Source organism: Micromonospora sp. NPDC048835 (assembly GCF_040649995.1).
Classification (GTDB): domain Bacteria; phylum Actinomycetota; class Actinomycetes; order Mycobacteriales; family Micromonosporaceae; genus Micromonospora.
In genome coordinates this window covers 1-230686 of the sequence record NZ_JBEZGM010000005.1, presented here as the reverse complement: position 1 = coordinate 230686, position 230686 = coordinate 1, and the positions used below count along the sequence as shown (strand labels likewise).

The window sequence follows — 230686 nt, the reverse complement described above, 5'->3', positions numbered from 1 at the left end:
CCCCATCCCGAGGAAGAGCAGTAGCCCGCCGAGGAGGAACGCGAGCTGCACCACGCCGAACGCGCCGGACTGCGAGACCGGACGGTTGGCCGCCGGTGGCGCGGCGTCGGCCGGCTGCTCCGCCACCGACTCCTCCGTCGCCGTGCTCTCGTCGTCGGTCGGCGCGCTCGCCGACTCGGTGGGCTTCGGCGGGGTCGGCTTCGGCGCCCGGGTCGGGACGCCCACCCCCACCACCGAGCGGGTGGCGGTCTGCCGGGCCAGCAACCGCCGGTTGGCGTCGTACGCCTCGGCGGCGAGGGTGACCCGCCCCTGGGTGACGTCCTCGGCGAAGGCCACCCGGTAGCGGGCCGTGACCGTGCGGCCGGGGCAGAGCGTGCCCGGGTCGAGTTGCCGGTCGGTCAGCCGGGCAACGTCCCCCTGGGTACGGATCTCCAGCGGGAAGTCGCCGGTCTCCTCCACCCGGTCCATCTTCACCTGGTCGAGCCGGAGGCCGCCCTGCACGCTGAGCACCATCGACCAGCGCACCTTCGCGCACCTGGCGCGTCGATCGGTCTGGGAGACCACCGCGGAGATCGTCCGCACCTGCTCACCGGCGGTGAACTGTCCGGGTAGGCCACTCATCTCGGTGGTGAAGGCCGCCTGGGCCGGTGCGGCCACCGCCAGCTCCACCCCGCTCAGGCAGGCCAGCACCACCCCAGCCCTCAGCGCATTCCGCCACACCGTCACCACCGCCGCCCTCCGTTCGGTCGCCTCCACCCCGCAACGCTAGAAGCGGGGCACCGACCCGACCAGACGGGTGTGTTCGCACCGGGCGGCAAGGACGGGGTGGGTTTTCACCGACCGTGGTGAACCGGTGACCGCAGCCCCGCGACACGCCGGATGTCGGGCCGCTGGGACAATCACGCCGTGTCCGAGCTCTCCAGCACGTTCGTCCGGCTGCACGCCCGGCTGGCCCCGGTTCCGTTCGTGCCCGAGGTGCGGCTGCACCAGGCGGACGAGCCGATCGGGTTGTGGGAGCTGACCGAGGGCGAGTTCTCCAGCGACCGGCCGCCGCCGTTCTGGGCGTTCGCCTGGGCCGGCGGGCAGGCCCTGGCCCGCTACGTGACCGACCACCCGGAGCTGGTCGCCGGCCGCCGGGTGCTCGACCTCGCGTCCGGCTCCGGCCTGGTGGCCATCGCCGCCGCCCGTGCCGGCGCGGCGTCCGTGCGGGCCGTCGAGGTGGACGAGTTGGCGGTGGCGGCGGTGGCCCTCAACGCCGAAGCCAACGGGGTACGCGTCGACGCCGAGTTCGGCGACATCCTCGACGGCGACGCCGGCGACGCCGAGGTGGTGCTCGCCGGGGACGTCTTTTACAGCGAGGCGATGGCCCGCCGGGTCCTGCGGTTCCTGCTGCGCGCCACCCGGGCCGGCGCACCGGCGCTCGTCGGTGACCCCGGTCGGGCCTTCCTGCCCCGGGACCGCTTCGACGAGGTGGCCGGGTACGACGTGCCGGTGCCGGAGGCGTTGGAGAGCGTGCGGGTGAAGCGCACCACCGTGTGGCGGCTGCGAGCCGGGCTGCCGAGGGCTTCCGGCTAGCGTGTCCGGGTGCTGTTCCGCAGCTGGGCGCAGGTCACCGACCCCGCATGGCCGGACGTGGCCCGGGTGCCGGACCACGTCGGCGGCACGCACCTGGTCGTGACCCGGCACGCGTTGGTCCGCCAGGTCCTCGCCGACCCGGTCACCTACCGGCCGGACAACGCCCTGGACGCGGTGACGCCGATGCCGGTGACCGCGCTGCGGGTGCTCGCCGGGCACCGGTTCCGGCTGCCGCCGACCCTGGCGAACAACTCGGGCGTCGGTCATCCGCAGATCCGGGCGATCGTCGCGGCGGCGTTGCACCCCAGCCGGGTGGCCGCGCAGCAACCCTGGCTCACCGCGCTGGTCCGGGACCGGGTCGCCCGGATCGGCGCCACGCTCGACGCCGGTGCGCCTGTCGACCTGTACGCGGACCTCGCCGCCGACCTCCCGCTGCTGGTGCTGGCCCGGCTGGTCGAGTTGCCGGACGCGCCTGTGCACGCGGTCAAGGAGTTCGCCCGCGCCGCGCTCGAGTTGTTCTGGGCACCACTTGACGGCGACCGACAGGTGGCGCTCGCCGCCGAGGTGGGCCGGTTCCACCGCGTACTGCGGGACTTCGCGTCCGTCGGTGGCGGCTTGGCCGCCGAACTGCGCGCGGCCGGGCACCCACCGGACGTGGTGGTCGGCGCCCTGTTCTTCCTGTTGGTCGCCGGGCAGGAGACCACCTCGCAGTTCCTCACCCTGCTGTTGCACCGGCTGGCCGGTGAGCCCGCCGTCCGGGCCGGCCTGCGGGCCGGCGAGGTGGCGGTGGCCGACGTGGTGGAGGAGGGGCTGCGGCTGGAACCGCCGATCGTCACGTGGCGGCGGGTGGCGTCGACGGAGAGCACGCTCGGCGGCACGCCGGTGCCGGCGGGCAGCAGCCTGGTGCTGTGGCTGGGCCGCGCGGGTCGGGACCCGGCGGTCGTGGAGTCGCCCGACGAGTTCCGTCCGGGCCAGCGTGGGTCACGCCGACACCTGGCGTTCGGGGCGGGTGCGCACCGCTGCGTCGGGGACGTGCTGGCCCGGATGGAGGCGGCCGTGGTGGTGACCGAGGCCGCCCCGCTGCTGGACGGGGTGAGCGTGCTCCGGCCGCCCTGGTGCCCGGACAATCTCACCTTCCGGATGCCTGACGCGTTCGTGGTCCGCCGCTCCCCCGGGGGCACCGGGCTGACAGGTTCCTGACATCCGCTCGGTATGTTTCCGGGCGTGTCAGCCATCACCGCCCGTCGGATCCCCGCCGTAGCAACACTTCTGGCCCTGCTGGCGTTGACCGGTTGCGCAGGCGGGCCCGGCCACCCGGCCTACGCCCGGCAGGTCACCGTGGCCCCGCCGACCCCGTCCGCCCCGGCTCCGTCGGCCGCGCCGTCCGCGACCGCGAAACCCGCGTTCAAGAGCCTGGCCTGGTACGTGTCCCAGGTGCCGACGTTTCCCGAGGCTCCGCTTCCGCAACCGGTGCCGCTGCCGGCGACCGGTTCGGCCCCGTTCTGGCACCGCCTGCCGACCGACCAGAAGGTCGCCTTCATCACCATCGACGACGGCGGGCTGGCCCGCCCACCGGGGGTCGTCGACTTCATCTGGGCGGCGCGCATCCCGGTGACGATGTTCCTGAACTCTCCGGCGGCGGCGGAGCACACCGACTACTTCCGACAGATCGAGGCGGTGGGCGGGGTGGTGGAGAACCACACCATCCACCACAATTCGCTGGCCGGACGCTCGTACGAGTATCAGAAGCAGGAGATCTGCGGTGCCGCGGACCGGCTGGAGGAGTCGTTCGGCAAGCGGCCCACGCTGTTCCGGCCACCGTTCGGCGAGCACGACAGCACCACGCTGAAGGCGGCACACGACTGCGGCGCGAAGGCGGTCTTCCACTGGACCGAGACCGTCCACGAGGGGAAGGTGCGCTACCAGACCCCGGAGAAGGTGATCCAGCCCGGCGACGTGCTGCTGATGCACTTCCGACCGGCGCTGATGGACGACCTTCTCGCGGCGTTGAAGGCGATCCACCGGGCCGGGCTCACACCGGCACTGCTGGAGCAGTACGTACGGTGACCAGCCCGCCACCGACCTGACGAAAGTCAGGGACGGGTGGTGCCGTTCGGGCGCGGTGCGACAGCGGGCCGCTCGCCTAGCGTCAGCTCATGATCACATTACGTGGGTTGACCAAACGGTTCGGGTCGACCGTCGCGGTCGACGCGTTGACAGTCGACGTCGCGCCCGGCCGGGTCACCGGCTTCCTCGGCCCCAACGGTGCCGGCAAGTCCACCACCATGCGGATGATTCTCGGGCTGGACCGCCCCACCGCCGGGCAGGCCCTGGTGGGCGGGCGGGCGTACCGGGAGTTCCGCCGGCCACTGCACGAGGTGGGCGCGCTGCTCGACGCCCGGGCCATCCACCCGGCCCGCTCCGGCCGGGCGCACCTGCGGGCCATGGCGCAGAGCAACGGCATTCCGACCCGCCGGGTCGACGAGGTGCTGGACACCGTCGGGCTGGACGGGCGAGCCGCCGGCAAGCCGGGCCGGACGCTCTCCCTCGGCATGGGCCAGCGGCTCGGCATCGCCGGTGCGCTGCTCGGCGACCCGCCGGTGCTGATGTTCGACGAGCCGGTGAACGGGCTCGACCCGGACGGGGTGCGCTGGGTGCGGCAGCTCATGCGCTCGTTGGCCGACGAGGGGCGCACGGTCTTCGTCTCCAGCCACCTGATGAGCGAGATGCAGCTCACCGCCGACCAGCTCGTGGTGATCGGTCGGGGACGGCTGCTCGCCGACGCGCCGATCGGCGAGGTGATCGCCGGCAGCACCGTCGCGGTCCGGGTCCGCAGCCCGCAACCCGACGGGCTGGACGCACTGGCCGCGCGCCTGAGCGCCGCCGGGGCGAGCGTCGAGGCCGCCGGCCGCACCGAGCTGACCGTCACCGGCGTCACCGCCGACCAGGTCGGTGACCTGGCCCACGAGCTGGGGGTACGACTGCACGAGCTGAGCGCGCACGCCGCGTCGTTGGAGCAGGCGTTCATGGAGCTGACCGCCGACAGCGTCGAGTACGCGGGCGGCCCGATCGAAGGTGGGCACCGATGAGCACGCGGACCGACACGGGCACCCGCCCCGCCATCGCGCCGGCCACCGGCGCGCCGGCAGTCTTCCGGGGGGCGGTGGCCGCCGAGTGGACCAAGCTCGCCTCGGTCCGGAGCACCTGGTGGACGGCGCTGGCCGGCCTGGTGGTGACGGCCGCGAGCGCCGGTCAACTGGCCATCTACGCCGCCAACGGCAACACCAACGACGATCCGACCGACGACCGGGGGATCGTCACCGTCGGCAGCGTGCTGATCGACTCGGTCGAGCTGACCCAGTACGTGGTGCTGGCGTTGGGCCTGCTCGCGATCACCGCCGAGTTCACCAGTGGCACCATCCGGCCGACGTTGCAGTGCACCCCGTCGCGCGGTCGCGTACTGCTGGCCAAGGCCGCCGTCACCGGGGCGGTGACCTTCGCGCTCGGGCTGCTGCTCGGCGGTGTCGGCGTCCTGGTCGCCCGGCCGGTGCTCGGCGAGTGGGGCAGCGCCCCGGCCGCCGACACGATCGGCGACATCGTGGCGGTGGCGGCCTACCTGGCGCTCGTCGGCGTGCTCGCCCTGGGCCTCGGCGCCGCGCTACGCAGCGCGGTGCTCACCCTCACCGTGCTGCTGGCCACCCTGATGATCGTGCCGCTGTCCCTACAGGAGCCGGACATCGACGTGCTGACCCGGATCGCCGACGTGTTCCCCGGTGTGGCCGGCGGGCACTTCATGGCCGGCGACACCGAGCCCTACCCACCCCTGGTCGGGCTGCTCCTGCTCGCCGGGTGGGCCGGCGCGGCGCTGCTGCTGGGCCGGGCCGCCCTGCGCCGACGCGACGCCTGAGGCCGGCCGGCTGAGCGGGGGCCACCCGGCCCCCGCTCAGCCGTCGACCAACCCCGCCTCGTACGCGAGGATCGCCGCCTGCACCCGGTTACGCACGTCCAGCCGGGTGAAGATGCTTGTCAGGTAGCTCTTCACGGTGCCCTCCACGAGGTGCAGCCGACGGGCGATCTCGGCGTTGGAGAGGCCCGCCCCGACCAGGGCCAGCACCTCCCGTTCCCGCTCGGTCAGGCCGGCCGTACGGTCCCGGGCGGCGGGCCGGCGAGCCAACCGGTCGGCCCCCAGCTCGATCACCCGGCGGGCCACCCTCGGTGACAGGTACGCCCCACCGTCGGCGACCGCGTGCACCCCGGCGATCAGCTCACGCGGGTCACCGGCCTTGAGCAGGAACCCGCTGGCACCGTGCCCCAGCGCCCGGGCCACGTGGTCGTCCTCGCCGAACGTGGTCAGCATGATCGTCGCGGTGTCCGGCACGACCCGGCGGATCTCGGCGGCGGCGGCCAACCCGTCCAGCCGCGGCATCCGGATGTCCAGCAGCGCCACCCGGGGACGGTGGGCGCGGACCAACTCCACCGCCGCGTGCCCGTCCCCGGCCTCGGCGACCACCTCGATGCCCGGGTCGCTGGCCAGGATGGCCCGGACGCCGGCCCGGATCATCGCCTCGTCGTCGGCCAGCACCACCCGGATCGGCGGTATCCCCGTCGTGTCGGCGTCCACTAGGCGATCCACTCCTTGCTGACCAGCCGGCCATCGGTGAAACAGAGCCGCCAGGTCGGCGCGGCGAGGGGAAAGTTACCGTCGGTGTAGTACTCGCAGCCGGCCCGGTCGACAGCCGCAGAACGTTCCAACTGCCGCCGGGGCAGCCCGACCAACTCCGAGCGGGCCGCGCCGACGCGCAACTGGTCGAAGGTGGCCCGGTCCAGCACCGTCCCGGCGGTCGCCACCGGGTAGTAGACGAACGAGAGCACCAGGGCGAAACAAACCGGGGCGACGAGCGCCACCAGCAGGCTGCGCCGAACCCGCCGGCGGGCGTCGTGCAGCCGCCGCTCAGCGTCCACCGGCCGCTCGGCCGGTCCGGATCGCTCGTCGGACCAGGACGTCGGCACGACCTCGGCCACCGACCCGATCGCCTCGGGCGGCGCCGCGGTGGCGGGCAACACCGCCCGTACCGTGAACCCGCCCTCGGCCCGACGGCCGGCGTCGAGCGTTCCACCGGCGAGGCGGACCCGCTCGGCGAGGGCGAGCAGCCCACTGCCCTGCGACGGCGGGGCGGGCAGCGGCCCGGCCGGCGGAACGTCGTTGACGACTGTCACCTCGACCCGGTCACCATTGCGGCTGAGGCGCACGTCGACCGAGGCGCCCGGCGCGTACCGGGCCGCGTTGGTGAGCGCCTCCCGGACGATCCGGTGCGCCGCGTGACAGGTCATCGCCGGTAGGTCCGCGACCGCCGGGGCGGCCTCCAGCCGTACCACCATGCCGGCCTCGCGGGCACCGTCGACCAGGTCGGCCACCGTCTCCCCACTCGGGCGCAGCGATGCGCCAGCCTCCTCGCGGAGCACCCCGATGATCTCGTGCAGCCGCTCGGTGGCGGCGGAGACGCTGGCCCGCAACTCCCCGGCCGCGGCCCGGTGCCGGTCGTCCAGGTCGGCGGCGACCTCCAGGGCGGCGGCGCGCACCGCGATCAGGCTGAGGTCGTGACCGAGGGAGTCGTGCATCTCGCCGGCGATCCGGGCCCGCTCACGCAGCCGGATCCGCTCGGCGGAACCCCGCTGTTCGCGGGTCAGCGCGTCGACGTGCCGGCGGCCGGCGTCGGTCAACTCCTGCTGCTGGCGACGGTACCGGCCGACCAACCAGGGGAACACGGCGGCGAAGAGCAGCACCGAGGCGAGCAGGAACCAGGTGGCCGCGCCAGCGCCGAGGAACCCCAGGTTGAGCGCCGTGCCACCGGCCGTGATCAGCACGAAGACCAGGATCGCCGGACCCACCGTGGCGCTGCGCCGCCCGGCGAGGTAGCTGAAGACCGGAATGGCGAACACGAAGTTGCCGTCGACAAGCGACCCGAGCACCGCAAGCACCAGGGCGACCAACGGCTGACGTCGAGTCGCCAGCACCGCCACACCGAGCAGCAGCACCTTGCCGACCAGCAGCGGCACCGTGTACCGCGAATAGGGCGGGCTGGCCTCGGCGTAGCCGACCGGAGCGGCCACCACCACCCAGAGCAGCACGTCCAGCAGCAGGCGACGCCGCCGGTGCAGCCAACCCGGCGGCGGGTAGTCGAGGATCCGCACGGCGGCCAGGCTACCCACGCCCGACCTGCGCGGACACCGACGAAAGTCAGGTGTTCAGCCGCTCTCCTCGGCCCAGACCCGCCAGTCGTCCAGCACCCCGTGCAGGGCCGGGGTGAGCCAGCCCGGCGCGGACCGCCGGAACACGCCCGGGTCCATCGCGCCCGCGCCGTCGGGCAGCGCACCGAGCAGGTTCGGCACCAGGTCGGCCAGGTTCGTCCAGTGCACCAGCTCCGGCCGGGCCGGCCAGGCGCCGATCACCACACCCGCCGGCACCGCCCGACGATCCAACGCCTCGAGGGTCAACGCGGTGTGGTTGAGCGTGCCCAACCCGGCGCGGGCGACCACCACCGCGGGCGCGCCGAGCGACACCGCCAGGTCGGCCATCGTCCACGGCTCCCCCGAGGGCCGCAGCCCCATCGGCACCAGCAGCCCACCCGCGCCCTCGACCAACACGAGGTCGTGCTTGTCGGCCTCCGCCCGGACCGCGTCCACCGCCGCGTACAACTCCAACGGCGGCAGGTCGGCGACCCGCGCGGCGGCCAACGGGGCGAGCGGGTCCGGGTAGCTGGCCAACGTACGGCCGGTCAGCGGCGCAGCCAGCCGATCGACCACGTCCACGTCGCCGGGCTCACCGCCGGCCGTGCCGGTCTGGCCCGGCTTGACCACCGCCACCCGCAGCCCGGCGGCCTGCGCGGCAGCCGCGATCGCCGCGGTCACCACGGTCTTGCCGACCTCGGTGTCCGTGCCGGTGACCAGAACCGGCCCCGCCCACCCGCTCACTGGATCACCCTTGTTCGCGACTGCGGGGCTCGCAAACCCGGCGCACTCCTCGCGCTCACGGGATCACCTCTGTTCGCGACTGCGGGGCTCGCAAACCCGGCGCACTCCTCGCGCTCACGGGATCACCTCTGTTCGCGACTGCGGGGCGCTCACGGGTGCCGTGGCCACTATGACGTCCAGCGCCCGCTCGAACGCCGCCCGGGGAACCCCCGCGCTGACCGTGAGTCGCAGGCGGGAGCGGCTGTCCGGGGTGGACGGCGGCCGGAAACAACCCACCGCGACGCCCCGGTCCCGACAGTTCGCGGCCCAGGCGGTCGCCGCCTCCGGGCCCGGGGCGGTCACCGAGATCACCGCCGCGTCCGGAGCGGAGACGGTCAGCCCGGCCGCGCGCAGTCGGCCGACCGCCAACCCCACCCGATCAGACAGCTCGGCCCGCAGGTCGTCACCGTCCTGGGCGAGCCGCAGCGCGGCGTGCACACCTGCGGCGACCGCCGGCGGCAGTGCCGTGTCGAAGATGAACGTCCGCCCGGTCTCGATCAGGTGCCGGACGAACTCGGCCGGGCCGGCGACGACGCCACCGGCACCACCGAGCGCCTTGGACAGGGTGGCGGTGACCACCACGTCCGGCTCGCCGGCCAGCCCGGCGGCCGCCACCGCGCCCGCGCCCGCCGGGCCGGTCAGGCCGAGCGCGTGCGCGTCGTCGACGAGCAGCAGCGCGCCGTGACGGCGGGCCACGGCGTGCAGCCGGGCCAGCGGGGCGAGGTCACCGTCGACAGAGAAGACCGACTCGGTCACCACCACCGCCGGCCGGCCCGGAGCGGCCGCGAGCGCGGCGGCCACCGCGTCCACGTCGGCGTGCGCGGTGACCACCGTCTCGGCACCGGAGAGGCGGCAGCCGTCGATCAGCGACGCGTGGTTGTGCGCGTCGGAGACGAGCAGCGTCCGGGGTTGCACGAGCGCCCGCAGCGCGCCGAGGTTGGCCAGGTAGCCGGAGGAGAAGACCAGCGCGCCGTCGGTGCCCAGCCAACGGGCCAGGTCCTCCTCCAGCGCGCGGTGCGCGTCGGTGGAGCCCCGCACGAGACGCGACCCGGTCGCCCCCAGCCCGTACGCCGACAGTGCCGCCGTGGCCGCGGCGGTGACCTCCGGGTGGGTGGCCAGGCCGAGGTAGTCGTTGCCGGCCAGATCGGTCATCTGCTCGTCGGCCGGACGCGGGTGCAGTCGCCGGGTGAGCCCGGCCTTCGCCCGCAGTTGCGCACGGCGGTCGAGCGCCGCCAGCCAGTCCGCCACCGTCACCCTCCCCCGCCGTGCGTGCCGGTCGGCCCGGACACCCGCCGGGCGAAATTATCACCCGCCGCCACCGGCCCGACGAATCCACTCGGTGCGAGCTGTCCCACGCGCTGGCAGGTCATTCCGGGCGACCGGACGGTTCGGGGCCGGTGTCGGGGCACCTGGCCGGGCCGGGACTTTGGCACCGGCCTAGTAGGGTACGAGCCATGCCAGAGATCCTCGACCAGGCCCGGACCCAGGTCCTGGGTGACGGTGTCGGCCTCGATCAGGCCGGCATCCTCGCCGTGCTGAACCTGCCCGACGAGCACCTGCCCGCCGCCCTCCAGCTCGCTCACGACGTGCGGATGCGCTGGTGCGGCCCGGAGGTCGAGGTCGAGGGCATCGTCTCGCTGAAGACCGGCGGCTGCCCGGAGGACTGCCACTTCTGCTCGCAGTCGGGCCTGTTCACCTCGCCGGTGCGCTCGGTCTGGTTGGACATTCCGTCGCTCGTCGAGGCGGCGAAGCAGACCGCCGCGACCGGGGCGACCGAGTTCTGCATCGTGGCCGCGGTGCGCGGCCCGGACGCCCGGCTGATGCAGCAGATGCGCGAGGGTGTCGCCGCCATCAAGGCGGCGGTCGACATCCAGGTCGCCGCGTCGCTGGGCATGCTCACCAAGGAGCAGGTCGACGACCTGGTCGACATGGGTGTGCACCGCTACAACCACAATCTGGAGACCTGCAGGTCGTACTTCCCCAACGTGGTCACCACGCACTCGTGGGAGGAGCGCTGGGAGACGCTGCGGATGGTTCGCGACTCCGGCATGGAGGTGTGCTGCGGTGGCATCCTCGGCCTCGGCGAGACCGTCGAGCAGCGGGCCGAGTTCGCCGCGCAGCTCGCCGAGCTGAACCCGCACGAGGTGCCGCTCAACTTCCTCAACCCGCGCCCCGGCACGCCGCTGGGTGACCGCCCCGTGGTGGAGGGCAAGGACGCGCTGCGGGCCATCGCCGCGTTCCGGCTGGCCATGCCGCGCACCATCCTGCGGTACGCGGGCGGTCGCGAGATCACCCTCGGCGACCTCGGCACCCGCGATGGTCTGCTCGGCGGCATCAACGCGGTGATCGTCGGCAACTACCTGACCACACTGGGTCGACCGGCAACGGCCGACCTGGAGCTGCTGAACGAGCTGAAGATGCCGGTCAAGGCCCTCTCCGCCACGCTGTGACGACGATGACGACGACGGAGCTGTGGTGCGACAGGTGCGGTGAGTCGGCGACGGCCACCGCCCACCCGGCCTGCGCGTCGGCCCGTCAGTTGGAGCCGCCCCGGTTCTGCCCCGACTGCCGACGCCGGATGAAGGTGCAGGTGCTGCCGGTGGGCTGGTCGGCGGTCTGCGTCGAGCACGGCGAGATCCGGGGCTGAGCCGATGCTGCGAGGGCGGGCGGTGACACTGCGACCGGCAACGGTCGAGGATGTGCCGGCCCTCGCGGCGATCCGGGCCGACCCGGAGGTACGCCGGTGGTGGCGGGGCGGCGACGACCTGGCCGACGCCGTCCGCGCCGACCTCGCCGACGACGACCTGCACGTGTACGCGGTCGAGCACGACGGTCGGGTGATCGGCGCGATCCAGTGGCACGCCGAACCGGACCCGGACTACCGGCACGCCAGCCTGGACGTCTTCCTCGACTCGGCGGAGCGCGGCGCCGGCCTCGGTGGTGACGCCATCCGCACCCTGGCCCGACACCTGATCGACGAGTACGGCCACCACCGCTTCACCATCGACCCGGCGGCGGCGAACAGCGCCGCAATCCGGGCGTACGCGAAGGTTGGTTTTCGCCCGGTGGGGGTGCTGCGCCGTTACGAGCGTGGCGCGGACGGCCGCTGGCACGACGGTCTGTTGATGGATCTGCTCGCCGACGACCTCGTGGAGTGAGCGGGCGATCCACCTCGTTCGGCGCGTCCCTGTTTGCGGCATTTATCCCATAACACCCATATCGGGCTTATCGTGCCTTGGGTGAGAGTGGAGACGAGGGGACCCGCTACCAGCCCGATCCTCGCGGGACGGTTCCGTGGCGACATCGAAGGACTGCGCGGGCTCGCGTTGGTGCTGGTGCTGGTCGGGCACGCGGGCATTCCCGCGCTCCCCGCCGCGTTCGTCGCCGTCGACGTCTTCTTCGTGATCTCCGGCTTCCTGATCACCGGCCTGCTCGTCGACGAGATCCGCCGGACCGGCGGAATCCGCATCGTCGACTTCTACGCCCGACGGGCCAAGCGGTTGCTGCCCGCCGCCAGCGTCGTCCTGGTGGCGAGCCTCCTGCTCACCTACCTCTTCCTGCCCCCGATCCGGTGGTCCGAGACGGCCCGGGACGCCCTCGCCAGCGCCGTCTACGCGATGAACTGGCGGCTGGTGGAACAGTCCACCGACTATCTGCGCACGGAGGAGGCCCCGAGCATCCTCCAGCACTTCTGGTCGCTCGCCGTGGAGGAGCAGTTCTACCTGGTGTGGCCGCTGCTCCTGCTCGTCGTCGCGCTGCCTGTCGCGCGCCGCACGTCGGGGAGTACCGGCGCACGGCCTCCGATGCCGCGCGGTCGCGCGGGCCGACACCGCCGACCGTTCCTCGGCGACCGGATGTCCCCGTGGCTGCTCGGCGCCTTCGCCCTGGTCGGTGTCCCGTCGCTGGCCTGGTCGATGCACCTGAGCCAGACCGAACCCGCGCGTGCGTACCTGGTCACCACCACCCGGATGTGGGAACTGGCGTTGGGCGGCGGCCTGGCGATCCTGGGTGGGCACCTGTCCCGGCTGCCGCGTCCGGCCGCGATCGCGCTCGGCTGGGCCGGTATGACCACCGTCGCCCTCGCCGCGACGCTGATCCGACCGGAGACGGCGGCCTACCCGGGATTTCTGGCGTTGCTGCCGACGCTCGGCGCCGTCGCGATCATCGCGGCCGGTCCCGGCGCCGGACGGTACGGGCCGGCCCTCCTGCTCAACAGGCGGCCGACGCGCGCGGTCGGTGCCGTGTCGTACTCGTGGTACCTGTGGCACTGGCCGTTGCTCGTGGTGGCGGAGGCGCGGTGGGGGCCGCTGGGCACCACCGCCGGACTCGCGATGATCCTCTGTTCGGCGGTGCCGGCGGTGCTGACCTACCACCTGGTGGAGAACCCGTTCCGGTACGCACAGATCTCCGGGGCCCGCGTGCTGCGCATGGGCCTGGCCGCCACCAGCCTCACCGTCCTCACCGGAGTCGGGCTGCAACTGGCGGTCCGACCATCCACGCCGCCAGACCTGGCCGGGGCGCCACTCGCCGGGGCCGCCTCGGTGGGGGCGTCGCCTGTCGATTGGTTCGCCCGCATCACGCCCGATCCGCTCGACGCCCGTGACGACCTGCCCGACGTCTACCGGGACGACTGCGTCACACAGGCACAGGACGCGAGCCTGCGCAGCTGCACCTACGGTGACCGGGACTCGGCGGTCGAGGTGGCCCTGGCCGGCGACTCACACGCGGCGCACTGGGTGCCGGCCCTCCAGGTCATCGCGGCGGAACGCGGCTGGCGGCTGGTCACCTACATCAAGACGACGTGTTCCTTCCTCACCGCGCCGGTCAGCATCGCCGGGCGACCGGACCACAGCTGCACGGAGTGGAACCGCAACGTGCGGAGCGCACTCACCGGCGAGCGGCGGCCCCGGCTGCTCATCGTCTCCAGCGTGACCCAGATCCCGTTGGTGAACGGCAGCACGCCGCCACCGGGCCCGGCGACCGCGGACGCGCAGACGGCGGCGTTGTCGCAGACCTGGTCCGAGCTGACCAGCGCCGGCCTGCCGCTGGTAATTCTTCGGGACACCCCGTCGTTCACCGTGGACATGGCCGAGTGTGTCTCGGCCCATCGCGAGCGGCTCAGCGCCTGCGCGCAGCCCCGGAAGCGTGCGCTCGCCTGGGGCATACCGCAGGAGCGCGCGGCGTCCGCGCTCCCCGACGTGCGTCTGGCCGATCTCAACGACGCCATCTGCCCCACCGAGCCGTGCCCCGCGGTGATCGACGGGTTGCTCGTCTACCGGGACGCCCATCACCTGACCGCCACGTACGCCCGCAGCCTCGCCCCACGGCTGCACGACCGTTTGCGTCAACTCGTGTCGTCGCACCTGCCGTAGGCGGGCGTTGCCGCAGATCTTGGACAGTTACCGTCCGCGCGGAACGGTAACTGTCCAAGATCTCGTCGTGGCGCGGGTCAGGCGATGGCGCAGGGGGTGTTGTTGACGGTGAAGGCCGCCGGTTTCGGGTTGCTGCCGTTGTGCGAGCCGTTGAAGCCGAAGCTCACCGACGTGCCCGGCGCGACCGTGCCGTTGTAGGACAGGTTCGTGGCGGTGACCGCCGTGCCGCTCTGGCTGACCGCCGCCGACCAGCCCTGACTGACGCTCTGCCCAGCGGTGAAGCTGAACCGCAGCGCCCAGCCGTTGATCGCCGTGGTGCCGGTGTTGGTGATCGTGACGGTGGCGGTGAAGCCGTTGTTCCAGTCGGTGGTGGCGTACCCCACCGAGCAGGTGCCACCGACCGGCGGAGCCGCGGTGGTCACCGCGACCGGCGCGGACGCCGCGGAGGTGTTGCCGGCGGCGTCCACGGCCACCACGTAGAACTGGTACGCCGTCGACGCGGTCAGCCCGGTCACCGCGACCGTGCTGCCGGTCGGCGAGCCGACGAGCACGTCGGTCGTGCCGGCCTCGCGGTAGACCCGGTAGCCGGTGACGCCCACGTTGTCGGTCGACGGGGTCCAGGCCAGGGTGAGCCCGGTGGCGGTGACGGCCGAGGCGACAGGCGTGCCGGGGGTGCTCGGTGCGGTGGTGTCGGCGGTGCCGGCGGGCGGCGTGGTCACGGTGAGCTTCGGTGCGGCGGCCGAGGTGTTGCCGGCGCCGTCGCGTGCCACGACGGTGAACTCGTACGACGTCGCCGGCAGCAGCGTCGTGATGGTCAACGTCGTGCCGGTGATCGGTCGGACCAGAACCGTGTCGCTGTTGACCTGGACTTCGCGGACCTCGTAGCCGGCCAGGCCGCTGCCGCCGCTGTCGGTGGACGGCGCCCAGTTCAGGGTGACGGTGCGGGGCCCGAGGGCGGACGCCACCGGGGTGCCCGGGACGGTCGGCGCGGTGGTGTCCGGCACCACCGGCCCCGGCTCCTCACCCCAGACCCGGGTGGTGCCGGAGTACAACGGCACCTTCCGGTTGGGCCCGGCGGTGGCCTGGTACGACGGGTCGTTGGTCGGGTCCCAGGTGCCGCCCTCCGGCACACCGACCTTGAACTGCACCTCCATCCGGTGCTGCGACTGACCGGCCGGCGCGATGGTGTAGCCGGTGCAGTCCACCTCGACGTACCAGATGTCGCCGCTGTACTGCTTGGCCGTGGTCGGCGACGGGCAGCCCTGGGTGTAGCCGGAGGTCACCTGCACCGGGCCGGTGCCGTCGGGCCGGAAGTAGTACCGGAACTTCCCGTCGGTGAGCGCCCGGGCCGGGAACGCGGACTTGTTGTAGACCATCACCTTGAGCCCGGTGGCCCGCGGCTCGGCCTGCGCCACGGTGGTCTCCACGGTCAGCTCGGGGATGTCCGGCGTCTCCGCGACCGGGAAGTTCGCCAGCGGCGTACCGCCGTACTCGGAGGTCAGCCGGACCAGCGCGGACGTGAAGCCGGCGTTGTAGTCGGTGGCCACCTCGTTCATCACGTAGTCCGACCGGCTGTCGCTGTACGCGTCGTTCGCCGAGGACGGGCCGCCGACGAGCGCGCCGTAGAGGGTGTGCCGGGTCTCCACGGGGACGGTCTGGCTGTCCCACCACGACCCGTGCGCGGTGCGGTGGTGCGGGTTCTTCGGCGGGTTGGCGCCGAACCCGATCACGTAGCTGGAGTTACGCGGGTTGTCGCCGAGCGCGTAGTTGATCTGCCGGACGGCGAAGTCGTGGTAGCGGGCCTTGCGGGTGGTGTCGGTGGTCTTGTCGCTGTACACCAGCGCGGCGAAGGAGGTGTTCGCGGCGTAGCGCAGCGCGCCCCACGAGTCGAGCACCGCCATTCCGCCCGGCGAGTACGGCACCCGCTGCCCGTTCACGCCGACGGTCCAGTAGTCCAGCCACCTGTTGGCGTCGTCGACGTACTTCTGCTTGCCGGTCAGGTTGGCCAGCAGCACGTACGCCCCGAACTGCTTGTTGTCCCAGGCGATCGTCCACTTGTAGGAGCGGGTGGTGGTCTGGTTCTCGGTGCCGAGCTTGTCGTACTCGCTCTCGGCCTTGGTCAGGTAGCTGGCCTCGCCGGTGGCCCGGTGCAGCCAGATCGCGGCCCAGACCAGCTCGTCCTGCCAGCCGCTCCACGAGCGGTAGAAGCTCGTCGCGTCGGTGATGCACTCGTGGTAGGCCTTCCGCACCGTGTCGGCGAACGTGTAGAGCTGCCGGGCGTGCCCGAGCAGCTTGTCCGCGTAGGTCGCGTCGGTGGGCCGGAACACCATCGACGACGCGGCCATCGCCGCCGCCGTCTCCCCCGCCAGGTCCGCGCCGCCACAGCTCGCATCGATCTTGTACGCGGGTCGCGCCATCGGCATCACCTCGGCCGGGCCCCACCACTTGTGGTCGTCGTCGCCCTTGCCGACCTGCCCGTAGAGGACGTTCGCCGACGGGTGCGCCTTGATGAAGTAGTCGTTGACGAAGCGCAGGTTGTTGAGCAGGTGCGGCAGTTGCCCGGAGGAGGCGTAGCCGCTGCGGTACTCCACCGCGCCCCAGGCGAGCATGGTGGCGCTGAACGCCATCGGGAAGCCGAACTTGACGTGGTCGCCGGCGTCGTACCAGCCGCCGGTGAGGTCGACACCCGTGCCGGCGCCGTCGGTGAGCGCGCTGTCGCCACGCCAGGAGACGCGGTTCCAGTCGGGTAGCCGCCCGGACTGTTGCGCCTCGTAGAAGAGCAACGACTTCTGCAACGCCTCGGAGTAGTTGTAGGTCGCCGCCGGAGCGGCGGCTGCCGGCCCGGACGGCGGCGCGGTCACCGCGAGGGACGCGCCGGTGAGCAGCGCGACGCCGAGGGCCAGCAGCCGCCGCGGCCAGGGCTGGTCGGCGGCCGGTGACCGGCCGGGTTGGCCGCTGAACGGCCGGGTCAGGTGGCGCATGGCGGGCTCCTGTCGGAGGCGCCGCCGGCGGTCGCGTCGACGCGGGACGGCGTACGGGCGGCACGGCCGCCGGCGGCAGCGGGGGTGGCGGGGTGAACCACGGGTCATGGAAGCGCTCCCATGGATAACCGACAATGTAATGGGCGGTTCGCCGGTTGGGAAGTGGGCGGCCAGCCAAACAAGACCCGTGGATGTTCGGCGCACACGAGGGGCCCTCGTCGCCGCTTACGGTCGGGAGATGGCACTGATCGCACAGCTCTCCCTGGGCGTGTCCGACGCCGAACGGGCCGGAACGCTCTGGGCCGCGGCCCTCGGCTACCGTCGCCGCGAGCCCCGATTCACCGGCGACGAGTGGATCGTGCTGGAGCCGCCGCCCGGGTGTCGGGCGCAGCCCTCGCGATGGACCTCAGCGCCGCGAGCCGCCCGGGCCCTGAGCCGGGCCCTAGGCGAACGCGCCCGTCCGATGCGCCCCGGCGGGGACAGCGAGCGGGACGGTGAGGGTGAGCAGCCCGCCGTCTCGTTCCCCAACGGTGGGCCGGCCCAGCCGGTGCAGCGTCCGCAGCATCGGGTCGTTGCTGGCCTGCACGTGCAGCACCAACGCCGCGTACCCGGACCGGTCGGCGTGCAGGACCATCCGGCGCAGCAACGCCGAGCCGAGCCCACGCCGCTGCCAGTCGTCGCGCACCAGCAGCGCCACCTCGGCCTCGTCGCCCTCACCGAGCAGGTTCGCCATGGCGACCACCGACTCGGCCGTGCCGTCGGCGCCGGTGCTGGTGGCGATCAGGGTCAGACCTCGGCTCGGCTCCAGCAGCCGACGCAGCCGGGCCGGCTGCGGTAGCGCCGCCCCGCCCAGGTAACGCCGCTGCCGGCTGCGCGGCGAGCACCCCTCGTGCAGCTCCACCACGCCGGGCAGATCGTGCGCGTTCGCCGGTCGGACCGCCACCTCGGCGCCGTCGGGCAGCACCAGGGTGACCTGTTCGGCAGCCCGTCGGGCCACGGTGGCGGCCAACTCGATGAGGGCCTGCGCCCGCGCGTACTCCGCCGGGGTGAAGTCGGGCGCGGCCCGGCGCAGCGCGAACGAACCGCCCGCCGGGTCGGCGAGCAGCATGTTGGCCCCGTTGATCCCCCGTTCGACGCCGGCCGCCGCGGGACGCCAGCTGACCACGTCGGCGGCGAGCAGGGCCCGCAACGCCTCGCCCGTCGCGTCCGGGTCACGCACCAGCCGGTTCGCCAGCCCGAGCACCCGGGTGGGCTGGTCGGCCAGACCACGCGCCTCGCTGCGCTCCACCCAGCAGTCCCGACCCCGACCCCGCTCGACGGCGGCGACCAGCCCGGCCTCGTCGAGCGCGTCCGGCGCGTCGACGAGGAAGTCGTCCACCGCGCCCTGCTCGGTGGGCTGCACCTGCACGGTGAGGATGTTGACCCCGCGCAGCGCGAGGCTCGCCGTGAGCACCGACAGGTAACCCGGTCGGTCGTCCACCGTCGCCCGGATCCGCCACAACGTCATGGTTGGCTCCCTTCCCCGGTAAGAGCCTCACCCCCGCCTGTTGCCGCTCGGTTGCCCGGCCGTGTCGGCCCGGGAACTCCTCGGGCCGCTCAGGGGCCGGCGACCACCGGCGGCGCGCCGACGAGGTCGAGGCGGTCACCGAGGATCACGGTGCAGGCGCGGACGAGCTGGGTGAGCCGGTCCACCTCGGTGCTGTGGAAACCCGCCGCGGAGAGCGTCTCGCTGCGCTCGCGGGCCACCACCAGCACCAGGCCCGCCCGGCCGAACGGCGCGATCGCGTGGTGGGTGCCGTCGGGCGTGGTCATCGACCGACCCCGCAGCGGGGTCACCTCCGGCAACCGCGGGGGTACGGGGGCACGCCAGCTCGCGTGCCCCACGGTCGCCCCGCCACCCCCGGTGCGCGAGGCCCAGTCGACCGGCACCACGGCGGCCACCGCCCAGTCGGCGGCCAGCAACCCGGGCACCGCGTCGACGAGGGTGGCCAACCCGTCGGCCGGGTTGGCCGCGACCTGGGCCAGCAGCTCCGCGTCCTGGCCGGTGGTGGTGGGCGCGCCGATCGCCCGCCACACACCGTCCACCCGCACCCCAGGAATCGCCGCGAGGCCGGCCAGCAGGCGCTCCACCCGTGCCGCACCCGGCCAGACCACGGTGAAGTCGTCCACCGCGCGCCCGCCGAGCCGTTCGAGGACCACCACCTGGACGATGTCCGCCCCGGAGACGCCCAACGTGCGGGCGACCTGACCGAGGGTGCCCGGACGGTCCGGCAGGGTGACCCGAACTCGCAGCAACATGTCTGTCCCTCCGCTCGGCGGGCCGGCGAAAGGAGCCGCCGGCAGGCTGCTCCCAGCCTGGTCGTTGACCATTTCGTCCCTGTTGCAGCGGCATATCCCGGCGGGAAATTCTGACCTTGACAACGTGAGCGGGCTGCCATCAACTAGTCGGATGAGTGATCCGGCCGTCGATGCGTCGCGGCCGGAGGCCGTCCCCACCTCACCCGCGGGTCTGCCCCTGGACCGCCTCGCCGACCACCTGGCCCAGCACCGACCCGAACTGCTCGTCGGGCCGTTGCGCGCCCAACTGATCGCCGGCGGCAAGTCCAACCTCACCTACCTGCTGCACCTCGGCGACCGCGAGATGGTGCTGCGCCGCCCCCCGCTGGGGCACGTGCTGGCCACCGCGCACGACATGGGGCGCGAGTTCCGGGTCATCTCGGCGCTCGCGCCGACCGAGGTGCCGGTGCCGGGCGCGCTGCTGCTCTGCGCCGACCCCGAGGTGATCGGCGCACCGTTCTACCTGATGGAACGGATGCCCGGCGAGGTGTTCCGCACCCGCACGCAGACCGACCCGCTCGGCGACGAACGACGCCGCGACCTTGCCATGGCGATGATGGACACGCTCGCCGCACTGCACAGCGTCGACCCGTCCACCGTCGGGCTGGCTGACTTCGGCCGCCCCGAGGGCTACCTCGCCCGGCAGGTCCGCCGCTGGGCCGGGCAGCTCGACCGCTCCCGCAGTCGCCCACTGCCCGGCATCGACGAGCTGCGGGACCTGCTCGCGGCGACCGCCCCGGAGGGCGCGAACGCCGGCCGGATCGTGCACGGCGACTACCGGCTGGACAACCTCCTCGCCTCGGCCGACCCGATCGCCGTGCACGCGGTGCTCGACTGGGAGATGGCCACCCTCGGCGACCCCCTGGCCGACCTGGGGCTGCTGCTGACGTACTGGGACGTGCTCGGGGGCAGCGACACCGCCGCGGGCAACCCGGTCGCCGACGGGCTCGGCCCGCGCGCCGGCTTCCCCACCGGCGGCGAGCTGATCGACCGGTACGCCGGCCGCAGCGACGTCGACGTCGGGCCGCTGCACTGGCACGTGGCGCTCGGCTGTTTCAAACTCGCGGTCATCTGCGAGGGCATCCACTACCGCCACACGCTCGGGCAGACGCTCGGCGAGGGCTTCGACCGGATCGGCGAGATGGTGGCACCGCTGGTCACGCACGGGCTGAGCGCCGCCAGGGAGCGGTGATGGACTTCTCATACGACGCCCGGACCGAGGAACTGCGCGACGAGCTGACCCGGTTCCTGACCGAGCACGTCTACCCGGCCGAGCCCGTGCACGCCGAGCAGGTGGCCGCCGGGGACCCGTGGTCGCGTACCCCGGTGTTGGCCGAACTGAAGGCGGAGGCCCGCAAGCGCGGCCTGTGGAACCTCTTCCTGCCCGACCCGCGCTACGGCGCCGGCCTGACCAACCTCCAGTACGCTCCCCTGGCCGAACTGACCGGCCGCAGCCCGCACCTCGCGCCGGAGGCGGTCAACTGCGCGGCACCGGACACCGGCAACATGGAGTTGCTTGCCGAGTTCGGCTCGGACGCCCAGCGCGAACGCTGGTTGATGCCGCTGCTGGAGGGCGAGATCCGCTCGGCGTTCTGCATGACCGAGCCGGACGTGGCGTCCTCCGACGCCACGAACATCGCCACCCGGATCACCCGCGACGGCGACGAATACGTGATCAACGGGCGGAAGTGGTGGTCGTCCGGGGCGATGGACCCGCGCTGCGAGATCTTCATCGTGATGGGCAAGACCGACCCCACCGCCGACCGACACCGCCAGCAGAGCATGGTGCTGGTCCCCCGGGACACCCCCGGGGTGACCGTGCGCCGGGGCATGACCGTCTTCGGTTACACCGACGGTTCGCACGGCGGGCACGCCGAGATCGACTTCACCGACGTCCGGGTGCCCGCGGAGAACCTGATCGGCGCCGAGGGCACCGGTTTCGCCATCGCCCAGGCCCGGCTGGGGCCGGGCCGGATCCACCACTGCATGCGATTGATCGGAATGGCTGAACGGGCATTGGAGCTGCTCTGCAAGCGGGCGCTCGAGCGGATCGCGTTCGGCCGACCGCTTGCCGAGCAGGGCGTGGTCCGGGAGTGGATCGCCGAGTCCCGGGTCCGAATCGAGCAGGCCCGGCTGCTGGTGCTCAAGACTGCCTGGCTGATGGACACCGTCGGCAACAAGGGCGCGCACACCGAGATCCAGGCGATCAAGATCGGCACGCCGGCGATGGCGGAGTGGGTCATCGACAAGGCAATCCAGGGGTACGGCGGCGCCGGCGTCAGCCAGGACACCCCACTTGCCGCCCTCTGGGCACAGACCCGCACCCTGCGCCTCGCCGACGGTCCCGACGAGGTCCACCGCAACTCCCTGGCCAAACGCGAACTCCGCCGCTGGACCCCCTAACTGCGGGTGGGGTCAGGCGGAGGCTCGGTGGACCAGTTGGGTGTCCAGCAGGATGTGCGAGGCGGGTAGTTCCTCGCCGCGGATCCGGGCCACCAGCAGGCGCGCCATCTGCCGGCCCATCTCCTCCACCGGCTGAAAGACCGTGGTCAGCGGTGGCTCCGCCCGTAGCGCGATCGTCGCATCGTCGAAGCCGATCACCGCGACGTCCTGCGGTACGCGACGGCCGGCCTCGCGCAGGGTACGCAGCGCACCGAACGCCATCAGGTCGGAGGCGACGAAGACCGCGTCCAGGTCCGGGCAGGCGTCCAGCAGTCGACGCATGGCGGCGGCGCCGCTGCTCTCGCTGAAGTCGCCGTACGCGATCAGGTCGGGGTTGACACCCGCCCCGGTGGCCTTGACCGCCTCGGTGTAGCCGGTCAGCCGGGCCAGGCCGACGCCCATGTCCTGCGTGCCGGCGATGGTGGCGATGCGTCGCCGGCCCTGCCGTGCCAGGTACTCCACCGCCTGCCGGGCCCCGCCAACGTTGTCCACGTCGACGAACCAGGCCGGTTGGGCACCCGGTTGGAGCATCCGGGCGGGGCGACCGCCGAGCACGGCGGGCAGGCCGCGCTCCTCGAGCAGCGTCGGCAGCGGGTCGGAGTCGTGCAGCGACAGCAGCAGGACGCCGTCGACGTGCTGGTTGGTGAGGTGGTGCTCGACCCGCTCCCGCTCCACCGGCGACTGGGCCATGGCCAGCCAGAGCTGCATCGGCGTCTCCAGCAGCCCGGAGCTGATGCCCCGCACGATCGCGGCGAAGAACGGCTCGGTGAAGACCCGCTCGCCGGATTCGGACACCACAAGCGCGACGGAGTCGGTCCGCTGGGTCACGAGGGCACGAGCGGCCCGGTTCGGCACGTACCCCAGCTCGGCGATGGCCTGTTGGACCGCGGCCCGGGCCTCCGGGCTGACCTGGGGCGAGCCGTTGACCACGCGGGAAACCGTGCCCCGGCCGACGCCGGCACGCGCCGCGACCGCGTCGAGGGTCGGGCGCCCGAGCGACCGGGTGCGCTGCGTTGTCATCGTCTGCTCCTCCGACGGCGGGCGGACCCGGCGCCACCTGCGGGAGGTGGGCACCGGGGCCGTCCTGATGGCTGGCCCGAGCCTACTGTGCGGCCAGACCGTTGCGCCGGATCACCGAGGCGTACCACTTGGCGCTGGACTTGGGGGTGCGGACCTGGCTGTCGTAGTCGACGTGGATCATGCCGAACCGCTTGGTGTAGCCCCAGGCCCACTCGAAATTATCCATCAACGACCAGGCGAAGTATCCCCGCAGCGGCACCCCGGCGTCGATCGCCTCGTGCGCCGCCCGCAGGTGGGCGTCGAAGAAGGCGAGCCGTTCGACGTCGTCGACCTCCCCGTCGACGACCGAGTCGACGAACGCGGAGCCGTTCTCGGTGACGTACAGCGGCAGGTCGGTGTAGCCGTGCACCCGACGCAGCGTCTCGGTCAGGCCCGGAGCGTCGATCTCCCAGCCCATGTCGGTGACGGGGACACCGCGGCTGACGAACCGGACGTCCTCGCTGCCCGGCCAGCACGACGGGGTCAGGTCGGCCACGACGCCCTCGACCGGCGCGGCGACCACGTGCCGGCTGTAGTAGTTGACCCCGACCAGGTCCAGCGGCGTGGAGATGGTCGCCAGGTCGCCGTCGCGCACGTGGTCGAAGTCGGTCACCGTGCTCAGGTCGGCCACCAGATCCTCCGGGTACGACCCGCGTAGCAGAGGGTCCAGGAAGAACCGGTTGGCCAGCCCGTCGATCCGCCGGGCGGCGTCGACGTCGGCCGGGGTGTCGCTGGCCGGGTCGACCGGGTAGAGGTTGACGGTCACACCCACCTCGGCGGTCGGCCGGGCGGCCCGCAGTGCCTGCACGGCCAGGCCGTGACCGAGCATCAGGTGGTGACCGGCGCGCACCGAATCCGCCCCGTTGGTGCGGCCGGGGGCGTGCACGCCGGAGCCGTAGCCGAGGAACGCCGAGCACCACGGCTCGTTGAGCGTGGTCCAGTAGCGCACCCGGTCACCGAGCGCGTCGGCCACCAGGCTCGTGTAGTCGGCGAAGCGGGCCGCGGTGTCCCGGGCCGGCCAGCCGCCGGCGTCCTCGAGTGGCTGCGGCAGGTCCCAGTGGTAGAGGGTGAGCCACGGCTCGATGCCGTTGGCCAGCAGTTCGTCGACGAGCCGCCGGTAGAAGTCCAGGCCCTGCGGGTTGGCCGCGCCGGTGCCGCCGGGCTGCACCCGGGACCAGGAGACCGAGAAACGGTACGACTTCAGGCCCAGCTCGGCCATCAGCGCGACGTCCTCGCCGAGACGGTGGTAGTGGTCGCACGCCACGTCGCCGGTGTGCCCGGCGAGGACCCGACCGTCGGTGTGGCTGAAGGTGTCCCAGATCGACGGGGTGCGGCCGTCGACGGCCGCCGCCCCTTCGATCTGGTACGCCGCCGTCGCGGCCCCCCAGAGGAATCCGGGTGGAAAGGTCAGCCCGGGGCGCTCGTCGAGGACGTCGACGGCGGGTGGGCTGGCGGGGTTGCTCACGACTTGACGGCACCTTCCATGATCCCGCCAATGATCTGGCGGCCGAACACGAGGAAAACGATCACCAGGGGGATGGTGCCGATCGCCGTGGCGGCGAACACCTGGGAGTAGTCGGTGTAGTAGGCGTACGAGAGGAAGGAGAGCGAAACCTGCAGGGTCGGGTTCTCCGGGGTGAGGATGGCGTACGGCCAGAGGAACGAGTTCCAGGTCTCCATGAAGGTCAGCAGACCGAGGACGCCGGCGGCGGGGCGCAGTGCGGGAAGCACGATGTTCCAGTAGATCCGGAACGTGCTGGCCCCGTCGACCCGACCGGCCTCGATCAGCTCGTCGGAGATCGCCTGGCTGGCGTACTGCCGCATCATGAACACGCCGAAGGCGCTGACCAGGAACGGCACGGTCACCGCGTAGAGGGTGTCGTACCACCCGAGGTCCTGCATCATGCCCCAGAGCGGGATGATGCCCATCTGGGTCGGGATCATCATGGTGATGATGATCGCCAGCAGGAGGGCGTTGCTGCCCCGGAAGCGCAGCTTGGCGAAGGCGAACCCGGCCAGCGAACCGGTGAGCACCACCGAGATGGTGACCACCGAGGAGACGATGATCGAGTTGATCATGCCGGTGAAGAAGTTGGCGGCGTCGTTGTCGAGCACCCGCTGGAAGTTGTCACCGAACGCTCCGCCGGGGGTCACCGGTGGCGGCACGTCGTTGATGTTGTCCAGACTGCGGGTGCCGATCACGATCATGTAGTAGAACGGGTAGATCGACAGCAGCGCCGCCAGGACGAGCGCCACGTAGGTCAGCGGGCTGGTGCGCCACAGGCGCTGGGAAGCCGAGATCATCGATCTCTCCTCACTTCGCCGAGCGGCGGACGAGTAGGAAGTTGAACAGCGACACCAGGACGATGATCATGAAGATCGCCCAGGCGACCGCGGCTCCGTAGCCGGCGGTGTTCAGGTTCTCGATGCCCATCTCGTACATGTACATGGCCAGCGTCTGGAACTCTCGCTGGTCGCCGCCGAGGATGTTGCCGTTGCCGAAGAGCAGCGGCTCGGTGAAGAGCTGCATGCCGCCGATCGTGGACAGGATGACCACGAAGATGAAGGTGGGCTTGAGCATCGGCAGGGTGATCTGCCAGAACTGCCGCCACGGGCCGGCGCCGTCGATCTCCGCGGCCTCGTAGAGGTCCTTCGGGATCGCCTGCATCCCGGCGAGCAGGATCAGGGTGTTGTACCCGGTCCACCGCCAGTTGACCATCGTGGAGATGGCGAACCAGGAACTCCAGCGCTGCGAGTCCCAGTCGACCGCGTCGACACCGACGAGGCTGAGCAGCCAGTTGAACAGGCCGAACTCCCGCTGGAACAGCATCCCGAAGACGATCGCGACCGCCGCCACCGACACCACGTTCGGCACGAAGATGGCCATCCGGAAGAAGGTCTTGGCACGCAGGAAGGTCCGGTTGAGCAGGTTCGCCAGGAAGAGGGCGAGCAACAACTGCGGAATGGTCGACAGGGCGAAGATGCCGAACGTGTTGACCAGCGCGTTCCAGAAGTACTCGTCGGACACCAGCCGGGTGTAGTTGTCGAAGCCGATGAACGAGTGGTCGCCGATCATGTCCCAGTCGTGCAGCGACATCCAGGCGGTACGCAGCATCGGGTACAACCCGAACACGCCGAAGATCACGAAGAACGGCGCGATGTAGAGGTACGGCGAGTACTTGACGTCGAGACGGTTGAATAACCTGCCCCGGGTACGTCGGGAAGAGACGTCGGGGGAAGGCGGTGCTGCTGGCGACGGCGGTGCCGTCGTGGCCGACAGGCTCATGCGAAATTCCTTTTCCGGCGAGGCCCGGGGGCCCTCGCGCAGGGCGCTACGCGGAGGGGACCGGCCGGTGGCGTCCGGGAAGCCCCGAACGCCACCGGCAGGGAATCACTCAGAAGGCGCCCTGAGTCTTGGCGTCCTTCGTGAACTGCTCCCAGGCCTTCGCCTTGTCGGCCTGCCCGTTCTCGAACGCCCGCAGTGCCGGCTCGAACGCGTTCTCCTTCACCGCCTGGTGCTTCGGACCCAGGTGGGTCGGCTGGATCTTGGCGACGCTCTCACCGAAGATCTTGCCGGTCGGCGCGTTGCTGAAGTACTCGTTGGTGTAGCTGAGGAACGCCTCGTTCTTCAGCGCCTCCAGGTTGGTGGGCAGCGGGCCCTTGAGCTTGAAGGCCTCCACCTGGCTCTTGGCGTTGGTGAGGTACTCGGCGAGCTTCGCCGCCTCCTTCGGGTACTTGCTCTGCTCCGGAACCGCGAGCCAGGAGCCGCCCCAGTTGCCGCCGCCACCCGGCACGGACGCGACGTCCCACTTGCCCTTGTTCGCCGGACCGGAGTTGTCCGAGACGATGCCGAGCATCCAGGACGGGCAGAAGGTGACCGCGAAGGTGCCCTGCTTGAAGCCACCCGACCACTCCGGCGACCAGGTGGACGTCTTGGCGGAGATGTCCACCATCGACGTGGCGGTGTCCCAGGCGTTCTTCACCGCGGGGCTGGTGTCCGCGATGATGTTGTTCTCCTTGTCGTAGAACAGGTCACCGTTGCCCTGGAACATGACACCGTTGGAGACGGCGGTGATCGAGTCGACGAACGCCTTGCCGGTGGCCTGCTTGTACTTCCGCCCGGTCTCGTGGAAGCCGTTCCAGTCCGACCAGAGCGCCGACACCTGGTCGCGCTCGGTGGGCAGGCCGGCAGACTGGAACAGGTCCTTGCGGTAGCAGACGGCGAGGCTGCCGACGTCGGTCGGCAGGCCGACCAGCCGGCCGTCCTGCGACTTGCCCAGCTCCCACTTCCAGGGCAGGTATTCCTTCGAGTGGTCGGCGATCAGCGGGTTGAGGTCGACCCAGTTACGCGGGTTGGTCTTGAACTCGTTGAGGATGCCCTCTTCCAGGGCGGTGACGTCCGCCGCGCCCTTGCCGGTGGCCAGGTAGCGGACCAGCTTCGGCCGGTACTCGCTGAGCTGTGCGGTCTTGCGCAGCTCGACCTTGATGCCGGTGTCCTTCTCGTACTGCTTGACGAGCTCGTCGTAGCCGAACTCGCTGAAGGTGTCGACGACCAGCTTGGTCGGCTTCTCGCCGGCCGCCGGCTTGTCGTCGTCGTTGCCGCAGGCCGCGAGACCGCCGATTGCGGTGATCGCGGCCAGGGCAGCGGCCGCCAGGCGGGTACGCCGCGTGGTGACACTCATGCGCTGACCCCTCTTTCCGGGTGGTGAGGCTGGATGGGTGTGGTGGGGGGTGCCCGTCGCGCCAGGCCGGAGTTCGTGAGTGAGCCACGCCACCTCCGGGAGCGCTCCCATGAGATTGCCGGCGGGTAACGGGAGTGTCAATAGGACGTTGGGAGCGTTCCCAGATCGTTACCGCTGCCCACTCCCACCCCACCGACAACACAAACTCCGAGGCCAAACCCCCGCCCGACCCCCGCCGCAGCCGGCCACACCCGGTCGCACCCCCTCGACACCCTCTGTCGATCAAGAGATTTCGGTCAGCAATCACGGCTCCGCTGACGCAAACCTCTTGATCAACAGAGAGGCGATCGGGCCCCGGTGGGGGTTGGGGGGTTGGGGGGTTGGGGGGTTGGGGTTGGGGGGTGGGGGGTGGGGGTTAGCAGAAGCGGCGGAGCAGGGTGGTTGCCCGGTCGGCGTCGAAGCGGGACGGGTCGAAGGTGGGACCCGCCCAGTCACGCAGGAGCGCGTGGCGGGAGCTGGCGAGGTCGGCCGGAGCGGCCTGATCGTCCAGGGCTTCAAGCAGCGCCTGATAGCCCAACGGCCCGCCGATCCCCTCCGGCGGGCAGGCCCCCTCGCCGGCCGGGCAGACCGGGTAGCGCTCGTCCGGGTCGGCGGTCAGCGCGTCCTCCACGACCAGATCGTGCTCCCACCAGTCGCCGAAGTCGTAGGTGTAGGAGAACCGGCTGCCCTTGCCGAGCACCGCGTCCAACCGCGCGTCCAACTCGTCGTGCAGGCCCAACTCCCCGTCCGGGTCGGGCTCGCCGTACTGCACCGCGTCGATCTCGAACGAGTGCAGGTGACAGTCGCGCCACCCCATCGCGTGCTGCACCACCCGGTGCAGCCGGTCCAGCGTGTAGCCGGCCGGCACGAGCACCCGACGCCACACCGGCGGGCGGGTGCCGGCCAGGGACATCTTCAGCTGGAAGATCTGACGCGGCATGCTGTCCTGTCCTCCCGCGGCTTAGGCTGCGAGCATGATCTGCCGAGCGTGCCGGGCCCGGCGACACGACGACTGCCCGGGCCGGAACTGGTGCGACTGCCAGCACCGTACCGCCGAACCGACCCCTCCGGTCATCGGTCCGGTCGGCGAATGACCGTCGGAATTCCGATCCGACGGCTCTGGCCGGAGCCGTCCACGCAGCCGCTCGACGACGCCGCGCTCACCACCCTCTACGGTCGTGTCGACCAGCCCCGGCTGCGGGTCAACTTCGTCGCCAGCCTGGACGGGGCGGTCACCGTGGACGGCTACTCCGCCGGGCTCTCCGGCGCGCCGGACAAGCGGGTGTTCGGCCTGCTGCGGATGGTGTGCGACGCCCTCGTGGTGGCCGCTGGCACGCTCCGCCACGAGGCGTACCGGGCGGTTCGGCTGAACGAGACCCGCCGCGCCTGGCGTCGCGACCACGGGCTGGCCGAGTACCCCACGCTCGTGGTCGTCTCCAACTCGCTGGACCTGGACCCTGCGCAGGCCGCCTTCGCCGACGCGCCGGCACGGCCCATCGTTCTCACCCACGCCGACGCCGACCCGCCGCCCGGGCTGACCGACGTCGCCGACCTGCTGCGGTGCGGCGCCGAACGGGTCGACCTGACCGCCGGCCTCGCCGAGCTGCACGGACGCGGGCTGACCCAACTGCTCTGCGAGGGCGGCCCGCACCTGTTCGGGGCCCTCACCGCCGCCGACCTGGTGGACGAGCTGTGTCTCACCGTCTCGCCGCTGCTGGCCGGCCCGGGCCCCGGCCGGATCACCGCCGGCGAGGCCGCGCCGCCCCGGCACCTGCCACTGCGCCATGTGCTGGCCGCCGAGGACGGCGTCCTCATGCTCCGCCACGCCCGTCCGTGACGGGGTGTCGCCGGCTCGCACACCCACCGTCGTGACCGGGATGCCGCATGGTGTCGTCCGCCGCGTCGCGTGGCGACCTGTCGTACTCCTCGGGCAGGATGCACGTCATGCTTCCCGAACGTGCTGCCCGAGCGACCCGAGCCGCCCGATGACCGACGCCGACCTCGACAGCCCTGGCGAGGCGGTCGGGCGGGTGCTGGGCACCGCCGACGCCACCCCGTTGCAGTTCTGGACGGCCGTGGCGCCCGGCAGCTATCTCCAGCTCGACGACGTGGTGGTCACCCGACGGGAGCTGCCGGACCGGGAGCCGGTGACGATCGCCGGGGTGGTCACCCAGGTCCGCGCGCGGCACGAGGGCGCCCAGTTCGAGTCCGACGTGTTCGCCATCGCCGACGGCACGCTTCCCGCGCAGGTGCAGGAGGCGGCCGAGGTCACCACCACCCGGGTCGATCCCGAGCTGTACGTGCCGCCGGCCCCGGGCGCGGTGGTGCACCGGGCCGAGGGGGACGCCCGCGCGCGTGCGCTGCACTTCGACCGGATGGAGCGGCGCATTCCGATGGGGATGGGCCGGGACGGGGTGCCGGTCTATCTGAACGCCGACTTCCTCGACGGCAGCCGGGGTGCGCACGTCTCCATCTCCGGCATCTCCGGGGTGGCCACCAAGACGAGCTTCGCCACCTTCCTGCTCTACTCGGTGTTCCGCTCCGGCGTGCTCGGCGGCGACGCCGTCAACGCCAAGGCGCTGATCTTCAACGTCAAGGGTGAGGACCTGCTCTTCCTGGACCACCCAAACACCCGCCTCGACGAGCCCACCCGCGCGGCGTACGCGAAGCTCGGGTTGAACGCCGGCGCGTTCCCGGACGTCCGGGTGTACGCCCCGCCCCGGGTGGGTGACCCGGCCGGCACCCCTGATGTGAGCAGCCGGCTCACCGGCGTCGACAGCTTCTACTGGACCCTGAGCGAGTTCTGCTCCGACCGCCTCCTGCCGTACGTCTTCGCCGACGCCGACGACGAGCGCCAGCAGTACACGATGGTGGTCCACTCGGTGGCCGCGCACCTGGCCCGTTACGCCCAGCCGGCGGACGGCGGGGTGAGCATCGACGGGGTGCGGCTCGGCTCCTACGGTGACCTGGTCGACCACATCGTCGACCAGCTCAACGACGACGAGACCCGCTCCGACTGGGCCGGCAGCGCGGTGGGGTTGGGCACCGTCAACGCGTTCGCCCGGCGATTGATCGGCAGTAAGAAGGACCTTGCCCGGCTGATCCGTGGCGACCTCGCGGCCCGTCGCCCCCACTCGATCAACACGAGCGAGTCCGCGCAGGTCACCGTCGTCGACCTGCACAACCTGCCGGACCGCGCCCAGCGGTTCGTGGTGGGTGTGACGCTCAAGAGCGAGTTCGAGCGCAAGGAGAAGTCCGGCACCGCCAAGCCGTTGCTCTTCGTCGTGCTCGACGAGCTGAACAAGTACGCCCCCCGGGAGGGCTCCTCGCCGATCAAGGAGGTCCTGCTGGACATCGCCGAGCGGGGCCGCTCGCTCGGGGTGATCCTGATCGGTGCGCAGCAGACGGCGAGCGAGGTGGAACGGCGGATCGTCACCAACTCGGCGATCCGGGTGGTCGGCCGGCTCGACCCGGCCGAGGCGTCCCGCCCGGAGTACGGTTTCCTGCCGCCCGCGCAGCGCCAGCGCGCCCTGTTGGCCAAGCCGGGCACCATGTTCGTCAACCAGCCGGACATCCCGGTGCCGCTCTGTCTGGAGTTCCCGTTCCCGGCCTGGGCCACCCGGGTCTCCGAGGCGGGCCGGGCACCATCGGAGACGCTGCGCTCGATCACCCAGTCCGCCGACCCGTTCGCCGTGGTGGGCTCGGGCGGCGGCAGCACCGACGACGACATCCCGTTCTAGGGGGCCGGCAACCCATGAAGATCCTGCACACCTCCGACTGGCACGTGGGAAAGGTGCTCAAGGGGCAGTCCCGGGCCGACGAGCACAAGGCCGTGCTGGCCGGGGTGATCGAGATCGCCCGTGCCGAGCAGCCGGATCTGGTGATCGTCGCCGGTGACCTCTACGACACCGCCGCGCCCAGTTCGGAGGCGACCCGCCTGGTGACCCGGGCGTTGACGGCGTTGCGACGCACCGGCGCGGACGTGGTGGCGATCGGCGGCAACCACGACAACGGCCCCGCGCTCGACGCGCTGCGCCCGTGGGCCGATGCCGCCGGCATCACGCTGCGCGGCGGGGTGCGGGAAAACCCGGACGAGCACGTCATCGACGGCACCACCGCCGGCGGCGAGCGGTGGCGGTTGGCCGCGCTGCCGTTCCTGTCCCAGCGGTACGCGGTGCGCGCCCTGGAGATGTACGAGCTGACCGCCGCGGAGACCAACCAGACGTACGCCGACCACCTGGGCCGGGTGCTGGGGCGGCTGACCGAGGGTTTCACCGAACCGGACCGGGTGCACCTGGTCACCGCGCACCTCACGGTGACCGGCGCGGCTGCCGGCGGCGGTGAGCGCGACGCGCACACCGTGTTGGGTTACGCCGTTCCGGCCACCGTCTTCCCGGCGACCGCGCACTACGTGGCGCTGGGTCACCTGCACCGGGCGCAGCGGGTCGAGGGGCCCTGCCCGGTGCGGTACAGCGGCAGCCCGCTCGCTGTCGACTTCGGCGAACAGGAGAACATCCCGTCGGTGACGATCGTCGAGGTGACGGCCAGCACCGCCGCGCGGGTGCGGGAGGTGCCGGTGACGGCGGCGAGCGCGCTGCGGACGGTGCGGGGCACCCTGGCCCAGCTCGCCGAGATCGAGGCACCGGACGCGTGGTTGCGGGTGTTCGTGCGGGAGCAGCCCCGCGCCGGCCTGCGCGAGGAGGTGCAGGAGCTGCTGCCCCGGGCCCTGGAGATCCGGATCGACCCGGAGCTGTTGGCCGCGCCGGGCAGTGGCGCGCGCATCGCCCAACGGTCGGGGCGCTCACCCCGGGAGTTGTTCGCCGACTACCTGGACAGCCGGGGTCACTCCGACGAGGGTGTCCGGGAGCTCTTCGACGAGCTCTTCGAGGAGGTCGAGCACTGATGCGTCCGATGCGACTGGACCTGGCCGGGTTCACGGTCTTTCGGGACGAGACCACCGTCGACTTCACCGACGCCGACTTCTTCGCGCTGATCGGCCCGACCGGTTCGGGCAAGTCGACGATCCTGGACGCCATCTGCTTCGCCCTCTACGGCATGGTGCCGCGCTGGGGTGGTGCCCGAGGGTTGGCGAACGCGCTCGCGCCGTCGGCGACCGAGGCCCGGGTGCGGTTGGTCTTCGAGTCCGGTGGCGCCCGGTACGTGGCGACCCGGGTGGTCCGGCGGGACGGCCGGGGCAACGTGAAGACCGCGAACGCCGGGTTGCAGCTCATGCCGGCCGGCTTCGACGTGACCAAGCTGGACACCGGGCTGAGCCCGGACGACCTCGGCGAGGTGGTGGCCGGCACCCCCGCCGAGATGGAGCAGGCGGTGCTGGAGGCGGTCGGGCTGCCGTACGAGCAGTTCACCAGCTGTGTGGTGCTGCCACAGGGGCAGTTCGCCGACTTCCTGCACGCCAAGCCGGCGACGCGGCAGCAGATCCTGGTCAACCTGCTGGGCCTCGGCGTCTACGAGGATGTGCAGAAGAAGGCGACGGCGCGCGCCGGGCAGGCGGAGGCCCGGCTGGAGGCGGTCGACCAGGTGTTGGCCGGGTTGACAGGCGTGGACGACGAGGCGTTGGCCGAGGCCGATGCCCGGGTGGACCGGATGGCCGAGCTGGCGTCCGCGGTGGCCGACGCGGTGCCGGAGTTGACGGCGGCCCGGGTCACCGCGCGGGAGGCCGCGGCGGCGCTGACCGCGCTTGACGACGAGTTGAGCGTGCTGACCGGGGTGCGCGCCCCGGGTGGGGTGACCGAGGTCGCCCGCGCGGTCGCCGGGGCGCGGGCCGACGCCGAGGCGGCGGCGAGCGGGGTGTCGCTGGCCGAGGAGCGGGAGGACAAGCTCCGCGGCGAGCTGGCCGCCGCCGGTGACGAGAGCGCACTGCGACTGCAACTGCGGGCGTACGACGATCGGGACCGGCTCTCCGGCGAAGCCGCCACGGTCCGCGCGGCGGTGCGCGCGGCGAACGACGAGCACGCCACGGCGGTGGCGGCCCTGGCCGCCGCGCGGGTGGTCGCCGAGCGGGCCGACGCCGAGTTGGAGGCGGCCTTCCGGGCGCACGAGGAGGCGAAGGCCACCGACCTGGCGGTGAGCCTGCGGGTGCACCTACACGCGGGTGCGCCCTGCCCGGTGTGCGAGCAGCCGGTGGCCGAGGTGCCCGCGGTGCCGGCCGACTCGGCGGTGGCCGCCGCCACGGCGGCCGGCAAGGCCGCTCGGGCGGCGACCAAGGCCGCGCAGGAGACGGTGCAGCAACGGGACACGGCGGCACGTGAGCTGGAACGGCTGCTGGTGCAGGCGCGTGCCCGGCAGGAGCAGGTGGAGGCCCGGCTTGCCGAGCTGGACGGGCAGCTCGCCGGGGCGGCCGAGCCGGTCGTGCTGCGCCGGGAGTTGGCCGAGCACGCCCGGTTGCGCGGTGCGTTGGAGGAGGCGGCGACGGCGGTCCGGGCCGGCCGGGAGACCGCTCGGCGGGCGCGGGCCGGGGTGGACGCCGCCGAGGAGCGGCTGCGGGCGGCGTGGCGGGCCTTCGACACCGCCCGGGACGGGCTGGCCCGCTTCGGCCCACCGGCGACCGACCGGGACGACGTGGCCGCCGCGTGGGCGGCGTTGACCGGTTGGGCGACGACCGAGGCGGACCGCCGCCGGGCCGACCGGGCCGGTCGGGCCGCCGCGGTGGCGGAGGCCGAGGCGGTGGCCGACGGGGTGCAGCGGGCCCTCACGGCCATCTTCGCCGCGGCCGACGTGCCGGTCGGGGACGACCCGGTGCACGCGGCGACCGTGGCGGTGGAACGGGCCGACGCCGACCGGCGGCGGCTGCACGAGCGACGTGAGCAGGCCGGGACGTTGCGCGAGCAGCGGGCGGGGCACGAGCGGGAGGCGCAGGTGGCGCGCGCGCTCGCCGGGCACCTGCGGGCCAACAACTTCGAGCGGTGGTTGCTGGCCGAGGCGTTGGACCTGCTCGTCGACGGCGCGTCGGGGATCCTGCGGGAGCTCTCCTCCGGGCAGTACGAGCTGGTGCACGACAAGGGTGAGTTCGTCGTGGTCGACCACCACGACGCGGGGCTGCGTCGTGGTGTGCGCACCCTGTCCGGCGGTGAGACGTTCCAGGCGTCGTTGGCGTTGGCGTTGGCGCTCTCCGAGCAGTTGGCTGGGATGTCCACCACCGCGGCGAGCCTGGAGTCGATCGTCCTGGACGAGGGTTTCGGCACGCTGGACGCTGCCACGCTGGACACGGTGGCGGCGACCCTGGAAAACCTGGCGGCCCGGGGCGATCGGATGGTCGGCGTGGTCACCCACGTGCCGGCGTTGGCCGAGCGCATCCCGGTCCGCTTCGAGGTGCGCAAGGATGCCCGCTCGGCGCGCGTGGAGCGGACGGGCCGGTGAGCGCGAGGGACGCCGCGTTCTTCGTGGATTCGTGGGATCCGGCCTACGGGGCGTCGTTCGAGGCGTCCGCGACGGGACCGGCCGCGCCGAGCAGCGCCCAGGTCGACGCGGACGTGGAGCTGCCCGCCGTGGACTGGCGGGCCATCGGGGTACGCCCGGAGGTGCGGGCACCCGACGTGGTGTTGCTTGTCGACGGGGTCCGCCGGGTCGATGCGAGCATCTGGACGGCCGAGACGGACGGCGGGTCGTTCCCCGGGTTGGCCGCCTCCTATGCGGCCGGGGTGGTCCGGTGTGATCTGGGCCGGGGTGCGGCGCAGTTGGCGGGCACCCGGGTTGCTCGGGGTCTGTTCACCGCGAGTCCGTCGGCGCAGGATGTGGTGGCGGGCGCGATCCGTTACCCGGTGCACCGGGTGGGTGGCAGCGGTGAGCTGGCGAAGTTGCCGGCCGCCGTGCAGGGTCCGCTGACGGCGTTGGAGGTGGCGGTGTCCGACGCCGCCCGGGTCGACGGTGATCTGTTGGTGGTGGACGGGCCGTTGCGCAGCCGCCGGCAGTTGCCGCGCACGCTTGGCTACATCAAGACCCAACACAGTCAGTACCTGGATGCCCGGCTGACCGCGGTGGTGACCGGCATGGCTCCTGGTGAGCGGTCCCCGGTGTTCCGGCTGGGCACCGCCTGGGGTGGTTGGTCGTGGTATTTGCGGCTTCCGGTGGCGGTCGGTGCGCCGTGGGCGGGCATCGTCCGGGTGGAGTGCTCCGCCGACCTGCCGGTCGAGGCGGCGGTGGAGCTTGCCGACCTGTCGCTCGTCACGTTGCCGCGCTTCGCGTCCACTCCGTACAAGGATCCGCGGGCTCCGCAGAACCTGATCCCGATCGCCGGCCTGGAGCGCCGGTTGCGTGCCCTGCTCGGCGATGCCCGGCTGCTGCACCGCGCGTTGACCGCTGCGGCGCGCGCGGCCCGGTGAGCGCGGGGGCTGGTTCCGGTGGGGCGTAAGCGGGCGGGTGACCGGGTGGTCGAGCAGGTGGACACCGGGCTGGCCGAGTTGGTGCCGGATCCGGACCGGGCCGGGTCGTGGACGCTGCTGCTGGACGGCGCACCGCAGTCGCACGTCGACCTGGGCGATCCCACCCACCTGGAGTTCGAGTACGTGCGGCGGCTGGCCGCCGCCGTGGACCTGGTCGCCCCGGCCGGTACGCCGCTGCGGGTGCTGCACCTGGGTGGTGGCGCCCTGACGCTGCCCCGGTACGTCTCCGCCACCCGGCCCGGGTCGACGCAGCGGGTGTCCGAGGTGGACGGTGCGCTGGTGGAGTTGGTCCGGCGGGCGTTGCCGTGGCCGTCCGACGCCCGGTTGCGGGTCCGGGTGGAGGATGCCCGCGCGGTGCTGGCGTCCACCCGGGAGGCCAGCTACGACGTGGTGGTCGCCGACGTGTTCGCCGGTGCGCGTACCCCGGCCCACCTGACTTCGGTGGAGTACGCGGCGGAGGTGGCCCGGGTGCTCCGACCCGCCGGTTTCTACCTGGCGAACCTGGCCGACGGCCCGCCGTTGCGGCACGCCCGTGGGCAGGTGGCCACAATCCGTTCGGTGCTGCCGCAGGCCTGCCTGGTCGGGGACGCGGCGGTGCTGCGGGGGCGCCGGTACGGGAACCTGGTGCTTGTCGCCGGGCGGTCCACGCCGCCGGTTCCGGAGCTGACCAGGCGTGCGGCCGGTGACTGGTTCCCCGGCCGCGTGGTGGCCGGCGACGAGTTGGACCGTTTCGCCGGTGGTGCGCCGGTGGTTCGGGACGCCGACGCGACGGGCTCCGATCCGCCGCCGCCCGGGCTGTTCTCGGTGCGCCGCTGACCGTCCGCTCGGTCGGGCGCAGAAATTTTTCCTCCGTTTGTTGATCCGCTGGGGCCGGCGCTGCGTACCACCGGGCGGCCCACCTCGTGGGCCGGCGTTGGTCACGGACATCCCGGAGGTCTGCATGCACGCGGTGGCGGCCGGTTGGCATGGCGACACGGTCCGCGCTGACTGGTTGTCGGCGCGGCCCTCGTCACGGTCAACCTCGTCTGCCCGGGGGGTCGACGCACGGGCGACGTCTCGCCAGAATGGTCCGGTGACGCCGCGACCGGCGCCCGGACGCCATCAGGCGACGACAACCGAGGCCAGCCACTCCGACCAGTTGATCCGTCAGCTCTACGCCGAGCACGCCGGCCCGTTGCTGATGTTCGTCATGCGCCTCACCGGGGGGGACCGGCAGCGCGCGGAGGACATCGTCCAGGAGACGCTGCTGCGTGCCTGGCGCAACGCGCACCGCCTGGGCACGCAGGGGCAGGGCTCGTTGCGACCGTGGTTGGTCACGGTGGCCCGCCGGATCGCCATCGACGAGCATCGGAGCCAGGAGGCCCGGCCGCCGGAGACGTACGACCGGGACCTGACCGCGTTCGCCGAGGCGGACAGCACCGACCGGGTGCTTCGCACCATGACGGTGGCGGACGCGCTGCGGACGCTCAGTCAGTCGCACCGGGAGATCCTGATCTCGACGTACTTCCGGGGGCGGACGGTGCCGGAGGCGGCCGAGGAGTTGGGCCTGCCCCTCGGCACCGCCAAGTCGAGGGTCTACTACGCGCTGCGCGCGCTGCGCACGGCTCTGCAGGAGCGGGGGGTGACAGAATGAGCCGGCCGGAACACATGGATGTCGCGGCATACGCGCTCGGTGTGCTCGACGAGCAGGACACTGAGCGGTTCGAGGAACATCTCGCCACCTGCTGGGCGTGCGCTGCCGAGTTGGAGACGATGGTGCCGGTGGTGGGGCTGCTCTCCGACATCGACGGCGAGACGATGATGGCGCTGGAGCAGACGGCGACCGACCCGGCCCTGCTGGACCGGACGCTCGGCGCGGTGCGGGCCGACCGGCGGCGTTCCCGGTTTCGTCAGATGCTCGCGACGGCCGCCGCGATCGTGGTCTTCGGCGGTCTGACCGGTTACGGCTTCGTCAGCGTGGCCGGCAACGACCAGCCGTCGGGGGTGCTCGCCGAGTCGACGCCGAGCGCACCCAACGATCCGCCGACGAGCGGGCCGACGGCTGCGCCGAGCGGCCCGGGTGTGGGCGGCACCGAGGAGGAGGGTGATCAGGTCGAGGCGACCGACCCGACCACCGGTGTGCAGACCACCATGTTCCTGGTGACCAAGGACTATGGCACGCGGATCAATTTCAGCCTGCGGAAACTGCCCGGCCCACGCGTCTGCCGACTGGTGGTGGTGCGCAAGAACGCCAGCACCGAGGTCATCTCGACGTGGTCGGTGCCGGAGAGCGGTTACGGCACCAACACCCGACCGCAGGGTCTCGAGCTGAGCGCCTCGACGTCGGCTCTGCCGAAGGACATCAAGCAGCTCCAGGTGCAGTCGGTGGATGCCAACGGCGTGGCGAGTCCGCTGGTCACCGTACCCATGTAGGTGTGTCTGCCGAATCGGCGCCGGTCATTGTCACAATGACCGGCGCCGATTCGTCGTTGCGGGAGTCGTCCCCTGCGCGTGCGTACGCAGCGCGGCCGGAAACGGTTCAATCGGTTTACGTGAAATTGACCACTGTTACTACTTCAACCTTGACAGCCCTTCCCCCGTACTCATGGGTGAACTGTCAAGAATGAGGAGGGCACGTGGCACAGATGAAGCGGACCGTCATCGTCGCGAGCGCGATGGTCGCACTAACGGCCTGCGCTCCCGCGGGTTACGACCCCGCGAACTCGAGCGCGGCGGAGCCGGTCGCCGTCGCCGCGGCCGAACCCACCGCGACGGTTGAAGCTGAGGCCTCGCCATCCGCTGAGGCGCCCGCCGCCGACGCCCCGCCGGCGGAGGACGTCGACCTGACGGAGAAGCTCGTCGGTAAGAGCGTCGCCCGGATGGGCAAGGTGGTCACGGACCAGGACGGCTGGATCCTGTACCGCTTCGACAAGGACACCGCCGACCCGCCGTCGTCGAACTGCGTCGACAAGTGCGCCGAGGTGTGGCCCCCGGCGCTGACCGACGGCAACCCGGAGCTCACCGGCGTGTCCGACGACAAGGTCGGCAGCGTCACCCGGCAGGACGGCACCCGTCAGCTCACCGTCGGTGGCTGGCCGGTCTACCGCTACATCGGCGACAAGAAGCCCGGCCAGTGGAAGGGCCAGGCTGTCGGTGGCACCTGGTTCGTGGTCCAGCCGGACGGCAAGAAGAACCTGAGCTGCCTGCCGAAGGGCACGCCGAAGGCGGTCGCACCGCCGGCGGACAGCGGCTCGAACGACGCCGGCGGCTCGGGCTACTCGTACTGAGCCTGGTCGCCCACGCGGGCACGGTGGTCGGTCGTCGCCGGGGAGGGCGCGACCGGCCACCGTCGTGTCCGGGGTGGGGTCAGGCCCGTTCCCACGGGCTCGGCACCGGGAAGTACGTCTCCAGGAACGGAATGAGCAGCGCCATCTGCGCGTCCAGGTCCTCCTCGACGGAGAACGCGTCGTTCAGGCAGAACACCTGCCGGTCCCGACGGGCGAGCAGGTGGGCCAACCGGGCGGGGGTGTCCGGGTGGGACAGTTCGGCGATGGTGTACCGCAGGTTCCCCGGTGCCGCCCGCCCGGTGTGGAACGCGTAGTAGTGGTGCAGCGACGAGGCGACCGACAGGTCGTCCATGCTGCGGAACTGACTCGCCGCGGTTCGCCCGTACTGCTGCGGGAAGGTCTGTTCGATCTCCTGGAGCACGCTGCGCCGCAGCGCGTGCGGCATGTGCTTCATCTTCTGGGTCAGCACGGTGCCGAACCGCTCCGCGATCAACGCCCGGTTGTTCTTCCCGGCCGCCGACGACGGGATGTCCCCGGCGGTGGGTGCGCCCGGCGGCACCAGCGCCGGTGAGGGGAAGAACCGGGAGATGCCGTTGGCCAGGAAGAAGTCCTGGGGCAGCACCTCGGTGCCGAGGAAGACGTCGTCGTTGAAGTACAGGAAGTGCTCGGAGAGCCCGTCGATGTGGTGCAGTTGGCTCTCGATGGCGTGCGAGTTGTACGTCGGCAGCACCGTCGGGTCGGTGAATATCTCCCGGTGGTCGACCACCCGCAGCCCGGTGGCGGACGGGTCCAGCCAGGCCGGCACCTGATCGTCGGTCACCACGTAGACATGGCGCACCCAGGGCGCGAACAGGTGCAGCGACCGGAGTGAGTAGCGCAGCTCGTCGCGGCTGAGGAAGCGGGCCGCGCTGGCCGCCTCCGCGTGGTACGGCACCCCGGCCACCTCGGCCCGTCGGCGTAACCAGGCCGGGTCGGTGCCGTCGACCCAGGTGTAGACCACGTCGACCGGGAACGGCACGTCGTCGGGGCGCGGCGCGGCGAACTCCGGCCGGGTCCGGGCGGTCGCGGGCGCGGTGGCGGGCGCCAGGCCGGTGAACCGTGACTCCGGTACGAGGACCAGCGGCGCCGTCACCGTCACCTGTTCGGCGACGGCGTTGGGTCGCGGCGCGACGAGCGTGTCCCCCTCCCGGGTCCAGAACTCGACGTCGCACCCGTACGCCTGCCCCAGCACCAGCCGCCGCTGCGGGTCCGTCCAGTACCAGGTCAGCCGCACCACCGGGGCGTCCGTCAGGCGCTCCCAGGTCCTGGGTTCGAACCCGGCGGCCGGTTGCGCGGTGCCGTCCGGCACGCCGACGTAGCCGGGGACCCGACGGCAGACCGCGGCGAGTGCGGCGTACGCCCGGGTGCGGTCCTCGGCGTCGACGGCGACCACCGACGAGCGATGGGCCTCACCGCGGACCCGGAAGTGGGGTACGCCGGCCTCGTCGAGCGCCGCGGTGACCGCGGTGAGGTTGTCCAGCCGGGCCAGCAGGGGTGTGACCGACGCCCCGATCCGGGCCACCCGGGGTCCCCGGTCGGCGGTGACGACCACCCGGTCCGCGCCGGCCAGCAGCTCCGGCTGGCGGCGGGCCAGGCGTTCACCCCGACGTTCGGAGAGGTGACCGTCCCGGGCGGCCCGGGCGACCCACTGCTTCAACTGGTGCCGGGCCCGGGGGCTCACCTTCGTCGCGATGGCGCGCCGGGTCTGCGGGCTCAGCACCCGGCGGTACACCTCCACGAACCCGGTGGGTTCGGCCAACGCCCGGGGCGGCTCCCCCGGCGGGGGCGTCGGGCCGGTCACCGCTGCGGGCCCGGCAGCGCCGCGATGGCGGTGGCCACCCGCTGGGAGTTGTCGCGGTCCTGCGCGACGAAGAAGTCCGTCGCCCGACGGGTGTACTCCTCCTCGCGGACGCACCCGTTCTCCAGGTACCTGATGATCGCGTCCACCGTCTCCGACGCGGTCTCGCAGACCGGGCCGAACCCGTCCTCCCGGTGCTCGAAGTACCCCTTCTTGTAGCCGCCGATGGTCCAGAACTCCTCCGCGTCGAACTGCGCGTAGATCAGCGGGGTGCCGAGGTAGGCGACGTCGCAGGCGGTGGAGGAATAGTCGGTGATGAACAGGTCGCACTGGCGCAGCGCGTCCTGCACCGTCCGGCTGGTCTGGTCCGCCATGGCGAAGCAGTCGTCGGTCGGCACCAGCCCGGCCAGCAGCGAGCGCATCTCGTAGTGCGGCAGGAGTTCGAGCGTGTACCCGTGCTGGCGCAGCGCCTGCCGCAACCGCTCGTCACCGAACAGCTCGGCGAGGAACACCTGGTAGGCGGAGCCCTCGAAGGCGACCCGGGGTCGGGCGGCCTTGTTGTACGACGGGGTGACGAGGTACGTACGCCAGGTCGGCATGAACAGGATGCGACGGTGGCCCCGGTCCGGGGTCAACGCGTCGAAGCGGGGCAGGCCGGTGTTCGCCACCATGTCGCCGTAGTCGAGGTCCTTCGCCACGTACTCGGCCTCCCGGTCGGCCGAGGTCACGAAGAGGTCGAAGGAGGCCCGGCCACGGTGGACGCCGGCGCTGACGTCCTTCTCGATCACCCCGTGGTCGAGGAACACCCGGGTGGGGGCGATCCGCCAGTTCAGGTGCTTGAGGAAGGGCGACCGCTCCCAGCTCGCCGGCAGCATGTAGGAGTCGATGTCGTACGAGTTGATCAGCTTGGTGGCGTGCAACATCAGGAACTTGTGCCGGAACGAGCCGTGGGTGACGACGTTGCCCAACCCCTGCAACCGGTGCCGGTCCGGGCTCTCCTTCGCCAGCAGGTAGTACACGTTGCGCCGACGCTCCACCTGCCGCAGGTGCCGGAACAGGTGCGAGGAGTTGTCCTGTGCGGTGTCGGTCCGCTCGCCGACCAGCCACACGTCGCGCCGGCTCATCAGTGGCGCGGTGAGCGTCCGCAGCAGCCGCTGCTTCCAGAACGGGCCCCGGGAGGCCGCGTGCCGCAGATCCTTGCGGAGCATCAGGCGTCGCCACCGGCGCTGCCCGGCCACCCCGGCCTTGCGCTGCACCAACAGCTCGGCGTTCTCCCGGCCGCTGAAGGTGGGCAGGACCCGGGTGTTGCCGGCCAGTTTCGTGGTGGCGTCACGCAGGTAGGCGGCCGAGATCAGGCACTGCCGGGAGGCCTGCCCGGTCGCGGTCAGGAACACCAGCCGCAGCGCGTGCTGGCCACCGCGGAGCTTGCCGAGCGGCAGCTCGGCCGAGAAGCCCGACCACTCCCGGTCGTCGTCCCCGGCCCTGAGGTCCGCCCGTCGTTCGGCGGTGACCGGCGCGGTGAGGCTGCTGCCCCGGACCCGTAGACCCATCGGGGTGTCCAGCGGGGCACGCATCGGCAGACCGTTGACCACCAGGTGCCCGGAGACCTTGAGCGTCTCCCCCGACGACGCGAGCCGCATCTGCTCCAGCCGTACCCCCACCGCTGTCACCTTCGTCAGCGGGAGCAGCGCCGGCGTCACCGGGTAGTCGAGGTGCAGGTCACCGCCGCAGGCGACGACCCCCCGCAGCCGCTGCCACGGACGGGCGAACAGCTCGAAGTCGTACAGCTTGAACGCCAGGTACGGGACCCGGTGCCGGGTGTCGATCGTCCAGTTGGCGATGAAGGAGGGGTCGATGTCCTGGTAGATCCGGGTGCACTTCTCGAAGATCTTCCACAGGTCCGCGTCCTCGAAGAGGGTGTGCGCCCGCATGGCGAAGCCCTGGTAGCTGCGGACCAGCCACCGTTCGAGCACCTCGCGGCGGAACACGTCCAGGTCGGGACGCAGGTCGGCGAGGGTCTCGCACAGCTCCAGGTGGTCCCAGAAGTTCTGTTCCCGGACGAAGAGGTTGTCCATGATGGAGCTACTGACCGCGCGCTTGCGGTACTGGTAGACCACCGTGTCGACAAGTGCGATCCGCTCGGCCTTGAGCAGCATCGGGATGGCCAGGAAGGCGTCCTCGAAGTGCACCCCCTCGCGGAACCGCAGGCCGTGCTGCCGCAGTTGGGCGAGGTCGTACAGCTTGTGGCACGGGCCGGCGTCGAAGATCAGGTCCGGTGCGTCGACGACGGTCTCCAGCAACCGGTCGCCCTTGCCGAACGGCTTCTTCCAGAGGAACGCGGTCGGCTTCGGGAAGGTGTCCATGTCGCCGATGGCGATGCTCGCCTTGTGCGTCACGATCGCCTTGAGCAGCACCTCGATGGCACGCGGCGGCAGCAGGTCGTCGGAGTCGACGAACGCCACGTATGGGGTGTCGGCCAGGTCGAGCGCCAGGTTGCGGGCCGCCCCGGGCCCGCTGTTGCGCTGCTGCAGGGCGGTCACGTTTGGGTGCTCCGCGGCGAACTGCTTGGCCAGCAGGTCGGAGCCGTCGGTGCTGCCGTCGTCGACCAGGATGACGTGGCACGTGCCGAAGACGGTCTGCGCCTCGATCGACTGGAGTGTCTCGGGCAGGTAGTCCACCACGTTGTAGACCGGAACGATGATCGTGACCTGCGGGGCGGGGTCTACCACTCTGGGCTCCACTGGAGAGGGTGCGGGAAACGCGGGGGAAACAGCGCGGTCGGGTGCGGGCTCACTCGTCGCGCCCGAGCAGGATGGCCTTGAAATCGCTCACCGTGTTGAGCATGTTGTTGGGCATGGTGGGTGCGTCGACCGGGGCGCCCCGACGGGCGTCCCGCGCCGGCCGGTACGAGCGCCGCCACAGCTCCCCGGCGCCCACGCTCCGCCGCTCCGCCACCACGTCGTCCGGCAGCTCGAACGGGGCGGGAAAGGGCAGGTAGCGCGGCAGGAAGTCGCCCAACATGCGCTCCTGCTCGGCGAACGACAGCGGGTCGGAGTCGGTGTCGTTGAGGCAGAACACGTCGCGGTTGCGGCGGGCCAGCAGCTCGGCCAGCCGAGCCGGGGTCGACGGGTGACCCAGGTCGGCGTACTCGTACTCGATGTCGCCGGGGACGGCCTGCGCGGTCAGGAACGCCCAGTACTGGTGCAGCGACGACGGGATGGACAGGTCACCGTGGTGCCGGAACCGGTGCCGGGCGGTGGCCGTCACCTCGTCCGGCAGCATGGCCTCGATCTGCTGCATGATGCTGCGGCGCAGCGCGAACGGGGTGTGCTTCATCTTCTGCGTGATGGTGACGCCGAACTGCCGCTGGATGTGCCGACGGTTGTTCTTCCCGGCGGCCTTCACCGGCGGGTCCTCCGGCTTCGCCTCGCCCAGGCCGAACTGGGCCGGCGAGGGGAAGAACTTCGCGATCCCGTTGGCATGGAAGAAGTGGTTCGGCAGCAGCGGACGACCGAGGAAGACGTCGTCGTTGAGGTAGAGGAAGTGTTCGGCCAGGCCGTCGATGCGGTGCAACCGGGACTCGATGGCGTGCGAGTTGTACGACGAGCGGCCACCCAGGTCGGCGAAGAGTTCGGCGTGCGAGATGACCGTGACCATCGGGTGGCTCGGGTCGAGCCAGCTCGGTAGCTGACTGTCGGTGATCAGGAAGATCCGCCGCAGCCAGGGCGCGAAGCTGTGCAGGGAGCGCAACGAGTACCGCAGCTCGTCGCGGTTGTGGTAGCGCGACGAGTTGGCGGCGACCGCGTGCAGCGGGCCATCGGGGGCACCGAGCGCCAGCGACTTCCGCTTCAGCCACTGCGGGTCGGAACCGTCCACCCAGGTGTAGACCGCGTCGATCGGGAAGCCGACCCGGTCCGGCGCTCGGACGGCCAGGTCCCGGCGGGTTCCGTAGGTGTGGTCGTCGGCCTCGGGCACGAAGTGGCTCATCAGCGCCGCCGCCACCCGGACCGGCTGCGCCCGCGCGGGCGCCTCGTCGACGACGCCGTTGCGACGAGGAGCGCGGACCATGTCCCCGTGTCGGCTCCAGAACTCGATCTCACAGGCGAACTGGGTGCCGAGGACCACACCGGCACGAGCGTCGGTCACCGGGAAGCAGACCCGGATCACCTCGGTCGGCGCGACGTCCGGTTGGTCCCGACGGGGCTGGACCTGCACCACCCGAACGTCGGCGCCGGACAGTGCCGGCGCGGAGCGGACCAGGCGTTGCACCGCCGACCGTTTGTCGTCGAGGACCGCGACGGTGCTGCGCAGGTGGTCGTCGTTACGGATGCAGTGGTATTCGATGCCGGCGCCGTGCAGCGCGGTGGTGACGGCGGTGAGGTTGCGGTGCCACTGCGCCAACGGCGTCGCCGCGGCGACGACCTCGGCCCGGGTGCGAACGCCACCGTCGGTCACGGCCACCCGCGCGCCGAGGGGGTGCACGGTGTCCCCGCCGCGCGGCCGGGAGAGCGTCTGCACCAGGCCGATCCGCCGGTGCGCGGGCAGCAGGCCGAGGAGCCGCCGCCGCGCCGTCGAGGGCAGGAGTCGATAGATCTTCAGCGCGATCACGCGCCGGGCCGTCCCCGCGTACCCATCACTGCATGCCTCTCCGCAATCCCCCGTTGGCACCGCGTGGCGACCGGATGCCGGCCGCCGCAGGTGGCCCGGGACAGTGCGTTCACCTGCAGGCCATCAAACAACCACATGATCGATACCTGGCCCCACCGCCAAAAATGGCATAAGGCCGGTATGCACCGATTCGCCATCGTATTTTTGGCCGTTCGGGTGGTCCGACGACACCGGGACGGGCGGCCGAACGTACCTTCACGCGTGACCTGGCAGAGTAGCGGGGTGACCGAGACCGAACCCGCAGCGACCAGGGTGCTGCACCCGCCGCCGGGCTACCGGCTGGCCGCCTCGGTCCGCGCGCTCACCTTCAGCCCGTACGACCCCTGCGCCCGGGTGGCGGCCGGCACCTTCTGGTGGGCCACCCGCACCCCGCAGGGCCCGGCCACGCTCGCGCTGCGACCGGCCGGCGGCGAGTTGCTCGCGGAGGGGTACGGGCCCGGCGCCGAGCACGTCCTCGCCCGCGCCGACGCGATTGCCGGGCTGCGCGACGACCTGACCGGCTTCCCCGAACTGGCCGCGGCGCACCCGCTGGTCGCCCGACTGGCCCGGGAGCACCGGGGGCTGCGGATGCCCGCCACCGGGGAGGTCTTCCCCCGACTGCTGCGCGCGGTCTTCGAGCAGAAGGTCACCGGCAAGGAGGCCTACCGGGCGTACTCGGCGATGGTGCGGCACTTCCGGGAGCCGGCTCCCGGCCCGTTGCAGCCGCTGCTCCTTCCGCCCGAGGCAGCCACCGTCGCCGCGGCCCCGTACTGGGTGTTCCACCCGTTCGGGGTGGAACAGCGTCGGGCCGACACGCTCCGTCGCGCCGCGGCGCTCGCCGACCGACTGGAGCGCAGCACCGACGCCACCGACGCCACCCGCCGGCTGACCGCGATCCCCGGCATCGGCCCGTGGACGGCCGCCGAGGTGGTCCGGATCGCGTACGGGGACCCGGACGCGGTGAGCGTCGGCGACTACCACATCCCCAACACGGTGGCCTGGGCGCTCGCCGGCGAACCGAGGGGCGACGACGCCCGGATGATGGCCCTGCTGGAACCGTTCCGAGGCCACCGGGGCCGGGTGTGCCTGCTGCTGGAGGCGGCCGGCATCCGGGCACCGAAATACGGCCCGCGCGCCCCGATCCGCTCGTTCGCCCGGTTCTGACCCTCCCCGGCGGGCGGCGCTCAGCCGTCGGCGCAGAGCCGACGCAGGGTGCGGCCGAGCCACCAGGCGTAGGTGTGCTGCACGGCCCGAACCGCCGGACCCCCGGCGCGGGTGAACCAGCGGTCCGGAAGGCTGAACGCGCGGACCTCGAACCAGACCGCGCCGGTGTCGTCGCGTACCACCTCGAAAGCCTCCTCGCCCCGCTCCGGGTGCCCGGGCAGGGTGCCGTAGCCGAAACCGGCGCTCGTGGGTGAGTCCGTACTCCAGACCACCTGGCACGGCCCCCAGAGGCGGGCCGGGCCGACCCCGAGGCCGGCGGTCACCAGGACACCGTCGGCGGCCCGCGGCGCGTCGGTGCGCATCCGGACGCCGGCGGCGCGGTGCAGCCGCCAGCTCAACACCGCGTCGGCTGCCGTCTCGAAGCAGCCGCCGGGCACCGGGTAACGGTGGCGCAGGTGGTGGTAACCGCCGGGCAGCGGCAGGTGCCGGGTCGACCCCACCTCCGGGTACGTCAGCTCGGCCACCGTTGCCCCCTCCATGCGCCCGTCAGCCCTGCTCGCAGCGACGCCTGAGCCCGTCGGCCTCCATCCGCACGTAGCGACGGAGCAGACCGGCGTACAGCCGACCGACCAGGCCGGCCAGCGGACCGGACTGGTCGATGGCCAACTCGACGCGGGTCCGCCCGTCGGGTAGGGGCACCAGGCGGTGCTCCCCCGTGGTCCGCACACCCGGCGCCTCGGAGACCCAGACGAACTCCTGCCGCTCGGTCAGCTCGGTGACCCGCCAGAGGGCCGGCCGCAGTCTCGGCTGGGTCAGTCGTGCGGTCGCGCCGACGGCGAGCGGCCCCGGCTCGCCCCGCTCGGCCTCGGTGACCGACGCCGTCCACTCGGGCCAGCGCGGCACGTCGACGAGCACCGCCCAGACCTGCTCGGCGTCAGCAGCGATCTCGGTGTCGGCCTCGAACCGCATGACGTCCCCTCCCCGGCGGCGCCGCTCGGCACCGCCACGGGTGCAGACGAGGCCGCCAGGGGCATTGTGACACCGATCGTCGCGCCGTTCCGTCCCTCCCCATTGGAGGTGGACCCGGCGCGGCACCCGGCGGCGCCGCGTCGCCGGCCGGCGCGGGTCAGGCGGCCTCACGCAGGTCGGCCAGGGTGAGCGGGGTACGCCGCAGCAGCAACTCCTCCAGCTCCGGCACCGAACCGACCTCGCCGAGCACGTTCCGGCCGCCACCGAACCGCTCCGGGTAGCGGCGGGTCAGCCGGAACCGGTGGCGGCCCCGGATCAGCTCCACGCTCACCCGCCACCGCCCGCAACAGTCACAGACCCACTCGGACACCTCGCGAAAATAGCTCTGACCTGGGGTTATGTGATTCGCCCGGTGGGGACGAGCGACGCGTAGGGGGACACGCCGCTCTGGCGTCCACGGTGATCTGGCTCACGGCTGTCGGTGCCGTCTGATTGACTTGTCGGCGTGGACCTGCCGATCAACCCGCCGGTCGAGCCGATGCTGGCCAAGAGCGTTCCCAAACTGCCCACCACACCCGGGGTGACCTACGAGCCCAAGTGGGACGGGTTCCGGTGCATCGTGTTCCGCGACGGCGACGAGGTCGAGCTGGCCAGCCGGGGCGGCAAGTCGATGACCCGCTACTTCCCCGAGGTGGTCGAGCAGGCCCGCCGGCAGTTGCCGCCGCGGTGCGCCGTCGACGGCGAGCTGATCGTGATCCGGCGCGACGGGCCGAGCGGCCAGCCCCGGCTGGACTTCGAGCTGCTGGCCCAGCGCGTCCACCCGGCCGCGTCCCGGGTCAAGATGCTGGCCGAGACCACCCCGGCCGACTTCGTCGCGTTCGACCTGCTGGCGATCGGTGACGAGGCCCTGCTCGACCAGCCCTACCCGCGCCGCCGGGAGCGGCTGGTCGAGGCCCTGGCCGGGGTGCGCCCGCCGGTGCACGTCACCCAGGTCACCACCGACCCGGACACCGCGCGGCGCTGGTTCGACGTCTTCGAGGGCGCCGGGCTGGACGGTCTGATCGTCAAGCCGGCAGACCTGCCGTACGAGCCGGGCAAGCGACTGATGTTCAAGGTCAAGCACGCCCGCACCGCGGACGCGGTGGTGGCCGGTTTCCGCTGGCACAAGTCCGGCCCGGTGGTGGGCTCGCTGCTGCTCGGCCTCTACGACGACGCCGGGGTCCTGCACCACGTGGGCGTGAGCGCGTCGTTCAGCATGGCCCGCCGCGCCGAGTTGCTCGACGAGCTGGCCCCCTATCGGGACATCGCCGGTGAGCACCCGTGGGTGCACGGCGACCACGAGCGCGGCCAACGCATCCCGGGCGGGGTGAGCCGGTGGACCGGCACGAAGAACCTGGAGTGGGAGCCGGTGCGCCCGGAGCTGGTGGTCGAGGTGGGCTACGACGCGATGGAGGGCGAGCGGTTCCGGCACACCGCCCAGTTCGTCCGGTGGCGCCCGGACCGCGACCCCCGGTCCTGCCGCTACGACCAGCTCGACCGACCGATCCGCTTCGACGTCGACCAGGTGCTGCGCGGCGACCCGACGGCCACCGTGGACCGAGCCGTCACCGGCTCGGCGTAGCCTGGCCGTCGACCCGATCCCGGAGGACCACGTGACCCGCACCGCCGACCAGCCTCGGATGTCGACAAGCCGCCGGGTCCGTCGCACGCTCGCGGCCTTCGGTGTCGCCGCGCTGCTCACCGCCGGTTGCACACTGCCGGCGTTCGCGCCGCGCACCGAGGCGGAGGGCCCGGCCGCCCCGGCCGGCAGCGCACCGACCTGGCGGCCCTGCCCGGAGGTGCCCGACGAGTTGGTCGGGCGGAGCGCACCGAACATGCGCTACGAGTGCACCCGGATTCAGGTGCCCCGTGACTGGGGCACCGGCAACGGGGCGAGCGCCGGCCCGGGCGCCGGGCAGACCTTCGAGATCGCCCTGCTGCGCGCCCGCTCGACGAAGCAGCGCGACCGGTTGGGCTCACTGGTCATCAACCCGGGCGGGCCGGGCGGCTCCGGCGTCGACACCGCCGTCTACCTCTCCTTCGGCCAGCAGTTCGGCGGGCTGCCCAGCTCGATCACCGACCGCTTCGACATCGTCGGGTTCGACCCCCGAGGGGTGTCCCGGTCCAGCCCGGTGAAGTGCATCTCCGACGCCGACCTGGACGCCAGCTTCGGCTTCGACCCGGACCCGGCGAGCCAGTCGGCATTCGACGGCTTCGTCGGTCTGAGCCAGCGGATCGGGCGTGGCTGCGGCGACCGCTACGGCGACCAGTTGCCGCTGTACGGCACCGAACAGGCCGCCCGCGACATGGACGCGGTACGCGCCGCCGTGGGCGACGACAAGCTCACCTACCTGGGCTACTCGTACGGCACCCTGCTCGGTGCCACCTACGCCCAGCTCTACCCCCAGCGGGTGCGGGCGCTGGTGCTCGACGGCGCGGTCGACCCGCAGCAGCGGCTGGTCGAGGGCTCGGAGAGCCAGGCCCGCGGCTTCGAACGGGCCTTCACCAACTTCACCCGCTGGTGCGCGGCGAACGCCGGTCGCTGCCCGATCGCCCCGGACGCCCGCGCCGCCGTCACCTCGGCCATCGACAAGGCAAAGGTCTCTCCGGTACGCGGCGCCGACGACCGTGAGGCCACCGCCGGCTGGGTGTTCTACGCCGTCATCTCCTCGCTCTACACCGAGTCCGGCTGGCAGGAGCTGGCCCGGGCCATCGACAGGCTCGCCGAGGGCGACCCGAAGGACGTGTTCCGACTGGCCGACGCGTACGCCGGCCGGGAGGACGACGGGCGCTACTCGAACCTGTTCGACGCCAACCTCGCCATCAACTGCGCCGACGAGACGGAGAAGCCGAGCCGGCAGCAGATCCGGCAGTTGCAGTCCGAGTGGCGCGGGAAATACCCGCTGTTCGGGCCGGCGTTGGCGGTCGGCATGCTGAGCTGCGTCGAGTGGCCGGGCGGGCGTGACCCCTACCCGACCGGGAAGGCGAACGGCGCACCGCCGATCGTGGTGGTCGGCACCACCGGCGACCCGGCGACGCCGTACGAGCAGACCCCGCGGCTCGCGTCGATGCTGGGTGTCGGTCGGGTGCTCACCTGGGAGGGCGAGGGGCACACCGCCTACCCGCAGACGTCCTGCATCACCAACGCGGTCGACGCCTACCTGATCGACCTGACGGTCCCCCGCGAGGGCCTGCGCTGTCCGCCCCGCTGACGCCGTGTCAGGCTCACCGGCATGACCGATGTGACCTACCGGGAGGCGGTCCGGGCTGACCTGCCCGCCGTCATCGCCCTGCTCGCCGACGACGTCCTGGGCAAGGCCCGCGACTTCACCGAGGTCGACGAGGCGTACGAGAGGGCGTTCGCGGCCATCGACGCGGACCCGCGCAACCACCTGGTCGTGGCCGAACAGGCCGGCGAACTGGTCGGTTGCCTACAGATCACCTACATTCCCGGCCTCGGCCGGCACGGGGCCGAGCGGTCGCTCATCGAGTCGGTCCGGGTGCGCTCCGACCGGCGCGGCCAGGGGCTGGGCCGGGACCTGATGACCTGGGCCGTCGACCAGGCCCGACAGCGGGGCTGCGCGCTGGTACAGCTCACCACCGACAAGACCCGCGCGGACGCGCACCGCTTCTACCTGGGCCTCGGCTTCGTAGCCAGCCACGAGGGCATGAAGCTCGCACTCTGAGCGGCAGGCCACCACGCAGCCGGTGTGAAGCCGCCGTCGAAGCCTTGCACGTAGCCGCCGCGCCGCCGCCGTCCAGGCCGACACGCAACCGCTTCGGAGCTGATGTCGTGAACGAGTCACCGTCGGCGATTCGTTTGCGACATCAGCTCCAAAGCAAGCGTTAGAGCATCATCCAACCAGCCGGCCCACCGACAGCCAGCCGACAGCCAGCCCGCCGACGGCGGGCGAGCAGCGGTCAGCCGTCGACCAGGCGGCCGTCGCGCAGGACCAGCACCCGGTCGGCGAGATCGATCAGGGCCGGGTCGTGGGTGGCCACCAGAGCCGTCATGCCACGGGAGTGCACCACCGCCCGCAGCAGGTCCATGATGGACCGGCCGGTCTCCGAGTCGAGCTGGCCGGTGGGCTCGTCGGCGATGAGCAGGTCCGGTTCGTTGGCCAGGGCACGGGCCACCGCGACGCGCTGCTGCTGGCCGCCGGAGAGTTCGTACGGGCGCTGCGCGGCGTGCCCGCCCAGGCCGACCATCTCCAGCAGCACCGCGACCCGCTGCTCCCGTTCGGCGGCCGGCACCTGGGCCAGCCGCAGCGGCACACCCACGTTCTCGGCGGCGGAGAGGATCGGCACCAGACCGAACGTCTGGAACACGAAACCGACGGTGCCACGGCGCAGTTGCAGCAGTTCCGCCTCGCCGGCGGAGGTCACCTCGTGCCCGGCCACCACCACCTGACCGCTGTCCGGCCGGTCCAGCCCGCCGATCATGTTCAGCAGTGTGGTCTTGCCGGCCCCGGACCGTCCCCGGATGGCGACCAGCTCACCCCGGTTGGCGCTGAACGAGACGTCCCGCACCGCGTGCACGGCGTGCTCGCCCCGACCGAAGGTGCGGCTCACCCCACTGACCCGGACCACCTCGTCGGGGCGCACCCCGGGTGCACCGCCGAGTCCGGCGGCGCCGGTCACCACCATGTTCTGCTGGCTCATGCCCGTGCCCCCCGCTCGTCCGAGGCCCGGTCGCCGGGCCGTACCTGCACATGGTCCGGCTCCAGGTCGAGCCGGACCCGCTCCTTCAGCGACAGCGCGTCGACGAACGCCGCCGGCAACTGCATCCGACCGTTGCGGTCCAGCACCGCGTACTCCTCGCTGACCAGCTCGGTGTTGCCGTCCGCGCCGATTCGGGCGGTCCGGCGTACCTCGGAAGCGGTCCGGCCGTCGCGGATCGCGACGGTCCGACGGACCTGCGTGGCCACGGCGTGGTCGTGGGTGACGACCACGATGGTCACGCCCAGTTCGGCGTTGATGGTGCGCAGCGCCGCGAAGACGTCCGCGCCGGTCGCCTCGTCCAGTTCGCCGGTCGGCTCGTCGGCGAAGAGCACCTCGGGGTCGTTGGCGACCGCCACGGCCACCGCGACCCGCTGCTGCTCGCCGCCGCTGAGCTGCCCCGGCCGACGGTCGGCGCAGTAGCCCACGCCGACCAGGTCGAGCAGTTCCCGCGCCCGTTGCCGGCGGGCCTTGCGGCTGCGCCTGCCGGCCAACTCCATCGGCAGCTCGACGTTCTCCAGCGCGTTGAGGTACGGCAGCAGGTTGCGGCCGGTCTGCTGCCAGACGAACCCGACAAGCTTCCGCCGGTAGCTCAGCCGGCGCTTGTTCGACAGCGAGAGCAGGTCGTAGTCGGCCACCCGGGCGATGCCGGCGGTCGGCGTGTCCAGGCCGGAGAGGATGTTGAGCAGCGTCGACTTGCCCGAGCCGGAGGCACCGACGATCGCCACCAGCTCACCCCGGTCGATGACCAGGTCGAGCCCCTGTAGGGCGACCACCTCCACGCCCTCGGTCTTGAAGATGCGCACCAGGCCGTCGCAGACGATGTGCCCCCGCAGGCGGTCCTGCCCGCCGGCCCGCTCGGCGGCGCGTTGTGCGGCCCGCTGTTGCAGGGCGGCCAGGTCAGGCACCAGTGGAGTCTGGGCGGTAGCGGTCATCTCAGCTCTCCTCTCCGAGCCGAAGCACCTCTCCGAGGCGCAACCGGCGGTTGTTCAGGGCCTCGACGGCGACCGCGAAGCCGAGGGCGACCGCCCCGAGCGCGAGCACCGCGACGACCAGGCTGGGTTCGAAAGCCACCCGGACCGGGACACCACCGGTGAACGCGGACAGGCCGAGCACCGGGTTGAGCAGCAGGGGCAACACCGCACCGACGAGTGCGCCGGTCAGCACCGACACCGCGACGAGCGGGGTCAGCTCGACCAGCAGCAGCCCTCGCCACTGCCTCCGGGACAGGCCGAGGGTACGCAGCCGGGACAGCACCTGACCCCGGGCGCGCGCTCCGGCCAGCACGGTGAACGCGATGGCCAACAGCCCGAGCACGGTGCCGCCGACGGCCCCGGCCACGAAGCCGAAGGCCAGCACCCCGTTCGCGCCGCCCTCGCCAAGCCCTCGGCGTACGTCCGCCCGGGTCTCGACGGTGACCCCGGTCATCCGTTCCTTACCGGTGACCGCGCCGGCCTGTTGGTAACGCTCCTGCCCCTGGTCGCCGGCGACCCGCAGCGCCTCCGCGTCGAGCGAGTCGCCGGCGAGCAGGAGGCTCGTCGGCGCGGGCGTGGTGTTTCGCTGCGGCAGGGCCTGCCAGGGCAGGATCACGAACCGGCGGGCGTTCTCCGCGAGCAGCGGGAAGCGGTCCTGGGTGCCGGCCACCCGGAACTCGTACCGCTGGCCCTGCACGGAGATGAACGCGGAGTCCTCCAGCCCGGCCTTCGTCAGGTCGGCGGCGACCGCCGGTGAGACGACTGCCGGCAGCGGCCCCGGGCCGGGTCGGGCGGTGCGCAGCGCGGCCGGCACCGGCACGTCCACGTGGGATTCGCGGGCCACCCTGTCCCACCCCGAGCCGTCGACCAGCAGCACGTCCGTCTGCCCGGCCCGGGCGTCGGTGCCGATCTCGTCGACGGCCAGCCGCTCGTCGGCCTCGAAGAGCACCCGTGTGACGGCCGAGACCCCCGGCAGGCGGCCCAGCTCGTCGATGGTGTCGGGCGCGAAGCGCTCCCCGCGGATCACCGCGTCGGCGGGCACGATCTGCGCGGCGGCCCGCCCCCGGCTCGCGTCGACGCCGGCGGCCACGACCGCGCAGAACGCCGCGGTGCCGATCGCCAGCACCACCACGACCAGCGGGGCGGCCACCGCGGCACGGCCGGCGCGGGCCGTGCCGAGGAAGGCCACGCTGCCCCGGGTCCGCGCGGCAAGCCGACTGACAAGCAACAACGGCCAGGGGTACGCCCGCAGCGCCAGCACCGCCGCCGCGACCGCCAGCAGCACCGGCACCGAGACGAGCAGTGGGTCCACCTCGCCGAGGGTCAGGCCACGCCGGCGCAGCAGCACCGCGGCGAACCCCGCCAGGAGCAGCAGGGAGACCTCGGCGGTGAGCCGACGGGCCGACGGGCGTACCCGGACGAGGTCGCGACGCGCCGCCGCGCCGGCCGGTACGGCAAGCGTCGCCACCGGCAGCGCGAGGGTGACGAGCACGGTCGCCACCACGAGGTACGGCGTGGTCGGGTCCGGGGCACCGGGGAACAGGGTGCCCAGCCACCAGCCCAGCACGGCAGCGATCGGGACCACCAGCACCGACTCGGCGAGGCTCCGCCGGGCACCGGCGGTGGCCCCGCCTCCACGGGCGCGCAGCAGCGCGAACTCGGACCGCCGCCGTCGGATGGCGGAGTTCGCCGCGAGCACGATGAGCCCGGCCAGGGTGGCCAGTACGCCGGCCGCGATCACCGCGAGCAGGGTTCGCACGGCGTCGATCTGGGCGGCGAACGCCCGCAACGGGACGTCGACGCCCTGGGTCAGGGTTAGCCCCGCCGGCTGGGTGCGCTGCATCACCTGCAGGCCGTCGATCAGGTGGTCCAGCTCGCGTGCGTCGACCCGGTCGACGCCCAGCCGGTACCGCCAGGTGGACTGGATCGGCCAGCCCTCCACGGCGCGCTTGTTGAGGGCCGACTGGGCGACCACGCCGAACATGATGAACGGCATGCCGTCCCCGGGTGGTTCGATGATCTGCAGCAGTTGTGGCAGCCCGTCCCAGATGCCGTTCGTACGGTCGACGGGGCGGAACAGCCCGGACACCACGAGCGGGACGCCGTTGACGACCCTGCCCGTGTCGTCGGCCCTGCCGATGCGCAGTGCGCTGCCGGCGCGCAGGTTGAGCTTGCGGGCCACGTCGACGTCGAGCGCCACCTCGATCGGTCGGTCGGGAACGTACGTCTCGCTCGGCCACGCCCCGTCGACGAGGGTGCTGTTGCTCTGGATGTCGGGCACCGCTCGCAGGCCGAGGTCGACAAGCAGGTTGCGGGCCGCCAGGTCCGGTCCGACCACGCGGGTCTCGGCGGTCTCGACGGTGTACCACCGCTCGGTCACCGCCGCGCGCACCTGCGGCGGCATCTCCGCGGACAGGGCCTCGAACCGTTCGGCGGCGTCGCCCATCGCCGTCCGTCGCCCCGTGGCCTCCTGCGGGCTCGTCGTGTACGTGAGGTCCCGGCGGGCGTCCAGTTCGCTGCTGAGCTGCGTCCGTAGCCCCTCTTCGGCGAGCCGGTTGACCAGTCGGGGCACTCCGCTGATCAGCAGTGTGACCACCAGGGTCAGCACCGCCAGCAGCAGGAACTGCCCCCCGTACGCCCGGACCCGCCGGACGGCTGCCCCGACGCTCATCGCTCTCCCCCGATTCGCAGCTGAACCGCCGCCACCCGTTGACGGATGCCTGCGGCGATGAACGCGCTGAAGGCGAGCGCCGCCAACAGCAGACCGACCGCGGTCAGGCCGATCGGCACCCAGGGCAGCGCGAACGCCGCCGGGGGTATCGGCCGGTCGGCGGCCGGGGTGAGGACGACGAGTGGGGCCATCGTCGCGCCGACTCCCGCGCCGAGGAGCAGCCCCACGCCCACGCCGACGCCGGCCAGGAACGTCTGTTCGGCAAGCAGCGCCCGGGCCATCAACCGAGGTGTGGCACCGAGGGTGTGTAGGACCGCGAACTCGCCGAGCCGACGCCGGGCGGTGGCCCACACGTCGACCATCAGGCCGACGAGGGCCAGCAGCACCGCACCGAGGGCGGCGGCGAGCATTCCGGTACGCGAACCCTGCCAGTACGGGTCCTCGGCGGCTGCCGTGATCACCGCTTCCCGGTTGAGCACGGTGACGCCGGGCAGCTCGGCTGCCGCCCGGGAGGCGGCCGTCGCGTCGGCGGCATCGACCCACCACTCCGGCACCGGGCGGATCGTCCCGCCGGCACCGATCAGCGCGTCGACCGCGGCCGGCAGGTCGAGCAGCACGCCCTCGCCGGTCGTGGTCGGCACGGAGTCCAGTTCACCGACCAGGTGGGCCCGCAGCGTCACCCCGGAGAGCGGCAGCTCGACGGTGTCGCCGAGGCGCAGGCTCAACGCGTCCCGTACCCAGGGGGTCATCAGCACCGGGACGGCGGGGGGAGGTGCGCCCGCCACTCCCGGCACGACGACGAACCGGCTCGACGGTTGATCCCGCCGTTCCCACTCGTCGACAAGCTCGACGGGGCGGTTGGCGACGAGACCGCTGCCGTTCGCTCGCGCCAACGTGCGCGGTCCACCGGGCCAGGTCACCGTCCAGTCGCCGGTCAGCTCGGCCGGCCGGGCCGTGCCGGCCGCGTCGACAAGTGTCAGCCCGTCCACCTGGAGGGGGTACGAGATGCCGCCCGCGGGCCCGGCGTCGGCTTCGAAGCCGGCCAGCCGCAGCGGCGCTCCACCCACGTTCGGGAGCTTGACGCTGAATCGGGTGGCCTGCCCGCTGCTCGGCGCGTCGGCCGCGGGCAGCCGGAACGCGAGGCCGTCGGTCGTGGTGAACAGCAGCGCCACCTCGATCGTGTGTGGCTCGGTGGCCTCCGCCACCGGCGTTCGGACGGTGCCGGTGACCGCCTGGGTGCCCGCCGGCACCTCGACTCCACCGATGGCGCCACGGGTCCGGAGCATGCGCTGGTACTGCTCCGACACCGGCTCGTCGCTGAGACGGTCGGTGAGCCGCACGACTCCCGGAGCGCTGGCCGGGTCGATTCCGATCACGGTCACCGGCAGGTCCTCCCGGCCGACCCGGATCTCGTCCCGCCAGGCGGGCAACGCCCGGTTCACGCTCGGCAGCGCGGCGAGTTCGTCAGCCCGGGTCGGCGGGGCGGCCCCGGCTCGTTCGGTGACCCGCAGGTCGGCGCCGACCGTGTGGCTCGCCTGCTCGACCTGGGACCGCTCCCCGGTGCTGATCAGCGACCAGGCCAGGGTGCTGCCGCCGACGGCGAGGGCGAGCAGCAGGACCGGGCCGGCGTGCGGACGCCGACCGGCCTGCCACATGCCGAACATGGTGGCGGTCCAGGGCCGCCGGTCGACGAACCGCTCGGCGAACCGGGTGAGCGGCGGGAGCACCCGCAGCGCCAGCACGGCACCGGCCAGCACGCCGAGCGTGGGGGCGGCGACCAGCAGCGGGTCGAGCCCGAGCCGACCGCCCGAGCCGGCCAGCGGGGAGGCGTACCGGCGCAGCTGCACCCAGGCGAGCACGGCGAGTGCCACGAGCATCAGGTCGAGGCTCGCGCGTTGGACGCTCGCCGCCCGGTTCGGCCGGGATCGGGCCGCCATGTCGGCGACGTACGTGCCGGCGCCGCGCAGCGTCGGAAGCACCATGGCGACGAGGCAGCCGGCGGCGGTGGCCGCTGCCGCCGCCCAGAGCAGTGTGGTGTTGCCGCCGGCGGTGGTGAGGTCGGCGCTCCCGCCCGGTCGCACGTACCGCAGGGCCTCGCCGGCGATCAGCGGACCGAGCACGGCCGCCGGGGCGACCACCAGGGTCGCCTCCCGGGCTGCCAGGCCGGCCAACTGTCGACGGGCGGCACCGCGGGCACGCAGCAGCGCGGTCTGTGGTCGGCGGTCCTCGTGCAGCAGCGCGGCGACGAGCACCAGCGCGTACCCGCCGAGCACCACGATGAGCAGCAACGGGGTCGCCAGTGAGGAGCGACCCACCAGGTCGGCGCGGGCGATCCGGTCCAGCAGCCGTTCCATCTTCGTCACGGCCTGCCCGGAGCTGCCCAGTTGGGCAGCCTCGGGCACTGCCGTCACCGCCTCGGTGAGGGCTTTCCGCACGGCGGGCAGGTCGGCGGTGTCGACACTGCCGAGGTCCGGTTGGGCCAGCCAGGACGCCGAGACCGAGCCCGGGAAGGTGGCCGCGAAGTCGGCTGGGTCGAGCGTGAACGGCCCGTACGAGGTGCCGGAGCCAGCGCTGCCCGCCCCCACGCCGGGTGCCAGCAGCCAGTACGCGTCGGTCGGGTCGCGGGGCCTCCAGGTGCCGGCGAGCACCAACTCCCCGCGTCGTTCGGTGGCCCGGTCGCGCACCGGCACGCGGTCGCCGACGGTGAGGCCCAGTGCTCCGGCGACCCGCTCGGGCAGGCTGACCTGGACCGGGTTCGCCCCGGGGCTGGGCCAGGCTCCGCTGGTCAGCTCCGAATGGCTGGCGAGGTCGTCGAGCGTGGCCAGATTCGCGAAGACCGGCTCGTCGCCGGTACGCGGAATCTGCCCGAGGTCGCCGGTCAGCTCCCGGCCGGTGCCGTACCGCGCGGCGGTGACACCGACCGGGACGCCGCCGAGCCCGCTGGCCAGCTCGGCTCGGACCGCCTTGTCCCGGGTCACGTACTCGTCCGCGTTCCGCCCACCGGAGCCACTGACCAGAAGGCCGCGCTCCTCGGCGGGTGAGGCGGCGACCAGGGCGCGCTGCCCGGCGTCCACCGCCCGACGGTTGTAGTCGGACAGCCCGGTGACCAACGCGACAGCGACGAGGGCAGCGATCACCGCCGCGACCAGCAACCCTCGCGCCTCGCGGGCCCGCCTCCACACCAGCTTCATCCGACGCCTCCCCTGGCCCTGGCGGGCCGACGACCATCAAGACAGGCCACCTACCGGGAAAGGTTCGCGCCCGTTACATGATCGTTACTACGGAGGGAGTCGGACGGAGCGAGACGGTCAGTGACGGCCTCGACGGTTGCGGATGCCGAACACCACCGCGCAGAGCACCAGCATGACGCCGATGAGCTGCAACCCCGGGGAGTCGTCGGCCCCGCCGAGCACGACGACCGTGATGCCGAGCGCCACCGCGAGGATCACGCCGATGATCAGGACGTACCTCACGGGGTCTCCTCCTCCACCCATTCGAGCAGGTCTCCGGGCTGGCAGTCGAGCACCCGGCACATCGCTTCGAGGGTGCTGAAGCGGACGGCCTTGGCGCGACCGTTCTTCAGCACCGCCACGTTGGCGGGGGTGAGGCCGACGCGCTCGGCGAACTCTCCGACGCTCATCTTGCGCTTGGCCAACTCCACGTCGATGCGGACGACGATGGGCATCAGATCACCGCTTCCATGTCGGTGCGCAGCGTGGTGGCCTGCCGCAGCAGCGCCCGCATCACCACCATGAGGAGCCCCAGCACGGTGACGCCCACCGTCAGCAGGAACAGCAGCAGCGGCAGGCCGGGGTCGTCCGCGTTGAACCCCACGAAGAGGAAGACGCCCACGAGCACCACCCAGGCGGCGGCGATGGCCCAGACGATCGCGTCCACCCACTTCAGGGACGCCTCGGTGAAGATGCGGTCGCTCTTGACCAGGCTGAGCAGCTTCCAGGTCGCGACGATGACGACCTGGACGCACAGCACCCAGAACACCGTCACGATCGTGGCCGGCCAGCGAAGGTACGCGTCCTGCGGGGACTCCTGGGCCATGTACGCGAACTGCCCGGGCAGCGAGAGGGTCTGGAACACGACCAGGACCCCGAACAACACCACGAGAAAGACTCGGAGAGCGGCAACCGCTCGATGCTCTGTCACCATGCATCGAGTTTCGCTCGTTACCTATCGAAAGTCAATCGGTTGCCGGGCGGCCGGTCCGCGGGTGCCCCAGCCGGGGTGCGGACACTCACGGCAGCGTCGGCCTCGCCTTCTGCGGGTGGAACGTCTCGTGACGGGCCAGCATGGCCACGAATTCGCTGACCTTGCGTTCGCGGGTCTCCGCGCGTTTGACGACATTGAGACGGTGGATGAAGGCGAACCTGTTGGTCTTGGTCAGCACGTCGAACATGGCCTGGGCGGCCGGCTCGGCGGCGATGGCGGCGAGGAGGTCGGCCGGCACCTCCGCCTCCGACGGCGGGGCGTAGGCGGCCAACCACCGCCCGTCCGCCTTCGCGGCCTCCACCGCGGCGCGACCCGCCGGCAGCATCCGCCCCTGCTCCTCGAGCCGGGCCACGTGACCGACGTTGCGTTGGGACCACACGCTGCGGGGTCGCCGTGGCGTGAACCGGATCCAGGACGACTCGTCGTCCCGCTTACGTGCCTGCCCGTCGATCCAGCCGACGCAGAGCGCCTCGTCGACCGCCTGCTGCCAGGTCAGCGTCGTGACCGTGCCGCCCTTTCTGGTCAGGGCGAGCCAGACGCCTGGCGACGTGGCATGGTTGGCCAGCAGCCACGCGCGCAGGGCCTCGGCGTCCGCGACGATCAACTCGGCCAGCTCGGCGCTCGTCATGCCGGCAGGCTATCCCCCGGGTCCGACAGCCGGCGGCGGCCGTCTAGGCGCGCGACCTCCGGCCCGGGTCGTTGATCTGACGCCGGAAGACGAGGTACGCGCCCAGGTTCAGCAACAGCATCAGCCCACCGATCACCGCGGCCAGGAGCCCCACGTCGAGGCTCGGCAGTGCCACGAACGTCAGCGCGGCGAGCACGATGGCGAAGATGTTGAGGAAGGTGAAGGCCAGCACCAGCTCGTTGAGCAGACGGGACCGCCGGTCCTGGAGGCGGCCGACCAGTTGCTGGTGCAACGTTCGGACGAAGTCGAGGCGCTCGTCAAGCGTGGTGAGGACGAGTCGGAACTTCCACTGCTGCTCCAACGCGTTCCAGACCGTGCCGCCGGCCGCGTCGAGGTGCGCCTCGACCGACGAGTACCCGAGCCGGAACAGGCGAATGCGGTGGTAGCCACTGAGGATCCGCTTGGCCTGCTCTTCGAGGGCGCTCATCGAGACGTTGGCGCGCCCCGGGTCGATCTGGGACAGCTCCGCCGAGAGCACCGCGTCGTAGCGCAGCGCCGCAGCCCAGCAGACGTGGTGCACCCCGGTCAGGCGCGACATCAGCAGGGCCGGACGGGACCCGAAGTCACTGACCACCGCTGTGGTGTGTGAGCCGACCCGCAACACACCGTCCCGGGCCCCGTCGGGGGTGCAGTCCACACCGTCCGGGGTCAACTCCTCGGCGATGGCGCGCCGCCGTGCCGGATCGCAGTCCGGGTCGACCTGGACCGCGAAGGTGGTGTTGGCCCAGAGCACGAACACCTCGTCCGCACCGACCGGCGCCGGAAGGGTGGCACGGAGAAACCGGGTCACCGCGGGCAGCATCCGCTGCACCGGCGGGGCTACTTCGCCGACCACGTCCGCGTCACCGCTGAGGATGCCGTCCGGCAGTTGGTAGGTGACGCACAGCAGGGCACAGTCGACGTTCCAGAGGCTGACCCGGGCCGAGACCACCTGCCACGCGCCAGAGGCCGTGGTGGGCACGAGCGTGGTCTCGATCTCCGCCCCTGCTCTCCGCAGGATCTCCTGGCCGCCGCTGATCTCCATGGTCGGCCGGGGCATGCTGCCCAGCAGCTCGTCGAGCAGCCTCTGGCCATAGGGCTGAAGGGCAAGGTCGGCCAGGCCGTCGGTCACCATCCACTGTGGAGGCAAGTCGCTTCGGGAGCCGGCCGCGACCGAGAGCTGACAAGGGAAGTAGGCGACCACGCGTATCGACCTGACGTCCTTCACCATCAGCGACCTCTCCCCGATCAACCCATTGCAGGGTATCCAGGACGTCAACGGTCGATGTCGACCCAGCGGCCCGCATCGGCGGGACACCGTGGCCGTCGGCTGCTCCATATGATCACCGGCACGGCGGCCCGAGGCAGCAGGTTTGCCACGCAATCAGGCACGGGAAAGGGCGCGGCGTTGCCACGCGCCCCAACGGGGGAGGTACGAGTGAGGCACGCAGTGAAGGTGTTCACCGCTGCCGCGGTGCTCGCGGCGACGGTTGCGGTGCCGGCGACGCCGGCCGCGGCGGCCGGTACGGGTTGGTGGTCGATGTCCGGCTACCTGGTCAGCAACAGCGCGTTCAATCCCAACGAGACGAGCGTGACGGTTCCGACCGTTCCGAACCTCAAGCTCAAGCACACCGGCACCCCGGCCCGGACCGGCCAGCGCGCGCCTGTCGTCGCCGACGGGCTGGTGTACGCGCTTGACGACAGCGGTGTCACTGCCACGGACGAGGTGACCGGCGCGCAGAAGTGGCGCTACGAGCTGGACACCACGAGGTTCGCGGCACCCACGGAGCTCGTCCACACGGCCGGTCAGCTCGTCTTCGCAGCCATCGCCGGGCACCAGCCCGGCGGTGATTCCTCACAGGTCTTCGTGCTCGACGCCCCGACCGGCGCTCTGGTCCGGCAATTCCATGACGAGGGCGTGGCCGCGCAGATCCTCGTCGACCGGGGCGTCATCGTGGTCTCCGGTGTGGGCCGCTACTCCTACGACACACGCGCCTACCGCCTCGCCGACGGGCAACCGCTCTGGCAGCAGAGCTTGCCCATGGATCAGCCGGTTTCGGCGAACGGCCGCGTCCTCCTCTCCGGATACCCCGGGAATGCCGGTCCCCTGACGAGCACCGTTGTCGACATCAGCACCGGCGCCCCCATCAACACGGTGGCGTACCGCGACTACCGCCCGCTCGCGACGGACGAGACGGGGACCAGGTTCTACGTCGGGTGGGGGCACAGCCTGCAGGTCCTCGATGCGACGACCGGCACCCTGACCTGGCTCGCGTCGAACCTGAACCCGAACTTCGTGGTGGTCAGCCCGAGCCGGCTGTACCTCACCTCCTCCTCCGGCACTGTCTACGCGTTGAACCGCGGCACCGGCGCCATCATCTGGAGCAGGAGCATTCCGGGGAGCGAGCACCAGCGGGCGATCATCGCCGGTGGCGTCCTGTACGTCACGGCCAAGGGCAACCGGGTGCACACCCTGAACCCGGTCGACGGCGCCCCGCTGAACGCGCCCGCGTTCACCGGCGCGACCGACCAGCTCGTGGTCACCTACGGCCGGGTGTACGTCACCGACGGCACGAAGCTGACCGTGTACGGCCTCTGACCGTGTACGGCCTCTGACCGAGCGGCGTTCCCACGGCGGTTGACCGGATTCACGGTCAACCGCCGTCGCTCTGCCCGCCGGGCCGCTGGGCCGCTGGGCCGCTGGGCCGCTGGGCCGCTGGGCCGCTGGGCCGCTGGGCCGCTGGGCCGCTGGGCCGCTGGGCCGCTGGGCCGCTGGGGCAGTTTGTGACACGGGCCGGGCCTGGGTGGCTACGTTCGTCGGTGGTAGTGGTTGCGGCGTGGGAGTTGGTCGGGGTCGAGCCACGCAGGCGGCACGAACTCCGGGTGCCCGTCGTCACCGAGGCGGACGGCCCAGTCGGTCTGGTGGATGTGCCGGTGGTGGTGGCCGCAGAGCAGCACGGCGTTGTCGAGGCTCGTCGGGCCGCCGTCGGCCCAGTGCCGGAGGTGGTGGGCGGCGCACCAGCGTGGTGGCCGGTCGCACCCGGGGAACGCGCAGCCTCCGTCGCGCAGCACGAGCGCCCGACGCAGAGCGCCGGTGACGAGGCGGCGTTGTCGGCCCACGTCGAGCACCTGACCGGCACCGCCGAGCACGGCGGGCAGGATGGCCGCGTCGCAGGCGAGCCGGCGCACGGTGCTCGGGGTGAGCCGCAGGCCGATGTCCAGGGTGCCGGCGCCCAACTGCCGCGTCAGCCGGTCGTAGTCGGTGGTGACGACGAGTTGCGCCGGGTCGCCGCCGTTCTCGGGCAGGTCGCCGGTGCGCAGCGCGAGCCGGCACACGTCAGCGAGGGCGTCGTGGCGACGTTGCCCGGCGCAGCGGGTGTCGTCGGGCCCGGCGGGCGCGCTGAGCGGGTCGATCACGGCCCGCAACAGTGCTGCGGCCTCCGCGTCGAGGGTGCCGCTGAGCCGGAGCCGGCCGCCGGACTGCTCGGAGATGGTGACGTGCCGGTCGCGGGCAGCCCGGGCGGCGTCGGCCTCCAGGGCTGCCGCAGCGGCGGCGTCGGCAAGCTCGGGCGCGACGTGGTCGAGAATGCGGGCGCCCAACCGACGCAGCAGGGTGGGGTCGAACTGCCCGGCCCACTCGACGAGCACGCCGACGGCCTTGCCGGCCACCTCGGCACCGGCCGAGGCCGACACCGTTGCGGCCGTGTCGGCGATGACCCGGGCCTGCTCAAGGCTGACCGCCCCGCTCGCCAGCGCCTCGCGCACAGCGGGTGGGGCCACGTCGAGCGAGGCGGCGAGGCCGACCAGCCGACGGGCGGCAGAGACATCGAGTCGCAGGCGATGACGCAACCACACGGCCGTCGACGACGCACCCTGCGCCACCGCGGTGCCCCGACCGTCCAACTCGCGGACCACTGCCACCTGCACGGCCGCCAGCCGCTGCTGCAACCGGTGCGTGGCGTCGAGCACCGCCGTCAGGTCATGCTCCGAGAGGGCCCAGGCCGGGGCGTCGGCGCAGGCCGCCACCGCACTCTCTGCCCGCGCCAACTCATCGATCACAAACAAATCTTAGAACAGGTGTACGACAAAAAAGCGCCTGCGCGAAGCGCAGCGGGGCAGCCAGTCAGGCTCGGTCAGCCCTCCGCCAACTCCGGGCGGTAGTCCCGGATCCAGGCCACCACGTCAGACCTCCGCCAGACCTTGCCCATGGCGAGCACGGCGACCGGCTCGGGGAAGTTCCGCTGATTGGCGATCACGGACGCGCGCTGCCGGGACACATTACCCAGCATCTCCCGAATCTCCGACACACCAACGAGGTCCACACATCGACGATGACAGTGGCACAGTCGCTAGACTGCGACAACTACGCAGACTGTTGACACAAGCAATAGCTGAGGCCACGATTGGCGTATGACCACGCCGAATTCCCGTCACTGCCCTCAGCCACTTGAAGCCCTGCACCCGGTGCATCAGCACCTGCCGCGGCGGCCCACGTGGCTCTGCCGGGTGTGCGCCGCCGCCTGGCCGTGCCCGCTCGCGCGGATGTTGCTACGGGTGCAGTACGGGAAGGATCGGGTGGGGTTGTCGATCTACCTGGCCAGCCAGCTCTTCGAGGCGACAGCCGACCTGCTCACGCTCAACCCCGAACCGGGGCCCGACCCACGGGAGCTGTTCGAGAGGTTCCTCGCCTGGACAGCCCCGCCGCCCCCCTGAGGCAGGGCGCCGATCACGAGCCGTCGGGGGTGCGCTTGGCGCGACTGGGCTGCACCCGCTTGGGTTCGCCGGGCATTTTCGGGTGGTCCGGTGGGTACGGCAGGTCGCCCTGGCCGGCGGCGGCGTCGCGCTCGGCCCACTCCAGCAGCGGGGTGATGTCCCACGGTGTGTCGTCGATGCCGGCGTGCGGATCACCCTGCTCGGCGAGCCGGGCCGGCACGGTACGCAGGTCGAAGTCGTCCGGGTCGACGTCGGGTAGCTCCGCCCAGGTGACCGGGGTCGAGACGGTGGCCCGCGCGTTGGCCCGCAGCGAGTACGCGCAGGCGATCGTGCGGTCGCGCGCCATCTGGTTGAAGTCGACGAAGACCCGGCTGCCGCGCTCCTCCTTCCACCAGGCGGTGGTGACCAGATCGGGGTTGCGGCGTTCCACCTCCCGGGCCAGCGCGATGGTGGCCCGGCGCACCTCGGTGAACGTCCAGCGGGGTTGGATGCGCAGGTAGACGTGCACGCCCCGGCCGCCGGAGGTCTTCGGCCAGCCGGTCGCGCCCAGCTCGTCCAGAAGCGCGTGCAGCTCGCCGGCGGCCCGCGCGGCGTCGGCGAAGTCGGTGCCGGGCTGCGGGTCCAGGTCGATGCGCAGCTCGTCGGGGCGGTCGACGTCGGCGGCCCGGACGGGCCACGGGTGGAAGACGATGGTGCCCATCTGCGCCGCCCAGGCCACGTGCGCCAGGTCGGCGGGGCACAGTTCCGCCGCGTTGCGACCGCTCGGGAAGGTGATCTGCGCCGTCGTCACCCAGGGCGGCACCCCCCGGGTGGGCACCCGCTTCTGGAAGAACGCCTCGCCCTCGACGCCGTCGGGGAAGCGTTGCAGCGTGGTGGGCCGGTCCCGCAGTGCGCGCATGATCCCGTCGCCGACCGCGAGGTAGTAGTGGAAGACGTCCGCCTTGGTGAACCCCCGCTGCGGGAAGATCACCCGGTCCGGACTGCTCAGCCGGACTGTGTGCCCGGCCACCTCGACCTCGGCGGCCGCTGCCTTGGTGCCACCCATCCCGCGACCTTATGCCACGCCCCCGACGTTCGACGTACCGTTGACGGGTGAGTCTTGACGACAAAGAGCTGCCGAAGACCGACGACGAGTGGCGGGTCCGACTGACCCCCGAGGAGTTCCACGTCCTGCGGGAGGCCGGCACCGAACGCCCGTGGACCGGCGAGTACGTGGACACGAAGACCCAGGGGGTCTACCACTGTCGCGCCTGCGGGTTGGAGCTGTTCTCCAGCGACACCAAGTTCGACTCGCACTGCGGTTGGCCGAGCTTCGACGACGCCATCCCGGGCCGGGTCAAGGAGATCGAGGACCGCACCCTCGGCATGGCTCGTACGGAGATCCGCTGCGCCCGCTGCGACAGTCACCTCGGGCACGTCTTCCACGGCGAGGGTTTCACCCCGAAGGACACCCGGCACTGCGTCAACTCGGTCTCCATCAAGCTGGAACCCCGCTGATCGAAGGGCTGCTCAGGGCGTACCCCTGAGCATGTCGACCTCGGCGGTCCGGGACTGCTCGATCCGCCGGGCCAGGTCGCGGACCCGCTCGTCGCGGCCGACGCCGACCTGGGATCGGGCCAGGTCGGCGGCGGCTCGCTGGTGGTCGGCGAGCACCTCGCGCAGCACGCGGTCGACGTCCGCGTCCGGCGCGGCCCGTAGCCGGTCGAGCGCGGCGTCGTCGCCGTGGCCGTGGTGGTGGGCGGCGGCGCTGGCGCCCGGCCCGGTGGTGGGCAACCAGCCGCGCATGGCGGCCAGTTCGTCTGTCTCGGTCGCCTCGATCGCGGCGGCCAGGGTGCGCAGCGCCTCGTCGCGCAGCCGGTTACGGGCCAGTTGGACGATCTGCAGGGTGCGTTCGCTGTGCCCGGCCATGGTGCTGAGGAACACCACGTCGATCCCGCTCATCGCGCCGCCGTCGGGCGACGGCCCGGTCGCCGCGGACCCGGCCACCGCCGAGCCGGCCGGGGACGCGGGGGCCGGCTGCGGCCGGGCCGACGGGCTCGACGTGGGTGGTCCGGCGCAGGCCCCGGTGAGCAGCAGAGCGGCGACGAGGAACACCAGAGGGGTACGACGGGGCATGCCTGTTGCTCCGTTCACGCGAGAGCGGCGACACGGGTGCGGCCTGGCGGCCGCACCCGCGCGGTCAGACCTGCTGCCAGAGCGCCGGTACGTTCGGCGGCTCCCAGCCCGGGATGGCGGTGTGCGCCTGCCGGCAGCGGTACGTCGCACCGCCGTAGGTGACCTGGTCGCCGACCTGGTACGCCCGGCCCGACGCCCACGTGCCGCCCTGGGCGGGCGGGGTGGTCGGCGTGGGGGTCGGGGTGGGCCGCGGGGTGGCGGTCGGGGTCGGCGTCGGGGTCGGGTTCGACCCGCCGCCGCCGATCTGCACGTCGATGCAGGAGTAGAAGGCGTTCGCCGTGTCGGAGATGTTCCACACTGCGAGGATCTTCTGCCGGCCGGAGAAGCCGCCGAGGTTGACGGTGTGCGAGACGGTCGCGCCCGGCTGCTGGCCGTTGCCGTTGACCACGCCGACCCGGGTGTTGCCGATCCAGTACTCCCAGTTGCTGGTGGCGTGCCTGGCGGTGTTCACCCAGGTGAAGGTCAGCGAGCTGCCCACCGAGGTGGCCGGCCAGCCCCGACTGTCGTCGTTGAGCACGGCGAACTGGGAGATGCCGGCATGGCAGCTGCGCAGGCCCTTCGGCCCCTCGACGCTCTGCGGCTCGTACCTGATCTGCCCGCAGTCGGGCACCCGGCCCTGCGCACAGAGCGCCTGGCGACTCGGTGGGGCGGAGACGTAGCCGTGCGCCTGCGCGGGGGCGGCGACGGTGAGGGTGGCGGCGACAGCGCCCGCCGCCACCAGCGGGACGGTGATTCTTCGACGCATCGGGGCAGCTCCTTTGCCAGGTCCGGTGAGGTGCCCCCAAAGTAAGTTAAACATTGTTAACAGTAAAGACTCCCATCGATAAATCCATCGATGTCGACAGTTTTCTTCTTCGCCGAGGCCGGAGCAGGTCCGGGGTCGCGCGCCGGTCCACCCGACTGAGCGGGCAACACGCCGACACCGACACGCCGCCGACCGGGCTCAGGCATCGACGTTCCGCCCCGCACGGCGACGGCCTGGGGGATTCTGTAGGCACTTGTCCACGTAACGGAGGTTTTCGGTGGCAACCTGCGAGGTCTGCGGCAACGACTACTGGATGGCGTTCGAGGTGCACACCGTCAGCGGCGACGTGCACACCTTCGACTCGTTCGAGTGCGCGATCCACCGGATGGCACCGATCTGCGAGCACTGCCAGGTGAAGATCGTCGGGCACGGCGTCGAGGTCAACGGCCGCTTCTTCTGCTGCGCACACTGCGCCCGCGCCGTCGAGGGCGCGGTGGGCGCCGAGATCCGCGACGCCGTCGGCGCCCGCCCGGCCTGACCGCGCCGACCACCCCGGCCGACCCCCCTGGGGTACGGTCGTCGCCATGCGACCGTTTCTGGGCGTCCTGCCCCCGCCGCGCTCCTGAACGGAGCGCCGCGCCTCTCGCCGACCGGGTGACCTGACCCCCCGCTCGGCCATCCTGTCGTACGCGCTCCGTCGACGTCGTCCCCCGTCAACGGCTCACCCTTCGGAGCGCCCCCGTGTCCACGACCCGTACCCCGTTGCCGGCCGCCTCGGCCGCCCACCACGCCACCCGTCACGCCGCCCACAGCGGCCTGCTTCAGATCACCGTCACCGGCGTGCTGTGGGGCACCACAGGCGTGGCGGTGCAACTCCTGCGCGACGGCACCGGGCTCAGCCCGGTGAGCATCGGCTTCCACCGCCTCGCCATCGCCGCGCTCGTACTGCTGGCCTGCACCGCCGGCCGGCTCCGCACGATCGTGACCGCAGTGCGGGCCGCACCCGTACCGCTGCTGCTCACCGGCGTCGGCCTCGGCCTCTACCAGGCGCTCTACTTCGCCGCCGTGGCCTGGGCCGGTGTCAGCGTGGCCACCATCGTCAGCCTGGGCGTGGCCCCGGTGCTCGCCGCGGCCTGGGAGTCGGTGCAGGCCCGCCGGCTCCCCGGCCCGCTGCGCCTCGGCACGCTTGTCGCGGCGGTGGCCGGCCTCGTCCTGATCACCGGTGCCACCGGGCAGCCCGGCGCGGCGGCGCCCGCCCCACTGCTCGGCCTGCTCGCGGCGGCCGGCTCCGGCCTCGGGTACGCGGTGACCACCCTGATCAGCCGCCAGGTCTCGCAGCGCACCACACCGATGACCCTGACCACCATCTCCACCGCGGTCGGCGCGCTGACCCTGGCGCCGTTCGCGCTCGTCGCCGGGGTCGGCCTGCCGGTGCGACTGGACACCGTGGCGCTGCTGCTGCACCTCGGCGTGGTCACCACGGCGGTCGCGTACGCGTTGTTCTACGCCGGGCTGCGCACCACCCCGGGCAGCGTCGCGGCCGTGCTGACCCTGCTCGAACCGCTCACCGCCGCCGCGCTCGCGGTGGCGCTGCTGCACGAACCGCTCCCCCTGCCGGTGATCGTCGGCGGCGTCCTGCTGCTCACCGCCGTGGCCGCCACCTACCTCGGGACGGACCGGGCGGACAACAGGTGAAACCACTCGACCTACCATCGGTGGATGCCCCAGCAGACCACCGAGATCCGGACCGCCTCCTTCGCCGACCTGAACGCCCGCACCTTCCACGACCTGCTCAAGCTGCGCATCGACGTGTTCGTGGTGGAGCAGGACTGCCCGTACCCGGAACTCGACGGTCGCGACGTCGAGCCCGGCACCCGGCACGTCTGGCTGACCGACGGCGGCGCGCCGCTGGCGTACCTGCGGATCCTGGCCGACCCGGACGGCACCGCCCGGATCGGTCGGGTGGTGGTGGCCCCGACGGCGCGCGGCGGCGGACACGCCGGCCGGCTGATGACCACGGCGCTGGAGATGGTGGGCAACCGACCCAGCGTGCTGGAGGCCCAGTCGCACCTGGTGCCGTTCTACACCCGGCACGGCTTCGCGGTCAGCGGCCCCGAGTACATCGAGGACGGCATCCCGCACACGCCGATGCGACGCGAGGCCATTGACGTCTGACGATCAGGCTGGCATGGTGCCGGGTAGAGCCATCGCGGGAGCCAGCGATCAGGCACGGGAGTGGGCACCTCCCGGTGATCCGGGTGTCGACGTCCGACCTCATCCCCCCGGGGGCTCCATGTCCACTTCCATACGATCACGGCGCGTGCTCTGGTTGTTCGCCATCGTGGCGACCACCACGCTCCTGTTGACGACCGCCCTGACCACCGTGCTGACCCGGCCCGCCTCGGCGCACGGGTCGGTCGTCGACCCGCCATCGCGCAACTACGGCTGCTGGCAGCGCTGGGGCAGCGACTTCCAGAACCCCCGGATGGCCACCGAGGACCCGATGTGCTGGCAGGCCTGGCAGGCCGACCCGTCCGCTATGTGGAACTGGAACGGGCTGTACCGCGAGGGCGTCGCGGGCAACCACCAGGCCGCCGTCCCCAACGGTCAGCTGTGCAGCGGCGGACGCACCCAGAGCCCCCGCTACAACGCGTTGGACACCATCGGCGCCTGGAAGACCACGTCGGTGGCGAACAGCTTCCGGCTCCGCTTCCTCGACCAGGCACGACACGGCGCCGACTACATCCGGGTGTACGTGACCAAGCAGGGCTTCAACGCGGCCACCCAGCCGCTCGCCTGGAGCGACCTGGAGTTGGCCGGTCAGATCGGCAACACCCCCGCCTCGCAGTGGAACCAGGACCCCGGTGGCGTCTCGATCCAGATCCCGGTCAGCGCGCCGGGACGAACCGGGCGGCACATCGTCTACACCGTCTGGCAGGCCAGCCACCTGGACCAGTCTTACTACCTGTGCAGCGACGTCGACTTCGGCGGCGGGACGAGCACCCCGCCCCCGACCACACCGCCGCCGACCACCCCGCCGCCCACCACTCCCCCACCCACCACCCCGCCCCCGACGACGCCACCGGCCGGGGCTTGCACGGCCACCTACCAGGTCACCGGGCAGTGGGCCGGTGGCTTCCAGGCCGACGTGAAGGTGACCGCCGGCGGTTCACCGACCCGCGGCTGGTCGGTGAGCTGGAACTACGGCAACGGCCAGCAGGTCACCTCGTCGTGGAACGCGACGGTCAGCACCAGTGGCACGCTGGTCACCGCCCGTAACACCAGTAACAACGGCAGCCTTGCCGCCGGAGCGAGCACCACGTTCGGTTTCCTCGGCTCGTGGAACGGCAGCAACCCGGTTCCGCTGGTCTCCTGCACGACGACCAGTTGACCCCCGTCCGGCGCCGCACCCGGGCGGGGGCGCGGCGCCGGACGGTGGGAAAGCGGTGGTGCCCGGCGATCCGTCCGGGCACCACCCCTCCATGTTCGAACCAGGGCCCCTTCAGGCGTGCCGCCTAGTCAACCCCGTCCCGCCTCGCCAACCCCGTCCCGCCCCGCCAACCCCGTCCCGCCCCGCCAACCCCGCCCCGCCCCGCCCCGCCAACCCCATCCCGCCACGCCAACCCCGTCCCGCTTCGTCGATCAAGGAGTTGTGGTGGTGGACAAAGCACCCGAGTGATGCCAAACCAGGCACCACAACTCCATGATCGACAAGGCCAGGCGGCCAGTGCGGCGATCTTGCACTTTCGGTTGCCAGATCGCGGCTTACGCCCCTTTCGTCGGGGCAGAAACTGCAAGATCGCGCGAGGCACGCGAGGCACGCGAGGCACGCGGGGGGTTACACCAGGCAGTTGACGATCTCGGCTACCGAGCGGCGGCGGCCGGTGTAGAACGGGACCTCCTCGCGGACGTGCCGGCGGGCGCCGGAGGCGCGCAGGTCCCGCATCAGGTCGACGATCCGGTGCAGTTCGTCGGCCTCGAAGGCGAGCATCCACTCGTAGTCGCCGAGCGCGAACGAGGCGACCGTGTTGGCCCGGACGTCCGGGTAGCCGCGGGCCATCTTGCCGTGCTCGGCAAGCATCTCGCGCCGCTCCGCGTCGGGCAGCAGGTACCACTCGTAGGACCGGACGAACGGGTACACGCAGATGTAGGGGCGGGCCTCCTCGCCGGCCAGGAACGCCGGGATGTGGCTCTTGTTGAACTCCGCCGGCCGGTGCAGCGCCATCTGCGACCACACCGGGGTCAGCGCCCGGCCCAGCGTGGTGCGGCGGAACCGCAGGTACGCGTCCTGGAGCGCGTCGGGGGACGCCGAGTGCCACCAGATCATCACGTCCGCGTCGGCGCGCAGGCCGGAGACGTCGTACACGCCCCGGACGACGACGTCCTTGCCGGCCAGCTCGTCGAAGAGGGACACCACCTCGCCGGTGACGTTGTCCCGCAGCGACGGCAGCGGGGAGCTGGCCCGGAACACCGACCACATGGTGTAGCGGATGCTGTCGTTCAGCTCCCGCAGCCGGGCCGCGTTGGTCTGCTCGGTCATCTCGCCGATCCTCCCAGTGCTGTGATGATCTCTTCGGCCGCCGTCTCGCCGGAGCGGACGCAGACCGGAATACCGACGCCGTCGTAGCCGGCGCCGGCGAGGACCAGGGTGGGGTGCGCGGCCCGCAACGCCGTGCGCGCGGCGGCGAGCCGGTCGGCGTGCCCCGGCGCGTACTGCGGCAAAGCGCCGCCCCACCGCTGCACGTGCCCGTCGACCGGGGCGGGCAGCGGGGCGCCGAGCACGGCCGACAGCTCACGGTGCACGGTGGCGGCCAGGTCCTCGTCCGGGCGTTGCAGGTGCGCCTCCTCGCCGTACCGACCCACCGAGGCGCGCACCAGGGCCAGCCCGTCCGGCCGGCGCAGGTGCCCCCACTTGGTGGTGAAGAAGGTCGCCGCCTTGGTCAGCAGGCCCTCGGTGCTCGGCACCAGGAAGCCGGACAGCTCGGGCAGTCGCGGTTGCGGCAACGCCATGGTGACGAGCGCGACGCTGGCGTAGTCGAGCGCACCGACGCCCGCCGCCACCTCCGGCGCGGAGCCGGCGAGCAGCCGCGCCGCCGGTCGCGCCGGCACCGCGAGCACCACGGCGTCCACGTCCACCAGCTCGGCGTCGCGGGTGCTGCCGACAGTGAGCCGCCAACCGGTCGCCGTCGGGGTCAACTCGCGCACGGCGGCGTCCCGCCGCACCGTCGCGCCGCTCGCCGTCACCGCCGCCTCGACGAGCGTGCCCAGCCCACCGGCGAGGGTGCCGAAGACCGGGGCGCCTGGCGCACGCGGCGCGGCGGCCTGCGCGGCCCGGACCGCACCGACCAGGGTGTGCTCCACCCGGGCCGTGCGGGCCAGCGCCGGCATCGTGGTGACCAGGCTGAGGTCGTCGGCACGGCCCGCGTACACGCCGCCGAGCATCGGGTCGACAAGCCGATCGACCACCTCGTCACCGAAGCGGGCCCGGACCAGCGCACCCACCGAGACGTCCGCGTCGGGCCCGACCAGCGGCCGACCGCCGTCGACGTCGGCGTCCGCGGCCGGGCGGGCGACGGTGGCCACCCGATCCAGATCCCCGGGTACGCCCACCAGGGTGCCGCCCGGGATGGGGCGCAGCCCGCCGTCGACGACGAGCGCGGCCTGCCCCACGGTAGGGTGCACGATCCTCTCGGCCAACCCGAGCCGGCGGGCCAACGCCACCGCCGCGCTCTCGGCGCCGGTCGGGTCGCGCATCAGGAACGACTCCGCGCCGAACTCCACCGGTTGACCAGCCAGCTCCCCGGTGCGCAGCTTGCCGCCGAGCGCGCCGGACTGCTCGTACACAGTGATCTCGGTGCCGGTCGGCGCGCGGTCGCGCAAGCGGACCGCGGCGGCCAGGCCGGCGATCCCGCCGCCGACCACCGCCACCCGCCAGGGCTGCCGCATCGCCTTCTCAGCCCTGGTCGGCCCGGCGGCTGGAGAGCTCGTGCACCAGCGCGACCACCCGGGTCAGCACCTCCGGGTCGGTCTCCGGCAGCACCCCGTGACCGAGGTTGAACACGTGCCCGGGGGCGGCCCGGCCCTGCTCCAGGATGCGCCGGACCTCGGCCTCCACCACCGGCCACGGCGACAGCAGCACGGTCGGGTCCAGGTTGCCCTGGACCGCCTTGTCCGCGCCGATCCGGCCGGTGGCCACGTCCAGCGGGGTACGCCAGTCGACGCCGACCACGTCCGCACCGGCCTCGCCCATCGCGCCGAGCAGCTCGGCGGTGCCCACCCCGAAGTGGATCCGGGGCACCCCGGCGGGCGACCGCTCCGGCTCGGCGCGCCTGTCGCCGCGCTCCGACCCGGAGCAGTCGTCTGCGAGCCCGCTCAGCACGGCGGTCGAGTGCGGCAGCACGAAACGGCGGTAGTCGGCCTCGGAGAGCGCGCCGGCCCACGAGTCGAACAGTTGCACGGCGGAGACGCCGGCCTCGATCTGCACCCGCAGGAAGGCGAGCGTCACCTCGGCCAGCCGGCCGCAGAGCGCGTGCCACAGCTCGGGGTCGCCGTACATCAGGGCCTTGGTCTTCGCGTGGGTGCGGGACGGCCCACCCTCGACCAGGTAGCTGGCGAGCGTGAACGGCGCACCGGCGAAGCCAATCAGCGGGGTGTCGCCCAGCTCCACCACCAACTGCCGGACGGCCTCGTCCACGTACGGGACGTCGTCGCGGGTGATCGGGCGGATCCGCTGCACGTCGTCGGCGGTGCGGATCGGCTCGGCCACCACCGGGCCGGTGCCCGGCACGATGTCCAGGTCGATCCCGGCCGCGGCGACGGGCACCACGATGTCGCTGAACAGGATCGCCGCGTCCACGCCGTGCCGGCGCACCGGCTGGAGGGTGATCTCGGTGACCAGATCCGGGCGGCGGCAGGACTCCAGCATCGGCACGCTCGCCCGGATCTCCCGGTACTCCGGGAGGGAGCGGCCCGCCTGGCGCATGAACCAGACCGGGGTGTGCGGGACGGGCCGGCGTCGACAGGCCCGGATGAAGGGCGAGTCGGCTGGTCCGCCGGGGCGGGAGTCTCCGTCTCGGGCGGCAGTGCCCGTGGTGTCCGTGGTCATCGCCGCAATCGTGCCACGCCCGCCACCGCAGACCGGGTGGGGGTGAGAGGAAGGGCACCGTTCCTTACGCCCGGAGCCCGCCACGAGCGTCGGCGCGCCGTCCGAGCGGGCGACGGACGGCGGCATAGGCTGCTCACATGCCCCCCCCGATCGCGCTCCCGGAGACGTTCGCCCGCGCGGTCGCCGGGCTGCGGTCGGCCGCCCCCCGGCCGGAGATCACCCTGGAGGAGGTCGGCGCCCCCCAGCGGCTGGCCCCGTACGCGTTCGCGCTCTCCGCGACCGTGCTGCGCGACGACGACGAGGTGGCGACCGGCCGGCTGATCCTGCTGCACAACCCGGCCGGGCACGAGGCGTGGCAGGGCACGCTGCGGCTGGTCACCTACGTGACCGCCGAGTTGGAGGTCGACCTGGCCGCCGACCCGCTGCTGCCCGGGGTCGGCTGGACGTGGCTGACCGACGCGCTCGACGCCCAGGACGCCGGCCACCGGGCGATCGGCGGGACGGTCACGCAGACCATGTCGACCCGATTCGGCGATCTCGCCGGGCCACCGACGATCGGTGACATCGAGATCCGCGCGTCCTGGACCCCGATCGACGACGACCTCACCCCGCACCTGCTCGGCTGGTGCGCCCTGTTGGCCTCCACGGCCGGCCTGCCCCCACCCGGCGTGACCGCCCTCTCCGACCGCCGCTCCGCCGGCGCCGCCTGACCCCCGGTGTCCGGAAGGACACTTCGCGGACACCTGATCGACACACGCCGGACCGGCTGCACCCGCTGGATCTCCACGCGCACTAGGGTTGTCAGGTGACCGACGAACCACCCCTGCGCCGTCGGCCCACCGAGGAACTTCCGGGAACCGCGCCCCAGCACCCGCCGTCGGCCCAGCCGCAGCCGGCGGGCGAGGGGGGCCACCCGGCCGACGGTGGGCCCGTTCCGCTGATCGCACCACGTGACGGCACCCCCGATCCGGTGGCCGCCCCGGCCGAGCTTGCCGAGGTCGTGGCCCGCTTCGCGGCGGGCACCGGCCCGGTCGCCCTGGACGCCGAGCGGGCATCCGGCTACCGCTACAGCCAACGGGCCTATCTGGTGCAGCTACGCCGGGCCGGTGCGGGCACGGCGCTGATCGACCCGCTGCCCCTGCCCGACCTCAGCACCCTCGACGCGGTGATCGGCGAGGCCGAGTGGGTCCTCCACGCGGCCAGCCAGGATCTGCCCTGTCTGGCCGAGGTGGGGTTGCACCCGCGCCGACTGTTCGACACCGAGCTGGCGGCCCGGCTGGCCGGCTTCGAACGCGTGGGGCTCGCCGCGCTCACCGAGCAGTTGCTCGGGTTCACCCTGGAGAAGCACCACTCGGCCGCCGACTGGTCGAGCCGACCACTGCCCGAGTCGTGGCTGACGTACGCCGCCCTCGACGTGGAGCTGCTCACCGACCTGCGGGACGCGCTCGACGCCGAGTTGACCCGGCAGGGCAAGTCGGCCTGGGCCACGGAGGAGTTCGCCGCGCTGGTCCGCACCGGGGCACGCCCGCCGCGGGTCCGCGCGGAACCGTGGCGGCGCACCTCCGGCATCCACCGGCTGCGGGGGGCTCGGGCCCAGGCCCGGGTTCGCTCGATGTGGTACGCCCGGGACCAGATCGCGTCCCGGCGGGACGCCGCTCCCGGTCGGGTGCTGCCCGACTCGGCGATCATCGCGGCGGCCGAGCTGGACCCGAAGGACGAGAAGACGCTGCTGACCCTGCCGGGCTTCGGTGGCCGGTCGGTCCGTCGGCTGGCCCGCACCTGGCTCGCCGCCCTCGACGACGCCCGGCAACTGCCGGAGGATTCGCTGCCGGTCGCTCCGGCCGTGGAGGGTCCGCCCCCGCCGCACCGGTGGGCCGAACGGGACCCGGTGGCGGCCGGCCGACTGACCCGCTGCCGTGAGGTCGTGATCCGCATCGCCGGTGAGCACAACCTCCCGCCGGAGAACCTGATCACCCCGGATTCGATCCGCCGGTTGGCCTGGACCCCGCCCGAGGAGGTCACCGAGGAGGCGGTCGCGGAGACGCTACGCGGCCTCAACGCCCGCGAGTGGCAGATCAACCTCCTCACCCACAACCTCACCGAAGCCCTCTCCCCACCCCTCTAAACCCCCACCCCCCACGGATCCACACCCCCTCGACCTCCCCGTTGGTGCGCTCCGGGTGTGGGGTGGGCCACAGCGGGGGGTGCGGACGGGCTTGGTTACTGACGAGTAGCATTCGGGGCAACGTGCCCCTCGGCTAGGAGGCTCCAGTGCCCCGTGAAGTTCGCGACGTCGTCTTCGTCGACGGCGTCCGTACCCCGTTCGGCAAGGCGGGTGGCATGTACGCCAACACCCGCGCCGACGACCTGGTGATCCGCTGCATCCGGGAACTGATGCGGCGCAACCCGCAACTGCCCCCGGAGCGGGTCGAGGAGGTCGCCATCGCGGCCACCACCCAGATCGGCGACCAGGGCCTCACCATCGGCCGCACCGCCGCTCTGCTGGCCGGGCTGCCCAAGACCGTCCCCGGTTTCGCCATCGACCGGATGTGCGCGGGTGCGATGACCGCCGTCACCACTGTGGCCAGCGGCATCGCGATGGGCGCGTACGACATCGCCATCGCCGGCGGCGTCGAGCACATGGGCCGGCACCCGATGGGTGAGGGCGTCGACCCCAACCCGCGGATCATCGCGGAGAAGCTTGTCGACCCGTCCGCGCTGGTGATGGGCTCCACCGCGGAGAACCTGCACGACCTGGTCCCGCACATCACCAAGGCACGCACCGACGCGTTCGCGCTCGCCTCGCAACAGAAGACCGCCAAGGCGTACGCCAACGGCAAGCTCCAGGACGACCTGGTGCCAGTGGCCATCCGCGACGCCGAGGGTGCGTGGGGTCTGGCAGGAGTGGACGAGGCCCCCCGGGACACCTCGCTGGAGAAGCTGGCCACCCTGAAGACCCCGTTCCGCCCGCACGGCAAGGTCACCGCGGGCAACGCGGCCGGCCTGAACGACGGCGCGACCGCGAGTCTGCTGGCCGACGAGGCCACCGCCCGCGAGCTGGGCCTGCCGGTCGCGATGCGGCTGGTGTCGTTCGGCTTCGTCGGTGTCGAGCCGGAGGTGATGGGCGTCGGCCCGATCCCGTCGACGGAGAAGGCGCTGCGCCTCGCCGGGCTCAGCATCGACGACATCGGCCTGTTCGAGCTGAACGAGGCGTTCGCCGTGCAGGTACTCGCCTTCCTCGACCACTTCGGCATCGCCGACGACGACGCCCGGGTCAACCCGTGGGGCGGCGCGATCGCCATCGGTCACCCGCTCGCCTCCTCCGGTGTGCGGCTGATGACCCAGCTGGCCCGCCAGTTCGCCGAGCACCCCGAGGTGCGCTACGGCCTCACGGCGATGTGCATCGGCATCGGCATGGGCGGCACTGTCATCTGGGAGAACCCGCACTGGGAGGGTGGCAACAAGTGAAGGCACCGAACGAGGTCGTCACCCGCGCGCTGCTGCGCCAGGTGAACGTACCGGGGCTGGACCGTCCCGCCGCCCTGATCACGCTTGACAACGGGTTCGACCACACCAAGCCGAACACCTTCGGCCCGGGTGGGCTGGCCAGCCTGGACGAGGCGATCACCGCGGCGCTCGCCGCCGACCCGGCGTTCATCGCGGTGACCGGCAAGCCGTACATCTTCTGTGTGGGCGCGGACATCGTGGGCCTGCCGCAGCTCGCCGACCGGGCGCAGGCACTGGAGATCGGCCGGCTCGGGCACCGGGTCTTCGCCCGACTCAAGGACAGCACCGTCCCGACCTTCGCGTTCGTCAACGGCGCGGCGATGGGCGGTGGCCTGGAGTTGGCGCTGCACTGCCACTACCGGACGCTCTCCGGCGGCGCGGCGGCCCTCGCGCTGCCCGAGGTCTCCCTCGGTCTGGTGCCCGGCTGGGGCGGCACGCAGCTCCTGCCGAACCTGATCGGCATCCCCGCCGCGACCCAGGTGATCATCCAGAACCCGCTGATGCAGAACAAGATGCTCAAGCCGAAGCAGGCCGCCGAGCTGGGCATCGCGGACGTCCTGTTGGAGCCGGCCGACTTCCTGGAGCGGTCCCTGGAGTGGGCCGCCGGGGTGGTCCGGGGTCAGGTCACGGTGACCCGGCCGGAGGTCGACAAGGACATGTGGGCGGGGGTGCTCTACTTCGCCCGGGAGACGCTGAACCAGCGGTTGCACGGCGCGGTCCCCGCCGCGTACAAGGCGCTCGACCTGTTGGAGACGGCCAAGGATGGCGACTTCGCCGCCGGCACCGCCGCCGAGGACGAGGCCCTCGCGGACCTGGTCTTCTCCGAGGAACTGCGCAGCGGCCTGTACGCGTTCGACCTGGTGCAGCGGCGGGCCAAGCGGCCGGCCGGCGCACCGGACAAGGGCCTGGCCCGCACGATCACCAAGGTCGGCATCGTCGGCGCCGGCCTGATGGCCAGCCAGTTGGCGCTGCTGTTCGCCCGCCGCCTCCAGGTGCCGGTGGTGCTGACCGACCTCGACCAGTCCCGGGTGGACAAGGGCGTCGGCTACGTGCACACCCAGATCGAGAAGGCCGTCACCAAGGGCCGGATGGACAAGGGCACCGCAGCCAAGCTGTACGGCCTGGTCAGCGGCTCTGTCGACAAGAGCGCCTTCAGCGATGCGGACTTCGTCATCGAGGCGGTCTTCGAGGACCTGGGCGTCAAGAAGCAGGTCTGGGCCGAGTTGGAGAAGATCGTCTCCCCGGAGGCGGTGCTCGCCACCAACACCAGCTCGTTGTCGATCACCGAGATGGCGGCCGAGCTGGAGCACCCGGAGCGGGTGGTCGGCTTCCACTTCTTCAACCCGGTGGCGGTGCTGCCGCTGCTGGAGATCGTCCGGGGTGAGCGCACCGACGACGTGACCCTCGCGACCGCGTTCGCGGTCGGCAAGCAGCTGAAGAAGTCGAGCGTGCTGGTCAAGGACGCTCCGGCGTTCGTGGTGAACCGGCTGCTCACCCGCTTCCTGGGTACGGTCTTCGCCGCCGTCGACGCCGGCACCCCACTGGACGTGGCGAACAGCGCCCTGGACCCGCTGGGCCTGCCGATGCGCCCGCTCGCCCTGCTCCAGCTCGTCGGGCCGGCCGTCGCGTACCACGTGGGCGGGACCCTGCACGCCGCGTACCCGGACCGGTTCTCCGCCAGCGAGAACCTCAAGCGGATCGCCGACTCGGGCAAGCCGATCGTGGTCGACGACCAGGTCAACGAGGAGGTGGCCGCGCTGCTCGTGGTGGGTGACCAGCCGTTGACCGCCGAGCAGGTACGCCAGAACGCGCTCGACGCGCTCGCGCAGGAGATCCGGCTGATGCTCGACGAGGGTGTGGTCGCCGAGGCACAGGACATCGACCTGTGCATGATCCTGGGCGCCGGTTGGCCGTTCCACCTGGGCGGCGTCACGCCGTACCTGGACCGGACCGGCACCTCCGAGCGGGTCACCGGCAAGCGGTTCCTGCCGCGCGGCGCGGCCAGCCTGCCGGCCTGAGCAAACGGCCAGCCTGAGTCGTTCGCAGCACCACCGTCGCGGTGGTCGGACCGTCCCTCCTGGACGGCCGGCCACCGCGACCGTTTGTGATCAGGTGCCCGATGGAGGCGTGCCTACGCAGGGACAACGGCGGGGTCGGGCACCGGGTTAGGATCACACGTTTTGCACCCCCATATTGGAGCTGACTGATGTCCCAGCCGCCGGCCAATCCGTACGGCCCGCCGCACGATTCCTCCGACCAGCCGCAGCAGCCGGGCGGTTGGCCGCCGCCGCAGCAGGGGCAGCCGCAGCAGTCCGGCGGCTTCCCGCAGGCCCAGCCGGACTTCCCGCCCGCGCAGCCTGGTTTCCCGCCGGCGCAGCCTGGTTTCCCGCCGGCCCAGCCTGGTTTCCCGCCGGCCCAGCCTGGTCAGCCGTACGGTGACCCGAACTTCGCCGGCGGCCCACCCCCGGCCAAGAAGTCGAACGTCGGCAAGATCGTGCTGACCGTGCTGGCCGTGGTGCTGGTGCTCTGCCTCGGTGGTGCCGCAGCCGCCTGGTTCGCCCTCAAGGGGCCGGTGAGCGAGGCCGTGGACGCCAGCAAGACCCGGGTGGTCGCGCCGGAGACTCTCGCCGGCCGGCCGAAGCTCACCGAACCGCAGCTGCAGCAGGCCGCCGAACAGGCGGTCAGTGGAATGAAGGCGGTGGCGCAGAACGAGACGAGCACCGTCGCCGCGTTCTACGGCGACCCGGCCAAGCAGGACCTCATCATGATCACGGGGGTGTCCGCGCTGCTGACCGACCCCAAGAAAGAACTCGACGCCTACGTGAAGGAGCTCGACAAGCAGCTCACGGTGACGAACATGGCGGCCGTCGACGCCGGCCCGCTCGGCGGTGAGGCCCGCTGCGGCGACGGCAAGGCCGAGTCGGTGCCACTGGGCATCTGCGTCTGGGCCGACCGGGGCAGCCTGGGCATGGTGGTGATGTACTTCAAGTCCGCCGACCAGGCGAAGGCCGAGTTCACCACGATCCGGGGCCAGGTCCAGAAGCAGTCCTGAGCCGTACGCGACCGGGGCCCCGGCCACCCTCGGGTGGTCGGGGCCCCGTGCCGTACGTCGACGGTCAGGCCGGTTCGGCGACCTGTGCCGTGGTGGACGCCGCTGCCGCGGCCCGCGCCGCCGCCGCTGCCGCCCGCTCGGCGGCGTTGCCGAGCACGCAGAACTCGTTGCCCTCCGGGTCGGCGAGCACCACCCAGCCACCGCCGGTCGGGCCGACGTGGTCGGCGACGAAGGTCGCGCCGATGCCGAGCAGCCGCTCGACCTCCTCGGCCCGGGTCCGGTCAGCCGGTTGCAGGTCCAGGTGCAGCCGGTTCTTCACCGTCTTGCCCTCGGGCACCGCGATGAACAGCACCTCCGGGCCACCCGGCGGCAGGAGCATCGCCTCCGGGTCGCCGGGGAAGTCGTCGGGCTGCCGTGGGCAGTCGAAGACCTGCGACCAGAAGCCGGCGAGGGCGTACGTGTCGGCACAGTCGATGCTGATGTTGTGGATCGTCGAACTCATGCGTGGTCCTCCACGATGGTGGCGTGGTGCGGCCGTTGGGTACGCGGCGCACCACGCAGGAACTGGTTTCCCTTCGAGTGGGCGATCAGCGCCCGACCCGTGCGGGGGCGCTCCGCCTCCGAGGTGTCAGCCGACGCGGACCCGGGGCGCGGAGTCGACATAGGTGGACATCGACGCACCCCCTCTCATCTCGAGCTGACGGAGCGATCGTGCCATCGGCCGAGCCGGGCGCGCAACCCCGTTCAGCCGGGGCTGGGCAACGCGCCGTTGAGCGCCGGGGCGTCCGCCGACGGCAGGGTGACCGTCACCTCGAGACCACCACCCGACTGCGCGATCACCCGCACGGTGCCGCCGTGCGCCGTGCAGACCGCCCGGACGATGGACAACCCCAAACCGGAACCACGGGCGCCGGTACGTTCCCGACCCCCACGACGGAACGGCTCGAACAACCCCGGCACGTCGACCTGGTCCACCTCGAAGCCGGTGTTCCCCACCACCAGCCAGGACTTGACACCGTCGGTCCCGGTACGCACCCAGAGCCGGCCGTGCAGGTGGTTGTAGCGGACCGCGTTCTCGATCAGGTTCCCGGCCAGCCGGTCGAGCAGCCCCGGGTCGCCGACGACAGGCGCGGACTCCAGCGACGTCTGCACCCGCAGACCGATCCGCTCCACCTCGCGACGCATCGCCGAGAGCGCGTTGGCGGTGCCCGCCGCGAGATCACACTCGGTCCGCCGGCCCAACTGCCGACCGGCCTGCGCCTCGCTGCGGGCCAGCACCAGCAACGCGTCCACCAGACCGTTCGCCCGCTCGGAGGCGTCGCGGACCACCGTCGCCATCCGTCGGTACTCGGCGGCGTCCGCGTCGTCATCGCTGAGCGTCACGTCGATCTCCGTCCGCATCACGGCGAGCGGCGTCCGCAGCTCGTGTGAGGCGTTCGCCACGAAACGTCGCTGCGCCTCGAACGCGGACGCGATCCGGTCCAGCATGGCGTCGAACGTCTTGGCCAGCTCGGCCACCTCGTCGTCCGCGCCCGAGTAACCGATCCGCTGGTCCAGGGTCGCCTCACCGAGCCGCTGCGCGGTGGCGGTGACCTGGTGCAGCGGGCGCAGCGCCCGGCCGGCCACCGCGTACGCGCCAGCCACCCCGACCACGCTGATCGCCAACAGCGCGACCAGGCCCTTGGCCAGCAGTTCCCCGGAGGCGGCGTCGACCAACTGCCGCTGCCACTCGGCGGCGTCCATCTCCCGGCCGTCGGAGAGCAGCACGATCGTGCCGGGCACCAACTCGTCGGTGGGCCGCAGCGCGTCGCGGACCAACAGCCAGGCCAGCAGCACCAGGATCGCTCCGGCCCCGATCAGCAGCACCCCGTTGAGCACTGTCAGCCGCAGCCGCAGAGTGGGCCGCAAGCGGCGAGTCACAGCACACCCTCGATTCGCGACTGCGGGGCTCGCAAAACCGGCTCACTCCTCGCGCTCATGCGCTGACCTCGGCGGTGCGGTAGCCCGCGCCGACCACCGTTTCGATCAGCGGTGGGTCGCCGAGCTTCCTGCGCAGCGTCATCACGGTGACCCGGACGATCGTGGTGAACGGGTCGGTGTTCGCGTCCCAGACCCGTTCCAGCAGCTCCTCACTGGAGACCACCGCGCCACGCGCCTTGAGCAGTTCGCTGAGCACCCCGAACTCCTTGTTGGTGAGGTCCACCGGCACGCCGGCGCGGGTGGCCACCCGGCGGGCCGGGTCGAGCACCAGATCGGCCAGTTCGAGCACCGGCGGCGCGGCCGGGGTGGCCCGACGGCCGAGCGCCTGCACCCGGGCCACCAGTTCGTCGAAGGCGAACGGCTTCGGCAGGTAGTCGTCCGCGCCGAGCTGCAACCCCTCCACCCGGTCGGCCACCGTGCCGCTCGCGGTGAGCATCAGCACCCGGGTCAACGCGCCGGAGGCCGCCAGGTCGGCGCAGATCTGGTCACCGTGCACGCCGGGCAGGTCGCGGTCGAGCACCACCACGTCGTACCTGGTGACGAACGCCGCCTCGTGGCCGGCGTCGCCGTCGTAGGCCACGTCGACAGCCATCCCCCGCTTGCGCAACCCGCGTGCGATCGCGTCGGCGAGGTTGCGCTCGTCCTCGACCACCAGTACCCGCATCCCGGCCTCCTCGCTGCTGACCACCGACAACCTAGTGCCGGCCGGCAACAATCGTCCCTCGCCGTCCGCGCCGGGCGGCGTTGCGGGCCACCACGGCGTACGCGATGCTGGCCGGCGGCACCGAGCGACGGACGGACCTGGCATGACCACAGCGGCACCACCCACCCGGCGGGACATCGCCTACCGGGGTTTCCACCTGCCCGGCGACACGACGAGCGGCAGCGGCGACGGCGTACGCGCCGGCGGGCGAGGGCTCACCCTCGACGGTGTCGCCGAGCGGGGCACCTGGACGGCACCGCCGGTACGGGTCGGCTTCGCGGTCGCCGACGTGGTGCCGTCCTGGACGGCCGACACCCCGGGTGGCTGCTGGATCGAGGTCGACCTGCGCGGCTGGCACGACGACGCGCCAAGCACCGACTGGTACCGGCTGGCCCGCTGGGCCGCCGACGACCGGGAGGTACGACGCACCTCGCTGCCCGGACAGCGCGACAGCGCCGCCCGGGTCGACACCGACACCCTGGTCGTGACCGGAGCAACGGTCACCGGGTGGCAGGCGCGGGTGACCTTGTGCCGGCCCGCCGACGACCCCACCGGCCCGGTGCTGCGCAGCCTCGGCGCGGTCGCCAACGGCCCGACCCCGACCGACCAGGGGTACGAGCTGACGCCCGCCGCGTCCGCCGCCTGGGGCCGGGTGCTTGACGTGCCCCGCTACTCGCAGCGGCTGCACGCCGGCCAGTACCCGCAGTTCGGTGGTGGTGGCGACTCCTGGTGCAGCCCCACCTGCACCTCGATGGTGCTCGCCTACTGGGGCGCCGCGCCGGCACCGGAGCACTACGCCTGGGTGCAGCCGCCCGGGTCCCGACCGGTGGTGGTGCACGCCGCCCGACACTGCTACGACCAGGCGTACGCCGGGGCCGGCAACTGGCCGTTCAACACCGCGTACGCCGGTCTGCACGGGGTGGACGCGTTCGTCACCCGACTACGGTCCCTCGTCGAGGCGGAGTCGTTCATCGCCGCCGGCATCCCCCTGATCGTCTCCGCCGCGTTCCGCGCCGACGAGGTACCGGGCCTCGGGTACGACACCGGCGGGCACCTGATGACCCTTGTCGGCTTCACCGCCGACGGCGACCCGGTGCTCAACGACCCGTACGCGCCGGACGACGACGCGGTCCGCCGTACCGTGCCGCGGCGGGGCTTCGAGGCGGTCTGGCAACGCGGCAGCGGCGGGGTGGCGTACGTGCTGCGACCGCCGTCGGTGCCGCTGCCCCCGCCGCCCGAGCAGGCCAACTGGTGATCAGTCGGGAAGTTTCCAGAGCCGGTACTCGCCGGCCGCACTGCACACCAGGTAGCCGGTGATCGCCTGACACTCCCCGGTGGCGTCGGGCAGCACGTCCACGATGCGCACCTCTGCGGCGCCGACGTCCAACTCGCCGACGAGCACCCCGGCGTCGGGGTGCCGCCGGATGCCGACCAACCGGCCGCCGGGACCGAGTTGGTACAGCTCCCACCGGCCCAGGTCGGCCACCTGCTGGCCGGTCATCGCATCGAGCACGATGTACTGCTCCAACGGGCCGATACCGCTGATGTTGGCCATCAGCCGGCCGTCGGTCGGCCAGGCCCACCCCCACTGGGTGCTGCGCCAGCGCACCCCGCCGGTTGCCGGGTCGAGCGCCTGTAGTTCGTTGTTGCCGGTGCGCACACACAGAACGGGGCCGCAGTCCAACGCGAAGTCGACGTGGAGCCGGGCACGGGTCCAGCGGGCCTCAAGCTGATCAAGCCCGTACGCGGTGACCGTGCCCGAGCCCCTGTCGATGGCCAGCAGCAGGTCCTTCGTCAGGTCCAGGCCGATCCGACCACCGTCGGGCGGGCGCAGGTCGGCGCGGGCCAGCACCGCGCCGGTGATCGCGTCGCGTACCTCGACCGGCCCGTCCGCCTCGCTGAGCACCACCCGGTCCACCCCGCGCTCGGTGTCCCGCACAGTCGTCTCGGCGCTGGCGCCGGAGAGCTGCCAACGCACGGTGCCACAGCACGGATCGACCACGCGCAGAGTGGACGGTAAGGTCTCGCCGCCGTCGCGCAGCAGCACGTTGCCGTCGGTCAGCTTGGAGACGGTGCCTGGCTGCTGCCACCGGTACGCCCCGGTCGCCCGGTCCAACGCGATGGTCATCGTCGCCCGACCCTCCGGGCCGATCTCGTAGCCGGTGGCAAGCAGCATCCCGGCCAGTGGGGTCATCCCCCAGTACCTGGCCTCCGCCGACAGCGGCGCCTGCCAGACCGGCTCGCCGCCGGGTAGTCGATAGGTGGACACCCGCGCCCGTCGGGTCGCGGTGGTGGCCGGCTCCAGGACCAGGAGGAGGTCACCGTCGATCATGAGGTCGGCCCCGGACCGGATCGGCAGCGTCAGCGGGGCCGGCCGGGAGGGCGTGACGACGGAGCCGGCGAGCGCGACGAGCGCGAACAGCACGACGAGCGCGCAGCGCAGCGGGCGACCGTGGGCGCGGGTGGGGCGGGGCAGAGATTCCGGTTCCGAGCCGTGCCGCAGCTCACCGAGGTCGATCACCGAGCCGCTCACCGCGTCAACCGCCACAGCGCGGTGCTGCCGTCGAGGCGCTGGCAGAGCACGACCGGCAGGGACACCTGGCAACTACCGGCGACGTTCGGGAGCACGTCCACGACTCGCGCTCGCGCGGCTGCCAGATCGAGTTCGGCGACGACCATCCGACCATTGTCGCCCCGCCGCACACCGGCAAGCGGTGCGTCCGGCCCGGGCATCGACATCAGCGTCCAGGCACCCAGCTCGATGCGTTGCCGCCCGGTGGCCACGTCCCGGACCTCGTACCCCCGGCCGGGTTTGGCCATCAACAACCGACCGTGCCGGACGTCGACCAGGTTGTCCTGGCTCGGCTCCGACCACCGCACCACACCGCTGGCCGGGTCGAGCACCTGCAGGCCGCCGGTCTGCGGTATCACGCAGAGCAGGCCGGCGCAGCTGACCGCGTAGCTGGCCAACGGAACCTCCGCCGTCCACAGTGGCTCCAGACCGGCCAGCCGGTAGGCCACCAGCCGGCTGCTACCGGGAGGTACGAGCAGCAGCAGGTCGTCGACGACCTGGATCCGCTGGAACGCCGCCCGGTCACCGGGCAGTGTGTCCACGCTGCCCAGCAGCCTGCCGGTGACCGCGTCGTGCACCCGCACCTCGCCGGTCGCCTGGAGCAGCGCGAACCTGTCGACCCGGCCCTCGACGACGTGGTAGGAGAGGTTCGCCGACGCCGCGATCGGCACCGACCAGATCGATCGGCCGGAGTCGGGATCGATCCGGGTCATCGCGCTCGGCTCGTCCTGCCGGATGTTTGATTGCAGCAGGCCGTCACCGACCGCCGGTTGGACCGCCCCCGGGAGCTGCCAACGCTGCCTGCCCGTCGCGCCGTCGTAGGCGGTGGTCTGGAACATCCGGTCCGGTGCGTTGACCGCCACGGCCAGCACCAACCCACGCTCGACCCGGACGTCGAGGTAGTCACCGGTGCGGGCGAGCGACGCCTGCCAACGCCGCCGCACCCCGGTGCCGGTCGCTGTGGGCTGGTCGTACGCGGTCAGGTAACGGTCCCCGTCGGGGGTCGGCGGATCGACGACGAAGACGCCGTCCGCGGCCAGGTACACCGTGGCCCTCCGCGCCGCCGGCACCGTGCTCACCGCCCGCTGCGGCACCGGCGCGGCACCGGCCAGCACCACCAGGCTGAGCACGAGCACCGCCGCGCTGCGCACCGGGCGACCCGCGGCGCGCGGGCGGCGATCCGGGGGCCCCGCCGCGGGCTCGTCCCGAACCTCGCCCAGCTCGATGATCGACAACGATCGTCCCTCCGTCACCAGTCAAGGCTGGCCGACAGGTCACCGCCCGGCAAACCGACCGTCAGCGCACCGGGCCGGCAAAAGCGACGGAACCCCGCCTGTACGATGGCGCGTCGTGGCTGTGCCGGTGGTAGACCCTTCGCTGAAATCCCTGACCGACGCCGACCCGGCCGAGGCCGAGTCGACACGGCGGCCTCGACGCCGCCCGGCCCGAGCCGACCTGTTGGCCCTCGGAGCCTATGTGCTGCTGGGCGTCTTCGTCTGCCTCAACTACTGGGGTGACGTCAACGGCCGGGTCTCCTCGCACCTGCCCACCGACCACAGTTGGTTCGAGTGGCTGTTCGCGCACGGCGCGTTCTCGGTGCGGCACCTGGAGAACCCGCTCTTCACCGCCCGGCAGAACGCCCCGGACGGGGTGAACATGATGGCCAACACCTCGCTGCTCGGGGTGACCCTGCCGCTGGCACCGCTGACCATGCTGCTCGGCCCCCAGGTGATGTACGCGCTCTACCTGGGCGCGGCGCTGGCGGCCACCGCCGGCACCGGGTACTGGATGCTCTCTCGCCACCTGGTGCGCTCCCGGGCGGCGGCGTTCGTCGGCGGGGCGTTCCTCGGCTTCGCGCCGGGGATCATCCACCACGCCAACGGCCAACCGAACTTCGTGTCCAACTTCCTGCTCCCGCTGATCGTGGTGCGGGTGCTGAGCCTCGGTGAGCCGGGCCGGTGGCGACGCAACGGGCTGGTGCTCGGTGCGCTGGTGGCGTACCAGATCTTCATCAACGAGGAGATGTTGCTGCTCACCGCGCTGGCCTGCCTGGTCATCGTGGTGGCGTACGCCGTCCAACGGCCACGTGCCACCCGGGCCGCCGCCGGCCCGTTCCTGGCCGGGCTGGGCGTCGCCGGCGGGCTGGCCCTGGTGCTCACGGCGTACCCGATCTGGTTCCAGTTCAACGGCCCGCAGTCGTACCGGGGCCTACAGGGTGGCGTGTTCCACAACTGGGGCGAGGACCTGGTCGCCTTCGTCACCTTCGCCCGCGACACCTGGGCCGGTGACCCGGCGGTGGAGAAGACGATCGGCCTGACCGAACAGAACACCTGGTTCGGTTGGCCGCTGGTGCTGCTCTCGGTGGTGGCGCTGGTGCTGCTGTTCCGCCGCTCGCTCGCCACCCGGATCGTCGCCGTGCTCATCGTGGTGTTCAGCGTGGCCGCGATCGGGCCGTGGGTGCGCTTCGACGGGGTGGAGACCGGCATCCGCGGCCCGTGGTCGTACGTGTCGGACGACCTGCCGCTCGTCGAGATGATGATGCCGACCCGGTTGACGCTCGTGGTCGCCGCCGCGGTGGGCGTACTGCTCGCGTTGACCTGGGACGCCGCGTACCGCCAGGGGCGCCCGCCTGCCGACCGGCCGCGGGTGCCGGCCCAGCGCACGACCGAGGCGAACCCGGCGGCATCCGACGAGGCCGCCGAGCCGGCCGCGCCGGTCGCGGCGCGCCGTCGGTGGCTGCGCCCGGTGGGGTACGCGGCGGTCGCCCTCGCCGTGCTGCCGCTCTTCCCCCGGCCGCTGCCCGCCCAGCAGATCGACCCGCCGCCGCACTTCATCACCGCGGGCGGCTGGCGGCCCTACGTGCCGGCGGGTCGAACCCTGGTGCCGGTGCCGATCCCGAGCAACGTGCACGGCCTGCCCACGCTGCGGTGGAGCGCGTTGACCGGGCAGGAGTTCCCCGTTCCGGGCGGCTACTTCATCGGCCCGAACGAGCTGGGTGAGGGCGTCTTCGGCGCACCGAACCGGCCGACGAGCACCCTGATCTACTCCACCATGGACAGCGGCACGCTCCCGGCGCTCACCGACGAGAACCGCCGCCAGGCCGTCGAGGACCTGCGGTTCTGGCGGGCGTCGGTGGTCGTGCTCGGGGCGCACCCCCGCGAGGCGGTGCTCCGGGATCTGGTCACCGCGCTGCTCGGTCCGGCGCAGCGGGTCGACGACGTCTGGGTCTGGGACGTGCGCGCCCTGGTGGGCTAGTCGGAGGCGACGCCACCGGCCCGCTCAGCCGACCCGGTCCCGGACGTCCCACAGCCAACCACCGTCGACCGGGAGGCCCGGGCCGAGCAGGTCGTCGACGGTTCGGCGGACCGGGTCGCCGTGCTCCAGGTGGCCGAGTACGACCACCGCGGCACGCCAGTGCCGCAGGTCCTCGACGGCCTGGCGCCGGTCGGCGTCGGTGAGCACCGGCACCGCGCCGGTCTCGGCCACCTGCCGGAGCAGCACCGACGTGGGCCGGTCCGGCGCCCCCCACCGGGCCGCCGGGTCGTCCGGGCCGCTGGGGCCGATGAAGTAACCGCCGGGCGCGTCGAACGCCAGGCCGGTCCGGGCGGACCAGAGCATCGCCGGGCTGCGTCCGGCACCGGTGACCGGGGGCACCGCGACGACCGTCCGGCCGGGCGGCACCAGCGGACGCCAGCCGCCGGCGGCGACGAACGCCGGCACCGGCGCGACCGGCACCACCCGGATCGGCGTCGGCGTCAGCGGCAGCAGTGCGGCGGCGACCGCGCCGGCCCACAGCAGCCGCACCGGCAGGCCCGACGCCGCCGTCGGCGCACCCGCCGCGCGGACCCGATCCAGGGACAGCGCCACCAGCACCCCGAGCACCGGTACGCAGACCAGCGCGAACCGGGCCGGCACCGCGAGGTCGAGCAGCGGCAGCCCGCCGAACAGCCGGTACGGCCCCGGAATGCCTGTCGCCGCGCCGTCCAGCCGCAGCTCGACGCCGAGCGAGAGCACCGCGAAGACAACGCCACAGGCGGCCAGAGCCCGGACCAGCGGTCGTCGCCACTGCCAGATCACGATCACCACGGCGAGCACCAGCAGACCCGGGCCGAAGAACGAGTTCTCCTCGGTCGGGTTGGGAGCGAGAAACCCCGGCAGCCAGTCGTCACCGAGCACGGTCTGCCGGGCCGACGCGGTGAACGAGGCGACATCCAGTGCGAAGGCCTGCGTGGCGAACGCCATCCCGGAGTAGTGCTGCGGGCCGTGGAACTGGAACCACAGCGGGTACGCGAGCAGCACCGCCGCCACCCCGGCCGCCACCGCGAGCCGACCGAAGAGGGCCGGCGCGAGACGCCGCGCGGCCACCCGGTCGGCGAGCGCGTAGGCAAGCGCGAAGACCCCGGTCGCGAGCGCCAGGAAGACCAGCACCTCCTCACCGATGAAGACCTGCCAGACGAGCAGCAGTCCGAGGCAGACGCCGGGCCGCCACACGTCGGGCCGGGCCGCGTCCGAGGCGGGCCGGAACACCAGGGCGAGGATGGCGGGCACCAGGAACTGGGCGGCGATGTGCAGATGGGCGCCGGCCTGAGCGATCATGCCCGGGGCGAAGCCGCAGATCAGCCCACCCACCGCGGCAGCGGCCCGGGTGGTGAGCAGACGGCGGCGCAGCAGCACGTACCAGGCGGCGGCGGTCCCCGCGAGACAGCAGACGACCGCCACGCAGAACGCCACCTGCGAGCCGAAGAGCAGGGTGACCGGCGTCAGCGGGACACCCAGGCCCAGCACCGAGGTGTTCGCCATCAGGTTGAACCCGTCGGGCGCGTTCAACCCGGCGCTGAAGAGCGGGTTCTCCCCCTCGACCACCGCGTGGGCCGCGTGGGCCAACATCCACTCGAAGAGGATCTGGTCACCCGCCTGGTGGAACAGCGACCACGGACGACCCCACTGGCCGGCTGTCACCACCACGGCGAGGCCCAGGTAGCCGGCGACCACGAGAGCGTCCCGCAGCCAGGCCGGACGGGACGCGCCGACCGTCTCCGCTGCCGAGGTGTCCGGGGACGTCGTCCCGGTGGTCATCAGACCGAACGGTCGCTGAGCGTCCGGACGTCCCAGAGCCAGACGTCCAACTCCTGGCGGCCGGGGCCGACCAACTCCTCGACCGTCCGTCGCAGAGGCTCGGCGTTCTGCTGCCGCACCGGCAGCACCAGGATCGCCGCCCGCCAGTGCCGCAGCTCGTCGGTGAAGCGCCGCCGCTGCCGATCGTCGAGCTTCGGCGTACGGCCGGTGGTGGCCACCTCCTCCAGCAGTTGACCCACCCCGCTGGGGCGACCGCCGAACCGGCCCGCGTCGCCGGTGTTGCCGTTGCGAGGCGCGAGGAAGTAACCGCCGGGAATCTTGAAGTCGAGGTTTGTGGCCGCCGCCCAGCGCATGCCGTGCGTGTTGCCCATGCTCGGCACCGGGATCGGCACCAGCGTCTGGTCCGGCCCCACGTAGGCCCGCCAACGGTCCGCCGTGATGAAGTCCGGCACTGGCGGTCGGGTGACCATCCGCAGCGGCATCGGCGCGATCGGCAGCAGCGCGAAGGCCAGGCCCGCGGCGGTGAGCACCCGCACGGTACGCCGGTCGGCGGCACGCAGCGCCCAGGCCCGCTCGACGGCGAGCGCCAGCAGCAGACCGACCACCACACTGGTGATCAGCCCGAACCGGGTCGGCACCACCGCGTCCAGCAGCGGCAGGTGGACCAACCACTGCCACGGCCCGGTGATCAGCTCCCGGTCCCACCAGGAGACCCGCTCGCCGAGGGAGAGCACGGCGAAGAACACGCCGGTCACCGCGAGCGCCCGAACGATCAACTCCCGGCGTAGCCAGACCACGATGCCGATGGCCAGCAGCGACAGGCTCCAGCCGAAGAAGGCGTTCTCCTCCGAGTAGTTCGGCGCCAGGTTGATGTTGGCGCGTTGGTTGCCGCCGAGGGTGGGCGACCCCTGAGCGAAGAAGGCGGCGATGTCGTTGCCGTAGTCCTGCACCGCGTCGCTGAGGCCGTGGTAGGCCATCGGCCCGGCGAACTGCACGTAGAGCGGGTACGCCAGCAGCGCCCCGGCCAGCAGCGCGCAGGTCACCACGCCGGCACCCAGCGGCCGCCAGGCCGCCCGCCACCGGGCCGGCTCCTGGGCGAGCACCGCAAGGAGGAAGACCCCGCAGGCAAGCGCCGTGAAGAGCAGGATCTCCTCGTTGATGAACGCCTGCGCGGTCACCAGCAGGGCCAGCAGGGCCCCGTCCCGCACCGGCTTCCTGGAGCCGGTGAGCACCATCACCCGCCACACGATGAACGGCAGCAGGAACTGGCTGATGATGTTCGGGTGCCAACTGGCGTGCGAGAGCATCGCGGGCGAGAACCCGCAGAACCAGCCGCCGACCGCCGCCGCGAGCGGGGTCCGCACCAGGTGCCGGGAGAGCATCAGGTACCAGGCCATGGCAGTACCGGCGAGGCCCAGCGTGACCAACACCACAAAGGAGACCGCCGGCCCGAAGAGCAGCGTCACCGGGACCATCGGGATGCCCAGCGCCAGCACGGCCGTGTTGGCCATCAGGTTGACGCCGTCCGGGTAGTTGAACTGCTCGGTGTAGAACGGGTACTCGCCGTGCAGCACCACGCGTACCGAGTGGGCCAGGAAGAACTGCACCTGCGCCGGGTCACCGGTGTAGAGCGAGGCCACCCGGCCCGACGGGTCCAGCCAGATCCGGCTGGTCACCCAGATCGCGGCGAGCAGGAACAGCCCGCCCACCGCCAGGTGCTGCCGACGCCGGGTCCACCGCCGCCACCCCGCACGGGTCGGAGCTGCGGGCTCGGCCGGCGCTGTCGGGTCGTCCGATTCCGCCGTGGGCCCGCCCGGCGTGGCCGGGACGGCCGGTTCCCTGGTGGGCGCGGCGGGCTCGGCTGGTTCGGTGGGGCGTTCATCCGGCGTGGTCGGGGCCGCTGGTTCGGTGGTGGGCTCGGCCGGTTCCCTGGCGGGGGCGGCCGGCTCCGTGGTGGGCTCGCCCGGCGTGGTCGGGGCGGCCGGTGCCGTGGTGGGCTCGGCCGGTGTGGTGGGGGCGGTCAGCGCGGGCGGACCGGCGAAGAGACCGACCGGTGTGCGGTAGTTCACCAACTCGGCGGAGTCGGCTGCCGCCTCCGGGTGCGGCGCGGACAGGGCGCGGGACTCGGCAGGCGTCACAGTCGGCGGAGTCTACCGGAGCAACCAAATCACCCTAAAGCCCCGGTGGTGTCCATTGTGGCGGTTCGGGGGACGGCCAGCTGAGGCTCCGCACCGGACATCTCGTACTATGGCGCTTTCCGACAGCGACGGCGAGGCGATCGGGGGCGGACCAGGTGACTCCAGGCCGTCGGTACGGCAGGGCGCTTCCCGTCCTGCTGAGCGCGCTGCTGGCCGGCACGGCCTGCGGTCCGGTGGCGGAACGCAAGCCGCAGGACCTCCGGGTCGGGTACGACAGCCTGGACGGCACTCTGGCGGTCTGGCCACCGCGCGGCGACCTCTCCGGTGACGCCACGGTGACGGCGGCGGTCACCACGGCGGTCCGGGGCTGGCGCTCGCCGGCCGACGACCGCGCGCACCTGCCCTCGTCCGGCATCCTCTTCTCCGGCCGGGTCGACGGCGCCCCGGTGGCGCTCGTCGCCGCCGACGTGCCCGGCGAAAGCGCGTCCTGGCTGCTGCAACTGACCCGCGCGGGAGACCGGTACGCGGTCACCCGCGCCACCGAGTACACCGACCCGGGTTACCTCGTCTACTCCGACGTGCTGCCGGTGCAGACGGCCGGCGGCCGGCGCTATCTGGTCTCGGCCCGGGTGCAGACCCTGCTCGGGCCCCAGGACCGGACGTTGGCCATCGCGGACGGCCTCAGCGCGCCTGTCGACGTGCCCTCCTGCACGGCCGTCGGTGTCACCGCGACCCTGCGCAGCACCGAGTCGCTGCCCCGTGGGCGGGCCGCCGACCGGCTGCTCGACCTGGGCACCGGCACCGTCGATCCGCGCTACCCGCTGGTCCGCGACGAGTCCGGCACGGGTCGAAGGGCGCTCACCGGCCTGGACACCTGCGTGCTGGGCGGCGATCGGGGCCCGTTCGGCAGCATCCCGCGCCGCATCGGAGACCGGGACGCCCCCCGCTCGGTGCCGACGTCCTGGCCGATGGCGAAGCTCACCGTACGCTCGCTCGGCGACGTCGCCCTCGGCGGCGGCGAGGCGGCCGAGTTGCAGCAACTCAGCTGGGACACCGACGCCGGCGCGATGACTGCGGTGATCTACCGCCCGGCCGACGGCAGCGCCCCCGTCGTCTCACCCGCCGACCGGGCCACCCCGTTGCAGGCGTACCAACTGCCGGTGCCCAACCAACCGCTCGTGGTGCTGAGCTGGCGACCCACCCGGGACAGCTCCCTGTCCGTCCCGCCCGGCACCCCCCTGCTGGTCGAACGCCCCGGCCTGGTGGTCGTGCCCACCCCGGCCCGCTCCCAGACCTACAGCCTCGCCAATACCGACAAGACCCACTACCGCTCCATCTCCCCCCGCTAGCCCCACCCTCCCAGCCCCGCCCCCGCGCCCTGGCCCCGCACCCCGCGCCCTGGCCCCGCCCGCGCGATCTTGCACTTTCTGCGCCGACAAATCGGGGCTCAAGGGGCGTTTCGTCGACCGAAAGTGCAAGATCGGCGAGCGGAGCGACGCAATGAGGTCTCCCGCACCACCACACCACCGCACGGCACCCCTCACCCGATCGATCATGGACTTGTGGTGCCCCCCAAAAGTCGCGAATCATCAGCATCCGCCCACCATTAGTCCTTGATCGACCGGAGACAGCGGGGCGGGGACGGCGGCGGGGCGGGGTGGCCGGGCACGGGTGACCGGGCGCGGCGTACCGGGCATGGTGGGGGTGCGGCGGGGTGGGGGACGTGGGGTCGGGATCAAGCGAGACGGCGGGCACCCCTCGAAAGGGCGCCCGCCGTCTCGTCTTGCCTGCGGTCAGTTCTGTGCGGCTGCGTCGCTCGGGGTGAGGCGGTCCGGGGTGGCGTCCAGGCCGGAGATCCAACCGGTGACGTTTCGGGCCACGTCCTGGGCGGTCAGGCCCAGGTCGGCGAGGATCTGCGCGCGGGTGCCGTGCGGGTGCCAGTCGGCCGGTACGCCCAGGTCCTTGAGCGGCACCCGGACGTCGGCGTCGCGCATCGCCTGGGCGAGCGCGTCGCCCACCCCACCGACCCGGACGCCGTCCTCGACGCTGACCACGAGCCGGTGCCGGGCGGCCAGGTCGACAAGCTCCGCCGGGACCGGACGCACCCAGCGGGGGTCGACGACGGTGACCCCGTAGCCGTGCTCGGCGACCCGGGCGGCCACCTCCATGCCCAACTGGCCGAAGGAGCCGACGGCGACGAGCAGCACGTCGGTACGGGCGGACTCGGCAAGCACGTCGACCGGGCCGACCCGGCGCAGCGCCGGCAGGTCCGCGGCGACCGCGCCGGTGGGGAACCGCACCACTGTGGGGCCGTTGTCGACTGCCAACGCCTCGCGCAGTTCCTCGCGCAGGGTGGCGGCGTCGCGGGGGGCGGCGATCCGCAGCCCGGGCACCACCCCGAAGACCGACATGTCCCAGATGCCGTAGTGGCTGGGCCCGTCCGGGCCGGTGATGCCCGCCCGGTCCAGTACGAAGGTCACCGGCAGCTTGTGCATCGCCACGTCCAGCAGGACCTGGTCGAAGGCGCGGTTGAGGAAGGTGGCGTAGACCGCGACCACCGGGTGCAGGCCGCCGAGCGCCAGCCCGGCCGCCGAGGTGGCTGCGTGCTGCTCGGCGATGCCCACGTCGTACACCCGCTCGGGGTACTTGCGGGCCAGCTTCGCGATGCCTGTCGGCTCGGCCATCGCGGCGGTGATGCCCACCACGTCCGGGCGTTCGTCGGCGACGGCCAGCAGCTCGTCGGCGAAGACGTGCGTCCACTTCACCGACGGGGCGGCCAGCAGCGCGCCGGTCTCCACGTCGAAGGCGCTGCCGGGGCCGTGCAGGCAGTCCGCCTCGTCCTCCTCGGCGGGGCGGTAGCCGTAGCCCTTGCGGGTGACGGCGTGCACGATGACCGGGCCGCCGAAGTTCTTGGCCGCGCGCAGCGCCGCCTCGACCGCCGTCACGTCGTGCCCGTCCACCGGGCCCACGTACTTGATGCCGAGGTCCTCGAACATGGCCTGCGGGGCGACCGCGTCCTTGATGCCCTTCTTGACCGCGTGCAGCACCTCGTACATCGGCTTGCCGACGAGCGGGGTGGAGCCGAGGGCGTCCTTGACGGTGTCGAGGACCTTCTCGTAGCCCGGGTTGAGGCGCAGCGAGGAGAGGTGGTCGGCCAGGCCGCCGATGGTCGGCGAGTAGGAGCGACCGTTGTCGTTGACCACGATCACCAGGGAGTTGCCGGCGGTGGCGATGTTGTTCAGCGCCTCCCAGCACATGCCGCCGGTCAGCGCGCCGTCCCCGACGACGGCGACCACGCTGCGCGCCTCGCCCCGCAGCGCGTACGCCTTGGCGAGACCGTCGGCGTAGGACAGCGCGGTGGAGGCGTGCGAGTTCTCGATGAGGTCGTGCTCGCTCTCCGCCTGGCTGGGGTAGCCGGAGAGGCCACCGCGCTGACGGAGTTTGTCGAAGCCGGCCTGACGGCCGGTAATGATCTTGTGTACGTATGCCTGGTGACCGGTGTCGAACAGGAGCCGGTCCCGGGGCGAGTCGAAGACGCGATGCATGGCGAGCGTCAGCTCCACCACACCGAGGTTGGGCCCGACGTGCCCGCCGGTACGGGAGACCTTGGCGATCAGGAAGTCCCGGATCTCGGCGGCGAGGACGTCCAGTTCCTCGCCGGACATCCGCTTGACGTCCTGCGGACCGCGAACCGTCCCCAGCAGCCGGCCGTGGTTGGCCGTGTCCTCTTCAACGCTCATGACCGGAGAGTCTATCGGCCCTCCGGTACTCCGCAGCCCGGCCCGCTGCCCGCTACCGCTCGTCCGGCGGCGGGACGAGCAGCCCGACCTGCTCGACGTGCTGCGTCATCGGAAAGAGGTCGAAGCCCCGCAGCGCCGCCAGCCGCCACCCGTGGTCGGCGAAGGTGCGTACGTCCCGGGCGAAGGCCGCCGGGTCGCAGGCCACGTACGCGACCGCCCGTGGACCGGCGGCGACCAGCGCGCGGACCACCGGGGCGCCGGCCCCGGAGCGCGGCGGGTCGAGCACCACCACGTCGACCGGGCCGGTGATCCGTCGGCGGGCCAGCGCGGTCTCCACCCGGGCCGACACCACCTCCACGTTGGGCAGGTCGGCGAGGTTCTCCCGGGCGGCGGCGACACCCTGCGCCGCCGCTTCGACAACTGTCACCCGCCCGGTCGCGCCGACCCGTGTGGCCAGCCCGGCGGCGAACAGCCCGGCACCGCCGTAGAGGTCCCAGGCGGTCTCGCCGGGCTGCGGGTCCAGCAACTCCAACACCGCCGTGGAGAGGGTGTCCGCCGCGGCCGGGTGCACCTGCCAGAAGGCGGACGCGGGCAGCGTCCAGTCCCGTCCGGCGGCGACCTCGCGGACGTCGGTCGGGCCACTGACCGGGGTGGGCACCCCGTCGCGGACCTCCGTGACGGTGACGTCCCCGCCGGTGCTGGCCACGGTCTCCACCGCCTCGGCGTCCGGCCAGCGCGCCCCGGTGGGGGTGAGCACCGGCAGGTGCTGGATGGCCGGGTGGGCGATCCGGCAGCGGTCGATCGGCACCACCTCGTGCGAGCGGTGCTTGAGCAGGCCGGCCCGGTCCGCGCCGTCGACCGCGTACCGGACCCGGGAGCGCCAGCCGAGCAGCCCGCCGGGCAGCGCCTCGACCCGGACGCCGAGCCGGTCCAGCTCGACGTCGGTCAGCCCGCCGAGGCGGACCAACTGCTCGCGTACCACTGCGGCCTTCCAGGCCAACTGCGCCGCCGGGGCGACATGCTGAAGGTCGCAGCCCCCGCAGGCACCGGGCCTGGCGTACGGGCAGGGCGGCTCGACCCGGTCCGGTGAGGGCTCCAGGACGGTCACCGCGTCGGCCCGGACGAACCCCCGGTGCACCTCGGTGACCTCGGCGACGACCCGTTCACCAGGCAACGCGTGCCGGACGAAGACCACCTGCCCGTCGACCCGGGCGACACAGTGCCCGCCGGGGGCGACCGCGTCGACGGTCAGCTCGACCCGGTCCGCCTCGGCCAGGCCCCGTTCCGGGGTGGACCCGGCGGACGATGCCGACGACGTCCGAGGTGTCGCGGTCCGCTGACCGCCCGACTCAGTCACGGGTGTTTCCCCTCGTTGCGGTGCCCTCCGGCTCCCCCTCGCCGGGCGGCGCGGAGACCGTCGGCGGGGCGGCGACAAGCGGTGACCCGGTGCTCCGGGGCCCCCGCGCCGGGGTCCGGGACAGGGTGGCGTCCAGCCGGTCCAGGTTCTTGCTCGCCGTCGACGCGAGCTGCCACGGCACGCTTACCACCATCACCCCCGGCTCGAAGAGCAGCCGGCCCTTGAGCCGCAGGGCGCTCTGGTTGTGCAGCAGGTTCTCCCACCAGCGGCCGACCACGTACTCCGGGATGAAGACGGTGACCACGTCCCGGGGCGACTTGCGGCGGGTGGAGGCGACGAAGTCCAGGATCGGCCGGGTGATCTCCCGGTACGGCGAGTCGATCACGGTGAGCGGGATGGCCATCTCCCGTCGTTCCCAGTCGGCCTGCAACTCCCGGGTGTCCTTCTCGTCCACGTTGACGGTCACGGCGGTCAGCGTGTCCGGTCGGGTGGCGCGGGCGTAGGCGATGGCCCGCAGCGTCGGCTGGTGCAGCTTGCTGACCAGCACGATCGCGTGGTTGCGGGCAGGCAGCACGGCCCGGCCCTCGTCCGGCGGGGTCAACTCGACGGCGATCCGGTCGTAGTGCCGGCGGATCGCCAGCATCAACACGTAGATCACCGCCATCGCCGCGATCGCGATCCAGGCGCCGAGCAGGAACTTGGTGATCAGGACGATCACCAGCACCGCGCCGGTCAGGCCCGCGCCGAAGGTGTTGATCGCCCGGGAGCGGTACATCCGGCGGCGCGCCTCCGGGTCCCGTTCGGTACGCAGGTGCCGGTTCCAGTGTCGGATCATGCCGACCTGGGAGACGGTGAACGAGACGAAGACCCCGACGATGTAGAGCTGGATCAGCTTCGTCACCTCGGCCTGGAAGCCCACGATCAGCACGATCGCGAAGAGGGCGAGGAAGGTGATCCCGTTGGAGAAGGCCAGCCGGTCGCCCCGGGTGTGGAACTGGCGGGGCAGGTAGCGGTCCTGGGCCAGGATCGAGCCGAGCACCGGGAAGCCGTTGAACGCGGTGTTCGCGGCCAGGAACAGGATCAGGGCGGTCACCCCGGCCAGCACGTAGAGCAGGATCGACCCGGAACCGAAGACCGTCTCGCCGAGCTGGGTGGTGACGGTCTTCTGCACGTACCCGTCGGGGCCGGAGACGATCTGGAGGTTCGGATCCTCGACGAACTGCAGGTGGGTGAGCCGGGCCAGCCAGATGATCCCGACCAGCATGCTCACCGAGATGGTGCCGAGCAGCAGCAGGGTGGTGGCGGCGTTGCGGCTCTTCGGCGCCTTGAACGCCGGCACCCCGTTGGAGATCGCCTCCACGCCGGTGAGCGCGGCGGCGCCCGAGCTGAACGTTCGCAGCAGCAGGAAGACAAGCGCGAAACCGGTCACGCTGTGCTCGGCCTGGATCACCAGGTCGGCGCTCGGTGCGCGAAGCTCGTCGCCCAGCACGAAGACCCGGAACAACCCGGTGAGCAGCATGCCGAGCATCACGATCACGAAGCCGTAGGTGGGGATGGCGAACGCCGTGCCCGACTCGCGCAGCCCGCGCAGGTTGACCGCGGTGAGCAGGACCACCGCGCTCACCGCGATGAGGACCTTGTGGGTGGCCACGAACGGCACCACCGAGCCGAGGTTGGCGACCCCGGAGGAGACCGACACCGCCACCGTCAGCACGTAGTCGACGAGCAGGGCGCTTGCCACGCCGACGCCGAACTTCGGCCCCAGGTTGACCGTGGCGACCTCGTAGTCGCCGCCGCCGGAGGGGTAGGCGTACACGTTCTGCCGGTAGCTCGCCACCACGGTGAGCATGACCACGACCACCGCGAGGGCGATCCAGGGCGAGAACAGGAACGCCGAGGCCCCCGCGATGGAGAGGGTCAGCAGGATCTCGTCGGGCGCGTACGCGACGCTCGACAGCGCGTCGGACGCGAACACGGGCAGCGCGATGCGCTTCGGCAGGAGGGTGTGCTGCAGCCGGTCGGACCGGAACGGTCGACCGAGGAGAAGTCGCTTCACCAGCGAGGTGGGACTGGCCACGAACGCCAAGAGTACGACCACCCCGGCGTGGGCGCGGGGGTGGGCGATCACCGCTGGTCGAGACGGCGGGGTACGGTCGGTCGCCGCCCGCGACCGGGACGTGGCAGGCTCGCACTCGAAGGCCACCGGCAGCGGAGGTGGTACGCACCTTGGGAGGGACAGCGTGCACGTCGTGATCATGGGGTGTGGCCGGGTCGGATCGACCCTCGCCCACAGCCTGGAGTCCCGAGGGCACTCGGTGGCGGTGATCGACCAGGACGCCGACGCCTTCCGCCGGCTCGGCCCCGACTTCGCCGGAATCACGGTGACCGGGGCGGGTTTCGACGGCGAGGTGCTCCGGCAGGCCGGCATTGAGCGCGCGGACGCCTTCGCGGCCGTGTCGAGCGGCGACAACTCCAACATCATCTCGGCCCGGCTGGCCCGTGAGACGTTCGGCGTGTCCCGGGTCGCCGCCCGCATCTACGACCAGCGCCGGGCGCAGGTCTACGAACGGCTGGGCATCCCCACCGTGGCCACCGTGCGGTGGACGGCGGACCGGATGCTGCGACACCTGGTGCCGGAGGGCAACGTGGAGATCTTCCGCGACCCGACGAGCACGGTGTCGATCGTCGAGGTTCCCGTTCACAAGGACTGGGTCGGCCGACCGGTGCGGACGCTCGAGGAGGCGACCGGGGCGCGGGTGGCCTACCTGATCCGCTTCGGCATCGGCACGCTGCCCACCGGCTCCACCGTCCTGCAGGAGGGTGACCAGGTGTTCATGCTGGTCAGCGACGACATCGTGGCGACGGTCACGTCGGTGGCGGCGGCGCCGCCGGAAGGAGGGCTCTGAGCCATGCGGGTCGCCATCGCGGGCGCGGGCAACGTGGGCCGCTCGATCGCCCAGGAGTTGATCGACAACGGTCACCAGGTGATGCTGATCGAGCGCCAACCCAAGATGCTGCGGCCGGACCGGGTGCCGGCCGCCGAGTGGGTGCTTGCCGACGCGTGTGAGCTGACCAGCCTGGAGGAGGCCGACGTCGCCGGGTGCGACGTGGTGGTCGCGGCGACCGGCGACGACAAGACCAACCTGGTGCTGTCGCTGTTGGCCAAGACCGAGTTCGCGGTGCCCCGGGTGGTGGCCCGGGTCAACCGGGCCGAGAACGAGTGGCTGTTCACCGAGCAGTGGGGCGTCGACGTGGCGGTGAGCAAGCCACGCGTGATGGCCGCGCTGGTCGAGGAGGCGGTCACCGTCGGCGACCTGGTCCGGCTGATGACCTTCCGACAGGGCGAGGCGAACCTCGTCGAGATCACCCTCCCGCCGACCGCCCCCTACGTCGGTCAGCCACTGCACGCCGTGCCGCTGCCCCGCGACTCCGCGCTGGTCGCGATCCTGCGGGGCAAGCGGGTTCTGGTGCCCAGCCCGGACGACCCGATCGAGGCCGGCGACGAGCTGATCTTCGTCTGCACCGCCGAGGTGGAGGACCAGGTCCGCGCGGTGGTCCTCGGACCGGACAGCGTCGAACGGACCCGCGGCTCACGCTGACCGCCGGCCGGGGTGGCTCGGCGTCGCTCAGGCGCTGGGCAGCGGGGCCGGCGGCGAGTCACGGGTGACCCGGCGCACCGTCCAGACCGTGATCAGCAGCAGCAGCGCGTAGGGCGGGTAGCCCAACGCCAGCCGGGCCACGCCCAGCGCGGTGTCCTGGTGGGCCAGGTAAAGCCCCGCCTGCACGCCCACCTTGGCCAGCCAGACCACACCCCAGAGCACGGTCAGCTGGGTGAAGGTACGCACCAGCTTCGGGTCGCTGCGCCACTCCGAGCGGCCCTTGGCGACCAGCACCGACCAGATCCAGCCGACGAGGGGCTGCCGGATCGCCGCCGAGATCAGCAGGGCGATGCCGTACCCGATGCCGTAGAGGATGCCGGGAAGGTAGAAGTCACGCTCGTCGCCGGTGCGCCAGGCGATGGCCGCGCCGATGCCGACGCCGAACAGGCCGTTGACGGCGTGCCGGATCGGCCGCCGCTGGGCCAGCCGCACCCCGGCGATCAGCACCGCGACGGAGACCGAGGCGATCACCGCCGGCCGCAGATCGCCGATGATGTTGGCGAGGACGAAGACCACCACCGGGATGCTGGACTCGACCAGCCCACGCCAGCCACCGAGCTGGTCGGCCATCTGCTCGGCGATCGTCGGCAGCGGCTCCTCACCCTGCGGGTCGATCTCCGGCTGGGCCGCTCGGTCCTGTCCGGTGGTCATCGCCGGCCTTCCGTCCGCAGTGCCGTCACTTGGGCGAGTCCAGCTCGTAGTAGGGGTTGTAGATGACCTTGCGGTCGTCACGCACCGCCACCCGACCCCGGGCGGTCAGGTGCCGACCCGGCTCGATCCCGGCGATGTGCCGTCGACCCAGCCACACGAGGGTCACCACGTCACTGCCGTCGTACAGGTCGGCCTCGAGGGTCGGCAGGTTGGTGCGCGGCGTGTAGACAACCGTTCGCAGCCGACCGGCGACCGAGACCAGCTGCCCCCGGGAACACTGCTGGGCGGGGATTCCGCCGCACTCGGCGCTCTCCCGACGCAGCTCCTGCGCGTCGATCTCGGCCTCGCTGGCGGTGAACCTCTGCAGGATGCGCCGCAGCGACACCCTGCCCTCGTCGGTCGTCATGACCTCCGCGTCACCCTCTCCACGCTCGCCGGCCCCGGCGGCGCCGGAACCGTGCCGCCAGCGTACGCCGACGGGACCGGTTCCGGCGGGCCGGTGCGCGCGGGTCAGACCTGGCGCGGTGCGGCGGCGGCGTCGCCCGCCTCGGCCGCGGCCTGGTCGGCGACCTCCCGGGGCAGCCGCAGCGGCAGCGGCTCACGAACCGGCTTCGCCTCCTGCCCACGGTCGACCACCAGGCCGTCCAGGCACTCGACGAGCGGCCCGGCCTTGGCCGGGTCGGTGGCCACCGGGCCCTGGAAGACGCCCCGGACCATCCAACGCGGGCCGTCGATCCCGACGAACCGCAGGTTCGTCGGGCCGTCCGGGGTGGGCACCTGGGCGTGCAGCTCCGGGCCGTACTCGCCGGCGACCTCCTGCGCGTTCGCACCGTCGCGGAGCAGCGACTGCCGGATCTCCTCGCGCACCTCGTCCCAGATCCCCTCGGACCGGGGGGCGGCGAAGACACCCAGTTGGAGCGCGTTGTCGCCGTGCACCAGCACCACCTGCTGGATCACACCCTGCGGGTCGGCCTGCACCCGGACCTCGACGTCGGCGATCGCCGGGATGTGCAGGCTGCCCAGGTCGAGCCGCTGCACGTCGTCGTAGCTCTCGGAGATGTCGTACGGGCCGCGCTCCAGCGTCGGCGCCGCATCGCCCTGGTCCGGGACCGGGGTAGCCCGCTCGTCACGGGTCTGCCGCTCGGCGTCGGCCCGCTTTCGGGAGAAGATCACTGCGCCTGCCCTCCGCTGTTCACACTCACCCTGCCACCTCTTCCGTCTGCCCGCGGCCCGGCTCGTTCGACCGCGGCTCGACCCGGCCCTGGCCCGTCGGCGACGGCACCAGACCGGCGTGCCCACCGGTGGACCCGTGCCCACCGGTGCCGCGCCGGGACGCGGGCAGCTCGACCACCGGCTCGAACCGCGCCCGTGCGACCTGCTGGACCACGAGCTGCGCGATCCGGTCGCCGCGGGAGATCTTCGCCGGCACATCCCGATCATGATTGATCAGGTTGACCAGGATCTCACCCCGGTAGCCGGCGTCGACCGTACCGGGCGCGTTGAGCACCGTCACGCCGAGCCTGGCCGCCAGACCGGAGCGGGGATGGACCAGGCCCACGTGCCCGTCCGGCAACGCGATGGCCACGCCGGTGGGCACCAGGGCACGGCCGCCGGGCGGCAGCTCCACGTCCGCGGCCGCCACCAGGTCGGCTCCGGCGTCGCCGGGATGGGCGTACGTGGGCAGCGGCAGCTCCGGATCGAGCAGCTGTACGGGCACGGGTACGACGTCGGTCACGGGTCCCCTCTCTTCGTCCGGTTCGCGGGGTGACCCTGCCATCCTGCCGGTTCGTCGAGCCGCCGTGCGCCGTACCCTCGCAGGAGTGAGCATGTCACCCACCCCGTCCGCCGATCAGCCGCCGGTCGCCGCCCGCTCGACCTACACCGAACGGCTGGATCTGCCCTGGTGGCTGTGGCTGGCCGGGCTGGTGGCCGCCGCCCTGCTCGCCGTCGAGATCTGGATGGGCGCCTCCGGTCTGCGCACCTGGCTGCCGTTCGCCGTGCTGCTGCCGCTCACCGCGGCCGGCCTGTGGTGGCTGGGCCGAATCCGGGTCGGGGTCACCGATGCCGAGCTACGGGTGGACGACGCCCGCCTGCCGGTCCGTTTCGTGGCCGACGTGGTGCCGCTGGACGTGGCCGGCCGACGTGAGGTGCTCGGTGTCGGCGCGGACCCGCTCGCCTTCGTGGTGCAGCGGCCGTGGATCGGCGGTGCCGTGCAGGTGGTCCTCGACGACCCTGCGGATCCGACCCCGTTCTGGGTGGTGAGCACCAGGCACCCGGTCGAGCTGGCCGAGGCGGTGCTGACCGCGCGGGACGCCGTGACGGCCGCTCGCCCCACCGCGGGCGAGCCAGGCTGAGCTGACCGCCCGGGTCTGACTCGATGCCGGCCTGGCTCGAGGCCGGCCTGGCTCGAGGCCGGCCTGGCTCGAGGCCGGCCTGGCTCGAGACGCCGGGCGGCCGGTCAGGTGCCGGTCGGCGGGCCCGGGAGGGCTGTCGGTGGCGCCGGTCGGGCGATGCCCCGCCGACGCAGGTCGACCTGGAGTTGCCCGGCCATCTGCTGGGTGGCACGACGGTTCAGGAAGCTGGCCACCGCGGCGCCGGTCAGGAACGGCCCGAGCGTGGTGAGGTTACGACCGAAGCGCCGCAGCAGCATCTCCCGCAACTCCTTGCGGGCGGCGGTGCCGAGCACCGCTCCCACTCCGACCCCGGGCACCATCGGGTTGACGCCCCGTTGGGTGGCCCAGGAGTGCACCAGGGCGACCGCCCGTTGACTGCCGCCGGCCGGCAGCGTCACACCGTGGATCTCGTGCAGCTCGCCGACGAGTTTCAGCTCCACCGCCACCACGGCCACGGTCTCGGCGGCGAGCAGCACCGGCGCGGAGAGCAGGGTCGGCGCGACGGCCCACTCGACGGCGGCGACGCCTCCACCGGCCGCGCCGATCGCGGCGGTGGTCCTCGACGCGTTACGGATGAGCCGGTCGGCGAGGGCGGCGTCGTCCAGGCCGGGAAAGTGCCGACGCAGCGTGTCCAGGTCTCGAACCGGCACGTGCGGAGCGATCTCGGCGACGGTGTCGACCATCCAGCGCACGGCGGCGCGAGGCTTGAACAGGTCGGAGATGCCCCGGGCACGGGCCTGCCCGACCATCCGGGTCAGCAGTTGGCGACGCCGCGCCGGCTCGATGTCGTCCGCGGTCAACGCCGCGACGGTGGCGCCGAGGTCACCCGCGCCGCCGGTGGCGCCGAGGTCACCCGCGCCGCCGGTGGCGTCAAGGTCACCCGTGCCGCCGTCGGTGGTGCCGCCTCGATCGCTCATCGGACCTCCCGGTGCTGTGGCTACCCGTTACGAGTCAAGCAGGTACCCACCACGACCGCATGCCTACACCGGCAGCGGCGGCCCCGTTCAGGAGGCCGCCGCCGGTGTCGTGGTTGTCAGACGCACTCGCGACAGATCAGCTCGCCGTTACGCTCGACTGCCAGCTGGCTTCGGTGGTGGACCAGGAAGCAGCGGGCGCACCGGAACTCGTCCTGCTGCATCGGAAGCACCTTGACCGTGAGCTCCTCGTCGGCCAGATCGGCACCGGGCAGCTCAAAGCTCTCGGCCACCTCGGCCTCGTCGACGTCCACCGCGCCCGACTGTGAGTCGACGCGCCGTGCCTTGAGCTCTTCCAGGCTGTCCTCGCCGAGGTCGACCTCGTCGCGACGCGGGGCGTCGTAGTCGGTGGCCATCGGTTTCACTCTCCCATATCGATGTTGTCGCTTCCGGTTGTAACGCCGGACGACGCTGTTTCGGTTCCGCTGGCCGGCCACCACTTGTGTCGGGCACCCGACCCGAGGACCGAACGGGTCGAGCTCGCTGGGGCGACTCCCCTGCGAGCGCGGAACCTTACCCCCCCTTGGGCGAGGCATGTATACCGCCCTTGCGGCTGAGATGTACGCCCCCGCACGCGAAGTTGTTCCCAATGTGATTCAGGCGACACGAAGATAGGGGTAGTAGTACCCGGTTCGCGGTCGGCGCGCCGGCATGTCGGGCTGTTTCCACGCGACGGCCGGACAACCGTTAACCTCAGCGGCGTATTCGACGGCCGGCGGCCTGAGCGATCGTTTCCGGCCGTCACCACCCACCTGAGGTCCGGGGAGTGCCCTGATGAGTTTTGCGCGCGTGCGAGCACTCGTCGTCGTCGGCCTGTTGGCGGTCATCGCCCTGGTCTTCGTCGTCGTGGCCGTGGTCCGCGACAGCCAGGGCAACGCGGGCACCGCGGCGGGTTGCCCCGAGGGCTGGCCACTTGCGGACCTGACCCTGCGCGAGCGCAAGGACGTCAAGATCAACGTTTTCAACGCCACGGATCAGCCCGGTCTCGCCCAGTCCGTCGCCGACGAGTTCAGCAACCGGCAGTTCCAGGTCAAGAAGACCGGCAACGAGAAGAAGATCGACAGCGTCGCGGTGCTGCGGTTCGGCCCGAAGGGCGTCGGTTCCGCGCACCTGCTCCAGGCGTACTTCCTGAACAACGCCACCCCGGGCTACGACCCGAAGCGCGCCGACGACACCGTGGACGTGGTGCTGGGCAACGGCTTCCAGCAGCTCGCCACCACCACCGAGGTCAACCAGTCACTCGGCGACTCGGGCCCGCCGGAGGCACCCAAGGGCTCCTGCCCGTCCCCACCCGCCAAGAAGTGACGGCGTAACCGGCCGGCCGCAGCGCCGGGCCGGTCGTCAGCCGGCCGGCCCGGTCGCCAGCCGAGCACGGACCCGCTCGGCGGTGCGAGCGCCGGCCCGGTCGGCGGTGCGAGCGCCGGGGCGGTCGGCGGTGCGAGAACGCCGCCGGGACGGCTGGTCAGGGCCCGCCGGAGGCGTCCAGCGCGGCCAACCGGTCGTGCAGCGGCGTGAAGAGCGCGGGCGGGGCCGCGACCACCAGATCCGGGCCCGGCGGCCGACCGGCCAGGCCGGCGACCAGGACCCCCGCCTCGGCGGCCACCAGCCCGCCCGCCGCCAGGTCCCAGGCCGCGAGACCCTTCTCGAAGTACGCGTCGAGCCGCCCCTCGGCGACCAGGCAGAGGTCCAGCGCGGCGGCACCGAGTCGACGGATGTCCCGTACGTGCGCGATCAGCCCGGCCACCACCTGCGCCTGGTGCGCCCGACGGGCGGCGGCGTAGCCGAAGCCGGTGCCGACGAGCGCCTGACCCAGGTCGACCTCGTCGGAGCAGCGCAGCCGGACACCGTCGCGCCAGGCCCCGCCGCCGGCGGTGGCGGTCCACTGCTCGCCGGTGCTCACGTTGCGGACGACGCCGGCGACCACCACCCCGTCCACCTCGGCGGCCAGCGAGACCGCGGAGTGCGGCAACCCGTACAGGTAGTTCACCGTGCCGTCGATCGGGTCGACGATCCAGCGCACCCCACTGCGCCCCGCGCCGGAGTCCTCCTCGCCGTACTCCTCGCCGAGCACCGAGTCGTCCGGGCGCCGCGCGGCCAGCGCGTCGAGGATCTGCCGCTCGACCGCCCGGTCGGCGGCGGTGACCACGTCGGTGACGGTGCTCTTGGTGGCGGCGACCACGACCCCCTCGGCGCGCATCCGGTACGCGGTGTCCGCCGCGTCCCGAGCCACCTCCACCGCGATGCTGAGCAGTTCCGCTGGCGTCGTCGCCGAGTTGGTCATGGTTCGCCTCTTTTCGCACTCCGAGTGCATGTGGATGAGTGAACCCACCGACCCGACTTCCGAAGATGATCGTTCCTGACGCCGGGCTACGGCGCCAGACCAGGGTCTTTGGTACGCGGCACCGCTGCGGGGGCGCGTCCCGGGCCCGCCCGACCGGCCCTAGCAGCCAACGTTGACCAATACGCCCACTTAAGTCCGGTATTGTGGCTTAAGTGCCTACCATCCCGACCATGCTCGGCGTACAACCGTTGCCCAACCGCGACCTGACGGGCACGCCTCCGGCCGGACCGCCAGCCACCTCAGCAACCCACCCGCACATCCGGAAAAGCACCAGGCTGACCCGGTCCTGGCTGCTCAGACGGCAGGTCCTACCCGACCTGCGCGCCGTTCGCATCGACGAGGAGAACCCGACGCGGGCCGCGCGGCTATCATTGCCGGAAAGTCCACATCTCCGCCGCGCTGCCGGTCCTCACCGGCGGTACGCGGTGCGGAGCAGGATGATCGCCGCAGACGGCGTTACAATTCACCCCTGCCCACGCGGCACGGACCGCCGACCACCGGCCGGACCGTGACACGAGGGTCCCTCAACCACATCGCCCGGCACGGTAACCCTCGCTGCGCTGGACGAACCCGCCGTGCCCGCTCTTCGCCTCCGGAAGGTCATTCGTGACAGAACCCCGCCAGCCCGGCGCCGACGTTCGCTCGCTCACCGACACCCTGATCGCCCACGCGCAGAGCGCCGGTGGCCAGCTCACGTCGGCCCAGCTCGCGCGCACCGTCGAGACCGCCGAGGTGACTCCGGCCCAGGCCAAGAAGATCCTGCGGGCGCTCTCCGAGGCGGGAGTGACCGTGGTGGTCGACGGCTCGGCGAGCACCCGGCGCCGCGTCGCCGCGGCCCGCTCGACCACGCCGGCATCCCGGGCCACCACCGCCAAGACCACCAAGAAGGCCGCCGCGCCGGCCCCGAAGCAGGCCCCCTCCGCCGACGACGCCCCGTCGACGCCGTCTCCGCGCAAGGTGGCCGCCCGCAAGGCGACCGGCTCCGCCGCCGAGGCCACCGCCGGAGCGCCGGCGAAGGCGACCCGGTCGACCCGGGCCACCAAGGCGACGGTGGCCGCGGCGGCCGGCGCCAAGCCGACCAAGGCCGCCGGCAAGGCCAAGGGCGAGGGCGCCGAGGGTGAGATCGACCCGGAGGAGCTGGCCGCCGCCATCGAGGACGTGGTGGTCGAGGAGCCGGCCGAGCTGGCCCAGGCCGCCGAGACCGACGCCGCCGCCTCGGCCACCGACAACGACTTCGAGTGGGACGACGAGGAGTCCGAGGCCCTCAAGCAGGCGCGACGCGACGCCGAGCTGACCGCCTCCGCCGACTCCGTCCGCGCGTACCTGAAGCAGATCGGCAAGGTTCCACTGCTCAACGCCGAGCAGGAGGTGGAGCTGGCCAAGCGGATCGAGGCCGGGCTCTACGCCGCCGAGCGGCTGCGGGCTGCCGACGAGGGCGAGGAGAAGCTCGTCCGGGACATGGTCCGCGACCTGGGCTGGATCTCCCGGGACGGCGAGCGGGCCAAGAACCACCTCCTGGAGGCGAACCTCCGACTGGTGGTGTCGCTGGCCAAGCGCTACACCGGCCGTGGCATGGCGTTCCTCGACCTGATCCAGGAGGGCAACCTCGGCCTGATCCGGGCGGTGGAGAAGTTCGACTACACCAAGGGCTACAAGTTCTCCACGTACGCCACCTGGTGGATCCGACAGGCCATCACCCGCGCCATGGCCGACCAGGCCCGCACCATCCGCATCCCGGTGCACATGGTCGAGGTCATCAACAAGCTCGGCCGCATACAGCGTGAGCTGCTCCAGGATCTGGGCCGCGAGCCCACTCCGGAGGAGCTGGCCAAGGAGATGGACATCACACCCGAGAAGGTGCTGGAGATCCAGCAGTACGCTCGGGAGCCCATCTCGCTGGACCAGACCATCGGCGACGAGGGTGACAGCCAACTCGGTGACTTCATCGAGGACTCCGAGGCCGTGGTCGCGGTCGACGCGGTCTCGTTCTCGCTCCTGCAGGACCAGCTCCAGCAGGTCCTGCAGACGCTCTCCGAGCGTGAGGCGGGCGTGGTACGACTGCGCTTCGGCCTGACCGACGGCCAACCTCGGACGCTCGACGAGATCGGCCAGGTCTACGGGGTGACCCGGGAACGGATCCGGCAGATCGAGTCCAAGACGATGTCCAAGCTGCGTCACCCGTCCCGGTCGCAGGTCCTCCGGGATTACCTGGACTGAGCCGGTTTCGTCAACCGAACGTGTCCTTTTGATCACCTGGCGTGCAACACCAGATGGTGATCGTCCGGATGCACGAATGTGATCGTTGACGTGGCACCCTGGGTGCACGGCACACTGTCCCTTCCAGGTGTGACCTCGGTCCCCCGCGGGCACACAGGGAAGGCAGTGCCTAGTAAGGGTGTTGCACGATAGGTGAGCAACGACCGAAGAGATTGTTCATCGGTGACGACCAGAGGAGGAAGGCGATGACCCCGACCCTCACGCCGCCGCCCGAGACGGTGGCACCCCCAGCCGCCGATGAACGGTGCGACCGCTGCAATGCTGCCGGGAAGCTCCGGATCACTCTGGCGGGTGGGAGCGAGCTGGTGTTCTGTGGGCACCACGCGAACAAGTACGCGGAGGATCTCGTGAAGATCACCGAGCGGTTCGCAACGGAGCCCGATTTCAGCTGGCGTGGCGCCGATCTGATGGCGAACTAGATCCGCAAACCGACATAGCTGGCCGGAGGCACCCCCGAGGGTGCCTCCGGCCAGCTTTTCTGTCTGGACACCCCGCACCCCGCACCCCGCACCCCGCACCCCGCACCCCGCACCCCGCACCCCGCACCAAGATCTGAACAACTTCCCCGATGTTGCTGCCTTAGACACGACGGAGACGGCAACATCCCAGATCCTGTGCGGATCTTGACGGCGACGCCGCCCCACGACAGGCCAGAAGCGAGGTCTGCGCGGCACCGACCGTCAAGATCACGCTCGAACCAGGATGTGGTGGCCTCACCGGCGCACCGACACCACTACAACCAGGATGTTGCGCGATCTTGAAATCGGGACGCCCCACACAGGGGCATCCCCAGCCGTTCCCAGCAGACAAGCCGCAGCACCGCCCAGGCCCGTTGATCCACTCGGGTTCAAGGAAGTCGCGCTTTCCACCTCGCTCGAACACCGCGTCTTCAAGGAAGCCGAGTGGATCACGGCGAAAGCCACCGAGGCAGTGGTCACCCGGGCACCGGTGCTGCTCCGGTTACACCGGGCACGGCGGACGGCGACACCGGGCACGGCGGACGGTGACACCGGGCGCACGGCGGACGGCGACACCGGGCACGGCGGACGGCGACACCGGGCACGGCGGGCAGTGACACCGGGCACGGCGGGCAGTGACACCGGGGCACGGCGGGCGGTGGCGATGAAGCCCGACCTGATCCTCGCGGCACGACCGAGACGACCGACACCACCGACACCACCGACACCATCGACACCACCGACACGGCCGACACCACCGATACCGACCGACACAGCCGACACGGCCGACACGGCCGACACGGCGCAGCGCGCCGCGGCCGGACCGCTCTAGAGGGTCTGCACGGTGGCTATGCGTTCCTCGAGCTGCTCGATGGTGGCCTGGGCGCTCGGTGGACCTCCGCAGAGCCGACGCAGCTCGGCGTGGATCTTGCCGTGTGGCTGGCCGGTGCGGTGGTGTCGGGAGGCCACCAGGGCGTTCAGTTGACGCCGGAGCGCCACGCGACGCTGGGCGGCGCTCATGGGTGCGGGAGGCGCTGCCGTGGGCGCAGCGGCCGGCTGAGCGGCCCCGTCGGCCGTCCGGCGGCGTTGGGCGGCGAGCTGTGCGGCCTGGCGTTTGGTCAGCAGCAGCGAGACCTGGTCTGCGGTGAGCAGGCCGGGCAGGCCGAGGTATTCCTCTTCCTCGGGGGTGCCGGCCTGGGCGGCGGTGCCGAACGACGCACCGTCGAAGATCACCTGGTCCAGTTCGGCGGTGGCCGAGAGGGCGGCGAACCGCTTCTCCAACTCGCCGCTGGCCTGGTCGTCGCGCTGCGCGCGTTCCAGCAGGTCGTCGTCGAAACCGTCGGCTTCCTTGGGCTTGCCGAGGACGTGGTCGCGCTCGGTCTCCATCTCGCTGGCCAACCCGAGCAGGTGCGGCACGCTGGGCAGGAACACCGACGCGGTCTCCCCGGGCCGGCGGGCTCGGACGAACCGGCCGATCGCCTGGGCGAAGTAGAGCGGCGTGCTGGCGCTTGTGGCGTAGACGCCGACCGCCAGTCGCGGGATGTCGACCCCTTCGGACACCATTCGCACCGCGACCAGCCATCGTTGGTCGGATGCCGCGAACGTCGCGATCCGGGCGGAAGCGCCCTGGTCGTCGGAGAGCACCACGGCGGCCTTCTCGCCGGTCACCTGCTCGATCAGCTTGGCGTACGAGCGGGCGGTCTGCTGGTCGGTGGCGATGATCAGCCCGCCGGCGTCGGGCATGCCGGCGTTGCGCAGCACGGTCAGCCGGGCGTCGGCGGCCCGCAGGACCTGCGGCATCCAGTCCCCGGCCGGATCCAGGGCGGTACGCCACGCCTGCGCCACCAGGTCCTGGGTCATCGGCTCGCCCAGTCGGGCGGCCAACTCCTCCCCCGCGTTGGTGCGCCAGCGGGTCTCCCCGGAGTACGCCAGGAAGAGCACCGGCCGGACGACCCCGTCGCGCAGCGCGTCGGAGTAGCCGTACACCGAGTCGGCGCGGGAGCGCAGCAGCCCGTCCCCGCCCCGTTCGTAGCTGACGAACGGGATCGGGTTGTCGTCGGAGCGGAACGGTGTCCCGGTGAGCATCAGCCGGCGTACGGCGGGTTCGAAGGCGTTCTTCACGCCGTCGCCCCAGGTGCGGGAGTCGCCGGCGTGGTGGATCTCGTCGAGGATGACCAGGGTGCGGCGGGTCATGGTGCGCCGCCGGTGCACCTGCGGGGCCATCCCCACCTGGGCGTAGGTGACGACCGCGCCGTGGAAGTCCGCGGCGGAGTGCAGGTCGGCGTTGCGGAACGCGGCGTCCAGTTGGATGCCGACCCGGGCCGCGGCCTCGGACCACTGGGTCTTCAGGTGCTCGGTCGGCGCGACCACGGTGACCGCCTCGATGGTGCCGTCGGCGAGCAGCTCCGCCGCGATCCGCAGGGCGAAGGTGGTCTTGCCGGCGCCGGGCGTGGCGACCGCGGTGAAGTCATCGGTACGGCGACGCAGGTACTCCACAAGCGCCTTGCGCTGCCAGGCGCGTAGTGCCGGGAACGTCTCGAGCACCGGCGTCCGGGCTGCCACGCGAAGCTCCTCTCCGACCGCACGAAGGCGGACCCCGGGCGAGGGCCACGAGGATCCGCCGCCCATGAAAACGCCTCCGCGCAGAAGCTGCCGCGAAGGCCGACTCAGCATAACCAGCACGGGCCGCCGGGCCCAGGCGACGCCACGCTGGTCACATCTGTCACCCCGGCGAGCTCACCACTCCGGGTCTCCGGTGCGGGGTGGGCGCAGCGTGGCCACCGGCGCGGACCAGCGTCGACGCAGCGCGATCAGCCGCAGCCCGAAGACCAGGACGGCGGCGGCGGTGAGCGGTGCGGGCCCGGTCTGCCCGGTGACGTACAGCAACACCACCAGGACGGAGCCGGCGAGCGCGGCGAGCGCGTAGATCTCCCGGCGCAGGACGACCGGGATCTCGGCGGTGAGCAGGTCGCGGGCGAGCCCGCCGCCGATCGCGGTGAGCATGCCGATGAGGCAGGCGCCGACCGCTGGGACCTGGGCGTCGAGGGCCTTGAGCGTGCCGGTGACGGTGAACAGCGCCAGGCCGGCCGCGTCCAGCACCAGCACTGTGGTGCGCAGTCGGGCCAGTTGCGGGTGCAGCCAGAAGACGGCGAGCGCGGTGAGCGCGGCGGTGGCGACGTACCGCCAGTCGGCGAAGGCCAGTGGAGGGACCTCGTCGATGACCAGGTCCCGGAAGATCCCACCGCCGAGGGCGGCCACGAAACCGACGAACGCGACGCCGAACAGGTCGAGTCGCTTGGCCACCGCTGCCGACGCCCCGGACGCGGCGAACACCGCCACCCCGGTGAGGTCGGCGAGGAGCAGGGCGGTGGAGGTGGTCACCGCCGCAGGTTACGTCGCTGGCCGGAGCACCGACCGAGATTCACTCGCGGTACGAGTCGTAGATCTCCTTGCACTTGGGGCAGACCGGTGAACCCGGCTTGGCCGCCTTGGTGACCGGGAACGTCTCGCCGCAGAGCGCGACGACGAAGGTGCCCATGACGGCACTTTCGGCGATCTTCTCCTTGCGGACGTAGTGGAACATCTCGGGGCCGGTGTCGGCGTCCTTCAGTTCCGGACGCTCGAGAACCTCTGTGCTCACGTCTGCACCTCCAACCGACAAGTTTGGCAGGTCATCGAGGCCGGGTCCACTTGAGGTCAACGGACACCCGACCCCGTACGGTGCCAACGTGACTGACTTTCGCATCAGCTACGGCACCGAGGTCGCCGAAGCCCTGCGCGACGGCCGGCCCGTCGTCGCCCTGGAGAGCACCATCGTCTCGCACGGTCTGCCCCGGCCGGAGAACCTGCGGGTGGCCAGGGAGATCGAGCGGACGGTTCGGGACGCCGGCGCCGTTCCGGCGACCATCGGCATGATCGCCGGCGAGCTGGTGGTCGGCCTGGACGACGCCCAACTGACCCGGCTGGCCACGGTCGACGGCGTGACCAAGCTCTCCGTCCGCGACCTCGCGGTGGCGGCCGCCACCGGGGCGGACGGCGCGACCACGGTGGCCGCGACGAGCGCGGTGGCCGCCGCCGCCGGTATCGGCGTGTTCGCCACCGGCGGCCTCGGTGGGGTGCACCGGGAGGCCGCGCACACCTTCGACGAGTCGGCGGACCTGGTCACCCTCGCGCAGACCCCGATCGCGGTGGTCTGCGCCGGGGTCAAGTCGATCCTCGACGTGGGCGCGACGCTGGAGCGCCTGGAGACCCTCGGGGTCGCGGTGGTCGGTTACCGCACCCGCCGGTTCCCCGGCTTCTACCTCACCGACGCCGGCTTCGACCTGGACTGGTCGGTGGACTCGCCGGAGCAGGTCGCCGCCGTGCTCGCCGCCCGGGACGAGCACGCCCTGCACACCGGTGGGCTGCTCATCGCCAACCCGCTGCCGGTCGACGAGCAGCTCGACCCGGAGCTGCACGACCGGACGCTCACCGAGGGCCTGGCCCTGCTGGAGCGGGACGGGGTCACCGGCAAGGCGGTCACCCCGTACCTGCTCGCGCACTTCCACGCGTCCACCGAGGGCGCCAGCCTGGCGGTGAACGTGCGGATCATCCTGCGCAACGCCGACCTGGCCGCGCGGATCGCGGTCGCCTCGGCGGCCCGCGGCACCACCGTCCCGGCATGACCCGACCGGCCCGGATGGTCGTCGTCGGTGACGTGATCACCGATGTGGTCGCCGTGCTGTCCGGGCCGCTCGCGGCCGGCTCGGACACCGGGGCCGCGATCAGCCTCGGTGGCGGTGGTCAGGCGGCCAACACCGCCGCCTGGATCGCCGCACAGCGGGTGGACGTCACGCTCGTGGGCGCCGTCGGCGACGACGACGCCGGCCGCGACCGGGTGGCCGAGCTGGACCGGGCGGGCGTCGACTGCGCGATCGAGCGGGTCGAGGGCGCCCCCACCGGCACGGTCATCGTTTTGGCCGCCGACGACGAGCGCACCATGGTCAGCCAGCGCGGCGCGAACCTGCGGCTGAGCGCCGCGCACGTCGAGCAGGCCGTCGCGGCGGCGCCCGACGCTGGGCATCTGCACCTGTCCGCGTACACCCTGTTGGACGTCGAGTCGCGCGGCGCGGGGCTGCGGGCGTTGGCCGCCGCCCGCGAGCGCGGGCTCACCACGAGCGTCGACGCGGCCTCCGCGGCGCCGCTGCGGCGAGTCGGTGCGGCGGCGTTCCTGAGTTGGGTACGCGACATCGACCTGCTCCTGGTCAACGCGGACGAGGCCACGGTGCTGGCCGGCGGGCTGGACCCGGCGGCGCAGGGGCGGGCGCTGTCGGCGACGGCTCGGCGGGTCGTGGTGAAGCGCGGCGCGGCCGGCGCGGTCTGGGTCGACCGCACCACTCCGGTGTGTGTCGCTCCGGCCCGGCGGGTGGCGGTGGTGGACGTCACGGGGGCGGGCGACGCCTTCGCGGCCGGTCTGCTAACCGCGTGGCTGGCCGGTGCCACCCCGACCGCGGCCCTCGACCGCGCCACCGACCTGGGCGCGCTTGCCGTCTCCACCGCCGGCGCGCGGCCACAGCCGTAGCGGTCGGCGCGCGGACCGCGACCCTGACGGCGCGAAACCCTGGCCCGCTCGCGGGTCAGGGTTCGCCGTCGATGACCTTGTGCGGGCGCTCCTCGGCGGTGAGGCTCATCGGCGGGGTGTCGTCCTGGTGGCGGGGGTGGAACCGGTTGGCCAGCCGGTGCTGATCCTTCGGCGGCCGGTCGTTTGCCAGCAGCACGGCCAGCCAGGGGATGAGCAGCATGCCGAGACCGCACAGCGGCAGCCAGAGCCAGAGCAGTGGGGCCTTCGCACCGACCAGGATCGCGCCAACGATGAGGCACAGCACCCGGATGCCCATCATCAGGAGATATCGGCGCTGGCGACTGTTGAGCTGATCGTCCTGGCTGCGCGAGGCGTCGGTGATCAGAATCGGCTGGTACGCCTGACGCTTCACCATGGACCTCCTCGAGGGGGTTACACCTCATCCTGTCACCGTAGGCCCGTGATCAGCGAAATTCGGCAGGTCCCTGAGCAGCGAAATTCGACTCATCCCGCCGCGTGTTACGCGCGTGGTACGCTCCGCGCGTGGGCAGCAGGTTCAGCTTCACCGACGAGGCGTTGGCCAACCTGAGGGTCTACGACGTCACACCCGGGGAAGTCTGGGAGGCGCTGCACAGCGCCCGCCGGGTCATCCGCCATCTGGGTGACGACGTCATGGTGGTCTACGCCGCCGCCCGACGGGGCCGCCGACTGGCGGTGCTGCTCGCCGAGGCCGATGGCACCGACAACGACTGGGACATCCTCTCCGCCCGCGAGCTGAGCGACGTCGAGTCCAAGCGCTACGACGAGGCCGTGCGGAGATCTCGGGAGACGAGGAGGCCGTGACGATGCACCGCAACGACGCGACCAAGCAGTTCCACAGCGGCGACGACCGGCTCGCCGACCTGATCGACGAGAGCCCGGCGGCCGAGCTGCCCACCCCGGACAGCGACGTGCCGATGGTGAGCCGCTCGGTACGACTGCCGCTGGACACCTACGAGCGGGTCCGTGCCGCCGCCGACGCCCGGGGCATCGGAGTCACCACCCTGATGCGCCAGTGGATCGAGGCCGGCCTCGCCGACCTGGACGACTCGGCGACCGTCTCGCTCGCCGACGTGCGGCGCGCGCTGGCGTCGCTGGCGCACCCCACCGCCGCCTGAGCAGCCGGCTCAGCCGCCGGCGGTCTTCGCCTTGGCCGCCGCCTTCATCTGCTGCTTGAACTCCCGCACCCGACGCAGCGAATCGGCGTCGGTGACGTCCGCCACCGACCGGTACGCGCCCGGGTCGCCGTAGTCTCCGGCCGCCGTCCGCCAGTCCTGCGGGGTCACCCCGAACCGCTTGCCGAGCAGGGCCACGAAGATCTGCGCCTTCTGCTTGCCGAACCCGGGTAGCGCGGCGACCCGCCGCAGCAACTCCGGCCCGTCGGCGACCCCGGCCCAGAGCAGCGCCGCGTCACCGCCGTAACGCTCCACCAGCACCTGGCAGACCTCCTGCACCCGGGCCGCCATCGCCTTCGGGAACCGGTGCAGCGCGGGCGGCTGGGCGAAGAGGGCGACGAGAGCCTCCGGGTCGTACCCGGCCAGCTCGGCCGCGTCCAGGTCGTGGCCGAGCCGCTGGGCCAGCACGTACGGCGACGAGAACGCCTTCTCCATCGGCACCTGCTGGTCGAGGACCATGCCGAGGAGCAGCGCCAGCGGGCTGCGCTCCAGCAGCAGGTTGGCCTCCGGGTCGATGGGCAGCACAAGCGTCATGCCTTGATGATGCCGTAGCCGGGCCGGCGATCGGCGGGTGACGCTGACCCGGGACGCGGCGGCAGGCAGGATGTCGGGGTGGACGAACACGACATGCTGCTCTCCCCCGCCGGTGTCGACGCGCTGCGCACCGCGCTGACCGGGGCCGGTTTCACCAGCCACGGCATCGCCGAACGGCTGGGCGCCCAGGCGACCGCCGCGGTCGCCCGCAACGACTACCGGGCCGCGCTGCGCGCCACCGAGGACGGCGACCCGCTCGGCACCCTGATCCGGGTGTTCATCTGCGACCAGACCGAGCCGGAGGCGGCGGTGGCCGCCGCCCTGGCACCGCTGAGTGTGCCGGAGGCGCTGGCCGGTGGGCTGGTCGAGCGGTACGGCGACGGCCTGCGTGCCGGCGTCGACCTGGAGCCGTACGGCGACGACTGGTGGGTGCTCGCCGACGTGCCGGGCAGCGCTCGCCCGGGTCGTCCGCTGCACGCCGAGCACGTCCTCGGCATCGGCGGGGCGACCCACACCCTGATCGGCGCGACCATGCGGCGGCCGGTCGACACCGCCCTGGACCTGGGCACCGGTTCCGGAGTCCAGGCCCTGCACCTGGCCACCCACGCCCGGTCCGTGACCGCCACCGACCTCTCCGAGCGGGCGCTGCGCTTCGCCGCGACCACCGCCGCCCTCAACGGGCAGGACTGGGAGTTGCTCCGCGGCGACCTGGTCGCCCCGGTGGCCGGTCGGCGGTTCGACCTGGTGGTGAGCAACCCGCCGTTCGTGGTCGGCCCGGGTACGACCACGCACGTCTACCGCGACTCCGGTCGGGTCGGCGACGCGATCGGCGCCGAGCTGGCCGCCACCGCCCCCGCTCTGCTCACCGAGGGCGGCACCATGCAGTACCTGGCGAACTGGGTGCACGTCGCCGGCGAGGAGTGGAACGAGCGGGTGGCCGGCTGGTTCGCCGGGACCGACCTGGACGCCTGGGTCATCCAGCGCGAGGTGGCCGATCCGATGGCGTACGTCGATCTGTGGCTCACCGACGCCGGCGAGACCGCGGACCCGCAACGGATGGCCGCCTGGCTGGACTGGTTCGACGCGCACAAGGTGGAGGGGGTCGGCTTCGGCATCGTGTCGCTGCGCCGGGGCGGACACGCCGACCCGGTGGTCCGGGTGGAGGACCTGCGCCAGCGGGTCCAACCGCCGCTTGGCGACCAGATCGGTGCCTGGTTCGACCGCCAGGACTTTCTCCGGGTACGCGGCACCGAAGCGTTGCTCGCCGAGCGCTACCGGGCCGCCGAGGGCCTCCAGCTGCGACAGGAGGCCACCATGGGCGAGGAGGGCTGGGCAGTGGACCGGCAGGTCCTCGCGATGCCGAACGGCCTGCGCTGGACCGAGGAGATCGACCCGCTGGTGCTGGCGCTCGTCGGAGGCGCCGACGGTCGGCTGCCACTGCGTGACCAGCTCGCCCTGCTCGCCGCCGCGCACGATGTCGAGCCCGACGAGATGGCCGAGGCCGCCGGCCCGATCGTGGCGCACCTGGTGGAGCGCGGTTTCATCGAGCCGGTGACCGCCTGATGCGTGCCGTGGTGCAGACCGTCGGGCGGGCCAGCGTGACGGTGGACGGCGAGGTGGTCGGCGCGATCGACAACGGCCTGCTGGTGCTGCTCGGGGTGACCCACACCGACACCGCGCAGACCGCGCAGACGATGGCGCGCAAGGTGCACGAGGTGCGCATCCTGGACGGTGAGCGGTCTGCCGCCGACATCGGTGCGCCGATCCTGGTGGTCAGTCAGTTCACGCTCTATGGCGACGCCCGCAAGGGCCGCCGCCCGAGCTGGACCGCAGCCGCCCCCGCCGAGGCCGCCGAACCACTGGTGACCGCCGTGGTCGACGCGTTACGGGAGAGGGGCGCCACTGTCGAAACCGGCCGCTTCCGCACCCACATGCTCGTCGAAAGCATCAACATAGGCCCCCAAACCCTCCTCCTAGACCTCTAACCCCACCCCACCCAGCACCCAGCACCCAGCACCCAGCACCCAGCACCCAGCACCCAGCACCGACCCTCGCACCCCTCGCACCCCCCTCGTTGATCAAGAGGTTTGCGTCAGATTTCGCCCTTGGTTTGACGCAAACCTCTTGATCACCGCGGCGAAGTGGCAGGGGGTGGGGGTGGGGTTCGGGTGGGGTGGGGTTCGGGTGGGGTGGGGTTCGGGTGGGGTGGGGTTCGGGTGGGGTTCGGGTGGGGTTAGGAGAAGGGGCCTCGGCGGGTTAGGGACTGGCGGAGCCAGTTGTCGAGTTCGGCGGTCCAGTCGGTGCGGTCGGCGGTGGCGTGGTCGACAGTGAACCGGCCGAAGGCGTCCCGGCCCTCGGTGAAGACGCCACCACGCTTGTCGACCTCCAGCACCACCTGCATCTGCTGCGGGTCGGCGATGAAGGTCACCTCCAACTGGTTCATCGAGCGGGCGTACTGCGGCGCCGGGTCGAACTCGATCTCCTGGTAGAACGGCAACGCCTGGCGTACGCCGTAGATGTGACCGCGCTCCACATCGGCACGGGCGAACCGGAAGCCCAGCCGCAGCAACGCGTCGAGCAGTCGCTCCTGAGCGGGCAGCGGGTGCACCGACACGACGTCCAGGTCACTCTTGTCGACCGCGCGGGCGACCTCCAGCTCGGTACGCAGGCCCATCGTCATCCCGTGCAGGTGCTGCCCGTACACCTCGGTGACAGGCGTTTCCCACGGCACGTCGAAGCGGAACGGTAGGTCGTAGCGCTGCCCCGGCTCCAACCGGAACGCGCCGGTGATCCGCTGCCGGTGGAACTCCTGAGTGGTGTCGTGGTCGTTCTCGCCGCTCTCGACCTCGACCCGGGTGACCAGACCGAGGGTGACGTGGTCGATGTCGACCTGGTGGTCGCCGCCCAGCACCTGGATGCGGCCCTCCAACTGGCCGCCCGGGCGGCAGTTCGGGTTGGCCAGCACCGTCTCCACCGATGGTCCGCCGACGCCCATCGCCTTCATGAGCCGCTTGAAGACCACACCGTCCTCCGTCCGTCGTCCTCGACCGACCAGAGGTGGCCGGCCGGCCGACCTGAGGTGGCCGGCCGTCCGCAACGTAACGGGGTCGGGCAACCACACGCCGGGACGACACACCGCACCAGCGACCCGACTCGATTCCTGTCGGGTGCCCGATCGCCTCACTCCCGTTTTACGCCCCGCCCGCCAAGCTGTTGTCACACCGGCACCACTGGGCCGGGAACACGGCACACACGTGGAAACGGGGAGAGACAGAGATGGTCCTGCAGATGACGGAACACCGGACGCGCCCAGCCACCACGACCGACACCGACGGAGCCTCCGAGGCCCTCGTCGACCTGGACGCCACCGACGAGCGCGGCATCTCCACCGACCTGGTCCGGGCCTACCTCAACGGGATCGGCCGGACGAAGCTGCTGACCGCCGCGCAGGAGGTCGACCTGGCCCGGCGCATCGAGGCCGGCCTGTTCGCCGACGAGAAGCTGGCCACCTGCACCCCGGTCTCCGCGGAGCTGCGCGCCGACCTGGAGCTGATCGTCGCGCAGGGCCGGGCAGCCAAGGACCACCTGTTGGAGGCGAACCTGCGGCTGGTGGTCAGCATCGCCAAGCGCTACACCGGCCGTGGCATGGCGTTCCTCGACCTGATCCAGGAGGGCAACCTCGGCCTGATCCGGGCGGTGGAGAAGTTCGACTACACCAAGGGCTACAAGTTCTCCACGTACGCCACCTGGTGGATCCGGCAGGCCATCACCCGCGCCATGGCCGACCAGGCCCGCACCATCCGCATCCCGGTGCACATGGTCGAGCAGGTCAACCGGATGGTCCGGGCCCGCCGCGAACTGGCGGTGACGCTGGGCCGCGAACCGACTGTCGCCGAGGTCGCCCGCGCACTGGAGATCCCCGAGATCCAGGTCATCGAGCTGATCTCGTACGACCGGGAGCCGGTCAGCCTGGACCAGGCCGTCGGCGACGACGGTGAGAGCGCGCTCGGCGACTTCGTGGCCTCGGTGGACCCGCGTACCGAGCCGGGCGACGGCGCCGCCCAGGGCGAACTGCGCAACGAGGTGAGCATCGTGCTCTCCACCCTGTCGCAGCGGGAGCAGGCGGTCATCCGGCTCCGGTTCGGCCTGGACGACGGACGGCAGCGCACCCTGGACGAGGTCGGCCGCGAGTTCGGCCTGTCCCGGGAGCGGATCCGGCAGATCGAGAAGGTGACGCTGCTGAAGCTGCGCGACCCGGAGCGGGCGCAGCGCCTGGAGGCGTACGCCTGCTGACGCACCCGGTTCCCACGGAAGGCCCCGGCGGTTCGCCGGGGCCTTCCGTGCGGTCGGGATGTTTGACTGGGGCACCGGCGACGTGAGGAGAGCAACGATGAACTGGACGTTGGAAGTGGTGATCGTGCCGGTCTCGGATGTGGACCGGGCGAAGACGTTCTACGCCGACCAGCTCGGCTTCACCGTCGACCACGACACGGTGATCAGCGACGACGCGCGCATCGTCCAGCTCACCCCGCCCGGCTCCGGCTGCTCGGTCGTGATCGGTAAGGGCGTCGTCCCGGAGATGCCGCCCGGCTCACTCAGGGGCCTTCAACTGGTGGTGCCCGACCTGAGGCGGGCCCACGAGGAGTTGGTCGGTCGGGGTGTGGAGGTCAGTGAGATCCAGGTGATCGGTCAGAACCCGCGGCCGGTGCCGGATCCATTGGACAACGTCGGCTTCGTCTTCTTCGCCGACCCGGACGGCAACACCTGGGGCGTCCAGCAGATCTCCAGCCGCGCCTGACCCGGAGCGGTCACAGGCGGCGGGGGCCGGTGTCCGGGCGGGCGACCGCCCCACCCACCCCCACCTGGGCGTGCAGGACCGAGATGCCGTCCGGGCGGGCGAGCACCGGGTTGAGGGTCAGCGATCGCACCCGGGGCTGTTCGTCGGCGAGTTGACCCACCCGCAGCAGCAGGTCGGCCAGGGCCGCCCGGTCGACCGGCGCGGCGCCCCGGTGCCCGCGCAGCAGAGGCGCGGCCCGGGGCTCGTCGACAAGTTCGGCGGCGTCCCGATCGGTGAGCGGCACCGCCCGCCAGGCCCGGTCGCCGAGCAGTTCGGTGGCGACCCCGCCGAGACCGAAGCCGACCACCGGACCGAAGGCGGGATCTTCCACCACCTCCACCACGCAGGCCACCCCGGGCGGAACCATCGGCTGGACCAGCGCGTCCGCGCCGAAGGTCGCCGCCAGGTCGGCGTACGCGCGACGGAGGGTCGGCTCGTCGGGCAGGTCGAGCCGGACCGCACCGAGGTCGAGTCGGTGCCGCAGCCCGGGGGCGGCCGCCTTGAGCGCCACCGGGAAACCCAGCCGTGCCGCCGCGTCGACCGCCGCGTCGGCCGAGTCGACGGGCACCGAGGCCACCACCTCGATGCCGTACGCGGCCAGCAGCGCAGCCGGGTCGGTGGCGTCGGTCCGGAGCGCGGCCTGGGCGGCGGCCCGGTCGAGGCCGGGCAGCTCCGGCGCCACCCCGGATGGGCGGCGCAGCCACTCGGCGTGCCGGTGCGCGCGGGCCAGCGCCCGGACCGCCTCCTCCACGCCGCCGTACGCCGGCACCCCCGGCGGTAGCCGCCCGACCAGGAAGGTCGCCACTGTCGGCTTGCCCAGCGCGAGGGCGGCCGGCAGCGCGGCGGTCACGTCGGCGTCCACCTCGGTCAACTGGCCGGGTAGCGGTGGGGCGAAGACCACCACCAGGGCGTCCACCCGGTCGTCGGCGGCCGTCTCGGCGAGAGCGGCGGCGAACTCGGCGGCACCGGCGCTCGGCCCGACGTCGCGGGGGTAACCGTCGGCAACGGTGAGGCCCTGCCCGACGCAGGCGGTCGCGGCGAGCCCGGTGAGGGCCGAGGAGTTGCCGACCACACCGACCCGGCCACCGACCGGCAACGGCTGGTTGGCCAGCAGCACACCCACGTCGAGCAGCTCCGGCACGGTGTCCACCCGGATCACCCCGGACTGGGCGAAGAGCGCCGCGACCGCCACCTCGTCCGGACCGGCGCTGTCGCCCACGCCCACCGGGCGGGCCGGCGAGGCGAGCGCGACGACAGGTTTGGCCCGGCCGATCCGTCGGGCCAGCCGGGCGAACTTGCGCGGGTTTCCGAAGGTCTCCAGGTAGAGCATGATCACGTCGGTGCCGGGGTCGTCCTGCCAGTACTGAAGGAGGTCGTTGCCGGAGACGTCGGCCCGGTTGCCGGCCGAGACGAAGCTGGACAGGCCGAGGCCCCGCCGGTCCGCCTCGGCGAGCAGCGCCACCCCGAACGCGCCGGACTGGCTGAAGATGCCGACCCGACCGGCCGGCGGCAGCGCCGGGGCGAGGGTGGCGTTGAGGCGTACCGTCGGGTCGGTGTTCGCCACGCCCAGGCAGTTCGGGCCGACGACCCGCATCCCGGCGGCGTGCGCCGCGCGGACCAGCGCCCGCTGGGTGGCCGCGCCCTCGCCGCCGGCCTCGGCGAAGCCGGCCGAGATGACCACCAGGCCGTGCACACCGGCCGCGGCCGCGTCGGCGACGACGGCGGTCGCCGACTCGGGCGGGACCGCCACCACCGCCAGGTCCAGTGGCGTGGCGGCGTCCACCGCCGAGGGGTACGCCGGCAGGCCCGCCACGCTCGACGCGTTCGGGTGCACCGGCACCACCGCGCCGGTGAACCCGCCGTCGCGCAGGTGCCCGAGCACCGCCGCGCCGACGCCCTGGCCGGTGGCGCTGGCACCGTAGACGACGATGCCGCGCGGAGCGAGCAGCCGGGCGATCGAACGGGCCTCGGTACGGTGCTCCCGGCCGCGCTGCACCTCCAGACTCGCCTCGGTGGGTGCGATGGGGAAGCTCAGGTGGACCACGCCGTCGGCGTACTCGCGCTGGACCTGGTAGCCGAAGTCGGCGAAGACCCGCAGCATCGTCCCGTTGGCCGGTAGGACCTCCGCGACGAAGCTCATGATGTCGTTGCGGCGGGCCGCGTCGGCCAGGTGCTCCATCAGCACCGAGCCGATGCCCCGACCCTGGTGGGCGTCCTCCACCACGAAGGCCACCTCCGCCTCGGGCGCCTGCGGGCCGAGCCGCTCGTACCGGCCGACCGCGACGATCTGGTCGGCGGCCAACACCACGAACGCCTCCCGGTCGTGGTGGTCCACGGTGACGAAGCGGACCAGGTCCCGTTCCGGGATGCGCGGGTACGGCGAGAAGTACCGCAGGTAGCGGGTGCGCTCGGAGAACCGGCTGTGCATCGCCACGATGCCCGGCGCGTCGGCCGGGTCGATCGGTCGCAACTGGACCGTGCTGCCGTCGCTCAGCAGCACGTCGACCGGCTGGTCCAGGCTCGTCACCGAAACGGCCCGGCTCAGTCCCGCGGATCGTGCGGGTCGAGCCCGAGCAGCGGGAAGACCGTCTTGCGGGTGGCGGCTATCGCCCGGTCCACCGCGTTCGGCTCGCCGGTCGGCTGCCACGGCTCGTACGACGGGTCGGCGTCGTCGGTCATCCGCAACGGCACCTCCCGGCCCAGCCGACGGGAGACGACCAGGTCCCGCCACCCGGGCGGGGTGAGCGTGGCCGGGTCGATCGGGTCACCGGTGGCCACGGCCAGCAGGTGACTCCAGGCGCGGGGCACCACCTCGACGAGCGCGTACCCGCCGCCGCCGGTGGCCACCCACCGGCCGTCGCACAGCTCGTCGGCGAGCGCCCGCATCGCCAGGTAGGTGGCCCGCTGACCGTCCACCGTCAGGTTCAGGTCGGCGAGCGGGTCGAGTCGGTGACCGTCGGCGCCGCACTGACTGACGAGCACCTGCGGTCGGAACGCGCGCAGCACCGACGGCACGATCGCGTGGAACGCCCGCTGCCAGCCGCTGTCGTCGATGCCCGGCGGCAACGGCATGTTGACCGCGCTGCCCTGTGCGCCCGGCCCACCCGTCTCGTCCGGGAAACCCGTGCCAGGAAAGAGCGCCAGCGGGGTCTCGTGCAGGCTGACCGTGAGCACCCGTGGGTCGTCCCAGAAGATCTGCTGCACCCCGTCGCCGTGGTGCACGTCGACGTCCACGTACGCGACCCGCTCGGCGCCCAGGTCGAGCAGGCGGGCGATGGCCACCGCGGGGTCGTTGTAGACGCAGAAGCCGGAGGCGCGGGCGGACATCGCGTGGTGCAGCCCACCGGCCACGTTCACCGCCCGCCGGGCGTCACCGCGCCAGACCGCCTCGGCGGCGGCCACCGTGGCACCGGCGATGAGCGCGCTGGACTCGTGCATCCCCTCGAAGACCGGGTTGTCCGAGGTGCCCAGGCCGTACCCGGCGAAGAGCGGGTCGCGCGGGGCGTTGCGCACCGCGGCGAGGTACGCCGGCTGGTGCACCCGGGTGAGCAGGGCGTCGTCGGCGGGCTCCGGTTTGACCACGCGCACCCCGGGCCGATCCAGGATGCCCAGCTCGCGGGCGAGCGCGATGGTCAGCTCCACCCGGACCGGGTCGAGTGGATGGTCACCCATGTCGTAGGCGAGCAGCGACTCGTCCCACACCACCACCGTGTCGTCGGACATCGGCCCATCGTCGCACGAGGACCGGCACCAGCCCACCGCACGCGCTGGTCAGCGGCCGGGTGTCGACCCGGAGGCGACCGGACGAGCCGGGTCGGCCACCCAGTTGCTCCACGATCCAACGTAGAGCGCGGCGTCCGGGCGGCCGGCCAGGTGCAGCGCGAGGACCGCCTGCGCGGCGGTCACCCCCGAGCCGCAGTACGCCCCGACGGCCGACTCCTCGGTCACCCCGGCGGCGGCGAACCGCGCGCTCAACACGTCGGCGGCCGGGAACCGACCGTCCGGCCCGACGTACTCCCCGGCGGGCAGGTTCGCCGCTCCCGGCACGTGCCCGGCGACCGGGTCGATCGGCTCGACCTCACCCCGGTACCGCGGCGCTGCCCGCACGTCGAGAAGCACGGCGTCGTCCGCGGCGGCACGTGCGGCGGCCTGCCCCGCGTCGAGCACCGGGAGGCCGCCGGGGCACACCACGACATCACCGGGGGGCGGCGCGGGCGCGTCGGTGGAGACCTCTCGACCGGCGCCGACCCAGGCCGGGTAGCCGCCGTGCAGCACACGCACCTGACGGTGCCCCGCCCAGCGCAGCGTCCACCAGGCCCGGGCGGCGGCCAGGCCGTCGCCGCCGTCGTACACCACCACGGGGTGACCGGCGCGGACGCCTGCGGCCCGGAGCGCGGCCTGCAACGCGGCCGGGTCGGGCAGGGGGTGTCGACCACCCGCGCCCGGTGCCCCGCAGAGCGCGGTGTCCAGGTCGACGAAGACCGCACCGGGCAGGTGGCCGGCGAGGTAGTCGTCGCGGCCGGGCGGGCCGACGAGCCGCCAGCGGACGTCGAGCAGGGTGGGTGGATCGGCCCGGTCGATCTCGGCGACGAGCCGATCGACCTCGACCAACGGCTCCTGGGTACCGGACATGGCGACCATCCAACACCATTCGCGTAGCCCGCACGCGGTTCGGCGGCGGTCACCAGCCGTTCACCGAGGTAATATCGTGCACCGGAGGGCCGCTGACCTTATGAAGTCTCACGACCTGGTCGACACGACCGAAATGTACCTGCGCACCATCCTCGAGTTGGAAGAAGAGGGGGTGCCACCGCTTCGTGCCCGGATCGCCGAGAGGCTGCAGCAGAGTGGCCCCACAGTGAGCCAGACCGTCGCCCGGATGGAGCGCGACGGCCTGCTCACCGTCGAGGGAGACCGGCACCTGACGCTGACCGCCCAGGGTCGCAGCAGCGCCGTGTCGGTGATGCGCAAGCACCGCCTCGCCGAGCTGCTCTTGGTAAACGTCATCGGGATGCCCTACGAGGAGGCCCACGAGGAGGCCTGCCGCTGGGAGCACGTGATGAGCGACGCCGTGGAGAAGCGGGTCTACGACCTGCTCAACCGGCCGAGCCGCTCCCCCTACGGCAACCCGATCCCCGGGCTCCAGGAGCTGGGTTCGCCAGCGACGGAGACGGCCGACCCCGCCGAGGGCGAGCGCAACCTGGCGTTCCCCGGCCTCTCCGGGCCGGTCGTGGTGCGCCGGATCTGCGAGAGCGTGCAGAAGGACGCCGACGTGCTGCGCCAACTGCACGCCGCCGGGGTCGACCCGGGCGCCACGGTGACCGTGGCCCAGGAACGCGACGGAGTGTCGATCGACCGCTCCGGCGACCGGGTGCGGCTGCCCCGCGAGGTCGCCTCCCGGGTCTTCGTCGCCGCAAACTGATCAATCGGACACCCGGGCGTCACAACGCCCGGGTGTCCACCTTTTTCGCGAGCGCGGCCAGGTCGGCGGTCAACTTCTCCACCGCGGAGCGCTCACTGCCACGGGCCGCGGTCCAGCTCATCGTGGCCAGCCGTCCGTCGCTGGCCAACCAACCCACCTCGGCGACCGGCCCGCGCCCACTCGCCGCGGCGGTGGTCCGCCGGTACGCCTGCTGACCCAGCCCGGTCACCTTGGCCGCCTTGTCCGGCACCACGTCCGCGCCGAAGCTCGTCTTGTCGATCGTGGTCTCGGTCACGCTGAGCGTCAGCTCCGGCAGGCTCGCACCCGTGGCCCGCACCACACAGGTGTGGGTGTCGCCCCGTTCACTTGACGCCGCCACGTCGAAGCGCGCCTTCACCACCTGCTCGATCACCGTGAAGTCCAGCAGGCGGCAGGCACCGCCCGAGGAGGCCGCCGCGACGTCCACCGCGACCGGCACCGGCGGTGGCACCGCCGCCGGTTCCGCCTCGTCGGCGCAGCCACTCACCAGCAGCCCGGCCAGCCCGGCGACCACGATCCGCCCGCGCACGTCCCACCCTCTCGCCGACCGACGGCGGAAGGCGCCCGCCGGATGTCCGTCGGACACCGTACGGGGTGCCGGTGTCGTGCGGAAGCCCCTCATCGACGCCTATTTCGCCGGCGGATCGTCCACGTACGGGCAGTGCCGGCAGCCCCGCCCGCAGCAGGTCCCCCGGCGGGCCAGGAAACCGGCGCTGAGCACGAACAGCCCGCTCGTCGGGTCGAGATAGCCGGCCTCGTCGGCGGCCAGCGCGGCGGTGTGCGCGGCGAGGATCCGGGCCCGATCGGGGTGCTCCGGCGACACCCGGGAGGGGTGCGGCTCGGTGAGCGGCCGGTCGGCCAGGGGTTTCCGCTCTCCGTTCACCGCAGCAGTCTAGGGACGGGCGCAGCCACCAGGCTCAGCCGTGCCGGGCCAGCGCGGCGGCCACCTCGTCTCGGCCGGCACCCGCCGCGAGCAGCAGGCGCAGCAGCACCCGCGCCTTGTACGGGTCGAGCAGCCCTCCGTTGAGCAGGCCGCGTCGTTGCAGGTCGGTCTCCGAGCCGACCGCCCCGTACGTGTGCCGCAGCACCGACCCGGCCCCGGAGCGGGAGGTGAGCACGACCGGCATCCGCTCGGCCAGGTCCCCGAGCACCGGGGCGAGAACGGCCGGCACGTGCCCGACGCCGAACCCGGCCACCACCAGGGCCTGGTGGGTTGCGCTCAGGCCGTCCAGCAGCAGCCCGTCGTCGTCCATCGTCACCACGTACAGGGCCACCCGGGTCGTGTCGAGCCGGTCCGGGTCGACGGGCGGCAGCGGCTCGTGCCGCACCGGCCGGGTCAACACCCGCACCTCCCCCTCGATCACCTGCCCGAGCGGGCCGGTGTTGGGCGAGGCGAAGGTGCTCGTGCTGGTGCTGTGCGTCTTGCGCAGCCAGCGGGCGGCGTGCACCTCGTCGTTGACCGCGACCAGCACGCCCAGGTCACGGGCGGTCGGGGCGGCGGCCACCCGCAGCGCCGCGAGCAGGTTCGCCGGCCCGTCCGCGCCGGCCAGCGTGGGGTTGCGCATCGCGCCCGTGAAGACCAGCGGGGCGGCGTGCGGCCAGACCAGGTCGGCCAGGAACGCCGTCTCCTCCAGGGTGTCGGTGCCCTGGGTGACCACGACACCTGTCGCGCCGATGGAGACCGCCCGGGACGCCTCGTCGACCACGGCGAGCAGTTGCCGGCCGGTGAGGTGGGCGCTGGGCACCGCGTGGGTGTCCAGCACATTGACGGGTACGCCCCACTCGGCCAGGCCGGGCACGGCGGCGGTGAGGTCCGCGCCGGTGAGCCGGGTGACCACGCCGGGGCGGCCGGCGTCGACGCCGCCCATCGCGATCGTGCCGCCGAGGGTGATCAGGGCGATGGACATGGGATTCGAGCCTCCGTTCGGCCGCTCTGGTGGGGCGGCTCCGGGACCCTACCCACCGCTCGGGATGCGACGACATGCCCCCGCATCGTCGTGGTTTCGTCGTAGGGTCCGACGATGCTCGGTTGCGGACACTTCGACGAGCACGGAGGAGACGCGATGCGGAAGATCGTTGTGCAGATGAGTGTGTCGTTGGACGGGTTCTTCGAGGGCCCGGGCGGCGACATCGGCTGGCACCAGGTCGACGAGGAGTTGCACCAGCACTTCAACGACGTGATTCGCCCGATGGGCGGGTTCCTCACCGGCCGGGTCAGCCACGAGCTGATGGCCGCCTACTGGCCGACCGCCGATCAGGAGCCGACCGCCAGTGGCCCGGAGCGCGAGTTCGCCGGCATCTGGCGGGACATGCCGAAGATCGTCTACTCGCGCACGCTCGACAAGGCCGACTGGAACGCCACGATCGCGCGCGAGGTCGACGTCGAGCAGGTCCGCAAGCTCACCGCCGAACCGGGCGGCGACCTGGCGCTCGGCGGTGCCGACCTGGCCGCGACCTTCGCCCGGCACGACCTCATCGACGAGTACCGGATCTACGTCCACCCGGTGCTTGTCGGTCGGGGCCGTCGACTCTTCCCCGAAGCGGACGCTCCGACCGGCCTGCGTCTCGTGGAGAGCCGCGTCTTCGGCAACGGCGTGGTCCTGCTCCACCACGAGCGGGTCCGCTGACCAGAGCTGCTTGAGTCTCCACCGGGGGGAGACACGAGGGTGGGGGCATGAGCGGGGAGACACGGCACACGATAGGTGAGTTGGCCCGGCGGACCGGCCTGAGCGTCAAGACCATCAGGTACTACGCCGACAGCGGGCTCGTGCCACCGACCGACCGGAGCCCGGCCGGCTACCGGTGGTACGGCCCGGCGGCCGTGGCCCGGTTGGAGCTGGTCCGAACGCTGCGTGACCTGGGCCTGGACCTGGCCACCATCCGGCGGGTCGTGAACCAGGAGGTGCCGCTGCCCGTGGTGGCGGCCGCACACGCCGAGGCGTTGGCCGTGCAGATCCGGGTGCTGCGGCTGCGTCAGGCGGTGCTCACCGTGGCGGCGCGGCGCGGGTCTGGCCCGACCGAGGTGGACGAGCTGCACCGCCTGGCCCAGCTCACCGCCTGGGAGCGGGGGCACCTGGTCGCCGACTTCCTGGGCACCGTCTTCGCCGGCCTCGGCGACCAGCCGGCGTACCAAGGGGTGATCGCCTCGATGACACCGGAGCTGCCCGACGACCCCAGCACCGAGCAGATCGAGGCGTGGTTGGAGTTGGCCGAGCTGTGTCGGGAGCCGGAGTTTCGGGCCCGGATGCGACGGCTGGCGCGGCAGCACGCCGCCGACCACGACATCCCGGGGCTGCCCCGCCCGGACGCCGTCGCGGTGGTCCGGGACGCGGTGGCCCCCGCTCTCGCCGCCGGTCTCGACCCGACCAGCCCCGACGCCGACCCGGTGGTCGCCACTGTCACCACCCGGTACGCGAGCCTGCACCGTCACTCGAACGACGCCAACCTGCGTCGGCGGTTGCTCGACCGGCTGCTGCTGGCCGACGACCCCCGCCGGGACCGCTACCTCGACCTGTTGGCGGTGCTCAACGGCTGGGCGACAGGCGATGCGACCGTGCCGGCGGTGGACTGGTTCATCCGCGCCCTGCGCGCCCGGATGCCCGAGCCGGCCCGTTGAGCTGACCGGGCCGGCTCCTGCGCCGCTCGGCTGGGTGGGGTCAGCCGAACCAGGTCATCGTCTGACCGTGGCCTCTGGTCCAGGCAAGCGGCTTGCCATCGAGGGCGAGAACGTTGTGCAGCGCGTCGTCCGGCGGGTCGGGCAGCCCGTCGTACCGGAGCACCTCCGGCCCCTCGCTCGCGACCCAGTGCCCCGGCAGCTCGCGGACCAGCCGGACGAACGCGTCCCGGCGCGGCTGCGGCACCTGATAGAGCACGGAGGTGTGGAAGACCACGAGCGTCGCGTCGGTGGGTGCCCGCGCGGCAAGCGCCGGCAGGTCGTCCACCAGGTCGCCGCGGACCAGCAGCGGCGGGTCGGCGGCGGCGACCGCCGCCGCGGCCCGCAGCCGGGCCCGCCGGTGAGCGTGTTCCGGCCAGATCAGGGCGTCCAACCAGGACACGTCGCCGGGGTCGGTCACGTCGAGCGGGTTGAGGTCCAGGCCAGCCCGCCACACCACCTCGGGTACGCGTGTCGGCGGCACCAACCCGTCGGCCGCGCAGTCGAGGACCGGCTCGCCGGAGCCCACCCGATGATCGCCGTAGCGGTACGCGTACCGGTCGGGGTAGAGGCCGAGCCCGGCAGACGCTCCGACCTCCAGTAGGGCGAGGGGCTGCGGCAACGCGGCGAGCAGCGGCAACAGGAGGGCGCACCGGCCTGCCTCGTTCGTCTGGGTGGCCCGGGTGCGCAACTCCGCCTCGACGGCGGCCCAGTGCGTCACCACGAAGTCGTGGAAGGCGACCGGGTCGTCGACCGGGCCACCGAGCCAGCGGACGACGCCGAACAGCAGGTTCGGTTGCCGCTTGGCCGGCGGCAACCCGTCGAGCAGGGCGAGGAGGTCGTCGTCGCGGGCGACGGCGTGTGCCAGGCGCTCGTACGTGGGCGACACCTCGCGCGCCTCGCGGTTGCCGAACGTGGCGTACTCCTCAGCGGTCGTCATGCCCTCATCGTCGCAGCCCATTCCTCGGTCGTTCAGCCCGCATTTCCGTGTGCCAGCTCACTCGCCTTCTCGAGTGCCGCGCGACATTGTCGCCGCTCACGGCTGCTGGCCCGGCCGGTCGACGATGGCGACCCGCAGGAGCGCGGCAGCCGACTCCAGTGACTCCTTGCCGTCGCGTATCACCGAGTTGCGGGTGCCGAGGTAGACGTGGGAGTCCCGATCGAAGATGAGGTCCATGTTTCCACCGATCACCCCGGGCATCCGGATCGCCACCCCGTGCCGGCCGGCGGCGTCCACCACGTCGGCGGAGATGACTGTCGCCCCGGGCTGCCGGGCCAACACCTCGTAGAGCGCCGCGAGCGCGCGGGGCGGCACGTAGCCGTGGAGCATCGACCAGGCCGTGGTGTACGCCATGTCCTCGTCCCCGTAGACGGCCTCCTCGTCGGCTCCCTCGGGCAGGTGCAGGTCGATCGGGTGCTCCCGAAGGTAGCCAAGCAGCTCGTCCGGGTCGGTGGGCAGGTCGCCGTGGTACGCCGGCCACTGAAATGCGTCGAGCTCCTTCTCGGGATCGCCGGGATCGTCGATGCGGAGCTCCCTCAGCTCTCCCCATCCGTTCGGATCGGCCTCCGGTCGGTACCGTCCCTGCGTGTACGCCACACCACCGGCCGACTGCCACAGTTGGTTCCGGATGGTCCGGTACGGGCCGCTGGCCGGCCGGTCCCGAATCGTCGCCAGGGTTTCCGTGAAGACGTACTGATCGGGTCGGGCGGTGAGTTCCGGCTGCTGCCGGGCTGCGTCGGCGGCCAGGTGGAAGATCTCCGACGCGCTGGCCGTGGGCGGCGGCTGGTCGCCAAGCCGCATGGTCTGGACCGCCAGTGCACCAGCGGTCACCGTCACCGCCAGCCCGAACGCTCCGGCGAGCCGCCAACCGCGCAGGAACCGGGTACGGCGTTCGGCGGGACGGGCCGCCGACGCCAGCTCGGCCCGCTGGGCGACGTGGGCGGTCAGATCCCGCAGGAGTTGCTCCTCGAAACCCCGCGGCGACCGTTCGGTCTCGTTCATCGTCATCTCCGTCTCCTCAGGCGAGGGTGGTGACCGGGTGGGCGAGCACGGCGCGGACGACGCGCCGGGCACGGTGCAGGCGGACCCGGGCGGCGACCGGCGACACCCCGAGCACGGTGGCCGCCTCCGCGACGGTGAGGCCGTCCACTGCGACGAGTTCGACGAGCGTGCGGGTGCCCTCGGGCAGCTCGCTCAACGCCCGGTAGGTGCGGCGGGCCGCCGACTCGGCGTCGATCCGCTCCTCGATGCGGGCAATGTCGTCGGGGCCGAGGTCCCGTCGGCCGGCCAGCCGGCCGGTCACCCGCAGCCGTTGGGCCGCCCGACGCCGCTCGTCGCCGATGACGTTGCGGGCCACCCCGTACAACCAGCCGATCTGGCTGCCCCGGTCCGGTCGGTAGCCGGCCGCCGACTCGATCACCGCCAGGAACACGTCGGCGGTGAGGTCGGCGGCGAGGTGCGGGTCGTCGACCCGCCGCGCCACGAACCGGCCCACCGCCTCCAGGTGCCGCCGGTAGAAGACCTCGAAGGCCACCGGATCCGCACCGATGCCGGAGATGTCATCGTCGGCTGGGCTGGGCTCATTCACAGGCCGTCCTCTCTCGTGCCGTCACAACCCTTCTTCGTACGACGGAGCACGGGTGTTACCGGACCGTCGGCCCGTATGCGCCCTGGGCTCCGTGAACGGCAGCATTGTCCGGTGCGGGCCCGCCGGCGCTGCCGGGTCGACTGGGCAAACGCCCTGGTGATGCGGCATCATCGAACCACCGGCGACTGGCGGCACGGGGATGGTGGAACCATCGGGGAGCCTCTCGCGGGCGTCGACCGCCTGGGCGCCTGCGTCGAGGAACCGCCATGACCACGACCAACCACACCGCCGAGCAGCACACCTCGTCGGGCGCGGCCCGGCTCCTACCGGGTGCACCCGTCGCGGAAGCCGTCCTGGCCGAGACCGCCGCCGCAGCGGAGAACCTGCGCGGCCGCGGGATCATCCCGAGCCTCGCCACCATCCTCGTCGGCGACGACGACGCGAGCGCCGGTTACATCGCGATCAAGCAGCGGCAGGCCGCCGCTCTCGGGTTCGCCTCCCCGCACGTACACCTGCCTGCCACCGCCACCCAGGCCGAGCTGCACCAGGCCATTGCCCGGTTCAACGATGATCCGGCCGTGCACGGGCTGCTCGTGCAGTACCCGGTGCCGGGGCACCTGGACTACGACGCGGCGCTGCAGACCATCGACCCGGACAAGGACGTCGACGGCATGCACCCGCTGAACATGGGGCGTCTCGCCGTCGGTCTGCCCGGCCCGCTGCCGTGCACCCCGGCCGGCATCGAAGCCCTCCTGGCGTACTACGAGATCCCCGTCGCAGGTCGTGAGGTCGTCATCCTCGGCCGAGGTGCCACCCTCGGCCGCCCCCTGGCGATGCTGCTCGCCCAGAAGCGCCCGACCGCAAACGCCGCCGTCACCGTCGTACACACCGGGGTGCCCGACTGGGCCCGCTACACCCGCCGCGCCGACATCCTCGTCGCCGCCGCCGGCGTACCCGGGATCGTGCAGCCTGAGCATGTCAAACCCGGCGCCGTCGTGATCGGCGCCGGCGTCCGCTACGACGGGCGGCGCCTGCTGCCGGACGTGGACGAAGCGTGCGCCGAGGTCGCCGGCGCGATCACGCCCCGGGTCGGCGGGGTCGGCCCGACCACCGTCGCGATGCTGTTCCGCAACGCCGTCCGCGCCGCCGAGCGAGCAAACCAGTAGCCCGCTTCCGCCGCCATCGTCGAGATCACTTGATGCTTCGTAACCGCCCTCACGTCCAACCGAAGGCGACGAAGACCGCTGATCCTCAGCTGGCAGCCCACCGCGCAACACCCTGACGAGCGTGATGCCTGTGAGTTATCAAGATGACTCACAGGCATCACGGCCAACGGCAACATGCCCTCCCGCACGAGCCTCCGGGGGACCCGGAAACGGCGCTGCCCCGACCTCCGACGAAGGAGACCGGGGCAGCGCGGACGCGTACGTCAGCTGCAGCCGCTCGTGGAGCCGCAGCCCTCGCAGACGTAGCAGCTACCGGCGGGGCGCATCTTCGTACCGCAGGTGAAGCAGAGCGGTGCGTCGGCGGCCTTGCCGATCACGGCCTCCAGCAGTTCGGTGCTGGAGCCCACGCTCGGGGCCGGCTTGGCGGCAGCCACGTCGGCCATCTCCTGGGCCGGCTGAGCGACGGCCTCCGGCTTGGCCGGGGTCTCCACCGGTGCCGAGGACGCCATAACGGTCAGCTCCGTGCCCATCGCCGCGGCGGCTTCCGCGTCGGCCTCGGCCCGCAGTTGGGCGGACCGCTCCGAGGCGGTGAAGATGCCCAACTCGGCGCGGCGCTCGTAGGGCAGGAAGTCCAGTGCCAGGCGACGGAAGATGTAGTCCATCACCGAGGCGGCCATCCGCACGTCCGGGTCGTCGGTCATGCCGGCCGGCTCGAAGCGCATGTTGGTGAACTTGCTGACGAACGTCTCCAGCGGCACGCCGTACTGGAGGCCGATGCTGATGGCCACCGAGAAGGCGTCCATCACGCCGGCCAGGGTCGAGCCCTGCTTGGACATCTTCAGGAAGACCTCACCGAGGCCGTCGTCCGGGTAGGACGACGCGGTCAGGTAACCCTCGGCACCACCGACGGAGAAGCTGACCGTCTCGGACGGGCGCTTCTTCGGCAGGCGCTTACGCACCGGCCGGTACTCGATGACCTTCTCCACCGCGGCCGGCGCGGCGGCTGCGGTCTCGACGGCGGCCGGCTCGGTGGCCTTGTTGGACTTGGCCACCGAGAGCGGCTGGCCGACCTTGCAGTTGTCCCGGTAGATCGCCAGCGCCTTGAGGCCGAGCTTCCAGCCCTCGAAGTAGATCTTCTCGACGTCCTCGACGGTGGCCGCCTCCGGCATGTTGACCGTCTTGGAGATGGCGCCGGAGACGAACGGCTGGATGGCCGCCATCATCCGCACGTGACCCATCGGGGCGATCGTCCGCTCACCCATGGCGCAGTCGAAGACCGGGTAGTGCTCCGGCTTGAGGCCGGGGGCGTCCACCACGTGGCCGTGGTCGGCGATGTGCTCGACGATCGCCTCGACCTGCTCCTCCGGGTAGCCGAGGCTGCGCAGGGCGCGCGGCACCGTCTGGTTGACGATCTGCATCGAGCCGCCGCCGACGAGCTTCTTGAACTTGACCAGCGCCAGGTCCGGCTCCACGCCGGTCGTGTCGCAGTCCATCATGAAGCCGATCGTGCCGGTCGGGGCGAGGACGCTCGCCTGCGCGTTGCGCCACCCGAACTTGTCGCCGATCTTGTTGCCCTGGGTCCACTGCTTGGTCGCCTCGCGGACGATCGCGGTGGCCACCGGGCTGGTCGGCTTGATCTCGTCGTTGGCGGCGGCGTGCTTGCGCATGACCCGCTTGTGCGGCTCGGCGTTGCGGGCGTAGCCGTCGTACGGGCCGACGACGCCGGCCAGCTCGGCCGAGCGGCGGTACGCGGTGCCGGTCATCAGGGACGTGATCGCCGCGGCGACCGAGCGGCCCTGCTCCGAGTCGTAGGGCAGGCCGGAGGCCATCAGCAGGGCACCCAGGTTGGCGTAGCCGATGCCGAGCTGCCGGTAGGCGCGGGACGTCTCACCGATCTTCTCGGTCGGGAAGTCCGCGAAGCAAATCGAGATGTCCATCGCGGTGATGACGAACTCGACGGACTTGACGAACTTCTCCACCTCGAAGCCACCGTCGGCGCGGAGGAACTTCATCAGGTTGAGCGACGCCAGGTTGCACGAGGAGTTGTCCAGGTGCAGGTACTCCGAGCACGGGTTCGACGCGGTGATCCGCCCGGTCTCCGGGCAGGTGTGCCAGTCGTTGATCGTGTCGTCGTACTGCAGACCGGGGTCGGCGCACTCCCAGGCTGCCTGCGAGATGGAACGGAACAGGTTCTTGGCGTCGACGGTCTCGATCACCGAGCCGTCCAGCCGGCCGCGCAGGTCGAAGCCCTTGCCGTTCTCCACCGCCGACATGAACTCGTCGGAGACCCGGACCGAGTTGTTGGCGTTCTGGTACTGCACGCTGACGATGTCGGAGCCACCGAGGTCCATGTCGAACCCGGCGTCACGCAGCGCGCGGATCTTGTCCTCCTCGCGCGCCTTCGTGACCACGAACTCCTGGATGTCCGGGTGGTCCACGTCGATGATGACCATCTTGGCCGCCCGGCGGGTCGCGCCGCCGGACTTGATGGTGCCGGCGGAGGCGTCCGCGCCACGCATGAAGCTGACCGGACCGGAGGCGTTGCCGCCGGAGGAGAGCAGCTCACGGGACGAACGGATGCGCGACAGGTTGACCCCGGAGCCGGAGCCGCCCTTGAAGATCAGCCCCTCCTCCTTGTACCAGTCCAGGATGGAGTCCATCGAGTCGTCGACGGCCAGGATGAAGCAGGCGCTGACCTGCTGCGGGGACGGGGTGCCGACGTTGAACCACACCGGCGAGTTGAAGCTGAACACCTGGTTCAGCAGCATCCAGGTCAGCTCGTGATCGAAGATCTCGGCGTCCGCCGGGCTGGCGAAGTAGCCGTACTCCTCACCGGCGGTGCGGTAGGTGGTGACCACCCGGTCGATCAACTGCTTGAGCGACCACTCCCGCTCCGGGGTCCCCACCGCGCCCCGGAAGTACTTGGTGGTGACGATGTTCGCCGCGTTGACGCTCCACGACTGCGGGAACTCCACCCCACGCTGCTCGAAGTTGATCGAGCCGTCCCGCCAGTTCGTCATCACGACGTCGCGGCGCTCCCAGCTGACCTCGTCGTACGGGTGGACCCCCTCGGTCGTCCACACCCGCTCGATCTTCAGCCCCGCGCCTGCCTTGTTCCGTGAACGGCTAGTTGTCACGCCGTCGCCCCCCTCGTCTGCGCGGTCACCCACCGCGCGTCCCAATCGCTCGAAAAACAGTGAAGATTCAGCTGGTACGGCCGGCGGCCTCGACCGCGTCGGCCCGGCCCTGCTCCCGGGCATGCGCTGCGGCCCGCAACGTCTCGATCTCGCGCTCGAAGTCGGCGAGCGAGTCGAAGGAGCGGTAGACGCTGGCGAACCGCAGGTAGGCGATCTCGTCCAGGTCGCGCAACGGGCCCAGGATCGCCAGGCCCACCTCGTGACTGGGGATCTCGGCGGCCCCCTTGGCCCGGACGGACTCCTCCACCCGCTGCGCGAGCAGCGCGAGCGAGTCGTCGTCGACCGGCCGACCCTGGCACGCCTTGCGCACCCCGCCGATGATCTTCGTGCGGCTGAACGGCTCGGTCACCCCGCTGCGCTTGACGACCGCGAGGACCGCCTCCTCGACGGTGGTGAACCGCTTGCCGCACTCCGGGCAGGAGCGTCGCCGTCGGATGAGCTGGCCGTCGTCGGCCTCCCGCGAGTCGACCACCCGGGAGTCAGCGTGCCGGCAGTACGGACACCGCATCGCCCACCTCCTAATCGTGATCAACCACGTCGTACCGGGCGCACCCGGGCACGACTCACCACGGCGGTGCCATGCGCACACAGCGCCCGCCGTGATCAACCTTACGGGAGTGCGGTCGGTAGTCAGACCCAACCTGTAGGCAACTTACGCCCGTGTCACTACTACATCTAGGGGTCGACCGTATGTCGCCGGGGAAGCCCGGTCAAGTTGGCCGGCGTGTCCGGCGCGTCACGGACCATCCGGTCACCCACCACTCCCGCCACGCGCCCGAAGACCCAACGCCAGCACCCCGCCGGGGTTACCGGCCAGCCGGCCGGAGACCGCGCGAAACGGTCGACGATCGAACACCAGTTCTACCTGACGTACCATTTATCAGAACATCCGTACGACCAGAGCCCTTTTTCACCCCGACACGCCGGAGACAGGTCGTACAGATGTTTGAAAATGACTGATCTCACCTATACGGTCATGAACAACGTGGCACCACCGCACGCACCACGAGCCGACGAGGCACCCAGCGCCGACCAGGGAGGACGGACGTGACCGAGGACCGGGCCAGCCGGCCGAAGAGCCCGCAGCAGATCACCGAGGCGGGCCCCCCGGCCACCCGACGCCGCAGCGCCGCACGCAGCCGGACGGGCCAGCCCGCCGTGCGTCAGGTCACCCCGGTGGTCAGCGCCTTCCCCGATCCGGCGACGGTCGACCTGACCGCCCGTCAGCGCCGCATCCTGGAGTTCATCCGCAACTGGGTGGAGCGGCACGGCTACCCGCCGAGCGTCCGGGAGATCGGCGAGGCGGTCGGCCTGGTGTCGCCGTCGAGCGTCGCCTACCAGCTCAAGGAGCTGGAGAAGAAGGGCTTCCTGCGCCGCGACCCGAACCGGCCGCGCGCGGTGGACGTCCGCGCCCCCAGTGAGGCGATCGACGACGAGCTGTCGAGGGCCCAGCGGCCCGCCCCGGCGTACGTGCCGATGCTCGGTCGGATCGCCGCCGGTGGGCCGATCCTCGCCGAGCAGGCCGTCGAGGACATCTTCCCGCTCCCCCGCGAGCTGGTGGGTGAGGGCGAGGTCTTCATGCTCCAGGTCAAGGGTGACTCGATGCTCGACGCGGCGATCTGCGACGGCGACTGGGTGGTCGTCCGGCAGCAACCGACCGCCGACTCCGGCGAAATCGTGGCCGCCATGCTCGACGGCGAGGCGACGGTCAAGACCTACCGGCGGCGCGACGGGCACGTCTGGCTGATGCCCCAGAACCCGGCCTTCGACCCGATCCCCGGCGACGACGCCACCATCATGGGCCGGGTCGTGGCGGTGCTCCGCCGGATCTGACCGCTCGGCGGGTGGGTGCCGACGGCGCCCACCCGCATCGCCCAGCAGTGGGCGGGGTGAGCGCCTCGTCAGCGCCGATCAGTAACGGTCCCGCCGATCAGTAACGGTCGCCCCGGTGACCGCGACCGCCCCCGGGAAACTGTCCGTACGGGTCGACGGGGTCGTCGTCGCGTCGGCGACCGGGGCGCTGACCCCGCTGGTCGGGCTCCTGTCCACCGCGCCTGGGTGGCTCGGCACGACCAGCGCCGGGCTGACCGCCGTCGCCGCCGTACACGCCGCCGCCAGGACGACCGCCGCCACCGCCCTGCGCGCGACCACCGCCCTGCGGACGACCACCGCCGCCCGGGGGACGACCACCGCCGCCCGGGGGACGACCACCGGCACCGGCCGGGGGACGACCACCGCCGCCATACACACCGGCACCGCCGCCGTCCGGTCGCGGAGCACCGTAGCCGCCGTCAGCCGGGGCCGGCCGGCCGCCACCGGCGCCGTACACGGCACCACCCGCCGGGGCGGGAGCACCGCGACCCGCCCCGCCCGCCGGGGGCGGACCACCGCGACCGGCAGGGGCCGGACCGCCGCGACCTCCGTACACCGCGCCACCGGCCGGCGCGCCGCCCCCGTAGACGCCACCCCTGCGGTCATCTTCGGCCGGGAACCCGTCGACGGCCCGGCCCGCGCCGAACGGTTCGCCGTCCGGGTCCGAGGTGTCGGATGCGTCAGCGGTCGACGGCCGACGACGGGCGCGAACAATGCCGTAGATGCCGGCGCCGACCATCAGCAGACCGATCAGCCCCACCGCACCCACCAGGTACGTGATGTCGTCGAGGCTCAGATCGTCGGTCCAGGACTTCGAGGCGGCCGGCTTGCCGCCCTCCTCCGGCGTCAGTGGCGCGGCGGTCGAACTCGACGGGGCGTAGCTGAGGATGTCGAGTGGCTCGTCCTCGGCGAACCGGCCCGCGTCGGAGACGGTGACGAACGACTTGCCGTCCGCGGAGTAGCTGATCGCCTCGCCGAACGGGTCCGCCAACGGCGTCACCCGCGGCTTGCCGCTGGTGAGCGCTCCCGCGATGTCGCCGCTGGTCACGTCGAACTCGAAGGCGTCCGCGTAGGTGCGCAGGACCACCCGGGAGCCGTCCGGTGCACGGGACGCGCCGGTGATGGCGATCCGGCCGAACGTGTTGAGGGCGTTCTCCGTCTGGGTCTTGGGCAGCGTGAGGTCGCCGACCTTCCGCATCGGCACCGGGTCGGTGTCGCCGCTCTTGAGAGCCGCCGACGGCGTGTAGATCTCCGCCTTGCCGCTTGTCACCTTGGTGATGATCAGCGGCTTGCCGTCGTCGCCGATGAGCAGCGCCTCGGCGTCGTGCGGTTTCGCCTCCGGGTAGGAGAGCCGGTGCAGCGTCGGCTGCTTGGCGCCGGTGACCGGCATCGACCAGAGCGCGACGCGGCTGCGGCGCTCCTTCGAGTCGGGGTTGTCACCGGTGTCGGCGATCCAGAGGGTCTTGCCGTCCTTGGACAGGGCGAGATCCTCGGTGTCGAACGGACCCTGCCCCGAGTAGCGGACCGGCTCCTTCGAGATCTTGCACTTGGTGTCGAGGAAGAAGACCCGCTTGCGCTCCGCGACGTCGGTGCCGTCGTTGACGACGATGTAGCCACTCTTGGTGGCGACCAGCCCGGACAGCTCCCGTAGGCGCTCGTCGGTGATCGTGCACCGCTTCTGGCCAGCCTTGGCAGCGGGCGGCCCGGACGACCCAGGGGCGGGAGCCGCTGCGGCGACTCCGGCGAGCGCCACGGTTGCCCCGAGCAGGCCGAGGGCAACCGTGACCGAGGAAACAACGCGGCGCATTCGGCCAGTGTCGCATGCCGCGCGTTTCCGGTGGATGACGCCGGGGCCGCTCAGGATCGGCTGCCGGCCGCCTGACCCTGCCGCTGCACGTCGAACGCCGCCAGCTCCGCGGCCAGCTCCGCGCCGACACGGACGTGCAGCAGGGTGCCCTCCGGGAGGTGCGACGTGCTGAGCACCTCGCCCGTGCGGTGCGCCCGGGCGACCAGGTCACCCCGGTCGTACGGAAGCACGGCCCGGACCTCCACGGCCGGGCTCGGCAGCCGCTCCTCGATCGCCGCGCGCAGCCCGTCGACGCCCCGGCCGGAGTGCGCGGACACGAAGATCGCATCTGGCCAGAGCCGCTTGAGCCGCAACAGGGTGTCCTCGTCCGCCGCGTCGGTCTTGTTGACCACCAGCAGCTCGGGGAGCCGGTCCGCGCCGACCTCGGCGAGCACCTCGTGCACCGCCCGGACCTGCTCCTCCGGATCCGGGTGGGTGCCGTCGACGACGTGCACCACCAGATCCGACTCCGCGACCTCCTCGAGCGTCGAGCGGAACGCCTCGACGATCTGGTGCGGCAGGTGCCGGACGAAGCCGACCGTGTCGGAGAGGGTGTAGAGCCGCCCGTCCGAGGCGGTGGCCTTACGGGTGGTCGGGTCCAGGGTCGCGAACAGCGCGTTCTCCACCAGCACACCCGCACCGGTCAGGCGGTTGAGCAGGCTCGACTTGCCGGCGTTGGTATAACCGGCGATCGCCACGGCGGGCACCGAGTTGCGGGTGCGGCGGGCGCGCTTGGTCACGCGTACCGTCTTCATGCTCTTGATCTCGCGACGCAGCCGCGAGATGCGGTGCCGGATGCGTCGCCGGTCGGTCTCCAGCTTGGTCTCACCGGGACCACGGACACCCACACCGCCGCCGGCGCCGCCACCCCGGCCGGAACCACCGGTCTGCCGGGAGAGCGTCTCACCCCAACCGCGCAGCCGGGGCAGCAGGTATTCGAGCTGGGCCAGCTCGACCTGCGCCTTACCTTCCTTGCTCTTGGCGTGCTGGGCGAAGATGTCGAGGATCAGCGCGGTGCGGTCGACGACCTTGACCTTGGTGCGCTGCTCCAGGTTGCGCAGCTGCGACGGGGACAACTCACCGTCACAGATGACCGTGTCGGCGCCGGTGGAGAGCACCACCGCGCCGAGGTCGTCGACCTTGCCGCGGCCGATGTACGTGGCCGGGTCGGGTCGGGTCCGACGTTGGATGAGCCCTTCGAGCACCTGCGAACCGGCGGTCTCGGCCAGCGCGGCGAGCTCGGTCAGTGAATTTTCCGCGTCCGTGACCGTGCCTTCGGTCCAGACGCCCACCAGGACGACCCGCTCCAGCCGCAGCTGCCGGTATTCCACCTCGGTGACGTCGGTGAGCTCGGTCGACAGGCCCGGTACGCGTCGGAGGGACTGCCGCTCCGACAAGTCCATCTCGCCAGTGGTGACGTCGTCGAGCTCGTCCTCGACGGGGACAAAGCTCTCCTGGTCTCGCAAGCGGTTCTCCTGTCCGTTTTGATAAGTAGAACGTAATCCTGACATGACTCAACGCCGAACGCACCTGCTATATGCCCATGGTGAAGGTCGCCAAAAGTGGGGGCGAATGCTGGTCGGCGGCGACAACCCGGTAGAAATGCGGGCGGCGGCCGACCGGCCGCGCAGCCGTTACGGAGGGATCCCGTGGCCATCACCCGACTGCCGAGCGCCGGATTTTCGATCACCATCCGGATCGCCGTGACCGCGGACGCCTCCTCGATCGGCCGGCTCACCACCTCCGTCGGCGAGGCCGGGGCGATCGTCACGGCGCTGGACGTGGTGGACTCGGACCCGACCCACGTGATCGTCGACCTGACCTGCGACACCGCAGACGCCGGCCATGCCGACCAGGTGGTCGAGGCGCTTACCGCGCTCGACGGTGTGGACGTGCGCAAGGTGTCCGACCGGACCTTCCTGCTACACCTGGGCGGCAAGATCGAGGTGACCTCGAAGGTCGCGCTGCGCAACCGTGACGAGCTGTCCCGCGCGTACACACCGGGGGTTGCCCGGGTCTGCATGGCGATCGCCGAGAACCCGGCCGACGCCCGGCGACTGACCATCAAGCGCAACACCGTCGCGGTGGTCAGCGACGGCTCGGCCGTGCTCGGCCTGGGCAACCTCGGCCCGGCCGCGTCGCTGCCGGTGATGGAGGGCAAGGCCGCGCTGTTCAAGCGCTTCGGCGGGGTGGACGCCTGGCCGGTGGTGCTGGACACCCAGGACACCGACGAGATCGTGCAGATCGTCAAGGCGATCGCGCCGGCCTACGGCGGCATCAACCTGGAGGACATCGCCGCGCCGCGCTGCTTCGAGATCGAGGCCCGGCTGCGCGAGGCGCTCGACATCCCGGTCTTCCACGACGACCAGCACGGCACCGCGATCTGCGTGCTGGCCGCGCTGACGAACGCGCTGCGGGTGGTGGGCAAGCAGCTCCAGGACGTCAAGGTGGTCGTCTCCGGAGCCGGCGCGGCCGGCACCGCGATCATGAAGCTGCTGCTGCGCCAGGGCGTCGGCGACATCATCGCGTACGACCGGGAGGGCGCCCTGCACCGCGGGTTGACCGGGCTCAACTCGGCGTGGCAGTGGCTGGCGGAGAACACCAACAAGGAGAACTACTCCGGCGACCTGCCCGGCGCGATCCGCGGCGCCGACGTGTTCATCGGGGTCAGCGCGCCGAACCTGCTCACCGGCGACGACATCGCCCAGATGGCCAAGGACTCGATCGTCTTCGCGCTGGCCAACCCGGACCCGGAGGTCGACCCGCGGGAGGCGCGCAAGCACGCCGCGGTGGTCGCCACCGGCCGCTCGGACCAGCCGAACCAGATCAACAACGTGCTCGCCTTCCCCGGGGTGTTCCGCGGCATGCTCGACGCGCACGCCGAGGAGTTCACCGAGGAGATGGCGATCGCGGCCGCCCGGGCCATTGCGGACGTGGTCGGCGAAGAGAAGATCAACCCGACGGTGATCGTGCCGAGCGTCTTCGACTCCCGGGTCGCACCGGCCGTCGCCGCCGCCGTCCGCGCCGCCGCGAACAACCCCAGCCCGCTCCCGGCCGCCGACCCCGGCCCGGCCGACCTCCCCGAGATCGCGGCAAACGCCAGCGCCACCCCGTAACCCCACCCCACCCCACCCCCACCCCCCCACCCCACCCCCACCCCCATCTTGTTGATCAAGAGGTTTGCGTCAGGAATCGCGCTGATTCTGACGCAAATCTCTTGATCAACTTCTTCGCCGCGCAACTCCGGCAGGCGCAGCAGGACGGGACCGTCGACCCGGAGCTGAACTGTGACGTGGTCGCCGCCGGGCTACTGGCGCTGACCAACGGGCTGGGCTTCAGCGTGCTCGGCGGTCAACGCGACGGCGCAAGCGCGCTGGCGATCCTGACCTATCACCTCGACCGCCTGTTCACACCGCCACGGCGGGCAGGCTGATCTCGCCGGTCGCTACCAGGACGGCGGGGCCGGAGAGCCAGCAGGAGGTCTCGGTGACGGTGACCGTCACGCGGCCGCCGGGCACGTCGACAGCTACCACTCCGGTGTCCCGGCCGAGGTCGCGCAGGGCCACCGCGCCCACCGCGCAGGCACCCGTGCCGCAGGACAGCGTCTCGGCGCTGCCGCGCTCGTACACCCGCATCAGGGTGTGCCCGTCGGTGCCGTCGACCGGGTCGCCGGCCACGATGAACTCCACGTTCACCCCGCTCGGGAAGACCGCCGCGTCGTACCCGGGGGCCCTGGTCAGGTCCAGCGCCGACAGCTCCACACCGGCCGGCAGGACGCAGACCAGGTGCGGGTTGCCGACGTCCACTGCCGCGCCGGTCAGGGTCAGCTCGCCGAGGGTGGCCGCCGACTCGTCGTACACCCGGGGTCGGCGCATCTCGACGGAGACGGCGTCGCCCTCGACAAGCGCGCGCACGACGCCGGCCCGGGTCGCCACCGGCAACGCCGCGCCGGCGGGCGTGGCCAGCCCGGTGTCGAGCAGGTAGCGCACGAAGACCCGGGCGCCGTTGCCGCACATCTCGGCGAACGAGCCGTCGGCGTTCCAGTAGTCCATGAACCACTCGGCCTCGCCGGCCAACCCCGCGCCGTCCGGGTGCTTGGCCGCGCGGACCACCCGCAGCACGCCGTCCGCGCCGATGCCCCGCCGCCGGTCGCAGAGCGCCGCGACCAGCGCCGGGGTCAGGTCGAGCTGGCCGTCCGGGTCGGGCAGGATGACGAAGTCGTTGCCGGTGCCGTGGCCCTTGGTGAACTCCACGCCCCCATCATCGCGCAGCGGCCGGCACCAGACGCAGGGCGGCCCCGATCAGGTCCGGTCCCGTCGAGTCCAGCCAGTGGACCCGGGAGTCCCGGCGGAACCAGGACCGCTGCCGGCGGACGAAGCGTCGGGTCGCCCGAACCGTCTCCTCGTGCGCCTGCGCCTCGGTCAGCTCACCGGCGAGCATCCGCAGCACCTGCTGGTAGCCGAGCGCCCGACTCGCCGTCCGCCCCTCGGGCAGCCCCCGCCCGACCAGGTCGCGGGTCTCGGCCACCAGGCCGTCGGCCCACATCCGGTCGACCCGCAACGCGATCCGCTCGTCCAGCACGCCGGTGTCCAGGTCGACGCCGAGCTGCACCGACGGGTAGTACGGGGTGGGCTGCGGCAGCGAGGCGGTGAACGGCGCGCCGGTCAGCTCGATCACCTCCAGGGCCCGGACGATCCGCCGGCCGTTCGCCGGCAGGATGCTCTCCGCGGCGACCGGGTCGGCGGCGCGCAGCCGCGCGTACAGCGGGGCCGGGCCGACCTCGGCCAACTCGCGTTCCAGTCGCTCCCGCAGCGCCGCGTCGGTGCCCGGAAACTCGAAGCGCTCCAACACCGCCCGCACGTACAGCCCGGAACCGCCGACGAGCAGCGGCACCCGACCCCGGGCCAGGATGTCTTCCACCGCCGCACGAGCCAGCCGCTGGTACTCCGCGACGCTCGCCGGCTCGGTAACCTCCCAGATGTCCAGCAGGTGGTGCGGCACCCCGTCCCGTTCGGCGACGGTCAGCTTGGCGGTGCCGATGTCCATGCCCCGGTAGAGCTGCATCGAGTCGGCGTTGACCACCTCCCCGTCGAGGGCGTGCGCCAACGCGATGCTCAACGCCGACTTGCCCGCCGCGGTCGGGCCGACCACCGCGACGACCGGGCCGCCGCTCACACCCGCTCCCAGGACGCCACGAAGTAGGCCACCCCGTAGGGGGCGGAGTCGTGCAGCAGCTCGCCACGCCACCCGCCGCCGGCCGCGCGGGCCGCCCCGGCGAGCACCTGCCAGGGGGCGCGCCCGGCGGCCTTCAGCTCCGTCGACACCACCGGGTCGAGGTCGAGCAGGGCGTCCAGGTCCGCGTCGGCAAGCGCCGCGGCAACCCCCCTGTCGTACGGGAGGGCGCGCGCGTCGTCGTACCCGGGTGCCTTCTCGCCCCGGCAGGCCGACCCGTCCCCGAGCACCAGCGCCGCCACCCGGTCACCCACGCCGCCCACCTCGTCGGCGAGCGCGGCCAGCTCGGCCGGGCCGGCGTCGGCGGCAACCTGCACGGCGGCCACCGGCGCATCGGTGTGGTGGCGGGCCAGCAGCCACGCGCCGATGGTCAGGCTCAACGGCAGCACCGCACCCCGGTCCGGCTGACCGGACACCAACGGCACGTCCAGGTCGACACCCCAGGGCTGGAGGGAGCCGGTAGCGGGGGTGCGGATCGGCCCGGTCACCGGGCCGGTGCCCAGCAGCACCACGATGTCCGGCTCGGTGGTCAACAGCCGGCGTACGGCCGTGTCACAGGCCGCCCGCAGATCGTCCAGCTCAGTGGCCACGGAGCCGGCCACCTCGGGCACGAGCAGGGGCGGATGCGGGCAGACAGCGGCGGCGACCAGTGGCACCCGTTCACCGTAGCGGGAATCCCCGGTGCGTCTCCGAGCCGATCCGGTCATTCGGCCCCTAGGACACCGTATGGTCACGGTCGGCGATAGGCGCTCGACGCGGACGGGGTCGGACCTGTGACAATGCCGGAAGCAACTTGGCTGCGCCGTGGCGGCGACGGGGGCTCGATCCCTCGACGCCGGGAGAACGAGGATGGGCACATGAGCGACTGGACTGCCTTCGGACGGGTGGACGCGGACGGCACCGTGTACGTCAAGACCACCGAGGGCGAGCGGGTGGTCGGATCCTGGCAGGCGGGAGCACCGGAGGAGGGCCTGGCACACTTCGCACGCCGCTTCGCCGACCTGGTGACCGAGGTGGACCTGACCGAGGCACGGCTCAAGTCGGGTGCGGCGGACGCCGGGCACTCGTTGAGCACGATCCGGCGGATCCGCACGACGCTGCCCGAGGCCAACGTGGTCGGGGACATCGACGCGCTGACCGCCCGCCTGGACAAGCTGTCGACCCTCGCCGAGGAGAAGGCCGGCGAAGCACGCGCCGCCCGGGACGCCGCCCGCGGCGAGGCCCTGGCCCGCAAGACCGCGCTGGTCGAGGAGGCCGAGAAGCTGGCCGCCGAATCCACCGGGTGGAAGACCGCCGGCGACCGGCTCAAGGAGATCCTCGACGAGTGGAAGACCATTCGCGGGGTCGACAAGAAGGCCGACGGTGAGCTGTGGAAGCGGTTCGCCGCCGCCCGGGACGGCTTCACCCGCCGTCGCGGCGCCCACTTCGCCTCCCTGGACTCGCAGCGTAAGCAGGCGCAGACCGCCAAGGAGGAGTTGGTCGCCGAAGCGGAGAAGCTCCAGGACTCCACCGACTGGGCCGCGACCGCCAACCAGCTCAAGGACCTGATGACCCAGTGGAAGGCCGCCCCGCGCGCCTCCAAGGAGGCCGAGCAGAAGCTCTGGGAACGGTTCCGGGGTGCCCAGGACGCCTTCTTCAGCCGGCGCAGCGAGGTCTTCTCCGCACGGGACAACGAGCAGCGCGGCAACCTGGAGCGCAAGCAGGCCCTGCTCGCCGAGGCCGAGGCGTTGGACATCGACGCCGACCCGAAGGGCGCCCAGGCCAAGCTGCGGGAGATCCAGGCCCAGTGGCACGAGGCCGGCCGGGTGCCCCGCGAGGCGGCCGCCGGGCTGGAGCGCCGACTGCGCGTCATCGACGACAAGGTCCGTGACGTGATGGACTCGGCGTGGCGGCGCACCACCAAGGAGGACAACCCGCTCCTCGCCCAGATGCGGGCGCAGGTGGCGGAGGCCGAGGACCGGCTGGCCCGGGCGCAGAGCGCCGGGGACGCACGCCGGATCAAAGAGGCCGAGCAGGCCCTCGCCTCCAAGCGGCAGTTCCTCCAGCTCGCCGAGCAGGCCGGCTGAGCTGACGACGTCCGGAGCCCCCGGTCCCTCGCGGGACCGGGGGCTCCCGCGTGTCCGACGCTTACACCCGCGCCCCGCACCCCGCACCCCGCACCCCGCACCCCGCACCAAGATCTACACAACTTCCCGGATGTTGCTGCCTCCCGCGCGCGAGAGACAGCAACATCCCGGATATTGCGCGGATCTTGACGACTCACACCTCCCCCGACCGGCCGGGAGCGGGGTTCGGGTTGCCCACGGCCGTCAAGGTCACACTCGATCCAGGATGTAGTGGCCACGAAGCGCCGGGATGCCACTACATCCATGTTCGAGCACGATCATGCGGTAAGCGCGGGCGCGCGGACGGCGGGCGGCGGGCGGCGGGCGGCGGGCGGCGGGCGGCGGGCGGCGGGCGGCGGGTGGCGGGTGGCGGGTGGGGCAAGTTGACGCATCGACGCGAGCTGATCAGAATGAGCGACGGAGCCAGGTAGGGCCACCGGCACGAGGGCGACGAGGGCGGGACAACCGCCGTCGAGGGTCGCCGGTGCGCTTCCGCGAGTGACCACGTCCGCGTGACCTGGGCCGTCGCGCACTGTCCGCGTACCCCTTCGGGACCGTGACGTGCGGACGGCCGCCCGCCGGCGTCGTCGGCCGATGACGCCGGGCCTCCGAAGTGGAGCTCGAATGTTCCGTCGTAAAGCTTTCGGCGCCGCGCTCACCGCGCTCGCCACCATCGCGAGCGGCGTGTTCCTCGCCGCCGCCGTCAGCACCACCCCGGCCGTTGCCGCTGGCACCGGTACCGGTTATCTGCACACCAGCGGCAACCAGATCGTGGACAGCACCGGTGCCACGGTCCGGTTGACCGGCATCAACTGGTTCGGCATGGAGACCGACAACAAGACCTTCCACGGGTTGTGGTCGAGCAACCCGTGGCGGGGTCAGCTCGACACGATGGCCCGGCTGGGTTACAACACGCTGCGGGTGCCGTACTCGAACGATGCGCTGAAGCCGGGCGCGACCGCCACCGGGATCAACGACTTCGTCAACCCGGACCTGATCGGGCTGTCGCCGTTGCAGATCCTGGACAAGGTGATCGACTACGCCGGCAGCAAGGGCATGCGGATCATTCTGGACCGGCACCGGCCGACGGCGGCCGGGCAGTCGCCCCTCTGGTACACGTCGACGGTCTCCGAGGCGACCTGGATCAACGACTGGAAGATGCTCGCCCAGCGGTACGCGGGCAACCCGACGGTGATCGGCGCCGACCTGCACAACGAGCCGCACGCGGAGGGCACCAACCCGGCGGCCACCGGCGCGTGCTGGGGTTGTGGCGACACCACCCGGGACTGGCGGCTCGCCGCCGAGCGGGCCGGGAACGCCATCCTCGGCGTCCAGCCCAACTGGTTGATCTTCGTGGAGGGGGTGAGCTGCCCGAGTGGTGGCCTCTCCAACGTCTGGGACGGCGACACCAGCAACGACGAGGACTGCGGCTGGTGGGGTGGCAACCTGTCGAAGGCGGGCCAGTTCCCGGTACGGCTGAACGTGGCGAACCGGCTCGTCTACTCGCCGCACGAGTACGCCACCTCGGTGTACCGGCAGACCTGGTTCGACGCCCCGGACTACCCGGCGAACATGCCGGCCATCTGGGACAAGTACTTCGGTTACCTCTACAAGCAGAACATCGCGCCGATCATGATGGGCGAGTTCGGCAGCACCCTCGTCGACCCGAAGGACAAGGTGTGGCTGGAGAAGTTGATGGCGTACACCGGGACCGGGGTGACCGGGATGTCCTTCACCTACTGGTCGTGGAACCCCAACTCGGGTGACACCGGCGGCATCGCGTTGGACGACTGGACGAACGTCAACACCGCCAAGCAGGCGATCCTCCAGCCGTACCTGATCCCGCCCACCGGCGGCGGAACCACTCCGCCGACGACCGGCGGGCCGACCGACCCGCCGACGGGCGCGTGCACGGCCACCTACCGGCAGGTCAACGCCTGGCAGGGCGGCTTCCAGGGCGAGTTGACGGTGAAGAACACCGGCTCGGGTGCGGTGAACCCGTGGTCGGTCACCTGGACCTGGCCGTCCGGGGTGACGCTTGGCAGTGGCTGGAACGCCACCGTCACGCAGTCCGGCACGACCGTCACCGCGGCTGCTCCGAACCACGCCCCGTCCCTGCCGGCGGGCGGGTCGGTCACCGTGGGCTTCACCGCCAACGGCACCGCCAGCGCGCCGGGCACCGTGAAACTCAACGGCACCAGCTGCTGAGCTGCTGGGACGGCCGGTGCGGCGCGGACCGCATCGGCCGTCCCGACCATTTACATCAAGGTTCTTCTATGCTTTCATCGGGAAAGCGCTTGCCTCACCATCGGCGGGCGCGAGCGCGGGAGCCGCTTACCTTCACGAACCTGCACCGGCGGGCCCGAGGACCACTGGTCCCGGCCGAGACTCGCCGCCCACGGGCATGGGCGTCGCGACATCTCCGTCCGCCTCATCGAAAGGAAGCAGCATGCGCACAGGACGGCGTCGAACGACGCTGATCGCCACCACCGCCGCAGCCACCGCCACCCTGGTCACCGCCGGGCTGCTGACCTCCGTGTCCGCCCAGGCGGCCGCCGGCTGCCAGGTGGCCTACTCGGTCGCCAGCCAGTGGCCGGGTGGGTTCACCGGCAACGTCACCGTCACCAACCTCGGCGACCCGGTCGCCGGGTGGACGCTTCGCTGGTCGTACGGGGCCGGGCAGCAGACCAGCCAGGCGTGGGGCGCGACCGTCTCGCAGAGCGGCAGCCAGGTCTCCGCGACGAACGTCGACTACAACGGCAACCTGGCGACGAACGGCACCGCCTCGTTCGGCTTCAACGCCAGCTGGAACAACTCCAGCAACCCGACACCGATCAGCTTCACCCTGAACAACGTCGCCTGCACCGGCAGCACCACCCCGACCACCCCGCCGACGACCACCCCGCCACCGTCGAGCACCCCGCCGCCCACCAACCAGCAGCCGTCGACCCTCGTCGGCTGGGCCACCCAGAACGGCGGCACCACCGGCGGCGGCAACGCGGGCACCACCACCGTCAGCAACGCCTCCGGCCTGACCAGCGCACTGAACGCGACAGGGGCCGCGGTGATCCGGGTGACCGGGACCATCACCTGCTCGGGGATGCTGCGGGTCCGGTCCAACAAGACCATCATCGGCAACTACGGTGCGACGATCGTCGGCTGCGGTCTCAACATAAACGGCGACCGCAACGTGATCATCCGCAACCTGACGTTCCGCAACTGGGACGACGACGCGATCAACGTGCAGGAGTCGGCCACCAACATCTGGATCGACCACAACACGTTCAGCAACGGGTACGACGGCGCGGTCGACATCAAGCGCGGCTCGGACTTCGTCACCGTCTCGTGGAACCGGGTCTTCAGCCACGACAAGACGATGCTGCTCGGGCACAGCGACGACAATGCCGGCCAGGACGTCGGTCACCTGCGGGTGAGCTACCACCACAACTACTTCGACGGCAGCAACCAGCGCAACCCCCGGGTGCGCTTCGGCAACCCGGTGCACGTCTACAACAACTACTACCGGGCCAACGGCGGCTACGGCGTCGCGTCCACCGAGAACGCCGGCGTGCTCGTCGAGGGCAACTACTTCGAGAACGTCGACGACCCGTACCACCGTGGTGAGGGCGACTCCGGGCCCGGCAGCCTGGTCGCCCGCAACAACCACTTCGTCAACTCGCCCACCGGCCAGGCCGGCGGCAGCGTGGCGAGCATCCCGTACTCCTACCAGCTGGACACCGCGAGCAACGTCAAGTCCATCGTGACGGCGGGCGCGGGCGCCGGCAAGATCACCGTCTGACCGCGGAGGGGGCCCCTCGGCGAGGGGCCCCCTCCGTGCGGTCAGTGCGCGGCGCAGCCGGCCGCGGGGGCGGGCACGACCGGCGGTGCGCCGATCGTCGGCAGACCGAGCAGAACCCCGGGGGTACGCGGGGAGCGACCCGCCTCGGCCGCGTCACCGGCCCGGGTACGCCGGTGCGCCACGACAGCCCCGTCGGCGTTCAGGTGGTGCGGCGCGGCGTACGTGACAGTGGTGTGCACGATGTCGCCCGGCCGGATCTGACCGGCGAGGGACTCCCCGCCGGGGGCCTCGGTCGCGAAGTGCACGAGTCGACCGTCGCGGGCTCGACCCGACATCCGGCCGGTCCGCTCGTCCTTGCGGCCCTCACCAACGGCGACGAGGACCTCGACGGTCTCCCCCACCAGGCGCTTGTTCTCCGCCCAGGTGATCTCCTCGACGGTGGCGATCAACCGCTCGTAGCGCTCCTGCACGACAGGCTTGGGCAACTGGTCGTCCATCGTCGCGGCCGGGGTGCCGGGGCGCTTGGAGTACTGGAAGGTGAAGGCGGAGGAGAACCGGGCCTCCCGGACCACGTCCAGGGTGCGCTGGAAGTCCGCCTCGGTCTCACCGGGGAACCCGACGATGATGTCGGTGGTGATCGCCGCGTCCGGCATCGCCGCCCGGACCTTCTCGATGATCCCCAGGTAGCGCTCGGAGCGGTAGGACCGGCGCATCGCCTTCAGCACGTCGTCGGAGCCGGACTGCAACGGCATGTGCAGCGAGTGGCAGACGTTCGGCGTCTCGGCCATCGCGGCGATCACGTCGTCGGTGAAGTCCTTCGGGTGCGGGCTGGTGAAGCGGACGCGCTCCAACCCGTCGATGTCACCGCAGGCCCGCAGCAACTTGCCGAACGCGTACCTGTCGCCGAACTCGACGCCGTAGGAGTTGACGTTCTGCCCGAGCAGGGTCACCTCGAGCACGCCCTCGTCGACCAGGGCGCGCACCTCGGAGAGGATGTCGCCGGGGCGGCGGTCCTTCTCCTTGCCGCGCAGCGCCGGCACGATGCAGAACGTGCAGGTGTTGTTGCACCCCACCGAGATCGACACCCAGCCGGCGTAGGTGGACTCGCGGCGGGTGGGCAGCGTGGACGGGAAGACGTCGAGGGACTCCAGGATCTCCACCTCGGCGGCGGCGTTGTGCCGGGCCCGCTCCAGCAGCACCGGCAGCGCGCCGATGTTGTGGGTGCCGAAGACCACGTCCACCCAGGGCGCCTTGCGGACGATGTCGCCCCGGTCCTTCTGGGCCAGGCAGCCGCCGACCGCGATCTGCATCCCGGGGTGCTTGTCCTTCACCGGACGCAGGCGCCCGAGGTTGCCGTAGAGCCGGTTGTCCGCGTTCTCCCGCACCGCGCAGGTGTTGAAGACGACGATGTCCGGGGTGTCGTCGGTCGGCACCGCGCGCACGTAGCCGGCCTGTTCGAGCAGGCCGGAGATCCGCTCGGAATCGTGCACGTTCATCTGGCAGCCGTACGTCACGACGTTGTAGGTCCTCGCCACCGGATTGGTGCCCCTTCCCCTCGGGCTACCAGGGTAGCGGCCCCTTCCGGAGCCCTCACCCACCGGCATTGACCCGCCGGCCCATGGCGGGCATCCACGACGGGCAGTACGCTGCACAACAAGAACGTGTTCTGGGCGATTTCGGGGGCTTTGCACTCGGCGCCGACGATGGGCGGCTCCGTTCACGGGGGAGCACATGACGACCCGCGGGAGGCCAACCGTGACGCGACAAGATGCGACGCAGCGCACCGTCACGACCCCGGACGGACGGAACCTCGCGGTGGAGACCTCCGGCGCACCGGACGGGCCCGCGGTCTTCCTGCTGCACGGCACCCCGGGCAGCCGCAGCGGCCCCCGGCCCCGGGGCATCGTCGTCTACCGCCTCGGCGTGCACCTGGTCTGCTACGACCGACCCGGGTACGGCGACTCCGACCGGCACGAGGGTCGACGGGTGGCCGACGCCGCGGCCGACGTGGCGGCAATCGCCGACGCCCTCGGCATCGAGCGGTTCTCGGTGGTGGGCCGCTCCGGTGGCGGGCCACACGCCCTGGCCTGTGCCGCGCTGCTGCCCGACCGGGTCACCCGGGCCGCCGTGCTCGTGGGTCTCGCCCCGGCCGGCGCACCCGACCTGGACTGGTACGCGGGCATGGCGGAATCGAACGTGGAGGACTACGGGCAGGCCGACGAGGACCTGGCCGAGCTGACGCTCAACCTGAAGGTGCGCGCGGAGGAGGCCCGCCGGGACCCGATGACGCTGCTGGACTTCCTCCGCCCCCAACTGCCCGACGAGGACATCCGGGTCGTCGACGACGTCGCGATCCGCCGGCTGCTCACCGACATGTACTCCGAGGCGCTGCGACACGGCCCGGAGGGTTGGATCGACGACGTGCTGGCGATCCGACGCGGCTGGGGGTTCGACCTGGGCACCATCCGCGCGGAGGTCCGGCTCTGGCACGGCGAACAGGACCGGTTCTCCCCGGTGGAACACTCCCACTGGCTCGCCTCGCAGATCCCGCGCGCCGAGGTGCAGGTGCAGCCCGGGGCCGCGCACTTCGGGGCGGTGGAGATCCTCCCGCAGACCCTGACCTGGCTGGCCACCTCGGTCCTCGCGACCAGCCCCCGGCTCTGACCGCCCGACCCGGCACAGCCCGGTCGGCGGGCCGGCCGGGACACCCGACCCGCCCGCCGAACGCGCCGTCAGATGGTGTGCGGGTCGATCACCCGGACCACGAACCGCCGTTCGCGCAGCGTCTGCACGGTGGGGTGCTCCACACCGATCACCTCGGCCAGTCGGTCCGCCACGACGCTGACGTCCTCGGCGCCGCTGTCGCCGGCCCGCTTCGCCACCAGAGCGAGATCGCCGAGGCAGCGAAGCGTGTCGGGGTGTTCCGCGCCGATCACCGTGGCCAGCCGGCCGGCGGTCTCCCGCAGCCGGTCCCGCGCCGACGCCGCGTCCCCCTCCTCGGCGAGGCACACCGCCTGGTTGACCTCGGCCGCGAGCGTGTGCGGGTGGTCGGGGCCGAGCACCTTGCGCAGGTCACCGACCGCCCGGGCCGCCGACGCGAGCGCGTCCGACTTGCGGCCGAGCGCGCGTTCCGCCGCCGAGATGTTGCTCACCGTCGCCAGCACGTGCGGGTGCTCCGGGCCGAGCCGGAGCAGATCCTCGAAAGCCTGGCGCACGGCGGTCAACTCGCTGAGCGCCCGGGCCGCCTCACCGACCGCCAACAGGTTCGCCGCGCGGCTCGACCGGCACGCCACCGTGTCCGGGTTGTCCGACCCGAACCGTTCGTCGAGCTCGCGGTACGCGGTCTCGAACATCGGCGCGGCCTCACTCCCCCGACCGCAACTGCGCAGGGACACCGCCAGGTTGACCTGCGCCGCGAGAGTCTGGCCGTCCTCCGGCCCGAGCACCTCACGGTACGTGTCGTACACCGTGCGCAGCAGGGTCGCCGACCTCTCGTACTCGCCGGCCTCCCGCAGGTCGCTGCCCAGCCGTAGGGCCGAGACGAGGGTGTACGGGTGCGTGGAGCCGAGCACCAACCGCCGCCGCTGGTGCACCTCGTCGTCCCATCGGCGGGCCGACCGGTAGTCACCGACCAGCCGGTACGACACGGCGAGGTTGTTGGCCGCGCTCAGCGTCCGGGGGTGGTCCTCGCCGAACACCTGCAACCAGGAGGCGTAGGTGGACCGGTCCCGTTCCAGGGCCTCGGCGTAGCGGCCGAGCGCCCGCAGGTCACCGCCGAGGCTGCCGGCGGTCATCAGGCTGTGCGGGTGCAGTGGGCCCAGGAGGCGGCGTTGCTCGGCCAGCACCGCCTCGTCCAGGTCCCGGGCCTCGCTGAACCGGCCCAGGCTGCGCAGGATGTTCGCCCGGTTGAACCGCAGGTGCAACAGTTGGCGGCCCAGCGCCGACGCCTCGACCTCGTCGTGTGTGTCACCGAGCCGGGCGCTCCAGGTCTCGTCCACCTCCTGGCTGAACACGTCGGCCTGGTCCAGACCACCGCGCTGCCACAGATAACGAACGCGGTCGATCAGTAGCTGGCACACCGACTCGTCGGGGCAGGTGAGCGCCTCGGAGACCTCCAGGTGCGGCCAGAGCATGCGCAGCCGGGCCCAGGTGGTCGGGTCGTCCACGTCGCCACGGGGCCGGGACGCCGCGAGCACCAGGTGCACCTGGTGTCGGGCGGCGGTGATCTCGTCGTCGCCCATCCGGTCCCGGACAACCGCCTGCAACAGCCGGTGCACCTGGACCCGACCGCCCTGAACGTCCAGTTTGAGCAGTGCCAGACGGTTGATCTGCTGGACCAGGGCGCCGCGCACGAGCCGCTCCGACACCGACGGGTCGAACGGCACGAGGGCCGCCGCCATCTCGTCGCTGTAGATGAGTTCGAGGGCGATCTCCGGGGCCAGCACCGAGCAGAGCTGCAACAGCCGGTACGCGGCCGGCGCCTGCTCGAGCAGCCGGTTGAGTGACAGGTCCCAGGTCGCCTCCACGGAGAGCGCGCTCGGGCCGTGCCGCTCGATCTGCCGCAGGTAGTCGGCGACCGACGTGCCGGTGTCGGCGAGCCAGGCGCCCGCCGCGGCCACCGCGATCGGCAGGTCACCGAGCGCCTCGGCCACCCGGTCGGCCTCCTCGGCGCTGATCGTGGGCACCCGCTGGGCAAGGTGCGCCACGCTCTCGATGCGGTTGAAGACGTCCACCTGGATCGGGTTCGCCCGGTCACCCCAGGCGCGGTTGCGGGAGGTCAGCAGGACGTGCCCGGGACCCTGCGGCAGGAAGGGCTCGATCTGGTCCAGCTCTTCGGCGTTGTCGAGCACCACGAGCCACCGCTCGTACGGCTCACCGCGCCCGAGCACCTGCAGCACCGACCGGACCGTGTCGGGCAGGGTCGGCCCGACGAGAATGCCGAGGCGGCCGGCGAGGTCGGCGAGGGCGGTGTCGACGAACTGCGGCGGGTCCGCCACGATCCACCAGACCACGTCGTACGCGGCTTTGAACCGGTGCACGTACTCCAGGGCCACCTGCGTCTTACCGACACCGCCCATGCCCTGCAGGGCGACCGGCAGCACCACCGCGCTGCCCCCGCTCTGCAACTGCGCGCGCAGTTGGGCCAGGTCGTCCTCCCGGCCGGTGAAGCGGGCGTTCCGGTTGGGGGCGTTGAAGATCAACGGCTCGGTGCCGGGGTAACGGGTGGCCCCACCCGCCGGCCCGTCCGCCGACGACGGCACCGGCCGGCCGACCAGCCGCAACACCCGCTCCACGGCGGTCGCGGCGCTCACGTTGACGAGGTTCGTCGAACTCTGCGACGGAAACTCCGCGAGCGGGCGCAGGTCGGCGACGTACACGGCGAGGGCCGTGGAGCCGGTGCTCGTGTCCCGGTCGGGCAGCCCACCGGAGGGCATCGCCACGTACGCCGGCGAGACCACGGTCAGCGTGCGCGGGGCCGGGGTGCCGGCGGAGCCGACGGCGGCTGTCGGGTCCACCACCCGCAGCCCGGCCGAGCTGAGCACCCGTTCCAGCCACTCGGCCCAGATGGCGTCCTCCGGGGCGTACCGGAGCACGATCTGGTCGTCGATCGCCTCGGTGCGGCGGCGGAAACGGGCCTTGCCCCGCTCCCGCACCGACTCGTCCATCACCGGCAGCGCGGTCACCGCGTTGTCGGTGAGGATCCCGGTCAACGTCTCGAACGCGGCCAACAGCGACGTCGGTGAACCCGGCGGGTCACCGAAGGTCGCAAGTGTCTCCTCGTACGCGTAGAACGGCCGGTACGGCACCTCCACCGCGGCCCAGTAACGCCGCCGCTCCGCCTCGGTCATGCCCGCCGGCAGCCCGGCGAACCGGCGCATGGCAAGCAGGCGACCCGCCTCGGCCCGCTCCTTCTCGGCCTGGTCGACACGCATGGGCACCGGCAGGACCCGGATGTCGCGCCGCCGGTACCGGTCCCGGACCGAGTGCGCCACCCGGGCCGCGCCGTCGATGCCCTGGTCGCTCAGGGTGAAGCAGTCGACAAGGGTGTCCGGCAGGTGCAGGGTGCAGATGTCGGCGACGTCGCTGAGCCCCGTCCGGCTGTCGATCAGGGTGAAGTCGTACTGGCGCTTCATGTCCGCCCGCAGCGCCTCGAAGAACTGCGCCCCACCCAGCCGGTTGTAGAAGTTGTCCCAGTCCAGCCCGCTCACCGAGACGGCGTAGTCGCTGTTCTGCCGGCCGGCGGAGAGGAAGTCCAGACCGCCGCCGGCCGGGAAGTTCCAGCGCAGCGAGAACGCGTGCCGACCGACCCGGGCGTACTGCTCCATCCAGCGGTCCGGCCGGTCGCCCACCCGGGTGGTCTCCCACTCGTAGTCGCGGATCATGTCGATCACACCGCTGGTGCCCTGGATCGCCTCGGCGTCGAGGAACGGGTGGAAGAAGCGGTGCAGGCCCGGTGACTCGAGGTCCCAGTCGGCGACGAGCACCCGCCGGCCGCTCGCCGCCAGGATCCAGGCCACGTTGGCCAGCGCCATCGTCCGACCCGTTCCACCCTTGAAGGAGTAGAAGGTGACGACCTGACCTTCGCGATCGTTGTTCATCGGTCTTCTCCGTGGGGACGCGGTGGGCCCGGATCATCAGGCGGGGACGCGGGGTCGGTGGAAACGGTCGGGCCGGCGGCGGTCAAGCCGTCACGCAGGCTCGGCACCGGCTCCGGCGGTGGTTCGAAGGGGACGACCGGGCCGTACTTGAGGAACTGCCGGCGCGCCTCGGTGACGAGCGCGGGCATCAGCTCGACGAACTCCGGCATGCTGCACGCGCGCTTCACCTGGGGCAGACCGGCGTCGTGCAGCAGCTCGGTCACCTCGGCGGCCCAGCGGGTGGCGTCCTGGCTGTCGTCGGTGTCGGTGACCACCAGCGGAACGACCCACTCCCGCAGGCCGTGCAGCATGCGGCCGAGCACCGCGGCCGCGTCCGGCGCCGCCGCTATCCACGGGTCGACGAGCAGCACGGCCGGTCGCCGGTCCAGCAGCGCGGAGGCCTGCGCGAAGTCCTCGGTACGGGCCGAGAGCCCGAGCCGCTCGGCGGTGCTCGCCGCGTACTCGGCAGCGGGTAGCTGCTGGCTGCGCCCGTACGGCCGCCAGAGCCGGCCGCTCGCGGCGTAGCCGGCGGGGTCGCGATCGTTCGGCAGCCGGTCCCGGGTCGGGGCCAGGACGGCCACGACGAAGTCCGGGTCGGTCGGCGCCGGGCGGACGACCTCGTCCAGGCCGGGGGCCCGGGACGGGCCGATCGGACGCCGCTCGGCGGTGTGCACGATCCGGCTCGCCAGCCGGCTCAGCAGCAGCTCGTACTGCGTCCGGTAGGAGGCCAGCATGCAGAACGCGCGCAGGCCGTCGGCGGCGTACTCCGGGACGTCCCGGCCCAGGTCCAGGGCGCCGTCCAACTCCGGATGGGCCTCCCACGGCGGGAACGGGATCCACAGCACCGGGGTGAGGTGGCCGGCGGTGACCCGGGCCGGCCCGGCGGCGGCCAACCGGGCGCGGAAGGACTCCTGCTCCCCCAGTGCCCAGGGGCGACTGAAGTAGCCGGGTGAGTAGAGCGGCACGAAGACCTCGGCGTCACCGAGCGCCTCGGCCAGGGCGGCCTTCCAGTCGGCGCCCAACGGGATGTGCTGGTCGAAGAAGCCGATCCGCATGCCGGCGACGGGTCGGGCCTGACGCCGCACCTCGTCGGTGAGGTCGGCGAAGAACTGGCCGACCCACACGTCGGCGTCGGCATGGGCCCCTGGCCGCGGCGCCGAGTGGGCGTAGCTCAGGAAGAAGTACGTCCCGCTCGTCCCCGGTCGACGCCGGTCCGTCGGCGGGCTCACACCGGCTCCTCGTCGAACCTGTTGCACAGCTCGTCCACGCTCTCCGGCACCCAGGGTTCGACCAGGTACGAGCGGTGGATGGCCACGATCCGCTGCGCGAGCCGCCAGACGACCGCCCGGTACGCGTTCTCCCACTGCATGGTCAGCAAGCCATAGACCCCGTCCCGCTGGTAGTGCACCGCGATGTCGGGATCCGGCATCGCGGTCGGGGAGAAGCGCTGGATGTCGCGGAGCACCCGAGGCTGCGCCGTGCCGTTCGTCGGTGACCAGGTGACGGGCACGATCGCCGTCTCGTGGACCGAGGCCGAGCTGTGCCGCGGGGTGATGCGTCGGCGGGCGAACGCGTCCCACTCGCGGCCACACCAGGCGCTGCCGAGCAGTGCGCTGGACACCAGCGGAACGAAGACCTGGCAGGTGCCGGCGGCCTGGAGCAACTCCGGGCTCCAGCGTTCCCCGCCGGGAATGGAGGTGTCCAGAAAGCCGGCGTCCACCCCGGTCACCGGGCCGACCAGTTCGCTGACGTGGACGGAGAGGTCTTCGAAGAAGCGGGAGACGTACTCGGCGGGTTTGCCGGTGGCCCGGCCGACCGGCGCCCGTGAGTAGCTGATGAAGAAGAGCGGGGCGCGTGCGCTGGAGGGTGCGTCCACTGTGCTCACCGCTGCCCCTCCGCCCTCCCCACGCGGTTGGACCATCAGCGTAGCCCTCGCGTCAACGTCGCGCTGCCAATCGATTCGTGGCGAACCAGGCAGTCGCGAAGTCGACAGTGGCTCGCGCCGGCAGCAGGCGGGCGGCGGCCCGCCCGACCCGGCCGTGCCGCACCAACGGTGTCCCGTCGAGCGCGGCACCCACCTCTGGGAAGTCACGGTCGTCCAGGTCGAGGGCCTGGAAGTCGAGGCGGACCCGCCGCCCGTCGACGAGCCGGAAGCAGTGGTAGTCGCGCTCGGGTGCAGGCACCGGCAGCCGGTACTCGGCCAGGTGCAGGGCGGTGCACGCCTCGTAGCCGAGGCCGAGCAGCAGGATCTGCCCGTCCGCCGCGTAGAGACCGCCGATCGGTGAACGGTCCCCCAGGTGGCAGGTGAGGTCATGACCGTCGGTGAGCTGCCGGGCCCGGGGGCCGAGCGCGACGAACGAGGTCTGCGGGTGGTCACTGCGGATGGCGCCGGGGGTGCACCTGAGGTACTCGGCGAGCACACCCATCCGCTGGGAGGGGGTGGTCCGGCGGTCCCAGCCCGGTAACGCCTCCTCGTACCGTTCGCGCTGCGCCGGGCCCATGCCGGCGGTGGCCGCCAGGTGGGCCCGGGAGGTGGTCGAGTTGCCGTCGGTGTGGGTGGGCACCAGCAGCGTGCCGGCCGGCCCGAGGACCTCGCGCAGCGCGTCGGCGAGGGTCGCCGGGCCGTGCTCCAGCGGACCCACCCGACGGAGGCCGCAGTGCACCAGCAGGCACACCCCCGGGCGTACGCCGAGCGCCCGCAGGTCGTCGGCGACGCGGGGACGGCCCAGTCTGGGCGGTGGGTGGTCATCGGGGCCCGACACTGGTCTCCTCCAGCGCGTGACGCAGGTGGCCGACGAACCGCTCACCCGCCGCGGTGAGCGACCGGCTGGCCAGCAGCGCGTCGACGCCGTCGCGGGTCCACGCCAGGAAGTGGGCCGCGTGCGCGGACGCGTCCTTCTGGTCGCTGGCCGCCCGGGCCCGCCAGACCTGGGTGACCGCGAGGTGCGCGTACACCCCCTGCAGGACGCCCTCCGGTGGCCTCGGGTCGGGGCGCCAGGGCACCCGGATCCGGGCGTCCGCACCGGGTTCGACGAGGTCGTACAGATCGAGGGCGGCACCCAACTTGGCGTGCTGCCACTCGTGCACGAGCAGCACCGCCATCGTCTCCGGGTCGCGGTGTGGGGTGACGGCGACCGCGCCGAACGCGTGCCGGGCGGTCGCGCTGCGCAGGGGTCGCGCCGGGTCGGGCGCCAACGGAACGACGGCCCGCAGACCGCCGTCGAGCGCCGCCGCGTGCGCCGGCACGTCCCGCCGCACGACCCGCCAGGCCTCGGCCAGGGTACGGCCCAACTCCCGCGCGGCCGGCAGCTCCAGGCGGGGATGCACCGGCTGGCCGTAGCAGTCGCGGTAGGGGTCGGCGTCCTCGACGAGCAGCCGGCCACCGGGCACCGCCACGTCGCGCGCCGGTTGCCAGCCGGGCGACGGTGGCGCCGTCGGGTCGAGCAGCACCGTCTGCTCGACCGACCCACTGCGCACCTGGAGTGCGCCGGGCCGCACGGTCACCTCGGCGCTCTCCCCCAGGCCGGGCAGCGCCAGGCTGCCGAGCGTGGGCACCATGATCGTGTCGGCCCGCACCGGGACCCGCACCGCCGCGGCGACGCCGGCGCGCAGGGCGGCGGCGAGAGCGAGGGCCGGCAGTGGGTCGACCGACCCGCCGGGGCCGGATGGGGCCGACGCGTCGAGGCGATGCACGAGTGCGGGCCGGACGAAGGGATGTGCCAGGACCGCCCGGACCGCCTCCGGTGCCGCCTGGTCGAGGTGGACCAGCAGCTCCCAGGCGGCGGTGGTGCCGGACCGGCCCCGGCAGGCGGCCAGCAGCGCCCGGGTGAGAGAGAGCTGGGTGGCGGCGAGCAGCCCGAGCGTCTCCGCCGACCCGTACCCGGTGGCCAGGTCGTCGAGCAGGGCGTCGACGGGCGAGCTGCTGGACCCCGCGCCCGACACCGATGGGCTGGGCTGCCTCTGCCGCGGCACGGATGCGGTGGGCGACGGGTGGGCGCTTATGGTGTCGACCAGGCGGAGCAGGTCGGCGCAGTACACCGAGGGGTTGTCGAAGCCGGAACCGGTGCGCCAGCGGTGGGCGTACAGGCCGCCGCCGCACCGTTCGACCGCCGGGCAGGCCCGGCAGGTCGCGCAGAGCCCGTCGACGCCGTCCTGCCGGACGGCGACCCCCGGGTGCCGCGTGACCTCGTCCACCGAATGGTCGAACACGTCGAACCCGGTGCCGGCCGCGCCGTGGTACGCGGTCTTCAGCGAGTCGACCTGCTCCCAGCTGCCGTCCGCCTCGATGACCAGCACGTCGGCCGGGGCCAGGCCGAACGCCTCGGTGCCGCCACCACCCGGGCTCAGCGCCTCGAACATCCGGATCGACACCGGACGCCCGTCGTCCACCCACCGTCGGTGCAGCCGCCCCAGCCAGTCCGCGTACGGGGTGGGCGCGGACCCGGGGCGCTCCGGGGGATGGTCCCAGGTGGCGTGCGGCAGCAACAGGTCGACCCGGGGCGGGCTCTCGGCCAGCAGTGCCTCGTAGACCCGGTCGGGGTCGTTGCGGACGTCGATGGTGCAGAGGATGCCGGCGTAGCTGGTGCGGTGTTCCGGTCGGCGGAGCAGGGCCAGCGCCCGCCGGACCTGGTCGTGGCTGCTGCCGCCGTGCGCGAAGACCCGGTGGCGGTCGTTGGCGGCACGGTCGCCGTCGAAGGACACGCCCACCCGCACGTCGTACTCGACGAACAGCCGGCACAGCTCCTCGTCGAGAAGCACGCCGTTGGTCTGCATGCGCAGGTCGAGCAGCGCCCACGGGGTGATCGTCGCGTGCAGCTCGGCCAGCACCTCCCGCAGCCCGGCGGCCCCCAGCAGCAGCGGCTCACCCCCGTGCAGCACCACGTGCGCGACCGGCAACCCGTGCTCGTGGGCGTGCTCGGCGATGCGCCGCGCAGCGGCCTGGACCGTGGCCGCCGGCATCCGGGCCGGACGGCCACGCCAGGTCTGGTCGGCGTGCTGGTAGATGTAGCAGTGGTCGCAGCTCAGGTCGCAGCGGCTGTGCACCTTCAGCACGAACTGGCTGATCCGCCGGCAGGGGCCGCCCACTCCGGGTGGACCGCACCGGCAGACCATCGGTCAGATGGACGAGTTGAAGGCGGCGACGGCCACGGTGCCGAACGGCGCGGAGTCGTTGGTGACGACCCGCCTGCGCACCGCCTCGATCAGATCGGCGTGCTCCACGGCGATCCGGTCCAGGGGGGTGTGCAGGCTACGGGTGAGATCGTCGAGGTCGGGACGGGATGGGAGGGTGGGGGCATGGTCCACAATGAGTCTCCGGGGGCCCGGGGCGCTGGGAGCGCGAGCGGCGGGTGTGGCTCGAACGGCTCTGGTCCGTGACCAGGATAGACAAATATCGACCCACTGTCACCGTCGGTGCCATCGACAGTACGGCGAGTGGCAGCCATCGGTGGACGAAGGAGGACCTGACATGTGCCGGAGCATCAAGACGCTGCGCGAACCGTTCACCCCGCAGGTGACCGACGCGGACGTCGAAGCGGCGGCGTTGCAGTACGTCCGGAAGATCTCTGGCTTCCGGACGCCCGCCGCGCACAACGCCGCCGCGTTCGACGCCGCGGTGGCCGCGGTGGCCGAGGCGACACGCACCCTGCTCGACCAACTGGTGGTGCGGGGTGCCGCGTCGGGCAGCACGGACCGGTCGGCCACCGCCGCCGGCTGATCGCCGCCACACGGCCGGCCCACCGGCCCGGCACCCGGGCGGGCCCGACCCCTCGACAGGGTCAGGCCGCGGCGAGCGCGGGGGCGACGGTGTCGGGTGCCCAGCGCGAGCGGTGACACTGCGACCAGCCCCGGCAACCCGGGTCACCGAGCGAGCAGAGCCGCAGCTTGCTGAGCACCTCACCGTCGTCGGTGTCCCGCACGTCGAAGTGCACCGGACGGACCGTGCCGTCCGGGGCGACGAGCAGGTGCCGCCCCGCGTCGAGCGTGTCGTCGCGCAACAGGCAGTTGCGGCCGAGCAGTCGGGCCAGCGCGGCGATGCTCGCGTTCTCGGAGAGCTGCTCGGGCACGCCGTAGCAGTCCACCACCGTCGCGAACTCGCCCGGCGCCTCCCAGACGTCGCACACCACCGCGTACGCCGGCAGCCGCGCCGGGTCGGCCGCCGCCAACGGCATCACCACCCGGCCAAGCGCCTCGGCAAGCGCCGGGTAGACCTCCACGGGTCGAGCGCCGTCGATTCTCCAGTTCCACAGCTCGGTCATTCCGCCTCCTCGCTGCGTTCGTCCCCACCGGCCTCCGAATCGGGCCTTACACACGATGGTGGGGGGCATTTGACCCCAGCCGGGGGCAAGTTACCGGTCTGTGACCATTCCGGGCAAAATTTCCCTGAGCGGCATTGCTCGGAGTAGCGGGAAGGTGACAGTTTATCGGGTATCGTGCGCCGTCCGCACCACCGCCATCGCGTGTCCCCGCGCGGGTCGGCAGCCCTCCGGTCAGCGCAGGACGACCCGATGCTCACCACGGGGCAGCAGCTCACCCACCACGGGAGCGCCGGGCACCTCGCCGGCGACGAGCAGGCCACCCGAGGTCTGCGCGTCGGCAAGCAGCAACCGCTCGGCCTCGTCCGCCGCGCCGAAGTCGGTCCACGGTGTCACCCACTCCAGGTTGCGCCGGCTGCCGCCACTCACGTACCCGTCCCGCAACGCCTCCCGCGCCCCGGCCAGGTAGGGCACCCGGGCGGTGTCGATGGCCACCGTGAGCCGGCTGGCCCGGGCCAGCTTCGAGGCGTGCCCGAGCAACCCGAAGCCGGTAACGTCGGTGCCGCAGCGGATGCCGGCGGCGACCGCCGCACGGGCGGCGTCCCGATTGAGCGCGCTCATCGAGGCCACCGCCTCCGGGAAGCTCTCACCCGTCGCCTTGTGGCGGGTGTTCAGCACGCCCACCCCGAGCGGTTTGGTCAGCGACAACGGCACCCCGGCCCGCCCGGCGTCGAGGGTGATCAGCTCCTCCGGACGAACCGTGCCGGTGACCGCGAGACCGTACTTCGGGCCGTCGTCGTCCACGCTGTGCCCGCCGGCCAGGTGACAGCCGGCCTCCCGCGCCACGTCCTGACCGCCGCGCAGCACCTCCCGGGCCAACTCGAGCGGGAGCACGTCGCGCGGCCAGCAGAGCAGGTTGAGCGCCACCAGCGGGGTGCCGCCCATCGCGTACACGTCGGAGAGCGCGTTGGCGGCGGCGATCCGACCCCAGTCGTACGCGTCGTCGACCACCGGCGTGAAGAAGTCGGCGGTGCTGACCACGCCGGTCCGCTCGTCCAGGCGCACCACCGCCGCGTCGTCGCCGTGGTCCAACCCCACCAGCAGCTCCGCGGTGCCGGTCGCCGGGCCGAGACCGGCCACCATGATCTCCAGCTCGCCCGGTGGGATCTTGCAGGCGCAGCCACCGCCGCGGGCGTACTTCGTGAGCCGTACGGGTTCGGTCATCTACTCATGATCTCGACAAGGCACCACGATCGCCATCGTCGCCGCCCATCCGGTGACCGAAATCGGACGCCCGAGAACGATCGTGACCGGTGTTACCGCTCCGTGACCCGCTGGGTTGCGTTCTGCCACATCAAGCCGCCTACAGTGGCCGCACCGGGGGTCAACCGACCCCGATCCGGGAGACGACAGGGGACGGTGGACGACGTGACGACGGGCGAACCGCTCATCGTGCTGGACGCGGTCAACAAGTGGTTCGGGCCGCTGCACGTGCTTGACGACGTCTCGCTGTCGGTGGGTCGGGGCGAGGTGGTCGTGGTGATCGGCCCGTCCGGCTCCGGCAAGTCGACGCTGTGCCGCACGATCAACCGACTGGAGCCGATCAACTCGGGCACCATCACCTTCGACGGCCAGCCGCTGCCGGCCGAGGGCAAGCCCCTCGCCAAGCTGCGCAGCGAGGTCGGGATGGTCTTCCAGTCGTTCAACCTCTTCGCGCACAAGACCATTCTGGAGAACGTCACCCTCGGCCCGGTCAAGGTCCGCAAGGAGAAGCCGGCCGCCGCCCGCGAGCGCGGCCTCGCCCTGCTCGACCGGGTGGGCATCGCCAACCAGGCGGACAAGTTCCCGGCCCAGCTCTCCGGTGGGCAGCAGCAGCGGGCGGCCATCGCCCGGGCGCTGGCCATGCAGCCCAAGGCGATGCTCTTCGACGAGCCGACGAGCGCCCTCGACCCGGAGATGGTCGGCGAGGTGCTCGAGGTGATGACCTCGCTGGCCAGCGACGGCATGACGATGGTCGTGGTCACGCACGAGATGGGCTTCGCCCGGCACGCGGCGAACCGGGTCATCTTCATGGCCGACGGGCAACTGGTCGAGGACGCCCCACCCGCGGAGTTCTTCGCGAACCCGCGCAGCGAGCGGGCCCGAGACTTCCTCTCCAAGATCCTCACGCACTAGGCGTCCGTAGTGGAGCGCGCCGCACTCGGTGGGCTCCGTCGAAGAAGGAGAAGAGTATGCGTATCACGCGCGTTGCGGCAGTCGCCGCGGTCGCCGCTCTGGCGCTCGGCCTCACCGCCTGCGGTGGCGACGACGGCGGGGAGGGCACCGGCGCTGGCAGCAAGTCCTTCACCGCCGGCACCACCATGGAGAAGCTGAACAAGGCCCAGAAGATCAAGGTCGGCACCAAGTTCGACCAGCCTGGCTTCGGCCTGAAGGGCCTGTCGGGCAAGCCGGAGGGCTTCGACGTCGAGATCGCCAAGATCATCGTCAAGGAGCTCGGCATCCCGGAGGACAAGATCGAGTGGGTCGAGGCCCCCTCGAAGGTCCGTGAGGACGTCATCGTCAACGGCACGGTCGACCTGGTCGCCGCGACCTACACGATCAACGACAAGCGCAAGGAGCGGATCGCCTTCGCGGGCCCGTACTACGAGGCCGGCCAGAACATCCTGGTCAAGAAGGACGACACGACCATCACCGGTCCGGACTCGTTCAAGGACGGCACCAAGAAGGTCTGCTCCGTCACCGGCTCCACCCCGGCCGAGACGATCAAGCAGTACGTCAAGGACGTCGGCACCCAGCTGGTGCTCTTCGACACCTACGACAAGTGCCGGGACGCCCTCAAGGGCGGCCAGGTCAACGCCGTGACCACGGACAACGTGATCCTGCTCGGCTACATCGCCAAGGACGAGGCGTCGTTCAAGCTGGCCGGCAGCAACTTCACCAAGGAGCCGTACGGCATCGGGGTGAAGAAGGAGGACGCGGACTTCCGCAGCTTCATCAACGACACGCTGGACAAGGCGGTCGCCGACGGCAGCTGGAAGAAGGCCTGGGACGGCACCGCCGGCAAGTTCGGCGCGGAACTGGGCGCCGCGCCCACCATCAACCGCTACTGATCCTTCGATCTGGAGGGTGGGGAGGAACACCGACCCGTGAACGTGCTCATCGACAAGTTCGACGTCTTTGCGGGTGGTTTCTGGCTCACCCTCCAGATCTGCATCCTCGCCGCGATCGGCGCCCTCGTTCTGGGCGCCATCGTCGCGGTGCTGCGCATCTCACCGGTGCCGCCGCTGCGCGCACTCGGCACCAGCTACGTGAACGTCTTCCGCAACATGCCGCTGACCGTGGTGATGTTCTTCGCCGCGTTCGGCCTGCCGGCCCTCGGCTCCAACGCGGACTTCCTCCGCATCCCGGTGCTCGACTCGCTCTTCACCCGGCTCGGCACCGATCTTCCGTACTTCCGGTTCGCGCTCATCGCCCTCGTGCTGTACACCGCCGCGTTCGTCTGCGAGGCGCTGCGGTCCGGGGTCAACGCGGTGCCGGCCGGCCAGGCGGAAGCGGCGCGGTCCCTGGGCCTGACCTTCGGGCAGAACCTGCGCCACGTGGTGTTGCCGCAGTCCTGGCAGGCCTCGGTGGTGCCGCTCGGCTCGGTGATCATCGCAATGATCAAGAATTCGGCGCTGGCCGGCTTCTTCGGCGTGGTCGGTGACCTGTCGGCCACCGCCGACCAGCTCACCGGCGCCGAGGGTTACGCCTTCATCCCGGTCGCCATCGGCATCTCGATCGGCTACCTGATCATGACCGTGCCGCTCGGCGCCCTGCTGGACCGGATCGAGAAGCGACAGGCGGTGGCCCGATGAGTCAGCAGACAAGCGTCCTCTACGACGTCCCCGGGCCGCGGCAGCGGCGAATCACGCTGATCAGCAGCATCGTCGCCGCAGGCGTCCTGCTCGTCGGGGCGTACTTCCTGATCTACCGGCCCCTGGACGAGAAGGGCCAACTCTCGATGGAGTTGTGGGGGCCGCTGCTCGACCCCTCCAACGAGAACTTCTCCCAGGTCTGGGACCGGATCGCCCTCGGCTTCAAGAACACCCTGATCGCGGCGGCGCTGGCGATCGTGGCCTCACTTGTGGTCGGCACCCTCCTGGCAGTGCTGCGGATCCAGCTCAAGAGCCTGACCGGTCGCACGTTCACCGGCCTCGCCACGCCGCTGGCGTACCTGCTGCGCGGGCTGAGCACGTTGCTGTCCGCCGTCACCCGGGTCTGCGTCGAGGTGTTCCGCGGCCTGCCCGTCGTGATCACCATCTTCTTCGTGGCCCGGGGCTTCCCCGAGTTCGGTCTCTACCTCGACAACCTCTGGTACCTGGTCATCGGCCTCACCATCTACAACTCGGTGGTGATCGGCGAGATCCTCCGCTCCGGCATGGAGGGGCTGCCGGGCGGCCAGGCGGAGGCCGCCTCCGCCATCGGGCTCTCCCCTGCGCAGACCACCCGGATGATCCTGCTGCCGCAGTCCTTCCGGATCATGCTGCCGGCCCTGATCAGCCAACTGGTCGTGGTCCTCAAGGACACCTCGCTGGGATTCATCATCAGCTACGAGGAGACCCTGAACATCGGCAAGCAGATCATCGGCGTGCTGGGCAACCCGATCCAGGTCTACGTCGTGATCGCCGTGCTCTTCATCGTGGTGAACTACTCGCTGTCGAAGGTCGCCCAGTACGTCCAACGGCGGCTCGCCAAGGGTCGCAAGACCGCCGGCACTCCGGCACCGAACCCGCCGCCGGCGGCCCTGGTCTCCCAGGCCGAGGGTGGCGGCGGGGGCGGCGGCGGCGCCTGAGTCACCGCACACCGACCAGAAGGCCCGAAGGCCGCCCCGAGCAACTCGGGGCGGCCTTCGGTCATCTGCGGGTGGGAGCCCGGCCAGGGGTGCCGGCCGACGTCAGCGGGCGATCTCGGTGACCCGGGACTCGCGGACCACGGTGACCCGGATCTGACCCGGATAGGTCAGCTCCTCCTCGATCTGCTTGGCCACGTCGCGGGCCAGCACGGCCGCACCGATGTCGTCCACGTCGTCCGGCTTGACCATCACCCGGATCTCCCGGCCGGCCTGCATGGCGAAGACCTTGTCCACGCCGAGCTTGCCGGCCGCGATCTCCTCGATCCGTTCCAGCCGCTTGACGTACGCCTCCAGGCTCTCCCGCCGCGCGCCCGGCCGACCACCCGAGCAGGCGTCGGAGGCCTGGGTGAGCACGGCCTCGATGGTCTGCGGGGGCACCTCGTTGTGGTGCGCCTCGATGGCGTGCACCACGTCCTCGTGCTCGCCGTACTTGCGGGCCAGGTCCGCGCCGATGATGGCGTGGCTGCCCTCCACCTCGTGGGTGAGCGCCTTGCCGATGTCGTGCAGGAACGCCGACCGTTTGATGATGGGCACGTCCAACCGCAGCTCGGCGGCCATGATGCCGGCGATGTGGGCGGTCTCGACCAGGTGCTTGAGCACGTTCTGCCCGTACGAGGTGCGGTAGCGCAACCGGCCGAGCAGGGTCACCAGCTCCGGGTGGATCTCGGTGATGCCAACCTCGACCAGGGCGTCCTCGGCGGCGCGGAGGCAGAGCTGCTCCACCTCCTGCCGGGCCAGGTCGTAGACCTCCTCGATCCGGTGCGGGTGGATCCGCCCGTCCAGCACCAGCTTCTCCAGGGTCAGCCGGCCCACCTCCCGACGGACCGGGTCGAAGCAGGAGAGCAGCACCGCCTCGGGGGTGTCGTCGATGATCAGGTTGACGCCGGTCACCGACTCGAAGGCACGGATGTTGCGCCCCTCCCGGCCGATGATCCGCCCCTTCATCTCGTCGCCGGGCAGGTGCAGGACGCTGACCACGCTCTCCGCGGTCTGCTCGCTGGCGACCCGTTGGATCGCGTCCACCACGATGTGCCGGGCCCGCTGTTCGGCGGTGTTGCGCGCGTCGGACTCGATGTCCCGCACGAGCAGTGCCGCCTCCCGCTTGGCGGACGTCTCGATGGCGTCGACGAGCTCCAGTCGCGCCGAGTCGGCGGTGAGCCCGGCGATGCGCTCCAGCTCCCGGCGGCGCAGCTCCTCCGACTCGGTCAGCTCGGTCTCCCGCTGGGCGAGCGCGGCCTCCCGGGCGGCGAGGGCAGCCTTCGCGGCGGTGAGCTGCCGCTCCCGCTCGGCGAACCGCTCCACCTCCTCGGTGTGCATCCGCTCCCGCTCGTCCATCCGAGCTGCCCGACGTTCCACCTCTGCGGCCTGCTCCCGGGTGGTGGCCGCAAGCACCGCGACCTCCCGCTCCCCGCTGCGCCGCGCCGCCGTGCGCAACTGCTCGGCGTCCGCCTCGGCCTGCTTGTGGGCGCGCTCCAGCACGGTGTCCGCCTCGGCCCGGGCGTCGTCGAGGACCCGGCGCGCCTCGGCGCGGGCCGCCTTCGCCTCGGCCTTCGCCGCCGCCGCCTCGGTCCGGGCCGCGGCGGCTGCGGACTTCGCCACGTCGATCGTGCTGTTCGCCTCGTCGGCCGCGGTCCGCAGAGCGGCCAGGGACTGCTCCTGGCGGTCCTTCTCGGCGATGAAGGCCGGATCCTCCGCAGCCGGTGCGGCGCCCATCCGGCGCATGGTCCGGATGCCGACGAGCACGGCGCCGATCACCACCACCGCGAGGACGAGGACGGCCGCGAGGAGCACGACGTCGAACGCGTTCATGCCGGGACCCCGTCGGGTCTACCGATGAACCTGTGCCGCCGCCCCGCCATGGCCGCCTCCCCTAACGTCGAGACCGCAGCGACTGTGCCGAAGGCACACTCCTGCGGCTGTGGACGCCCGACCGGAGCGGCTGGCCGTGGGTAGCTTTCTCCGCCGGCGGTGCCCATGGGCAGCGTCGGCGACCGGGTGCAGTTGTCGCAGCGTTCCGGACCGGCCTGTCCGGAACTGCTGCCAAAGGCCGTGGAGTCGGCCAAAGTGATGCTGTCTTGTTACGCGATCTATGTTGTGCGCTTAGCCTGCGCTGGTCGGGCAATGTGAGCCTGTATGGCGAGGCTAGGTCTCCGGGGGTCCTCAGGTCAAGGACTCATGATCAAACCCCCCGAACGGAGAGAAGTTGAACCGTCACCGCGCGCTGATGTCGCGGTGGACAGGAGGGGACAAACGCGGCGAGCCGACCACCCCGACTCGGATGTCGTGCCTGTTCAGCCGTGGAAGGGCCCCGCCAGGGTGCCGTGGTGTGACACCGACGACCCCCGCACCGCTCAGTCGGACGATCGGCTGTCGCGCTCCAACTCACCCTCCGCCTCGGCGAGCGCGTCGGCGTCGATCTGCTCGGCGAACTCGGCCGCCTCGGCGCTCTGCGCGGCGAGCGCGTCCTTCACCGCCCGGATGGCCACGCCGGGCGGGTAACCCTTGCGGGCAAGCATGCCCACCAGCCGGCGGAAGACCGCGTCCGGCTCACCCCGGGCGGTGCGTAGCTTGCGCTCCACCAGGCCACGGGCGGTGTCCGCCTCGGTCTCCTCGTCCAGCTCACCCAGCGCCTCGGTGGCCACCTCGCCGTCCACGCCCTTGCGGCGCAGCTCGTTGGCGAGTGCCCGGCGAGCCAGACCTCGGCCGGCGTGCCGGCTGGACACCCAGGCGCGGGCGAACGCGGCGTCGTCGATGATGCCGACCTCGTCGTAGCGGTCGAGGACCTGGGCCGAGACCTCCTCGGAGATGCCCCGCTTGGCCAACGCGCCGGCCAGCTCGGCCCGGGTGCGGGGCCGGACGGCAAGCTGCCGCAGGCAGATCTCGCGGGCCACCTCGGACTCGTCGCGCGGCGGCGCCGTCGGTTCATCCGCCGACGACTCGGCCCGGCGCCCCCGGCGGGGACGCGGCGGATCGGCGGCGTCGCCCGTACGAGGCGGACTGGCATCCCAGCCCCGCCCCGTACGAGCGCGTCGTCCTGCCATGGGTCAGCGACCGGTCAGAAGTCGACAGGCGGCAGCTCCGGGCCACCGGCGGCGTCACCCGCGCCGACGCCGACGCCGAGCTTCTCCAGGATCTTCTTCTCGATCTCGGCGGCGACGTCCGGGTTTTCCTTGAGGAACTCCCGGGCCTTCTCCTTGCCCTGACCGAGCTGGTCACCGTCGTACGTGTACCACGCTCCGGACTTGCGGATGATCGCCTGCTCCACGCCGACGTCGATCAGCGAGCCCTCGCGCGAGATGCCCTTGCCATACATGATGTCGAACTCGGCCTGCTTGAACGGCGCGGCGACCTTGTTCTTCACGACCTTGACCCGGGTGCGGTTACCGACCACGTCGGTGCCGTCCTTGAGGCTCTCGATGCGTCGCACGTCGAGCCGGACCGAGGCGTAGAACTTCAGCGCCCGACCACCGGTGGTGGTCTCCGGGCTGCCGAACATCACGCCGATCTTTTCCCGGAGCTGGTTGATGAAGATCGCCGTGGTGCCGGTGTTGCTGAGCACACCGGTGATCTTGCGCAGCGCCTGGCTCATCAGCCGGGCCTGGAGGCCCACGTGGCTGTCGCCCATCTCGCCCTCGATCTCGGCGCGCGGCACCAGGGCCGCCACCGAGTCGATCACGATGATGTCGATCGCGCCGGAGCGGATCAGCATGTCGGCGATCTCCAGCGCCTGCTCGCCGGTGTCCGGCTGGGAGACCAGCATCGCGTCGGTGTCGACGCCGAGGGCCTTCGCATACTCCGGGTCGAGCGCGTGCTCGGCGTCGATGAAGGCCGCGATGCCGCCGGCCCGCTGGGCGCTGGCCACCGAGTGCAGGGCCACCGTGGTCTTACCGCTGGACTCGGGACCGTAGATCTCGACCACCCGGCCGCGCGGCAGACCGCCCACGCCGAGCGCCACATCGAGCGCGATGGAGCCGGTCGGGATCACGGCGGTCTGGACGACCGGCCGCTCCCCCAGCCGCATCACCGAGCCCTTGCCGAACTGCTTGTCAATCTGAGCGAGAGCAAGGTCGAGTGCCTTCTCCCGGTCAGGCCCTGCTGCCATGGTTGCCACCCCTGCCTTCGCCGGCGTCTTTGCTGAGCTTCGCGTCACGCGGACACGCTAGGCGCTGGGTCCGACAGAAAACCAGCCGACGGGCCGCGAGCTGTGGACGAGCACCCCGCTGTGGACAATAGCCGAACAGGTGTACGACTCGACAAGCGACACGCGGAACCGGCGAAAAGGCTGCTCAGCGTAGTCGCGCAGGCACGCGGTCGGGGTACGCGGCGCAGACCGCCCGCCACACCACGTGCGTCTGCTCCCCCGACGCCAGGGCCTGCTCGATGGTCCGTCCGCCGAGCTGGGACAGCACCTGATCACGGGCGATGCTGGCCGCATAGCCGGGCCCGAACGCCTCGTCCAGTCGCGTCCAGAAGTCGGTCAGCCGCACAGTGATCAGCCCTCCTCGTCCGGTGCCCCGGTCGGCACCGGGCGCAACGCTAGCGCCACCAGGGGCGCCGCCGCGACCGCCGCGAGCAGGGTGAGCACGGGATAACCGGCGAACTGCATGACAAACCCGCTGACCACGGCAGCCCCCGCCCCGGCCAGGCCCATGATCAGGTCGGACAGCCCCTGGACGCTCGGCCGCACACTCGCCGCCACCGACTCGGAGAGCAGGGTCGAGCCGGCCACCATCGTCCCGGACCAGCCCAACCCGAGCAGGACCAGGCCCACCGAGAGCCGGGGAGTGTGGTGCCCGGCCGTGCCGGCAACCGCACAGGCGGCCAGCAGAAACCCGACCCCACCGAGGATCACCGCCCGTCGACCGAGCCGGTCGGTGAGCCAACCCACCACCGGGGAGAACGCGTACATGCCGGCGATGTGCAGGCTCAACACGATGCCGACCAGCCGCAACACGTCGGCGTCGGCGTGCGACTCACCGAGCCGGACCGGAGTCATCGCCATCACCGCCACCATCACCAGGTGACCCACCGCCACGGCGGCGATGCCGAGCCGGGCGGCGGGCTGTCCGCGTACCACCGACCAGGCCGCACGCATCCCGGCGCCGCGCGGCGCGCGCACCTCGACCGACGCGGCGGCCGGCCGCCCGGCACCATCCGCCGCCGGTGCCTCGGCCGCCACCGCGGTCGCCGTCGCGTCGGCGGCCGACGGGCGGTCGGCGGCAGGCGTGTCGGCGGCCGCGAGCCGCCGCGCGGTGAGCAGCGGGTCGGGCCGGAGCAACCCGAGGAGTACGACGGCAGCCAGCACGAACGCGGCCGCGCTGAACGCGAACGGGCCGGCCAGCGGGGGTAGCCCCCAGCCGGTGGTGACCCGGTCGGCCAGCGCGGCGAAGTTCGGCGCGGCCACCGCACCGATGGTGGTGGCCCACACGATCAGGGAGAGCTGCCGCCCCCGACGGGCCGGTTCGGCGAGGTCCACGGCCGTGTAGCGGGCCTGCAGGTTCGCGGCGGTGCCACCGCCGAAGAGCAGCATGCCGAGGAAGAGCAGTGGCACCCAGCGGGTGGCCGCGGCCAGCACCACGAGAAGGCCACCGACGGCGCCGACCGCGTACGCCAGCACCAGGCCCGGCCGGCGACCGTGCCGCGCCATGATCCGGGTGACCGGGACGGCGAGCAGCGCGGCACCGACCACCCCGGCGCTCTGCGCCACACCGGCCACCGCGGTCCCGGCGATCCGGGCCGCGAGCAGCGCGCCCACGGCGATGCCGATGGTCACGCCGATCCCGCCGATGATCTGGGTGGTGAAGAGCAGCCGCAGGGTACGCCGTTGGATCGACGCGACGTCGGGGCGAGCGACGGTGTCCGGCGCGGTCAGGTCGGTGGCCATCGGCGCTCCTTACGAAGAGGGTGACCCCATCCTCGCGCACCCAACCCGCCACCCGCCCCCCGAGCCCGCACCCCGCACCCCGTACCCGATGATCCGCGCAACTTCAGGGATACTGCTGTCTCGGCGTGCCCGGAGGCAGCACTTCCCCCGAAGTTGCGCGGACCTTGGCCGGGCCTTGAACCGGGCGCGGACCTTGACCAGGCATTCAACCCCGCGCGCGGACCGGGACGGATACGCCCGGTCGGCCTGGTCGGTCAGCTGGCCATCACGCGCTGGTGCAGCGACGACACCGCCGAGCGGGCCGCCACGAACGCGCCGTGCTGCCAGGCCACCTCGTGGCTCAGCCAGTCCCCGGCGAAGTAGACCCGCCCGGCCGGCTGGAGCAACAGGTCGTAGCCGGCTGTGCCGTAGCGGGGTGAGGTCCAGGCGCCCTCGATGTAGGGCGTCCGGTCCCAGGCGTGGGAGTACGAGGTGACCAGCTCGCTGCGGTACTTGTCACCATGGATCTTCACACCCTGGGCGACCGCGCGCTCGCTGCGCTGCTCGGGCGTGAGCCCGCTGTAGGCCCTGGCGTTCGCACCGGTGTTGTAGTAGCCGACCACCAGGCCGCGCTTGCCGTGGAAGCCGTGCGACGGGTACCAGATGTGCGACAGGTCCAGGTCGGTCTCGGTGATGCCGCCGTAGATCCTCTGGTCGGTCTCCCACCAGCGGCTGCGGTACTCCAGACCGATCTTGCCGGCGGCGGTGACCGGGAAGTCGGCCAGGGCGGCGGTCACCGCCGTGCCGAGATTGTGCGGTACGCGGGCCATCAGGTGCGGTGGCAGCGTGGCCACGCAGTAGTCGGCGGTGAGCTGCGCCTGTCGGGAACCCTGCCGATAGGTCACCTCGACGGCGCCGCCCCGGTCGGTCACCCCGGTCACCTCGGCGTCGAGCCGGATCCGGTGCATGCCCACCGCCTTTGCCAGGGCCCGGGGAATCTGGTCCATGCCGCCGACCGGCTGGAACATCAGCATGGCCTGGTCATAGCCGAACTCGAAGGAGAAGTACCGGCCGACGTTGCTGGCGAAGACGTCGGAGAGCGCCGGGGGCGCACCGAGAGGGCTGCCCACGTCGTTGCCCGCGCCCGGATAGGCGGCGAAGCCCCGACGGCTGGTCCCGGTGTACGCCCATCCGTTGGTGCGCCCGCCGATCGCACCGAAGCCCTGCAGGAACGTCAGGAGCCGGGTCCGGTCCTCGGCGGTGAGCTGGGCGTCCAGCGCGCCCTGGTCGGTGGCCTTCGCCAGCAGTTCCGAGACGTAGCCGTACACGTCGGCCTTGGCCGTGCGGTACCGGACCGGCTCGGTCATGCCGGCGGACTCGTTGTAGATCCAGGCGTCGGCGTTCTGGTTGGTGAAGACCTCGACGGGCACCCCGAGTTCCCGGCAGTAGTCCATGGTCACCATCCACTGCGCGATCCGGCCCGGCCCGGCGTTGAAGTAGACCCCGTCGGAGAAGCCCGCGCGCTGCGTCCGTCCGTCGAGGTCGGTTTCGACGTCGCCGCCGCGGATGGTCAGGTTCCGCCCCCCGACGCGGTGCCGCGCCTCGAGGATCGTGCAGCGGTAGCCCGCCTTGCCCAACTCGTAGGCGGCGGTGAGACCGGCGATGCCGCCCCCGAGGATGACCACGCTGGCACCCGGCCGCCCGGTCAGTGTGAAGTCGGACCGCTCGGGCGGCCGGAATGCCGGGGTGACCGACGCTTCCGCGCTGGGAGCGAGGCCCATCGCGCCCATCGTGGCGAGCATCGCACCGGCACCGCCGCTGACTCCCACCGCCCGCAGGAACCCGCGCCGGCTCACCGTCGACTGTGTCTGATCGCTCATTGCGCCTCCCCGACAAGATCGAATCAGGTGATTGTGGGGAGAGCGTGTTGCGGCAGTCTGGCAGCGTCGTTTCCAACAGGTGTCGCCGAACGAGGCCCGGAAGGACCGCTGGCGGGAATGAGCGACGTCCCGTACCCCGGCGGGCGTGAACGGGGTCGCTTCCGGCGTGGAGCGCGCCTATGGTGCCGGGGCCCTCAGCAGGGACGCGAGCCGGCGGATCCGGGTCAGTGTCAGCACGGCGACGGCCACACTGACGACGGCAACCGCCCCGGAGAGCACCACGGAGCCCTCGTTGTCGGCGGCGAGCAGAGCCAGCAGGACCAGGCCGAGACAGATCGTGAGGATGAACAGCAGCGCCGCCCAGGTGGCCCGCCGCTGTCCGGCCAGGTAGCCGGGCAGTGCGGTCCGGGTGCCCTCATCCTCGGGCACCCAACGTCCATCGACAGCCGTTACCCAGGCTCGACCACCGCGTAATCCCGGGAGCACCGTCGATCGTGGACTGCTCCGGTGTCAGTCGGGCAGGGCGCGGGTGACCACGGTGAGGTCGGCGACCAGGCCCTCGTACGCCTTGTCCTGGTCGTCGGCGCGCAGCACCGCGGACGGGTGGATGGTGGCCAGCAGGCGAGCCTGCGGCGCGTCGGCGCGTTTGCCGGCGTTGTCCACCGGCACCCGCTGGAAGTCCTCCGGGTGCTGGGCCGAGGCCGGCCAGGGCAGCAACTCGCCCCGCTGCCGGGTGACCCGGAAGGACGGCCCGAGCAGCGCCTTGGCGGCGGTCGCGCCGAGCACCACCACGATCTCCGGGCGTAGCCGGGCGAACTCCGCGACCAACCAGGGGCGGCAGGCGGTGACGTGCACCTGGTCCGGGGTCTGGTGGATTCGCCGCTTGCCGCGTAGCTCGAAGCGGAAGTGCTTGACGGCGTTCGTGAGGTAGAGGAGACCCGGGTCCAGCCCGGCGTCGTCGACCGCCCGGCGCAGCAGGCGTCCGGCCGGGCCGACGAAGGGCAACCCCTTCTGGTCCTCCATGTCGCCGGGCTGCTCGCCGACGAGCACGACGCGGGCGCTCTCGTCGCCCCGGCCGAAGACCGTCTGCGAGGCGTCCCGGTACAGCTCGCAACCACGGCAGCCGCCAGCGGCGGTGCGCAGGTCGTCGATGGTGTCGGCGTCGGGCGGGATGAACCGCTGGGCGCCCGGAGCGCTCCCGGTCTGCTCGGCCATGCCGACTGTTATATACCCGTTCGACAACGGCTGCCGGATACGCCCCGACGCACCTGCCGCTTCGCGTCAGTAGCCGTTACCGCCTCCGTCGCCGCCGGACGCGATCGCGATCAGCACGATGACGATGATGATGATCGCCACCGCCACCGCGATCCAGATCCCCTTACGAGCCCCACCAGACGCCATGTCCCCCACCTCCGGGCGCCCGCATACCCGTCCCGGACGTCCCGAATCCCCGCGTTCCTGCACTTTTTGCGCGCTCAACAGGGCGGACCCACCTGCACGATCGCGGAGACCGGGCGCGAGGGACGGCGTGGGTCAGGCGGGGAAGCCCTGCGACGGGGGTGGGTGCTCGGCTCGGGCCAGGGCGGCGGCCAGGGGGGCCAGGTCGGCGGTGTCCAGGGAGCTGACGGTGATGCGCACCGCGGGCGGGGCGGCGATCCGGTAGAGCGCGCCGGGGGCCACCGCCCACCCGGCGTCGCGGAGCGCGGTCACCGTGCTCGTCTCGTCCGCGACCGGCAGCCAGACGTTGATGCCGCTGCGACCGTGCGCGGTCAGGCCGTGCTCGGCGAGCGCGGCGAGCAGCCCCTCGCGCCGCCGCTCGTAGCTCTGCGCCGCCCGCCGCACCACCTCGGTGACCGTCCGGTCCCGCCACAGGGCGAGCACCAGGCGTTGCAGCACGGTGGAGACCCAGCCGGCGCCGACCCGGGCACGGCCGCTCACCCGGGCGACCGTGGTCTCGTCGCCGACGAGCACCGCCAGCCGCAGGTCCGGGCCGAAAGGCTTGCTCACCGAGCGGAGGAAGGCCCAACTCGCGGTCGCGCCGGCGAGCGGGTGCAGGGGTACGCGGGCCAGTTCGGCAGCGTGGTCGTCCTCGATCAACAGCAGGTCCGGGCGGCCGGCGAGCAGCGTCCGCAGCGCCTGGGCGCGGGCTTCGGAGACGGCGGCGCCGGTCGGGTTCTGTGCCCGGCTGGTGATGATCAGCGCCCGGGCTCCGGCGGTGAGCGCGGCGGCCACCCCGTCGACAAGCGGCCCCTCGTCGTCGAGCGGTACGCCGATCGGGCGCAACCCCAGCGCGGCGACCAGGTCGAGCAGGTTGGCCCAGCCCGGGTCCTCGACCGCCACCGCGTCGCCGGGGCGCAGGTGGGCGCCGAGCAACCGCTCGATGCCGTCCAGCGCCCCGCCGGTGAGGGTCAACTCCTCAGCCGGTACGCCGTCGGCGCGCAGCCGGGCGCGGGCCGCCTCGGCGAGTTCGGGCAGCACGCCGGCGTCGGAGTAACCGACCGAGGGGCCGCCGTCGGCGGCGAGCGCCGCCAGGTGCGGGCCCAGCGGCGGGAGCAGCCGGGGGTCGGGCTCCCCTCGGGACAGGTCCCGGGCGCCGGGCAGCGGTGGAGGGCGCAGCGCGGATCGGCGGGCGGCCACCGGCGGGCGGGGGCGCACCCGGGTGCCGTGCCGTCCGGCGGTGGCGAGCAGGCCACGCTGACGCAGCTCCTGGTAGGCGCGGGCGACGGTGGCCGGGCTGACCCCCAACTGCGCGGCGAGTGCCCGCACGGGAGGCAGCGCGGCGCCCGGTGACAGGGCGCCGGTGCGGATGCCCGACTCGATGCTTGCCGAAATATCGACGGCCGTCGTACCGGTGAGCTGATAGTGTGCTGACACAAATCAGGGATTGTACTAGAACAAAGGGGTGCGCGCATGTTTCCGCCGACCGCCCGGACCACCCCCCACCGCTCCCGCGACAGGATGAGCTACGACAAGGCCGCCGCCCACGCCGTGCTCGACGAGGCCTACGACTGCGCGCTCAGCTTCGTCGTCGACGGCCAGCCCCGGGTGCTGCCCACCCTGCACGTCCGCATCGGCGACACCCTCTACCTGCACGGCTCCACCGGAAGTCGGCCACTGCTCGCCGCCCGGGGTGACGACGGGCTGCCGGTCTGCGTCGCGGTGACACTGCTGGACGGCCTGGTCTACGCCCGCTCCCAGTTCCACCACAGCGCCAACTACCGCTCGGTCGTCGCGCACGGGACCGCCCGACTCGTCACCGACGAGCGGGAGAAGCTCGCCATGCTCACCGCGCTCGTCGAGAAGGTCGGCGCGGGACGCAGCACGGCCACCCGACCGCCGAGCCGTCGCGAGCTGGCCGAAACCGCGGTACTGGCGCTGCCCCTGCGCGAGGTGTCCGTCCGCGCCCGCACCGGCGGGGTCCGCGAGGACGAGGACGACATGCACCTACCGCACTGGGCCGGGGTGCTGCCACTGCGCCTCACCGCCGGGGCACCCGAACCGGACGCCGGAGTCACCGCACCACTGCCCGCGTACCTGCGGACGCCCCGTACGCCGTGGCACGACCCGGTGCCGCTGCACGGCGAGCACGTTCGGCTGGAGCCACTCGAGGTGGCGCACACCGACGAATTGCACACCGCCACCACCGACCCGGAGGTGTGGCGGCACCTCAGCGTCGCGCCGCCCACCACGCCCGCCGAAACCGCCGAGGTGATCGGCACCGCCCTGGCCGCCCAGCACCAGGGCGAACGGGTGGCCTGGGTGCAGCGGTGCGCGAAGACCGGAGCGGTGGTCGGCAGCACCTCCTACTACGAGATCGACCCGGAGCGGCGGGCGGTCGCGATCGGGCACACCTTCCTCGGCCGGCCCTGGTGGCGTACCGGGATCAACACCGAAGCGAAGTTGCTGCTGCTCGGCCGGGCCTTCGACGACCTGGGCGCGGTCCGGGTCGCCTGGCACACCGACATCCGCAACGTTCGCTCCCAGGCGGCAATCGAACGGCTCGGCGCGACCCGGGAAGGCGTGCTGCGGATGCACCGGCAACGCCCGGACGGCTCCTGGCGGGACACCGTGCAGTACGCGATGACCGTCGACGAGTGGCCGAACGCACAGGCCAGGCTGCGAGAAAGACTTCTGCGGACGGCACCGGTGGCGTGATGATGGCGGGCGTGCTGGGGATCACCGACATCTGGACGTACGTGCTGGGCACCGTGGCCATCATCCTGCTGCCCGGGCCGAACTCACTCTTCGTGCTCTCCACCGCGGCCAAGCGGGGCGTCGCGGTCGGCTACCGGGCCGCCGGTGGAGTGTTCGTCGGCGACGGGGTGCTGATGTTCCTCTCCGCCGCCGGGGTGGCGTCGCTGCTCAAGGCGTACCCGCCGCTGTTCATGGTGATCAAGTACGCCGGTGCCGCGTACCTCGGTTATGTCGGGGTGACCATGCTGCTCGGCGCCGTGCGGCGCTGGCGCGACCGCAACGACCCGAGCACGCCGCGGCTCATCGACGCCGCGGAGCCGGCGGCGATGCGCAGCCCGTTTCGCAAGGCGCTGGTGATCAGCCTGCTGAACCCGAAGGCGATCCTCTTCTTCATCTCGTTCTTCATCCAGTTCGTCGACCCCAATTACGCCTGGCCGGCGCTGTCGTTCCTGCTGCTCGGGCTGATCGCCCAGGTGACCAGCGCGATCTACCTGACCGCGTTGATCTTCGCGGGCACCTTCCTGGCCGCCCAGTTCCGCCAACGTCGACGCCTGGCCGCCGGAGGCACCACCGCCGTGGCAGCCCTCTTCCTGGCCTTCAGCCTCAAACTAGCCACCGCCACCGCCGGCTGACCTGGCCCCTCCCCGCGCCGGCCGGCCGGCCGCGATCTTGCACTTTCGGTCGTCGAACTGCACGTTCTGACCTGATTTGTCGCAGCAGAAACTGCAAGATCGCGGAGGTCGGCGGCGACGCGGCCTTCGCACGCGTCGATCATGGAGTTGTGGTGCCTCATTAAAGGGGCGGAACGGGATATTCATCCCACCACAACTCCATGATCGACGGGCGAGGGCGGCGGCGGGGCGGCGGCGAGGGCGGGCGAAGGGCGGCGGCGGGGCGGGGCGAAGGGCTGCGGCCTGGGGGGTCAGGTGCCGTCGCCGCCTCCGGAGCCGCCGCCTCCTACCCCGGCACCGCCGGCGGTGCCGCCAAGGCCGTAACCCGGTTGGATCGGTCGGTCGGGATGGCGGCTGACGTGGGCCGAGTGCGTGATCTGCGCGGACCAGTCGGCGTGTGCGGCCGCTTCGGCGTGCCGGTTGATGGCCTGGCGGATCCAGCCGTCCACGGTGGCCACCCAGTCCCGCCGGTCGGCGTTCTCGTGCCAGATCCGGAACCGGCTGATGCTCTGGTGGGTGATGCCGGCCAACGCCAGCTTGCGGTCCATCCAGAGGATCGCCTCCAGACCAGCCGAATTGGTCACGAAGATCACCTCCATCTCGGTGATCGGGCCGGCGTAGAGGGGCCCCACCCAGTAGCCCCACCGCTGGTGCAACGGCAGGGTGTGCTCCACCCCCGGCAACCCGCCCTCGACCAGGCCGGCTTGACGGATCATGAAGCCCAGCGTGTCCAGCGCCGCAAGCACGTGCTGCTGAGTCGGGATCGGGTGCACGAAGACCGGCACCATGGCACCCTGGTCGAGGTCGGGGTCGAGCGACACCTCGGTCCGCAGGCCCATTCGCAGGCTCAGCAGCGGCACCCCACCGAAGGTGGTCACCGGGGTCTCCCACGGCAGTGGGAACGCGAAGTCGACAGCCCGGCGCCGACCTGCCGGTACGACGAACCGGCCGGCGATCGGCACCTGGTGGAACTGCAGGAGACGGCGGGCACCGGCCGGGTCGTCCGGTTCGACGGTGGTGACGAGACCGAGTCGAATGTGCCGCACCAGCACGTTGTCCGGGCCGGCCGCGAGGGTCACCCGTCCGGGCAGGCGCAGGCCGGGGCGGGTACTCGGGTTGGCCAGCGTGGTCTGCACCGACAGCCCGGTACGACCGGACTCCGGTGACACGCCCGTCAGCCGCACCGCGCGCCCCTTCCTGGGACAGGGCTCCGCCGGCCCCACCAGGCGCGCCTACCCGCACGGGGGCCACTCAAGCGCGCAGACGCCGAGCAACGCCGCCACGCCGAGCAGCACCGCCAGGCCGAGCAGCACCGCCGGGCCGAGCAGCACCGCCACGCCGAGCAGCACCGCCAGGCCGCACCAACAACGTGCGGCCGGGTCGGCTCTCACCTCATGCGCCGCCCGCGGGGCACCGTGTCGGTCTCGTCGTCGAACTCACCGATGACCTCCTCCAGGAGGTCCTCCAGCGCCACGAAGCCGATCGGCCGGGCCGGGCCACCGCCGTTACGGACCAACGCGAGCTGTGACTGTCGGGCCCGCATCGCCGCCACCGCCTCGGTGACCGACGACGTCGCGGGCAGGGTGAACGCCGGCGTCATCAGCTCGCCGGCAGTGGCGACCCGGCCGGTGGTGACCACCCGTACCGCCTCCCGGACGTGCACCAGACCGCACACGTCACCCGCCTCGTCGAGCACCGCGAGCCGGGACCGGCCGCTGTCCCGGCTGACCTCCTCGATCCGCCCGGCCGGGTCGTCCCGACGGACGGTGACCATGGTGGAGAACGGCTCCATCACCTGCGCCACCGAGGTGCCCTGCAACTCCAGCATGCTGGTCAGCAACTGGTGCTGCTCGGCACCGAGCAGCCCGTGCTCACGGGACTGCTCCAGCAGGATCCGCAGCTCGTCCGGCCCGTGCACCTGGGCCAGCTGGTCCTGCTGGTTGACGCCGAACAGTCGCAGGATCGCGTTGGCCAGGGCGTTCAGCGCGGAGAGCACCGGCCGGGAGACCCGGGCGAAGGCGCGGAACGGCAGCGCGAGCAGCGTCGCCGAGCGCTCCGCATCGGTGATCGCCCACGACTTCGGTGCCATCTCCCCCACCACCAGGTGCAGGAAGGTCACCACTCCGAGGGCGAAGACCAGAGCGATCAGGTGACTGGCCGCGTCCGGGAGGCCCACCGCGTGCAGCAGCGGGCTGAGCAGGTGCTCGATCGCGGGCTCGGCCAGGGCACCGAGGCCCAGGGTGCACAGGGTGATGCCGAGCTGCGCGCCGGCCAGCATCAGCGACAACTCGCGGACGCCGTCGAGCGCGGCACGCGCCGCCCGACCACCGTTCGCCGCCGCCTGTTCCAGGCGGTAGCGCTTGCTGGCCACCAGGGCGAACTCGGCGGCCACGAAGAATCCGTTCAGCGCCAGCAGGATCACCGAACTGAACAGGGCGATTCCCGGGCTCATCGGCGCTGTCCTTCATTCGCGACTGCGGGGCTCGCAAGCTCACTCCCCGCGCTCATGCGGTCACCTCGGGTTTGCTCAGCTGCAACCGCACCGAGTCGGCCACGTGCCGGTCCACGGCCAGCACCTCGACAAGTGCCCGGGGCTCCGTCTCGCTGTCCTCGCCGTCCGCCCCCTCGGGTTGCAGGCTGATCTCCAGCCGGTCGCCGACCTCCGGCACCCGGCCCAGCTCCCGCATCACCAAACCGGACAGGGTGTCGTACTCCGGGGCCTCGGGAAGCGCGATGCCGGTGCTGTCGGCGACCTCGTCGATCCGCCAGCGGGCCGGCACCACCCAGGACCCGTCGTCCTGCCGGGCCGGCGCCCGTTCCGGTGGGTCGTCCTCGTCGCGGATCGGGCCGACGAGTTCCTCGGCGATGTCCTCGAGCGTGATGACGCCAGCGAAGCCGCCGTACTCGTCGACCACCACCGCCATCTGCCGGTGCCCGGACCGCAGGCGGTCGAGCACCGTGGGCAGGGGCAACGTCTCCGGTACGAGCAGCGGCGGCCCGGCCACCGCGCTCACCGGGGTGGTGGCCCGCTCCCCCGGGGGTACGCCGAGCACGTCGGCGATGCCGACGATGCCGAGCAGGTCGTCGACGCCCTCCGCACCGCGTACCGGGAAGCGGGAGTGACCGGTGTCCAGCAGCTCGACCACCCGGCTGACCGGCTCGTGCGCCCGTACGGTGTGCACGTCGACCCGGGGCACCATGGCCTCCCCGGCGGTCAGCCCGCGGAAGTCCAGACCTCGGTCGAGCAGCGTGGACATCTCGGCGTCCAGGCTGCCCTCCTCGCGGGACTCGGCGATGATCTGCTCCAGGTCGGCCGGGGTGGCACCACTGGGCAGTTCCTCGATCGGCTCGATGCCGACCCGGCGCAGCAGCCGGACCGACGCCCGGTCGAAGAGCCGGATCAGCGGCCCGGCGATGGCAAGGTAGACGAGGGTGGACCGGCTCAGCGCCCGAGCCAGCTGTTCGGCCCGCGCGATGGCCAGGTTCTTCGGGGCCAGCTCACCGAGCACCATCTGCACGATGGTCGCGATGACCAGGGCCAACGCCACCGACAGCGGCAGACTGACCGCCTCGCTGACGCCGGCCACGCCGAGCAGGTCGGCGAGCCCACCGCCCAGGTACGGCTCGGCGACGTAACCGACGAGCAGGGCGGTGACGGTGATGCCGAGCTGGGCGCCGGAGAGCATGAAGGAGAGCCGGCTGGTGACGGTCAGCGCCCGGGCGGCGGCCGGGTCGCCGTCGTCGGCAAGCTGGCGCAGCTTGCCCCGGTCGACGGCGACGTAGCCGAACTCCTGCGCCACGAAGTAACCGGTGGCGGCAGTGAGAACAACGATCAAGAGGAGACCAACGACGATCAACACGGGTCGCTCAGGGCTCCCGGGGTCGTCGGTACGGGGATATGCCGGGCACGACCCGGCTGGCTACTGCTGCCCTCCTGGGCAGAAGAGTCGATCATGCCGCCATTTTATCCATCCCCGCTGAAGGCCCGCTGAGAGATGGTCGCGATGCCGGCAGGCGGCCCCGGACGGAGTCCGGGGCCGCCTGCCGGGTCGGTGCGGGGTCAGTACAACCAGTTGCACTCGGAGGTGCCGCCGTAGCGACGAGCCGTATCGAAGACGAAGTATCCGCCCCAGTAGAGATTGGCTTCCTTCTCGAACCTGTTCCCCTCGTAGGTGTTCCCAGTCGTCAGTTTCGAGTAGGCCGACTGGATTCCGTAGTCCGCCAGGAAGTTCGCCGCGGTCGGGTATCGCGCGTACGCGTCGGAGTGGATCACCTCGTGCCGTGGGATGTCCGGGCCCCTGATGTCGGCGGAGGTCCGTCCGTAGCCGAACCGGATGTTCGCCCGCTTGTACGCCTCACACCGCAGGCGGGACCGGTACGAACTCTCGCTGCCGCCGTAGAAGAAGTAGTCTCCGACGGTTGCCGGCTGATTTCCTGCCGGGGAGGTGCCGTAGCACACCCGCGAGCCGAAGCCCGGGTCACACCAACTTCCGCCCCCCAACACCCGGGTGGCGACGAGGTTACTGCCGTTGAGGTCGTTTCCGCCGCGGGTCCTCGCGTACTCGGACCGTTGCACGACCGCCTCGGCGATCGGGGAGTCGGCGCTCTCCCCGGACATGTTGAAGGCGACCACCCGGAACTCGTGCAACTCGCCGTCCGAGAATCCGTACTTCAGGGAGGCGGAGGTGCCCGTGGCAGGCAGTGGCAGACGAATCCAGTGCCAGTCCCCGGCAGTCCGGTACTCCATCCAGTAGTACACCCCGGCGGTGCTGCTCCTGGTCCAGCTCAGGCTCACCTGGCTGACCCCGTCGGAGCTGGCGGAGATCGACGACACGCGCGTGGGCACGGGCGGCATGGGTTTGGCCGAGGCGACGTTGCTCGGCGTGCTGTCACCGGACATGTTCGTCGCCCGCACCCGGAAGTTGTACGTGGTGCCGTTGCCCAGGTAGCCGGCCACGAAGGTGCAGCACGACGTGATCGGCACCTTGACCCTGGTCCAGGTCGACGAGGTGCTCGTCTTGTATTCGACCAGGTAGTAGACGTTCGGGGTCGAACTCCTGGTCCACGTCAACGTCACCTTGCCGTTCCCGGCCGCCGCGCTCAGCCCGGACGGCGCCTGCGGGAACGGCGGCATGGGCCGGGCCGACGCGGTGTTGCTCGGAGAACTGTCCCCCGCCTGGTTGGTGGCACGTACCCGGAAGTCGTAGGTCGTGCCGTTGCCGAGGTACCCGGCCACGAAGGTGCAGCACTGGGTGACCGGCAACTTGAGCCGGGTCCAGTTCGCCGCGCCGGAGGCCCGGTACTCCACCAGGTAGTACACCTTCGCGGTGGAGCTGGCCGTCCATCGCAGCGTCACCTTGCCGTCGCCGGCACTGGCGGTCAGGCCGGACGGTGCCTGGGGAAACGGCGGGAGGGGGGTAGCCGCCGCGACGTTGCTGGTCGCCGACTGACCGGCCATGTTGCTGGCCGCCACCCGGAACTCGTAGCGGTGGCCGTTGGTGAGGTAGCCCGCGGTCATCGTGCAGCAGGTCGCCGGCAGTGCGACCTTCTGCCAGGACTGTCCCGCAGTCGTGTCGCGGAGGTAGACGTCGTAGTAGACGCCGCCGGTCGGGCTCGCCGTCCAGTTCAGGACGACCTTCCCGTCTCCCGAGGTGGCGGTCAGGCCGGACGGCGCGGCCGGTACCGGTGGCAAGGGCTTGGCGCTGGCCACCGACGTCGGCGTGGACTCCCCGGCGCCGTTGATGGTGGTGACCTTGAACTCGTAGACATCGCCGTTGGTGAGGTAACCGGCGGTCATGGTGCAGCAGGTGGTGACCGGAGTGCCCACCTTCTGCCACGACTGGCCGGCGCTCGCGTTGCGCAGATAGACCTGGTACCAGGAACCGCCGGTCGGGCTGGCCGTCCAGTTGAGGACCACCTTGCCGTCGCCGGCGGTGGCCGTCAGCCCACTCGGCGCCTGAGGTGCCCCGCCCACGGCGGTGACCCGGACGGTCGCCGAGGCGACACCCTCCCCGCCCTGACTCTCACCGGTCACCTTGAACTCGTAGACATGGCCGTCGGCCAGATAGCCCCGGGTCGCCGAGTTCGTGCTGCTGGGCAGCGAGGACCTGGTGAACGTCGCCTGCCCCGCGGTGACATCGCGCTGGTAGACCCAGTAGAGAAGGCCGGGCGCCGGCGCGTCCCAGTTCAGTTCGATGGTGCCGGACCCGGCCGGCTGACCACGCAGGTTTGTCGGTGCGGCCGGACGGGGCTGGCTACTCGTCGCGGACACCACGTTTCCGGTGGGGCCCTCGCCACCGGAGTTGATCGCGGCGATCTTGAACTCGTACGAGTGGCCGTTGGTGAGGTAACCAGCGGTCATCGTGCAGCAACTGGTGACCGGGGTGGCGAGCTTGGTGAAGGTAGCGTCCCCGGCGGTGACGTCCCGCTGGTAGACCTGGTACCAGAGATCCGGGCCGGGGGCCGTCCAGGCCAGCTTGATGGTGCCGTCGGCCTGGGCCGTGGCGGTCAGTGCGCTGGGAGCGGCGGGCAGCGGGGCCGTCGGCGTCACCGCGACGACGTTGCTCGCCGTGCTCTCCCCGCCCGACCCGCTGGCGGTCACCTTGAACTCGTAGCGATGGCCGTTGGTGAGATAACCGGCTGTCATCGTGCAGCAGGTGGTGACCGGGAACTCGAGCTGGTTGAACACCGTCTCGCCGGCGGTCACGTCCCGCACGTACACCAGGTGCCAGTTGTCGGCGACACCGTCCCAGGTCAACACCGCCTGACCGTTCCCGGCCGTAGCCCGCAGGTTGGTCGGGGCGGCGGGCGCCGCGACGTCCGCGGTCGCGGAGGCGACGGCGGACGTCGGTGACTCACCGGCGGCACCGAGCGCGCTGACCTTGTACTCGTAGGTGTGCCCGTCGACCAGACCGCCCGCGGTCATCGTGCAGCAGGTGTCGACAGGCCACTCCAGCCTGGTGAAGTCCGTCTCGCCGGCCGTGACGTCGCGCTGGTAGACGTAGAACCAGACCTCGGGCTGCGACTGCTGCCAGGTGAGCTTGATGCTGCCGTCCGGCTGCGCGGCCGCGGCCAGGGCGGTGGGGGTGGCCGGAAGGGGTTGCTGCGCGGTTGCCGTGGCCGAGCCGGACTGCGCCGACTCGCCGCCCTTGCCGAGGGCGGTGACCTTGTACTCGTAGGTGTGCCCGTTCGCCAGGCCGCCCGCGGTCATCGTGCAGCAGGTGTCGACAGGCCACTCCAGCCTGGTGAAGTCCGTCTCGCCGGCGGTCACGTCGCGTTGGTAGACGTAGAACCAGTCGGTGCTGTTGGTGTGCGTCCACTGGAGTTTGATCTCACCGGTGGTCTGGGTGGTGGCGGTCAGCCCGGTGGGCGTCGACGGTCTGCTGTAGAACGCCGTCGCGGTCACCTCGACCGACCGTGGCGACTCGCCGCCGCCGTGCACGGCCACCACCTGGAACGCGTACTGGTGGCCGTTCTCCAGACCGTTCATGGTGAGAGTGGTGTCCTGCGGGGAGGAGTCCCACTGCCGGCTGGCCTCGGTCTCGCCGGCGGTGACGTCACGCCGGTAGACCTCGTAGCGCCAGACGTTCGGAACGGTGTTCCAGTTGAGCGTGATGGCACCGCCGTCAGCGGCGGCAGCCACCAGACCGGTCGGCGCCGTGGGCACTCCGATGGTGACCGTCACCGTGGCGGGAGCGGAGAGCGGTCCGGCCCCGGCGGTGTTGCGGGCCGCGACCCGGAACTCGTAGGCGTGGCCGGTCTCGTAGAACACACTCAGCGCGGTGGAGGTCCCGGTGATCCCGGTGGAGACCCGCGCGAAGTGGGTCTGCCCCGCCGTCACGTCCCGCTGGTGGACCTCGTACGTCAGAGCGGTGCCGGCGGGCGCCTGCCAGCGCAGGCTGACGGCGCCGCTACTGTCGGCCTGCGCCGTCAGGGCGGTGGGCGCGGCGGGCACCGCGGCCGGATCGGGCGTGGGCCGGGGCCAGTCGACCTCGACGAACCGGGGCCGGTAGGTGCTCACGTCGGCGTAGACGGCGTCCGCGACGAGACTGTTGACGTTGTACGACACCAACAGCTTCCCGGAGCGTGCCAACTCCGGGTGCACGCGGGAGTCGTACACCATGCTGCCCGCGATGGTGGTCGGTTCCGGGGCGGTGAACAGCGGCACCGGACCGGCGAAGGGCCCGGTGGGCGAGCTGGCGGTGTAGGCCACGAAGTCGGCCGAGAAGATCAGGTTGTTCTCCTGGGTGACCAGAACGTAGTTGCCGCCCACCTTCTGCATGCCGAAACCGGCGCCGACGCCGGACAGCACCCGAGCGGAATCGCCCTGGGCCGTGGACCAGCCGCTGCCGGTCCAGAACTGCCAGGCACCGGAGAGTCCGCCGGCCGGTACCCGGGCGACGTGGGCGAAACGCATCTGACCGACGGATTCGGCCCCGTAGATGTAGGTGAACGCGCCGTCCTCGAGCACCGCTGAACCCCAGGCGATCCGGTTGCCGTAGCCCCGGTCCACGATGCTCCGCACGGTGAGCGCCGGCAGGTCGAAGGTGACCACGGCGCTGTCCAGTTGGGCGAAGTCCAGCGGCCCGGTGCCCGTCGTCTTCATCCGCTGGTAGACCACCCGTAGCACGCCACTCTCGACCGTGCCGTCGCCGACCCAGTACTTGTCGGCGCTGCCATCGGTCGGACGGACGAGCGAGGTGGGTGCGGCGGCCGAACCGCCGTGCAGTGTCTGGACCAGGTCGGATCCGTCCTGCACCACGATGGAGTTGTTCACCATCGGGGTGTTCTTCGGCAGAGTGTGGTCCGCGTTGACGGTGCCGATCAGGCTGTCCGAGAAGAGCCAGGCGTTACGGCCGTCCGGCAGCGGGATCGAGACGGTGCTGTCGCCACTCGTCCACTTGCCGCCGGTGTCGCCGTACGAGTTGAATTCGGTGTTGAGTGCGGCGGCCGTCATGCCGCCCTCGGGCAGGGCGGCGGCGGCAGGCCCGGGGGGCACGCCAACCAGCAGGCCGAGGGTCACCGCACCGACGAGTGCGCCAGCGACACGGGCCCGGGCCCGTGAATGTCTCTTCATTTGTGTCTCCCGTTGTGAGGCGCGCACATCGTCACAGCGGTCGATTCGAGGCAGCAAGAGACATTCAGGCGTGCGATAGATACTTCTATATCTAGAGATAGATCAGGAGTGTGTGCTAAGTCAGCCCGGTGACCACACCCCGGCCGGAGCGGGTCACCGGTCGGCCAGCTCGTCGGCGTCGAGCAGGCTCCGGTCGAGCCGCCCCGACCGGTACGCGGCCCGCCCGATCATCTGCGCCGCGACCGGCGCGGTCGCCAGTTGGAAGACCGCCACCAGCAGGATCATGCCCAGGTCCGCCGGGGAGCGCAGCCGCAACGCGATGCCCAGCAGCAACAGGAGCACCCCGAGCACCTGCGGCTTGGTGGCCGCGTGCATCCGGGACAGCGCGTCCGGGAAGCGCAGGACGCCGATCGCGGCGGCCAGGCCGAGCAGAGCGCCGGCCACCAGGCAGAACGCGCCGAGCCAGTCCGCGATCGTCGCGATCACCGCTGCTCCCGAACCGCGAAGCGGACCAGCGACACCGAGCCCACGAAGCCGAGCAGGGAGAGCACGACAAGCACCGGCAGTGTGGTGGCGTGCCGGTTGACCGCCGCCTCGGCGCCCACCGCGCCGACCATGGTGGCCAGCAGCATGTCCGCGGCGATCACCCGGTCCACCAGAGACGGGCCACGGTAGAGGCGCAGCAGCGCGAGCAGCGCCGTCACCGACAACAACGCGGTGAGGACGACGGCAAGGAACGTGGTCACGGGCGGGTTCCCTTCTCGGACGAGCCAGTCTCGACGAGGCGCAGTTCGGCGGCGGAGCCCACCGCGCGGATGATCCGTCGTTCGACGGTGAGCGTGCGTTCCCGGGCCACGTCCAGGTCCGCTGGCCGGTGGGTGTCCAGCACGTGCAGGTAGAGCGTGGCGGCATCCCGGTCCACTTCGAGGATCAGCGTGCCCGGCACCAGCGAGACCGCCTCGGCGGTGAGCGCCAGGTTCAGGTCGGTGGACACCCGTAACCGGACCCCGACGATCGCCCCGCGCGGCCGGTAGCCGGGCTGCACGGCGATCCGGGCGACGTGCAGGCTCGCGCTGACCAGTTCGGCGGCGAACCGGCCCGCGAACACCAACAGCGCCCCCGGCCGCAGCCGGCCACCGAAGCTGACCGCGGGCAGCGGGAAGAAGACCAGCACGGCCCCGCCGACGAGCAGGCCACCAACGAGGTTGGCCCCGTTGATGTCGCCCCAGAGCAGGCTCCAGACCAGCACCAGCCACCCGAGCGCCACCGCCTGGTCCCGCCAGCGCCCGAGCCGGCCGGGCCTCACCCCGGTAGGCCCGGTCGCGTCGGAAGCCGGCTCCGTCCCGGTGGGCCCGGTCGCGTCGGAAGCCGGCTCCGTCCCGGTGGGCCCGGTCGCGTCGGAAGCCGGCTCCGTCCCGGTGGGCCCGGTCGCGTCGGGAGCCGGCTCCGTTCCGGTGGGCCCGGTCGCGTCGGGGGCCGGCTCCGTTCCGGTGGGCCCGGTCGCGTCGGGGGCCGGCTCCATTCCGGTGGGCCCGGTCGCGTCGGGGGCCGGCTCGTCGGGGCCGGTCACGGTGCGCCGCCAGGCAGCACGGCACGGACGTACGGGGTACGCATCCGCAGGTCGGCGGCTGCGTCGGCGGTGACGTCGAAGAGCGGACCGGCCAGGACTGTCAACGCGAGTCCGAGCGCGACCAGGGCCACGGTGGCGCCCACCATCAGCTTCGGCAACTGGACGACCGGCTCACTGGTGGCCAGCCGGGGCGCGCGCCAGAAGGCGATGTTCCACACCCGGGACGCCACGTACAGGGTGAGCAGGCTCGTCAGCGTGCCGGCCGCGACCAGGACCCCGGGCAGCGGGTCGCCGGTCGCCACCCCGGCCTGGAGCAGGCCGAGCTTGCCGAGGAAACCGGAGAACGGTGGCACTCCGGCGAGGTTCATGGCCGGGATGAAGAAGAGCACGCCGAGCAGCGGGGTCACCCGGGCCAGCCCGCCGATGCGGCGCAGGTCGGTGCTTCCGGCGCGCTCCTCGACCAGCCCGGCGACGAGGAACAGCGTGGTCTGGATGGTGATGTGGTGCACCACGTAGAAGATCGCGCCGGAGAGCCCGGCTGCGGTGCTCAACGCCACCCCGAAGATCATGTAACCGATGTGGCTGACCAGGGTGAACGAGAAGAGTCGCTTCATGTCGGACTGGGCCACCGCACCGAGGATGCCGATCACCATGGTCAGCCCGGCGACGACCATGAGCAGCACGTGGGCACGCCCGCCGGGAAACAGCAACGTCTCGGTGCGGATGATCGCGTAGACGCCCACCTTGGTGAGCAGACCCGCGAAGACGGCCGTGACCGGCGCCGGTGCGGTGGGGTAGCTGTCCGGCAGCCAGGCCGACAGCGGGAAGACCGCCGCCTTGATCGCGAAGCCCAGCAGCAACATCAGCTCCAGTGCCAGCCGGACCCCGTCGGGCAGTTCGTCGAGGCGCTGGGCGAGTTGAGCGAGGTTGAGTGTGCCGGTGGCCGCGTACACCAGACCCACCGACGTCAGGAAGATCATCGAGGAGAGGATGCTGACCACGACGTACGTCGACCCGGTCCGGATCCGGGTCTCGGTGCCACCCAGGGTGATCAGCACGAAGCTGGCGGCCAACAGGATCTCGAAGCCCACGAAGAGGTTGAACAGGTCACCCGCCAGGAACGCGTTCGTGACACCGGCGGTGAGCACCAGATACGTCGGGTGGAAGATCGACACGGGCGTGGTCTCGCTCGTGTCGCTGCGCCCCTGGCCGACCGAGTACAGCAACACGCAGAGGGTCACCGCCGAGGACACCACGAGCATCAGCGCCGCGAGCTGATCGGCCACCAGAACGATGCCGACCGGCGCCGGCCACGCCCCGACCGCCACCACCACCGGCCCGAAGCGGTATGCCTGCACCAGCAGCAGCACCGCCACCGTCAGGGTGCCGCACAGGCACAGCACGCTTATCGCGCGCTGGAGCCGAGGCTTGCCGGCCAGCAGCAGGGTCAACGCCGCACCGAGCAGCGGCACCACCACCGGCAACGGCACCAGTGTGCTCATCACGTGTCGTCCCCGCGTCGAAGCCGCCGACGGGCCGGCTCCGGATCGACCTGCTCCGGGTCACCGTTCGGGCCCTCCCCACCGAGGTCGACCGCGCCCGCCTCCTTCCGGCCGGCCCGGCGGATGATCTGCCGGTCCTCCAGGTCGTCGGGCACCTCGTCGTCGCCGGAGAGGTACCAACTGCGGTACGCCACCGCGAGCAGGAACGCGGTGAACCCGAAGGTGATCACGATGGACGTCAACACCATCGCCTGCGGCAGCGGATCACTCATCCGCCCCACCGGACCCGTGCCGACGATCGGTGCCCCGCCCGACCGCCCGCCCAACAGGATCAACAGGTTCACCCCGTTGCCGAGCAGGATCACCCCGAGCAGGATCCGGGTCAGGCTGCGCTCCAACAACAGGATCACCCCGCAGCCGACAAGTACCGCGACGGCCAGCACCAGCACCAACGTCGGCCCCGCACCGCTCTCCGTCATGACCGTCCTTCCTTGTCGACGGTCAGCCCGCCGGTGCCCGTCCCGGTCGCCTCGATGTGCCGGTCCACCTCGGCACCGAGGCTGCGCAGGATGTCCAGCACCAGCCCGATCACGACCAGGTACACACCGATGTCGAAGAAGAGCGACGTGACCAGATGAACGTCGCCGATCAGTGGCAGGGCCTGGTCGACCTTCGCGCTCTCCAGCACCGACCCACCGATCAGCAGCGCCACCACGCCGCTGCCCACCGCCACCGCCAACCCGGCGCCGAGAATCGCGCCGGCGCCGATCGGGGCGGCCTCGGTCAACTCGTACCGGCCGCCGGCCAGATAACGGACCACCAGGGCGAGACCCGCCACCAGACCACCGGCGAACCCGCCACCCGGCGCGTTGTGCCCGGAGAAGAGCAGGAACAGTGAGAACAGCACCACGGTGTGGAAGATCAGCCGGATGACCACCTCCAGCACGAGCGAACGGCGCTCCTCGTAGAGGGTGGGGCCGCCGCGCAGCCACACCGGCCGGCCACGCCCACTCACCCGCTCGTCCGACTCGACCCGCTGCGGCCGCGGCCCCGTGCGGGACCGTTCGAAGATCAGGCTGGCCACCCCGGTCGCGGCCACCACCAGCACCGCCAGCTCACCCATCGTGTCCCAGGCCCGGATGTCGACGAGGGTCACGTTGACCACGTTGCGGCCGTACCCGTGCACCACCGCGAGATCCGGAAAGGCCGCGGAGATGTCCGGTGCCCGTCGGGCGCCGACGGCGGTGAGGGCCAGCCCGGCGGCCACCACACCCGCCGCCACCCCGATCACCCGGCGGACCCAACGGGTACGGCGCAGCGGGCGCGCCGAGAACCGCTCCGGCAGGCGACGCAGCACCAGCACGAAGACCGCGATCGTCGAGGTCTCCACCAGGAACTGGGTGAGCGCCAGGTCGGGCGCCCCGTGCAGCACGAACAGCATCGCCGTCCCGTAGCCCGTCATGCCCACCAGCAGCATCGCGGTCAACCGGCGACGGGCACCGACCGCGAGCACCGCCGCCACCGTGATCACCAGCACGACCACCGGCTGCGGCAGGCTGTCCCAGAGCGGAAGCCGCGCCCGCCACGGGCTGGCCGAGACCATCGCCGTGCCCGGCACCAGCACCAGGGTGACCAGGATGACGCCCAGATACTGCGGCAGCGAGCCGCGCTGGGTCGCACTCGTCACCTCGATGGCCAGCCGGTCGAACCGACCCACGACCCACTCGTACCCCTGGTTGCCCCCCACCGGCGAACGGAGCCGGGCCAGCACCGGGGCGAGCGGCCCACGCACGGCGAAGAGCAGGCCACCGGCGACGAGCGCCAGCACGGACAGGCCGAGCGCCGGGGTCGGTCCGGCCCAGAGCGCCAGGTGCGCGTCGACCGCGCCGAGCAGATCGGCGTACGGGCTCAGCAGCTCGTCCAGCACGCTCGCGGCCGGGCCGGCGAGCAGACCGACACCGGCGAGCACCGCGGGTGGTACCAGCAGTGACGCGGCGATCGGCCCCGGCGGGACCGGGTCCACGCCGGGCCGGTCAGCGAACGCGCCCCAGAGAAAACGGGCGCTGTAGGCGACGGTGAGCACCGTCCCGGCGACCAGGCCGGTGAGGAGCGCCGGTTGGTCGGTGAACGCCGCGAACACCGCCTCCTTGGCCACGAAGCCGACCATCGGCGGCACCCCGGCCATCGACGCCGCGGCCAGCACCGCGACCACGAACAACGGCCGGGACCAGTGCCGCAGCCCGGACAACTCGCGCAGGTCACGGGTACCGGCACTGTGATCGATGATGCCGACGACCAGGAACAGCGCCGCCTTGAACAGGGCGTGCGCCAACAGCATCGCCGTGCCGGCCAGGGCGGCTTCCGGGGTTCCCGAGCCGGTCACCGCGACCAGCAGGCCGAGCTGGCTGACCGTCCCGTACGCCAGCAGGAGCTTCAGGTCGGTCTGACGCAGCGCGGCCCAACCACCGAGCAACATGGTCGCCACGCCGGCGACCTGGACCACCGGCCGCCACGGGCCGACCGTGGCGAGCACCGGCGCGAGCAGCCCGACCAGGTAGACACCGGCCTTGACCATCGCGGCGGCGTGCAGGTACGCGCTGACCGGTGTGGGCGCCGCCATCGCGACCGGCAGCCACGAGCTGAACGGCAGCACCGCCGACTTGGACAGCGCCCCGGCCAGGATCAGCAGCACGGCACCCACCAGGTACCCGCCGCCGGGCAGCGGCTGCGCGCTGATCTCCGACCAGCGGTAGGTGCCGGCGTGCTCGCCCAACATGATGAAACCGACGAGCATGGCGAGCCCGCCGAGCGTCGTGACAGTCAATGCCTGGGCCGCCGCCCACCGGCTGGACCGTCGTTCGGTGCTGTGCCCGATCAGCAGGTACGAGAAGATCGTGGTCAGCTCCCAGCCGACGTAGAGCAGCAGAAGGTCGTCGGCGAAGACCAGGACGAGCATCGCGCCGGCGAAGGCCACCAGGACCGCGGCGAACTGCGCCAACCCGACGGAGCCGGCGCTGAGATAACGGGCGCTGTAAACCAGCACCAACGCTCCGACGCCGCCGATCAGCAGCGTCATCAGCCAGGACAACGTGGTGAGCCGGAACGCGATGTCGAGGCCCAACTGCCGGATCCACGGGTACGTCTCGACCACCGCCCCACCGTCGGCGACAGTCGGGGTGCGGGCCACCGCCCAGCAGAACGCGGCGGCCGGCGCGAGCGCCAGCGGGTAGCACGCGCGCGGACCCCACAAGCGAACGAGCAGGGGCGCGGCGAGGGCCGCCACGACATGGAGGATGAGCAGTACCAGCACCTGCGCTCCCGATCGACATGGCCGACGCCCGTGGCAGCGGTGGCGCCTAGCAGCGATCAGACGCCAGTTCGTCCTTCGCCGGGCGGTTTTGCCGGAATTAGCCCGTCAAGCCGCACCCCACCCCAACCCCGAGCCCACCGCGCAACCCCCCGCCCCGCCCACGCACCTCGGCCCCGCCCGCGCCTTCCGTCCCACCCGCGCCCTTCCGCCCCACCCACCCGACCCCCACCCGCCCGCGCAACCTCTGCGACCCGCGCACCCAGGCCCAGCCACGCGCGACCCCCGACCACCAACCGCGCGCCCCCCTACGCGCCCGCGCAACCCTGCCCACCCGCGCCGATCTTGCCCGCCCGCTCGACCCCGTGCCCACCCGCGCCGATCTTGCACTTCCTGTTGCCGAGATGCGGGGAATGCACCGAATGCCACGACAGCAAGTGCAAGATCGCGGAGCACCACTGCTCAGCCCCGTCGATCATGGAGTTATGGTGCCCGGATTACCAGCTTTTGGGGCAGAGATCCCCCACCACAACTCCATGATCGATCGGGCGGGGCCGGGACGGGCCGAGCGGGGCGCGGCCGGGCCGCACCGCGCAAGGCAAATCCGGGAAGGCAGGGTGTGGCCGGGCCCGACAGGCAGGGCCAGCAGGGCCGAGATTCGGCTGGGCCAAGGTCGCCCGGGGCCGCGCACGGCGGGGCCGGGGCTTTAGGTCAGTAGGGCGTTGTTGAGGGGTTGCGCGTCGTCGGGGGTGGGGCGGGCGCGACGGAGTTCGACCAGCAGGTCGGGGCGGCCGAGTTGGCGGGCGACCCGGTCGACCACCCGCTCGGCGGCGGTCAGCGACCGCACGGCGAGCAGACGCCCGCGGCTCTCGCGACGCAGTACGAAGTAGTGGACGGCGACGCGGACCTGACCTCGGTCGGCGGCGCTGGCCTGGGCGGTGCAGAGGACCAGCTCGCGCAGGCAGCGGGCGAGACGTTCGGCGAGTTCGAGCTCGGGGCCGTGCAGGCCGGTGCGGAGCGCGGCGAGGTGGCTGTCGACCTTGCGGATCAGCACGTCGGTGCCCGCTTCGACGGTGCGCTGCTCGCCGGCCATCAAATCCCCTCACCCCGGGTCGCGTTGCGAGTGAAGTTACTTTATGTTGCTCCTTAGAAGCAAGCAGTTAAGTGAGACTTAACGTATTAAGCGCACGTTCCACGCTTTTTGCCTTTTGCTCGCCCATTCCGTCGCGAGATCGTTCGTAGTTGTCGGACCGGCGGGGCACGATGGACCGGTGACCGGGGCAGACACAGACGCCGGCGCGGTGCTCGCCGGGTTCGGCCCGGCCACCCGCGCCTGGTTCGACAACGCATTCGCCGCCCCGACCGCCGCGCAGACCGGCGCCTGGCGGTCGGTCGCCGCCGGTCGCAACGCGCTCGTGGTGGCTCCCACCGGCTCGGGCAAGACGCTCGCGGCCTTCCTCTGGTCACTGGACCGGCTCGCCCGCGAGCCGGCGCCCGCCGAGGCCCGCCAGCGGTGCCGGGTGCTCTACGTCAGCCCACTCAAGGCCCTCGCCGTCGACGTGGAGCGCAACCTGCGCGCTCCGCTGGCCGGCATCCGGCAGGCGGCCACCCGGCTGGGCGTCGCACCGCCCGACATCACCGTCGGCATGCGCACCGGCGACACGCCCGCCGACGAGCGACGAGCCTTCGCCCGCACCCCTCCGGACATCCTCATCACCACGCCCGAGTCGTTGTTCCTGCTGCTCACGTCCGCGGCCCGCGACTCGCTGCGCGGCATCCAGACGGTGATCGTCGACGAGGTGCACGCGGTGGCCGGCAGCAAACGCGGCGCCCACCTCGCCCTCTCCCTCGAACGCCTCGACGAGCTGCTGCCCGCCCCGGCGCAGCGCATCGGCCTGTCGGCCACGGTTCGGCCGATCGACGCCTGCGCGCAGTTCCTCGGTGGTGCCCGCCCGGTCGACGTGGTGCAGCCGGCCACGCCGAAGACCATCGAGGTCAGCGTGCAGGTCCCGGTGGAGGACATGACCCGCCTGGACGAGCAGGAGCAGCCACCGGAGGACGACCTCGGCGGCCCCGGGCCACGCCGGGCGTCGATCTGGCCGGCCGTCGAGGAGCGGGTCTTCACCCTCATCGGGCAGCACCGCTCGACGATCGTCTTCACCAACTCCCGGCGCAGCGCCGAGCGGCTCTGCGCCCGGCTCAACGAGCTGGCCGCCGAGGCGGTGGCCGCGTCCGCGTCGGACGAGGACGCGATCGTCGTACCGGAGGGGTTGTCGGCGGGCGACGGCCCGGTGGGTGACGACGGCCCGGCATCCGGCGCGGATCGCTGGGGTGGCCCGGCCGGTCCGGTGCGCAACCGGCCGCCGGCCGAGGTGATGGCCCAGTCCGGCGCGGCCGGCGGCGCGGCTCCGGTGATCGCCCGCGCCCACCACGGCAGCGTCTCCCGCGAGGAGCGCAAGCACATCGAGGAGGCGCTCAAGTCCGGCCAGCTCCCGGCGGTGGTGGCCACCTCCAGCCTGGAGCTGGGCATCGACATGGGCGCGGTCGACCTGGTGGTGCAGATCGAGGCACCACCGAGCGTGGCCGCCGGGCTGCAACGGGTCGGCCGGGCCGGGCACCAGGTGGGTGCCGTCTCCCGTGGGGTGGTGTTCCCCAAGCACCGCGGCGACCTGCTCTCCTGCGCGGTGGTCGCCGAACGGATGACCGCCGGCGCGATCGAGGAACTGCACTACCCGCGCAACCCACTGGACGTGCTGGCCCAGCAGATCGTCGCGATGGTGGCGCTGGAGCCGTGGGCGCTCGGCGACCTGGCCGTGCTGGTCCGCCGGGCCGCGCCCTTCGCCGAGCTGCCCGACTCGGCGCTGCACGCCGTACTGGACATGCTCTCCGGCCGCTACCCGTCCACCGCGTTCGCCGAGCTGCGTCCCCGACTGGTCTGGGACCGGGCCACCGACCAGCTCACCGGCCGCCCCGGCGCGCAGCGGCTCGCGGTGACGAGCGGCGGCACCATCCCCGACCGGGGCCTGTTCGGGGTCTTCCTGGCCGGCGCCGAGCGGGCCGCCCGGGTCGGCGAGCTGGACGAGGAGATGGTCTACGAGTCCCGGGTCGGTGACGTCTTCCTGCTCGGCTCCTCCTCCTGGCGGATCGAGGAGATCACTCCGGACCGGGTGCTGGTCTCGCCCGCGCCGGGGCAGGCCGCGCGCATGCCGTTCTGGAAGGGCGACCAGCTCGGTCGGCCGGTGGAGCTGGGCCGGGCCATCGGCGCCCGGGTGCGTACCCTGCTGCGACAGACCGACGAGGCGGCACTCGCCGCGCTTCGCGACGGCGGGCTGGACGACTGGGCCGCCAGCAACCTGATGGCCTACCTGCGCGAGCAGCGGGAGGCCACCCGCTCGCTGCCCGACGACCGCACCGTCGTGGTGGAGCGGTTCCGCGACGAGTTGGGCGACTGGCGACTGGCTGTGCACAGCGTGCTCGGCGCCCGGGTGAACGGGCCGTGGGCGCTCGCGGTGGGCCGCCGGCTGGCCGAGCGGTACGGGGTGGACGCCCAGGTGATGCCCTCCGACGACGGCATCGTGGTGCGCCTTCCGGACACCGCCGACGAGCCCCCCGGCGCCGACGTGGTGGTCTTCGAACCCGACGAGATCACTCAGCTCGTGGAGGAGTCGGTCGGCACGTCGGCCCTCTTCGCCGCCCGTTTCCGGGAGTGCGCCGCGCGGTCGCTGCTGCTGCCGCGCCGTGACCCGCGCCGCCGCCAACCGCTCTGGCAGCAGCGGCAACGCGCCGCGCAACTGCTCGACGTCGCCCGCGAGTACGCGGACTTCCCGGTCACCCTGGAGGCGGCCCGGGAGTGCCTTCAGGACGTCTTCGACCAGCCGGCGCTGGCCGGGCTGATGCGTGACCTGGCCACCCGCAAGGTGCGGCTGGTCGAGGTGGAGACCAGCGCGCCCTCGCCGTTCGCGCGGTCGTTGCTCTTCGGATACGTCGGCGCGTTCCTCTACGAGGGCGACGCTCCGCTGGCCGAGCGTCGCGCCGCCGCGCTCGCCCTGGACTCCACGCTCCTCGGCGAGCTGCTCGGCCGGGTCGACCTGCGGGAGTTGCTCGACCCGGCGGTGCTCACCGAGACCGACCGGCAACTGCGGTGGCTGACCGAGCAGCGCCGCCCGCGCGACGCCGAGGACGTCGTGGAGCTGCTGCGGGTGCTCGGTGACCTGAGCGACGCCGAGTTGACCGAGCGGGGTGTGCCGGAGGCGTGGCTGACCGAGCTGGAGGCGACCCGCCGGGTGCTGCGGGTCCGGATCGCGGGCGAGCAGCGCTGGGTGGGCGTCGAGGACGCGGCCCGCCTGCGCGACGCCCTCGGCGTGGCGTTGCCGGTGGGGGTGGCCGAGGCGTACCTCGCCCCGGTGGCCGATCCGCTCGGCGACCTGGTGGCCCGCTACGCCCGCACCCACGGGCCGTTCGCCGCAGCCAGCTGCGCGGCCCGCTTCGGGCTCGGCGTGTTCGTCGTCGAGCAGGCGCTGCGGCGGCTCGCCGCGACCGGGCGGGTGGTCTCCGGGGAGTTCACCCCGGATTCGGCCGGCGCCCAGTGGTGTGACGCCGAGGTGCTGCGGATGCTGCGCCGCCGCTCGCTCGCGGCGCTGCGCCGGGAGATCGAGCCGGTGCCGCCCCGGGCGCTCGCCACGTTCCTGCCCCGCTGGCAGCAGGTCGGCTCGTCGGCGCGAGGGGTGGAGGCGCTGGCCGCCACGGTGGAGCAGTTGCAGGGGGCGGCGGTGCCGGCGTCCGCCCTGGAACGGTTGGTGCTGCCGGCACGGGTCGCGGACTACTCCCCCGCCCAGCTCGACGAGCTGTGCGCGAGCGGGGAGGTGCTCTGGGCCGGGTCGGGCGCGATCTCCGGGGGTGACGGTTGGGTCACCCTGGCGTACGCGGACGCCGCGCCACTGCTGCTCCCAGCGCCGGACGAGGCGTTGACCCGTACTCCGCTGCACGACGCGGTGCTCGACGCGCTCGGCGACGGGCAGGCGTTGTTCTTCCGCTCGTTGGCCGACCGGGTCGGCTCGACCGACGACGCCGCGCTGACCGGCGCGATCTGGGATCTGGTCTGGGCGGGGCACCTCACCAACGACACCCTCGCTCCGCTGCGCGCGGTGCTCGGCGCTGGTGGGGCACACCGCTCCCGGCCGTCCGCGCCGCGCACCCGCTACCGGCGGCCCGGTCGGGTGGCGCTGCCGACCCGGGGTGGCCCACCGACGGTCGCCGGCCGCTGGTCCCGCCTTCCGGACCGCGACCTCGACCCGACCCGCCGGGCCGCCGCGCTTGCCGACCTGCTGTTGGAGCGGCACGGGGTGGTCACCCGGGGTGCGGTGATGGCGGAGCAGGTGGCCGGCGGGTTCTCGGCGGTCTACCCGGTGCTCTCCGCCCTAGAGGAGCGCGGCGCGGCCCGCCGGGGCTACTTCGTCGAAGGGCTCGGCGCGGCGCAGTTCGCCGTACCCGGCGCGGTGGACCGGCTGCGCGCGCTGGCCGAGCCGACCGACGGTGCCCGGGGCCGGGGCGGGGCGGCCACCGTGCTCGCCGCGACCGACCCGGCCAACCCGTACGGCGCGGCGTTGCCCTGGCCGGAACGGGTGGTCGACTCCGGCGACGGGGCCGCGCCGGCGACCGGGCACCGGGCCGGCCGCAAGGCGGGCGCCCTGGTGGTGCAGGTCGGCGGTGACCTCGTCCTCTACGTCGAGCGCGGCGGCCGGACGTTGCTCTCCTTCAGCGACGACACCGACACGCTCGCCGCGGCCGGCAAGGCGCTCGCCGACGCCGTCCACTCCGGGGCGTTGGGCGCGATGTCGGTGGAGCGGGCCGACGGCGAGGCGGTGCACTCCTCACCGTTGCGCGACGCGCTGACCACGGCCGGCTTCCGGGCCACCCCGCGCGGCCTACGCCTGCGCGGCTGACCCGCCGATTGGTGCTCGATGCCCAACCAGCCAGCCGAGGCGCCGCCGAGGGCAATCCCGCAGAGAGCCTGATGTCTGTGAGTCATCGTGATGACTCACAGACATCAAGGTCAAAACAACAACATGCTCCGGCCACGCCGGCGGCTCAGCCCAGCTTGTCGAGGGCCTTCTCGTAGCGTGGGCGGTCGGCGGCGGGGGTCTTCGCCTCCAGGTAGTTCAGCACCACCGCACCGCGCCGGTACGACTGGCCGCCCCAGGTCTCCGCGATGTCGCTGGCGCTTGTCTCGTCCGGAAAGACGTAGACGGTGACGGCGTCGGTGGCGATCAGCTCGGAGCAGCCCAGACCGAGGCCGTCCGGCCCGCAGTCGACCGAGCGGTCCAACGGGTGCGGCACCTTCAACCCGGCGGCCCGGAAGGCGTCGACGACCTGCTTGGCGCCGGGGGCACTGGCCGGGCGCTTGGGCAGCACCACGGGAGGGGGGCTGGCCGGCCGCCGCTGCGTCGTGCCCTGCGCGGCCGCGGACGGCGAGGCGGCACCGTCGGCGCTCGGCGAGGCCGGCGGCGGCGTCGGCAGGTCGGTCGGGGCCGCCTCGGACGAGACGGACGGGGTCGCGGTCGGGCTGCCGTCGTCGTCACTGCCACAGCCGGCGCTGAGGGCGACGGCGACGAGCAGGATTCCGACTGCGGGGAGGTTCCGAGTTGTCACCAGGGCAGTCTGCCCAACGTCCCCGGCCGGCGGGAGGGGCCGGTCGGCCATCGCGCTGTCCCGTATCCGCCAGCGGAGCGGTCGCGGTCGACGGCAGGCGGGCCGCGGACCTCCTCGCCGCCGTCCCGGGGGACCTCCTGCGGGTATCGGCCTGATGTTCGACTGTGGAATGCTTCTCCGGTGGGTGAGCATGTGGTTCCTGTGGGCTGTCCCTGCTGTGCATCCCGGACGGGCGGGGGGACCTGCCCCGTCTGTTTCTGGACCGACGACGGCCAGACCGACGCCGACGCCGATGCCGTCCGGGGTGGCCCCAACGGCGACCTGAGCCTTTCGCACGCCCGCCTCAACTACGCCGTCTACGGTGCCAGCCACCCCCGCTACCAGGACATGGTGCGGGCGGCTCGCCCCGACGAGCGCCCCTGACGTCGGCGGGGCGCCCGGCGGCGTGAGCGTGGCTCAGCAGGCCGGCACGCCGCCGCCGTAGACACTTGAGATGTACGCGTGGCTGACGTACTGGCCGCTGGCCAGGCGGTTCCAGCGGGTGGTGGTGCGGTAGGGGCCGGCGACGGACTGACCGGTGACGTAGCACTGGATCGGTACGTGGGCCAGCCGGGCGGCGAGGCCACGGGTCTGGTACGCGGTGCTGGCCCCGGTGCGGATGTTCAGCGGCCCGTCACCGACCACGCCGCGCGGCCCGCCGCCGGTCCACAGGTAGGCGACGTCCACCCAGGCGTTCGTGGTCAGTCGCAGCCCGTCCCAGAACGTGCCGTCGGCCAGGTCGATGCCGGCCGGGTTGAGCACGGTCCGCCCGAACTGGTCGCGCCCGCCGTTGTAGCCGGACTGGTAGGCGGCCTGCGCCTCGGGCCGGCCCTGCGGCAGGTTCTTCCAGTTCTCCCGGACCGACGAGGGGTTCCAGTAGTCGTCGCGGGTGTTCCACGGGCCGACGTCCCAGACCGGGGCGTACTCGCAGCGGGAGCCGTTGGTGGTGCAGACCCGCACGGTGTAGTCGCCGGTGTTGAGCGGGGAGAGGCCGCGCCGCGACGGCAGCGCCGCGAAGTGGTCCCGGGGTTGCACGGTACGGCCGTTGGCGGTCAGTTCGCCGACCAGGCCGATCCGGGTGGCGTACACCCGGTAGGTGCGGCCGGGTGTGGCGGCGGACACGGCGGCGTTCGCGTCGGCGGTGAGCTGCACCCGCCGTACCGTCGCCGTGGCGCCACCGGCGGGGGCGGTGAGCACCACCCGGGTCTGCACCCGGGTGACGGGCCGGTCGAAGGCCGTGCCGGCGGTGGCCGCGCGCCACTCGGTCCAGCCGGTGGCCCGCGCGCCGCGGACCTGCACCTCCGCTGTCGCCCCGCTCGGCACCGCGGCGTCGATCGTGGCGCGGACCCGGGTGGCCGGCCGGGCGAGGGTGCGGGGAGCGGTCAGCAGCATGCCCTCGGCGACCGCGCTGTGCGGGCTGCCGGCGCCGCGCCGGGCGGGTCGGGCCTCCCGCAGTCGCAGACCTGCCGCGGTGCGCCGGACGTTGACATCGTCGCCGTCGACGGTGGTGAGGTCGGCGCTCCACCGTTCGTCGCCGGGTGCGGCGGCGACGAGGGTGATCGGGGCGCCGCCGGGTGCGGCCGGGACGGGACCGGCGGCGGGTAGGAGAGCTGCGGTGAGCAGGAGGGCGAGGGTAGCGACGAGGGCGACGGATGGGATACGACAACGGGGTCGCGACATGGGCATTCTCCTCAGAACCCCCTGACCTTCGCATGTCAGGAGATCATGAGGAACCTGACTACAAATAGCGACACATGCGAATCTTGCTCGAAAGAGGGAGGATGGCAGGGTGCCCGAAGGCGACACCGTTTGGAACACCGCACGCGTGCTGCACCGCGCGCTGGCCGGCGCGCTGATCACCGGCAGTGACTTCCGGGTGCCGCAACTGGCGACCACGGACCTCACCGGCTGGACCGTCCGCGAGTCGGCAAGCCGGGGCAAACACCTGCTGCTCCGGCTCGACACCCCGACCGAGGCGCACTGGACCCTGCACTCCCACCTGCGGATGGACGGCGCCTGGCGGGCGTACGCCCCGGGGGAACGCTGGAGCGGCCGACCCGCGCACCTGATCCGGGTGGTGCTGCGCAGCGCCGGCGCTGTCGCGGTCGGCTACCACCTGCACGACCTGACCCTGGTGCCGAGCGCCGAGGAGGACCAACTGGTCGGCCACCTCGGCCCCGACCTGCTCGGCCCGGACTGGGACCCGGCCGAAGCGGTCCGTCGGCTCGCCGACCACCCGGAGCAGACCATCGGCGAGGCGTTGCTCGACCAGCGGAACCTGGCCGGGGTGGGCAACCTCTACAAGTGCGAGGTGCTGTTCCTGCGCGGCGTGTCACCGTGGACCCCGGTCGCCGGGGTGCCCGACCTGCCGGGCCTGGTCGCCCTCGCACAGCGGCTGCTCGCCGCCAACCGGGGTCGGTGGACGCAGAGCAGCACCGGCTCGCTGCACCGGGGGCAGACCAGTTACGTGTACGGCCGCCGCGCCCAGCCCTGCCGCCGCTGCGGCACCGCGATCCGCAAGGAGGAGTTGGGCGAACGGGTCACCTACTGGTGCCCGGTCTGTCAGCCCGAACGCCCGGTTCCGCCGTTGGCCGGTTGACCAGGCTCTCGTTGAGTGGGACCCGGCGCAGAAACGGACGATTGGGTAATTCCTAACCGGCCGCCGGAGTCGCATGCTGCGGTTGAGCGCTCACCGACCGTCAGCAGAGTGCCGGGGTCCACCACGCCGGGGTGGCGGATCTCGCGCCCCGAACCGGGGAGAGTCATGGCGATGTTCCGCAGACTCCGCTCCACCTTCTTCGAGCGGACCACAAGCGACACCGACGCCACCGGCCGGGCCGCGTCCGTGCCGGCCGCCCGCACCGTCGAGGAGCCCGCCCCGACGCCGAGCCTGGACCCGGCCGTCGTACCCCGGTACTTCGGCCCGGTGCCGAACTTCGCCCACAGCCCTCGCCCGACGCGTGACCCCGACGGACGGTTGGCGGCCGGGTCCGGGCTGCGCAAGTTCGTCGACCCGCTGCCCCTCCCCGGTCAGCCGGGCCGCGGCGACCTCGGCAGCCACCTGCCGGTGGCAACGCCGGACACCATCAGCTACCCGGGCTGCGACTACTACGAGATCGGTCTCCAGGAGTACGCCCAGCGGCTGCACCGGGACCTGCCAGCCACCCGACTGCGCGGCTACCGGCAACTCAACCTGGGCACCGACCCGGCCGGACACAACACGGTGGTGCCTCCGGAGCGCCCCTGGCACCTCGGGCCGATGATCGTCGCCCGCCGGGGTCGACCGGTCCGGGTGAAGTTCATCAACCAGCTCCCCACCGGTCGGGCCGGCGAGCTGTTCCTGCCTGTCGACGACACCGTCGAGGGTGCCGGCCTCGGCCCCCTGGACGGGCCGGCGCCGTACCCGCAGAACCGGGCCGTGCTGCACCTCGCCGGGGCGCAGACCGGTTGGACCAGCGCGGGCAACCCGGGGCAGTGGATCACACCGGCCGGGGAGATCACCCCGTACCCGAGCGGACCCGGACTGGCCCACGTGCCGGACATGCCGCCACCCGGCGCCGGGGCCACCACCCTCTACTTCCCGAACGAGCAGAGCGGCCGCCTGCTGTGGTTCCACGACAACACCGTCGGCCTGGCCCGGCTCACCGTCTACGGCGGGCAACTCGGGCTCTACCTGCTCACCGACCCGGCCGAGGACCACCTCGTCGCCGACGCGGTGCTGCCGGCCGACCAGGTGCCGCTCGTGATCGAGGACAAGACGTTCGTTCCGGACGACACCCAACTCGCCGCCGAGGACCCGACCTGGGACCGGGAACGCTGGGGCGCCCGGGGCAGCCTCTGGCACCCGCACGTCTACCAGCCCCGGCAGAACCCGCACCGGGCCGGCGGACGCAACCCGACCGGCCGGTGGGACTACGGCCCCTGGTCCCGTACCTGCGCCCCGGACGACGCGCGCGCCGACAGGTGGGTGCCGAACCCGTACCACGACCCGGTCGACGCGCCGGACGAACCGCCGTCGAGCCCCGACGTACCGCACCCGTCGGCCGTCCCCGAGGCGTACGGCGACACCCCCCTCGTCAACGGTGTCGCCTACCCGTACCTGGAGGTGCAGCCGCGCGCCTACCGGTTCCGGATCCTCAACGCCTGCCTGGACCGCAGCCTCAACCTGCAGCTCTACCGCGCCTGCTCGGACGCGGCGATGTGGACCGCCGACGGCGCGCTCGCCGACCCGGACGCCGGCGAGGTGCCGATGGTGCCCGCCGTGCGCGCGACGGACCGCCCGGCGGGGTGGCCCACCGACGGACGCGACGGTGGTGTGCCGGACCCGCGCGCCGCCGGCCCGGAGTTCGTCCAGATCGGCAACGAGGGCGGCCTCCTGCCGGCGCCGGTGGTGCTGCCGAACCGGCCCGTCGGCTACCGCTACGACCGGCGCGACCCGACCGTGCTGAACGTCGACGGGCACACCCTGCTGCTCGCCCCGGGCGAGCGGGCCGACGTGCTCGTCGACTTCTCCGCCGTGCCACCGGGCAGCACGCTGATCCTGTACAACGACGCTCCGGCCCCGCTGCCCGGCTTCGACAGCCGCTACGACCAGCACACCGACGCCCCGGACCGCAGCGCCGAGGGCGGTCCACCCCGGACCGAACCGGGGTACGGCCCGAACACCCGCACCCTGCTCCAGTTCCGGGTCACCGGGGCACCCGCGCCGCCGTACGACCTGGGCCGGCTGCGCGACCGACTACCCCAGGCGTACGCGGCCAGCCAGCGCCCGCCGATCGTCCCGCAGCCGGCGTACGACCCGGCGTTCGGAACCCGGACCGCGGCGCAGACGACGGTGCCGGTGCACGCCACCACCGTGACGTTCACGCCGACCGCCGGCACCGGCCCGGTGACCCTGCCGATCACGGTCAAGGCCGCGCAGCAGATCTTCGAGCCGGACCACGGCCGACTGGCGGGCCGGCTCGGCGTCGGGCACCCGTACGCCGGGCCGCTCAACCCGACGACGCTTCCGCTCGGCCCGACCGACCCGGTCACCGAGGTGCTTTTCGCCACCGACACCGCCGTGCCGGTGGGTGCCCCGACCGACGGCACGCAGCTCTGGCGGATCAGCGGCAACGTCCGGCAGACCGAGCCGTTGCACATCGGCGGTTGCGACGTACAGGTGGTCAACCGGGTCGGCTGGGACGGCAGGCTGCGACTCCCGCACGGCACCGAGCTGGGCTGGAAGGGGATCATCCGGGTCAACCCCCGGGAGGACGTGGTGGTGGCGCTGCGCCCGGTCGCGCCGACGCTGCCGTTCAAGCTTGGTGACAGCGTCCGGCTGCTCGATCCGGGCCGCCCGGCCGGTGCCCGGACCGGGTCCACGCCGGTCAGCCCGGCCGACGGGCGACCCGCCACGGTGGTCAACCAGCTGGTCAACCTGGGCTGGGAGTACCGGTGGCACAGCCAGCTCGCCGCCCACCGCGACGGCGGGATGACCCGCCCGCTGGTGCTGCGGGTGACCCCGAAGGCCCCGACCGGGTTGACCGCCACACCGGTGCCCGGCTCCGCCACCGCGCTACCCGCGATCGCGCTGGCCTGGACCAGCAACGGTGGACGACCGGCCGCCACCAGCCACCTGCTGCAACGGGCCACCGACGCCACCTTCGGCGGCGAGGTCACCACGATCACCGTCGCGGCCGCCGCCACCAGGTACACCGACGCGACGGTCACCCCGGGCGTGACCTACCACTACCGGATCCGGGCGGAGAACGCGGTCAGCTACTCGTCCTGGTCGAACGGCGTGCCCGCCTCGGTGCACCTGGCCGCCCCGAGCGGCCTGGTCGCGACGCTTCCACCGGCCGCGCCGCTACGCGTGGCGCTGCGCTGGACCAATCGGTCGTTCGCCACCGGCATCGACGTGCAACGGGCCACCAACCCGACATTCACCAGCGGCCCGGGCACCACGGCGATCGGGGTCGGCGACAACCACCTGGACGCGACTGTCGCAGCGGACACCACGTACTACTACCGGGTGCGGACCACCTACCTGGGTGCCGCCTCGGCGTGGTCGACAGTCGCCACGGTGACGTCACCGCCCGCGCCGGGCACCCCAAGCGGGGTAAGCGCCACCGCCACCGCACCGGGGCCGGACACCGCGACGGTGATCCTGGCCTGGGAGGCGAGCACACCCGGCGGCCCCGGGTCCGGGTTCACCGTGCAGCGGGCGCTCGACCCGACCTTCGACCGGGAGGTGGCGACCTTCACGGTGACCGGCCGCGGCTTCACCAACACCGGGCTGGCCCGGGGCGTGACCTACCACTACCGGATCCGGTCGTTCAACGTCGTGGGCACCTCGCCGTACACCGGGCCGGTCCTGGTGACGACACCAGAGTGAGCGGCGCGCGGCCTCGGCGGGCGCGCGGTTCCGGTGGCGGGCGGTCTCGGGGCGGTGCCCGGTCAGCGCGTCGGGGCGCGCAGCGGGGTGCCGACGGCGCGCAGCTCGGCGAGGGCCCCGGCGACACCGTGCAGCAGGTCGGTCGCCTCGGTGAGCCGGTCGGCGGCCGGGTGGGCGGTCTCCGGTCGGGAGTCCTCGGCGAGGTAGCCGGCGGCGGCGACCACCAGCCGCTCGTACGCCGCCACCCCGCCCTCCAGTTGGGCGGTCAGCGCGGCGTGCGCCTCGGCCAGCGGCGGCCGGGCGTCGGCCGGGGCGAGCCGCAGCGCACGTTCGACGCTCGCCACCCGTGCGGCCAGTTCGCGCAGCGAGCGGTCGGCGGCGGCGGCCTCCAGCACCGCCGGCTCGGCCAGCCCGGTGAGCCGGGGGGCCATCCCGGCCAGGGTGAGCGCGGCCCGGTCCAGTCGGGCCCACTGCTCCCCGGCGCTGGTGCCGCGTAGCGCGATCCGGGAACGCACCCGGCGCACCTCGGCCAGCACACCCGGGCCGACCGGCAGTCGCTCGACGGCGGCGATCAGACGGGCCCGGGACCGGGCCGCCGCCTCGGCCGGGTCGAGCGCGGGTGGCGCCGGCTGGGCGGCCAGGGCCCGCACGTCGATCCAGCGCCAGGCGGCGAGCGCCACCGCGCTGCCCGCGGCGCCGGCCCAGGCCGCGTCGGGCAGACCAAGGCCGGCGTACGGAGTCAGCACCGCCGCCGCGCCGCCGAGCCCACCGGCCAGCACACTCCACCGTCGGGCCGACCGGCGGAGCCGACCCAGCCTCCGGAAGTACCGCGTCCGCTCGTCTGCCACCCTGGCCCCCTCGGTCCGGTCGTTCAGCCTGCGGCGGTCGGGTCGCCGGTGCCCCGCTCGCGGGCCATGCTGGCGCGCAGCTCGTCGAGGCGGGCGGCGGCCGTCGGGTCGTTTGCCGGGCCGGTCTTCTCGGCCTGCGGCGCGGCCGGTCGCTGGGCCGCACCGCCGAGCTGCTCCCCCGCCATGCTGGACCTGATCTGCTCCAACCGGGCGGAGCCGGCCGAGTCGATGGTGGCCTTCTGGATCTCCAACATCCGGCCTTCGACGGAGTTGCCAGCCAGTTCGGCGCGACCCATCGCGTTGGCGTACCGCCGCTCGATCCGGTCGCGCACCTCGTCGAGCGACGGGGTGTTCGCGGGTGCGGTCAGCGACGACATCGACTCCAGTGAGCGGGCCACCGTCTCCTGCATCTTGGCCTGCTCCAGCTGACTGAGCAGCTTGGTGCGCTCGGCGAGCTTCTGCTGGAGGATCATCGAGTTGTTCTCGACCGCCCGGCGGGCCTGGGCGGCGGCGCCGAGCGCCTGGTCGTGCAGGGTCTTCAGGTCCTCGGTGGCCTGCTCGGCGGAGACGAGTTGGCTGGCCAACGTCTGCGCGGACTGCTCGAACCGCACCGCCTCGGCCTCGTCGCCCTTGGCCCGGGCCTGGTCGGACAGCACCAGGGCCTGCCGGGCGTTGCCCTGCAGCCGCTCGACCTCGGACATCTGCCGGGACAGCTTCATCTCCAGCTGACGCTGGTTGCCGATCACCGCGGCAGCCTGCTGGACCAGCGCCTGGTGCTGCCGCTGGGCATCCTCGATGGCCTGCTGGATCTGCACCTTGGGATCGGCATGCTCGTCGATCTTCGCACCGAAGAGCGCCATCAGGTAGTTCCAACCCTTGACGAACGGGTTCGCCATCTCTGTGGTATCCCCTCAGTAGCGTCGCTCCAACCACGGCCGGGCCGGCTGAACCGACCGACCGCGACCGGCCGGTCTCCATCGTCCCAGCCGAACGCCAACGAGGCATCCGTACCGGGCGGTCGACAGCACCGGCGGCTCCTGCGAGCAACCCTACGCGGGCGGAGCCAGCCCGCCCACGGTCAACCGGACCGGCGACTCAGGCGGCGCAGACCACGTCCCGGTCGCGCTCGGTCGGGCGGACCCGGGTGCTGCGCAGCGTGGCCTTGAGCGGCGAGTCCTGACGGACGGAGACCGCAACCTTGCCGTCGGAGGTGAGCTGACGGACCCCGCGGCTGGTGCTCTTGGCTGGGGTGTCGGCCGGCTCGTCCGGCATCGGGACGAGCACCCCGGGCATCTGCTCGGCGAGCGCCACGGTGTCGCTCACCTCACGCAGCAGCTCGGACAGCCGGGCACCGAGGGCGTCACAGATCGCGGCGAGCAGCTCGCTCGACGGCTCCTTGTGCCCCCGTTCGATCTCGGAGAGGTAGCCGAGGCTGACGTTGGCGGCGGTGGAGACCTCACGCAGCGTGCGCTGCTGCCCCTGCCGGCGCGCCCGCAGTGCGTCACCGATCACCCGGCGTAGCAGGATCATCGCACCTCCCCCTGAGGGATACCTCGCGCCCGGCGTTGGGCAGCCGGTCGCGGCGGACCGCGCCGACTCCGAACGTCGGAGCCTTCCCGCAACCGTACCCGTTGCGGGCCCGGGCGACATCCCGCCCCGCCCGTCGGGTTCCTCGGGACGGGCTTCCCGGGCGTTCACGGTGTCGCGGCGGCGAGCCGCTCGGCGAGCAGCCGCAGTGCCTCGACCACCGCCGCCGCGCGGACGTGGTCCCGGCCCCCGCCCAGGTCGAGCTGGCGGACCTCGCTGCCGTCCGGTCCGGCGACCGCGACGTAGACCAGGCCCACCGGCTTCCCGTCCTGCGGCTCCGGACCAGCCACCCCGGTGGTGGCCAGCCCCCAGTCCGCGCCGCACCGCCGCCGGCCACCCTCGGCGAGCGCCACCGCCACGTCCGGGTCCACCGGCCCCCGGTCGGACAACAGATCAGCGGGTACGCCAGCCAGGGTCGCCTTCAACTCGGTGGCGTAGACCACGAGGCCACCCCGGTAGATCGCGCTGACCCCGGCGATGTTCACGATCGACGCGGCGAGGGACCCGCCGGTCAGCGACTCGACGGTGGCCAGGGTCTCCTGCCGCTCCGCCAGCCGGTGCACGACCCCCGCCGCCGTACTGCCCACCTGGGCGTCGCCCACCTCAGCGCCGTCCTCCGACACCCCAACCCCCACCCCGGTCACGGAAACCAGTTCCTTCCCCACCCACAGCCCCCCAACCCCAACCCCGCCCACCGCCCACCGCCCACCGCGTTGATCATGAAGTTGTTGTCACGACACGCGGCGTGTCGTGGCGACAACTTCATGATCAACGGCGGGAGAGCCGGCCGGCGGGGGGTCAGCGGGGGCGGCGGAGGCGGAGGGCTTGGGCTATGTAGTCGAAGCCGGTGGCGACCGTGACCAGGACGGCGGCGGCCATGATCCACGGGCCGACGGCGGCGAGGGCGGCCGGCATCGGCCAGAGATACCAGACGATGGCCAGGATCTGGAGCGCGGTCTTGACCTTGCCCCCTCGACTGGCGGCGATCACCCCGTGCCGGATCACCCAGAACCGCAGCCCGGTGATGCCCAGCTCGCGGACGAGGATCAGCGCGGTCACCCACCAGGGCAACGTGTCGTACCAGGAGAGCAGCACCAGCGCGGCGCCGGTGAGCGCCTTGTCGGCGATCGGGTCGGCCACCTTGCCCACCGACGTGACGAGCCCGAAGCGGCGGGCGATCCAGCCGTCCACCAGGTCGGTCGCCGAGGCCACCGCGAAGATCAGGCAGGCCGCCATCCGCCAGCCGGCGTGGGACATGCCCGAGACGATCACCGAGGCGGCGAAGACCGGCACCAGCACCAGCCGCAGGGCGGTCAACGCGTTGGCCGCGTTGACGACGGGCACCACGGCAACCACCCGACCCGGCGTCGATTCCGTCGCCCCGGTCACCGCCGCGCCCCGCTCGGGCCGCCGAGGTGTTCCCGGCACCGCACCACCTGGCTCCCCCGCTCCGCTCGGGCCCGCCGTCACCGTGCCGCGCCGGGCGCCGCCGAGATCATCTCATCCGGCACAGCGAGCAGGTCCACCCCTTCGGTGCCGGTCACCGTCGCGCGCACCAGATCGCCCGGGCGCAGCGCGGCCAGGTCGACCCCGCCCTCGACCGGGGCGACCAGGGTGGTGGAACCGTCCACCTCCGGCGCCTGGTGCGCCGCCCGACCCTCCACCACGCCGTCCTCGATCGAGTCGACGAGCACCTCGACCGTCGAGCCGAGCCGGTCCTCGGCCCGCTGCGAGCACAGCTCGTCGGCGAGGGCGGACAGCCGGTCGTACCGTCGCTTGATGGTCGCGGCGGAGACCTTGCCGGGCAGGCCGGCCGCCTCGGTGCCGTCCTCGTCGCTGTAGTCGAACATGCCGATCGCGTCGAGCCGGGCCTCGGTGAGGAACCGGACCAGTTCGTCGACGTCGGCGCGGGTCTCGCCGGGGAAACCGACGATGAAGTTGCTCCGGGCGCCCGCGTCCGGGGCCAGGGCGCGGGCGGTCGCGAGCAGCTCCAGGAACCGGTCGGTGGAGCCGAAACGCCGCATCCGGCGCAGCACCGGCTCGCTGGAGTGCTGGAACGACAGGTCGAAGTACGCGGCCACACCCGGGGTGTTGGCGATCGCCTCGACCAGCCCGGGCCGGGTCTCGGCCGGCTGGAGGTAGCTCGCCCGCACCCGGACGATGCCGGTCACCGCGGCGAGCTGCGGCAGCAGCTTCTCCAGGGCCCGCGGGTCACCCAGGTCCTTGCCGTACGAGGTGGAGTTCTCGCTGACCAGCACCAGCTCCCGTACGCCGCTCTTGGCCAACCACTCCGCCTCGGCGAGCAGCTCGTCCGGCGTACGCGAGACGAACGCCCCCCGGAAGGCCGGGATGGCGCAGAACGCGCAGCGGCGGTCGCAGCCGCTGGCGAGCTTCAGCGAGGCCACCGGGCCGGTGTCGAGCCGGCGGCGCAGCACCTGACGCAGGTGTGCCGGGGTGTGCTCGTCGGTGTCGACGACGGTGCGGGTCACGGTGCCGTGGCCCGGCAGCGAGACCCCGCTGTCGCGGCGCTGCACCGGGGTCAGCGGCAGCAACTCACGCCGGTCCCGTGGGGTGTGCGCGGCGATCTGCTCGCCGGCGACGACGGCGTCGAGCCGAGCGGCGATGTCGGGGTAGTCGTCGAAGCTCAGCACCGCCTGCGCCTCGGGCAGGCTGTCGGCCAGCTCACGGCCGTACCGCTCGGCCATGCAGCCGGCGGCGACCACCTTGGCGCCCGTCCCGGCGGCGGCGAGCAGGGTCTGGATGGAGTCCTGCTTGGCCTTTTCCACGAAACCGCAGGTGTTGACGACCACCACGTCGGCGCCTTCGCCGTCGGTGCTCACCTGCCAACCGCCGGCGTGCAGGCGGGCGGCCAGCTCCTCCGAGTCGACCTCGTTGCGGGCACAGCCCAGAGTCAGCAGGGCGACGCGGCGGCCCTCGGCGTGGTCAGCGGGAGAAGGAGAGGTGGCAGACACCATCCGAGGGTACCGGGCCAGTCGGGGAAGCCCACGCACACGGCCGGCGAAGGCGGTCGACACCACTTCCGGTCACCCCTCTCGCCGGACGGTCAGCGGGTCGCCGCGGCCACCCGGGTCAGCGCGTCGAGCAGGAAGACCTCGGTGCCGGCCAGGCCCGTGGAGCAGAAGACCGACACCTGGTCCGCGGTGGTCCGGCCGGGGACCGCGCCGGCCAGGATGCCGCCCAGGTCGCGCAACCGCCCGGCGTACGGGGGTGTGGCCGCGAGCATTGGCGGCTGGTAGTCCGCCGCCTGGGCAGGTGAGTCGGTGACCAGCAGGTCGGCGGTGTCCAGCAGGTCCGGGCCGAACTCGCTGCGGTCGCGCTGCTTGAAGCCGACCGCGTTGACGTGCGTGCCGGGGCTGAGGTCGGCGGCGCAGAGCACCGGGGTCGGGCTGGTGGTCGCCAGCACCACCACGTCCCGCCGGGCGACGGCCGAGCGCGGGTCGGCCGTCGCGCGGGCCGGCACGCCCAACTCCGCACGGACCCGGGCGGCGAAGGCCTCCCGGCGGGCGGCGGACCGGCTGTGCACCACCACCTCGCGCAACGGGCGGACCGCTGCGGCGGCCCAGACCTGGGTCCACGCCTGCCGGCCGGAGCCGATCACCCCGAGGGTGGTGGCGTCGGGGCGGGCCAGCGCGTCGACGGCGAGGCCCCCCAACCCTCCGGTACGACGGGAGCCCAACTCCTCGCCGACGGCGATCGCCCGGACCGCCCCGGTCCGGGCGTCGTGCAGCACCACCACCTGCTCGCCCTGGGGATGCCCGAAGGTGTCGTACGAGCGGAAGCCGTACCACTCGCCGAGCAGGTGCCCGGCGGTGAGGACCATCCGCCCGCCGCTCAGCGGTGCGGCGGCCCGCGGCGGCGCGACCAGGCGTCCCTCGTACGCGGCCAGGAGGGCGGCGCGCATGGCGTCGACCGTGGTGGCGGCGTCAAGCGCGGCAGCGACCTCGGGGTCGGCGTAGAGCATGGTCATGGTGGTGATACTGCAAGTTGAAGTCAGGTGGAGGTCAACGAGGGGTGGCGACGGTCACCGCCACGACGCCACGGTCGGTGCTAGCGTCGGCGGCGGTGGCCCCGGATGCTCGTGGCCGCTCCGGACGAGTGGTGGGCGTACCCGGTCAGGCCAAGACGCCCCGCGTGACGTGCAGACTCGACTCGTCCCGGCGCGGCAGCCCCGGGCGCTTCCGGTGAGGTGGACGATGGCCTGGCTCGTACTGGTGATCTCGGGACTTCTGGAGACGGCCTGGGCGATCGCCCTGGACCGCAGCGCCGGTTTCAGCCGGCTGATCCCGTCCGTGGTGTTCGTGGTGACCCTGCTGCTGAGCATGGCCGGGCTGTCGTACGCGCTCCGGGACATCCCCGTCGGCACCGGCTACGCGGTCTGGGTCGGCATCGGCGCGGTCGGCACCGCTCTGGTCGGGATGCTGGCGCTCGGCGAGTCGGCGAGCCTGCCCCGCATCCTCTGCCTCCTGCTGGTGGTGGCGGGCGTGATCGGGTTGAAGATCTTCCACTGAGGTCCCCCGTCGGGGATGCGTGGCCGACGCCCACAGTGGGTAGTGATCGATACGTCACGACAGGCTCTCACCCGGAGGACGACATGGCCGACATGCCGAGCACCGCCCGCCCCCGCAGCAACGCCGCCCGCATCCTCACCATCGTGGGCTTCGTCTTCGCGGTCCTGGCCCTGCTGCTCAACCCGATCATCTTCGGCGTGCTCGGCGTCATCGCGGGCGTCGTCGGCGCGGTGCTCGGTGACAAGCCGCTGGGTTGGTACGCGGCTGCGGCGAGCGTCGTCGCCGCGATCCTCGGTCTGGTGGTCTTCGCCGCGCTGATCAGCAACTGACCGTCTCCACGTCACGGGCCCGCCGGAATTCCGGCGGGCCCGTCGTGCGTCCGGGGTCGGCCGTGGTCAGTCCACGTCGCCGCGGAGGCCGACCAGTACCTCGTCCAGCTCGTCCGGCTTGACCAGCACGTCGCGCGCCTTCGACCCCTCGGACGGCCCGACCACACCCCGGGTCTCCATCAGGTCCATGAGGCGGCCCGCCTTGGCGAAACCGACCCGCAGCTTGCGCTGCAACATCGAGGTCGAGCCGAACTGCGAGGTGACCACCAGTTCCACCGCCTGCACCAGCAGGTCCAGGTCGTCGCCGATGTCCTCGTCGATCTTCTTCTTGCTCTCCTGCGCGGGGGCGAGCACGTCCTTGCGGAACTCCGGCTCACGCTGGTCCTTGCAGAACTTCACCACGTCGGCGATTTCGCGCTCGGTGACCCAGGCACCCTGGATGCGGACCGGCTTGGAGGCCCCCATCGGCAGGAAGAGCCCGTCACCCCGGCCGAGCAGCTTCTCCGCGCCCGGCTGGTCGAGGATGACCCGGGAGTCCGCGAGCGACGAGGTGGCGAACGCCAGCCGGGACGGCACGTTCGCCTTGATCAGACCGGTCACCACGTCGACCGAGGGGCGCTGGGTGGCAAGCACCAGGTGGATGCCGGCGGCCCGGGCCAGCTGGGTGATCCGGACGACCGAGTCCTCCACGTCGCGCGGCGCGACCATCATCAGGTCGGCCAACTCGTCCACGATCACCAACAGGTACGGGTACGGACGCATCTCCCGTTCGCTGCCCGGTGGCGCCTTGATCTCGCCGTTGCGGACCTTGCGGTTGAAGTCGTCGATGTGCCGGACGCCGTTGGCGGCGAGGTCGTCGTAGCGCATGTCCATCTCGCGGACCACCCAGTCCAGCGAGTCGGCCGCCTTCTTCGCGTTCGTCACGATCGGGGTGACCAGGTGCGGGATGCCCTCGTAGCCGGTCATCTCGACCCGCTTCGGGTCGATCAGCAGCAGCCGCACCTCGTCCGGTGTGGCCCGGGTGAGGACGGAGACGAGCAGGGTGTTGAGGCAGCTCGACTTGCCCGCACCGGTGGCCCCGGCGATGAGAATGTGCGGCATCTTCGCGAGGTTGGCCACCACGTAGCCGCCCTCGATGTCCTTACCGAGCGCCACGACCATCGGGTGGTGGTCGCTCGTCGCCGCCCGGGAGCGCAGCACGTCACCGAGGGCGACGTTCTCCGGGTCGGTGTTCGGGATCTCCACGCCGACGGCGCTCTTGCCCGGAATCGGGCTGAGGATCCGTACGTCAGGGGACTTCACCGCGTACGCGATGTTGCGGGAAAGCTGGGTGATCCGCTCGACCTTGACGCCGTGCCCCAGCTCCACCTCGTAGCGGGTGACGGTCGGGCCACGGGTGAAGCCGGTGACTGCCGCGTCCACGTCGAACTGGTCGAACACGCCGGTCAGCGCGGCGATCACCTCGTCGTTGGCCTTGCTGCGGGTCTTCGCGGCGGCCCCGGCGCTGAGCATGTTCGCCGGCGGCAGGGTGTAGTCGCCGGCCAACCCGGTCAGCGCGAGCTGCTCGGCCCGGGTCGGGGCGGGCGAGTGCTCCGGCGGATCGGCCGCCGGCTTACGGCTGGCCGGCACCTTCGCCGCGGACTTGCGCGGCAACACCATGGTCTCCTGGAGGTCCGCGCCGTCCAGGTCCTCGAAGTCGTCCGGGTCCAGTGGTGGAGGCATCCGCTTCGCGGGCCGCTTACGCGCCGGCTTGGCAGCCGGCTCGTCCGCCTCCTCCTCCTCGTCGGTCTCCGGTGTGCTCACCAGCCCACCGGCGAGCAGACCCAGCCGCTCCGGAATCTTGTTGATCGGGGTCGCGGTCACCACGAGCAGCCCGAAGAGCAGCAGCAGGATGAGCAGCGGCACCGCGACCCAGGCGGTCACCGCCCGCTCCAGCATGCCGCCGACGCCCGCGCCGACCAGACCACCGGCGAAGTCACGCTCGAGCGTGTCGGCCGGGTCCTGACCGATCTGGAGCAGCGCGGCTGTCGACACCAGCAGCGAACCCCAGCCGATCAACCCACGGCCGCGGTGCTCCGGGTCCGCCGGCTGCCGCATCAGCCGCCAGGCCCCGATCCCCAACAGCACGGGTACGACCACCGAGATCGCGCCCAGGAACAGCCGGATCGTGTCGGCGAGTCGCGCGCCCACCGGCCCCGCTCCGGACAGCCAGAGCGCCACGGCGGTGAGCAGGGCGAGCCCGAACATGAGCAGCCCCGCGCCGTCACGGCGGTGCTCAGGGTCGAGGTCACGGGCCGAGGCGGCCTGCCGGCCGGCGGCGCGTACCGCCCAACCCATGCCGTGCGCCACGCCCATCCACAGTGCACCCACCGCACGGCCCACGTAGACCGCCGGGCCGGGCCGGGGCGGAGTGGTGCGACGCCGGACCGGCGCCCGGGTGGTCTTCTTCGCCGGTTGACGGGCACGACTGTTGGTGCCACCGCGCGGCGACGCGCCGCGCCGCCGACTCGCCTGAGAGGTACGGCCCGCCATAGAGTCACGGTAACGGTGGGGCCGGGCAGAACCCCGCTTTTCCGGGTCGTGTCCGCGCGTCGAAACACGAACCTCACCGCCGGTCGTGATATCCGCCTCAGAAGGGATGCCCCATGGCGTCGCCGGAATTCGAGGGTGATCCGGACGATCCGTTGGCCGGGCACCCTGGCGCACTGCGTCCGCTGACCGGCGAACTGGTCGCCGCGGTGCTCGCTGCGCGCGGTCGGTCCGTCGGCACGACCGTCGACGGCGAGCTGGTGGGCCACTTCGACGACACCATGATCTGGTTCCTCCGGGTCGGCGGCGACGGGGAGTTGCTCCAGATCCGCACCATGGTCGACCCGACCTTCGGCATCGAACGGGTGCCCGACCTCTACGCGTTCTGCAACTCCTGGAACCACGACCGGCTCTGGCCGAAGGCGTTCGTGCACGTCGACGACGCCGGTCGGGCCCGGGTGTACGGAGAGGTGATCACCGACCTGGAGCGCGGCGTGACCCCACACCAACTCGACCAACTGCTCGACTGCGGCATCTCCACCGGCTGCCAACTGGCCGTGGCGGTCCGTCGACTGCCCGGAGCGGTGCCGTCGTGACCGGCCGGGACGAGGTCACCGGCAGCCGCACCGGCACACCACCCACCGGCCCCGGTGAGCGCCTCGGGCGGGGCCGCGTACCGGCGTTGGAGGCCGCGCTCGCCGACGCTCGCGACCTGCCCGACGGCCCGGCGCGGCAGGTGGCCCTGGAACGGCTCGCCGAGCGGGCCGACGCCGCTGGCGACGTCCGGTCCGGGATGGACGCCCGGTTCGCGCTGATCGAGGCGTACCTGCTGCACGGGGAACGGTGGCGTCTGGTCGAGCCGGTCCGGCGTTGCCGGGCCGCCGCCGACCACCGGCCCGACCTGCTCACCGACCCGGAGGCCGGGCTGCTGCTGCGGTACCAGCGGTACGCGGTGGAGGCGCTGCTGGGCACACCGCGGGTCGGGCTGGACCAGACCCGGTCCCTGCTGCACGACCTGGCCCACCGCGTCGGCGCGGACGGTCCGGACCTGCCCACCGTCGCGGAGCTGCACTGCCGGATCGCCGATCACCTGGGCGACGAGCCCACCGCCCGGCACTGGTACGAGCGGTGGTCCGGGAAGCGGCCCGGCCCGGCCGGCGGCTGCCCGGGTTGCACCTCGGCCCGGCGCACCGACCTGCTTGCCGGTTGGGGCGAGTGGACCGCCGCGCTCGGCGAACTCGCCGCCTCAGACGGTGACTCGCGGTCCTGCACCGACCAGCCCGAGCGGGACCTTGTCGCAGCTCTGCTGCCCGCACTGCGCACCGGCGAGCCGGCGCGGGCGGCGGCGGCACACGTGCGGGCGTACCGCCGGCACCGACGTGAACGCGCGGCCTTCCCGCACCTCGCCGCGCACCTGCGGTTCTGCGCGCTGGGCGGGCACCTGGAACGCGGGCTGGCCATCCTGGCCGAGCAGCTACCCCGGTTGGACCGGCCCACCGACGACCTCGCCGCCATGGAGTTCGCCGCCGCCGGAGCGCTGGTCTGCGGGCTGGCCGTCGAGGCCGGGCTGGGCGGGCGGACGGTGCCCCGCCCGGCGTACGGCGAGCGGACGGCCACCGAGGTGGACATCGCCAGCCTCGGGGCGCTGCTGCTCGGAGTGACGAGCGAGTTGGCCGGCAGCTTCGACGCGCGCAACGGCACCGGGCACCACTCCGGACGGATGGCCGCCTGGCTGGCCGAGCGGCCCTTCGCGGCGCCGGTTCCGCTGCCCACCGACGACGGTCCGGACGGGCTCGACCCGTCCCACGCCGACCCGTTCGACGCCGAGGTGGAGCTGGGTGAGCGCGAGTTGTCCGCGCTCTCCCTCACCATGATCACTTCGGTGTTGGACGGGCGCGGCGACCGCTATCTGGTGGACGAGGGCGAGACCGTTGTCGGCCACTGGGAGGGTGTGGTGATCCAGTTCCGACGGGCCGGTGTGCGTGGCGAGGTGCTGCACGCCCGCGCCATGGCCGACCGTCGGCTCCCGGCGTCGCGCCGCGCCGAGGCGTACGCCTTCTGCAACGCCTGGAACCACGACCGGCTGCTACCCAAGGCGTACGCCCACGACCTCGGCGACGAGCTGGTGCTGGCCGGCGACGTGGCCACCGACCTGGCGCACGGGGTGGCCCCGGCGCAGCTCCGGGTGTTGGTGGACGCCGCCATCGCCACCGGCGTCGCGTACGCCGAGGCGGTCGCGGCGCTGCCCTGACCCCCCGGTGACGGCCGACGCCGGCCCACCCGGAGCAGGGTGGACCGGCGTCAGCGGGAGTTGCTCAGACCTCGACCACGGTGGGCACGATCATCGGCCGACGACGGTACTTGTCGTTGACCCACCGCCCCACGGTCCGCCGGACGATCTGCTGGAGCTGGTGCGGGTCGGTGATGCCGTCCGCCGCCGCCCGGTTGAGCGCCTCGGTGACGAGTGGCACCACCGGGTTGAACGCCTCCGGGTCCTCGGAGAAGCCCTTCGCGGAGAGCGTCGGGCCGGCGACCACCTTGCCGGTGACCGAGTCGACGACCACCGTGGTGGCGATGAAGCCGCCGTCACCGAGGATCCGCCGTTCGGTGAGCAGCGACTCGCTGACGTCACCGACGGCGAGGCCGTCCACGTAGACGTACCGGCTCTTCACGTGCCCGACCAGGCTGGCACGCCCCTCGACCAGGTCGACCACGTCGCCGTCCTCGCAGAGCACCACCCGGTCGGCGGCGACTCCGGACTCGATGCCGAGCCGGGCGTGGGCGCGCAGGTGACGCCACTCGCCGTGCACCGGCATCAGGTTGCTGGGCCGGACCACGTTGAGCAGGTAGAGCAGTTCCCCGGCGGGGGCGTGCCCGGAGACGTGCACCTTGGCGACGTCCTTGTGCACGACCACCGCGCCGGCGCGGGCGAGCCGGTTGATCACCCGGTAGACCGAGGTCTCGTTGCCGGGCACCAGCGAGGAGGCCAGCACGACCGTGTCACCGGGGGCGATGGTGATGTGCCGGTGGTCGCCGCTCGCCATTCGGCCCAGCGCGCTCATCGGCTCACCCTGGGAGCCCGTCGACATCAGCACGATCTCGTCCGGCGGCAGCGTGGTCGCCTCGTCGATGCTGATGACCAGGCCGGCCGGGATGTTGAGCAGGCCGAGGTCCCGGGCGATGCCCATGTTGCGGACCATGGACCGACCGATCAGCGCGACCTTGCGGCCGTGCTCGACGGCGGAGTCGAAGACCTGCTGCACGCGGTGCACGTGCGAGGCGAACGACGCCACGATGATCCGGCCCTTGGCCTTCGCGAAGATCGAGTCGAGCACCGGCCCGATCTCACGTTCCGGGGTGACGAACCCGGGGATCTCCGCGTTCGTGGAGTCCGACAGCAGCAGGTCGACGCCTTCGGCGCCGAGCCGGGCGAAACCGGCCAGGTCGGTGATCCGGCCGTCCAGCGGCAACTGGTCCATCTTGAAGTCGCCGGTGTGCAGCACCAGGCCGGCAGGAGTGCGGATGGCCACCGCGAGGGCGTCCGGGATCGAGTGGTTGACGGCGAAGAACTCACACTCGAACGGGCCGAGCCGCTCGCGGCCGCCCTCCCGCACGGTCAGCGTGTACGGCTGGATCCGCCGCTCGGCCAGCTTGGCCTCGACCAGGGCGAGGGTGAACTGTGAGCCGACAAGCGGAATGTCGGGCTTGTGGGCGAGCAGGTACGGCACCGCGCCGATGTGGTCCTCGTGACCGTGCGTCAGCACGATCGCCTGGACATCGGCCAGCCGGTCCAGGATCGGGCCGAAGTCGGGCAGGATCAGGTCCACACCCGGCTGCTCGACGTCGGGGAACAGGACCCCGCAGTCGACGATCAACAACTTGCCGTCGTACTCGAAGACGGTCATGTTCCGACCGATGGCGCCGAGCCCACCGAGCGGGATGATCCGCAGGCCCCCCTCCGGCAGCGGCGGGGGTAGCTCCGCCTCGATGTGCGCCTCGGTCACGCGTCCACCTCATTCTGCGACGCCGTTACTCGACGTCCATCGTGTCGTTCGTTCATTCGGGCAGCTCCAGGCCCGCTGCCGCGAAGTCCGCGCGCAGCTGGGCGATCTCGTCGTCGGTGGCGTCCACGAGCGGGGGTCGCACCGGGCCGGCCGGCAGGCCCAGCGACGCCAGGCCCGCCTTCACCAGGATGGTGCCCTGGGTACGGAAGATGCCGGTGAACAGCGGCAGCAGCCGCCGGTGCAGGGCCAGCGCGGTCGGCATGTCCCCCGCGTCGTACGCCTCGATCATCTGTACGGTCAGCGCCCCGGTGAAGTGCGTCGAGGTGCCGACCACGCCCACGCATCCGACGGCCAGCGCCGGCAGGGTGAGAGCGTCCTCGCCGCTGTAGAAGGCGAGGGCGGTCCGGCTGGTGACCCAGCTGGTGGCGATCAGGTCGCTCTTGGCGTCCTTGACCGCGACGATCCGGCCGTGTTCGGCGAGCCGGACCAACGTCTCGGTGTCGATCGGCACGCCGGAGCGGTGCGGGATGTCGTACAGCATCACCGGCAGGCCGGTGGCGTCGGCGACCGCGGTGAAGTGTCGCAGCAGCCCGCTCTGCGGCGGCTTGTTGTAGTACGGGGTCACCACCAGCAGACCGTGCGCGCCCGCCTTCTCGGCGGCGGCGGCCAGCTCGATGGTGTGCCGGGTGTCGTTGGTGCCGACGCCCGCGACCACCTTGGCGCGGTCACCGACGGCCTCCACCACAGCCCGGATCAGCTGCTCTTTCTCAGCTTCCGTGGTGGTCGGCGACTCGCCGGTGGTGCCGTTGACCACCAGCGCGTCGTTGCCCTGCTCGTCGACCAGGTGGCTCGCCAGCCGGGCGGCGCCGTCGAGATCGAGGGAGCCGTCGGGGGTGAACGGGCTCACCATGGCTGTGATCAGCCGGCCGAAGGGGCGGGACGCCGGTCGGGCTGCGGCATCGAGGTGGTCGTGCGTCATACCCTCCAACCTAGCGGACGACCAGCCGGAGCCCGCCGGGGAAGGCCTCAGGACGCCTCGTGCGGGCTGGCCGCCACCTCGGTGCCGTCCGGCAGCGTGGAGATCACGAAGTCGGCGAACACGTTCGGGGCGACGCCCTGCAACTGGCGCAGGCACTCCACGGCCAGCTCACGGATCTCCACGTCGGCGTGCTCGGTGGCCCGCATCGCCACGAAGTGCCGCCAGGCCCGGTAGTTGCCGGAGACCACGATCCGGGTCTCGGTGGCGTTGGGCAGCACCGCGCGGGCCGCCTGCCGGGCCTGCTTGCGGCGCAGCGTCGGGTTGGGCTCGTCGGAGAAGCGCTGCTCGAGGCCCTCCAACAACTCGGTGTACGCCCGGACGCTCGCCTCGGCGGCCTCCACGAACTTCTTGTGCAGCTCCGGGTCGTCGGCGATGACCGCCGGCTCGACCATGGCCGCGTCCCGCTCCGGGACGTACCGCTGCGACAACTGCGAGTACGAGAAGTGCCGGTGCCGGATCAGCTCGTGCGTGAAGGAGCGGGACACACCGGTGAAGTAGAAGGTGACCGACCCGTGCTCCAGCACGCTCAGGTGGCCCACTTCGAGGATGTGCGCCAGGTAGCCGGCGTTGGTGGCGGTCGCCGGGTTCGGCTTCTTCCACGACTGGTAGCAGGCCCGGCCGGCGAACTCGGCGAGCGCCTGGCCACCCTCCGCGTCGGTCGACCACGGCACGTCGTCCGGGGCCGCGAATTGGGTCCACGCGATCAACTTGACCTGGGGCTGCACCATGTCCGGCATTCCTGGGACTGTAGTAGTGCGGTGCCCACCGGCCCAACTCAGGCGCGCCCCCTGCAATGTCGATCACTCAGCCGGCGGCGAGGCCACCGCCACCCACCGCGCAGGCCAGGTTCCGCGCACCGTCGCCGCCAAGGCCCGGACAACCCGTCCCGTCGACGTCCTCTGGAGCTGACTCGTGTACGACATCAGCCCTGGCGGATGACCGCCCAAGCCGTCGAGCAAGGCCAGGGCCCACCCAAGCACCGACGCACCCATGCACCGACGCACCCCAATGACCGCTTCGACCCGCAAGATCGCGCAACATCCTGGTTGTAGTGGCATCCCGCCGCCTTGGGTTCAAGTGGTTGTTGCAACGGGGTGGATTCTCGTCAGGATGAGGAGTCATGCCGGGGCAGAGGTTGTCGTCCGCGGAGCGGGCGCAG

199 protein-coding genes and 1 riboswitch (1 of these 200 cut by a window edge) are annotated in these 230686 nt (G+C 72.2%); of the genes, 79 read left to right on the top strand and 120 right to left on the bottom strand.

The window, feature by feature from the left end; translation table 11 throughout:
- Positions 1 to 756: the 5' portion of a hypothetical protein gene (locus AB0C15_RS08985; RefSeq protein ID WP_357350256.1), read on the bottom strand. It extends 129 nt beyond the left edge of the window; the window shows 756 of its 885 coding nt (coding positions 1-756); its start codon is at positions 754 to 756; its stop codon lies beyond the left edge, outside the window.
- A gap of 150 nt (positions 757 to 906) precedes the next feature.
- Between AB0C15_RS08985 and AB0C15_RS08980 the strand changes: the two genes are divergently transcribed.
- The 5 genes from AB0C15_RS08980 (at position 907) to AB0C15_RS08960 (ending at position 5482) form a co-directional block, all read left to right on the top strand.
- The gene (locus AB0C15_RS08980) at positions 907 to 1575 is read left to right on the top strand and encodes a 50S ribosomal protein L11 methyltransferase (protein WP_357350254.1); all 669 of its coding nucleotides are present in this window, start codon (positions 907 to 909) and stop codon (positions 1573 to 1575) included.
- A gap of 9 nt (positions 1576 to 1584) precedes the next feature.
- The gene (locus tag AB0C15_RS08975; RefSeq protein ID WP_357350253.1) at positions 1585 to 2775 is read left to right on the top strand and encodes a cytochrome P450; all 1191 of its coding nucleotides are present in this window, start codon (positions 1585 to 1587) and stop codon (positions 2773 to 2775) included.
- Between the two features lie 24 nt (positions 2776 to 2799).
- Positions 2800 to 3642, top strand: a complete 843-nt coding sequence (locus AB0C15_RS08970) for a polysaccharide deacetylase family protein (protein ID WP_357350252.1) — start codon at positions 2800 to 2802, stop codon at positions 3640 to 3642.
- A gap of 89 nt (positions 3643 to 3731) precedes the next feature.
- Positions 3732 to 4664, top strand: coding sequence for an ATP-binding cassette domain-containing protein (locus AB0C15_RS08965; RefSeq protein ID WP_357350250.1), 933 nt, complete (start codon positions 3732 to 3734; stop codon positions 4662 to 4664).
- Entirely contained in the window at positions 4661 to 5482 is an 822-nt protein-coding gene (locus AB0C15_RS08960) for an ABC transporter permease (RefSeq protein ID WP_357350248.1), read from the top strand. The genes AB0C15_RS08965 and AB0C15_RS08960 overlap by 4 nt, the downstream gene beginning before the upstream one ends.
- A 36-nt stretch (positions 5483 to 5518) precedes the next feature.
- Here the strand turns inward: AB0C15_RS08960 and AB0C15_RS08955 are convergent, their stop codons facing one another.
- From AB0C15_RS08955 to AB0C15_RS08940, 4 genes are all read right to left on the bottom strand, one after another.
- Positions 5519 to 6196, bottom strand: a complete 678-nt coding sequence (locus AB0C15_RS08955; RefSeq protein WP_357350246.1) for a response regulator transcription factor — start codon at positions 6194 to 6196, stop codon at positions 5519 to 5521.
- Positions 6196 to 7767, bottom strand: coding sequence for a histidine kinase (locus AB0C15_RS08950; protein ID WP_357350245.1), 1572 nt, complete (start codon positions 7765 to 7767; stop codon positions 6196 to 6198). Before AB0C15_RS08950 ends, AB0C15_RS08955 begins: the two co-directional genes overlap by 1 nt.
- 54 nt (positions 7768 to 7821) lie before the next feature.
- The gene (gene bioD / locus AB0C15_RS08945; protein WP_357350243.1) at positions 7822 to 8547 is read right to left on the bottom strand and encodes a dethiobiotin synthase; all 726 of its coding nucleotides are present in this window, start codon (positions 8545 to 8547) and stop codon (positions 7822 to 7824) included.
- Between the two features lie 114 nt (positions 8548 to 8661).
- On the bottom strand, positions 8662 to 9834 hold the full coding sequence (locus tag AB0C15_RS08940) for an 8-amino-7-oxononanoate synthase (protein WP_357350241.1): 1173 nt from the start codon (positions 9832 to 9834) through the stop codon (positions 8662 to 8664).
- A gap of 206 nt (positions 9835 to 10040) precedes the next feature.
- Here AB0C15_RS08940 and bioB point away from each other — a divergent pair, with 206 nt between their 5' ends.
- The 4 genes from bioB to AB0C15_RS08920 all read left to right on the top strand — a co-directional run bounded on the left by bioB (position 10041) and on the right by AB0C15_RS08920 (position 13958).
- Positions 10041 to 11036, top strand: a complete 996-nt coding sequence (bioB, locus tag AB0C15_RS08935; protein ID WP_357350239.1) for a biotin synthase BioB — start codon at positions 10041 to 10043, stop codon at positions 11034 to 11036.
- Positions 11037 to 11041: 5 nt separating this feature from the next.
- Positions 11042 to 11233: a hypothetical protein gene (locus AB0C15_RS08930; protein WP_357350237.1), complete on the top strand. Its 192-nt coding sequence runs from the start codon at positions 11042 to 11044 to the stop codon at positions 11231 to 11233.
- A gap of 4 nt (positions 11234 to 11237) precedes the next feature.
- Positions 11238 to 11744: a GNAT family protein gene (locus AB0C15_RS08925; protein WP_357350235.1), complete on the top strand. Its 507-nt coding sequence runs from the start codon at positions 11238 to 11240 to the stop codon at positions 11742 to 11744.
- 81 nt (positions 11745 to 11825) lie between these two features.
- Positions 11826 to 13958, top strand: coding sequence for an acyltransferase family protein (locus tag AB0C15_RS08920; RefSeq protein WP_357350233.1), 2133 nt, complete (start codon positions 11826 to 11828; stop codon positions 13956 to 13958).
- Positions 13959 to 14035: 77 nt separating this feature from the next.
- On the opposite strand, the gene AB0C15_RS08915 is transcribed toward AB0C15_RS08920, so the two are convergent.
- The 3 genes from AB0C15_RS08915 to AB0C15_RS08905 form a co-directional block, all read right to left on the bottom strand.
- The gene (locus AB0C15_RS08915; RefSeq protein ID WP_357350231.1) at positions 14036 to 16939 is read right to left on the bottom strand and encodes a glycoside hydrolase family 9 protein; all 2904 of its coding nucleotides are present in this window, start codon (positions 16937 to 16939) and stop codon (positions 14036 to 14038) included.
- Positions 16940 to 17381: 442 nt separating this feature from the next.
- Positions 17382 to 18446: a GNAT family N-acetyltransferase gene (locus AB0C15_RS08910; protein ID WP_357350229.1), complete on the bottom strand. Its 1065-nt coding sequence runs from the start codon at positions 18444 to 18446 to the stop codon at positions 17382 to 17384.
- An 89-nt stretch (positions 18447 to 18535) separates the two neighbouring features.
- Positions 18536 to 19237 carry an amino acid-binding protein gene (locus AB0C15_RS08905; protein WP_357350226.1) on the bottom strand — a complete coding sequence of 234 codons (702 nt, stop codon included), beginning with the start codon at positions 19235 to 19237 and terminating at the stop codon, positions 18536 to 18538.
- Between the two features lie 151 nt (positions 19238 to 19388).
- Here AB0C15_RS08905 and AB0C15_RS08900 point away from each other — a divergent pair, with 151 nt between their 5' ends.
- Both AB0C15_RS08900 and AB0C15_RS08895 read left to right on the top strand, forming a co-directional pair.
- Complete coding sequence (locus AB0C15_RS08900; protein WP_357350224.1) at positions 19389 to 20468, top strand: phosphotransferase family protein; 1080 nt, start codon at positions 19389 to 19391, stop codon at positions 20466 to 20468.
- The gene (locus tag AB0C15_RS08895) at positions 20468 to 21679 is read left to right on the top strand and encodes an acyl-CoA dehydrogenase family protein (protein WP_357350222.1); all 1212 of its coding nucleotides are present in this window, start codon (positions 20468 to 20470) and stop codon (positions 21677 to 21679) included. The genes AB0C15_RS08900 and AB0C15_RS08895 overlap by 1 nt, the downstream gene beginning before the upstream one ends.
- 12 nt (positions 21680 to 21691) lie before the next feature.
- Here the strand turns inward: AB0C15_RS08895 and AB0C15_RS08890 are convergent, their stop codons facing one another.
- The 6 genes from AB0C15_RS08890 to AB0C15_RS08865 form a co-directional block, all read right to left on the bottom strand.
- A complete protein-coding gene (locus AB0C15_RS08890; protein ID WP_357350220.1) occupies positions 21692 to 22738 on the bottom strand; it encodes a LacI family DNA-binding transcriptional regulator in 1047 nt (348 codons plus the stop codon).
- Between the two features lie 82 nt (positions 22739 to 22820).
- Entirely contained in the window at positions 22821 to 24242 is a 1422-nt protein-coding gene (locus AB0C15_RS08885; protein WP_357350218.1) for a GH1 family beta-glucosidase, read from the bottom strand.
- A complete protein-coding gene (locus tag AB0C15_RS08880; RefSeq protein WP_357350216.1) occupies positions 24239 to 25081 on the bottom strand; it encodes a carbohydrate ABC transporter permease in 843 nt (280 codons plus the stop codon). The genes AB0C15_RS08885 and AB0C15_RS08880 overlap by 4 nt, the downstream gene beginning before the upstream one ends.
- 10 nt (positions 25082 to 25091) lie before the next feature.
- Entirely contained in the window at positions 25092 to 26063 is a 972-nt protein-coding gene (locus AB0C15_RS08875) for a sugar ABC transporter permease (protein WP_357350214.1), read from the bottom strand.
- Positions 26064 to 26172: 109 nt separating this feature from the next.
- Positions 26173 to 27459 carry an extracellular solute-binding protein gene (locus AB0C15_RS08870; protein ID WP_357350212.1) on the bottom strand — a complete coding sequence of 429 codons (1287 nt, stop codon included), beginning with the start codon at positions 27457 to 27459 and terminating at the stop codon, positions 26173 to 26175.
- A 415-nt stretch (positions 27460 to 27874) separates the two neighbouring features.
- A complete protein-coding gene (locus AB0C15_RS08865) occupies positions 27875 to 28438 on the bottom strand; it encodes a plasmid pRiA4b ORF-3 family protein (RefSeq protein ID WP_357350210.1) in 564 nt (187 codons plus the stop codon).
- A 150-nt stretch (positions 28439 to 28588) separates the two neighbouring features.
- Here AB0C15_RS08865 and AB0C15_RS08860 point away from each other — a divergent pair, with 150 nt between their 5' ends.
- The 9 genes from AB0C15_RS08860 (at position 28589) to AB0C15_RS08820 (ending at position 39163) form a co-directional block, all read left to right on the top strand.
- The gene (locus AB0C15_RS08860) at positions 28589 to 29335 is read left to right on the top strand and encodes a pyrimidine reductase family protein (protein WP_357350208.1); all 747 of its coding nucleotides are present in this window, start codon (positions 28589 to 28591) and stop codon (positions 29333 to 29335) included.
- Between the two features lie 148 nt (positions 29336 to 29483).
- Positions 29484 to 31238: an ATP-binding protein gene (locus tag AB0C15_RS08855; protein WP_357350206.1), complete on the top strand. Its 1755-nt coding sequence runs from the start codon at positions 29484 to 29486 to the stop codon at positions 31236 to 31238.
- Positions 31239 to 31252: 14 nt separating this feature from the next.
- Positions 31253 to 32401, top strand: coding sequence for an exonuclease SbcCD subunit D (locus AB0C15_RS08850; RefSeq protein ID WP_357350204.1), 1149 nt, complete (start codon positions 31253 to 31255; stop codon positions 32399 to 32401).
- On the top strand, positions 32401 to 34875 hold the full coding sequence (locus tag AB0C15_RS08845) for an SMC family ATPase (RefSeq protein ID WP_357350202.1): 2475 nt from the start codon (positions 32401 to 32403) through the stop codon (positions 34873 to 34875). The genes AB0C15_RS08850 and AB0C15_RS08845 overlap by 1 nt, the downstream gene beginning before the upstream one ends.
- Positions 34872 to 35837: a hypothetical protein gene (locus tag AB0C15_RS08840; RefSeq protein ID WP_357350200.1), complete on the top strand. Its 966-nt coding sequence runs from the start codon at positions 34872 to 34874 to the stop codon at positions 35835 to 35837. Before AB0C15_RS08845 ends, AB0C15_RS08840 begins: the two co-directional genes overlap by 4 nt.
- An 18-nt stretch (positions 35838 to 35855) precedes the next feature.
- Positions 35856 to 36713 carry a fused MFS/spermidine synthase gene (locus tag AB0C15_RS08835; RefSeq protein ID WP_357350198.1) on the top strand — a complete coding sequence of 286 codons (858 nt, stop codon included), beginning with the start codon at positions 35856 to 35858 and terminating at the stop codon, positions 36711 to 36713.
- A 124-nt stretch (positions 36714 to 36837) separates the two neighbouring features.
- Positions 36838 to 37530 carry a sigma-70 family RNA polymerase sigma factor gene (locus AB0C15_RS08830; RefSeq protein ID WP_357350197.1) on the top strand — a complete coding sequence of 231 codons (693 nt, stop codon included), beginning with the start codon at positions 36838 to 36840 and terminating at the stop codon, positions 37528 to 37530.
- Positions 37527 to 38309 carry a zf-HC2 domain-containing protein gene (locus AB0C15_RS08825; protein ID WP_357350195.1) on the top strand — a complete coding sequence of 261 codons (783 nt, stop codon included), beginning with the start codon at positions 37527 to 37529 and terminating at the stop codon, positions 38307 to 38309. The genes AB0C15_RS08830 and AB0C15_RS08825 overlap by 4 nt, the downstream gene beginning before the upstream one ends.
- Before the next feature lie 203 nt (positions 38310 to 38512).
- Positions 38513 to 39163, top strand: a complete 651-nt coding sequence (locus AB0C15_RS08820) for a hypothetical protein (protein WP_357350193.1) — start codon at positions 38513 to 38515, stop codon at positions 39161 to 39163.
- Positions 39164 to 39242: 79 nt separating this feature from the next.
- Here AB0C15_RS08820 and AB0C15_RS08815 read toward each other — a convergent pair whose 3' ends face one another.
- The 3 genes from AB0C15_RS08815 to AB0C15_RS08805 form a co-directional block, all read right to left on the bottom strand.
- Entirely contained in the window at positions 39243 to 40961 is a 1719-nt protein-coding gene (locus tag AB0C15_RS08815) for a stealth family protein (protein WP_357350191.1), read from the bottom strand.
- A gap of 38 nt (positions 40962 to 40999) precedes the next feature.
- A complete protein-coding gene (locus tag AB0C15_RS08810; RefSeq protein ID WP_357350189.1) occupies positions 41000 to 43729 on the bottom strand; it encodes a CDP-glycerol glycerophosphotransferase family protein in 2730 nt (909 codons plus the stop codon).
- Positions 43730 to 43790: 61 nt separating this feature from the next.
- A complete protein-coding gene (locus tag AB0C15_RS08805; RefSeq protein ID WP_357350187.1) occupies positions 43791 to 45608 on the bottom strand; it encodes a stealth family protein in 1818 nt (605 codons plus the stop codon).
- A 282-nt stretch (positions 45609 to 45890) separates the two neighbouring features.
- Between AB0C15_RS08805 and AB0C15_RS08800 the strand changes: the two genes are divergently transcribed.
- Positions 45891 to 46811, top strand: a complete 921-nt coding sequence (locus AB0C15_RS08800; RefSeq protein ID WP_357350184.1) for a DNA-3-methyladenine glycosylase 2 family protein — start codon at positions 45891 to 45893, stop codon at positions 46809 to 46811.
- A 20-nt stretch (positions 46812 to 46831) separates the two neighbouring features.
- Here AB0C15_RS08800 and AB0C15_RS08795 read toward each other — a convergent pair whose 3' ends face one another.
- The 3 genes from AB0C15_RS08795 to AB0C15_RS08785 all read right to left on the bottom strand — a co-directional run bounded on the left by AB0C15_RS08795 (position 46832) and on the right by AB0C15_RS08785 (position 48150).
- Positions 46832 to 47335 carry a DUF1990 domain-containing protein gene (locus tag AB0C15_RS08795; protein ID WP_357350182.1) on the bottom strand — a complete coding sequence of 168 codons (504 nt, stop codon included), beginning with the start codon at positions 47333 to 47335 and terminating at the stop codon, positions 46832 to 46834.
- A gap of 22 nt (positions 47336 to 47357) precedes the next feature.
- Positions 47358 to 47780, bottom strand: coding sequence for an SRPBCC family protein (locus AB0C15_RS08790; RefSeq protein ID WP_357350180.1), 423 nt, complete (start codon positions 47778 to 47780; stop codon positions 47358 to 47360).
- Positions 47781 to 47937: 157 nt separating this feature from the next.
- On the bottom strand, positions 47938 to 48150 hold the full coding sequence (locus tag AB0C15_RS08785; RefSeq protein ID WP_357350178.1) for a hypothetical protein: 213 nt from the start codon (positions 48148 to 48150) through the stop codon (positions 47938 to 47940).
- A gap of 135 nt (positions 48151 to 48285) precedes the next feature.
- Between AB0C15_RS08785 and AB0C15_RS08780 the strand changes: the two genes are divergently transcribed.
- From AB0C15_RS08780 to AB0C15_RS08770, 3 genes are read left to right on the top strand one after another with little or no spacing between them, the layout of a single operon-like run.
- Entirely contained in the window at positions 48286 to 49401 is a 1116-nt protein-coding gene (locus AB0C15_RS08780) for an ATP-dependent DNA ligase (protein WP_357350176.1), read from the top strand.
- 58 nt (positions 49402 to 49459) lie between these two features.
- Positions 49460 to 51031, top strand: coding sequence for an alpha/beta hydrolase (locus AB0C15_RS08775; RefSeq protein WP_357350355.1), 1572 nt, complete (start codon positions 49460 to 49462; stop codon positions 51029 to 51031).
- Positions 51032 to 51052: 21 nt separating this feature from the next.
- A complete protein-coding gene (locus AB0C15_RS08770) occupies positions 51053 to 51505 on the top strand; it encodes a GNAT family N-acetyltransferase (RefSeq protein ID WP_357350174.1) in 453 nt (150 codons plus the stop codon).
- Positions 51506 to 51740: 235 nt separating this feature from the next.
- Here AB0C15_RS08770 and AB0C15_RS08765 read toward each other — a convergent pair whose 3' ends face one another.
- The 9 genes from AB0C15_RS08765 to AB0C15_RS08725 all read right to left on the bottom strand — a co-directional run bounded on the left by AB0C15_RS08765 (position 51741) and on the right by AB0C15_RS08725 (position 62209).
- Entirely contained in the window at positions 51741 to 52466 is a 726-nt protein-coding gene (locus AB0C15_RS08765) for an ABC transporter ATP-binding protein (protein ID WP_357350353.1), read from the bottom strand.
- A gap of 11 nt (positions 52467 to 52477) precedes the next feature.
- Positions 52478 to 53473, bottom strand: a complete 996-nt coding sequence (locus tag AB0C15_RS08760; RefSeq protein WP_357350172.1) for an ABC transporter ATP-binding protein — start codon at positions 53471 to 53473, stop codon at positions 52478 to 52480.
- Position 53474: 1 nt separating this feature from the next.
- The gene (locus AB0C15_RS08755; protein ID WP_357350170.1) at positions 53475 to 56183 is read right to left on the bottom strand and encodes an FtsX-like permease family protein; all 2709 of its coding nucleotides are present in this window, start codon (positions 56181 to 56183) and stop codon (positions 53475 to 53477) included.
- The gene (locus AB0C15_RS08750; protein WP_357350168.1) at positions 56180 to 59374 is read right to left on the bottom strand and encodes an FtsX-like permease family protein; all 3195 of its coding nucleotides are present in this window, start codon (positions 59372 to 59374) and stop codon (positions 56180 to 56182) included. The genes AB0C15_RS08755 and AB0C15_RS08750 overlap by 4 nt, the downstream gene beginning before the upstream one ends.
- Positions 59375 to 59491: 117 nt before the next feature.
- On the bottom strand, positions 59492 to 59656 hold the full coding sequence (locus AB0C15_RS08745) for a hypothetical protein (RefSeq protein ID WP_357350166.1): 165 nt from the start codon (positions 59654 to 59656) through the stop codon (positions 59492 to 59494).
- Positions 59653 to 59868 (bottom strand): helix-turn-helix transcriptional regulator, encoded by a 216-nt coding sequence (locus AB0C15_RS08740; protein ID WP_030336216.1) that lies wholly within the window; start codon positions 59866 to 59868, stop codon positions 59653 to 59655. Before AB0C15_RS08740 ends, AB0C15_RS08745 begins: the two co-directional genes overlap by 4 nt.
- Positions 59868 to 60347: a DUF2975 domain-containing protein gene (locus tag AB0C15_RS08735; RefSeq protein WP_357350164.1), complete on the bottom strand. Its 480-nt coding sequence runs from the start codon at positions 60345 to 60347 to the stop codon at positions 59868 to 59870. The genes AB0C15_RS08740 and AB0C15_RS08735 overlap by 1 nt, the downstream gene beginning before the upstream one ends.
- Positions 60348 to 60432: 85 nt before the next feature.
- Positions 60433 to 61035 (bottom strand): YdeI/OmpD-associated family protein, encoded by a 603-nt coding sequence (locus AB0C15_RS08730; protein WP_357350162.1) that lies wholly within the window; start codon positions 61033 to 61035, stop codon positions 60433 to 60435.
- Positions 61036 to 61078: 43 nt separating this feature from the next.
- Positions 61079 to 62209: a hypothetical protein gene (locus AB0C15_RS08725; RefSeq protein ID WP_357350160.1), complete on the bottom strand. Its 1131-nt coding sequence runs from the start codon at positions 62207 to 62209 to the stop codon at positions 61079 to 61081.
- Between the two features lie 303 nt (positions 62210 to 62512).
- Here AB0C15_RS08725 and AB0C15_RS08720 point away from each other — a divergent pair, with 303 nt between their 5' ends.
- Complete coding sequence (locus AB0C15_RS08720; protein WP_357350158.1) at positions 62513 to 63673, top strand: PQQ-binding-like beta-propeller repeat protein; 1161 nt, start codon at positions 62513 to 62515, stop codon at positions 63671 to 63673.
- A 209-nt stretch (positions 63674 to 63882) separates the two neighbouring features.
- On the opposite strand, the gene AB0C15_RS08715 is transcribed toward AB0C15_RS08720, so the two are convergent.
- Together AB0C15_RS08715 and AB0C15_RS08710 are read right to left on the bottom strand one after the other, a co-directional pair.
- On the bottom strand, positions 63883 to 65133 hold the full coding sequence (locus tag AB0C15_RS08715; RefSeq protein WP_357350156.1) for a DUF222 domain-containing protein: 1251 nt from the start codon (positions 65131 to 65133) through the stop codon (positions 63883 to 63885).
- Between the two features lie 74 nt (positions 65134 to 65207).
- On the bottom strand, positions 65208 to 65396 hold the full coding sequence (locus tag AB0C15_RS08710; protein WP_357350154.1) for a hypothetical protein: 189 nt from the start codon (positions 65394 to 65396) through the stop codon (positions 65208 to 65210).
- Positions 65397 to 65484: 88 nt separating this feature from the next.
- Here AB0C15_RS08710 and AB0C15_RS08705 point away from each other — a divergent pair, with 88 nt between their 5' ends.
- Positions 65485 to 65787, top strand: coding sequence for a hypothetical protein (locus AB0C15_RS08705; protein WP_357350152.1), 303 nt, complete (start codon positions 65485 to 65487; stop codon positions 65785 to 65787).
- 13 nt (positions 65788 to 65800) lie between these two features.
- On the opposite strand, the gene ligD is transcribed toward AB0C15_RS08705, so the two are convergent.
- A complete protein-coding gene (gene ligD, locus AB0C15_RS08700; protein WP_357350150.1) occupies positions 65801 to 66832 on the bottom strand; it encodes a non-homologous end-joining DNA ligase in 1032 nt (343 codons plus the stop codon).
- A 47-nt stretch (positions 66833 to 66879) separates the two neighbouring features.
- On the opposite strand from ligD, the gene msrB reads away from it, so the two are divergent.
- Positions 66880 to 67284: a peptide-methionine (R)-S-oxide reductase MsrB gene (msrB, locus tag AB0C15_RS08695; protein ID WP_357350148.1), complete on the top strand. Its 405-nt coding sequence runs from the start codon at positions 66880 to 66882 to the stop codon at positions 67282 to 67284.
- Between the two features lie 12 nt (positions 67285 to 67296).
- Here msrB and AB0C15_RS08690 read toward each other — a convergent pair whose 3' ends face one another.
- Both AB0C15_RS08690 and AB0C15_RS08685 read right to left on the bottom strand, forming a co-directional pair.
- Complete coding sequence (locus AB0C15_RS08690) at positions 67297 to 67902, bottom strand: DUF305 domain-containing protein (RefSeq protein ID WP_357350146.1); 606 nt, start codon at positions 67900 to 67902, stop codon at positions 67297 to 67299.
- 64 nt (positions 67903 to 67966) lie between these two features.
- Complete coding sequence (locus AB0C15_RS08685; protein WP_357350144.1) at positions 67967 to 68707, bottom strand: lytic polysaccharide monooxygenase; 741 nt, start codon at positions 68705 to 68707, stop codon at positions 67967 to 67969.
- Between the two features lie 277 nt (positions 68708 to 68984).
- Between AB0C15_RS08685 and AB0C15_RS08680 the strand changes: the two genes are divergently transcribed.
- The 4 genes from AB0C15_RS08680 to AB0C15_RS08665 all read left to right on the top strand — a co-directional run bounded on the left by AB0C15_RS08680 (position 68985) and on the right by AB0C15_RS08665 (position 72098).
- Positions 68985 to 69245, top strand: coding sequence for a Prokaryotic metallothionein (locus AB0C15_RS08680; RefSeq protein WP_124815255.1), 261 nt, complete (start codon positions 68985 to 68987; stop codon positions 69243 to 69245).
- 203 nt (positions 69246 to 69448) lie between these two features.
- The gene (locus tag AB0C15_RS08675) at positions 69449 to 70402 is read left to right on the top strand and encodes a DMT family transporter (protein WP_357350142.1); all 954 of its coding nucleotides are present in this window, start codon (positions 69449 to 69451) and stop codon (positions 70400 to 70402) included.
- Positions 70403 to 70426: 24 nt separating this feature from the next.
- Entirely contained in the window at positions 70427 to 70882 is a 456-nt protein-coding gene (locus tag AB0C15_RS08670; protein ID WP_357350140.1) for a GNAT family N-acetyltransferase, read from the top strand.
- A gap of 118 nt (positions 70883 to 71000) precedes the next feature.
- Positions 71001 to 72098, top strand: a complete 1098-nt coding sequence (locus tag AB0C15_RS08665) for a lytic polysaccharide monooxygenase (protein ID WP_357350138.1) — start codon at positions 71001 to 71003, stop codon at positions 72096 to 72098.
- Between the two features lie 447 nt (positions 72099 to 72545).
- On the opposite strand, the gene hemQ is transcribed toward AB0C15_RS08665, so the two are convergent.
- Genes hemQ through hemE form a run of 3 tightly spaced genes read right to left on the bottom strand, consistent with a single transcriptional unit; the run spans position 72546 to position 75812 of the window.
- A complete protein-coding gene (gene hemQ / locus AB0C15_RS08660) occupies positions 72546 to 73247 on the bottom strand; it encodes a hydrogen peroxide-dependent heme synthase (protein WP_196921722.1) in 702 nt (233 codons plus the stop codon).
- Complete coding sequence (hemG, locus tag AB0C15_RS08655; RefSeq protein ID WP_357350136.1) at positions 73244 to 74653, bottom strand: protoporphyrinogen oxidase; 1410 nt, start codon at positions 74651 to 74653, stop codon at positions 73244 to 73246. The genes hemQ and hemG overlap by 4 nt, the downstream gene beginning before the upstream one ends.
- Before the next feature lie 7 nt (positions 74654 to 74660).
- Positions 74661 to 75812 (bottom strand): uroporphyrinogen decarboxylase, encoded by a 1152-nt coding sequence (hemE, locus tag AB0C15_RS08650; protein ID WP_357350134.1) that lies wholly within the window; start codon positions 75810 to 75812, stop codon positions 74661 to 74663.
- Positions 75813 to 75949: 137 nt separating this feature from the next.
- Here hemE and AB0C15_RS08645 point away from each other — a divergent pair, with 137 nt between their 5' ends.
- From AB0C15_RS08645 to AB0C15_RS08625, 5 genes are all read left to right on the top strand, one after another.
- Positions 75950 to 76522 (top strand): DUF3000 domain-containing protein, encoded by a 573-nt coding sequence (locus AB0C15_RS08645; protein ID WP_357350132.1) that lies wholly within the window; start codon positions 75950 to 75952, stop codon positions 76520 to 76522.
- A gap of 95 nt (positions 76523 to 76617) precedes the next feature.
- The gene (locus tag AB0C15_RS08640) at positions 76618 to 77937 is read left to right on the top strand and encodes a ribonuclease D (RefSeq protein ID WP_357350130.1); all 1320 of its coding nucleotides are present in this window, start codon (positions 76618 to 76620) and stop codon (positions 77935 to 77937) included.
- A 146-nt stretch (positions 77938 to 78083) separates the two neighbouring features.
- Positions 78084 to 79280, top strand: a complete 1197-nt coding sequence (locus AB0C15_RS08635) for a thiolase family protein (RefSeq protein ID WP_357350127.1) — start codon at positions 78084 to 78086, stop codon at positions 79278 to 79280.
- Positions 79277 to 81337 carry a 3-hydroxyacyl-CoA dehydrogenase NAD-binding domain-containing protein gene (locus AB0C15_RS08630; RefSeq protein WP_357350125.1) on the top strand — a complete coding sequence of 687 codons (2061 nt, stop codon included), beginning with the start codon at positions 79277 to 79279 and terminating at the stop codon, positions 81335 to 81337. Before AB0C15_RS08635 ends, AB0C15_RS08630 begins: the two co-directional genes overlap by 4 nt.
- A gap of 188 nt (positions 81338 to 81525) precedes the next feature.
- Complete coding sequence (locus tag AB0C15_RS08625) at positions 81526 to 82371, top strand: hypothetical protein (RefSeq protein ID WP_357350123.1); 846 nt, start codon at positions 81526 to 81528, stop codon at positions 82369 to 82371.
- 64 nt (positions 82372 to 82435) lie between these two features.
- Here AB0C15_RS08625 and AB0C15_RS08620 read toward each other — a convergent pair whose 3' ends face one another.
- From AB0C15_RS08620 to AB0C15_RS08610, 3 genes are all read right to left on the bottom strand, one after another.
- The gene (locus AB0C15_RS08620) at positions 82436 to 82873 is read right to left on the bottom strand and encodes a VOC family protein (protein ID WP_357350121.1); all 438 of its coding nucleotides are present in this window, start codon (positions 82871 to 82873) and stop codon (positions 82436 to 82438) included.
- 242 nt (positions 82874 to 83115) lie between these two features.
- Positions 83116 to 84291, bottom strand: coding sequence for a HAMP domain-containing sensor histidine kinase (locus AB0C15_RS08615; RefSeq protein ID WP_357350119.1), 1176 nt, complete (start codon positions 84289 to 84291; stop codon positions 83116 to 83118).
- Between the two features lie 55 nt (positions 84292 to 84346).
- Positions 84347 to 85015: a response regulator transcription factor gene (locus AB0C15_RS08610; RefSeq protein WP_357350117.1), complete on the bottom strand. Its 669-nt coding sequence runs from the start codon at positions 85013 to 85015 to the stop codon at positions 84347 to 84349.
- A 142-nt stretch (positions 85016 to 85157) separates the two neighbouring features.
- Here AB0C15_RS08610 and AB0C15_RS08605 point away from each other — a divergent pair, with 142 nt between their 5' ends.
- Positions 85158 to 86309 (top strand): peptidase C39 family protein, encoded by a 1152-nt coding sequence (locus AB0C15_RS08605; protein WP_357350115.1) that lies wholly within the window; start codon positions 85158 to 85160, stop codon positions 86307 to 86309.
- Here AB0C15_RS08605 and AB0C15_RS08600 read toward each other — a convergent pair whose 3' ends face one another.
- Together AB0C15_RS08600 and AB0C15_RS08595 are read right to left on the bottom strand one after the other, a co-directional pair.
- The gene (locus AB0C15_RS08600; RefSeq protein ID WP_357350113.1) at positions 86310 to 87587 is read right to left on the bottom strand and encodes a PQQ-binding-like beta-propeller repeat protein; all 1278 of its coding nucleotides are present in this window, start codon (positions 87585 to 87587) and stop codon (positions 86310 to 86312) included. It lies immediately after the preceding gene.
- Entirely contained in the window at positions 87584 to 88879 is a 1296-nt protein-coding gene (locus tag AB0C15_RS08595) for a PQQ-binding-like beta-propeller repeat protein (RefSeq protein WP_357350111.1), read from the bottom strand. The genes AB0C15_RS08600 and AB0C15_RS08595 overlap by 4 nt, the downstream gene beginning before the upstream one ends.
- Positions 88880 to 88976: 97 nt before the next feature.
- Between AB0C15_RS08595 and AB0C15_RS08590 the strand changes: the two genes are divergently transcribed.
- The gene (locus AB0C15_RS08590; RefSeq protein ID WP_357350109.1) at positions 88977 to 90881 is read left to right on the top strand and encodes a hypothetical protein; all 1905 of its coding nucleotides are present in this window, start codon (positions 88977 to 88979) and stop codon (positions 90879 to 90881) included.
- Between the two features lie 24 nt (positions 90882 to 90905).
- Here the strand turns inward: AB0C15_RS08590 and AB0C15_RS08585 are convergent, their stop codons facing one another.
- A complete protein-coding gene (locus tag AB0C15_RS08585) occupies positions 90906 to 92702 on the bottom strand; it encodes a hypothetical protein (RefSeq protein WP_357350106.1) in 1797 nt (598 codons plus the stop codon).
- Positions 92702 to 94417 carry a hypothetical protein gene (locus AB0C15_RS08580; RefSeq protein ID WP_357350351.1) on the bottom strand — a complete coding sequence of 572 codons (1716 nt, stop codon included), beginning with the start codon at positions 94415 to 94417 and terminating at the stop codon, positions 92702 to 92704. Before AB0C15_RS08580 ends, AB0C15_RS08585 begins: the two co-directional genes overlap by 1 nt.
- A 617-nt stretch (positions 94418 to 95034) precedes the next feature.
- Between AB0C15_RS08580 and AB0C15_RS08575 the strand changes: the two genes are divergently transcribed.
- Positions 95035 to 96189: a hypothetical protein gene (locus AB0C15_RS08575; protein WP_357350349.1), complete on the top strand. Its 1155-nt coding sequence runs from the start codon at positions 95035 to 95037 to the stop codon at positions 96187 to 96189.
- 444 nt (positions 96190 to 96633) lie between these two features.
- Here the strand turns inward: AB0C15_RS08575 and dxs are convergent, their stop codons facing one another.
- From dxs to AB0C15_RS08560, 3 genes are all read right to left on the bottom strand, one after another.
- Positions 96634 to 98580 (bottom strand): 1-deoxy-D-xylulose-5-phosphate synthase, encoded by a 1947-nt coding sequence (gene dxs / locus AB0C15_RS08570; RefSeq protein ID WP_357350104.1) that lies wholly within the window; start codon positions 98578 to 98580, stop codon positions 96634 to 96636.
- A 52-nt stretch (positions 98581 to 98632) separates the two neighbouring features.
- Positions 98633 to 99856: a TRAM domain-containing protein gene (locus AB0C15_RS08565; protein WP_357350347.1), complete on the bottom strand. Its 1224-nt coding sequence runs from the start codon at positions 99854 to 99856 to the stop codon at positions 98633 to 98635.
- Between the two features lie 73 nt (positions 99857 to 99929).
- Positions 99930 to 102014: an APC family permease gene (locus AB0C15_RS08560; protein ID WP_357350102.1), complete on the bottom strand. Its 2085-nt coding sequence runs from the start codon at positions 102012 to 102014 to the stop codon at positions 99930 to 99932.
- A gap of 163 nt (positions 102015 to 102177) precedes the next feature.
- Between AB0C15_RS08560 and AB0C15_RS08555 the strand changes: the two genes are divergently transcribed.
- Together AB0C15_RS08555 and AB0C15_RS08550 are read left to right on the top strand one after the other, a co-directional pair.
- Positions 102178 to 102843: a TrkA family potassium uptake protein gene (locus AB0C15_RS08555; protein WP_357350100.1), complete on the top strand. Its 666-nt coding sequence runs from the start codon at positions 102178 to 102180 to the stop codon at positions 102841 to 102843.
- A 3-nt stretch (positions 102844 to 102846) separates the two neighbouring features.
- On the top strand, positions 102847 to 103536 hold the full coding sequence (locus AB0C15_RS08550) for a TrkA family potassium uptake protein (RefSeq protein ID WP_357350098.1): 690 nt from the start codon (positions 102847 to 102849) through the stop codon (positions 103534 to 103536).
- Between the two features lie 27 nt (positions 103537 to 103563).
- Here the strand turns inward: AB0C15_RS08550 and AB0C15_RS08545 are convergent, their stop codons facing one another.
- From AB0C15_RS08545 to dut, 4 genes are all read right to left on the bottom strand, one after another.
- Positions 103564 to 104247 (bottom strand): DUF3159 domain-containing protein, encoded by a 684-nt coding sequence (locus AB0C15_RS08545; RefSeq protein WP_357350096.1) that lies wholly within the window; start codon positions 104245 to 104247, stop codon positions 103564 to 103566.
- Between the two features lie 25 nt (positions 104248 to 104272).
- The gene (locus tag AB0C15_RS08540) at positions 104273 to 104653 is read right to left on the bottom strand and encodes an OB-fold nucleic acid binding domain-containing protein (RefSeq protein ID WP_124816055.1); all 381 of its coding nucleotides are present in this window, start codon (positions 104651 to 104653) and stop codon (positions 104273 to 104275) included.
- Positions 104654 to 104757: 104 nt separating this feature from the next.
- Entirely contained in the window at positions 104758 to 105420 is a 663-nt protein-coding gene (locus AB0C15_RS08535) for a DUF3710 domain-containing protein (protein ID WP_357350093.1), read from the bottom strand.
- Between the two features lie 25 nt (positions 105421 to 105445).
- On the bottom strand, positions 105446 to 105982 hold the full coding sequence (dut, locus tag AB0C15_RS08530) for a dUTP diphosphatase (RefSeq protein WP_357350091.1): 537 nt from the start codon (positions 105980 to 105982) through the stop codon (positions 105446 to 105448).
- Between the two features lie 91 nt (positions 105983 to 106073).
- On the opposite strand from dut, the gene AB0C15_RS08525 reads away from it, so the two are divergent.
- Positions 106074 to 106601, top strand: coding sequence for a DUF3093 domain-containing protein (locus tag AB0C15_RS08525; RefSeq protein WP_357350346.1), 528 nt, complete (start codon positions 106074 to 106076; stop codon positions 106599 to 106601).
- 104 nt (positions 106602 to 106705) lie between these two features.
- On the opposite strand, the gene AB0C15_RS08520 is transcribed toward AB0C15_RS08525, so the two are convergent.
- Together AB0C15_RS08520 and AB0C15_RS08515 are read right to left on the bottom strand one after the other, a co-directional pair.
- Positions 106706 to 107557, bottom strand: a complete 852-nt coding sequence (locus tag AB0C15_RS08520; protein ID WP_357350089.1) for a hypothetical protein — start codon at positions 107555 to 107557, stop codon at positions 106706 to 106708.
- A gap of 116 nt (positions 107558 to 107673) precedes the next feature.
- Positions 107674 to 107970, bottom strand: coding sequence for a DUF4193 domain-containing protein (locus tag AB0C15_RS08515; RefSeq protein WP_007075406.1), 297 nt, complete (start codon positions 107968 to 107970; stop codon positions 107674 to 107676).
- A 433-nt stretch (positions 107971 to 108403) separates the two neighbouring features.
- On the opposite strand from AB0C15_RS08515, the gene AB0C15_RS08510 reads away from it, so the two are divergent.
- The gene (locus AB0C15_RS08510) at positions 108404 to 108919 is read left to right on the top strand and encodes a LytR C-terminal domain-containing protein (RefSeq protein WP_357350345.1); all 516 of its coding nucleotides are present in this window, start codon (positions 108404 to 108406) and stop codon (positions 108917 to 108919) included.
- Between the two features lie 157 nt (positions 108920 to 109076).
- Here the strand turns inward: AB0C15_RS08510 and AB0C15_RS08505 are convergent, their stop codons facing one another.
- Complete coding sequence (locus AB0C15_RS08505) at positions 109077 to 109895, bottom strand: inositol monophosphatase family protein (RefSeq protein ID WP_357350087.1); 819 nt, start codon at positions 109893 to 109895, stop codon at positions 109077 to 109079.
- 666 nt (positions 109896 to 110561) lie between these two features.
- Here AB0C15_RS08505 and AB0C15_RS08500 point away from each other — a divergent pair.
- Positions 110562 to 112172 carry an RNA polymerase sigma factor gene (locus AB0C15_RS08500; protein ID WP_357350085.1) on the top strand — a complete coding sequence of 537 codons (1611 nt, stop codon included), beginning with the start codon at positions 110562 to 110564 and terminating at the stop codon, positions 112170 to 112172.
- A gap of 245 nt (positions 112173 to 112417) precedes the next feature.
- Positions 112418 to 112651: a hypothetical protein gene (locus AB0C15_RS08495; protein ID WP_030337431.1), complete on the top strand. Its 234-nt coding sequence runs from the start codon at positions 112418 to 112420 to the stop codon at positions 112649 to 112651.
- Positions 112652 to 113518: 867 nt separating this feature from the next.
- On the opposite strand, the gene AB0C15_RS08490 is transcribed toward AB0C15_RS08495, so the two are convergent.
- From AB0C15_RS08490 to AB0C15_RS08480, 3 genes are all read right to left on the bottom strand, one after another.
- Positions 113519 to 115252, bottom strand: a complete 1734-nt coding sequence (locus tag AB0C15_RS08490) for a DEAD/DEAH box helicase (RefSeq protein WP_357350081.1) — start codon at positions 115250 to 115252, stop codon at positions 113519 to 113521.
- Between the two features lie 174 nt (positions 115253 to 115426).
- Positions 115427 to 116071, bottom strand: coding sequence for a trimeric intracellular cation channel family protein (locus AB0C15_RS08485; RefSeq protein ID WP_357350079.1), 645 nt, complete (start codon positions 116069 to 116071; stop codon positions 115427 to 115429).
- Between the two features lie 40 nt (positions 116072 to 116111).
- Positions 116112 to 116330, bottom strand: coding sequence for a DUF3039 domain-containing protein (locus AB0C15_RS08480; RefSeq protein ID WP_007456912.1), 219 nt, complete (start codon positions 116328 to 116330; stop codon positions 116112 to 116114).
- An 88-nt stretch (positions 116331 to 116418) separates the two neighbouring features.
- On the opposite strand from AB0C15_RS08480, the gene AB0C15_RS08475 reads away from it, so the two are divergent.
- Together AB0C15_RS08475 and AB0C15_RS08470 are read left to right on the top strand one after the other, a co-directional pair.
- On the top strand, positions 116419 to 117354 hold the full coding sequence (locus AB0C15_RS08475; RefSeq protein WP_357350077.1) for a pseudouridine-5'-phosphate glycosidase: 936 nt from the start codon (positions 116419 to 116421) through the stop codon (positions 117352 to 117354).
- Positions 117351 to 118250 (top strand): PfkB family carbohydrate kinase, encoded by a 900-nt coding sequence (locus AB0C15_RS08470; protein ID WP_357350074.1) that lies wholly within the window; start codon positions 117351 to 117353, stop codon positions 118248 to 118250. Before AB0C15_RS08475 ends, AB0C15_RS08470 begins: the two co-directional genes overlap by 4 nt.
- Before the next feature lie 55 nt (positions 118251 to 118305).
- On the opposite strand, the gene AB0C15_RS08465 is transcribed toward AB0C15_RS08470, so the two are convergent.
- Positions 118306 to 118665 (bottom strand): DUF3099 domain-containing protein, encoded by a 360-nt coding sequence (locus AB0C15_RS08465; RefSeq protein WP_357350072.1) that lies wholly within the window; start codon positions 118663 to 118665, stop codon positions 118306 to 118308.
- Positions 118666 to 118793: 128 nt separating this feature from the next.
- Here AB0C15_RS08465 and AB0C15_RS08460 point away from each other — a divergent pair, with 128 nt between their 5' ends.
- Positions 118794 to 119093 carry a hypothetical protein gene (locus tag AB0C15_RS08460; RefSeq protein ID WP_357350070.1) on the top strand — a complete coding sequence of 100 codons (300 nt, stop codon included), beginning with the start codon at positions 118794 to 118796 and terminating at the stop codon, positions 119091 to 119093.
- A gap of 2 nt (positions 119094 to 119095) precedes the next feature.
- Positions 119096 to 119407, top strand: coding sequence for a hypothetical protein (locus tag AB0C15_RS08455; protein WP_357350343.1), 312 nt, complete (start codon positions 119096 to 119098; stop codon positions 119405 to 119407).
- A 9-nt stretch (positions 119408 to 119416) separates the two neighbouring features.
- Here AB0C15_RS08455 and AB0C15_RS08450 read toward each other — a convergent pair whose 3' ends face one another.
- Positions 119417 to 119998 (bottom strand): HhH-GPD-type base excision DNA repair protein, encoded by a 582-nt coding sequence (locus tag AB0C15_RS08450; protein ID WP_357350068.1) that lies wholly within the window; start codon positions 119996 to 119998, stop codon positions 119417 to 119419.
- Between the two features lie 78 nt (positions 119999 to 120076).
- Between AB0C15_RS08450 and AB0C15_RS08445 the strand changes: the two genes are divergently transcribed.
- The gene (locus AB0C15_RS08445; protein ID WP_357350066.1) at positions 120077 to 121561 is read left to right on the top strand and encodes a methyltransferase; all 1485 of its coding nucleotides are present in this window, start codon (positions 120077 to 120079) and stop codon (positions 121559 to 121561) included.
- Entirely contained in the window at positions 121561 to 121983 is a 423-nt protein-coding gene (dtd, locus tag AB0C15_RS08440) for a D-aminoacyl-tRNA deacylase (RefSeq protein WP_357350064.1), read from the top strand. The genes AB0C15_RS08445 and dtd overlap by 1 nt, the downstream gene beginning before the upstream one ends.
- Positions 121984 to 122231: 248 nt before the next feature.
- Here dtd and AB0C15_RS08435 read toward each other — a convergent pair whose 3' ends face one another.
- Positions 122232 to 123020 carry a sporulation protein gene (locus AB0C15_RS08435; RefSeq protein ID WP_357350062.1) on the bottom strand — a complete coding sequence of 263 codons (789 nt, stop codon included), beginning with the start codon at positions 123018 to 123020 and terminating at the stop codon, positions 122232 to 122234.
- A 266-nt stretch (positions 123021 to 123286) separates the two neighbouring features.
- Here AB0C15_RS08435 and sigB point away from each other — a divergent pair, with 266 nt between their 5' ends.
- Together sigB and AB0C15_RS08425 are read left to right on the top strand one after the other, a co-directional pair.
- A complete protein-coding gene (sigB, locus tag AB0C15_RS08430; RefSeq protein WP_357350060.1) occupies positions 123287 to 124291 on the top strand; it encodes an RNA polymerase sigma factor SigB in 1005 nt (334 codons plus the stop codon).
- Positions 124292 to 124388: 97 nt separating this feature from the next.
- The gene (locus tag AB0C15_RS08425) at positions 124389 to 124796 is read left to right on the top strand and encodes a VOC family protein (protein ID WP_357350058.1); all 408 of its coding nucleotides are present in this window, start codon (positions 124389 to 124391) and stop codon (positions 124794 to 124796) included.
- Positions 124797 to 124806: 10 nt separating this feature from the next.
- On the opposite strand, the gene AB0C15_RS08420 is transcribed toward AB0C15_RS08425, so the two are convergent.
- The 3 genes from AB0C15_RS08420 to AB0C15_RS08410 are packed head-to-tail and all read right to left on the bottom strand — an operon-like array spanning position 124807 to position 129467.
- Positions 124807 to 127362 (bottom strand): GNAT family N-acetyltransferase, encoded by a 2556-nt coding sequence (locus AB0C15_RS08420; protein WP_357350055.1) that lies wholly within the window; start codon positions 127360 to 127362, stop codon positions 124807 to 124809.
- Positions 127363 to 127376: 14 nt separating this feature from the next.
- On the bottom strand, positions 127377 to 128558 hold the full coding sequence (locus tag AB0C15_RS08415; RefSeq protein WP_357350053.1) for an acetoin utilization protein AcuC: 1182 nt from the start codon (positions 128556 to 128558) through the stop codon (positions 127377 to 127379).
- Positions 128559 to 128606: 48 nt separating this feature from the next.
- Positions 128607 to 129467, bottom strand: a complete 861-nt coding sequence (locus AB0C15_RS08410; protein WP_357350051.1) for a sulfurtransferase — start codon at positions 129465 to 129467, stop codon at positions 128607 to 128609.
- A 100-nt stretch (positions 129468 to 129567) separates the two neighbouring features.
- Between AB0C15_RS08410 and AB0C15_RS08405 the strand changes: the two genes are divergently transcribed.
- On the top strand, positions 129568 to 130257 hold the full coding sequence (locus AB0C15_RS08405; protein WP_357350049.1) for a metal-dependent transcriptional regulator: 690 nt from the start codon (positions 129568 to 129570) through the stop codon (positions 130255 to 130257).
- Between the two features lie 19 nt (positions 130258 to 130276).
- Here the strand turns inward: AB0C15_RS08405 and AB0C15_RS08400 are convergent, their stop codons facing one another.
- The 3 genes from AB0C15_RS08400 to AB0C15_RS08390 all read right to left on the bottom strand — a co-directional run bounded on the left by AB0C15_RS08400 (position 130277) and on the right by AB0C15_RS08390 (position 132203).
- Complete coding sequence (locus tag AB0C15_RS08400; protein WP_357350048.1) at positions 130277 to 130825, bottom strand: hypothetical protein; 549 nt, start codon at positions 130823 to 130825, stop codon at positions 130277 to 130279.
- 99 nt (positions 130826 to 130924) lie between these two features.
- Positions 130925 to 131179, bottom strand: a complete 255-nt coding sequence (locus AB0C15_RS08395) for a DUF5522 domain-containing protein (RefSeq protein WP_357350046.1) — start codon at positions 131177 to 131179, stop codon at positions 130925 to 130927.
- Between the two features lie 34 nt (positions 131180 to 131213).
- Positions 131214 to 132203, bottom strand: a complete 990-nt coding sequence (locus AB0C15_RS08390) for an asparaginase (protein WP_357350044.1) — start codon at positions 132201 to 132203, stop codon at positions 131214 to 131216.
- Between the two features lie 156 nt (positions 132204 to 132359).
- On the opposite strand from AB0C15_RS08390, the gene AB0C15_RS08385 reads away from it, so the two are divergent.
- The gene (locus tag AB0C15_RS08385) at positions 132360 to 132923 is read left to right on the top strand and encodes a dihydrofolate reductase family protein (protein ID WP_357350042.1); all 564 of its coding nucleotides are present in this window, start codon (positions 132360 to 132362) and stop codon (positions 132921 to 132923) included.
- A 47-nt stretch (positions 132924 to 132970) separates the two neighbouring features.
- A complete protein-coding gene (locus tag AB0C15_RS08380) occupies positions 132971 to 133912 on the top strand; it encodes a MerR family transcriptional regulator (RefSeq protein WP_357350040.1) in 942 nt (313 codons plus the stop codon).
- A 40-nt stretch (positions 133913 to 133952) separates the two neighbouring features.
- Here AB0C15_RS08380 and AB0C15_RS08375 read toward each other — a convergent pair whose 3' ends face one another.
- The 3 genes from AB0C15_RS08375 to AB0C15_RS08365 all read right to left on the bottom strand — a co-directional run bounded on the left by AB0C15_RS08375 (position 133953) and on the right by AB0C15_RS08365 (position 136536).
- Positions 133953 to 134888 (bottom strand): DUF2332 domain-containing protein, encoded by a 936-nt coding sequence (locus AB0C15_RS08375; RefSeq protein WP_357350038.1) that lies wholly within the window; start codon positions 134886 to 134888, stop codon positions 133953 to 133955.
- A gap of 96 nt (positions 134889 to 134984) precedes the next feature.
- On the bottom strand, positions 134985 to 135956 hold the full coding sequence (locus AB0C15_RS08370) for a CU044_5270 family protein (RefSeq protein WP_357350035.1): 972 nt from the start codon (positions 135954 to 135956) through the stop codon (positions 134985 to 134987).
- Between the two features lie 10 nt (positions 135957 to 135966).
- Positions 135967 to 136536 carry a sigma-70 family RNA polymerase sigma factor gene (locus AB0C15_RS08365; RefSeq protein ID WP_357350033.1) on the bottom strand — a complete coding sequence of 190 codons (570 nt, stop codon included), beginning with the start codon at positions 136534 to 136536 and terminating at the stop codon, positions 135967 to 135969.
- A gap of 266 nt (positions 136537 to 136802) precedes the next feature.
- Here AB0C15_RS08365 and AB0C15_RS08360 point away from each other — a divergent pair, with 266 nt between their 5' ends.
- Positions 136803 to 137702: a bifunctional 5,10-methylenetetrahydrofolate dehydrogenase/5,10-methenyltetrahydrofolate cyclohydrolase gene (locus AB0C15_RS08360; protein WP_357350031.1), complete on the top strand. Its 900-nt coding sequence runs from the start codon at positions 136803 to 136805 to the stop codon at positions 137700 to 137702.
- 263 nt (positions 137703 to 137965) lie between these two features.
- Here the strand turns inward: AB0C15_RS08360 and AB0C15_RS08355 are convergent, their stop codons facing one another.
- Both AB0C15_RS08355 and nrdR read right to left on the bottom strand, forming a co-directional pair.
- Positions 137966 to 140872 (bottom strand): vitamin B12-dependent ribonucleotide reductase, encoded by a 2907-nt coding sequence (locus AB0C15_RS08355; protein WP_357350029.1) that lies wholly within the window; start codon positions 140870 to 140872, stop codon positions 137966 to 137968.
- A gap of 34 nt (positions 140873 to 140906) precedes the next feature.
- On the bottom strand, positions 140907 to 141407 hold the full coding sequence (gene nrdR / locus AB0C15_RS08350; protein WP_357350027.1) for a transcriptional regulator NrdR: 501 nt from the start codon (positions 141405 to 141407) through the stop codon (positions 140907 to 140909).
- 539 nt (positions 141408 to 141946) lie between these two features.
- On the opposite strand from nrdR, the gene lexA reads away from it, so the two are divergent.
- Positions 141947 to 142732, top strand: coding sequence for a transcriptional repressor LexA (gene lexA, locus AB0C15_RS08345; RefSeq protein WP_357350024.1), 786 nt, complete (start codon positions 141947 to 141949; stop codon positions 142730 to 142732).
- Positions 142733 to 142829: 97 nt separating this feature from the next.
- Here the strand turns inward: lexA and AB0C15_RS08340 are convergent, their stop codons facing one another.
- Positions 142830 to 144578 (bottom strand): hypothetical protein, encoded by a 1749-nt coding sequence (locus tag AB0C15_RS08340; protein WP_357350022.1) that lies wholly within the window; start codon positions 144576 to 144578, stop codon positions 142830 to 142832.
- Between the two features lie 50 nt (positions 144579 to 144628).
- On the bottom strand, positions 144629 to 146083 hold the full coding sequence (gene hflX, locus AB0C15_RS08335; RefSeq protein WP_357350020.1) for a GTPase HflX: 1455 nt from the start codon (positions 146081 to 146083) through the stop codon (positions 144629 to 144631).
- Between the two features lie 183 nt (positions 146084 to 146266).
- Here hflX and AB0C15_RS08330 point away from each other — a divergent pair, with 183 nt between their 5' ends.
- A complete protein-coding gene (locus AB0C15_RS08330; RefSeq protein WP_357350018.1) occupies positions 146267 to 147733 on the top strand; it encodes an NAD-dependent malic enzyme in 1467 nt (488 codons plus the stop codon).
- Positions 147734 to 147834: 101 nt separating this feature from the next.
- On the top strand, positions 147835 to 148050 hold the full coding sequence (locus AB0C15_RS08325) for a TetR family transcriptional regulator C-terminal domain-containing protein (protein WP_357350016.1): 216 nt from the start codon (positions 147835 to 147837) through the stop codon (positions 148048 to 148050).
- Here AB0C15_RS08325 and dapF read toward each other — a convergent pair.
- From dapF to AB0C15_RS08310, 3 genes are read right to left on the bottom strand one after another with little or no spacing between them, the layout of a single operon-like run.
- Entirely contained in the window at positions 148025 to 148870 is an 846-nt protein-coding gene (dapF, locus tag AB0C15_RS08320; protein ID WP_357350014.1) for a diaminopimelate epimerase, read from the bottom strand. The genes AB0C15_RS08325 and dapF overlap by 26 nt on opposite strands.
- Positions 148871 to 148877: 7 nt before the next feature.
- A complete protein-coding gene (gene miaA / locus AB0C15_RS08315; protein ID WP_357350012.1) occupies positions 148878 to 149792 on the bottom strand; it encodes a tRNA (adenosine(37)-N6)-dimethylallyltransferase MiaA in 915 nt (304 codons plus the stop codon).
- Positions 149789 to 150556, bottom strand: coding sequence for a hypothetical protein (locus tag AB0C15_RS08310; protein ID WP_357350010.1), 768 nt, complete (start codon positions 150554 to 150556; stop codon positions 149789 to 149791). Before AB0C15_RS08310 ends, miaA begins: the two co-directional genes overlap by 4 nt.
- A 150-nt stretch (positions 150557 to 150706) precedes the next feature.
- Between AB0C15_RS08310 and AB0C15_RS08305 the strand changes: the two genes are divergently transcribed.
- The 3 genes from AB0C15_RS08305 (at position 150707) to AB0C15_RS08295 (ending at position 155753) form a co-directional block, all read left to right on the top strand.
- Positions 150707 to 151915, top strand: a complete 1209-nt coding sequence (locus AB0C15_RS08305) for a DUF349 domain-containing protein (protein WP_357350008.1) — start codon at positions 150707 to 150709, stop codon at positions 151913 to 151915.
- A gap of 663 nt (positions 151916 to 152578) precedes the next feature.
- Positions 152579 to 154162 carry a cellulase family glycosylhydrolase gene (locus tag AB0C15_RS08300; RefSeq protein WP_357350006.1) on the top strand — a complete coding sequence of 528 codons (1584 nt, stop codon included), beginning with the start codon at positions 152579 to 152581 and terminating at the stop codon, positions 154160 to 154162.
- 241 nt (positions 154163 to 154403) lie between these two features.
- Positions 154404 to 155753, top strand: a complete 1350-nt coding sequence (locus tag AB0C15_RS08295) for a cellulose binding domain-containing protein (protein ID WP_357350004.1) — start codon at positions 154404 to 154406, stop codon at positions 155751 to 155753.
- A gap of 41 nt (positions 155754 to 155794) precedes the next feature.
- On the opposite strand, the gene miaB is transcribed toward AB0C15_RS08295, so the two are convergent.
- The gene (gene miaB, locus AB0C15_RS08290; protein ID WP_357350002.1) at positions 155795 to 157357 is read right to left on the bottom strand and encodes a tRNA (N6-isopentenyl adenosine(37)-C2)-methylthiotransferase MiaB; all 1563 of its coding nucleotides are present in this window, start codon (positions 157355 to 157357) and stop codon (positions 155795 to 155797) included.
- A gap of 151 nt (positions 157358 to 157508) precedes the next feature.
- Here miaB and AB0C15_RS08285 point away from each other — a divergent pair, with 151 nt between their 5' ends.
- Positions 157509 to 158417 carry an alpha/beta hydrolase gene (locus AB0C15_RS08285; RefSeq protein ID WP_357350000.1) on the top strand — a complete coding sequence of 303 codons (909 nt, stop codon included), beginning with the start codon at positions 157509 to 157511 and terminating at the stop codon, positions 158415 to 158417.
- A 68-nt stretch (positions 158418 to 158485) separates the two neighbouring features.
- Here AB0C15_RS08285 and fxsT read toward each other — a convergent pair whose 3' ends face one another.
- The 6 genes from fxsT to AB0C15_RS08255 all read right to left on the bottom strand — a co-directional run bounded on the left by fxsT (position 158486) and on the right by AB0C15_RS08255 (position 167695).
- A complete protein-coding gene (gene fxsT / locus AB0C15_RS08280) occupies positions 158486 to 162352 on the bottom strand; it encodes an FxSxx-COOH system tetratricopeptide repeat protein (RefSeq protein ID WP_357349998.1) in 3867 nt (1288 codons plus the stop codon).
- Positions 162349 to 163620: a TIR-like protein FxsC gene (locus AB0C15_RS08275; RefSeq protein ID WP_357349996.1), complete on the bottom strand. Its 1272-nt coding sequence runs from the start codon at positions 163618 to 163620 to the stop codon at positions 162349 to 162351. Before AB0C15_RS08275 ends, fxsT begins: the two co-directional genes overlap by 4 nt.
- Entirely contained in the window at positions 163617 to 164276 is a 660-nt protein-coding gene (locus AB0C15_RS08270; RefSeq protein ID WP_357349994.1) for a TIR-like protein FxsC, read from the bottom strand. Before AB0C15_RS08270 ends, AB0C15_RS08275 begins: the two co-directional genes overlap by 4 nt.
- A 52-nt stretch (positions 164277 to 164328) precedes the next feature.
- Positions 164329 to 165153: an AAC(3) family N-acetyltransferase gene (locus AB0C15_RS08265; protein WP_357349992.1), complete on the bottom strand. Its 825-nt coding sequence runs from the start codon at positions 165151 to 165153 to the stop codon at positions 164329 to 164331.
- Positions 165137 to 167443, bottom strand: coding sequence for an FxsB family cyclophane-forming radical SAM/SPASM peptide maturase (locus AB0C15_RS08260; RefSeq protein ID WP_357349990.1), 2307 nt, complete (start codon positions 167441 to 167443; stop codon positions 165137 to 165139). Before AB0C15_RS08260 ends, AB0C15_RS08265 begins: the two co-directional genes overlap by 17 nt.
- 63 nt (positions 167444 to 167506) lie before the next feature.
- Positions 167507 to 167695 (bottom strand): hypothetical protein, encoded by a 189-nt coding sequence (locus AB0C15_RS08255; protein WP_357349989.1) that lies wholly within the window; start codon positions 167693 to 167695, stop codon positions 167507 to 167509.
- A gap of 163 nt (positions 167696 to 167858) precedes the next feature.
- On the opposite strand from AB0C15_RS08255, the gene AB0C15_RS08250 reads away from it, so the two are divergent.
- Entirely contained in the window at positions 167859 to 168107 is a 249-nt protein-coding gene (locus tag AB0C15_RS08250) for a DUF2277 family protein (RefSeq protein ID WP_357349987.1), read from the top strand.
- 61 nt (positions 168108 to 168168) lie between these two features.
- On the opposite strand, the gene AB0C15_RS08245 is transcribed toward AB0C15_RS08250, so the two are convergent.
- Complete coding sequence (locus tag AB0C15_RS08245) at positions 168169 to 168648, bottom strand: hypothetical protein (protein ID WP_357349985.1); 480 nt, start codon at positions 168646 to 168648, stop codon at positions 168169 to 168171.
- A 231-nt stretch (positions 168649 to 168879) separates the two neighbouring features.
- Entirely contained in the window at positions 168880 to 169869 is a 990-nt protein-coding gene (gene selD / locus AB0C15_RS08240; RefSeq protein WP_357349983.1) for a selenide, water dikinase SelD, read from the bottom strand.
- 195 nt (positions 169870 to 170064) lie between these two features.
- Here selD and AB0C15_RS08235 point away from each other — a divergent pair, with 195 nt between their 5' ends.
- Genes AB0C15_RS08235 through AB0C15_RS08220 form a run of 4 tightly spaced genes read left to right on the top strand, consistent with a single transcriptional unit; the run spans position 170065 to position 173476 of the window.
- Positions 170065 to 170820: an amino acid ABC transporter ATP-binding protein gene (locus AB0C15_RS08235; protein WP_357349981.1), complete on the top strand. Its 756-nt coding sequence runs from the start codon at positions 170065 to 170067 to the stop codon at positions 170818 to 170820.
- 56 nt (positions 170821 to 170876) lie between these two features.
- Complete coding sequence (locus AB0C15_RS08230; RefSeq protein ID WP_357349979.1) at positions 170877 to 171755, top strand: glutamate ABC transporter substrate-binding protein; 879 nt, start codon at positions 170877 to 170879, stop codon at positions 171753 to 171755.
- 36 nt (positions 171756 to 171791) lie between these two features.
- Complete coding sequence (locus AB0C15_RS08225) at positions 171792 to 172499, top strand: amino acid ABC transporter permease (protein ID WP_357349977.1); 708 nt, start codon at positions 171792 to 171794, stop codon at positions 172497 to 172499.
- Positions 172496 to 173476: an amino acid ABC transporter permease gene (locus tag AB0C15_RS08220; protein ID WP_357349974.1), complete on the top strand. Its 981-nt coding sequence runs from the start codon at positions 172496 to 172498 to the stop codon at positions 173474 to 173476. The genes AB0C15_RS08225 and AB0C15_RS08220 overlap by 4 nt, the downstream gene beginning before the upstream one ends.
- 102 nt (positions 173477 to 173578) lie before the next feature.
- On the opposite strand, the gene rny is transcribed toward AB0C15_RS08220, so the two are convergent.
- From rny to AB0C15_RS08175, 9 genes are all read right to left on the bottom strand, one after another.
- Positions 173579 to 175345, bottom strand: coding sequence for a ribonuclease Y (gene rny, locus AB0C15_RS08215; RefSeq protein ID WP_357349972.1), 1767 nt, complete (start codon positions 175343 to 175345; stop codon positions 173579 to 173581).
- A 542-nt stretch (positions 175346 to 175887) separates the two neighbouring features.
- On the bottom strand, positions 175888 to 176577 hold the full coding sequence (locus AB0C15_RS08210) for a regulatory protein RecX (protein ID WP_357349970.1): 690 nt from the start codon (positions 176575 to 176577) through the stop codon (positions 175888 to 175890).
- Between the two features lie 14 nt (positions 176578 to 176591).
- Entirely contained in the window at positions 176592 to 177638 is a 1047-nt protein-coding gene (recA, locus tag AB0C15_RS08205) for a recombinase RecA (RefSeq protein ID WP_354884861.1), read from the bottom strand.
- 184 nt (positions 177639 to 177822) lie between these two features.
- The gene (locus tag AB0C15_RS08200) at positions 177823 to 178023 is read right to left on the bottom strand and encodes a DUF3046 domain-containing protein (RefSeq protein ID WP_030489422.1); all 201 of its coding nucleotides are present in this window, start codon (positions 178021 to 178023) and stop codon (positions 177823 to 177825) included.
- Positions 178024 to 178028: 5 nt separating this feature from the next.
- Entirely contained in the window at positions 178029 to 179420 is a 1392-nt protein-coding gene (locus AB0C15_RS08195) for an MFS transporter (protein WP_357349968.1), read from the bottom strand.
- A gap of 254 nt (positions 179421 to 179674) precedes the next feature.
- Positions 179675 to 181279 (bottom strand): FAD-dependent oxidoreductase, encoded by a 1605-nt coding sequence (locus tag AB0C15_RS08190; protein WP_357349966.1) that lies wholly within the window; start codon positions 181277 to 181279, stop codon positions 179675 to 179677.
- Positions 181280 to 181456: 177 nt separating this feature from the next.
- On the bottom strand, positions 181457 to 181708 hold the full coding sequence (locus AB0C15_RS08185; RefSeq protein WP_357349964.1) for a hypothetical protein: 252 nt from the start codon (positions 181706 to 181708) through the stop codon (positions 181457 to 181459).
- 81 nt (positions 181709 to 181789) lie between these two features.
- Positions 181790 to 182494, bottom strand: a complete 705-nt coding sequence (locus tag AB0C15_RS08180) for a UdgX family uracil-DNA binding protein (protein WP_357349962.1) — start codon at positions 182492 to 182494, stop codon at positions 181790 to 181792.
- 318 nt (positions 182495 to 182812) lie between these two features.
- Positions 182813 to 184153, bottom strand: coding sequence for an aminotransferase class I/II-fold pyridoxal phosphate-dependent enzyme (locus AB0C15_RS08175; RefSeq protein ID WP_357349960.1), 1341 nt, complete (start codon positions 184151 to 184153; stop codon positions 182813 to 182815).
- Between the two features lie 36 nt (positions 184154 to 184189).
- Between AB0C15_RS08175 and AB0C15_RS08170 the strand changes: the two genes are divergently transcribed.
- Together AB0C15_RS08170 and leuE are read left to right on the top strand one after the other, a co-directional pair.
- Entirely contained in the window at positions 184190 to 185434 is a 1245-nt protein-coding gene (locus tag AB0C15_RS08170; RefSeq protein WP_357349958.1) for a bifunctional pyridoxamine 5'-phosphate oxidase family protein/GNAT family N-acetyltransferase, read from the top strand.
- Positions 185434 to 186105, top strand: a complete 672-nt coding sequence (gene leuE / locus AB0C15_RS08165) for a leucine efflux protein LeuE (protein WP_357349956.1) — start codon at positions 185434 to 185436, stop codon at positions 186103 to 186105. Before AB0C15_RS08170 ends, leuE begins: the two co-directional genes overlap by 1 nt.
- Positions 186106 to 186395: 290 nt before the next feature.
- Here the strand turns inward: leuE and AB0C15_RS08160 are convergent, their stop codons facing one another.
- The 13 genes from AB0C15_RS08160 to AB0C15_RS08100 all read right to left on the bottom strand — a co-directional run bounded on the left by AB0C15_RS08160 (position 186396) and on the right by AB0C15_RS08100 (position 202692).
- Positions 186396 to 187328 (bottom strand): sporulation protein, encoded by a 933-nt coding sequence (locus AB0C15_RS08160; RefSeq protein ID WP_357349954.1) that lies wholly within the window; start codon positions 187326 to 187328, stop codon positions 186396 to 186398.
- A gap of 48 nt (positions 187329 to 187376) precedes the next feature.
- The gene (locus tag AB0C15_RS08155) at positions 187377 to 187535 is read right to left on the bottom strand and encodes a hypothetical protein (RefSeq protein ID WP_357349951.1); all 159 of its coding nucleotides are present in this window, start codon (positions 187533 to 187535) and stop codon (positions 187377 to 187379) included.
- A complete protein-coding gene (locus AB0C15_RS08150; protein WP_357349949.1) occupies positions 187532 to 188596 on the bottom strand; it encodes a hemolysin family protein in 1065 nt (354 codons plus the stop codon). Before AB0C15_RS08150 ends, AB0C15_RS08155 begins: the two co-directional genes overlap by 4 nt.
- 52 nt (positions 188597 to 188648) lie before the next feature.
- Positions 188649 to 190004: a hemolysin family protein gene (locus AB0C15_RS08145; RefSeq protein ID WP_357349948.1), complete on the bottom strand. Its 1356-nt coding sequence runs from the start codon at positions 190002 to 190004 to the stop codon at positions 188649 to 188651.
- A gap of 200 nt (positions 190005 to 190204) precedes the next feature.
- Positions 190205 to 195220, bottom strand: a complete 5016-nt coding sequence (locus AB0C15_RS08140) for a fibronectin type III domain-containing protein (protein WP_357349946.1) — start codon at positions 195218 to 195220, stop codon at positions 190205 to 190207.
- Between the two features lie 153 nt (positions 195221 to 195373).
- A complete protein-coding gene (gene mnhG / locus AB0C15_RS08135; RefSeq protein WP_357350341.1) occupies positions 195374 to 195703 on the bottom strand; it encodes a monovalent cation/H(+) antiporter subunit G in 330 nt (109 codons plus the stop codon).
- Positions 195703 to 195966: a monovalent cation/H+ antiporter complex subunit F gene (locus AB0C15_RS08130; protein ID WP_357349944.1), complete on the bottom strand. Its 264-nt coding sequence runs from the start codon at positions 195964 to 195966 to the stop codon at positions 195703 to 195705. Before AB0C15_RS08130 ends, mnhG begins: the two co-directional genes overlap by 1 nt.
- Entirely contained in the window at positions 195963 to 196526 is a 564-nt protein-coding gene (locus AB0C15_RS08125) for a Na+/H+ antiporter subunit E (RefSeq protein ID WP_357349942.1), read from the bottom strand. Before AB0C15_RS08125 ends, AB0C15_RS08130 begins: the two co-directional genes overlap by 4 nt.
- Before the next feature lie 260 nt (positions 196527 to 196786).
- Positions 196787 to 198292, bottom strand: coding sequence for a Na+/H+ antiporter subunit D (locus AB0C15_RS08120; protein WP_357349940.1), 1506 nt, complete (start codon positions 198290 to 198292; stop codon positions 196787 to 196789).
- Entirely contained in the window at positions 198292 to 198771 is a 480-nt protein-coding gene (locus AB0C15_RS08115; protein WP_357349938.1) for a Na(+)/H(+) antiporter subunit C, read from the bottom strand. Before AB0C15_RS08115 ends, AB0C15_RS08120 begins: the two co-directional genes overlap by 1 nt.
- Positions 198768 to 201602, bottom strand: coding sequence for a Na+/H+ antiporter subunit A (locus AB0C15_RS08110; RefSeq protein ID WP_357349936.1), 2835 nt, complete (start codon positions 201600 to 201602; stop codon positions 198768 to 198770). Before AB0C15_RS08110 ends, AB0C15_RS08115 begins: the two co-directional genes overlap by 4 nt.
- 305 nt (positions 201603 to 201907) lie before the next feature.
- Positions 201908 to 202078, bottom strand: coding sequence for a hypothetical protein (locus AB0C15_RS08105; RefSeq protein ID WP_357349934.1), 171 nt, complete (start codon positions 202076 to 202078; stop codon positions 201908 to 201910).
- A gap of 227 nt (positions 202079 to 202305) precedes the next feature.
- On the bottom strand, positions 202306 to 202692 hold the full coding sequence (locus AB0C15_RS08100; protein ID WP_357349932.1) for a hypothetical protein: 387 nt from the start codon (positions 202690 to 202692) through the stop codon (positions 202306 to 202308).
- Between the two features lie 178 nt (positions 202693 to 202870).
- On the opposite strand from AB0C15_RS08100, the gene AB0C15_RS08095 reads away from it, so the two are divergent.
- Positions 202871 to 207541, top strand: coding sequence for an ATP-dependent helicase (locus AB0C15_RS08095; protein ID WP_357349930.1), 4671 nt, complete (start codon positions 202871 to 202873; stop codon positions 207539 to 207541).
- 145 nt (positions 207542 to 207686) lie between these two features.
- On the opposite strand, the gene AB0C15_RS08090 is transcribed toward AB0C15_RS08095, so the two are convergent.
- Positions 207687 to 208247: a hypothetical protein gene (locus tag AB0C15_RS08090; RefSeq protein WP_357349928.1), complete on the bottom strand. Its 561-nt coding sequence runs from the start codon at positions 208245 to 208247 to the stop codon at positions 207687 to 207689.
- A gap of 180 nt (positions 208248 to 208427) precedes the next feature.
- Between AB0C15_RS08090 and AB0C15_RS08085 the strand changes: the two genes are divergently transcribed.
- On the top strand, positions 208428 to 208670 hold the full coding sequence (locus tag AB0C15_RS08085) for a CPCC family cysteine-rich protein (RefSeq protein WP_357349926.1): 243 nt from the start codon (positions 208428 to 208430) through the stop codon (positions 208668 to 208670).
- 33 nt (positions 208671 to 208703) lie between these two features.
- Here the strand turns inward: AB0C15_RS08085 and AB0C15_RS08080 are convergent, their stop codons facing one another.
- The gene (locus AB0C15_RS08080) at positions 208704 to 209966 is read right to left on the bottom strand and encodes a hypothetical protein (protein WP_357349924.1); all 1263 of its coding nucleotides are present in this window, start codon (positions 209964 to 209966) and stop codon (positions 208704 to 208706) included.
- Positions 209967 to 210075: 109 nt separating this feature from the next.
- Here AB0C15_RS08080 and AB0C15_RS08075 point away from each other — a divergent pair, with 109 nt between their 5' ends.
- Complete coding sequence (locus AB0C15_RS08075; protein WP_357349922.1) at positions 210076 to 210885, top strand: DNA-formamidopyrimidine glycosylase family protein; 810 nt, start codon at positions 210076 to 210078, stop codon at positions 210883 to 210885.
- Between the two features lie 165 nt (positions 210886 to 211050).
- On the top strand, positions 211051 to 214662 hold the full coding sequence (locus AB0C15_RS08070) for a hypothetical protein (protein ID WP_357349920.1): 3612 nt from the start codon (positions 211051 to 211053) through the stop codon (positions 214660 to 214662).
- A gap of 62 nt (positions 214663 to 214724) precedes the next feature.
- Here AB0C15_RS08070 and AB0C15_RS08065 read toward each other — a convergent pair whose 3' ends face one another.
- The 7 genes from AB0C15_RS08065 to AB0C15_RS08035 all read right to left on the bottom strand — a co-directional run bounded on the left by AB0C15_RS08065 (position 214725) and on the right by AB0C15_RS08035 (position 221085).
- Positions 214725 to 215510 (bottom strand): hypothetical protein, encoded by a 786-nt coding sequence (locus tag AB0C15_RS08065; RefSeq protein ID WP_357349918.1) that lies wholly within the window; start codon positions 215508 to 215510, stop codon positions 214725 to 214727.
- 23 nt (positions 215511 to 215533) lie between these two features.
- Positions 215534 to 216406, bottom strand: coding sequence for a PspA/IM30 family protein (locus AB0C15_RS08060; protein ID WP_357349916.1), 873 nt, complete (start codon positions 216404 to 216406; stop codon positions 215534 to 215536).
- Between the two features lie 199 nt (positions 216407 to 216605).
- Positions 216606 to 217040, bottom strand: a complete 435-nt coding sequence (locus tag AB0C15_RS08055; RefSeq protein WP_357349914.1) for a helix-turn-helix transcriptional regulator — start codon at positions 217038 to 217040, stop codon at positions 216606 to 216608.
- Positions 217041 to 217204: 164 nt separating this feature from the next.
- Positions 217205 to 217684 carry a CinA family protein gene (locus AB0C15_RS08050; protein ID WP_357350339.1) on the bottom strand — a complete coding sequence of 160 codons (480 nt, stop codon included), beginning with the start codon at positions 217682 to 217684 and terminating at the stop codon, positions 217205 to 217207.
- Between the two features lie 211 nt (positions 217685 to 217895).
- Entirely contained in the window at positions 217896 to 218486 is a 591-nt protein-coding gene (gene pgsA / locus AB0C15_RS08045) for a CDP-diacylglycerol--glycerol-3-phosphate 3-phosphatidyltransferase (protein ID WP_357350337.1), read from the bottom strand.
- 77 nt (positions 218487 to 218563) lie between these two features.
- Positions 218564 to 220072: a 30S ribosomal protein S12 methylthiotransferase RimO gene (gene rimO, locus AB0C15_RS08040; protein ID WP_357349912.1), complete on the bottom strand. Its 1509-nt coding sequence runs from the start codon at positions 220070 to 220072 to the stop codon at positions 218564 to 218566.
- Between the two features lie 89 nt (positions 220073 to 220161).
- On the bottom strand, positions 220162 to 221085 hold the full coding sequence (locus tag AB0C15_RS08035) for an ornithine cyclodeaminase family protein (RefSeq protein ID WP_357349910.1): 924 nt from the start codon (positions 221083 to 221085) through the stop codon (positions 220162 to 220164).
- A 92-nt stretch (positions 221086 to 221177) separates the two neighbouring features.
- Positions 221178 to 221250: riboswitch (guanidine-III (ykkC-III) riboswitch) on the top strand.
- Between the two features lie 61 nt (positions 221251 to 221311).
- Here AB0C15_RS08035 and AB0C15_RS08030 point away from each other — a divergent pair.
- Both AB0C15_RS08030 and AB0C15_RS08025 read left to right on the top strand, forming a co-directional pair.
- Complete coding sequence (locus tag AB0C15_RS08030) at positions 221312 to 221626, top strand: SMR family transporter (RefSeq protein ID WP_091400443.1); 315 nt, start codon at positions 221312 to 221314, stop codon at positions 221624 to 221626.
- 83 nt (positions 221627 to 221709) lie between these two features.
- A complete protein-coding gene (locus AB0C15_RS08025; RefSeq protein WP_357349908.1) occupies positions 221710 to 221955 on the top strand; it encodes a hypothetical protein in 246 nt (81 codons plus the stop codon).
- Positions 221956 to 222021: 66 nt separating this feature from the next.
- On the opposite strand, the gene AB0C15_RS08020 is transcribed toward AB0C15_RS08025, so the two are convergent.
- Positions 222022 to 224487 carry a DNA translocase FtsK 4TM domain-containing protein gene (locus AB0C15_RS08020; protein WP_357349906.1) on the bottom strand — a complete coding sequence of 822 codons (2466 nt, stop codon included), beginning with the start codon at positions 224485 to 224487 and terminating at the stop codon, positions 222022 to 222024.
- A gap of 113 nt (positions 224488 to 224600) precedes the next feature.
- Between AB0C15_RS08020 and AB0C15_RS08015 the strand changes: the two genes are divergently transcribed.
- The gene (locus AB0C15_RS08015; protein ID WP_357349904.1) at positions 224601 to 225080 is read left to right on the top strand and encodes a YbjN domain-containing protein; all 480 of its coding nucleotides are present in this window, start codon (positions 224601 to 224603) and stop codon (positions 225078 to 225080) included.
- 86 nt (positions 225081 to 225166) lie between these two features.
- Positions 225167 to 226735, top strand: a complete 1569-nt coding sequence (locus tag AB0C15_RS08010) for a YbjN domain-containing protein (RefSeq protein WP_357350335.1) — start codon at positions 225167 to 225169, stop codon at positions 226733 to 226735.
- A gap of 64 nt (positions 226736 to 226799) precedes the next feature.
- Here AB0C15_RS08010 and AB0C15_RS08005 read toward each other — a convergent pair whose 3' ends face one another.
- From AB0C15_RS08005 to thyX, 3 genes are read right to left on the bottom strand one after another with little or no spacing between them, the layout of a single operon-like run.
- The gene (locus AB0C15_RS08005; protein ID WP_357349902.1) at positions 226800 to 228488 is read right to left on the bottom strand and encodes a ribonuclease J; all 1689 of its coding nucleotides are present in this window, start codon (positions 228486 to 228488) and stop codon (positions 226800 to 226802) included.
- A 52-nt stretch (positions 228489 to 228540) separates the two neighbouring features.
- A complete protein-coding gene (gene dapA / locus AB0C15_RS08000) occupies positions 228541 to 229467 on the bottom strand; it encodes a 4-hydroxy-tetrahydrodipicolinate synthase (protein ID WP_357349900.1) in 927 nt (308 codons plus the stop codon).
- 47 nt (positions 229468 to 229514) lie between these two features.
- Positions 229515 to 230255, bottom strand: a complete 741-nt coding sequence (gene thyX / locus AB0C15_RS07995; protein WP_030336847.1) for an FAD-dependent thymidylate synthase — start codon at positions 230253 to 230255, stop codon at positions 229515 to 229517.
- Positions 230256 to 230686 lie beyond the last annotated feature (431 nt).

Bases quoted from the DNA above. Each gene is read 5' to 3' on its own strand.
- AB0C15_RS08965 (WP_357350250.1), top strand. From the start codon at position 3,732: ATGATCACATTACGTGGGTTGACCAAACGGTTCGGGTCGACCGTCGCG.
- AB0C15_RS08960 (WP_357350248.1), top strand. From the start codon at position 4,661: ATGAGCACGCGGACCGACACGGGCACCCGCCCCGCCATCGCGCCGGCC.
- bioB (WP_357350239.1), top strand. From the start codon at position 10,041: ATGCCAGAGATCCTCGACCAGGCCCGGACCCAGGTCCTGGGTGACGGT.
- AB0C15_RS08930 (WP_357350237.1), top strand. From the start codon at position 11,042: ATGACGACGACGGAGCTGTGGTGCGACAGGTGCGGTGAGTCGGCGACG.
- AB0C15_RS08925 (WP_357350235.1), top strand. From the start codon at position 11,238: ATGCTGCGAGGGCGGGCGGTGACACTGCGACCGGCAACGGTCGAGGAT.
- AB0C15_RS08915 (WP_357350231.1), bottom strand. From the start codon at position 16,939: ATGCGCCACCTGACCCGGCCGTTCAGCGGCCAACCCGGCCGGTCACCG.
- AB0C15_RS08910 (WP_357350229.1), bottom strand. From the start codon at position 18,446: ATGACGTTGTGGCGGATCCGGGCGACGGTGGACGACCGACCGGGTTAC.
- AB0C15_RS08905 (WP_357350226.1), bottom strand. From the start codon at position 19,237: ATGTTGCTGCGAGTTCGGGTCACCCTGCCGGACCGTCCGGGCACCCTC.
- AB0C15_RS08900 (WP_357350224.1), top strand. From the start codon at position 19,389: ATGAGTGATCCGGCCGTCGATGCGTCGCGGCCGGAGGCCGTCCCCACC.
- AB0C15_RS08895 (WP_357350222.1), top strand. From the start codon at position 20,468: ATGGACTTCTCATACGACGCCCGGACCGAGGAACTGCGCGACGAGCTG.
- AB0C15_RS08890 (WP_357350220.1), bottom strand. From the start codon at position 22,738: ATGACAACGCAGCGCACCCGGTCGCTCGGGCGCCCGACCCTCGACGCG.
- AB0C15_RS08880 (WP_357350216.1), bottom strand. From the start codon at position 25,081: ATGATCTCGGCTTCCCAGCGCCTGTGGCGCACCAGCCCGCTGACCTAC.
- AB0C15_RS08875 (WP_357350214.1), bottom strand. From the start codon at position 26,063: ATGAGCCTGTCGGCCACGACGGCACCGCCGTCGCCAGCAGCACCGCCT.
- AB0C15_RS08870 (WP_357350212.1), bottom strand. From the start codon at position 27,459: ATGAGTGTCACCACGCGGCGTACCCGCCTGGCGGCCGCTGCCCTGGCC.
- AB0C15_RS08865 (WP_357350210.1), bottom strand. From the start codon at position 28,438: ATGCCGCGTCAGATCTTCCAGCTGAAGATGTCCCTGGCCGGCACCCGC.
- AB0C15_RS08860 (WP_357350208.1), top strand. From the start codon at position 28,589: ATGACCGTCGGAATTCCGATCCGACGGCTCTGGCCGGAGCCGTCCACG.
- AB0C15_RS08855 (WP_357350206.1), top strand. From the start codon at position 29,484: ATGACCGACGCCGACCTCGACAGCCCTGGCGAGGCGGTCGGGCGGGTG.
- AB0C15_RS08850 (WP_357350204.1), top strand. From the start codon at position 31,253: ATGAAGATCCTGCACACCTCCGACTGGCACGTGGGAAAGGTGCTCAAG.
- AB0C15_RS08845 (WP_357350202.1), top strand. From the start codon at position 32,401: ATGCGTCCGATGCGACTGGACCTGGCCGGGTTCACGGTCTTTCGGGAC.
- AB0C15_RS08830 (WP_357350197.1), top strand. From the start codon at position 36,838: ATGCACGCGGTGGCGGCCGGTTGGCATGGCGACACGGTCCGCGCTGAC.
- AB0C15_RS08825 (WP_357350195.1), top strand. From the start codon at position 37,527: ATGAGCCGGCCGGAACACATGGATGTCGCGGCATACGCGCTCGGTGTG.
- AB0C15_RS08790 (WP_357350180.1), bottom strand. From the start codon at position 47,780: ATGCGGTTCGAGGCCGACACCGAGATCGCTGCTGACGCCGAGCAGGTC.
- AB0C15_RS08775 (WP_357350355.1), top strand. From the start codon at position 49,460: ATGTCGACAAGCCGCCGGGTCCGTCGCACGCTCGCGGCCTTCGGTGTC.
- AB0C15_RS08770 (WP_357350174.1), top strand. From the start codon at position 51,053: ATGACCGATGTGACCTACCGGGAGGCGGTCCGGGCTGACCTGCCCGCC.
- AB0C15_RS08765 (WP_357350353.1), bottom strand. From the start codon at position 52,466: ATGGTGGTGACCGGCGCCGCCGGACTCGGCGGTGCACCCGGGGTGCGC.
- AB0C15_RS08760 (WP_357350172.1), bottom strand. From the start codon at position 53,473: ATGACCGCTACCGCCCAGACTCCACTGGTGCCTGACCTGGCCGCCCTG.
- AB0C15_RS08755 (WP_357350170.1), bottom strand. From the start codon at position 56,183: ATGAGCGTCGGGGCAGCCGTCCGGCGGGTCCGGGCGTACGGGGGGCAG.
- AB0C15_RS08750 (WP_357350168.1), bottom strand. From the start codon at position 59,374: ATGAAGCTGGTGTGGAGGCGGGCCCGCGAGGCGCGAGGGTTGCTGGTC.
- AB0C15_RS08740 (WP_030336216.1), bottom strand. From the start codon at position 59,868: ATGCCCATCGTCGTCCGCATCGACGTGGAGTTGGCCAAGCGCAAGATG.
- AB0C15_RS08735 (WP_357350164.1), bottom strand. From the start codon at position 60,347: ATGGTGACAGAGCATCGAGCGGTTGCCGCTCTCCGAGTCTTTCTCGTG.
- AB0C15_RS08730 (WP_357350162.1), bottom strand. From the start codon at position 61,035: ATGACGAGCGCCGAGCTGGCCGAGTTGATCGTCGCGGACGCCGAGGCC.
- AB0C15_RS08725 (WP_357350160.1), bottom strand. From the start codon at position 62,209: ATGGTGACCGACGGCCTGGCCGACCTTGCCCTTCAGCCCTATGGCCAG.
- AB0C15_RS08705 (WP_357350152.1), top strand. From the start codon at position 65,485: ATGACCACGCCGAATTCCCGTCACTGCCCTCAGCCACTTGAAGCCCTG.
- ligD (WP_357350150.1), bottom strand. From the start codon at position 66,832: ATGGGTGGCACCAAGGCAGCGGCCGCCGAGGTCGAGGTGGCCGGGCAC.
- AB0C15_RS08690 (WP_357350146.1), bottom strand. From the start codon at position 67,902: ATGCCCCGTCGTACCCCTCTGGTGTTCCTCGTCGCCGCTCTGCTGCTC.
- AB0C15_RS08685 (WP_357350144.1), bottom strand. From the start codon at position 68,707: ATGCGTCGAAGAATCACCGTCCCGCTGGTGGCGGCGGGCGCTGTCGCC.
- AB0C15_RS08670 (WP_357350140.1), top strand. From the start codon at position 70,427: ATGCCCCAGCAGACCACCGAGATCCGGACCGCCTCCTTCGCCGACCTG.
- AB0C15_RS08665 (WP_357350138.1), top strand. From the start codon at position 71,001: ATGTCCACTTCCATACGATCACGGCGCGTGCTCTGGTTGTTCGCCATC.
- hemQ (WP_196921722.1), bottom strand. From the start codon at position 73,247: ATGACCGAGCAGACCAACGCGGCCCGGCTGCGGGAGCTGAACGACAGC.
- hemG (WP_357350136.1), bottom strand. From the start codon at position 74,653: ATGCGGCAGCCCTGGCGGGTGGCGGTGGTCGGCGGCGGGATCGCCGGC.
- hemE (WP_357350134.1), bottom strand. From the start codon at position 75,812: ATGACCACGGACACCACGGGCACTGCCGCCCGAGACGGAGACTCCCGC.
- AB0C15_RS08645 (WP_357350132.1), top strand. From the start codon at position 75,950: ATGCCCCCCCCGATCGCGCTCCCGGAGACGTTCGCCCGCGCGGTCGCC.
- AB0C15_RS08625 (WP_357350123.1), top strand. From the start codon at position 81,526: ATGTCCCAGCCGCCGGCCAATCCGTACGGCCCGCCGCACGATTCCTCC.
- AB0C15_RS08620 (WP_357350121.1), bottom strand. From the start codon at position 82,873: ATGAGTTCGACGATCCACAACATCAGCATCGACTGTGCCGACACGTAC.
- AB0C15_RS08610 (WP_357350117.1), bottom strand. From the start codon at position 85,015: ATGCGGGTACTGGTGGTCGAGGACGAGCGCAACCTCGCCGACGCGATC.
- AB0C15_RS08605 (WP_357350115.1), top strand. From the start codon at position 85,158: ATGACCACAGCGGCACCACCCACCCGGCGGGACATCGCCTACCGGGGT.
- AB0C15_RS08585 (WP_357350106.1), bottom strand. From the start codon at position 92,702: ATGACCACCGGGACGACGTCCCCGGACACCTCGGCAGCGGAGACGGTC.
- dxs (WP_357350104.1), bottom strand. From the start codon at position 98,580: ATGAGCGTTGAAGAGGACACGGCCAACCACGGCCGGCTGCTGGGGACG.
- AB0C15_RS08550 (WP_357350098.1), top strand. From the start codon at position 102,847: ATGCGGGTCGCCATCGCGGGCGCGGGCAACGTGGGCCGCTCGATCGCC.
- AB0C15_RS08545 (WP_357350096.1), bottom strand. From the start codon at position 104,247: ATGACCACCGGACAGGACCGAGCGGCCCAGCCGGAGATCGACCCGCAG.
- AB0C15_RS08540 (WP_124816055.1), bottom strand. From the start codon at position 104,653: ATGACGACCGACGAGGGCAGGGTGTCGCTGCGGCGCATCCTGCAGAGG.
- AB0C15_RS08525 (WP_357350346.1), top strand. From the start codon at position 106,074: ATGTCACCCACCCCGTCCGCCGATCAGCCGCCGGTCGCCGCCCGCTCG.
- AB0C15_RS08520 (WP_357350089.1), bottom strand. From the start codon at position 107,557: ATGAGCGATCGAGGCGGCACCACCGACGGCGGCACGGGTGACCTTGAC.
- AB0C15_RS08515 (WP_007075406.1), bottom strand. From the start codon at position 107,970: ATGGCCACCGACTACGACGCCCCGCGTCGCGACGAGGTCGACCTCGGC.
- AB0C15_RS08505 (WP_357350087.1), bottom strand. From the start codon at position 109,895: ATGACCAACTCGGCGACGACGCCAGCGGAACTGCTCAGCATCGCGGTG.
- AB0C15_RS08495 (WP_030337431.1), top strand. From the start codon at position 112,418: ATGACCCCGACCCTCACGCCGCCGCCCGAGACGGTGGCACCCCCAGCC.
- AB0C15_RS08470 (WP_357350074.1), top strand. From the start codon at position 117,351: ATGACCCGACCGGCCCGGATGGTCGTCGTCGGTGACGTGATCACCGAT.
- AB0C15_RS08465 (WP_357350072.1), bottom strand. From the start codon at position 118,665: ATGGTGAAGCGTCAGGCGTACCAGCCGATTCTGATCACCGACGCCTCG.
- AB0C15_RS08455 (WP_357350343.1), top strand. From the start codon at position 119,096: ATGCACCGCAACGACGCGACCAAGCAGTTCCACAGCGGCGACGACCGG.
- AB0C15_RS08450 (WP_357350068.1), bottom strand. From the start codon at position 119,998: ATGACGCTTGTGCTGCCCATCGACCCGGAGGCCAACCTGCTGCTGGAG.
- dtd (WP_357350064.1), top strand. From the start codon at position 121,561: ATGCGTGCCGTGGTGCAGACCGTCGGGCGGGCCAGCGTGACGGTGGAC.
- sigB (WP_357350060.1), top strand. From the start codon at position 123,287: ATGACGGAACACCGGACGCGCCCAGCCACCACGACCGACACCGACGGA.
- AB0C15_RS08425 (WP_357350058.1), top strand. From the start codon at position 124,389: ATGAACTGGACGTTGGAAGTGGTGATCGTGCCGGTCTCGGATGTGGAC.
- AB0C15_RS08415 (WP_357350053.1), bottom strand. From the start codon at position 128,558: ATGTCCGACGACACGGTGGTGGTGTGGGACGAGTCGCTGCTCGCCTAC.
- AB0C15_RS08410 (WP_357350051.1), bottom strand. From the start codon at position 129,467: ATGTCCGGTACCCAGGAGCCGTTGGTCGAGGTCGATCGGCTCGTCGCC.
- AB0C15_RS08405 (WP_357350049.1), top strand. From the start codon at position 129,568: ATGAAGTCTCACGACCTGGTCGACACGACCGAAATGTACCTGCGCACC.
- AB0C15_RS08390 (WP_357350044.1), bottom strand. From the start codon at position 132,203: ATGTCCATCGCCCTGATCACCCTCGGCGGCACGATCGCGATGGGCGGC.
- AB0C15_RS08385 (WP_357350042.1), top strand. From the start codon at position 132,360: ATGCGGAAGATCGTTGTGCAGATGAGTGTGTCGTTGGACGGGTTCTTC.
- AB0C15_RS08380 (WP_357350040.1), top strand. From the start codon at position 132,971: ATGAGCGGGGAGACACGGCACACGATAGGTGAGTTGGCCCGGCGGACC.
- AB0C15_RS08375 (WP_357350038.1), bottom strand. From the start codon at position 134,888: ATGACGACCGCTGAGGAGTACGCCACGTTCGGCAACCGCGAGGCGCGC.
- AB0C15_RS08370 (WP_357350035.1), bottom strand. From the start codon at position 135,956: ATGACGATGAACGAGACCGAACGGTCGCCGCGGGGTTTCGAGGAGCAA.
- AB0C15_RS08360 (WP_357350031.1), top strand. From the start codon at position 136,803: ATGACCACGACCAACCACACCGCCGAGCAGCACACCTCGTCGGGCGCG.
- nrdR (WP_357350027.1), bottom strand. From the start codon at position 141,407: ATGCGGTGTCCGTACTGCCGGCACGCTGACTCCCGGGTGGTCGACTCG.
- AB0C15_RS08340 (WP_357350022.1), bottom strand. From the start codon at position 144,578: ATGCGCCGCGTTGTTTCCTCGGTCACGGTTGCCCTCGGCCTGCTCGGG.
- AB0C15_RS08310 (WP_357350010.1), bottom strand. From the start codon at position 150,556: ATGACCGGATCGGCTCGGAGACGCACCGGGGATTCCCGCTACGGTGAA.
- AB0C15_RS08305 (WP_357350008.1), top strand. From the start codon at position 150,707: ATGAGCGACTGGACTGCCTTCGGACGGGTGGACGCGGACGGCACCGTG.
- AB0C15_RS08300 (WP_357350006.1), top strand. From the start codon at position 152,579: ATGTTCCGTCGTAAAGCTTTCGGCGCCGCGCTCACCGCGCTCGCCACC.
- AB0C15_RS08295 (WP_357350004.1), top strand. From the start codon at position 154,404: ATGCGCACAGGACGGCGTCGAACGACGCTGATCGCCACCACCGCCGCA.
- miaB (WP_357350002.1), bottom strand. From the start codon at position 157,357: ATGCCGGTGGGTGAGGGCTCCGGAAGGGGCCGCTACCCTGGTAGCCCG.
- fxsT (WP_357349998.1), bottom strand. From the start codon at position 162,352: ATGAACAACGATCGCGAAGGTCAGGTCGTCACCTTCTACTCCTTCAAG.
- AB0C15_RS08250 (WP_357349987.1), top strand. From the start codon at position 167,859: ATGTGCCGGAGCATCAAGACGCTGCGCGAACCGTTCACCCCGCAGGTG.
- AB0C15_RS08245 (WP_357349985.1), bottom strand. From the start codon at position 168,648: ATGACCGAGCTGTGGAACTGGAGAATCGACGGCGCTCGACCCGTGGAG.
- selD (WP_357349983.1), bottom strand. From the start codon at position 169,869: ATGACCGAACCCGTACGGCTCACGAAGTACGCCCGCGGCGGTGGCTGC.
- AB0C15_RS08230 (WP_357349979.1), top strand. From the start codon at position 170,877: ATGCGTATCACGCGCGTTGCGGCAGTCGCCGCGGTCGCCGCTCTGGCG.
- AB0C15_RS08220 (WP_357349974.1), top strand. From the start codon at position 172,496: ATGAGTCAGCAGACAAGCGTCCTCTACGACGTCCCCGGGCCGCGGCAG.
- rny (WP_357349972.1), bottom strand. From the start codon at position 175,345: ATGAACGCGTTCGACGTCGTGCTCCTCGCGGCCGTCCTCGTCCTCGCG.
- AB0C15_RS08210 (WP_357349970.1), bottom strand. From the start codon at position 176,577: ATGGCAGGACGACGCGCTCGTACGGGGCGGGGCTGGGATGCCAGTCCG.
- recA (WP_354884861.1), bottom strand. From the start codon at position 177,638: ATGGCAGCAGGGCCTGACCGGGAGAAGGCACTCGACCTTGCTCTCGCT.
- AB0C15_RS08195 (WP_357349968.1), bottom strand. From the start codon at position 179,420: ATGGCCACCGACCTGACCGCGCCGGACACCGTCGCTCGCCCCGACGTC.
- AB0C15_RS08190 (WP_357349966.1), bottom strand. From the start codon at position 181,279: ATGAGCGATCAGACACAGTCGACGGTGAGCCGGCGCGGGTTCCTGCGG.
- AB0C15_RS08180 (WP_357349962.1), bottom strand. From the start codon at position 182,494: ATGGCCGAGCAGACCGGGAGCGCTCCGGGCGCCCAGCGGTTCATCCCG.
- AB0C15_RS08170 (WP_357349958.1), top strand. From the start codon at position 184,190: ATGTTTCCGCCGACCGCCCGGACCACCCCCCACCGCTCCCGCGACAGG.
- leuE (WP_357349956.1), top strand. From the start codon at position 185,434: ATGATGGCGGGCGTGCTGGGGATCACCGACATCTGGACGTACGTGCTG.
- AB0C15_RS08150 (WP_357349949.1), bottom strand. From the start codon at position 188,596: ATGAGCCCGGGAATCGCCCTGTTCAGTTCGGTGATCCTGCTGGCGCTG.
- AB0C15_RS08140 (WP_357349946.1), bottom strand. From the start codon at position 195,220: ATGAAGAGACATTCACGGGCCCGGGCCCGTGTCGCTGGCGCACTCGTC.
- AB0C15_RS08120 (WP_357349940.1), bottom strand. From the start codon at position 198,292: ATGAGCACACTGGTGCCGTTGCCGGTGGTGGTGCCGCTGCTCGGTGCG.
- AB0C15_RS08115 (WP_357349938.1), bottom strand. From the start codon at position 198,771: ATGACGGAGAGCGGTGCGGGGCCGACGTTGGTGCTGGTGCTGGCCGTC.
- AB0C15_RS08105 (WP_357349934.1), bottom strand. From the start codon at position 202,078: ATGATCGACGGGGCTGAGCAGTGGTGCTCCGCGATCTTGCACTTGCTG.
- AB0C15_RS08100 (WP_357349932.1), bottom strand. From the start codon at position 202,692: ATGGCCGGCGAGCAGCGCACCGTCGAAGCGGGCACCGACGTGCTGATC.
- AB0C15_RS08080 (WP_357349924.1), bottom strand. From the start codon at position 209,966: ATGTCGCGACCCCGTTGTCGTATCCCATCCGTCGCCCTCGTCGCTACC.
- AB0C15_RS08070 (WP_357349920.1), top strand. From the start codon at position 211,051: ATGGCGATGTTCCGCAGACTCCGCTCCACCTTCTTCGAGCGGACCACA.
- AB0C15_RS08060 (WP_357349916.1), bottom strand. From the start codon at position 216,406: ATGGCGAACCCGTTCGTCAAGGGTTGGAACTACCTGATGGCGCTCTTC.
- AB0C15_RS08055 (WP_357349914.1), bottom strand. From the start codon at position 217,040: ATGATCCTGCTACGCCGGGTGATCGGTGACGCACTGCGGGCGCGCCGG.
- rimO (WP_357349912.1), bottom strand. From the start codon at position 220,072: ATGGTGTCTGCCACCTCTCCTTCTCCCGCTGACCACGCCGAGGGCCGC.
- AB0C15_RS08035 (WP_357349910.1), bottom strand. From the start codon at position 221,085: ATGACCATGCTCTACGCCGACCCCGAGGTCGCTGCCGCGCTTGACGCC.
- AB0C15_RS08030 (WP_091400443.1), top strand. From the start codon at position 221,312: ATGGCCTGGCTCGTACTGGTGATCTCGGGACTTCTGGAGACGGCCTGG.
- AB0C15_RS08025 (WP_357349908.1), top strand. From the start codon at position 221,710: ATGGCCGACATGCCGAGCACCGCCCGCCCCCGCAGCAACGCCGCCCGC.
- AB0C15_RS08020 (WP_357349906.1), bottom strand. From the start codon at position 224,487: ATGGCGGGCCGTACCTCTCAGGCGAGTCGGCGGCGCGGCGCGTCGCCG.
- AB0C15_RS08015 (WP_357349904.1), top strand. From the start codon at position 224,601: ATGGCGTCGCCGGAATTCGAGGGTGATCCGGACGATCCGTTGGCCGGG.
- dapA (WP_357349900.1), bottom strand. From the start codon at position 229,467: ATGACGCACGACCACCTCGATGCCGCAGCCCGACCGGCGTCCCGCCCC.
- thyX (WP_030336847.1), bottom strand. From the start codon at position 230,255: ATGGTGCAGCCCCAGGTCAAGTTGATCGCGTGGACCCAATTCGCGGCC.